This window comes from Rhodoferax mekongensis (genome assembly GCF_032191775.1).
GTDB classification, from domain to species: Bacteria; Pseudomonadota; Gammaproteobacteria; order Burkholderiales; family Burkholderiaceae_C; genus Allorhodoferax; species Allorhodoferax mekongensis.
The window spans coordinates 1886333-2115497 of the sequence record NZ_CP132507.1 but is presented as its reverse complement, the minus strand read 5'-3'; the positions used below and the strand labels follow the sequence as shown (position 1 = coordinate 2115497).

General features: G+C 59.3%; 202 protein-coding genes, 2 tRNA genes, 2 other RNA genes, 3 pseudogenes and 5 riboswitches (2 of these 214 cut by a window edge). Of the genes and pseudogenes, 90 read left to right on the top strand and 119 right to left on the bottom strand.

Annotation, left to right across the window (positions count from 1 at the left end; translation table 11 throughout):
- The 3 genes from RAN89_RS10225 to RAN89_RS10215 all read right to left on the bottom strand — a co-directional run.
- Positions 1–1936, bottom strand: partial view of a methyl-accepting chemotaxis protein gene (locus tag RAN89_RS10225; RefSeq protein ID WP_313866223.1) — the 5' portion only. 176 nt of this gene lie to the left of the window's left edge; the window shows 1936 of its 2112 coding nt (coding positions 1–1936); it begins with the start codon at positions 1934–1936; its stop codon lies off the left edge, out of view.
- 73 nt (positions 1937–2009) lie between these two features.
- Positions 2010–2531: a chemotaxis protein CheW gene (locus tag RAN89_RS10220; protein ID WP_313866222.1), complete on the bottom strand. Its 522-nt coding sequence runs from the start codon at positions 2529–2531 to the stop codon at positions 2010–2012.
- A 21-nt stretch (positions 2532–2552) separates the two neighbouring features.
- A complete protein-coding gene (locus tag RAN89_RS10215) occupies positions 2553–2771 on the bottom strand; it encodes a hypothetical protein (RefSeq protein WP_313866221.1) in 219 nt (72 codons plus the stop codon).
- Here RAN89_RS10215 and RAN89_RS10210 point away from each other — a divergent pair.
- Positions 2765–3559 (top strand): esterase/lipase family protein, encoded by a 795-nt coding sequence (locus RAN89_RS10210; RefSeq protein ID WP_313866220.1) that lies wholly within the window; start codon positions 2765–2767, stop codon positions 3557–3559. The genes RAN89_RS10215 and RAN89_RS10210 overlap by 7 nt on opposite strands.
- Positions 3560–3697: 138 nt before the next feature.
- Here the strand turns inward: RAN89_RS10210 and ppa are convergent, their stop codons facing one another.
- Complete coding sequence (gene ppa, locus RAN89_RS10205) at positions 3698–4228, bottom strand: inorganic diphosphatase (RefSeq protein ID WP_313866219.1); 531 nt, start codon at positions 4226–4228, stop codon at positions 3698–3700.
- A 228-nt stretch (positions 4229–4456) separates the two neighbouring features.
- On the opposite strand from ppa, the gene RAN89_RS10200 reads away from it, so the two are divergent.
- Both RAN89_RS10200 and RAN89_RS10195 read left to right on the top strand, forming a co-directional pair.
- Positions 4457–6511, top strand: coding sequence for a sodium-translocating pyrophosphatase (locus tag RAN89_RS10200; RefSeq protein WP_313866218.1), 2055 nt, complete (start codon positions 4457–4459; stop codon positions 6509–6511).
- A 131-nt stretch (positions 6512–6642) separates the two neighbouring features.
- Positions 6643–7281 carry a response regulator transcription factor gene (locus RAN89_RS10195; protein ID WP_313866217.1) on the top strand — a complete coding sequence of 213 codons (639 nt, stop codon included), beginning with the start codon at positions 6643–6645 and terminating at the stop codon, positions 7279–7281.
- Here RAN89_RS10195 and RAN89_RS10190 read toward each other — a convergent pair.
- Genes RAN89_RS10190 through RAN89_RS10180 form a run of 3 tightly spaced genes read right to left on the bottom strand, consistent with a single transcriptional unit; the run spans position 7278 to position 12105 of the window.
- A complete protein-coding gene (locus RAN89_RS10190; protein ID WP_313866216.1) occupies positions 7278–9218 on the bottom strand; it encodes an ATP-binding protein in 1941 nt (646 codons plus the stop codon). The genes RAN89_RS10195 and RAN89_RS10190 overlap by 4 nt on opposite strands.
- The gene (locus tag RAN89_RS10185) at positions 9215–10153 is read right to left on the bottom strand and encodes an ABC transporter substrate-binding protein (RefSeq protein WP_313866215.1); all 939 of its coding nucleotides are present in this window, start codon (positions 10151–10153) and stop codon (positions 9215–9217) included. The genes RAN89_RS10190 and RAN89_RS10185 overlap by 4 nt, the downstream gene beginning before the upstream one ends.
- Before the next feature lie 5 nt (positions 10154–10158).
- Positions 10159–12105 carry a TonB-dependent receptor plug domain-containing protein gene (locus tag RAN89_RS10180; RefSeq protein ID WP_313866214.1) on the bottom strand — a complete coding sequence of 649 codons (1947 nt, stop codon included), beginning with the start codon at positions 12103–12105 and terminating at the stop codon, positions 10159–10161.
- Between the two features lie 91 nt (positions 12106–12196).
- On the opposite strand from RAN89_RS10180, the gene moaA reads away from it, so the two are divergent.
- Positions 12197–13354 (top strand): GTP 3',8-cyclase MoaA, encoded by a 1158-nt coding sequence (gene moaA, locus RAN89_RS10175; RefSeq protein WP_428984439.1) that lies wholly within the window; start codon positions 12197–12199, stop codon positions 13352–13354.
- 18 nt (positions 13355–13372) lie between these two features.
- Here the strand turns inward: moaA and rnhA are convergent, their stop codons facing one another.
- Both rnhA and RAN89_RS10165 read right to left on the bottom strand, forming a co-directional pair.
- On the bottom strand, positions 13373–13828 hold the full coding sequence (rnhA, locus tag RAN89_RS10170; RefSeq protein WP_087497459.1) for a ribonuclease HI: 456 nt from the start codon (positions 13826–13828) through the stop codon (positions 13373–13375).
- Between the two features lie 25 nt (positions 13829–13853).
- Positions 13854–14636 carry a class I SAM-dependent methyltransferase gene (locus RAN89_RS10165; protein ID WP_313866213.1) on the bottom strand — a complete coding sequence of 261 codons (783 nt, stop codon included), beginning with the start codon at positions 14634–14636 and terminating at the stop codon, positions 13854–13856.
- On the opposite strand from RAN89_RS10165, the gene gloB reads away from it, so the two are divergent.
- A complete protein-coding gene (gloB, locus tag RAN89_RS10160) occupies positions 14635–15405 on the top strand; it encodes a hydroxyacylglutathione hydrolase (RefSeq protein ID WP_313866212.1) in 771 nt (256 codons plus the stop codon). The genes RAN89_RS10165 and gloB overlap by 2 nt on opposite strands.
- Positions 15402–17102, top strand: coding sequence for a transglycosylase SLT domain-containing protein (locus tag RAN89_RS10155; protein WP_313866211.1), 1701 nt, complete (start codon positions 15402–15404; stop codon positions 17100–17102). The genes gloB and RAN89_RS10155 overlap by 4 nt, the downstream gene beginning before the upstream one ends.
- A gap of 45 nt (positions 17103–17147) precedes the next feature.
- Here RAN89_RS10155 and RAN89_RS10150 read toward each other — a convergent pair whose 3' ends face one another.
- Genes RAN89_RS10150 through dnaX form a run of 4 tightly spaced genes read right to left on the bottom strand, consistent with a single transcriptional unit; the run spans position 17148 to position 20653 of the window.
- Positions 17148–17561 carry an MAPEG family protein gene (locus RAN89_RS10150; RefSeq protein ID WP_087497457.1) on the bottom strand — a complete coding sequence of 138 codons (414 nt, stop codon included), beginning with the start codon at positions 17559–17561 and terminating at the stop codon, positions 17148–17150.
- Between the two features lie 39 nt (positions 17562–17600).
- Positions 17601–18191 (bottom strand): recombination mediator RecR, encoded by a 591-nt coding sequence (recR, locus tag RAN89_RS10145; RefSeq protein ID WP_313866210.1) that lies wholly within the window; start codon positions 18189–18191, stop codon positions 17601–17603.
- A 22-nt stretch (positions 18192–18213) separates the two neighbouring features.
- A complete protein-coding gene (locus RAN89_RS10140; protein ID WP_087497087.1) occupies positions 18214–18546 on the bottom strand; it encodes a YbaB/EbfC family nucleoid-associated protein in 333 nt (110 codons plus the stop codon).
- Between the two features lie 46 nt (positions 18547–18592).
- Complete coding sequence (gene dnaX / locus RAN89_RS10135) at positions 18593–20653, bottom strand: DNA polymerase III subunit gamma/tau (protein ID WP_313866209.1); 2061 nt, start codon at positions 20651–20653, stop codon at positions 18593–18595.
- A 40-nt stretch (positions 20654–20693) separates the two neighbouring features.
- Between dnaX and ffs the strand changes: the two genes are divergently transcribed.
- Positions 20694–20789, top strand: an RNA gene (gene ffs / locus RAN89_RS10130) — signal recognition particle sRNA small type.
- A 19-nt stretch (positions 20790–20808) separates the two neighbouring features.
- Positions 20809–22749 carry a sensor domain-containing diguanylate cyclase gene (locus RAN89_RS10125; protein WP_313866208.1) on the top strand — a complete coding sequence of 647 codons (1941 nt, stop codon included), beginning with the start codon at positions 20809–20811 and terminating at the stop codon, positions 22747–22749.
- Positions 22750–22816: 67 nt separating this feature from the next.
- On the opposite strand, the gene RAN89_RS10120 is transcribed toward RAN89_RS10125, so the two are convergent.
- From RAN89_RS10120 to RAN89_RS10110, 3 genes are read right to left on the bottom strand one after another with little or no spacing between them, the layout of a single operon-like run.
- A complete protein-coding gene (locus RAN89_RS10120; RefSeq protein ID WP_428984505.1) occupies positions 22817–24127 on the bottom strand; it encodes a TIGR03862 family flavoprotein in 1311 nt (436 codons plus the stop codon).
- 3 nt (positions 24128–24130) lie between these two features.
- The gene (locus tag RAN89_RS10115; RefSeq protein WP_313866206.1) at positions 24131–27499 is read right to left on the bottom strand and encodes a UvrD-helicase domain-containing protein; all 3369 of its coding nucleotides are present in this window, start codon (positions 27497–27499) and stop codon (positions 24131–24133) included.
- The gene (locus RAN89_RS10110; RefSeq protein ID WP_313866205.1) at positions 27496–30051 is read right to left on the bottom strand and encodes a PD-(D/E)XK nuclease family protein; all 2556 of its coding nucleotides are present in this window, start codon (positions 30049–30051) and stop codon (positions 27496–27498) included. Before RAN89_RS10110 ends, RAN89_RS10115 begins: the two co-directional genes overlap by 4 nt.
- Before the next feature lie 157 nt (positions 30052–30208).
- On the opposite strand from RAN89_RS10110, the gene trxA reads away from it, so the two are divergent.
- The 4 genes from trxA to RAN89_RS10090 all read left to right on the top strand — a co-directional run bounded on the left by trxA (position 30209) and on the right by RAN89_RS10090 (position 34193).
- Positions 30209–30541, top strand: a complete 333-nt coding sequence (gene trxA / locus RAN89_RS10105; protein ID WP_087497083.1) for a thioredoxin TrxA — start codon at positions 30209–30211, stop codon at positions 30539–30541.
- Between the two features lie 220 nt (positions 30542–30761).
- Positions 30762–32027, top strand: a complete 1266-nt coding sequence (rho, locus tag RAN89_RS10100; protein WP_087497082.1) for a transcription termination factor Rho — start codon at positions 30762–30764, stop codon at positions 32025–32027.
- Between the two features lie 109 nt (positions 32028–32136).
- Positions 32137–32394, top strand: coding sequence for a type B 50S ribosomal protein L31 (locus tag RAN89_RS10095; protein WP_066705893.1), 258 nt, complete (start codon positions 32137–32139; stop codon positions 32392–32394).
- Positions 32395–32489: 95 nt separating this feature from the next.
- A complete protein-coding gene (locus tag RAN89_RS10090; protein ID WP_313866204.1) occupies positions 32490–34193 on the top strand; it encodes a hypothetical protein in 1704 nt (567 codons plus the stop codon).
- A 28-nt stretch (positions 34194–34221) separates the two neighbouring features.
- Here the strand turns inward: RAN89_RS10090 and phoR are convergent, their stop codons facing one another.
- The 7 genes from phoR to pstS all read right to left on the bottom strand — a co-directional run bounded on the left by phoR (position 34222) and on the right by pstS (position 40798).
- Positions 34222–35544, bottom strand: coding sequence for a phosphate regulon sensor histidine kinase PhoR (phoR, locus tag RAN89_RS10085; RefSeq protein WP_313866203.1), 1323 nt, complete (start codon positions 35542–35544; stop codon positions 34222–34224).
- A 17-nt stretch (positions 35545–35561) separates the two neighbouring features.
- A complete protein-coding gene (phoB, locus tag RAN89_RS10080; protein WP_313866202.1) occupies positions 35562–36299 on the bottom strand; it encodes a phosphate regulon transcriptional regulator PhoB in 738 nt (245 codons plus the stop codon).
- Positions 36296–36997, bottom strand: coding sequence for a phosphate signaling complex protein PhoU (gene phoU, locus RAN89_RS10075; protein ID WP_087497078.1), 702 nt, complete (start codon positions 36995–36997; stop codon positions 36296–36298). Before phoU ends, phoB begins: the two co-directional genes overlap by 4 nt.
- A 16-nt stretch (positions 36998–37013) precedes the next feature.
- Positions 37014–37793 carry a phosphate ABC transporter ATP-binding protein PstB gene (gene pstB / locus RAN89_RS10070; RefSeq protein WP_087497077.1) on the bottom strand — a complete coding sequence of 260 codons (780 nt, stop codon included), beginning with the start codon at positions 37791–37793 and terminating at the stop codon, positions 37014–37016.
- A gap of 36 nt (positions 37794–37829) precedes the next feature.
- Entirely contained in the window at positions 37830–38690 is an 861-nt protein-coding gene (gene pstA / locus RAN89_RS10065) for a phosphate ABC transporter permease PstA (RefSeq protein ID WP_313866201.1), read from the bottom strand.
- A complete protein-coding gene (pstC, locus tag RAN89_RS10060) occupies positions 38687–39652 on the bottom strand; it encodes a phosphate ABC transporter permease subunit PstC (protein ID WP_313869373.1) in 966 nt (321 codons plus the stop codon). The genes pstA and pstC overlap by 4 nt, the downstream gene beginning before the upstream one ends.
- Before the next feature lie 102 nt (positions 39653–39754).
- A complete protein-coding gene (pstS, locus tag RAN89_RS10055; protein ID WP_313866200.1) occupies positions 39755–40798 on the bottom strand; it encodes a phosphate ABC transporter substrate-binding protein PstS in 1044 nt (347 codons plus the stop codon).
- A 197-nt stretch (positions 40799–40995) separates the two neighbouring features.
- Here pstS and RAN89_RS10050 point away from each other — a divergent pair, with 197 nt between their 5' ends.
- The 3 genes from RAN89_RS10050 (at position 40996) to RAN89_RS10040 (ending at position 44294) form a co-directional block, all read left to right on the top strand.
- A complete protein-coding gene (locus RAN89_RS10050; protein WP_313866199.1) occupies positions 40996–41490 on the top strand; it encodes a fasciclin domain-containing protein in 495 nt (164 codons plus the stop codon).
- A gap of 85 nt (positions 41491–41575) precedes the next feature.
- A complete protein-coding gene (locus RAN89_RS10045; protein ID WP_313866198.1) occupies positions 41576–42724 on the top strand; it encodes an ABC transporter substrate-binding protein in 1149 nt (382 codons plus the stop codon).
- Between the two features lie 70 nt (positions 42725–42794).
- Positions 42795–44294 carry a Ppx/GppA phosphatase family protein gene (locus tag RAN89_RS10040; protein ID WP_313866197.1) on the top strand — a complete coding sequence of 500 codons (1500 nt, stop codon included), beginning with the start codon at positions 42795–42797 and terminating at the stop codon, positions 44292–44294.
- Here the strand turns inward: RAN89_RS10040 and RAN89_RS10035 are convergent.
- Together RAN89_RS10035 and RAN89_RS10030 are read right to left on the bottom strand one after the other, a co-directional pair.
- The gene (locus RAN89_RS10035; RefSeq protein ID WP_087497070.1) at positions 44291–46093 is read right to left on the bottom strand and encodes a GGDEF domain-containing protein; all 1803 of its coding nucleotides are present in this window, start codon (positions 46091–46093) and stop codon (positions 44291–44293) included. The genes RAN89_RS10040 and RAN89_RS10035 overlap by 4 nt on opposite strands.
- 86 nt (positions 46094–46179) lie before the next feature.
- The gene (locus RAN89_RS10030) at positions 46180–46614 is read right to left on the bottom strand and encodes a hypothetical protein (protein WP_313866196.1); all 435 of its coding nucleotides are present in this window, start codon (positions 46612–46614) and stop codon (positions 46180–46182) included.
- A gap of 1 nt (position 46615) precedes the next feature.
- On the opposite strand from RAN89_RS10030, the gene RAN89_RS10025 reads away from it, so the two are divergent.
- On the top strand, positions 46616–46873 hold the full coding sequence (locus RAN89_RS10025; protein ID WP_313866195.1) for a hypothetical protein: 258 nt from the start codon (positions 46616–46618) through the stop codon (positions 46871–46873).
- Between the two features lie 30 nt (positions 46874–46903).
- On the opposite strand, the gene RAN89_RS10020 is transcribed toward RAN89_RS10025, so the two are convergent.
- From RAN89_RS10020 to RAN89_RS10000, 5 genes are read right to left on the bottom strand one after another with little or no spacing between them, the layout of a single operon-like run.
- On the bottom strand, positions 46904–47365 hold the full coding sequence (locus RAN89_RS10020; RefSeq protein WP_313866194.1) for a SixA phosphatase family protein: 462 nt from the start codon (positions 47363–47365) through the stop codon (positions 46904–46906).
- Between the two features lie 14 nt (positions 47366–47379).
- Positions 47380–49464, bottom strand: a complete 2085-nt coding sequence (ppk1, locus tag RAN89_RS10015; protein WP_313866193.1) for a polyphosphate kinase 1 — start codon at positions 49462–49464, stop codon at positions 47380–47382.
- A 41-nt stretch (positions 49465–49505) separates the two neighbouring features.
- The gene (locus RAN89_RS10010) at positions 49506–50582 is read right to left on the bottom strand and encodes a glycosyltransferase family 4 protein (protein ID WP_313866192.1); all 1077 of its coding nucleotides are present in this window, start codon (positions 50580–50582) and stop codon (positions 49506–49508) included.
- On the bottom strand, positions 50579–51454 hold the full coding sequence (locus RAN89_RS10005; protein ID WP_313866191.1) for a UDP-2,3-diacylglucosamine diphosphatase: 876 nt from the start codon (positions 51452–51454) through the stop codon (positions 50579–50581). Before RAN89_RS10005 ends, RAN89_RS10010 begins: the two co-directional genes overlap by 4 nt.
- A complete protein-coding gene (locus RAN89_RS10000) occupies positions 51454–52227 on the bottom strand; it encodes a GNAT family N-acetyltransferase (RefSeq protein WP_313869372.1) in 774 nt (257 codons plus the stop codon). The genes RAN89_RS10005 and RAN89_RS10000 overlap by 1 nt, the downstream gene beginning before the upstream one ends.
- Before the next feature lie 205 nt (positions 52228–52432).
- Between RAN89_RS10000 and RAN89_RS09995 the strand changes: the two genes are divergently transcribed.
- The 6 genes from RAN89_RS09995 to arsA all read left to right on the top strand — a co-directional run bounded on the left by RAN89_RS09995 (position 52433) and on the right by arsA (position 57026).
- On the top strand, positions 52433–52786 hold the full coding sequence (locus tag RAN89_RS09995) for an ArsR/SmtB family transcription factor (RefSeq protein ID WP_313866190.1): 354 nt from the start codon (positions 52433–52435) through the stop codon (positions 52784–52786).
- A gap of 107 nt (positions 52787–52893) precedes the next feature.
- Positions 52894–53394, top strand: a complete 501-nt coding sequence (locus RAN89_RS09990) for an arsenate reductase ArsC (RefSeq protein WP_313866189.1) — start codon at positions 52894–52896, stop codon at positions 53392–53394.
- Positions 53391–54098 (top strand): MIP/aquaporin family protein, encoded by a 708-nt coding sequence (locus RAN89_RS09985; protein WP_313866188.1) that lies wholly within the window; start codon positions 53391–53393, stop codon positions 54096–54098. Before RAN89_RS09990 ends, RAN89_RS09985 begins: the two co-directional genes overlap by 4 nt.
- Positions 54095–54514, top strand: coding sequence for an arsenate reductase (glutaredoxin) (gene arsC / locus RAN89_RS09980; RefSeq protein WP_313866187.1), 420 nt, complete (start codon positions 54095–54097; stop codon positions 54512–54514). The genes RAN89_RS09985 and arsC overlap by 4 nt, the downstream gene beginning before the upstream one ends.
- Positions 54492–55226, top strand: coding sequence for an arsenical resistance protein ArsH (gene arsH, locus RAN89_RS09975; RefSeq protein ID WP_313866186.1), 735 nt, complete (start codon positions 54492–54494; stop codon positions 55224–55226). The genes arsC and arsH overlap by 23 nt, the downstream gene beginning before the upstream one ends.
- 3 nt (positions 55227–55229) lie before the next feature.
- Entirely contained in the window at positions 55230–57026 is a 1797-nt protein-coding gene (gene arsA, locus RAN89_RS09970) for an arsenical pump-driving ATPase (RefSeq protein WP_313866185.1), read from the top strand.
- A 41-nt stretch (positions 57027–57067) separates the two neighbouring features.
- Here the strand turns inward: arsA and RAN89_RS09965 are convergent, their stop codons facing one another.
- The 7 genes from RAN89_RS09965 to RAN89_RS09935 all read right to left on the bottom strand — a co-directional run bounded on the left by RAN89_RS09965 (position 57068) and on the right by RAN89_RS09935 (position 63351).
- Positions 57068–57454 (bottom strand): hypothetical protein, encoded by a 387-nt coding sequence (locus RAN89_RS09965; RefSeq protein WP_313866184.1) that lies wholly within the window; start codon positions 57452–57454, stop codon positions 57068–57070.
- Between the two features lie 28 nt (positions 57455–57482).
- Complete coding sequence (locus tag RAN89_RS09960) at positions 57483–57758, bottom strand: hypothetical protein (protein WP_313866183.1); 276 nt, start codon at positions 57756–57758, stop codon at positions 57483–57485.
- A gap of 32 nt (positions 57759–57790) precedes the next feature.
- Entirely contained in the window at positions 57791–58291 is a 501-nt protein-coding gene (locus RAN89_RS09955) for a GNAT family N-acetyltransferase (protein WP_313866182.1), read from the bottom strand.
- Positions 58292–58294: 3 nt separating this feature from the next.
- Complete coding sequence (gene glmM, locus RAN89_RS09950; RefSeq protein WP_313866181.1) at positions 58295–59626, bottom strand: phosphoglucosamine mutase; 1332 nt, start codon at positions 59624–59626, stop codon at positions 58295–58297.
- Positions 59627–59644: 18 nt separating this feature from the next.
- The gene (folP, locus tag RAN89_RS09945; RefSeq protein WP_313866180.1) at positions 59645–60553 is read right to left on the bottom strand and encodes a dihydropteroate synthase; all 909 of its coding nucleotides are present in this window, start codon (positions 60551–60553) and stop codon (positions 59645–59647) included.
- A 65-nt stretch (positions 60554–60618) separates the two neighbouring features.
- Complete coding sequence (gene ftsH, locus RAN89_RS09940) at positions 60619–62532, bottom strand: ATP-dependent zinc metalloprotease FtsH (RefSeq protein WP_313866179.1); 1914 nt, start codon at positions 62530–62532, stop codon at positions 60619–60621.
- A gap of 132 nt (positions 62533–62664) precedes the next feature.
- Positions 62665–63351 (bottom strand): RlmE family RNA methyltransferase, encoded by a 687-nt coding sequence (locus RAN89_RS09935; RefSeq protein ID WP_313866178.1) that lies wholly within the window; start codon positions 63349–63351, stop codon positions 62665–62667.
- A gap of 18 nt (positions 63352–63369) precedes the next feature.
- Here RAN89_RS09935 and RAN89_RS09930 point away from each other — a divergent pair, with 18 nt between their 5' ends.
- Positions 63370–63843, top strand: a complete 474-nt coding sequence (locus RAN89_RS09930; protein WP_087497050.1) for a YhbY family RNA-binding protein — start codon at positions 63370–63372, stop codon at positions 63841–63843.
- Positions 63844–63888: 45 nt separating this feature from the next.
- Here RAN89_RS09930 and RAN89_RS09925 read toward each other — a convergent pair whose 3' ends face one another.
- The 21 genes and pseudogenes from RAN89_RS09925 to rpsB form a co-directional block, all read right to left on the bottom strand.
- Positions 63889–64329, bottom strand: coding sequence for a DUF4149 domain-containing protein (locus tag RAN89_RS09925; RefSeq protein WP_313866177.1), 441 nt, complete (start codon positions 64327–64329; stop codon positions 63889–63891).
- Positions 64329–64805, bottom strand: coding sequence for a transcription elongation factor GreA (gene greA / locus RAN89_RS09920; RefSeq protein WP_313866176.1), 477 nt, complete (start codon positions 64803–64805; stop codon positions 64329–64331). The genes RAN89_RS09925 and greA overlap by 1 nt, the downstream gene beginning before the upstream one ends.
- Positions 64806–65004: 199 nt before the next feature.
- Positions 65005–68259 (bottom strand): carbamoyl-phosphate synthase large subunit, encoded by a 3255-nt coding sequence (gene carB, locus RAN89_RS09915; protein ID WP_313866175.1) that lies wholly within the window; start codon positions 68257–68259, stop codon positions 65005–65007.
- Positions 68260–68310: 51 nt separating this feature from the next.
- A complete protein-coding gene (leuE, locus tag RAN89_RS09910) occupies positions 68311–68973 on the bottom strand; it encodes a leucine efflux protein LeuE (RefSeq protein WP_313866174.1) in 663 nt (220 codons plus the stop codon).
- Between the two features lie 5 nt (positions 68974–68978).
- Positions 68979–70148 carry a glutamine-hydrolyzing carbamoyl-phosphate synthase small subunit gene (carA, locus tag RAN89_RS09905; RefSeq protein ID WP_313866173.1) on the bottom strand — a complete coding sequence of 390 codons (1170 nt, stop codon included), beginning with the start codon at positions 70146–70148 and terminating at the stop codon, positions 68979–68981.
- A 181-nt stretch (positions 70149–70329) separates the two neighbouring features.
- Entirely contained in the window at positions 70330–71100 is a 771-nt protein-coding gene (locus tag RAN89_RS09900) for a TrmH family RNA methyltransferase (protein ID WP_313866172.1), read from the bottom strand.
- A 7-nt stretch (positions 71101–71107) separates the two neighbouring features.
- On the bottom strand, positions 71108–71746 hold the full coding sequence (rnhB, locus tag RAN89_RS09895; RefSeq protein WP_087497453.1) for a ribonuclease HII: 639 nt from the start codon (positions 71744–71746) through the stop codon (positions 71108–71110).
- Complete coding sequence (gene lpxB / locus RAN89_RS09890; protein ID WP_428984438.1) at positions 71718–72893, bottom strand: lipid-A-disaccharide synthase; 1176 nt, start codon at positions 72891–72893, stop codon at positions 71718–71720. Before lpxB ends, rnhB begins: the two co-directional genes overlap by 29 nt.
- Before the next feature lie 22 nt (positions 72894–72915).
- Positions 72916–73710 (bottom strand): acyl-ACP--UDP-N-acetylglucosamine O-acyltransferase, encoded by a 795-nt coding sequence (gene lpxA, locus RAN89_RS09885; RefSeq protein WP_313866171.1) that lies wholly within the window; start codon positions 73708–73710, stop codon positions 72916–72918.
- A 10-nt stretch (positions 73711–73720) separates the two neighbouring features.
- Entirely contained in the window at positions 73721–74161 is a 441-nt protein-coding gene (gene fabZ / locus RAN89_RS09880) for a 3-hydroxyacyl-ACP dehydratase FabZ (RefSeq protein ID WP_313866170.1), read from the bottom strand.
- Positions 74158–75111, bottom strand: coding sequence for a UDP-3-O-(3-hydroxymyristoyl)glucosamine N-acyltransferase (gene lpxD / locus RAN89_RS09875; protein WP_428984437.1), 954 nt, complete (start codon positions 75109–75111; stop codon positions 74158–74160). The genes fabZ and lpxD overlap by 4 nt, the downstream gene beginning before the upstream one ends.
- Positions 75112–75163: 52 nt before the next feature.
- Positions 75164–75673, bottom strand: coding sequence for an OmpH/Skp family outer membrane protein (locus RAN89_RS09870; protein ID WP_313866169.1), 510 nt, complete (start codon positions 75671–75673; stop codon positions 75164–75166).
- Positions 75673–77915: pseudogene (gene bamA, locus RAN89_RS09865) on the bottom strand (outer membrane protein assembly factor BamA). The gene RAN89_RS09870 and the pseudogene bamA overlap by 1 nt, the downstream one beginning before the upstream one ends.
- Positions 77916–78018: 103 nt before the next feature.
- Positions 78019–79377: an RIP metalloprotease RseP gene (rseP, locus tag RAN89_RS09860; RefSeq protein WP_313866168.1), complete on the bottom strand. Its 1359-nt coding sequence runs from the start codon at positions 79375–79377 to the stop codon at positions 78019–78021.
- 18 nt (positions 79378–79395) lie between these two features.
- Positions 79396–80582 (bottom strand): annotated as a pseudogene (gene ispC / locus RAN89_RS09855) (1-deoxy-D-xylulose-5-phosphate reductoisomerase).
- Positions 80579–81439, bottom strand: coding sequence for a phosphatidate cytidylyltransferase (locus tag RAN89_RS09850; RefSeq protein WP_313866167.1), 861 nt, complete (start codon positions 81437–81439; stop codon positions 80579–80581). The pseudogene ispC and the gene RAN89_RS09850 overlap by 4 nt, the downstream one beginning before the upstream one ends.
- A gap of 30 nt (positions 81440–81469) precedes the next feature.
- Positions 81470–82177 carry a polyprenyl diphosphate synthase gene (gene uppS, locus RAN89_RS09845; protein ID WP_313866166.1) on the bottom strand — a complete coding sequence of 236 codons (708 nt, stop codon included), beginning with the start codon at positions 82175–82177 and terminating at the stop codon, positions 81470–81472.
- Positions 82178–82188: 11 nt separating this feature from the next.
- On the bottom strand, positions 82189–82749 hold the full coding sequence (gene frr / locus RAN89_RS09840; protein ID WP_313866165.1) for a ribosome recycling factor: 561 nt from the start codon (positions 82747–82749) through the stop codon (positions 82189–82191).
- Between the two features lie 41 nt (positions 82750–82790).
- On the bottom strand, positions 82791–83513 hold the full coding sequence (gene pyrH / locus RAN89_RS09835) for a UMP kinase (RefSeq protein ID WP_313866164.1): 723 nt from the start codon (positions 83511–83513) through the stop codon (positions 82791–82793).
- Positions 83514–83553: 40 nt separating this feature from the next.
- Positions 83554–84477 (bottom strand): translation elongation factor Ts, encoded by a 924-nt coding sequence (tsf, locus tag RAN89_RS09830; protein ID WP_313866163.1) that lies wholly within the window; start codon positions 84475–84477, stop codon positions 83554–83556.
- Positions 84478–84559: 82 nt separating this feature from the next.
- On the bottom strand, positions 84560–85312 hold the full coding sequence (rpsB, locus tag RAN89_RS09825; RefSeq protein WP_313866162.1) for a 30S ribosomal protein S2: 753 nt from the start codon (positions 85310–85312) through the stop codon (positions 84560–84562).
- 250 nt (positions 85313–85562) lie between these two features.
- Here rpsB and RAN89_RS09820 point away from each other — a divergent pair, with 250 nt between their 5' ends.
- From RAN89_RS09820 to RAN89_RS09805, 4 genes are read left to right on the top strand one after another with little or no spacing between them, the layout of a single operon-like run.
- Positions 85563–86828: an NAD(P)/FAD-dependent oxidoreductase gene (locus tag RAN89_RS09820; RefSeq protein WP_313866161.1), complete on the top strand. Its 1266-nt coding sequence runs from the start codon at positions 85563–85565 to the stop codon at positions 86826–86828.
- A gap of 53 nt (positions 86829–86881) precedes the next feature.
- Positions 86882–87724, top strand: a complete 843-nt coding sequence (locus tag RAN89_RS09815) for an HDOD domain-containing protein (RefSeq protein WP_313866160.1) — start codon at positions 86882–86884, stop codon at positions 87722–87724.
- An 11-nt stretch (positions 87725–87735) separates the two neighbouring features.
- Positions 87736–88623: an MBL fold metallo-hydrolase gene (locus RAN89_RS09810; protein ID WP_313866159.1), complete on the top strand. Its 888-nt coding sequence runs from the start codon at positions 87736–87738 to the stop codon at positions 88621–88623.
- Complete coding sequence (locus RAN89_RS09805; protein ID WP_313866158.1) at positions 88613–90067, top strand: NAD(P)H-hydrate dehydratase; 1455 nt, start codon at positions 88613–88615, stop codon at positions 90065–90067. Before RAN89_RS09810 ends, RAN89_RS09805 begins: the two co-directional genes overlap by 11 nt.
- 67 nt (positions 90068–90134) lie before the next feature.
- On the opposite strand, the gene rnr is transcribed toward RAN89_RS09805, so the two are convergent.
- A complete protein-coding gene (rnr, locus tag RAN89_RS09800; protein ID WP_313866157.1) occupies positions 90135–92402 on the bottom strand; it encodes a ribonuclease R in 2268 nt (755 codons plus the stop codon).
- Positions 92403–92451: 49 nt separating this feature from the next.
- Between rnr and RAN89_RS09795 the strand changes: the two genes are divergently transcribed.
- Positions 92452–92536 (top strand) — tRNA-Leu (locus RAN89_RS09795).
- A gap of 106 nt (positions 92537–92642) precedes the next feature.
- On the opposite strand, the gene rimO is transcribed toward RAN89_RS09795, so the two are convergent.
- The 3 genes from rimO to RAN89_RS09780 all read right to left on the bottom strand — a co-directional run bounded on the left by rimO (position 92643) and on the right by RAN89_RS09780 (position 94739).
- Complete coding sequence (gene rimO / locus RAN89_RS09790) at positions 92643–94046, bottom strand: 30S ribosomal protein S12 methylthiotransferase RimO (protein WP_313866156.1); 1404 nt, start codon at positions 94044–94046, stop codon at positions 92643–92645.
- Positions 94047–94091: 45 nt separating this feature from the next.
- Positions 94092–94541, bottom strand: coding sequence for a polyhydroxyalkanoate synthesis repressor PhaR (gene phaR, locus RAN89_RS09785; RefSeq protein WP_313866155.1), 450 nt, complete (start codon positions 94539–94541; stop codon positions 94092–94094).
- Positions 94542–94662: 121 nt separating this feature from the next.
- Positions 94663–94739: transfer RNA gene (locus RAN89_RS09780), tRNA-Val, on the bottom strand.
- Positions 94740–94889: 150 nt separating this feature from the next.
- On the opposite strand from RAN89_RS09780, the gene RAN89_RS09775 reads away from it, so the two are divergent.
- The gene (locus tag RAN89_RS09775; protein WP_313866154.1) at positions 94890–95648 is read left to right on the top strand and encodes a 3-hydroxyacyl-CoA dehydrogenase; all 759 of its coding nucleotides are present in this window, start codon (positions 94890–94892) and stop codon (positions 95646–95648) included.
- 48 nt (positions 95649–95696) lie between these two features.
- Here the strand turns inward: RAN89_RS09775 and RAN89_RS09770 are convergent, their stop codons facing one another.
- Complete coding sequence (locus RAN89_RS09770) at positions 95697–96587, bottom strand: DMT family transporter (protein WP_313866153.1); 891 nt, start codon at positions 96585–96587, stop codon at positions 95697–95699.
- Between the two features lie 57 nt (positions 96588–96644).
- The gene (locus RAN89_RS09765) at positions 96645–97427 is read right to left on the bottom strand and encodes an SDR family oxidoreductase (protein ID WP_313866152.1); all 783 of its coding nucleotides are present in this window, start codon (positions 97425–97427) and stop codon (positions 96645–96647) included.
- Positions 97428–97564: 137 nt separating this feature from the next.
- Here RAN89_RS09765 and RAN89_RS09760 point away from each other — a divergent pair, with 137 nt between their 5' ends.
- Together RAN89_RS09760 and RAN89_RS09755 are read left to right on the top strand one after the other, a co-directional pair.
- Positions 97565–99256 carry an electron transfer flavoprotein-ubiquinone oxidoreductase gene (locus RAN89_RS09760; RefSeq protein ID WP_313866151.1) on the top strand — a complete coding sequence of 564 codons (1692 nt, stop codon included), beginning with the start codon at positions 97565–97567 and terminating at the stop codon, positions 99254–99256.
- Positions 99257–99318: 62 nt separating this feature from the next.
- A complete protein-coding gene (locus RAN89_RS09755; RefSeq protein ID WP_313866150.1) occupies positions 99319–100182 on the top strand; it encodes an alpha/beta hydrolase family protein in 864 nt (287 codons plus the stop codon).
- A 2-nt stretch (positions 100183–100184) separates the two neighbouring features.
- On the opposite strand, the gene RAN89_RS09750 is transcribed toward RAN89_RS09755, so the two are convergent.
- Entirely contained in the window at positions 100185–100904 is a 720-nt protein-coding gene (locus RAN89_RS09750; RefSeq protein ID WP_313866149.1) for a 1-acylglycerol-3-phosphate O-acyltransferase, read from the bottom strand.
- A gap of 78 nt (positions 100905–100982) precedes the next feature.
- Positions 100983–101079, top strand: a riboswitch (glycine riboswitch).
- Between the two features lie 20 nt (positions 101080–101099).
- A riboswitch (glycine riboswitch) is annotated at positions 101100–101234 on the top strand.
- Positions 101235–101316: 82 nt separating this feature from the next.
- Here RAN89_RS09750 and gcvT point away from each other — a divergent pair.
- From gcvT to RAN89_RS09720, 6 genes are all read left to right on the top strand, one after another.
- Positions 101317–102477: a glycine cleavage system aminomethyltransferase GcvT gene (gene gcvT, locus RAN89_RS09745; RefSeq protein ID WP_313866148.1), complete on the top strand. Its 1161-nt coding sequence runs from the start codon at positions 101317–101319 to the stop codon at positions 102475–102477.
- Positions 102478–102598: 121 nt separating this feature from the next.
- Positions 102599–102970 (top strand): glycine cleavage system protein GcvH, encoded by a 372-nt coding sequence (gcvH, locus tag RAN89_RS09740; RefSeq protein WP_313866147.1) that lies wholly within the window; start codon positions 102599–102601, stop codon positions 102968–102970.
- A 100-nt stretch (positions 102971–103070) separates the two neighbouring features.
- Positions 103071–105962 carry an aminomethyl-transferring glycine dehydrogenase gene (gene gcvP / locus RAN89_RS09735; protein ID WP_313866146.1) on the top strand — a complete coding sequence of 964 codons (2892 nt, stop codon included), beginning with the start codon at positions 103071–103073 and terminating at the stop codon, positions 105960–105962.
- Positions 105963–106040: 78 nt separating this feature from the next.
- A riboswitch (glycine riboswitch) is annotated at positions 106041–106137 on the top strand.
- Between the two features lie 11 nt (positions 106138–106148).
- A riboswitch (glycine riboswitch) is annotated at positions 106149–106261 on the top strand.
- Positions 106262–106326: 65 nt separating this feature from the next.
- Positions 106327–107550, top strand: coding sequence for a D-amino acid dehydrogenase (locus RAN89_RS09730; protein WP_313866145.1), 1224 nt, complete (start codon positions 106327–106329; stop codon positions 107548–107550).
- 33 nt (positions 107551–107583) lie between these two features.
- Positions 107584–108972: an L-serine ammonia-lyase gene (locus tag RAN89_RS09725; RefSeq protein WP_313866144.1), complete on the top strand. Its 1389-nt coding sequence runs from the start codon at positions 107584–107586 to the stop codon at positions 108970–108972.
- Between the two features lie 114 nt (positions 108973–109086).
- Positions 109087–109587, top strand: coding sequence for a hypothetical protein (locus tag RAN89_RS09720; RefSeq protein WP_313866143.1), 501 nt, complete (start codon positions 109087–109089; stop codon positions 109585–109587).
- Between the two features lie 685 nt (positions 109588–110272).
- On the opposite strand, the gene RAN89_RS09715 is transcribed toward RAN89_RS09720, so the two are convergent.
- Complete coding sequence (locus RAN89_RS09715) at positions 110273–110956, bottom strand: hypothetical protein (protein ID WP_313866142.1); 684 nt, start codon at positions 110954–110956, stop codon at positions 110273–110275.
- A gap of 157 nt (positions 110957–111113) precedes the next feature.
- Here RAN89_RS09715 and RAN89_RS09710 point away from each other — a divergent pair, with 157 nt between their 5' ends.
- Positions 111114–111707: an outer membrane beta-barrel protein gene (locus tag RAN89_RS09710; protein ID WP_157673238.1), complete on the top strand. Its 594-nt coding sequence runs from the start codon at positions 111114–111116 to the stop codon at positions 111705–111707.
- A 6-nt stretch (positions 111708–111713) separates the two neighbouring features.
- Here RAN89_RS09710 and RAN89_RS09705 read toward each other — a convergent pair whose 3' ends face one another.
- Positions 111714–112847, bottom strand: a complete 1134-nt coding sequence (locus RAN89_RS09705) for a methyl-accepting chemotaxis protein (RefSeq protein ID WP_313866141.1) — start codon at positions 112845–112847, stop codon at positions 111714–111716.
- 193 nt (positions 112848–113040) lie between these two features.
- On the opposite strand from RAN89_RS09705, the gene RAN89_RS09700 reads away from it, so the two are divergent.
- From RAN89_RS09700 to RAN89_RS09690, 3 genes are all read left to right on the top strand, one after another.
- Positions 113041–114120: a calcium:cation antiporter gene (locus tag RAN89_RS09700; protein WP_313866140.1), complete on the top strand. Its 1080-nt coding sequence runs from the start codon at positions 113041–113043 to the stop codon at positions 114118–114120.
- Between the two features lie 73 nt (positions 114121–114193).
- On the top strand, positions 114194–115114 hold the full coding sequence (locus RAN89_RS09695) for a PhnD/SsuA/transferrin family substrate-binding protein (protein WP_313866139.1): 921 nt from the start codon (positions 114194–114196) through the stop codon (positions 115112–115114).
- A complete protein-coding gene (locus RAN89_RS09690; RefSeq protein WP_313866138.1) occupies positions 115114–117570 on the top strand; it encodes an EAL domain-containing protein in 2457 nt (818 codons plus the stop codon). The genes RAN89_RS09695 and RAN89_RS09690 overlap by 1 nt, the downstream gene beginning before the upstream one ends.
- Here the strand turns inward: RAN89_RS09690 and RAN89_RS09685 are convergent.
- Positions 117542–118750 carry an MFS transporter gene (locus tag RAN89_RS09685; RefSeq protein ID WP_313866137.1) on the bottom strand — a complete coding sequence of 403 codons (1209 nt, stop codon included), beginning with the start codon at positions 118748–118750 and terminating at the stop codon, positions 117542–117544. The two genes, RAN89_RS09690 and RAN89_RS09685, sit on opposite strands and share 29 nt — an antisense overlap.
- Positions 118747–119841: a chorismate synthase gene (aroC, locus tag RAN89_RS09680; RefSeq protein ID WP_313866136.1), complete on the bottom strand. Its 1095-nt coding sequence runs from the start codon at positions 119839–119841 to the stop codon at positions 118747–118749. The genes RAN89_RS09685 and aroC overlap by 4 nt, the downstream gene beginning before the upstream one ends.
- A 120-nt stretch (positions 119842–119961) precedes the next feature.
- Here aroC and RAN89_RS09675 point away from each other — a divergent pair, with 120 nt between their 5' ends.
- Complete coding sequence (locus RAN89_RS09675) at positions 119962–120384, top strand: cupin domain-containing protein (protein ID WP_313866135.1); 423 nt, start codon at positions 119962–119964, stop codon at positions 120382–120384.
- A gap of 21 nt (positions 120385–120405) precedes the next feature.
- Here the strand turns inward: RAN89_RS09675 and RAN89_RS09670 are convergent, their stop codons facing one another.
- Positions 120406–121062 carry a glutathione S-transferase gene (locus RAN89_RS09670; protein WP_313869370.1) on the bottom strand — a complete coding sequence of 219 codons (657 nt, stop codon included), beginning with the start codon at positions 121060–121062 and terminating at the stop codon, positions 120406–120408.
- A 144-nt stretch (positions 121063–121206) separates the two neighbouring features.
- Between RAN89_RS09670 and RAN89_RS09665 the strand changes: the two genes are divergently transcribed.
- On the top strand, positions 121207–122424 hold the full coding sequence (locus RAN89_RS09665; RefSeq protein WP_313866134.1) for a polyhydroxyalkanoate depolymerase: 1218 nt from the start codon (positions 121207–121209) through the stop codon (positions 122422–122424).
- Between the two features lie 45 nt (positions 122425–122469).
- Here RAN89_RS09665 and RAN89_RS09660 read toward each other — a convergent pair whose 3' ends face one another.
- Positions 122470–122937 (bottom strand): CBS domain-containing protein, encoded by a 468-nt coding sequence (locus RAN89_RS09660; protein WP_313866133.1) that lies wholly within the window; start codon positions 122935–122937, stop codon positions 122470–122472.
- A 115-nt stretch (positions 122938–123052) separates the two neighbouring features.
- On the opposite strand from RAN89_RS09660, the gene RAN89_RS09655 reads away from it, so the two are divergent.
- From RAN89_RS09655 to RAN89_RS09640, 4 genes are all read left to right on the top strand, one after another.
- Positions 123053–124366 (top strand): O-acetylhomoserine aminocarboxypropyltransferase, encoded by a 1314-nt coding sequence (locus RAN89_RS09655; RefSeq protein WP_313866132.1) that lies wholly within the window; start codon positions 123053–123055, stop codon positions 124364–124366.
- Positions 124367–124453: 87 nt separating this feature from the next.
- Positions 124454–125275 (top strand): alpha/beta fold hydrolase, encoded by an 822-nt coding sequence (locus RAN89_RS09650; RefSeq protein ID WP_313866131.1) that lies wholly within the window; start codon positions 124454–124456, stop codon positions 125273–125275.
- A gap of 67 nt (positions 125276–125342) precedes the next feature.
- Positions 125343–125669: an Mpo1-like protein gene (locus RAN89_RS09645; protein WP_313866130.1), complete on the top strand. Its 327-nt coding sequence runs from the start codon at positions 125343–125345 to the stop codon at positions 125667–125669.
- A 127-nt stretch (positions 125670–125796) separates the two neighbouring features.
- Positions 125797–126012, top strand: coding sequence for a YMGG-like glycine zipper-containing protein (locus tag RAN89_RS09640; protein WP_487391168.1), 216 nt, complete (start codon positions 125797–125799; stop codon positions 126010–126012).
- Between the two features lie 43 nt (positions 126013–126055).
- Here RAN89_RS09640 and RAN89_RS09635 read toward each other — a convergent pair whose 3' ends face one another.
- Positions 126056–127282: a YihY family inner membrane protein gene (locus tag RAN89_RS09635; RefSeq protein WP_313866129.1), complete on the bottom strand. Its 1227-nt coding sequence runs from the start codon at positions 127280–127282 to the stop codon at positions 126056–126058.
- A gap of 52 nt (positions 127283–127334) precedes the next feature.
- Complete coding sequence (locus tag RAN89_RS09630) at positions 127335–128126, bottom strand: substrate-binding periplasmic protein (RefSeq protein WP_313866128.1); 792 nt, start codon at positions 128124–128126, stop codon at positions 127335–127337.
- 161 nt (positions 128127–128287) lie between these two features.
- Here RAN89_RS09630 and RAN89_RS09625 point away from each other — a divergent pair, with 161 nt between their 5' ends.
- The 3 genes from RAN89_RS09625 to RAN89_RS09615 all read left to right on the top strand — a co-directional run bounded on the left by RAN89_RS09625 (position 128288) and on the right by RAN89_RS09615 (position 131357).
- Positions 128288–128695 (top strand): DUF2069 domain-containing protein, encoded by a 408-nt coding sequence (locus RAN89_RS09625; RefSeq protein WP_313866127.1) that lies wholly within the window; start codon positions 128288–128290, stop codon positions 128693–128695.
- Positions 128692–130116: an FAD-binding oxidoreductase gene (locus RAN89_RS09620; protein WP_313866126.1), complete on the top strand. Its 1425-nt coding sequence runs from the start codon at positions 128692–128694 to the stop codon at positions 130114–130116. Before RAN89_RS09625 ends, RAN89_RS09620 begins: the two co-directional genes overlap by 4 nt.
- 83 nt (positions 130117–130199) lie before the next feature.
- Positions 130200–131357 carry an MFS transporter gene (locus tag RAN89_RS09615; protein WP_313866125.1) on the top strand — a complete coding sequence of 386 codons (1158 nt, stop codon included), beginning with the start codon at positions 130200–130202 and terminating at the stop codon, positions 131355–131357.
- Positions 131358–131372: 15 nt separating this feature from the next.
- Here RAN89_RS09615 and RAN89_RS09610 read toward each other — a convergent pair whose 3' ends face one another.
- Complete coding sequence (locus RAN89_RS09610; RefSeq protein ID WP_313866124.1) at positions 131373–132713, bottom strand: malic enzyme-like NAD(P)-binding protein; 1341 nt, start codon at positions 132711–132713, stop codon at positions 131373–131375.
- 167 nt (positions 132714–132880) lie between these two features.
- Here RAN89_RS09610 and RAN89_RS09605 point away from each other — a divergent pair, with 167 nt between their 5' ends.
- The 4 genes from RAN89_RS09605 to RAN89_RS09590 are packed head-to-tail and all read left to right on the top strand — an operon-like array spanning position 132881 to position 135731.
- Positions 132881–133729 (top strand): thymidylate synthase, encoded by an 849-nt coding sequence (locus RAN89_RS09605; RefSeq protein ID WP_313866123.1) that lies wholly within the window; start codon positions 132881–132883, stop codon positions 133727–133729.
- Between the two features lie 11 nt (positions 133730–133740).
- Complete coding sequence (locus tag RAN89_RS09600) at positions 133741–134247, top strand: dihydrofolate reductase (RefSeq protein ID WP_313866122.1); 507 nt, start codon at positions 133741–133743, stop codon at positions 134245–134247.
- Positions 134248–134259: 12 nt separating this feature from the next.
- On the top strand, positions 134260–134874 hold the full coding sequence (locus tag RAN89_RS09595; RefSeq protein ID WP_313866121.1) for a DUF4337 domain-containing protein: 615 nt from the start codon (positions 134260–134262) through the stop codon (positions 134872–134874).
- 56 nt (positions 134875–134930) lie between these two features.
- Positions 134931–135731 (top strand): exodeoxyribonuclease III, encoded by an 801-nt coding sequence (locus RAN89_RS09590; RefSeq protein WP_313866120.1) that lies wholly within the window; start codon positions 134931–134933, stop codon positions 135729–135731.
- 108 nt (positions 135732–135839) lie between these two features.
- Here RAN89_RS09590 and ntrC read toward each other — a convergent pair whose 3' ends face one another.
- The 7 genes from ntrC to RAN89_RS09555 all read right to left on the bottom strand — a co-directional run bounded on the left by ntrC (position 135840) and on the right by RAN89_RS09555 (position 143293).
- Complete coding sequence (ntrC, locus tag RAN89_RS09585) at positions 135840–137384, bottom strand: nitrogen regulation protein NR(I) (protein ID WP_313866119.1); 1545 nt, start codon at positions 137382–137384, stop codon at positions 135840–135842.
- Positions 137385–137416: 32 nt separating this feature from the next.
- The gene (gene glnL, locus RAN89_RS09580) at positions 137417–138466 is read right to left on the bottom strand and encodes a nitrogen regulation protein NR(II) (protein WP_087496988.1); all 1050 of its coding nucleotides are present in this window, start codon (positions 138464–138466) and stop codon (positions 137417–137419) included.
- Positions 138467–138537: 71 nt separating this feature from the next.
- Positions 138538–139047: a hypothetical protein gene (locus RAN89_RS09575; protein ID WP_313866118.1), complete on the bottom strand. Its 510-nt coding sequence runs from the start codon at positions 139045–139047 to the stop codon at positions 138538–138540.
- A gap of 186 nt (positions 139048–139233) precedes the next feature.
- Complete coding sequence (gene glnA / locus RAN89_RS09570; RefSeq protein ID WP_313866117.1) at positions 139234–140649, bottom strand: type I glutamate--ammonia ligase; 1416 nt, start codon at positions 140647–140649, stop codon at positions 139234–139236.
- A gap of 226 nt (positions 140650–140875) precedes the next feature.
- Positions 140876–141682 (bottom strand): competence/damage-inducible protein A, encoded by an 807-nt coding sequence (locus RAN89_RS09565; RefSeq protein WP_313866116.1) that lies wholly within the window; start codon positions 141680–141682, stop codon positions 140876–140878.
- Positions 141679–142539 (bottom strand): EI24 domain-containing protein, encoded by an 861-nt coding sequence (locus RAN89_RS09560; RefSeq protein WP_313866115.1) that lies wholly within the window; start codon positions 142537–142539, stop codon positions 141679–141681. Before RAN89_RS09560 ends, RAN89_RS09565 begins: the two co-directional genes overlap by 4 nt.
- A gap of 4 nt (positions 142540–142543) precedes the next feature.
- Positions 142544–143293: a 16S rRNA pseudouridine(516) synthase gene (locus RAN89_RS09555; RefSeq protein ID WP_313866114.1), complete on the bottom strand. Its 750-nt coding sequence runs from the start codon at positions 143291–143293 to the stop codon at positions 142544–142546.
- Between the two features lie 64 nt (positions 143294–143357).
- Here RAN89_RS09555 and RAN89_RS09550 point away from each other — a divergent pair, with 64 nt between their 5' ends.
- Positions 143358–144887 (top strand): HD domain-containing phosphohydrolase, encoded by a 1530-nt coding sequence (locus RAN89_RS09550; protein ID WP_313866113.1) that lies wholly within the window; start codon positions 143358–143360, stop codon positions 144885–144887.
- Positions 144888–145020: 133 nt separating this feature from the next.
- Positions 145021–145716 (top strand): hypothetical protein, encoded by a 696-nt coding sequence (locus tag RAN89_RS09545; protein WP_313866112.1) that lies wholly within the window; start codon positions 145021–145023, stop codon positions 145714–145716.
- A gap of 10 nt (positions 145717–145726) precedes the next feature.
- Here the strand turns inward: RAN89_RS09545 and RAN89_RS09540 are convergent, their stop codons facing one another.
- From RAN89_RS09540 to RAN89_RS09520, 5 genes are all read right to left on the bottom strand, one after another.
- Complete coding sequence (locus RAN89_RS09540; protein WP_313866111.1) at positions 145727–147289, bottom strand: cryptochrome/photolyase family protein; 1563 nt, start codon at positions 147287–147289, stop codon at positions 145727–145729.
- Entirely contained in the window at positions 147286–148653 is a 1368-nt protein-coding gene (locus tag RAN89_RS09535; RefSeq protein ID WP_313866110.1) for a DASH family cryptochrome, read from the bottom strand. The genes RAN89_RS09540 and RAN89_RS09535 overlap by 4 nt, the downstream gene beginning before the upstream one ends.
- Positions 148650–148793, bottom strand: coding sequence for a DUF2256 domain-containing protein (locus RAN89_RS09530; RefSeq protein WP_428984504.1), 144 nt, complete (start codon positions 148791–148793; stop codon positions 148650–148652). Before RAN89_RS09530 ends, RAN89_RS09535 begins: the two co-directional genes overlap by 4 nt.
- 2 nt (positions 148794–148795) lie before the next feature.
- Entirely contained in the window at positions 148796–150340 is a 1545-nt protein-coding gene (locus RAN89_RS09525) for an FAD-binding domain-containing protein (RefSeq protein WP_313866108.1), read from the bottom strand.
- Positions 150341–150437: 97 nt separating this feature from the next.
- Positions 150438–151115 (bottom strand): transaldolase family protein, encoded by a 678-nt coding sequence (locus tag RAN89_RS09520; RefSeq protein WP_346432725.1) that lies wholly within the window; start codon positions 151113–151115, stop codon positions 150438–150440.
- A gap of 486 nt (positions 151116–151601) precedes the next feature.
- Between RAN89_RS09520 and RAN89_RS09515 the strand changes: the two genes are divergently transcribed.
- Positions 151602–152519 (top strand): PfkB family carbohydrate kinase, encoded by a 918-nt coding sequence (locus RAN89_RS09515; RefSeq protein WP_313866106.1) that lies wholly within the window; start codon positions 151602–151604, stop codon positions 152517–152519.
- Between the two features lie 19 nt (positions 152520–152538).
- Here the strand turns inward: RAN89_RS09515 and RAN89_RS09510 are convergent, their stop codons facing one another.
- Complete coding sequence (locus RAN89_RS09510) at positions 152539–152688, bottom strand: hypothetical protein (RefSeq protein ID WP_198301866.1); 150 nt, start codon at positions 152686–152688, stop codon at positions 152539–152541.
- 62 nt (positions 152689–152750) lie between these two features.
- On the opposite strand from RAN89_RS09510, the gene arfB reads away from it, so the two are divergent.
- Positions 152751–153158 (top strand): alternative ribosome rescue aminoacyl-tRNA hydrolase ArfB, encoded by a 408-nt coding sequence (arfB, locus tag RAN89_RS09505; protein ID WP_313866105.1) that lies wholly within the window; start codon positions 152751–152753, stop codon positions 153156–153158.
- A gap of 259 nt (positions 153159–153417) precedes the next feature.
- Here the strand turns inward: arfB and RAN89_RS09500 are convergent, their stop codons facing one another.
- The 9 genes from RAN89_RS09500 to RAN89_RS09460 form a co-directional block, all read right to left on the bottom strand.
- Complete coding sequence (locus RAN89_RS09500; RefSeq protein ID WP_313866104.1) at positions 153418–153858, bottom strand: hypothetical protein; 441 nt, start codon at positions 153856–153858, stop codon at positions 153418–153420.
- A gap of 109 nt (positions 153859–153967) precedes the next feature.
- Positions 153968–154558, bottom strand: coding sequence for a hypothetical protein (locus tag RAN89_RS09495; protein ID WP_313866103.1), 591 nt, complete (start codon positions 154556–154558; stop codon positions 153968–153970).
- A gap of 301 nt (positions 154559–154859) precedes the next feature.
- Entirely contained in the window at positions 154860–155324 is a 465-nt protein-coding gene (locus RAN89_RS09490) for a hypothetical protein (protein WP_313866102.1), read from the bottom strand.
- A 20-nt stretch (positions 155325–155344) separates the two neighbouring features.
- Positions 155345–155497, bottom strand: a complete 153-nt coding sequence (locus RAN89_RS09485) for a hypothetical protein (protein WP_313866101.1) — start codon at positions 155495–155497, stop codon at positions 155345–155347.
- On the bottom strand, positions 155484–155795 hold the full coding sequence (locus tag RAN89_RS09480; protein ID WP_313866100.1) for a helix-turn-helix domain-containing protein: 312 nt from the start codon (positions 155793–155795) through the stop codon (positions 155484–155486). The genes RAN89_RS09485 and RAN89_RS09480 overlap by 14 nt, the downstream gene beginning before the upstream one ends.
- Before the next feature lie 12 nt (positions 155796–155807).
- The gene (locus RAN89_RS09475; RefSeq protein WP_313866099.1) at positions 155808–156095 is read right to left on the bottom strand and encodes a helix-turn-helix transcriptional regulator; all 288 of its coding nucleotides are present in this window, start codon (positions 156093–156095) and stop codon (positions 155808–155810) included.
- Positions 156096–156269: 174 nt separating this feature from the next.
- Positions 156270–156944 carry a hypothetical protein gene (locus tag RAN89_RS09470; RefSeq protein WP_313866098.1) on the bottom strand — a complete coding sequence of 225 codons (675 nt, stop codon included), beginning with the start codon at positions 156942–156944 and terminating at the stop codon, positions 156270–156272.
- A gap of 91 nt (positions 156945–157035) precedes the next feature.
- Positions 157036–157344 (bottom strand): hypothetical protein, encoded by a 309-nt coding sequence (locus RAN89_RS09465; protein WP_313866097.1) that lies wholly within the window; start codon positions 157342–157344, stop codon positions 157036–157038.
- A gap of 104 nt (positions 157345–157448) precedes the next feature.
- Entirely contained in the window at positions 157449–158690 is a 1242-nt protein-coding gene (locus RAN89_RS09460; protein ID WP_313866096.1) for a tyrosine-type recombinase/integrase, read from the bottom strand.
- Between the two features lie 654 nt (positions 158691–159344).
- Here RAN89_RS09460 and RAN89_RS09450 point away from each other — a divergent pair.
- The 5 genes from RAN89_RS09450 (at position 159345) to gmtX (ending at position 167060) form a co-directional block, all read left to right on the top strand.
- Complete coding sequence (locus tag RAN89_RS09450) at positions 159345–159842, top strand: hypothetical protein (protein ID WP_313866095.1); 498 nt, start codon at positions 159345–159347, stop codon at positions 159840–159842.
- A gap of 284 nt (positions 159843–160126) precedes the next feature.
- Positions 160127–162055, top strand: coding sequence for an ATP-dependent DNA helicase (locus RAN89_RS09445; protein WP_313866094.1), 1929 nt, complete (start codon positions 160127–160129; stop codon positions 162053–162055).
- Positions 162048–163523 carry a gamma-mobile-trio recombinase GmtY gene (gene gmtY / locus RAN89_RS09440; RefSeq protein WP_313866093.1) on the top strand — a complete coding sequence of 492 codons (1476 nt, stop codon included), beginning with the start codon at positions 162048–162050 and terminating at the stop codon, positions 163521–163523. Before RAN89_RS09445 ends, gmtY begins: the two co-directional genes overlap by 8 nt.
- Before the next feature lie 18 nt (positions 163524–163541).
- Positions 163542–166364: a gamma-mobile-trio integrase GmtZ gene (gmtZ, locus tag RAN89_RS09435; protein WP_313866092.1), complete on the top strand. Its 2823-nt coding sequence runs from the start codon at positions 163542–163544 to the stop codon at positions 166362–166364.
- Positions 166365–166373: 9 nt separating this feature from the next.
- A complete protein-coding gene (gene gmtX, locus RAN89_RS09430) occupies positions 166374–167060 on the top strand; it encodes a gamma-mobile-trio protein GmtX (RefSeq protein WP_313866091.1) in 687 nt (228 codons plus the stop codon).
- Positions 167061–168245: 1185 nt separating this feature from the next.
- Here the strand turns inward: gmtX and ssrA are convergent.
- From ssrA to ompA, 4 genes are all read right to left on the bottom strand, one after another.
- Positions 168246–168627, bottom strand: a transfer-messenger RNA (tmRNA) gene (ssrA, locus tag RAN89_RS09425).
- A gap of 240 nt (positions 168628–168867) precedes the next feature.
- The gene (gene gph, locus RAN89_RS09420) at positions 168868–169548 is read right to left on the bottom strand and encodes a phosphoglycolate phosphatase (protein ID WP_313866090.1); all 681 of its coding nucleotides are present in this window, start codon (positions 169546–169548) and stop codon (positions 168868–168870) included.
- Positions 169545–170258: a bifunctional 2-polyprenyl-6-hydroxyphenol methylase/3-demethylubiquinol 3-O-methyltransferase UbiG gene (ubiG, locus tag RAN89_RS09415; protein ID WP_313866089.1), complete on the bottom strand. Its 714-nt coding sequence runs from the start codon at positions 170256–170258 to the stop codon at positions 169545–169547. The genes gph and ubiG overlap by 4 nt, the downstream gene beginning before the upstream one ends.
- A gap of 69 nt (positions 170259–170327) precedes the next feature.
- A complete protein-coding gene (gene ompA, locus RAN89_RS09410) occupies positions 170328–170981 on the bottom strand; it encodes an outer membrane protein OmpA (protein ID WP_313869311.1) in 654 nt (217 codons plus the stop codon).
- A gap of 237 nt (positions 170982–171218) precedes the next feature.
- Here ompA and gyrA point away from each other — a divergent pair.
- From gyrA to RAN89_RS09325, 17 genes and pseudogenes are all read left to right on the top strand, one after another.
- Positions 171219–173872 (top strand): annotated as a pseudogene (gene gyrA, locus RAN89_RS09405) (DNA gyrase subunit A).
- A gap of 70 nt (positions 173873–173942) precedes the next feature.
- Positions 173943–175082 carry a 3-phosphoserine/phosphohydroxythreonine transaminase gene (serC, locus tag RAN89_RS09400; protein ID WP_313869310.1) on the top strand — a complete coding sequence of 380 codons (1140 nt, stop codon included), beginning with the start codon at positions 173943–173945 and terminating at the stop codon, positions 175080–175082.
- Positions 175083–175090: 8 nt separating this feature from the next.
- Complete coding sequence (gene pheA / locus RAN89_RS09395) at positions 175091–176173, top strand: prephenate dehydratase (protein ID WP_313869309.1); 1083 nt, start codon at positions 175091–175093, stop codon at positions 176171–176173.
- 21 nt (positions 176174–176194) lie between these two features.
- Positions 176195–177070 carry a prephenate dehydrogenase gene (locus RAN89_RS09390; RefSeq protein ID WP_313869308.1) on the top strand — a complete coding sequence of 292 codons (876 nt, stop codon included), beginning with the start codon at positions 176195–176197 and terminating at the stop codon, positions 177068–177070.
- The gene (locus RAN89_RS09385) at positions 177070–179067 is read left to right on the top strand and encodes a bifunctional 3-phosphoshikimate 1-carboxyvinyltransferase/cytidylate kinase (protein WP_313869307.1); all 1998 of its coding nucleotides are present in this window, start codon (positions 177070–177072) and stop codon (positions 179065–179067) included. Before RAN89_RS09390 ends, RAN89_RS09385 begins: the two co-directional genes overlap by 1 nt.
- Before the next feature lie 116 nt (positions 179068–179183).
- A complete protein-coding gene (gene rpsA / locus RAN89_RS09380) occupies positions 179184–180860 on the top strand; it encodes a 30S ribosomal protein S1 (RefSeq protein WP_087496962.1) in 1677 nt (558 codons plus the stop codon).
- A gap of 82 nt (positions 180861–180942) precedes the next feature.
- Positions 180943–181254 (top strand): integration host factor subunit beta, encoded by a 312-nt coding sequence (locus tag RAN89_RS09375; protein WP_087497444.1) that lies wholly within the window; start codon positions 180943–180945, stop codon positions 181252–181254.
- Between the two features lie 28 nt (positions 181255–181282).
- On the top strand, positions 181283–181597 hold the full coding sequence (locus RAN89_RS09370) for a LapA family protein (protein ID WP_087496961.1): 315 nt from the start codon (positions 181283–181285) through the stop codon (positions 181595–181597).
- A complete protein-coding gene (gene lapB, locus RAN89_RS09365) occupies positions 181587–182744 on the top strand; it encodes a lipopolysaccharide assembly protein LapB (RefSeq protein WP_313869306.1) in 1158 nt (385 codons plus the stop codon). Before RAN89_RS09370 ends, lapB begins: the two co-directional genes overlap by 11 nt.
- A gap of 7 nt (positions 182745–182751) precedes the next feature.
- A complete protein-coding gene (rfaE1, locus tag RAN89_RS09360; RefSeq protein ID WP_313869305.1) occupies positions 182752–183681 on the top strand; it encodes a D-glycero-beta-D-manno-heptose-7-phosphate kinase in 930 nt (309 codons plus the stop codon).
- A complete protein-coding gene (rfaD, locus tag RAN89_RS09355; protein ID WP_313869304.1) occupies positions 183678–184700 on the top strand; it encodes an ADP-glyceromanno-heptose 6-epimerase in 1023 nt (340 codons plus the stop codon). Before rfaE1 ends, rfaD begins: the two co-directional genes overlap by 4 nt.
- Before the next feature lie 52 nt (positions 184701–184752).
- A complete protein-coding gene (locus RAN89_RS09350) occupies positions 184753–185028 on the top strand; it encodes a ComEA family DNA-binding protein (RefSeq protein ID WP_313869303.1) in 276 nt (91 codons plus the stop codon).
- The gene (crcB, locus tag RAN89_RS09345; RefSeq protein ID WP_087496956.1) at positions 185028–185423 is read left to right on the top strand and encodes a fluoride efflux transporter CrcB; all 396 of its coding nucleotides are present in this window, start codon (positions 185028–185030) and stop codon (positions 185421–185423) included. Before RAN89_RS09350 ends, crcB begins: the two co-directional genes overlap by 1 nt.
- 61 nt (positions 185424–185484) lie before the next feature.
- Entirely contained in the window at positions 185485–186768 is a 1284-nt protein-coding gene (nhaD, locus tag RAN89_RS09340) for a sodium:proton antiporter NhaD (protein ID WP_313869302.1), read from the top strand.
- A 151-nt stretch (positions 186769–186919) separates the two neighbouring features.
- The gene (locus tag RAN89_RS09335) at positions 186920–187459 is read left to right on the top strand and encodes a TRAP transporter small permease subunit (protein ID WP_313869301.1); all 540 of its coding nucleotides are present in this window, start codon (positions 186920–186922) and stop codon (positions 187457–187459) included.
- Positions 187460–187515: 56 nt separating this feature from the next.
- Positions 187516–189063, top strand: a complete 1548-nt coding sequence (locus tag RAN89_RS09330) for a TRAP transporter large permease (RefSeq protein ID WP_087496953.1) — start codon at positions 187516–187518, stop codon at positions 189061–189063.
- Between the two features lie 83 nt (positions 189064–189146).
- Complete coding sequence (locus RAN89_RS09325) at positions 189147–189644, top strand: hypothetical protein (protein ID WP_313869300.1); 498 nt, start codon at positions 189147–189149, stop codon at positions 189642–189644.
- Between the two features lie 69 nt (positions 189645–189713).
- On the opposite strand, the gene RAN89_RS09320 is transcribed toward RAN89_RS09325, so the two are convergent.
- The 4 genes from RAN89_RS09320 to RAN89_RS09305 all read right to left on the bottom strand — a co-directional run bounded on the left by RAN89_RS09320 (position 189714) and on the right by RAN89_RS09305 (position 194164).
- Entirely contained in the window at positions 189714–190793 is a 1080-nt protein-coding gene (locus RAN89_RS09320) for a TRAP transporter substrate-binding protein (protein ID WP_313869299.1), read from the bottom strand.
- A 203-nt stretch (positions 190794–190996) separates the two neighbouring features.
- Positions 190997–192892 carry a 1-deoxy-D-xylulose-5-phosphate synthase gene (gene dxs, locus RAN89_RS09315; protein ID WP_313869298.1) on the bottom strand — a complete coding sequence of 632 codons (1896 nt, stop codon included), beginning with the start codon at positions 192890–192892 and terminating at the stop codon, positions 190997–190999.
- Positions 192893–192974: 82 nt separating this feature from the next.
- Entirely contained in the window at positions 192975–193904 is a 930-nt protein-coding gene (locus tag RAN89_RS09310; protein WP_313869297.1) for a polyprenyl synthetase family protein, read from the bottom strand.
- Positions 193905–193918: 14 nt separating this feature from the next.
- A complete protein-coding gene (locus RAN89_RS09305) occupies positions 193919–194164 on the bottom strand; it encodes an exodeoxyribonuclease VII small subunit (protein ID WP_313869296.1) in 246 nt (81 codons plus the stop codon).
- A 198-nt stretch (positions 194165–194362) separates the two neighbouring features.
- Here RAN89_RS09305 and RAN89_RS09300 point away from each other — a divergent pair, with 198 nt between their 5' ends.
- The 4 genes from RAN89_RS09300 (at position 194363) to RAN89_RS09285 (ending at position 200378) form a co-directional block, all read left to right on the top strand.
- Positions 194363–195535, top strand: a complete 1173-nt coding sequence (locus RAN89_RS09300) for an aromatic ring-hydroxylating oxygenase subunit alpha (RefSeq protein WP_313869295.1) — start codon at positions 194363–194365, stop codon at positions 195533–195535.
- Positions 195536–195610: 75 nt separating this feature from the next.
- Complete coding sequence (locus RAN89_RS09295) at positions 195611–196498, top strand: DMT family transporter (RefSeq protein ID WP_313869294.1); 888 nt, start codon at positions 195611–195613, stop codon at positions 196496–196498.
- Positions 196499–197301: 803 nt separating this feature from the next.
- Entirely contained in the window at positions 197302–198171 is an 870-nt protein-coding gene (locus RAN89_RS09290; protein WP_313869293.1) for a sulfurtransferase, read from the top strand.
- A 23-nt stretch (positions 198172–198194) separates the two neighbouring features.
- Complete coding sequence (locus RAN89_RS09285; protein ID WP_313869292.1) at positions 198195–200378, top strand: ATP-binding protein; 2184 nt, start codon at positions 198195–198197, stop codon at positions 200376–200378.
- A 22-nt stretch (positions 200379–200400) separates the two neighbouring features.
- Here the strand turns inward: RAN89_RS09285 and RAN89_RS09280 are convergent, their stop codons facing one another.
- From RAN89_RS09280 to polA, 10 genes are all read right to left on the bottom strand, one after another.
- Positions 200401–200979 (bottom strand): TMEM165/GDT1 family protein, encoded by a 579-nt coding sequence (locus RAN89_RS09280; RefSeq protein ID WP_313869291.1) that lies wholly within the window; start codon positions 200977–200979, stop codon positions 200401–200403.
- A 6-nt stretch (positions 200980–200985) separates the two neighbouring features.
- Positions 200986–201166: riboswitch (yybP-ykoY riboswitch) on the bottom strand.
- Positions 201160–204282 carry an efflux RND transporter permease subunit gene (locus RAN89_RS09275; protein ID WP_313869290.1) on the bottom strand — a complete coding sequence of 1041 codons (3123 nt, stop codon included), beginning with the start codon at positions 204280–204282 and terminating at the stop codon, positions 201160–201162. (Overlaps the previous riboswitch by 7 nt.)
- A gap of 92 nt (positions 204283–204374) precedes the next feature.
- Positions 204375–205568 carry an efflux RND transporter periplasmic adaptor subunit gene (locus RAN89_RS09270; RefSeq protein WP_313869289.1) on the bottom strand — a complete coding sequence of 398 codons (1194 nt, stop codon included), beginning with the start codon at positions 205566–205568 and terminating at the stop codon, positions 204375–204377.
- Between the two features lie 73 nt (positions 205569–205641).
- The gene (locus RAN89_RS09265; RefSeq protein ID WP_313869288.1) at positions 205642–207072 is read right to left on the bottom strand and encodes an efflux transporter outer membrane subunit; all 1431 of its coding nucleotides are present in this window, start codon (positions 207070–207072) and stop codon (positions 205642–205644) included.
- Positions 207073–207077: 5 nt separating this feature from the next.
- Positions 207078–207806, bottom strand: coding sequence for a CerR family C-terminal domain-containing protein (locus RAN89_RS09260; RefSeq protein WP_313869287.1), 729 nt, complete (start codon positions 207804–207806; stop codon positions 207078–207080).
- 67 nt (positions 207807–207873) lie between these two features.
- Positions 207874–208272 (bottom strand): hypothetical protein, encoded by a 399-nt coding sequence (locus RAN89_RS09255; protein ID WP_313869286.1) that lies wholly within the window; start codon positions 208270–208272, stop codon positions 207874–207876.
- Between the two features lie 14 nt (positions 208273–208286).
- A complete protein-coding gene (locus tag RAN89_RS09250; protein WP_313869285.1) occupies positions 208287–209111 on the bottom strand; it encodes a ZIP family metal transporter in 825 nt (274 codons plus the stop codon).
- Complete coding sequence (locus RAN89_RS09245; protein WP_313869284.1) at positions 209108–210016, bottom strand: dienelactone hydrolase family protein; 909 nt, start codon at positions 210014–210016, stop codon at positions 209108–209110. Before RAN89_RS09245 ends, RAN89_RS09250 begins: the two co-directional genes overlap by 4 nt.
- 89 nt (positions 210017–210105) lie before the next feature.
- Positions 210106–211908, bottom strand: coding sequence for a methyl-accepting chemotaxis protein (locus RAN89_RS09240; protein ID WP_313869283.1), 1803 nt, complete (start codon positions 211906–211908; stop codon positions 210106–210108).
- A 98-nt stretch (positions 211909–212006) separates the two neighbouring features.
- Entirely contained in the window at positions 212007–214802 is a 2796-nt protein-coding gene (gene polA, locus RAN89_RS09235; protein WP_313869282.1) for a DNA polymerase I, read from the bottom strand.
- Between the two features lie 143 nt (positions 214803–214945).
- On the opposite strand from polA, the gene RAN89_RS09230 reads away from it, so the two are divergent.
- Genes RAN89_RS09230 through RAN89_RS09220 form a run of 3 tightly spaced genes read left to right on the top strand, consistent with a single transcriptional unit; the run spans position 214946 to position 217475 of the window.
- Positions 214946–215941, top strand: coding sequence for a homoserine kinase (locus RAN89_RS09230; RefSeq protein WP_313869281.1), 996 nt, complete (start codon positions 214946–214948; stop codon positions 215939–215941).
- Positions 215938–216717, top strand: coding sequence for a BPSS1780 family membrane protein (locus tag RAN89_RS09225; RefSeq protein ID WP_313869280.1), 780 nt, complete (start codon positions 215938–215940; stop codon positions 216715–216717). The genes RAN89_RS09230 and RAN89_RS09225 overlap by 4 nt, the downstream gene beginning before the upstream one ends.
- Positions 216714–217475, top strand: coding sequence for a FecR family protein (locus tag RAN89_RS09220; RefSeq protein ID WP_313869279.1), 762 nt, complete (start codon positions 216714–216716; stop codon positions 217473–217475). Before RAN89_RS09225 ends, RAN89_RS09220 begins: the two co-directional genes overlap by 4 nt.
- Positions 217476–217497: 22 nt before the next feature.
- Here the strand turns inward: RAN89_RS09220 and RAN89_RS09215 are convergent, their stop codons facing one another.
- Positions 217498–217956, bottom strand: coding sequence for a tetratricopeptide repeat protein (locus tag RAN89_RS09215; RefSeq protein WP_313869278.1), 459 nt, complete (start codon positions 217954–217956; stop codon positions 217498–217500).
- Between the two features lie 154 nt (positions 217957–218110).
- Here RAN89_RS09215 and RAN89_RS09210 point away from each other — a divergent pair, with 154 nt between their 5' ends.
- Positions 218111–220039: a PhoX family protein gene (locus RAN89_RS09210; RefSeq protein ID WP_313869277.1), complete on the top strand. Its 1929-nt coding sequence runs from the start codon at positions 218111–218113 to the stop codon at positions 220037–220039.
- A 125-nt stretch (positions 220040–220164) separates the two neighbouring features.
- Here RAN89_RS09210 and RAN89_RS09205 read toward each other — a convergent pair whose 3' ends face one another.
- From RAN89_RS09205 to RAN89_RS09195, 3 genes are read right to left on the bottom strand one after another with little or no spacing between them, the layout of a single operon-like run.
- Positions 220165–222141 (bottom strand): serine/threonine protein kinase, encoded by a 1977-nt coding sequence (locus tag RAN89_RS09205; protein WP_313869276.1) that lies wholly within the window; start codon positions 222139–222141, stop codon positions 220165–220167.
- Positions 222142–222169: 28 nt separating this feature from the next.
- The gene (locus RAN89_RS09200; protein ID WP_313869275.1) at positions 222170–222490 is read right to left on the bottom strand and encodes an antibiotic biosynthesis monooxygenase family protein; all 321 of its coding nucleotides are present in this window, start codon (positions 222488–222490) and stop codon (positions 222170–222172) included.
- A 27-nt stretch (positions 222491–222517) separates the two neighbouring features.
- Positions 222518–224977 carry a UvrD-helicase domain-containing protein gene (locus RAN89_RS09195; RefSeq protein WP_313869274.1) on the bottom strand — a complete coding sequence of 820 codons (2460 nt, stop codon included), beginning with the start codon at positions 224975–224977 and terminating at the stop codon, positions 222518–222520.
- A gap of 326 nt (positions 224978–225303) precedes the next feature.
- Here RAN89_RS09195 and RAN89_RS09190 point away from each other — a divergent pair, with 326 nt between their 5' ends.
- Entirely contained in the window at positions 225304–226281 is a 978-nt protein-coding gene (locus RAN89_RS09190) for a GMP reductase (protein ID WP_087496927.1), read from the top strand.
- Positions 226282–226386: 105 nt separating this feature from the next.
- Positions 226387–227256: an NAD(P)-dependent oxidoreductase gene (locus tag RAN89_RS09185; protein WP_313869273.1), complete on the top strand. Its 870-nt coding sequence runs from the start codon at positions 226387–226389 to the stop codon at positions 227254–227256.
- A 98-nt stretch (positions 227257–227354) separates the two neighbouring features.
- Here the strand turns inward: RAN89_RS09185 and RAN89_RS09180 are convergent, their stop codons facing one another.
- A protein-coding gene (locus RAN89_RS09180) for a DEAD/DEAH box helicase (protein ID WP_313869272.1) crosses the window boundary here: on the bottom strand, positions 227355–229165 show its 3' portion. Its footprint extends 100 nt past the window's final position; only the last 1811 of its 1911 coding nucleotides appear in the window; its start codon lies off the right edge, out of view; the stop codon is at positions 227355–227357.

Here is a 229165-nt window from a genome sequence, read left to right as displayed (position 1 = left end):
CGGGCCCTGCAAAGTTCAACTTCTGGGGTGGGTTGGAGCGCACGGCTGCTTTGGGCAAGGGGCTTGCCAACGCGTGACTACCACCGCTGGACGGGCTGCTGCTGGAATAAGCGCCGTGGCTTTCGTTGCCCAGTTTGAATACCGCCACCACCTGCACCAGATCATTGGCCTGACTCTTCAGGCTGCTGGCAGCCGCTGCCATCTCTTCCACCAAGGCAGCATTCTGTTGCGTGGCCTGGTCCATCTGGGTGACTGCTTCTCCAACCTGTGAGACACCGGCACTCTGTTCGGAGCTGGCTGCGCTGATTTCTCCCATGATGTCGGTCACCCGCCGGATGCTGCTGACCACTTCGGTCATGGTTTCACCGGCTTTGTCTACCAGACTACTGCCTTGCTCTACCCGCTCTACGCTGGCGTTGATCAGGGTCTTGATTTCTTTGGCAGCTTCGGCAGACCGTCCTGCGAGGGACCGGACTTCAGAAGCTACGACGGCAAAGCCCCGGCCTTGTTCTCCTGCTCTAGCGGCTTCTACGGCTGCATTCAGGGCCAGGATGTTGGTCTGGAAGGCAATGCCGTCAATGACGCTGATGATGTCTGCAATTCTGCGGCTGGACTCATTGATGCCTTTCATGGTCTCCACGACCTGGCCGACGACTTCTCCACCTTGAATAGCCACGGTAGAGGCATTCATGGCCAGTTGATTGGCCTGACGGGCGGAGTCGGCGTTTTGTTTGACGGTGGAGCCGAGTTCTTCCATGGACGCTGCGGTTTCTTCCAGGGCGCTGGCTTGTTGTTCGGTGCGGGCGGAGAGGTCGTTGTTGCCTTGGGCGATTTCAGCGCTGGCGGTGGCGACTGCGTCGGCGCTGGAGCGCACTTGCTTGAGCACACCCTGTGTCTTCTCTACAAACTGGTTGAAACCGGTAGCGATTGCAGCCAACTCGTCATTGCCTGAAGTTTCAATACGGCGGGTCAAATCACCCTGGCCGGAACCTATGTCCTGCATGGCATCTTTGAGCACCACCAGGCGCGCCAGCACCTTGGTCAGGACGGCACCGATCAGCAAGACCGCGACCACGGCAATCGCCAGACTACCCACCGCCGAGGACCACACCATGGCGGTAATGCCGCCCATGGCTTCCTGGCGCTTGAGCGCGATCACCAGAAACCAGTCGGTTCCGGCAATGGGCGTGGCGTAGGCCAAACGGCTTTCACCGGAGATTTGGATGTCCCGAACTGCCTCTGCCTTGCTCAAGGCCTCCAGTCCGCTGCCTCCAAGATCAGGCGCAATATCGGTGACGGGCTTGAGCACCAGGGCTGTGTCCTCGTGCACCATGATCTTGCCGGCTTTATCGACGATGAAACCGTAGGTGCCCGGCGTCGGCCGGATGGAGGCCACATTGCGCACCACACCGTCCATAAACACATCAACCGCTGTCACCGCCTTGACCGCCCCACCCTCACGGATGGCAGCAGAGAAGGTGATTACCAATTTTTTGGAACCCGCATCTACATAAGGAGGCGTCAGCGCCGGGCCTTGCGATGCAGCGGCCAACTGGTACCAAGGGCGTGCCGTCGGGTCGTAATCCGGTGGCAGATTTTGCTTTTCGGAGAAGGCCGTGCGCTTGTCGGCATAACCGATGTAGGCCGAGTCGACATCGCCCGCCACTTTGGCTGCCTCTAGAAACTTCAGTGGATCTGCTTCATTGACAGCAAAACCGAAGGACTTGACCACCTGATGCCGGCTGGCAATCCACTCCGCCACACCGGTGGCATGCGAATGGGCCAGGGCGCGGGTCTGGTTGTCGAGCGACTCCAATGCATGCGAGCGGGCCGTGTAAACATTGGTCGCAGACAAGCCTGCGAGCCCCAGCAGCACCAGCAGGCCGACCAAGCCCACAATCTTGCCGCGCAAGGAACTCAAAAAAGAGAATGGCATCGACTACTCCAATAAAGGTTAACTAAAGTTTTGACCTGCGCAGCTACACGCAAGAAGCGTGCGTTGCCCGACCTCACAGGGCCTCGGTCATCATGCCCATCTCGGAATTGCTCATCAGGGCGTCCATGTTCATCACGATCAGCATGCGCTCGCCCAAGGTCGCCAGCCCCACGATAAACCGGGACTCCAATGCGGATTCAAATTGCGGTGCAGGTTTGATGGCTTGGGCATTCAGCGTGACCACGTCCGACACGCCGTCCACCACTGCGCCCACCACCATGCCACGGATGTTCAGAATGATGACCACGGTGAAGTCGTTGTACTCCACCTTGGCCAGATTGAGCTTGAGTCGCAAATCCACAATCGGCACGATGACGCCGCGTAGGTTGATAACACCCTTCACAAAACTCGGCGAGTTCACCATCTTGGTGGGCACCTCGTAAGACCGGATTTCCTGCACGCGAAGGATATCGATCGCATATTCCTCACTGCCGAGCCGCAAGCTCAAATACTGGCCGGAATCGGCGCCGGACGACAAAGCGGATGATGACTCGTGCGATTTGTCGAACAACGAAGAAGTGTGGGCGGTTTCCATCGGCGTACCTCAAAAATCAATTTAAATGTTTTTTAACATTTTTATCGATTCATCATACACCGGCTCCTGAATAATGCAAAGGCGGAAATACACCTTGAATCCGCCCTCGCGACGCGCCTGAGGAGCCACACCTAAAGCGCGCGGGTATCCGTGCCCATGGCCCGGAATGCTGCTAACTTCTTGGAAAGCAAAAGCCCCCTGAATCATCAGGGCTGCAGGAGACACAACAAGCCATGGCAAGCAAAGCCCCTTCGTCAGAACCCACACCCCACCCTGCTGCACCCGGCTGGCACTTGATTGCGCTCGAGTTGCGCGCGCCGTGGGAGCTATGGTCGGTGCTGCCCAGCTGGCCGGTGTTGTCCAAGGCCCCCGCCGGCGACGGCCACCCCGTGCTGGTTTTCCCCGGACTGACGGCCAGTGATGGATCCACTTTGCCCCTGCGGGCCTACCTGAAGAACCTGGGCTATGACGTGTCCGGCTGGAACCAGGGCTACAACTTCGGCCCGCGCGCGGGCGTTTTGGAGACTGCGCGCCAGCAAATCCTGGAGCTCGCGCAAAGTACCGGCCGAAAAGTCAGCCTGGTAGGTTGGAGCCTGGGCGGAATCTACGCCCGCGAATTGGCCAAAGAGTTGCCCGATCAGGTGCGCGCGGTGATTACGTTGGGAACGCCCTTTGGCGGCTCCCACACCAGCACCAATGCCTGGAAGCTCTATGAACTGACTGCAGGACACAAGATCACAGACGCGATCGAGCAGTTTGACTTGGCTGGCGCGCCCCCTGTGCCGACCACCTCCGTCTATTCCCGCAGCGACGGTGTCGTGGCTTGGCAAGCGAGCCTGCAGGCCAAAAGCCGCAAGCAGCCGCATACCGAAAACGTGGAAGTGTTTGCCAGCCATATCGGCCTGGGGCTGAACCCCAGCGCATGGTGGGTGGTGGCAGACCGGCTTGCGCAGGCGGAGGGTCAATGGCAAGCATTTCAGCCCGGTAGCTCTCTGGCGCGCCTGCTGTTTCCTGACCCGCAACGCTAAACGCACGGAGTTCAGGCGAAAAAATAGCGTCCCGGGGATTTCCCTCGGGACGCTATTTTTTTGATAGCTGCTCGCGCACGCCGGACGGGCGCCAGGGGCCTGAAACACGCTGAGCGCAGTGTTTCAGGTCCATACCGCTTACTGCTGGTTGTAGGCGGCGATGCCGTCCAGAATTTCCTTGTGGGCTTCGTCCACACCGCCCCAACCTTGGACCTTGACCCATTTGCCGGTGTCCAGATCTTTGTAGTGCTCAAAGAAGTGCTCGATGGCCTTCAGACGCACGGGGTTCAGGTCATCCAGCGTCTTCCAACGGGAATACAGGGGCAGGATCTTGTCAGTAGGCACCGCCAGCACTTTGCCGTCCAGGCCGCCTTCGTCTTCCATCTTCAAGATACCGATGGCACGGCAAGGAACCACCACACCGGGTGGCAGGGGCACGGGGGTGATCACCAACACGTCCACCGGGTCGCCGTCACCCGCGATGGTCTTGGGCACGTAACCGTAGTTGGTGGGGTAGTGCATGGCCGTGTTCATGAAACGGTCCACAAAGATGCAGCCGGAGGCCTTGTCCACTTCGTACTTGATGGGGTCGCCGTTCATCGAGATCTCGATGATGACGTTGAACGATTCAGGCACTTTGCTGCCGGGGGTGACATTGTCTAGGGACATGCAATCTCTCTTTGTTTGAGTTGAAACAGGAAACGTACGGATTAACCCTGATTTTACTGACTTGGCACTTTCGAATTCACCGCTTGGCCGACAAAGCAGGCTACATTGATTGTGTTGGCCAATCACCTCCCTCTGCCAAGCAGGGTTGGAGCACTGAGGAAGCAACGCAGCGGGGACAACGCTGGCGTTGCTCCCATCTTTGCGAAACAACCATAGAGGAGAATTTCTATGACGGGCAACACAGCGCTATTTCTGGCGCTTGGCTGTGGATTGATTGCCGTGGCTTACGGCTTTTGGGCACGCAGCTGGATTCTTTCCCAGGACGCAGGCAACGCACGCATGCAGGAAATTGCGGCCGCCATTCAAACCGGCGCCGCAGCCTACTTGGCCAGGCAATACAAAACCATTGCCATCGTCGGCGTGGTGCTCACCATCCTGATCGGTATCTTTTTGGACAGTCTCTCTGCGGTGGGCTTTGTGCTGGGCGCGGTGCTCTCCGGCGCCTGCGGCTTCATCGGCATGAATGTATCGGTGCGCGCCAATGTGCGCACGGCGCAGGCTGCCACCTTGGGCATTGGCCCCGCCTTGGACGTCGCATTCCGCGGCGGCGCCATCACCGGCATGCTGGTGGTGGGTTTGGGCCTGCTGGGTGTGACCGGTTTTTACTGGTTTCTGGTGCCGGACGGCGCCGTTACATCGGCCAAACTCAACCCGCTGATCGGGTTTGCCTTCGGCTCGTCCCTCATTTCCATCTTCGCGCGCTTGGGTGGTGGCATTTTCACCAAGGGAGCGGATGTGGGCGCTGACCTGGTCGGCAAAGTGGAAGCCGGAATTCCGGAAGACGATCCGCGCAACCCGGCCGTGATTGCCGACAACGTGGGGGACAACGTGGGTGACTGCGCCGGCATGGCGGCGGATCTGTTCGAGACCTATGCCGTCACGCTGATTGCTACTATGGTTTTAGGAGCACTCCTCGCAAGTGGGGCGGTTGCCAACGCCGTTTTATATCCCTTGGCTTTGGGGGCTGTTTCTATCGTGGCGTCCATCATCGGCTGCTTTTTCGTGAAGGCATCGCCCGGCATGAAGAACGTGATGCCTGCCTTGTACAAGGGCTTGGCGGTGGCCGGTGTACTGTCGCTGATTGCGTTCTATTTTGTGACGCAATCGATGATCGCCGACAACGCCTTGGGCGGCACCGGAGCGGCCGGCAAGCTCTTCGGCGCCTGCGCCGTGGGCCTGGTGCTCACCGCAGCACTGGTCTGGATCACCGAGTACTACACCGGCACGCAGTACTCGCCCGTGCAGCACATCGCCCAGGCATCGACCACGGGGCACGGCACCAACATCATTGCGGGTTTAGGTGTTTCCATGCGGTCTACCGCCTGGCCGGTGATCTTTGTGTGCGTGGCTATTTACACCGCCTATGCACTGGCCGGTTTGTATGGCATTGCGATTGCCGCCACGTCCATGCTCAGCATGGCCGGCATCGTGGTGGCACTGGACGCCTACGGCCCCATCACCGACAACGCGGGCGGTATTGCCGAGATGAGTGAATTGCCTGCCAGCGTGCGGGACATCACCGACCCCCTGGACGCCGTGGGCAACACCACCAAAGCGGTCACCAAAGGCTATGCCATCGGCTCCGCCGGCCTGGCCGCGCTGGTGCTGTTTGCGGACTACACCCACAAGCTTGATGCTTACGGCAAGCACATCAGTTTCGACCTGAGCGATCCGATGGTCATCATCGGCCTGTTCATCGGCGGGCTGATCCCCTACCTCTTCGGCGCCATGGCCATGGAGGCCGTGGGTCGTGCCGCAGGTTCTGTGGTGGTGGAAGTGCGCCGCCAATTCAAGGAAATCAAGGGCATCATGGACGGCAGCGGCAAGCCGGAGTACGACACCGCAGTCGACATGCTGACCACCGCCGCAATCAAGGAAATGATGATCCCCAGCCTGCTGCCCGTAGTGGTGCCTATCGTGGTCGGGTTGGCGCTCGGCCCGGCTGCGTTGGGTGGCTTGCTCATGGGTACCATCGTGACCGGCTTGTTTGTGGCCATCTCCATGTGCACCGGCGGTGGCGCTTGGGACAACGCCAAGAAATACATCGAAGACGGGCACCACGGCGGCAAGGGTTCCGAGACGCACAAGGCCGCCGTAACCGGTGACACAGTGGGCGACCCCTACAAGGACACCGCGGGTCCGGCCGTCAACCCGCTGATCAAGATCATCAACATCGTGGCCTTGCTGATCGTGCCGCTCATGATGAAAATCCACGGCGGCTGATCCGCGCTGCCACCAGCCTGACAAGGCCCGCAAGCCCAGCGCTGCGGGCCTTTTTGTTGGACGTGTAAAGACACCTGCCTTGCGATAACATGCAAGGCGTTCGCTAACTCGGCGTCTACAAAGAGACTGACGTGAAAATTCTTGTGATTGACGACCACGCCTTGGTGCGTGAAGGTTTGCATCAAGTCCTGAAGGGACTGGATGAAGATGTGACGGTGTTGCAGGCAGGGACCTGCGCGCAGGCGTTCGACCAAGCGGCAGACCATCCCGATCTGGATCTGGTGTTGCTGGACTATCACCTGCCGGACATGACCGGCTTGGCTGCGCTAGACATCTTCGGCCAGCGCCATCCCGAGCTGCCCATCGTCATGTTGTCCGGGTCTGCCAACACGCAGATCATGCGTCAGGTGTTACAGAACGGCGCTTCCGGCTTTGTCACGAAATCCACCCTGAGTGATGAGCTCTTGCATGCAGTGCGGCTGGTGCTCAACGGTGATGTGTACTCACCCCGTGAGCTGGAAGGACGCTCCGATTTCGGAGCCCTGGAACCCGCCAACGAAAAGCCCCCATTGACCCAGCGGCAGGAACTGGTGCTTCGCGAATTGCTGGACGGACGCTCGAACAAGGAAATCGGCACCACGCTCAATGTATCGGAAGAAACCGTGAAGACCCACGTAGCGGCCATCTTGCGCCACTTTGACGTACAAAACCGTACACAGGCTGTCGTGGCCGCCGCCCGCAGCGGCTACCGCCCCGCTACCGCCGCCTAGGATTTTTCCTGAGCTTCCGGGGCACTGTTAATCGCCAGACGCCGCAAGAGGCTACGTAATTTTGCCGGCCTCACAGGCTTGTGCAAAAGCGTCAAGCCGGCGGCTTTGGCAGACTGGATCAGTTCCGCATCGGTATCGCCACTCATAAGGCAGGCTGGTATATCCCGCCGGGCATGAGACCGGACCATATCGATGACATCCATGCCATTGCGGTCTTCACCCAGCCGAAAGTCTGTGAGAACCAGATCGGGCGCAGGGTAAGCGTTCACAAAATCCAAGGCCTGCTGTACACCGGCCGCCGCATTCACCACACACCCCCAAGAGCGCAGCAGGCCCTGCAAAGCCTCCAGAGCAAACCCGTCGTCCTCCACAATCAGGATACGCATCCCTTCGAGTTCGCCCAGCCCGGCAGGCTCCTGCAGAGGCACAGTGGTTACCGGAATTTCACGTGGCAACGCGCGCGGAACCCGGATGGAAAACCGGGTACCGCATCCGAGATTGGAACGCAATGACACGGAGTGGCCCAACAGCTTGGCTGTCCGCTCCACGATGTTCAGCCCCAATCCAAGCCCTTGCGTGCGGTCCCGCCCGGAGTTCCCCACCTGATAAAACTCGCGGAAGATTTCACGCTGATGCTCGGGCGAAATGCCAATGCCACTGTCTGACACGTCGAAACGCAGTTGGGCTCCGCCCTCGATCACACGACAGGTAATCAAAACGGTACCCTGCTCTGTGTAGCGGATGGCATTGTTGGCCAGATTCATGAGCATGCGCTGCAAGAGCACCGGGTCACTCAAAAACCACTCGCCGGAGGCCCGAACCCTCAGGCGCAAACCCTTGCCTTCGGCCAAAGGTAGCAAAGCTTTGCGAAGCCCTTGAAGGATGTCCTCGACGGGTGCGGCGACCCGCTGCACCTGCACCGCGCCAGCGTCCAGACGGGAGACATCCAGCAGCCCGTCCAACAAGTCCTGCATGGATTGAACAGAGGCCTCCAGGCTACCCACCACCTGGCGGGTTTCCGCATCCAGACGCAACTGGCCCAAGCGCGCCACAAACATGCCCAATGCGTGCGTAGGTTGCCGCAAATCGTGGCTGGCAGCGGCAAGAAAACGGGACTTGGCTAAAGTGGCAGTCTCCGCCTCTTCTTTCTTCAGGCGCAGTTCCCGGGTTGCCGCTTCCACGCGGTACTCCAACTCCTCACGCCCCCACGCCAAGCGCTGCGCCATCTGGTTCAGCCGGGTCTGCAGATCAAACAATGGGTCTGATGGCAAGGCTTCTGAACTAGGCGACAAGTCGCCCTCGCCAATACGTTCGATCGTGCGGGATACCCGCATCACCGGCCCGATCACCCCTTCGCCGAGTCGCAAGGCCAACAAACCGCCCAGAAGCAGACCCGCCATCCCGATAACCACTGCTACGAGCAACGTTTCCCGACCGCGGGTATCCAGACGCTCGCGCGACACTTCAAGAACCACGTACCCGAGAACGGAGCTCCCACGGGCTGCCGTTCTGGGGCTGAAAAAGTCGTCCAGTGAGACATTGCTGCTGGAGACACTCTCCCAAATCACGTCTACACCCAAGGTCTTTTGCAAGGCGATGTAGTTGGCGCCCACGGCCTCTGACAACTCTGTGTACCGGCTCTTCCCGGTCTTGGCGAGCAACTGCCCGTTAGCGTCGAAAATGGCGATGGACCGCACATCCGATTCATTCTGTAGGCCTGCTGAAATAGCCTGAAGGCTTGCGACGTTGCCGGAAAAAAGTCCGTACTCGCTGGACATGGCAATCTGGTGAGCAATCAATTTGGCACGCATGATATGGGCTTCATCCAGATCGGAGACCCGCGTCGACCAGAACACCGCCATCAAGGACACCACGACCAGAAACACCGGCGCGAGTGCGGCCAGAAGCATGCGGAACCGGATACCTCGGAAGGTCATGGTCGCTTCTCCCACCGACGCAGACGCTCGGTGAGCGATTGCTCATCCAGATTCAAACCCAGTGAGCGCGCCACATGGTCATTGAGCACAATGGTGTAGTCCGAGGGGTATTGAGAACTGACAACACTACTACCCTGCTGAAGCGCCCGGGCCATCTGTGCAGCTTGCTGACCGATCTGCTTGGGCGTGCTGTGCAAAGAGAGCAGAGCCCCCGCCCTCACGTAAGCGGGTGAGAATGCGACCACGGGAACCCGGGCACGGTAGGTGGCCAGCAACACATTCGAAATGCTTGAACCGTTATAGACCTGCGGATCCGGGACGGCCAACAACACATCCGTTCCATCGAGCACTGCTTTCAGACCCGAAAAAAGATTGTTGGTACCGCCCACGTAGCCGCTCACCAGTTCCATTCCACGCGCTTGAAGCCCAGCGAGCAAACTGCCCGCTTGCATGCCGGACTCCGCACCCCACAACACACCTACCTTTTTAGCATCCGGCAGTGCCAGTTTCAGCAACTCGACCTGGCGCGGGAACGGTTGTTCCAGATACAACGCAACCAGGGGCGTGGATGGCCTTTTGGCTTGTTCCCTGACAATGCGCTCAAACCCCGCCTTTGGGATCAAGGCGGCAATGACTGGAACACGAAGATCTTTGGCGAGCACCTTCTGGAGGGACTCGCTGCCCAAGGTGACAATGATTTTGGCGGCGGACAGCGAAGGTGCATCAAGAGCTGACGCATCTGTCAGAAACAAAATCTGAGCTTCCGATTTGTCAACGCCCGGTCGCAACCAGTCTGCGGCAATGGACTGCGCTGCCTCCGAGTAGCCCGGACTTCTGTCACCGCTCACCACCAACAACTCAGCGGCGCCTGCAATACCCATGCCCACACAGCATGCGAAGAGCATGCACATGACTTGCAGAAGTATGCGGCGCATGGACACTATTGCTCCACCTGCAAAGTGACAAACGCGCGGCGGTCGAACAGAAATTTCTTGTCACCGTCGCGCGATGGCTGATCCAAGTTCTGCAAGGTCAATGATATTTCCGCCCTATTTCGGCCCAACTTAAAGCTCTTGGATAGGCGTGCATCAGTACGAGATATCTTGTATAGCCTCCTATCACCACTATCAGACATCAACGCTATATCTTCGGACTGCGCGTGCATCGCCGACCAGACATACCCGCCCGAAGTGGTGAATTGCCCGCTGAGCGACATGGCATAGCGGGCTGCGCTGTGTGTCACGCGGAAGCGCTCTGCCCCCTCTACGTTGGTCCACGTCTGGGTAAAGAACACCAGTGCAGAGGAGGAAGGCCGCCATTGGAGCTGGTGTTCCGCGCCCGAAATGCCGTAGTTATCAATATTGAGGTAGTCGTCCGGATCAGAGTCATTGGCTTTGGCGGGACGTTCAATGCCATCGGATATCCGCTCGTCAAACAACCTAACATCACCTGCTAAGCCGTAAGCAGGCGAGCTCAAGTTATAGCCAAGCTCGCGAGTAAATATGCGTTCTGGCACTAGATTGCCATTACTAAACACTGTTGTTTTGACTTGACCATCAGTTAAGTGGTAGCGCACCGCCGCATACTTCTCATAGGCGCTTGGGGGACGAAAGGCTGTCGAGACCCCCGCGCGCAAGGTGTGACCCGGGGTCACATGCCAATTCAACATGACCCTTGGCGATGCAGAGCCCCCGCCCAACTCACTTTGCTCCAGCATGACACCACTGTTGAGCAACAAGGTAGGCTGGATACGCCACTCTGCATTTCCAAACAGTCGCTGGAAATTGCTGGTCACGGATCCCCGCGTATCGAAGCTGGATGGCGAATCAATCACCTCCTTGCGCAACTCCAAGCCCCACACCGTACGCAAAGACGGACCCCATCGGGCGGTGTGTTGCAGCGTCATCGCCTGGTTAACTTCAAAAGCACTGAAGTCCACAGGCACCCCCTGGTAATTGGCGGGTGCATTGTTGTCATAGTAGGGAAAACGGTCTCTATGGGTGTTTTCCGTTTGCGAAAAACTAACTTGCAGGTCCTGGTCCGCAGCCAACGGAAGTTGCAGGTCTGCTTGAACGAACTGCGAGCCCAGGAATCGGCTCCGTGACACATTTCCGGGAGACGTTGCCTCACCCCGTCCAGCATCAATCCCCAAACTGCCTGCCCGTATTTCCAGGGACGACGCTGGTGCCAGGCTAATGGCGCCCGAGAAGTTCAATCGCGAGACCCGATTCACCCCGTAGGCCCCGCGCAAGCCCATATCGCCGCGGCTGTCCATACTCAGGCGATAGGCGTTGTCCTGATCTCCCCAGCCCAACCCAGCATAGGCGTCGGCGACGCCGCTATCCCCCCCGCTGAGCCTGGCCCGGCCACCTGCCGTTTCACGCACATCTCTGGACACGATGTTGATCACACCGAGGAACGCCCGCGCTCCGTAAGAAGCCGAATTGGAACCCCGCAGCACTTCAATGCGCTCGATATCGTCAATGGCAAGCGTTTGCAGTCCCAGTCCTGCCGACCCTTGAAGGTGGCCGGAATACACCGAACGCCCGTCTACCAGCACTTGAATGCGGTTGGCCCAATCATCATTGCGGCCGTGGTAGCTTGCCATGGGTGCATCCGTCTCGAAGGATGTGGTGGTCTGAAAGCCCGGCACCAATCGGAGCAAGTCCGCGACATCGCGTGCCCCGGTCATCCGGATGAACGCACGGTCCAGCACCGTAACAGCACCGGGAGCCTCATCGACAGGCTGCGCAAGCCGGGACACCGACAGAACAACCGGCATTTCGTCCAGAAAGTCTTTCTCTGAGACCGAAGCAGGCTCCATCTGCTGGGCCACAACCCAGGGAGATAGCAATGTCAGTAATATGGCGAACGGTAATGGTTTCATGGGAGTTCAACCCAAAGACGATTGCTATTATTTTGCAAGCTGATTTTGCCCTGTCTGCGGGCCTCACAGCACACAACATTGATAAATCTGCATGGCCAGCCGCAATCCACGTGTTTTTCCTTTGATCGATGAACGCTCATCAGGCATTCCTGTACACGCCTCAGCGGCCACCGGCATGCCCCACCCCGGAATGCTCGGTTCCATCCGTGACACATTGGGGCGCCCCCTGCGCGATTTGCGTATCAGCGTCACGGACCGCTGCAACTTCCGCTGCAGCTACTGCATGCCCAAAGAGGTGTTCCATAAGGACTACCCCTATCTTCCGCACAGCGCCCTGCTGAGCTTTGAGGAAATCACGACCTTGGCAAAGCAGTTTGTCGCGCTGGGCGTACAAAAAATCCGTCTGACCGGTGGTGAGCCACTGCTACGCAAGAACATCGAGACCTTGATCGAGCAGCTCGCGGCCATCACAACGCCTGAGGGCCATGCCCTGGACCTGACCCTTACGACCAACGGATCCCTTTTGGCAAAGAAAGCCCGCCCCCTCAAAGATGCGGGTTTACAACGGGTCACCGTCAGTCTTGATGGACTGGATGACCGCATTTTCAAAGCCATGAATGATGTGGACTTCCCGGTCGCCGATGTGTTGAACGGCATTGAGGCTGCCCACTCCGCAGGGCTGGGGCCCATCAAAGTCAACATGGTGGTCAAACGCGGAACCAATGAGCAGGAAATCTTGCCCATGGCACGCCATTTCCGTGGCAGTGGTGTGGCCTTGCGCTACATCGAATACATGGATGTTGGGGCGACCAACGGCTGGCGTATGGATGAAGTGCTGCCGTCCCACGACGTGCTTCAACGGCTGCGCGAACACCTGCCGCTGATACCTCTGCCAAGCTCCCAGCCCGGAGAAACCGCCCAACGTTGGGGCTATGCAGATGCCAACGGAATGCATGACCGTTCGGCGGGTGAAATCGGACTGATCAGCAGTGTGACGCAGGCATTTTGTGGCGACTGCAATCGGGCGCGGCTTTCCACAGAGGGGCAGCTTTATTTGTGCCTGTTTGCAGGCCGGGGACACGACCTCCGGTCTTTGGTACGCAGCGGTGCGTCACCCGAACAACTCCAAGAGGCCATCGCCAGCATCTGGGGGGGCCGCTCGGACCGTTATTCCGCTTTGCGGGGATCCGACTCAATCGACAACATCGCCGGCCCGAAGCGGGTGGAAATGAGCTACATCGGCGGGTGATAAGCCGCTGGTCTGCACTCAAGCGCGTTGACGCAATGCCAACTCCACACCGCGATTAGCCAACCCGTCGGCCCGTTCATTGCCGGGGTCACCCGCATGACCTTTCACCCAGCGCCAATCGATGGTGTGGCCGGCACCGCTGACCAAGGCGTCGAGACGCTGCCACAAGTCCACATTTTTGACAGGCTGCTTGGAGGCCGTCTTCCAGCCCTTGGCCTTCCATCCTTGCAGCCACTCGGTGATGCCTTTTAGCACGTACTGACTGTCTATGTGCAAGGTGATCTGGCACGGCCGTTTCAATGCAGACAAGGCCTCTATCACCGCCATCATTTCCATCCGGTTGTTGGTGGTCCCCAGTTCGCCTCCGAATAGCTCTTTTTCTGTGCCATCGGCAGAGCGCAACAACACGCCCCATCCACCAGGTCCGGGGTTACCTTTGCAAGCACCGTCGGTGTACACCACCACTTTTGTCAACACTTCTGTCACACACTGTCCTTATTTAGTTTTCGTTCCGGGTCTTGTGGGTCTGTTGAGTCACAGGGACTGCGGCTGCGCTGCGTTTGGCTGCTGCTTTCCAGGCACCGCCCAGCAATCGCATGCCTCGGACCCGCTTGGTGGCAACCACAAAATAGGCCGCGCCAAAAATGGGCCACCACCGCCCCCCTATCCGGTCCAGCCACGCAAAGCGGTGCAACCATTCCGGGGAGTCAACGGCAGGCCGGTAGCAACCGAAGCGCCCGGCTTCCACCTCAAAGCTCAGTAATCGCAGCCAATCCCTCAACCGCCAATAGCCAATCAGGTCGCCCCAGCCCGGCAAGAACACCCGCCCCCACCCCAAGCGCTGGTACCAGCGGCTGCGCCGTTGTCGCCAACCCCATAAACTGGCGGGATTCAATCCGCAGATCACTGCCTTGCCCTCGGGTACCAACACCCGCTCAACCTCGCGCAGCGCCGCATGCGGATCGGGGCTGAATTCCAACGCATGGGGCAGCACCAGCAAGTCCATGCTGTTCGCGGGGAAAGGCAAGGCGGTAAAGTCCGTGTAGAAATCCACGACAGCACATTGCTTGCCGGCCTGCTCTGCGGACTCCTGAATGGTGAACCACCGGTGCGGCATGCGGTTGGTGCGCAGGGCCTGCAGTTCAGGCACTCCCAACTGAAGCGCGTGGTAACCGAACAGGTCGGCTACCGCTTCATCCAGCTGGGCCTGCTCCCATTCCAGCAGGTAAGCACCTGCGGGGGATTGGAACCATTCCTGCAAACCTATAATTTGGTCGCTCATGACGTTACTACCACTGCCCGCATTGACTGACAACTACATATGGATGTTGCACAACGGGCAAGAAGCTCTGGTGGTCGATCCCGGGGAGGCGCGACCGGTGCTTGAAGCCCTGGAACGCGAGTCCCTGACACTGCACACCATTTTAGTCACGCACCACCATGGCGATCACACAGGGGGTGTGCCCATTTTGCGCGAAGCCACTGGAGCGTCGGTGTATGGTCCGGCTCATGAAAATATGCCAGAGCCGATCACTCGCTTGATGGAGGGCGATCGGGTACATGCCTTGGGCTGGGATTTCACTGTGATCGATGTGCCCGGACACACTGCAGGACATATCGCTTTTTATGCAGCGCCAGCAGCCGCCAAACCCCTGCTGTTTTGTGGAGATACCCTTTTCAGTGCGGGGTGCGGACGGCTTTTTGAGGGAACACCTGCCCAGATGTTGGACTCTCTCCACAAATTGTCGAGCCTTCCGGACGACACCCGCGTGTGCTGCACCCACGAATACACCCTGAGCAATTTGAAATTCGCACTCGCCGTGGAACCCAGCAATCAAGCGCTGGCGGATTACGACATGCATTGCCGCTCCCTGCGCGCCAACAGCACACCAACCCTTCCCTCCAACATGTTGTTGGAGCGCAATATCAATCCTTTTTTACGCACTCACCTGAGCAGTGTGGCTGACGCAGTTCAGTCGCACGATGCGGCAGGTGTTGCAGCCGCAGGCGTGTTTGCCACCCTGCGCCAATGGAAAAACAACTTTCAATGAATCTATTTCACATTGCCACCGCAGGTCTGCTGGTGCTGTTGACCGGCTGTGCGGGGACCATGAATTCCCCGATGCCGGCAGAGAACACACCGCCCGGAGTCGCCACCACCAGCCCCAACGCTACGGCTGCCAAGCCTGCGGTCACCGACGCCGACAGTTTGAACCTGCGCCCCAGCCGTGAAATAGCGCGGCCCAAACCTGTGCCACCGTCAGCCACCACAGCGCGCGGGGAATCCGTGCCACTGACCGCCATTGAAATGGCCCAGGGCTCCCGCAATGTGGCGGCCATTGCGCCACCTGCTGATTTGTGGGAGCGCATACGGCGTGGTTACGCCATGAATGATTTGGAAAACGACCTGGTGCGGGACCGCGAACAGTGGTATTCCTCACGCCCGGACTACATTTTCCGGATGACCGAGCGGTCCAAAAAGTACCTATTCCACATTGTTGAGGAGCTGGAGGTACGCAACATGCCCACCGAACTGGCCCTGCTGCCCTTCATTGAAAGTGCGTTCAACCCGCAGGCAGTTTCCAGTGCCAAAGCAGCGGGCATGTGGCAGTTCATGCCTGCTACCGGCAAGTATTTCGAACTCAAACAAAACACATTCAGGGACGATCGACGCGATGTGCTGGCCTCCACGCGCGCGGCCCTCGACTACCTGCAAAAGCTTTACAGAATGTTCGGAGACTGGCATCTCGCACTCGCGGCTTACAACTGGGGCGAGGGAAGTGTGTCTCGCGCAATTGCCAAGAACTCCAAGGCGGGACTCCCCACCAGCTACAACGACTTGAACATGCCGATGGAGACGCGTTTTTACGTGCCCAAGCTGCAAGCCGTGAAAAACATCGTGTCCAACCCGGGCAAGTACAGCTCGAAGCTGCCGCTGATTGAAAACCACCCTTACTTCCAAAGCGTCACGATCCGGCGCGATATAGACGTGGCTCTGGCCGCCAAACTGGCCGAAGTGGGCTTGGACGATTTCAAGGCGCTGAATCCGTCCCTCAACCGGCCCGTGATCCTGGCCGCCGGGACACCTCAAATTTTGTTGCCATGGGACAACGCAGAGGTATTCCAGTCCAACCTCGAGAGCTATAGCGGTCGTTTGGCCAGCTGGACGGCATGGGTGGTGCCCACCACCATGCGACCGGCAGAGGTCGCCAAAAAGGTAGGGATGAGTGAAGCGGACTTGCGCAGCATGAACAACATCCCTCCCCGCGTGGTAGTGCGCGCTGGTTCGACATTGTTGGTTCCCCGCAGTAACCACATGCCGGACGTTACCGAGAAAGTGGCAGACAACAGCCAGCTCTCCTTGGCGCCTGAAGTGGTGCTCAAGCGCAGCACGGTGAAAGCTGGACGTGGCGAGACGGTCGCCAGCATCGCCCGCAAATACAAGACTACGGCCGCCAACGTGGCGGAGTGGAACAAAGTCAGCACCTCTGCCGGATTCAAGCCCGGGCAGACCGTGGTGCTTTTTCTCCCGGCCCACGCCAAAGTCGCAGCATCGTCAAGCCCGAAGACTGGCGGGACAGCCAAGTCTGCCAGCACGGCCAAAGGCAAAGCTGCAAAGGACAGTCAGGCCAAAAGCAAATCCGGCGGCACCAAAGCCGAAGGCAAAACGAGCAAATCCGGCAGTAAATCCGCAGCCTCCGGAAAAACCGAGAAGCACGCCAAAGAGAGCAAAAAGAAAGAGAAATAAAAAAGGGCGCACAGCGCCCTTTTTTGCTTTTGCCATCAATGTCGGTTAACGGTAGCCCACCAACAAAATGGCGACGTTTGCCAGAAAGCCTGCAAACCAAACCGCTGAGCGGACGTTGGCCATGCCCGAGACGTACATCATGATGTACAGCAGGCGCAGGACGATGAACAGGAAAGCCAACACATCCAGACGCGCTTGCGGGGCGCCCAGCTGATGCGCAATGATCACCGCCCCGATGAAGAACGGCAACGCTTCGAAGCTGTTGGCCTGTGCACCATTGGCGCGGGCACGCCAGTCCGTTTGACGGGCCAGCCATTCGCGGGGATTCACGTTGTCGTAACCCCCTTGCTTGCGCGGCACGCCAATACGGCCGGACTTGGCGATACCGGCACACACGATCGGCAATATCGCCGCAATCAGGACACACCAATAAGCGACGGTGAAGTGGGCGTATTGCATGAACAAACTGTCTTTCAATAAAAAGTAATCAGAAAACACCTAACGGCGATCGACCAAGGCATGGGCGATGGTGCCCAGGTCCACATACTCCAGCTCACTGCCCACCGGCACGCCACGCGCCAGCCGGGTCGGACGCAAGCCCCGTGCCTTGAGTCCCTCGGCAATGACATACGCCGTGGCCTCACCTTCGGCCGTGAAATTGGTCGCCAGAATGACTTCTTGGACCACACCATCACATGCACGGTCAAACAGCTTCTTGAAGCCCAAGTCGTTCGGTCCCACCCCGTCCAAGGGGCTGAGCTTGCCCATCAGCACAAAGTACAAACCCTTGTAAGCTCCGGTGCGCTCCATGGCACTCTGGTCGGCCGGTGTTTCCACCACGCAGAGCTGGCTGCGATCACGCCGCTCATCCAGGCAGGTGGAGCACACCGCATCCTGCGTAAAAGTGTGGCAACGCTCACAGTGGTGCACCGTGTCTGCCGCCTGCTGGAGCGCGCGGGACAGAAACTGCGCCGCAGGCCGGTCGTGCTGCAGCAAATGAAATGCCATGCGCTGTGCCGACTTGACACCCACGCCCGGCAGGCCCCGCAGGGCCTGGATCAGCGTGTCGAGCGCGTTGGTGTCAGACATGGCAAATGGCTATGGGCCGTGTTCAGAACGGGAACTTCATGCCACCGGGCAAGCCTGGCATGCCAGCGGTGATCTTGCCCATTTTTTCAGCCGAAGTTTCTTCCGCTTTGCGTACTGCGGCGTTGAAGGCAGCAGCCACCAGGTCTTCGAGCATGTCTTTGTCATCGGCCAGCAGGCTGGGGTCGATGGCTACGCGCTTGACGTCGTGTTTGCAGGTCATGGTGACCTTGACCAGGCCGGCACCGGACTCACCGGTGACTTCGATGTTGCCCAACTCGTCCTGGGCTTTCTTCATGTTGTCCTGCATGGCCTGGGCTTGCTTCATGAGGCCCGCGAGTTGTCCTTTGTTGAACATGGTCTTCCTTAAGAGAGGTGAGAGAAAAGAAAAAGGTGATCGCCCGTCACAGGGGCTTGATGGATCCGGGCACGATTTTCGCGCCGAAGTCCCGCATCATGGCTTGAACAAAAGGGGCTTCCAGAATTATCCGCTCCGCAGCCTGCTGTTTTTCGGCCGAAGCCGCGGCATTGCGGCGGGCTGGGCTGTCCACCACCCGCCCCACTTCAATGGCAAGCTGCACCGGATACCCTGCAGCATGCAAGGCATTGGTCAAGCGTTCGCGGGTGCTGGGTTGGTTCAAGGATTCGCGCTCCAGACGCAACAGCCATTGGTCGGTATCCCGCGCGATCAGTTGAGACTGCAGGGCCAGCACGCGCACCATAGCGGTAATGGCTTCCGTCTCAATCAGCTGCGTGACCGTCTGGTGCCAGAAGTCGCCCTCTTCGGTGGGCTCAAAGCCGGTAGCCGACAAGGGTTCATCGATGGCACTTTCCTGCAACTCCTGCACCGGAATTGCTACGATTTTGGTAGCTGTCGGCGCAGACACGATGGGCGCTAGCGGCACATTGGATTCGTAATCTTCGTCGATGTCGTCGACCCAGGGCGCCTCAAACGCATCGTCTACAGGGTCATCCGCCACCATGACGTCATCCTCTTCCGCTCTTTCAGGCACATGCACCGGACCGCTTTCGCGCACCGCCAAGACCTGGCCCGGTGGCACCACGGGCGGGAAGTTTTGCGGTGCGGCAGCTGCAGGAGCGGGAGACGCGGCCACGGGCGAGGCTGCCGGGGCGTCTTCCCAGGGTTGGACCGCTTTGGGCGCGACAGATCCAACAGCCCCATGGACTGTCCCAGCAGCCACGGAGGGCGCAGGTGCAGGTGCAGGCTGAGGCGCAGAAAGAGGGCTGGATGCCACAGAACCCTGCGCAACTGCGCTCGCGGGAGCGACGGAAACCGCAACAGGATCCGCGACATGATCCGCGACTTGCTGTCGCTCAGGAATCGCTAGAGTTTTTTTTTCAGCCGCGGGCTTGAACGCCAACAAGCGAAGCAACACCATGGTGAGTGCCGCGTATTCATCCGGCGCCAGCCCCAAGTCTGCGCGGCCATGCAGGCAGATGCTGTACAGCAACTGGGTTTCATCCGCAGGCATGGCGGCAGCCAGGCGGGCTGTATCCACCGCTTCGGGGTCACCCTCATCCAATGCGCCCTGCCCTACTGCTTGCGCCACAGCCATGCGCTGCAGCACGGTGGACATTTCTTCCAGCGTGGAGGCAGCGCTCAAGCCATTGAGGCGCAAGGCCTCAGCGGTATCGACCACCGTTTTGCCATCGCCTGCGGCGAGCGCCTCAATCAGCCGGAATACATACGAGCGATCCACACTGCCCAACATTTGACGCACGGTGGCCTCTTGCAACTGGCCGGAACCGAAAGCAATCGCCTGGTCGGTCAGGCTCAGGGCGTCGCGCATGGAGCCGCGTGCGGCACGTGCCAACAAACGCAGGGCTTGGGCTTCGGCGCTTACCTGCTCCACGTCCAGCACTTTGGTCAGGTGCTCGCGGATGGTTTCCGGCGCCATGGGTCGTAGGTTGAACTGAAGACAGCGCGAAAGCACGGTAACCGGCACCTTCTGCGGGTCGGTGGTGGCGAGCACAAATTTCAGGTACTCGGGTGGCTCTTCCAGCGTCTTCAACATGGCGTTGAAGGCGGTGTTGGTGAGCATGTGCACCTCGTCGATCATGAAGACCTTGAAGCGTCCCTGCACCGGCTTGTAAACGGCCTGCTCGAGCAAGGCCTGCACTTCATCCACGCCCCGGTTGGAGGCGGCATCGAGCTCGGTGTAGTCCACAAAGCGGCCACTATCAATATCGGTGCAGGCCTGGCACACGCCACAGGGCGTCGCCGTAATGCCACCTTGCCCGTCCACGCCCTGGCAGTTCAGCGACTTGGCCAGAATGCGCGAGACGGTGGTCTTGCCTACGCCGCGCGTACCAGTGAACAAATAAGCATGGTGCAGGCGCTGGGTCGTCAGTGCGTTGGTCAGGGCTTGCACCACGTGGTCCTGCCCCACCATTTCTTGAAAAAAGCGGGGGCGGTACTTGCGGGCGAGCACGAGATAGGACATGCGGGGATTCTACGGGCTAGTCAGGGGTACAATAGATGCTGACGGGCCTTCCCGCATGGTGAAGCGGCCAACCGGGTCAGGTGGGGAACCAAGCAGCCCTAACTGTGGAGCCAGTGCCGGGGTCAGGCTCGTCAACTAACAACTTCCCCCTCTCAGTGCGCCACTTCGTTATGGTTCTGGGTTTCATGCGTTGGGCGCTGGCCCTGTGTCTGGTACTGAGTGGGTCTGCAGGCGCCCAAGGCAGTAGCGCGTCTGCCACTTTTCCCGTTATCGCCATCCATGCCGAGAATGTCGCGCACACCGACATTGGAGCCCGCATCGCTTACCTGCAGGACGACACCCGTCAACTGCAAGTCAACCAGGTCATGGCCGATGGCCAGCCCTGGATGCCGGTAGCCCGCACCAGCCCCAACTTCGGCTTTACCAACAACGCTTACTGGTTCCGCTTCGCGCTCGACAACCAGACCGGCAAGCCGGTGACGCGTTTCATCGAACTCCCCCGCCCTTTTCTGGACGACGTGCGCTTGTTCCACTTCGTGGATGGCCGCATCATCACCCGCTATTCGCTGGGCGACGAGCAGCCCTTTGTCCAAAGGGTGATGCAGCACCAGAACTTTGTCATGCCCCTGAATCTGGAACCCGGGCGCAATCAAGTCGTACTGCGGATCGCCTCCACCGGCACCGTGGAAGCTCCTTTGCGACTCTGGCAGCCTGCTGCCTTTTATGAGGCTGCCTCCAAAGAAAACCTGCTGGCTGGTGCCGTGTTCGGGATGCTGCTGGTGATGATTGTTTACAACCTGTTTGTGTACCTCTCCACCCGGGACGCGAACTACATCTACTACATCAGCTTCGTCGCAAGTTACCTGATGTTCTGGGCCACCTTGAATGGCTATGCCTTCGCGCTCGCCTGGCCGGAGGCCATCCGATGGAACAGCGTGGCAGTGCCCTTCTCCATCGCATGGGCCTGCCTGTCTGCCAGCCTGTTTGCTGACAACTTCCTCAAGTTGTACCGGTTTTCGCCGCCTGCCCATCGGCTCATGCAGGGCATGGCGCTGGTCAGTGCCGGGCTGATGCTCGGCTCGTTTGTGCTGCCTTATGTGTGGATCATCCGGGCCACCTCGGCCTTCATTCTGGTGGTGTCGTGCGCTGCCTTGTCGATAGGGTACTGGCGCTGGTGGTTGGGTGCACGCTTTGCGCGGTTCTATTGCCTCTCCTGGACTGCGGTATTCGTCGGAGTCAGCGTTTTGACCGCGAGCAAGTTCGGCTGGTTGCCTGCGAACTTTTGGGTGGACAACGCATCGCAAATCGGCATTTTGTCCCTGGTCGTGCTTCTGTCTTTCACGCTCGCGGACCGGATCAACACCGACCGGAGCTTGCGCATCAACGCCCAGGCCGTGGCGCTGGCCCACGCCAAAAAAGCGCGGGCCTCGCAACAGGCCATGCTGCAGGCGACCGCAGATGCCAACCGCGAGCTGGAAAACCGCGTCCAAGCCCGCACCAACGAACTCCATGCCGCCATGGATCAACTCCGGCTGGCCAATGATCAGTTACAGCGTTTGTCCATGACCGACAGTTTGACCCAGGTCGGCAACCGCGCTTTCTTCGACCAGTCCCTGGTCACCGAGCACAAGCGCGCGAGCCGGCTCAAGCAACCTCTGGCCTTGTTGCTGCTGGACATTGACCATTTCAAGGCCATCAACGACACCTATGGCCACCCCGCAGGGGACGCCTGCCTGAGGACCTTGGCAGACTACATGCGGCAAAAAGTGCAGCGCGCCGGTGATCTGCTGGCCCGCTACGGTGGCGAGGAATTTGCCGTGCTATTGATCAACAGCACGCTGGGCGACGCCCTGGATTTGGCGGACGAATTCCGGGCAGATATTGCCGGCTTGGAAGTGGTGTTTGAAGGTCGCACCTTGCGATTCACCGCCAGCATCGGTGTGGCCAGCGCCATACCGGACATGCAGTTCACACCGTCCCAGTTTGTAGGCGATGCGGACAAGGCCCTCTATGAAGCCAAGCATGGTGGACGCAACTGCGTGCGTGCCGCAGCGCCGCGACTCGCCGGTGTGACCAGCAATGCGCTGCCGGCCTGAAAGGCCGTAGTGCTATCGATTCAGGAGCATCCTGCGCATATTCGACGAGCGCCGCAAGGCGATTTAATCAAGAACGCAGATAATCGAGCGCACCCCGTCCAGCCTGCTTGCCACTGGCAAAACAGGCCTGCAACAGGTAGCCGCCGGTAGGGGCTTCCCAGTCCAGCATTTCGCCGGCGCAGAACACACCGGGCACCTGCTCCAGCATGAGCTGAGGCGTCAGCACCTCAAACAACACCCCCCCCGCACTGCTGATGGCCTCGTCAATCGGGCGTGCCGCTTGCAGCGTGACGGGTAGTGCCTTGATGGCTGCGGCCAGTTTCTCGGGATCGTTCACTGCCTCTTTGCCCAGGCACTCGTAAAGAATGGCACTTTTGATGCCGTCCAGATGCAAGCGGCTCTTGAGGTGGCTGGACAGGCTGCGGCTGCCACGCGGGTGGCGCACTTCGGCCAGTACCTTCTCAGTGGGCATGTCGGGCAACAAATCCAAATGGAAAGTAGCGCTGCCATGGCGCACGATGTCGTCGCGCAGCAAGGCCGATGCCGCGTATATCAAGCTGCCTTCCACACCGCCCTGCGTGGCCACAAACTCGCCCTTGCGCGAGAACACCACGCCCTGCGAATTGGTAAAGCTGAGTGCCACCGACTTGAAAGGCTGGCCGGCAAACTTTGCGTTGAAAAACGGCGACCACCCGCCCTGCACATCGAAACCGCAATTGGCCGGCACCAAAGGTGCCACGGCTACGCCACGGGCTGCCAGCAAAGGCACCCAGGCGCCGTTCGACCCCAGGCGCGCCCAACTGCCGCCACCCAGCGCCAGCACCACAGCGCGGGCTTGCACCACGACCGGACCGGTAGGCGTGTCGAACACCAGCGCTTGTTGGCCCGGCTCGGCGGATGTGCCCTGCGCCCAACCTGTCCAGCGATGGCGCATGTGGAACTGCACCCCGCCGCCTGCTGCAGGGTGGCGCAAGCGGTGCAACCAGGCGCGCAACAAAGGCGCCGCTTTCATGTCTTTGGGAAACACCCGGCCCGAACTGCCCACAAAGGTTTCCACTCCCAGGCCGTGGGCCCATTCACGCAGCGCGGTGGAATCCAGCCCGGTTAGCAAGGTCTCGATGGCGCTGCGCCGTTCGCCATAGCGGCCGGCGAACGTGTCGGCGCCTTCGGAGTGGGTGAGGTTCAGGCCACCCTTGCCGGCCAGCAAAAACTTGCGGCCCACCGAGGGCATGGCGTCGAACAGGTGCACGGTCAAACCGGCATCGCACAGCACTTGGGCAGCCATGAGTCCGGCAGGGCCGCCGCCCACAATGGCAACGTCCACCTGCAAGGCTTGGGATTCAGAACGGGGAGAGGTAGGCAGATCAGTCAAAGGAATCCATCACAAAATTTCAATCAAACGGCCTTGCGGCGTCAGGAAAGCGGTGTGCACAGCCTCCCCCGGATAAATCAGGGTCAGCGCGGCGCGGTATTCACGGAGTTGGGCGCACAGTTCGGGCTGGTCTTGCGGGCTGGCCGAGGACTTGAAGTCCAGCACCCACCACGCTGCAGTGTCGCGGCGCTGCACCAAGCGATCCAGGCGCAGCGTTCTGCCACCGTGGGTCAATGCGACTTCGTTGGCATGCCACGCCAATGCGCTGCGCCGCCACGCCCACGCGCCGTCCCCACCGAGTATGCCTTGCGCCATGCGCTGGGCTTGCTGCATCTGCGCTTCGGTGAGCGAAAAAGTGCGTGCAGCCCGCGCACACTGCTCAGGCGTCCATGCATCTGCGTCTGGTACCTGGCCCTCGCGCAGCGGCAGCCATTCCAGCAAGCGGTGCATGGCTTGGCCGATACGGGACTCCAAACTTTCCCGCTCAGCAACCGCTATTAATTCAGAAGCTGCTCGCGCATATTCCATGGGCGCTAGAGGCACTTTTCTCTTCAAACCTTCAGTGGGGAGCACCCACAAAGCGAAGGGCTCAGCAGTGTCCGATTCGGTCGACTCCGCACTGTCTACCCCCTCGAGAGCCGTGGAAGGCGCAATGTCTGCCGCAAGCTCCTGCAAGCGCTTCCACCAGCTGCCCTCGCGCTCGCGGTGGGGCGCGGTGCTGGAGAGCACCAGGGTGGACTGGGTACGGGTGAGCGCTACATACAAAGCATTGAGTTCCTCCCGCGCGCGGGCGGTTTGCTCCAAAGCAAGGGTATCCACCACACAGGCAGGTGGGCGGGACTCGCTGGCCAGAAACACAAACTTGCGGGGGTAAGCAGCCTCGCCCGGCCAATCCACGAGCACGCCCATGGATTCGGGCCGGGTACCTTCGGCATCAGTGTCCAGCAATATCACCAGCGGCGCCTCCAGCCCCTTGGCGCCGTGGATGGTGAGCAGGCGCACCGCGCCTGCGTCGGCCCGCACCGGCGCGGGAATGCCGCCGGCACGCAGCGCGCGTACCAGGGTGTAGGCGGTGCTGTAACGCCCGCCGTCCACCTGCAAGGCGGCATTGAGCAACGCGCGCACATTGGCCAAGACACTCTCCCGCAGCACCGCCGGGCTGGCGGCGGCGAAGCGGGCCAACACGTCACCGTCGTCATAGATGGCGCTCAGTGCATCGTGCACAGGCAAGCTCTGTACCCAGCCCTGCCAGCGTGTGAGGGACCGGGCTGCCGACAGCATGCGCGGGTTCAGGGGCAAGCCGCCCTCCACGTCCGGGTCGGCGGCGGCGAACTCACACAACACCGCCAACCAGCCGGGTACGAGCGCTTCGGGGTCTGCCGCGCGTGCCTGGCGGCGGGCTGTCTGGTGCAAGAGGCTCAAGTCCACCAGATCTTCATCGCTCGCACCAAACAAAGGCGACTTGAGCGCACGCGCCAGTGACAGGTCGTGCGCGGGCGACACCAGCACATCGAGCAAGGCCACGAGGTCTTGCACTTCGGGCATCTCGCCCAACTCGTTTTTCTCAGGCTGCTGGGCCGGAATGCGCAGTGCCGCCAGCTCTTGCTGCATCAGCGTCAAGCGTTCGCGCTTGCGGGCCAGCACCATGATGTCTTGCGGCCGCAAGTGCCCGCCGCGCCCGCTGAGCTGCCCGGCCAACCACAGGGCGGCCTGCCGGCACTCCAGGGTTTTGAGGGTGTCTTCGGACTCGTGGCGAGGCGTGGTCAGGCTGTCGCGCCAGCCCATTTCCTCAGACCCATCTTCTTCGGGTTTGGCGGTGCGCTCGATGCGTGGCAGCTTCCACACCGAGCCGGCGTCCACCGACTCGGAGGTGTGCTGCCGGAAGTCTTCAAACTCACCGGCATCCTGCGCGGCCTGCATGGCCGTGTTCACCACGCTGATGATGGCCTGCGCATTGCGCCGCGTGTGGTCGCAGCTCAGCACATCGCCTTGCAAGCCCTCCACCACAAACGCTTTGGCTGCGCGGAAGACCTGCGGTTCAGCGCGGCGGAAGCGGTAAATGCTCTGCTTGGGGTCGCCCACAATGAACACCCCGGGGCGGTTGCCCGCGCCGCCGTAGCCCTGCAACCAGGTGCTCAGGGCCTGCCATTGCAAGGGGTTGGTGTCCTGAAACTCGTCGATCAGCAAGTGCTTGACGCGTGCATCCAGGCGCTCCTGCAGCCAGCCGGAAATCTCTTCCTCCGAGAGCAGGCGCAATGCGGCCTGCTCCAGATCGCCCATGTCAATCCAGCCCCGCTCGCGCTTGAGGGCGGCGTAGTCTTGGAGCAAGCCCCGGCTCAGGCGGGCCATGCGTTGCTGGTGCAGCCAGGCCTGGTGCTGGTCCATGGCGGCTTTGGTCTCGGCCAGCAAGGCCTGGGCTTCGCGCACGGTCTCAATGCCGACCACCTTTTCGCTCAGTTTGCGAGGGGTGCCTTTGTCGGTGAAAAGGGCTTTGAAAATCGCGGTGGCATCGCGTGAGGTCAGCGCTTTCTCCAGTTCCGAGCCTGCTTCTGTGCAGGTCTTCAGGCTGCTGGCGCCCAGCGCTTTGGCACTGGCCCAGAGCAGCTGTTGCGCCACGTCGCTGAACATACGCTCCTGGGGCTGCGACCACGCCGACATGGCCGGGAACTGCTGCGTGAAATGCAACACCGACGCGTCGACCACGCCCTGTTCGTCAGCCAGGGCAAACTCGGTGCGCTTGTAGATAGCGGCTTCCAGCGCCTTGAGCGTGCCGTGGCGCCCGTAGACGCCTACCGCCTCCAGATAGTCAGCGCGGGCCGCCGCATCCTGGGCAATGCGGGTGTGAAAGCGGCGCCACACCTGGGCGATGGCCTTGGCATCGTTCTCCAGCAGCTCGTACTGCGTGGGCAAGCCCAGCTGGTGCAACATGCCCAGCGGCGCGCTACGCAACAGCGCCGCAAACCAGCTGTGGAAGGTGCGCACCTGCACCGGCCGGCCAGCAAGCAGCAAAGCCTCATGCAAGCCGCGCAGCTTGGCCAGCTGCTCTGTGCCGGGCTCGCCCTGCACACCGCGCAGCTGCAGCTCGCGGCGCAAGCTGGCGTCATCTGCGTGGGCATAGCTTCGCAGCCAGTCATAGAGGCGCTCGCGCATTTCACCGGCCGCTTTTTTGGTGAAGGTGATGGCCAGAATCTCATGCGGCGCTGCGCCATCAAGCAAGGCGCGCACCATGCGAGACACCAGCATCCAGGTCTTGCCGGCACCGGCACAGGCCTCCACCGCCACGCTGCGGCGGGGGTCGCAGGCGATGGCATAAAACTCGGCCCTTGCTACGTGGCGGCCGTTTACCTCGTAGGCGGCGGTGTCGTGCACGGCACTCATGGCGCGCTCCAGAAATCTTTGCGGCACAAGCCACGCGCCTGGCAGTAGTCACATGCCACGCCATCCCCCAGCGCAGGCAAGGGCTCTCCGGCCGCGAGTCGGGCCATGTCAGAGATGATGCCTTCCACCAAGGCGTCACGGGCCAGCACAATGTCTTTTTGCTCTACGGGCACAGTCCCGTCCCGCTCGCCCACATTGATGTAGGCGGCCTGCAAGGTGTCGTGGGGCAACAGCGCAGCGTAAAAGGCAATCTGGGTGTCTTCCAGCGGGTTTTTGACCCGCTCTTTGGTTTTGGCGGCAGGCTCGGTTTTGTAGTCCAGCACCATGACAGCTCCGCCGGTGCCGGTGTCCGTGCGGTCTATGCGACCCATCAGCATGACGCTGCCCACAGTCTGGGTGTGCGCGGTTTCGCCACTGGCATAGGTCCAGCCCTGGGCCTCGTGCTTTTCCAGCCACTGCAAGTAGCCGTCGCGCACATGAGGCCAAGCTGCGGCGAAGGGCAAAAACTCTCCATCGGGCAAACCCATGGAGGCGGTCACCGAGTTTGCGCAAGCCTCCAACAAGGTGCTGCGCGGCTCAAGGCCGCTCAAAGACTCTGTCTGCAAAGCGGTGTGAAATTCCTGCAGCACCGCATGCAGCCAGAGCCCGAAGTCCCGCTTGTCCACATCGGACTCCAACTCGTCCACCGTCTTGAGACCGAGTTGCCGAAGCGCAAAAAAGCGGTAGGGGCAAGTGCGCAAATCTTCGTAAGCACTGGCCGACAACTGGCGCACCGACAATCGGTCACCATGCGGCGTAGGCGGGAGCACAGGCGCGGGCATGACCTGCCTGGATGTGCGTGGATCACTCGCCAGCGCCTCTTGCGCGCCCGGCTGCAGGCGCAACCACTGCACCAGCGGGCTGGCCGCGATGTGTTCACCGGTGTCGTCACTGCTGCGCCACAGTACCTCGACCGCTGGCGCCTGCAAGGCCTGGCGCCAGGATGCGCGCAAGCGCGCCTCCAACTCTTTGCGTGAGGGCATGCCCAATGCCGCACGCTGCGCGGGAGTCCAAATGCCTGATGGCTCGGGGGACGGATTCAAACGCACCTCGTCGCAGCCGGCCAGCACCACGGCCGCAAAAGGCCGGGCCAGCATCTGGCTCATGGGCAGAATGACGACTTGTTCCTCATCCGGATAGGCGGGTTGGAAGCTGTGGGCTTCGAGCACCTGATTCACCCAGGACGAAAAGGCGCTCAAGTCCATACGGGTGCCGGCCCACAAGGCTGCGTCCACATAGTCTGCCCAGACTTGTGGCTCCGGCTGGGTCAGCTGCAGTGCACCCAGCGCCATGGCTCCAGCCTCATCCGCCTGTAAAGGCTCCCACCAACCGCAAGTCTGCAACACCGCTTGCATGCGCGCCAGCCATACGGGCAAGGGGCGGCTGCCACTCAACTCAGTGCGCACCTGATCGATACGGACACACATGGCGCGCAAAGCCTCTGAGTCCTTGACGGGTTTGCAGCCGGATACATGGCGCCAATCGCGTACCTGCTCTTTGCGCAAAGCTTGTTCCAAAGCCTGAAGGTCCGCAGCAAAGGCTGGAGCCTGCTTGAACGCATTTAACACGGCATCCGTGCTGGCGTTCCAGACGGCAGCCCGCAGCAAGGCCATCAGCGCCGCTCCGGCCCGGCTGGTGGAGAGCTTCCAGCCGTTCTCATCCCGCATGGCAATACCTGCAGACTCCAGCATGGCCCGCACCCGCCGCGTCAGTGCGCGGTCCGAAGACACCAGCGCCAAGGGATAGCGATCAGCCGCCACATGGGCGATGGCACAGGCAGCCGCCCGCTGGGCTTCGTCTTCGGCATCGGCACAGGCATGAAAATGCAGGTGGTCCAACTCCAGTTTCAAAGCGGCGCCTACCTCAGGCTCTTGGCTGTCCAACCGGAATAGCTCTGCCTTGCTGCCCCAATGCGCCTTCAGGGCGGTGGATACCGGGTCGGACACCAAGCCTTGCACCAAAGCCACGGCATCCCATGGTTCCAATGCATCACTGTCAAACAACACATCGGTGGAATAGGAAGACACCGCCGCCCACTCCACAGCGATCCGGGCGACCCGGGCCTCCCAAGCAAGCGCTTGGCTTTCCATGCCCGCCGACACGCCAGCGCGCGCCTGCGAGGCCCATTCCCCGCGCCCCTGGGGACCTGCAGCCGCTGCCCAAGGTGCGAGTTGCTGAGCAGCTTCTGCCAGCAGGCCCGCGAGTGAAGATTCAGCTCCCATGCCTGCCTGGGCCAGCAGTTGTTGGGCTGTCAGCGTGTCCAGAGCCATGTCCTGGCTGATGTCGGTAGCCTGGAGCCTCCGCGCGGACATGGATGCCAGCCAATTCGAGGTGGTTTCAAACCTGGGAGAAAAACCCTGCGGATGCAGATCCGACCACACCCTGCGTGCCAAGGGCAGTAGTTGGGCATAGGGCAGCAACACCAGGGTGCGGCCGGGGTGGGCTCCAGACTGCGTCATCCACGCCTGCAGTCGGTGAACGAGCCCGATACCGGGTGCGGACCATAAGGCCATGGCGGGATGACTTGCCGCATACGAGAAGGCCCGCAGCCCCCGGGCTGCATCGCTTTTGGCTATGCCGGTGATAGTTTGCGGGGCGTCGTGGGGGGACTTGGTTTCTGTCACAATGCCGCAACTTTAGCTGCATTAGCACTCTTCCAAAGGAAACTCCATGGCCAGCGAACTCATCAAACACGTCACCGACGCCACATTTGAAGCCGATGTATTGCAGTCTGCGCAACCCATCCTGGTGGACTACTGGGCTGAGTGGTGCGGCCCCTGCAAAATGATCGCGCCCATTCTGGACGAGGTGTCTGCTACCTACGAGGGCAAGTTGCAGATCGCCAAGATGAACGTGGACGAAAACCGCGACATTCCAGCCAAGTTCGGTATCCGCGGTATCCCCACATTGATGTTGTTCAAGGACGGTCAATTGGCTGCTACCAAGGTAGGCGCACTGAGCAAAGCGCAACTGACGGCCTTCATCGACCAGCAACTGGCCTGATCCGCCTTTCACTCCTGCGACCGTGACACTGCAGCACGGTCGCAATTTCCTGTCATAATATTTGTGTTCACCCGCCGGATTGAAGGCGGTCAGCCAGATCAGGCTCAGGACACCGAGGCCAAGCACACGGTCTTGCCTCAACCCCCACTCCCCTGAATTTTTCGAACCAACCCTGGTTTCCTTGCCGATTTCCGGTTAACGCCCTGACGGGACCCACTCCATGCATTTAAACGAACTCAAAGCACTGCACGTGTCCGAAGTGCTCAAGCAAGCAGAAGAACTTGAGATTGAAAACACCGGCCGCATGCGCAAGCAGGAGCTGATGTTCGCCATCATCAAGAAACGGGCCCGTGCCGGCGAGCAGATCATTGCTGACGGCGTGCTGGAAATCCTGCCGGACGGTTTCGGCTTCCTGCGTAGCCCCGACACCAGCTACACCGCCAGCACGGACGACATCTATATCAGCCCCAGCCAGGTGCGCCGCTTCAACCTGCACACCGGGGACATGATTGAAGGTGAAGTCCGCACACCGAAAGACGGCGAACGTTACTTTGCGCTGAACAAGTTGGACAAGGTGAACGGCGGTCCGCCCGAAGGCAACAAGCACAAGGTCATGTTTGAAAACTTGACCCCCTTGTTCCCCAAGGTGCAAATGCGCTTGGAGCAAGATGGCCTCAAGACCGACGAAAACATCACCGGCCGCGTGATTGACATCATTGCGCCCATCGGTAAGGGCCAACGTGCTTTGTTGGTTGCACCACCCAAGAGTGGCAAGACCGTGATGATGCAGCACATCGCTCACGCCATTTCCGCCAACTACCCCGACAGCCACATGATGGTGCTGCTGGTTGATGAGCGCCCCGAAGAAGTGACCGAAATGCAGCGCACCGTCAAAGGTGAGGTGATTGCCTCCACCTTCGACGAACCCGCAGCGCGTCACGTGCACGTTGCCGAAATGGTGATCGAGCGAGCGAAGCGCCTGGTAGAGCTCAAAAAAGACGTGGTGATCCTGCTGGACTCCATCACCCGTCTGGCCCGGGCTTACAACAACGTGGTTCCATCTTCCGGAAAAGTGTTGACCGGTGGTGTGGATGCGAATGCGTTGCAGCGCCCCAAACGCTTCCTGGGTGCGGCCCGTAACGTCGAAGAAGGCGGCTCACTGACCATCATTGCAACCGCACTGGTGGATACCGGCAGCCGTATGGACGAAGTGATTTTTGAAGAGTTCAAGGGCACCGGCAACAGCGAAGTGCATCTGGACCGTCGCCTGTACGAAAAGCGGATATTCCCGTCTATCCAGCTGAACCGCAGTGGCACCCGCCGCGAAGAATTGCTGCTTCAGCCGGAAATTCTGCAAAAGACCCGCATCCTGCGCCAGTTCCTCTACAACATGGACGAGATCGAATCCATGGAAATGGTGCTCAAGCAAATGCGTGCCACCAAGAACAACAGCGAGTTCTTCGACATGATGCGTCGGGGCGGCTGATACGGACTAAGCTATAATTTAGGGTTTTCGCGACAAGTACGCCGAGTTTTTATATTGCGCAGGGTTTGCGCAAGGACCGGCGCGGCTAGCGCAACTGATGGAGAAGAGTATGAAAGAAGGCATTCACCCCAACTACCGCGAAGTTTGCTTCCAGGACATGTCCAACGGCTTCAAGTTCGTGACACGTTCTTGCGCCAACACCAAGGAAATGATCAAGATGGAAGACGGCCGCGAGCTGCCACTCTTCAAGTTGGATACCACCAGCGAATCCCACCCCTTCTACACCGGCACCCAAAAGTCGGTGGACAACATGGGCGGACGCGTGGAAAAATTCCGCAACCGTTTCGGCAAGACCGCAGCGAAGTAAGCTCAGTTCAGGCTCCGGCCTGGGTTGGTATAAAAGCAGCACGGAATCCCGGGCTGCTTTTTTTTTGATTTAAACCTGTTTCCCGACTGATCCGCGTGAACCTACCGAACCCCGCCATCGTTGCGCAAGCCTCTGTCAGGCGACTCCCGCGTCCCGCACTGATTCTGTTGTGTCTGGCCTTTATCGGTGCAGGCTTTATCGGTCGTGATGCATGGCGGACAGCCGACTTGAGCGCTCTGGGATTCATGGCAGCGCTCGCACGCGGGGACGCATCCTGGATCCATCCGACGCTACTCGGCATCAAGCCGGAATTCCCTGCACTCCTCCCTTATTGGATTGGAGCCTTGGTCTTGAATTGGACACCAGCAGGATGGCCGGCAGACTTCTGGGTTCGGGTTCCCTTTGCGCTCTTGTTGACATTGGCTTTTGTCGGAACTTGGTACGGCAGCTACTACCTCGCGCGCACTCCTGCAGCCCAGCCAGTCGCTTTCGCGTTCGGCGGAGAAGCCAAACCTACCGACTATGCGCGTGCCATGGCAGATGGAGGCCTATTGGCATTTTTGGCATCCCTGGGTCTGGCGCAACTCGGACACGAAACCACACCTGCACTCGCGCAACTGGGATTCAGCGCGCTCCTGTTTTATGCGCTCAGCGCACTTCCCTACCACCGCACCGCACCCTGCGTCAGTGCAGTCTTGGGACTAGCCGGATTGGCTTTGAGCGGGGCACCTGCCCTGTCACTAATGTTCGGGCTGGGCGGCGCTTGCATTCACGCCATGGACAAACGCACGGGTGCAGGAAATGACGCAGTCAAAAGCTACATCACCCTCGAAGCCATAGGCCTCGCGACGGTCTCCGTCATCACTGCCGTCTTTGCTTGGAAGCTGGGACTTTGGAGTTGGAAGGTGGAGTGGCCCGCCCTGACTTGGGCCTATTGGAATGGACACATCCAATTGCTGCTCTGGTTCACATGGCCTGCCTGGCCCTTGGCGCTTTACAGTGTCTGGCGTTGGCGCAAGCAACTGTTCAATCTGAACATCAGCCGGCACCTCTCGTTGCCATCCTGGTTTATCGTGACCAGCGTAGGCACCATGCTGCTCTCAGGAGCTCCGGATCGGACTTTGCTATTGGCACTCCCCGCTTTCTCAGCCATGGCTGCCTTTGCATTGCCTACCCTACGCAGACAAGTTGCGGCATTGATCGACTGGTTCACCTTGCTGTTCTTTACAGGGTGTGGAGTGATCATCTGGGTCGTTTGGATTGCGATGCAAACTGGTACCCCGCCCCAGCCGGCAGCGAACGTGACCCGTTTGGCGCCGGGCTATGAGGCGAGCTTCCAGATACTGCCCTTCTTGTTTGCATTGGGTGCCACTTTGGCCTGGGGATGGTTGGTTCGGTGGCGGGCGGGACGTCATCGCGCAGCGATCTGGAAAAGCCTGGTGCTTCCCGCTAGCGGAGCGTCGCTGTGCTGGCTATTGTTGATGACCTTGTGGATGCCCTTGCTGGACTATGCGCAAAGCGCGCGCACTATGGTGCGGCAAGCGACACAAATTGTTGCCCGTGACCAATGTGCCCAAGTGCTGAACCTCGATACCGCGCAAATTGCGGCGCTCCAGTGGTATGGTCAGCTCAACCTGCGCCCTGCCAGTGAAGCCGCAGCATGCGAATGGCTGCTGACCGAACCGGGAGCCAACTCCGAAATTTCATCCATCGTCGACCGATCGGTATGGGCACCGCACACTTTGGTGCAGCACCCTGTGGCCAACTCGGAAATGTTCTGGATCATGAAGCGCCGCTAAACGCCCGGAACCTTGGCGAACCTCGGACCTATTGAGGACGGACGCGTGCCGCCCTGAACCGCAGCGTGAAGGTAGAACCCCGTCCGGGAATGCTTTCAATCAGCAATTCAGCACCATGGCGCTGTGCCACGTGTTTGACGATAGCAAGACCCAGGCCTGTCCCCCCCGTATCCCTCGAACGGCTTCTGTCGACCCGGTAAAACCGCTCGGTCAAGCGAGGTATATGTTCAGGCGCGATTCCCGGCCCCGTATCTTGGACCGAAAGTTCGCCTTCGCCTTCAGCCGTTTTATGCCAATGGACCCGGATACTCTTATCTGCCGGTGTGTAACGGATGGCATTGCCGATCAAATTGAAAACCGCACTGTGCAACTCAGACGGTGAACCGGTAACTGCCACGGCATCCGACACCAGAAACTGAATGTCCTGCGGCTTGCCCCAGACCAACGACGACAGGTTGTGGGCTTCCTGTTTGCACTGCTGCAACAGCTGCACCATGTCCACGAGATCTGAGCCTGAAGGCGCAGGGCTCCCCTCCAAGCGGGAAAGCGTCAACAAGTCGTTGACCAGACTCTGCATGCGCGACGCTTGCTGGGACATCAAGTTCAAGTAGCTCTGCCGCTCCGACTCATCCAGGGGAAGCGTCTGCAGGGTTTCAACAAAACCAGCGAGCACCGTCAAGGGCGTACGGATTTCGTGAGACACATTGGCCACGAAATCCCTGCGCATGGCCTCCGCCTGCTCCAAGGCCGTAATGTCACGGGACAGCAAGAGGTTGCGCCCCTCCCCGTAGGGATGCAGGTGCACGGACAAGCGCACAGGCTTCGAACCTGTGCTTTCGCGACCCGGCATCACCAGGCCTTGTGAGAAATCCTGACCGGAGTAATAGGTGGCGAAACCAGGATCACGAACCAGATTCCCGAAGTGCTGAAGCATGTCACGACGTGCATCAAAGCCGAAATGCTGCCCAGCCATCTGGTTAAACCATTCGATGCGACCGTTTGCATCCAGCAGAACAACACCGTTCGGAGAGGCTTGCAGCGCAGCCAAAAAATCCTGGAGCTTGGTTTCTCCTTCGGCCACGCGACGCTCACGGGAACGCATCTGACGGCGCGTGCGGTCTGCCACCTCATTCCAAAAACCATACCCGAGGGTCAACTCCGTGGACTCGCCCGACTGCAGCCAGCGCATGAGCTTCGCACCACGCACCGCATCGATCAACAACCAGAAATAACTGCCCACAAGAATGCCGACCACAGCACCCCAGACGGGAGAATACTTACCGGCAAGCAGATAGCCGAGGACAGCCCCCAGCGCCTGCAAAAGCAGGAACGACAGAACTCGAAAAAACATTCGTGAACTGTAATCGCTCAGGCGCTCGCCCGGGCAGCAGTCTGCACAACAGTTTGAACCGGAATGGCGGGCTTTGCCGTCAAGCGATAGCCTGCACCGCGCACCGTCTCCACCATGGGACCGGCGTGCGCCAAAGCTTCACGTAAACGTTTGACGTGCACATCCACAGTACGCTCTTCGATGTAGACGTGATCACCCCAGACGTTGTCCAGCAGTTGCGCCCGGCTATGCACCCGCTCAGCATGTCCCATAAGGTAATGCAACAGCTTGAACTCTGTAGGGCCCAGCTTCAGAGGAGTGTCTTCAAATGAAACCCGGTGTGTCGAAGGATCCAGCGTAAGGCCCGCAATCGTGAGCGCCTCACCGGCGCTCTCTGGCGTACGGCGGCGCAAGACTGCGCGTACACGGGCCAGCAACTCCTTCGTGGAAAAGGGTTTCGCAATGTAATCATCCGCCCCTGCGTCCAAGCCGGCAACCCGATCCGCCTCATCACCACGGGCTGTGAGCATGATGATGGGGACCTCTTTGGTTCGAGCGTCAGCACGCCAGCGCTTGGCCAAGGTCAAGCCGCTTTCGCCGGGCAACATCCAGTCCAGAAGAATCAAATCCGGCACGCCCGCATCGATCTCGCGCTGCGCAGAGTCACTGTCCATAGCCCAACGAGGCCGGAACCCGTTATGCCTAAGATTCACTGCAATCAACTCAGCAATGGCCGATTCATCTTCGACCACCAGAACGGCGGGCATGGTTTTCATTTGACGACAGACTCGATTTTTTCCATGGTCGAGTGACGCACATCTTCACCCTTGACCACGTAGATGATGAACTCGGCGATGTTCTTGGAGTGATCGCCGATACGCTCGATCGCCTTCGCCAGGAACAACAAGTCCAAGCTGGGGGAAATCATGCGCGGGTCTTCCATCATGTAGGTCACCAGCTTGCGCACGAAGCCATCGAACTCGGCATCGATCAGGTCGTCTTCTTTAAGAATAGACACTGCAGCGTTCACATCCAAGCGGGCAAATGCATCCAGCGCCTTGTTCAACAAACCGGAAGCCAGGTCGGCGGCGACGCGCAGCTCCAAGGAAGGCAAAGAACGGGGTGCGCCACTGTGAATGATGGAACGCACCATACGAGCGATCTTCTCCGCTTCATCCCCCACACGCTCAAGGTTGGCAGTGGTCTTGGAGATGGCAATCAATAAACGCAGATCGCGGGCAGTCGGTTGGCGACGGGCGATGATGCTGGAGAGATCACGATCGATTTCCAGTTCCATGGCGTTCACGCGAGCTTCGCGGGCTGTGACTTCGTCAGCCACTTCCACGCTGAATTGCGACAGTGCGTAGATTGCCTGGCGGATCTGGGATTCAACTAACCCACCCAGCTCCATCACTTGCGACGAAACCGAGGTCAGTTCGCTGTCGAACTGCGTTGATAGGTGTTTATCTGGCATGGGGTCCTCTCCTTGCTTAGCCGAAGCGGCCTGTAATGTAGTCTTCTGTTTCTTTGCGGGTCGGCTTGAAGAACATTTGTTCTGTAGGACCGAACTCGACCAGATCGCCCAAGTACATGTAAGCGGTGTAGTCGCTGCAACGGGCCGCTTGCTGCATGTTGTGGGTCACGATCACCACGGTGTAATCGTTCTTCAATTCCACAATCAGCTCTTCCACCTTGGCAGTAGAGATAGGATCCAACGCAGAGCAAGGTTCGTCGAGCAACAAGACTTCTGGCTTGATCGCGATGCCGCGGGCAATGCACAAACGTTGCTGCTGACCGCCCGAGAGGCTGGAGCCGCTTTGGTGCAACTTGTCTTTCACTTCAGTCCACAGCGCGGACTTGCGCAAGGCCCATTCCACGCGCTCTTCCATGTCGGTGGAGCTGAGGTTTTCGAACAACTTCACACCGAAGGCGATGTTGTCGTAAATGGACATCGGGAACGGTGTGGGCTTCTGGAACACCATACCCACCTTGGCACGCAGCAAGGCCACGTCTTCCTTGCTGGTCAGCAGGTTCTGGCCGTCCAACAGGATCTGGCCTTCCGCGCGCTGCTCGGGGTAGAGCTCAAACATGCGGTTGAAAATGCGCAACAAAGTGGACTTGCCGCAACCGGAGGGGCCGATGAAGGCGGTCACGCGCTTCTCCGGGATCTCCATGTTGATGCCCTTGAGGGCGTGAAACTTGCCGTAGTAGAAGTTCAGGTCCTTGACAGAAATCTTGGACTTGGTGGGGGCGCTAGGTGTGTTCAACATACAGGTAATCCTTTCAACGTCAGTGCGCGGTGCGCATCAGGCTTTGGAGCGGGTCAGTACCCGCGCCAGAATGTTCAGTCCCAAAACAGCCAGGGTGATCAGGAACACGCCTGCCCAAGCCAGCTGTTGCCAGTTTTGATAGGGGCTCATGGCGAACTTGAAGATAGTCACCGGGAGGCTGGCCATGGGCTCGCTCAGGGAAGACGTCCAGAACTGGTTGCTCAGCGCCGTGAACAACAAGGGCGCTGTTTCGCCGGCAATGCGGGCGACCGCCAACAACACACCGGTAATCACACCGGCACGGGCCGACTTCAGAGTGATGCTCAGAATCACTTTCCACTTGGGCGCGCCCAATGCATAGGCCGCTTCACGCAAACCTGCTGGAACCAACTGGAGCATGTTTTCCGTGGTGCGGATCACGACCGGGATCACGATCAGGGACAAGGCCAGAATGCCTGCGTAGCCGGAGAATGACTTGAACCGCGATACCACCACGGCATAGACAAACAAGCCGACCACTATAGAGGGCGCAGACAAGAGGATGTCGTTGACAAAACGCACGGTGGCTGCCAGCCAGCTCTTGCTGTCGAACTCGACCAGGTAAATACCGGCCATCACGCCGATGGGAGTGCCTACGCAAGTAGCCAGAACCACCATCAACAAAGAACCGTAGATGGCGTTGGCCAAACCACCGGCCTCATTGGGCGGCGGAGTCATTTGCGTCAGGGTCGCGATGGACAAGCCACCCAGCCCCAGGCGGACTGTTTCCCAGAGGATCCAGAACAGCCAGAACAAGCCGAACGCCATGGCGGCCAAGGCCAGCGCCGTTGCGACCACGTTGACGCGCTTGCGATACGCAAAGCGCGCGGTACGGATTTCAGACAAAGTTGCGCTCATGACTTGGCTCCTTCCGACTTGCGCAATTGCGCCAGCAGAAGCTTGGACAAAGAGAGGATCACAAAGGTGATAAAGAACAGCACCAGACCCAAGTACATCAGTGACGCTTGGTGCAAGCCTTCACCGGCTTCGGCGAATTCATTGGCCAGTGCAGAGGTAATGCTGTTCGCTGCCTGGAACAGGCTGAGCGAATCCAGTTGGTTGAAGTTACCGATCACAAAGGTTACTGCCATGGTCTCGCCAATGGCACGCCCCAAGCCCAACATGATGCCGCCAATGACACCGGTCTTGGTGTAAGGCAAAACCACCTTGGATACGACTTCCCAGGTTGTGGCCCCAAGACCGTAAGCGGACTCTTTGAGCATGGGTGGGGTCACTTCAAACACATCACGCATGACGGATGCAATGAAGGGAATGATCATGATGGCCAGAATAATGCCGGCCGACAAAATGCCGATACCCACGGGTGGACCGGAGAAAAATGCGCCGACGTATGGAACGCCAGCCGTCCAGGCTTGAATGGGTTGCTGCACATAGGTGGCCAACACCGGGCCGAACACCAAAAGCCCCCACATGCCGTACACAATGGACGGCACGGCAGCCAACAACTCAATGGCAGTGCCCAAGGGACGCTTGAGCCACGCGGGTGACAACTCTGTCAAAAACAAAGCAATACCGAAGCTGACGGGGACCGCAATCAAAAGTGCGATCAACGAAGTTGCCAAGGTGCCGTAGATCATGACCAAGCCACCGAAATCCTCTTGTACGGGGTCCCAAGTGGTGCTGGTCAAAAAGGAGAGTCCGTACTTGCTGATCGCCGGCCAGGCGCTCATGGTCAGAGTAACCAAAATGGACACCAGCAGGACCAGGGTGACTAGAGCGGAGGCTTTGGCCGCCCAACCGAACATGCGGTCAGCCAGAGGCCCTGAACGGGCACGTTTCATCGGGGGTGGTTTTATCATGACGCGGGAAGATTGTTGAACAGTGTTCTGACTCGGGGAATCCCCATGGACGAGTGTAGATGACATGGGGATTTCCTCCGTCAGTGTCAATTCAACAGCGGCTTACTTGAAAGCGATGGGCTTGCCAGCGCCATCCTTAATTTCGCCCCAGGATTTCTGGATGGCGGCAACCACAGCTGGAGGCATAGGCACGTAATCCAAATCTTCAGCAGCCTTGGCACCGTTGGTGTAAGCCCAGTTAAAGAACTTGAGGGTCTCAGAAGCGTTAGCTGGCTTGTCTTGTTTCAGGTGCATCAAAATGAAGGTAGCACCGCTGATAGGCCATGCATCCTTGCCGGGCTGGTTGGTCAAGATCTGATAGAAGGTCTTGTTCCAGTCAGCGCCTGCAGCCGCTGCCTTGAAAGTGTCGTCTTCAGGCTTCACAAAGTTGCCGGCAGCGTTTTGCATGATGGCGTAGTTCAGCTTGTTTTGCTTGACGTAGGAGTACTCCACGTAACCCATGGAATTGGGCAGGCGTGCCACGAATGCAGCCACACCTTCATTGCCCTTGCCACCTGCGCCTACAGGCCAGTTCACCGCTGTACCTTCACCCACTTTGGACTTCCACTCGGCGTTCACTTTGCTCAAGTAGTTGGTGAAGATGAAGGTGGTACCCGAACCGTCCGCACGGCGCACTTGGGCAATAGGAGCGTCTGGCAGATTCAAGCTGGGGTTCAAAGCCTTGATGGCAGGATCGTTCCACTTGGCCACTTTACCCAAGTAGATGTCGCCCAACACTTGGCCGTTGAGCTTCAGGGTGCCGGGTTCAATACCCTTCACGTTAATCACGGGAACCACACCGCCCAAAACGGTGGGGAACTGCATTTGACCTTTGGACTTCAAAACGTCGTCAGTCAGGGGAGCGTCAGAAGCGCCGAAATCCACGGTCTTGGAGTCGATTTGTTTGATACCACCACCGGAGCCGATGGACTGGTAGTTCACCTTCACGCCAGTGGCCTTGTTGTAGTCAGAAGCCCACTTGGAATAGATCGGTGCAGGGAAAGAAGCGCCCGCACCGGTGATTTCCTGAGCAGTGGCGAAACCGGAAGCAGCCAGAGCAGCACTTACTCCGGCAGCCAAGGCGATGCGTTGAAATGTCAATGTCATGGGAAGCCTTTAGACGTAGGGTTGGAAAATTCGAACAGGTTGAACTTTAAGAATCTTTTATGACAAGTATGTGACGAAGCGCATCCAATGCAAAGGGGCAAGCAAAGGAGCTTCGCCAAGCCCGATTTTCAAACTTTTGTCACAAAACTGACGCAAAAGATACTTACGCTCTGCGGTTTTCAACCTTGGAGCCCGCCATGTCCGTATTCGCCCTCTCCCGCCGCACACTCATCGTCGCAGCCACTGTCCTGGCCGGCTTGAGCGGTTGCGCCACCGTGTCCCAGCCCGTCAGCGTGGCTGACACCATCGCCCGCACCCCTTCTCTGAGCACCCTGAACTCCCTGGTGTCCAAAGCCGGACTTACAGAAGCGCTTAAAGGCGCGGGCCCATTCACCGTGTTTGCGCCCAGCAACGACGCATTCAAGGCTGTGCCAGCCAAAACCCTGGACGAACTGGCCGCCAACCCCGAAAAACTCAAGGCCGTACTGACATTCCACGTGGTGCCGGGCAAGCTGGCTGCTGCGGACATCAAAAACAGCAATGTGAAATCGCTGAATGGCGCAGTTCTCGCAGTTTCCAAGGCCGGAACTTTTGTCACCGTAGAGAACGCTGCCGTGACCGACGCTGACCTGCTTGCCACCAACGGTGTGGTGCACGTGGTCGACACCGTGTTGCTGCCGCCGGCGAAATAAGTCTCAAAGCAACAAGCAAATGAGCTGCTGGCGCACATAGAACGTGCGCCAGCAGCTATTCTTTTTATAGCAATCCAATTACTACATGTTCCAGACGTCGTACCGCCTGACCCGCCGCTCCCTGCTCGCCCAAATTACCCTGGGCAGTTCTGCCCTTGCAGCGCCTGCCGCTTTTGCCCAGGGCAACAAGGCAGCTTCCGCTTCCAATGGCCCCGTGGTTGTGCAAGTGGTGGACGTGTCAGCCTCACAAATCGACGTTTCCCGGGACTTTTTGGTCGGATCCCGCGCTGCCTGGCAGGACCTGAATGCGCGCGGGGGCCTCCGTAACAAGGCGGTACGTCACATGGTGCTGGAAGTGGATGGCAGCGCCAAGTCCTTGCGGGGCGTGGCGGACGCGCTCAAGGGCATGAACGAATGCGTCGCAGCCGTCGGCACTGTGGGCGACAAAGTGGCTGCCCAGTTGGCTGCTGTATTGCGACGCGAACTGCCCGATTTGCCCCACGTAGCGCCTTGGCTGCACAACCCCGGTGATGGCGCCGATAACACCTTCAGCATTTTTGCCACACGGCAGGAGCAGATTGCCTACGCCATCAAGTCGCTCTCTGTCATGGGCGTGCAGGAAGTTGGCGCCGTGTATGGCAGCACCTCGGAGTTGGCCACCTACCGCGAAGACGTGGAGCGTGCCGCCACCGAGCTCAAGCTCAAGGTCCGAACCTACGCGCCCACGACGACCCTGGACAGCTTGGCCACCACTCTCAATGCCCAAAGCCCGCGCATCCTGATTTTTCTGGGCGGCACGCCGGAACTGGCCCAATTCGCCCAAGGTATCGAAAAGCAAGCCGCTCAGCGCTACATCATCGCCATGTCGGATGTGAATGTGGTCGCTTTGCAGCAATTGGGCGTGTCACGCTTCACCCCCGTGATCGCCACCCAGAGTGTGCCGGCCGTGAACAGTAACCTGCCCATCGTGCGCAACTACCGCGAAGTGCTCGGCCGCCTGTATGACGAGCCGCCCACCGCCCAAAGCCTGGCCGGCTTTGTGTCGGCACGCTACTGTGCTGAGATGCTCCAGACGGTAGAAGGCAGCCTGAACCGCCCCAATGTGTTTCAGGCCTTTGCCAAACGCCAACCCTTGGAACTCGCGGGTTTGCGACTGAACCCGGACACCCGCAAACGCACCGGTGTCCTCGTCACCCAAAGCATGTTGGGCGCAGACGGCAAAATAGTGGGCTGAATCTCTACCCCTGCTTTGCGCAGGGGTACCATGCACACCACGCCGATTAATCTTTTCACCTGACTTATTCATGAACAACGGAAACCGCCTGGCTGCAGTGGACTTGGGCTCCAACAGCTTCAGGCTCGAAATCGGACGGGTGGACCACGGCGAATTCCAGCGCACCGAATACCTGAAAGAAACCGTGCGCCAAGGGGGCGGGCTCGACGAAGAGCGCAACCTCACCCCGGCCGCCATGCAGGCCGGATGGGAGTGTCTGGCTCGGTTCGGGGAGCGTTTGGCGGGCTTCAAGCCGCACGAAGTCAAAGCAGTTGCCACCCAAACCTTGCGTGAAGCCCGCAACCGCGACGTATTCCTGGAAAAAGCCAACGCCGTGCTGGGTTTTCCGATCGACGTGATTTCCGGCCGGGAAGAAGCCCGGCTGATTTACCAAGGCGTGGCACACATGCTGCCCGCCAGTGATGAACGCCGACTGGTCATTGATGTGGGGGGCCGCTCCACCGAACTCATTCTGGGGCAAGGCCTGGTGCCCGGCACCATGGAGTCCTACCGCGTGGGCAGCATTGCGTGGTCCAAACGCTACTTCCCGGACGGCACCTTCTCCCGCAAAGCATTTGAGATTGCCGAAGTCGCCGCCAAAGCAGTATTGGATGAAGCATTCGATGCCTACCACCCGGACCTGTGGGACACCGCATACGGTTCCGCAGGCACCGTGGGCGCCATTGGCGATGTGCTGGTGGCCGCCGGCTGGCCTGAAGGCGTACTAACCCAGGAGGGCTTGGACTGGCTGCTGGAGCGACTGGTAAGCGCGCAAAGTGCGGACCGCCTGCGTATTGCCGGCATGCGTGAAGACCGCCGCGCCATCATTGGCGGTGGCCTGAGCGTGATGCGGGCTATTTTCAGCCTGCTGGGAATTTCAGAAATGCAACAGGCCACCGGCGGTTTGCGCCACGGCCTGATCTGCGATCTGACCGGCGGTGCACGCGACTATGGCGACCTGCGTGCCAAAAGCGTGCAACGGTTAGCATCCAAATTCAATGTGGACACCACCCACAGCGCACGCGTGGCCAAGGTCGCGACGCAATTGCTCCAACAAATGCTGGGCACCTATGAAGCTCCTGAGCCGGAACGCCTGTTGCGCAAGTTGGCTTGGGCGGCGGAGTTGCACGAAATCGGCAGCCATATCTCGCACAGCGACTATCACAAGCATGGGGCCTACATTCTGGATAACGCAGATGCTGCCGGCTTCTCGCTGTCTGAGATGCACCGCCTGAGCCTGCTGGTGCTGGGGCACCGCGGCAAGCTGCGCAAACTGGAACCGGTGCTCACCCAGGATGATTTGGTGCTGCAACTGATTTGCCTGCGCTTGGCAGTGATTCTGTGCCACGCACGACGCGACCCGGACCTCAAGGGCATGACCCTGGCAGCCGGAGCTGCAGGCAGCCACGAGGTGCATTTGAATTGCCGTACGGCTTGGGCGACTGCCTACCCGCAAAGTGCCCACCTGTTGCGGGAAGAAGAGCTCGCATGGCAAAAAACGCCATGGACTCTGCACATCAGCGGAATCTAAGCCAGCACTGTTTCGTGTAAACCGGTAGTGGACAGTTTGGCCTCGTGCTTGGCCATGGCGGCCAGGTTGGCCACGTCCTCCGCACGGGTGAAGTGCTGACCGTCAACCACCACAGCCCCGATGGACAAAGTGGTACAGGGGAAAAACCGTCGTACCCCGTGCCTGTCCTCGGCTTCGATTCCCCCCGCCGCACGCGCGTTGTCGTCAAACAGGGCGCGGGCCCGCTCGGCAAACTCGGCCACCAGACGTTCGCAGCGTTCACGCCAATCGGTGCTCTGGAACAACAAAATAAAGTCATCGCCCCCCACGTGCCCCAGGAAATCCCGCTGGGAATCACATTGCTCCATCGCGATACGGGCAAGCAGACGAATCATCTCGTCGCCCCGCCAATAGCCGTAATAGTCGTTGTAAGGCTTGAAGTGATTCAAATCCGCGTAACAAGCCACAAAGCACGCCTGCTTCTTGAGAAGGCGTTCGATATGCTGGGTGATGGGAATATTTCCCGGCAGAAACGTGAGTGGATTGGCGTGCCGGGCGGCTTCAATGCGCGTCTCGGTCACCGAGCGCACCAGCTGGTCTCCGGTGCCCAAGCCCACATAGCGACCGTTCTCTGTAGCAATAAAACCATCACTCAGGTAGCGCTGATCCTGTGAGGTCAGAATGCCCACCAGCTCATCCACGCTGTGCTCCCGCTCAATCAGGCGGGGCTCAGGGTTGGCGTGCACCACACAGGGTTTGCGGCCCCACACCTCGCGGTAATACAGCTTGGTGTATTCGTTCATGAACTGTGCCCTGTTGATAATGCCCACAGGACGCTCGCCCTGCAGCACTGCCACCGCATGCAAAACCGGGTTTTCCAAAAATATCCGTGCCAGCGTGTCATTGTTGGTGTCGGGCGTCACGGTAGGCGCCTTCAGCAGCGACAGGCTGCGCAAATGCCCACCCTGCGAAATGCGGCCCAGCTCCGGCAGTACTACCACCTGACGCTCTGCCAATACACGCCGGGGCTCTTCCGGCAAAGTTTGTAGCGGACTCCCCTCAGGGCGCCCCAGAAAATAGCCTTGGCCGTACTCAATGCCCACGTCTCGCAGCACCCGCAAGTCTTCGGCGGTTTCAATGCCCTCCGCGACCAGGGCGGTACCAAAGATGTTGGCAATTTGCTGCAGCGCCTGGATGGTTTTGAGCTTGTCACCATGGGCGCTGATGTTGCGGGTGAAGTACTTGTCAATCTTCACTACCTCCGGCTTGATCTGGGACCAAAGACGCAAGCTGGAACGGCCATCACCGAAATCATCCAAGGCGAGAGACAAGCCCGCAGAACGGACCTCATTCACCACCTCGGCCAGACGATCCATGTTCTCCACACGCTCGTGCTCGGTAATCTCCAACACCAGCATGCGGGGGATCACATGGAAATCCTGAATCCAATGCAGCAAGCCTTCGCGCCCACGCGAATCAAAGGCCTTGATCAGCGCCTCGGCACTGATGTTCACAAACAAGCGTCCCGCGGTTTTGAGGCGCCCCCAACTGCTCAGGGTTGCAGCAACACAGGCGGTCTCCAGTTCATAGGAAAGACCTTCCTGGACCGCGGCAATCAACAACTTGTCCGGAGTGTGCAGAGCACTGCCCTGAGGCCCACGTATCAGAGCCTCATGCGCATAAACAGCCCCATCATCCAATTTAATGATGGGCTGAAAAACGGGGTACAACGCATTGCGTTGCAGTATTGCCTCCAGGGGTCTTGGCCCGCTGTTGGTAGGCATGTTGCCCTTGACCAAACGCAACTGGGTTGACTGCATGGCGAGCTTCCAAACGACGTAGGGGCTGCGATTTTCCCGCCGATGAATGACAGTGAAGTGACAAAACCTCTTCATCCCTGCCCGATTCATGTTGAATCCCGGGTGCTTTCATTCACACAAAACATGAAACGGTATAAACTGTATATACCGTTTAACAAAGGAGTGCCCTGCATGACAACTACCGAACAAAATCCAACCATCACCCCCACAGTTACTGCTGAGCAAAGTGCTGCACCTGCAAAAACTGCAGCAAAGCCGGTAGCCAAGGCAGTGCCAAGCAAGCCTGCTAAAAAAGACATCGCCAAACCTGCGACCAAGCCTGTCAAGAAAGTAGCTGCAAAGCCCGCTGCAAAAGCTCCCGCCAAAGCGGCCCCGCAGGCCGTTGCAAAGGCAGCACCCAAAGCTACCGCAAAGCCAGCTGCAAAACCAGTTGCGGCCAAAGTTGCTACCAAGCCGGTCGCTAAAGCCACCAAGCCTGTTGCAAAGCCAGTGACCAAACCTGTGGCAAAGCCAGCAGCCAAGGTGGCCACCCCCAAAGTGGAAAAAGCGAAGAAACCCAAGATGGTTCGTGACAGCTTCACCATCCCCAAGAATGAATATGACGTGCTGGATGTGTTGAAAATGCGTGCCGCCAAGCTGGGCAGCCCGGTCAAGAAAACCGAACTGATCCGCGCCGGCATGAAAGCCATCGCCGCCTTGAGTGACGCAGCTTTCAAGGCTGCCCTGTCCGCAGTGCCCAGCCTGAAAACCGGCCGCCCTGCAAAAGGCAAAAAGGTCTGATTCAGGCCTGTGCTGAGTGCGCTGACGAGGTCACAGCACCTCGGGTGACTGCACTGTCACCACCACCGTTTGCCCGACGCCGTCGCGCTCCCGGTGGCGCAGCCACCAGAGTGCGCCCTTCTTCACGGCGCACTCGCTCTCGTTCAAACCCAGCAGACGGGAAATCGTCTGCCCCAATGTCGGTTGGTGGCCGACCACCACCACACATCCTTTGGCGTTGGGCCACTGCACCAAGCGCAACAAATCATCCACATTGCTGAGCGGCGCCAAGGAAGAGTGGGTCTTGTACTTGCGCTGCAAGGCCATGGCCGTTTGCTCGGTGCGGGTTGCCGGGCTGGCCCAGATCCTCGCGCCATCCGGCAGTTGCCGGTCCAGCCATGCTGCCATGCGAGCAGCTTGCTTTTCGCCTTTGCTGGTCAGTGAGCGCAGCATGTCGTCACCGACCAGGTCAAGATCTATGGCCTCTGCGTGCCGCCACAAAATCAGGTCCATGCCTTGGTTCCCCCTCAGCGTTTCTCGAAGCGGCCGTAGCGGTCCATCAGCGCTTTTTGCGCGCTATGGGCGTTGCCCTGCTCCACCGAGCCATTGCGGTAGTACAACCCATCCGCGTGCATGTCCCAGGCGTCCACGCCGTCATGCAAATAGGCCACCAGGCATTCGTCTACCAGGCGTTGCCGCAAGCCTTCATCCGTGACCGGCCACGCCACTTCTACACGGCGCACCATATTGCGGTTCATCCAGTCTGCACTCGAGAGGTACAGCTCGTCTACTGCATCGATACGGAAGTAAAACACCCGCGAGTGCTCCAACAACCGGCCAATGACCGAGCGGACCCGGATGTTGTCGGTGTAGCCCGGAACCTGCGCCGGGAGAATGCAGGCACCCCGCACGATCACGTCAATCTTGACGCCCTGCTGACCGGCAGCGATCAGGCTTCGGACCAGTGCCTCGTCCGTCAGCGAGTTCATCTTCGCCACGATGCGAGCGTCTTTCCCGGCCGCTGCTGCACGGCCCAGCGCGTCGATCTTGGCAATCGTGTTGCGGTGCAAATGGAAAGGCGCCATCCACAGTCTGGACAAACGCGGCAGCTTGCTCTGACTGGCCATGTGCACGAACACATGCTCCATATCGGTGGTGATGGATGCATCGGCAGTCAGGTGGCTGATGTCGGTGTACAAACGCGCCGTGCGCGGGTTGTAGTTACCGGTGGACAGGTGCCCATAGCGCTTGAGGTTTTTGCCCTCACGGCGGGTGATCAGCATCATCTTGGCGTGGGTTTTGAGGCCCACCACCCCGTACACCACTTGGGCTCCAATGGATTCGAGCATCTCCGCCCAGTTGATGTTGGCTTCTTCGTCAAAGCGGGCTTTGAGCTCCACCACCACTGTCACTTCTTTCCCGCGGCGCACGGCCTCCCGCAGCAACTCCATCAGCTCGGAATCTGAGCCCGTGCGGTAAATAGTTTGCTTGATGGCGAGCACCTTGGGGTCGTTCACCGCTTCGCGCAGGAAAGACAGCACACCATCGAAGCTTTCATAAGGCTGGTGAATCAGGATGTCACGCTCTTTGAGCTGCTCAAAGATGGAGCGCCCCGGATGCATCAGAACCGGAAAGTTAGGCTTGTACGGTGAGAAGCACAAATCGGGACGTTCGGCCAAGTCGATCAACTGGGTCAGGCGCACCAGGTTCACCGGGCCATGTACCCGGTACAGCGCTTTCGCTGGCAACTCAAACTGCTTCAGCAAAAAGTCCGCGAGGTGCTCGGAACAACCTGCAGACACCTCCAGGCGGACGGCCTGCCCGTAGTGCCGGTGCTCCAGGCCTTGGCGCAGCGCCATGCGCAAGTTCTGTACATCGTCCTCGTCCACCGCCAGATCAGAATGCCGCGTCACGCGGAATTGCGAAAACTGCCAGACCTCCCGTCCGGTAAAGAGCTCGGCCAAGTGCGCACGAATGACGCTGGAAAGTGACACAAACGAGGCCTTGGCCCCAGCCACCTTGTCAGGCATGCGGATAAGGCGCGGCAATACCCGCGGTACTTTCACAATCGCGATTTCGTTTTCGCGACCGAAGGCGTCTTTGCCGGTCAAACGCACAATGAAGTTGAGCGATTTGTTGGCTACCTGCGGAAAGGGGTGCGAAGGGTCCAGCCCCACCGGGATCAGCAAGGGGCGCACTTCTTTTTCAAAGTACTGCTTCACCCATGCACGCTGCGCCGCATTGCGCTCGCCGTGCGACATGATGCGGATGCCTTGTGCCTCGAAGGCCGGCATCAGTTGTTCGTTGTACAGCGTGTACTGGCGGCTCACCAGCTTGTGCAGCGAGTCAGCCAAACGGTCAAAGCTGGCGACCGAGTACTGGCCTTTTTCGTCCCGGGCACGTGCGGCACTCAAATGCGGTTCTGCGCGGACTTCAAAGAACTCGTCGAGGTTGCTGGAGACAATGCACAGGAAACGCAGGCGCTCCATCAACGGCACGTCTTCACGCACCGCCCAGTCCAGCACACGCTCGTTGAAAGCTAAAAGACTAAGGTCGCGGTCCAACAGACGAGGGTCTGCAATGGAGGAGCGATCCTGAAAAGAGGTCCACATAGCGTTTTACAAATGACTGATAAATGTCAGATTTTTGACGCTTAAGATGACATATTTATGACGTCTACCGCACCAACCGCTGCGCGCTGAAGACGTGTGCCGGCGCGGGCAGGAACCAGATGGCCCGCAAACATGAGCGAAGCATACGCCCAACTGAACTGCAGGGCCTGGCTGCGCGCTTCATGGCGTGGGACGCTGAGCGCACCATACCAGGCTTGCTGCAAATCACTGTGCGTTACGCCACCCTGTGGTGGCACACCCACCACTTCGGTCGGACCCTCCACCGGGTAGGCGGCCACCGGTGTGCCGCAGGCCATAGCCTCCAACATCACCAGCCCGAAGGTTTCGTGCTGGCTGGGCATGACAAACACATCGGCCGCGGCGTAGACCTGCGCCAACTCGGCACGTGGCAACACCCCCAACCAACGCACCATGGGATAGCGCTCGCGCAGATCTTTTTCCAACGGCCCGACGCCGCATACGACCTTGGTGCCCGGCACATCGAGCTTCAAAAAAGCTTCGATGTTCTTTTCATACGAAGCCCGGCCTACAAACAAGGACACGGGTCGTGCCATCGCCCCCAGAGGCGCGTACACCTGCGGAGCATCCTGGTAGCTGAAGAGGCGGGTATCCACCCCATGTGTCCAGCTCCGCAAATTGCGAAAGCCTTTGTCGTGCAGCAGGCGCAGCATGGCAGAGGTAGGCACCAGCACACCGGATGAAGGTTTGTGGAAATGCCGGAACAGCGCATAGCCGATCCACAAAGGCACTTTGAGTGCGGCCTTCAGAATCTCGGGAAACCGGGTGTGATACGCCGTGGTGAACGCCAAGCCCCGCTTGCGGCAGTAACTCCGTGCAGCCCAACCCAGCGGGCCTTCGGTGGCCAGGTGGATGGCATCGGCATTGGCGGCGTCCAGCATCTCAGCCAGGGGCTTGGCCGGGCGCACTGCGATGTCGATGCCATCGTAGCCGGGGCAAGGCCGGGTGCGGAACAAACCGGGGTGGATGACATGTACCGCATGCCCCAAGGACTCCAGCTCGCGCACCAGCTCAACCAGCGTGGTTACCACGCCGTTCACCTGCGGAAGCCAGGCGTCTGTGACCAATACCAATTTCATGCCACGGTTCCCTGCAAGGGTGCAGGCAACAAAGCCGCCGCCGGTTTGGCGGGTGTGTCGCCCCATTGGACCAATTCCAATTGACCGTCCATATGCTCTACCAGCGCGGTGCGGCTCTCCACCCAGTCACCATCGTTGCAATACAAGGTGCCGTCAATCGTGCGCATTTCAGCGCGGTGGATATGGCCGCACACCACACCGTCGTGCCCCCGGTTGCGGGCCTCCTGGGCCACTGCCTTTTCAAAGTCCGTCACGTAGTTGAGGGCCATCTTCACTTTGTGTTTCAAGTAGGCCGAGAGTGACCAATAGGGCAGCCCCAAGCGGGCACGCCAATGGTTCAAATGGCGGTTCATCCGCAGGGTGAATTCGTAGGCATAGTCACCGGTGTAGGCCAGCCACTTGGCGCGCTGAATCACCGCGTCGAAATAGTCGCCATGGGTGACCCAGAGCTTGCGCCCGTCGGCGGTGGTGTGCACCGTGTCATCGTGCACTTCGATGCCGCCGAACTGGTGACCCACAAACGCGCGTGCAAACTCGTCGTGGTTACCGGGAATGAACACCACACGGCAACCCTTGCGGGCGCGGCGCAAGAGCTTTTGCACCACATCATTGTGGGCCTGGGGCCAGAACCAGCGGCGGCGCAGTTGCCAGCCGTCAATGATGTCGCCCACCAGATACAGGTTATCGCTGGGGTGGTGCTTCAGGAAGTCCAGCAGCGGCTTGGCTTGGCAACCCGCCGTGCCCAAATGGATGTCTGACACAAACACCGCGCGGTAGCGGCGGTGGCCCACATCATCGTCGGTATCGGGGCCTTCGGCGCCCGTCACCAATCCATGCAAGTTGGCTCCCAGGGCGTCGAATGTGCTGCGCATTACGCCCCCAGGAAGTGCTTGCGGTAACGGGCCGGCAGGTCCGCGATGCGCATGAGCATCGGCAGGTCTGCGGTGTTGAAATCCGGGTCCCAGGCCGGCGCGCCCAGCACTTTGGCACCCAAGCGCAAGTAGCCTTTGATCAATGCAGGCGGCTCCACGTCCAGTGTGCTGTCCAGCTGTTCAATCGGCAATGGCAAGCGGGGACGCACGTGGTAGTCAATCGGTGCCAGGTGGGTGGCTTGCACCTGACGCCAGATGCTGGCTGCAACATCGCCGCTCACCACACCGTTGTGCAGCATGGGGATGCTGGCGCAGCCGATCATGGAGTCCAACTGGTTGCGCACCATGAACTCCGCCAACGCGCCCCACAGCGCCATGATGACGCCGCCGTGGCGGTGATCCGGGTGCACGCAGCTGCGGCCCAGTTCCACCATGCGCTCACGCAAGGAACGCAGGCGGGTCAGGTCGAATTCGGTGTCGCTGTAGAAGCTGCCCACGCGCTTGGCCTGGGCAGGGGTCAGCACGCGGTAGGTGCCTATCACTTGACCGGTGGCCTGGTCGCGCACCAGCAGGTGCTCGCAGAAGTTGTCAAACAAATCGACATCGTGTCCGGCCAAGGGAGTGTTCAGTCGGGCACCCATCTCGCCGGCAAACACATCAAAACGCAGGCGCTGGGCGGCACGCACATCGTCCTGATGGCGGGCCCACTGCACTTCAATGCCGGTGGCGCGCTCGGCCAGTTTCAGGGCAATGGGTACCGCTGCTGCCGGCATGGCGGGTGCCTGGATGGTGGGCGAAGCCAGCGTGGGCGTGGTGTGGATGGCGGTACTTGTCATTGTTATCCCCTTCTGTGAGTGCGGTTTCAATGAACATGAAGTGTGGTCAGACGCCATGACCCGGACGTGGCAGTAGCGTGAAGTTTTCGTGACATGCCATTCGTCAGGTCGATCAATTCAATATTTCAAGTATTATTGAAACATGAACACTGACATCGATGCCGCTTCGAACGAAGCCCGGACCCTCAAAGCCCTGACCGCCCTGGCGCAGGCCCAGCGCCTGCGCATCTTCAAGGCACTGGTGGTGGCCGGGCAGGACGGTTTAACCCCCGGCGTACTGGCGGAGCAACTGGGCTCCACGCCCAGTGGCCTGTCGTTTCACCTGAAGGAACTGGCCCACTCTGGCCTGATTGACAGCGAACAGCGCGGACGCAACCTGATTTACCGCGCCAACTTCGCCCGCATGAACGGCGTGCTGGCCTACCTGACCGAGCACTGCTGCCAGGGCGCTGCCTGCGAGGTGAGCATCACGGCCAATGCTTGCACCACCTGCTAGAGATAGCAAATATCAAATCTGCTTCCAGCGCACATAAAACATGCGCAAGCAGCTCCTGAATTCATAGCAAAACTTTCATTTACGTTCCACTCGCAAAGGAAGCCACCATGTCTGCCAAACCCCTCAACGTACTCTTTTTGTGCACCCACAACTCGGCTCGCAGCATCCTGGCTGAGGCCACGCTCAACCACATCGGCGGCGGCCGCTTTCAAGGCTTCTCGGCCGGCAGCAGCCCGCGCGAGAACCAGCAGCCCAACCCCATCGGCCTGCGAACCCTGCGCAACGCCGGCATCAGTGTGGACGGCCTGCGCAGCAAAAGCTGGGACGAGTTCGCCCTGCCCGATGCACCCCACATGGACCTGATCATTACCGTGTGCGACAACGCCGCAGGCGAAGTCTGTCCCTTCTGGCCCGGCAAGCCCGCCACCGCCCACTGGGGCTACGCCGACCCGTCTGCGGGTGATGGCAGCGACGAACAGAAGGCTGATGCCTTCAAAAACACCCTGCACGCCATCCATCGCCGATTGGAGTTGTTGGTTAACCTGCCGGAAGAGAAGCTGGACGCCATGGTGCTCCAGCGCACGGCCAAGGAGTTGGCAGCAGCATGAGCGAACCGACTCCACTGCCCAAGCAACTGCTTGCAGAGTTCACAGGCACCGCCGCCCTGCTCTGCGCCGTCATAGGCTCCGGCATCATGGCCCAACGCATCAGCGCTGGTAACGACGGCGTGGCGCTCTTGGCCAACACCCTGGCCACCGTGTTCGCGCTCTACGTGCTGATCGAAAGCCTGGGGCCCGTGTGCGGCGCCCACTTCAACCCGCTGGTCACCCTGGTGATGTGGTCAAAAGGGCAAATGACGCACGCCAATAGTGCGCGAGCAGCTACTCTTTTTATAGCATCCCAACTCTCGGGAGCCGTGGCGGGTGCGGCGCTTGCCAACGCCATGTTCGAGCTGCCCCTGCTGCACTTCAGCCACCACCTGCGCGGCGGCTGGGACGCTGTCGGCCAATTCACCGGCTGGGGCCAATGGGTCGCCGAGGTGGTCGCCACCGGCGGGCTGCTGTTCACCATCCTGCGCGCGCCCGAGGGCAAAGCGCCCGCGCTGGTGGCCTGCTACATCGGCGCGGCCTATTGGTTCACCGCCAGCACCTCGTTTGCCAACCCCGCCGCCGTCATGGGCCGCATGTTCAGCGACACCTTTGCCGGTATTGCACCGGCAAGCGCCATCGGCTTTGTGCTGGCGCAAACCGTGGGTGCTGCGCTGGGGGTAGCCTTGGCCCAAGCACTTTCTTCCAAAAAGACTTCTGTATGACCATCACCATTTTTCACAACCCCGCCTGCGGCACCTCGCGCAACACATTGGCCATGATCCGCAACAGCGGCGTGGAACCCACTGTCGTTGAGTACCTGAAAACCCCGCCCACCAAAGCCCGCCTGCAAGAGCTGCTGGCCGCTATGGGCACCGGCCCCCGTGAGCTGCTGCGCGAAAAAGGCACGCCCTATGCCGAGCTGGATTTGGCGAACGAGAAGTGGACCGACGACGAGTTGCTGGACTTCATGCTGGCCCACCCCATCCTCATCAACCGCCCCGTGGTGGAAACGCCCCTGGGCACCCGCCTCTGCCGCCCGTCGGAGCTGGTGCTGGACATCCTGCCCCAGGCCCAGCAAGCTGCCTTCACCAAGGAAGACGGCGAAGCAGTGGTGGATGACAAGGGCCAACGTGTCTGATTTGCTGAGCACCCTGCCCCAGTTGGAGGCTGCGCACTTTCGCCTGCCGGATGCCGCCGCGCTGCGCCCCGCGCCCTCCAACCACGCACCGCGCATTGCTCTGCTGTATGGCTCGTTGCGGCCCCGGTCCTTCAGCCGGCTGCTGACCGAAGAAGCCGCCCGCCTGCTGCAAGCCATGGGCGCTGAGACCCGCATCTTCAACCCCAGCGGCCTGCCCCTGCCCGATGACGCGCCGGACACCCACCCCAAGGTGCAAGAGCTGCGCGAGCTGACACAGTGGAGTGAAGGCATGGTCTGGACCTCGCCCGAGCGGCATGGCGCCATGACCGGCATCATGAAAGCGCAGATCGACTGGATCCCACTCAACAGCGGCGCCGTGCGCCCCACCCAGGGCAAAACGCTGGCAGTCATGCAGGTAAGCGGCGGCTCGCAAAGCTTCAACGCCGTCAACCAGATGCGCGTGCTGGGCCGCTGGATGCGCATGGTCACCATCCCCAACCAAAGCTCCGTGGCCAAGGCCTTTATGGAGTTTGGTGACGACGACCGCATGAAGCCCTCGGCCTACTTTGACCGCGTGGTCGATTTAATGGAAGAGCTGATGAAGTTCACACTGCTTACCCGTGACGCATCGGACTATCTGGTGGACCGCTACAGCGAACGCAAAGAGAGCGCTGAGCAACTGATGAAGCGGGTGAATCAGCGTAGCCTGTAAACCATGAACGCACTTCAGCTCCTGCAGCACCCCACCCGTCACCTGTTCTTCACCGGCAAGGGCGGCGTGGGCAAAACCTCGCTGTCCACCGCCAGCGCGATTGCGCTGGCCGACAGGCGCAGAAAAGTGCTGCTGGTCAGCACCGATGCAGCGAGCAACCTGGACGAAATGCTGGGGATCACACTGGCCAACACGCCGGTGCCGGTACCCGGAGTGCCCGGCTTGTCGGTGCTCAACATCGACCCCGACAACGCGGCCCAAAGCTACCGCGCGCGGGTGCTGGCGCAGATGGACCCGGCCAGTACCGAGGCCGAGCGCAGCCAGGTGCAAGAGCAGTTGTCAGGCGCCTGCACTACTGAGATTGCCGCGTTTGATGAATTTGCCAACCTGCTCAGCGGGGATGCGGCGGGCTATGACCATCTGGTATTTGACACCGCGCCCACCGGCCACACCCTGCGGCTCTTGAGCCTGCCCAAAGCCTGGACCGGTTTTCTGGCAGACAACGACCGCGGCGCCTCCTGCCTCGGGCCGCACTCGGGCCTGAAGATGCAAGAGGCTCGCTTTGCCCAAGCGCTGCAGACCTTGAGTGACCCGGCGCAAACCACCGTGGTGCTGGTCACCCGGCCGGATGTGGGTGCGATTGCCGAGGCCGCGCGCACCTCGCTGGAACTCAATGAACTGGGCCTTCACAACCAGCGCCTGGCCATCAACGGGGTGTTCCATGCCAGTGCCCCGGGTGATGAGGTGGCGACTGCCTTTGAAGCACTGGGTGCCCAAGCCTTGGCCGCCATGCCAGCACACTTGCAGGCCTTGCCGCAAGACCACATTGCGCTGCGGGCGTTTGACACGGTGGGTTTGCCCGCCCTGCGTGCGCTGCTGTCAAACGACGAAACGGCGCCAAGCGCACCAGCATCGCCTCCTGCCAGTTCGGCCAGCCACGCGGCGCCCCAAGCCGCCCACTCGGAGCACACGCTTGCTGCGCTCACAGACGCGCTCGCCGCCTCCGGCCGTGGGCTCATCATGGTCATGGGCAAAGGCGGCGTGGGCAAAACCACCATCGCGGCTGCCATCGCTGCGGGCTTGGTACAGCGCGGTCACTCGGTACACCTGAGCACTACCGACCCCGCCGACCACCTGCAAGTGACCGTGGACGGCAACCTGCCTGGCCTCAAGGTGGACCGCATAGACCCCAAGGCCGAGACTGAAAAGTACATCACCAAAGTGATGGCTGCCAAGTCACCCGGCTTGGATGCTGAGGGCATTGCGTTGTTGCGCGAAGACCTGCAGTCGCCCTGCACTGAAGAGGTGGCCGTGTTCCACGCGTTCTCGCGTATCGTGAGTGAGGCGCGCAGTGCCTTTGTGGTGCTGGACACTGCGCCCACCGGCCACAGCCTGCTGCTGATGGACGCCACCGGCGCCTACCACCGCCAGATGCTGCGTGAGTACGGCGATGCCAACCCTGGCCGCTTGGTTACTCCGCTGATGCGCCTGCAAGACCCGCAACACACGAAGATCGTGCTGGTCACGCTGCCCGAAGTCACGCCCGTGTCGCAAGCGGCCGCGCTGCAGGACGACCTGCGCCGCGCCAAGATGGAGCCCTATGCGTGGGTCATCAACAAAAGCATGTCCGCGGCCGGCACGCAGGACCCGCTGTTGGCAGCACGACTGGCCGGGGAAGTAAAACAGATGGACCGGATTGCCCACGGTTTGTCACAGCACAGCTATGTCGTACCCTGGATGGCCGATCGGCCGGTGGGCCTTGCAGCGCTGGGGGCCTTGACTACGCTATCAAAAGAGTAGCTGCTCGCGCATATTCCACCAGCGCTAGAGGCATTTTTTATTTAAAACTCGGCAGCTGCCTTGCGAAACCCCAGCCGCTTTAAACGCAGCGCCGCCGCACATGCCAGCGTCACGCCGAGCAGCACTTCCGCCCAGATGGTGAGGTTGGTTGCCAGCGTGTGCTCCGAGCACAGGCCCAGGGTGTAGTGCAGCAGGCCGTCTACGCCAAGCAAGCCATAAGCCACCAACAAAACACCCGCCAACCGCGACCATCCCAGCCGGCTAGCCATCAAGGACAGGCCACCCACCGCGGCCACTGCCAACCAGGCCAGGTACACCGACTCCCACGTCATCCACACCGGCAAACCGGGATAGAACGCGATGTATTCGGCGTTGTGCGCAAAGTGCGTGAGGCTGGCGAGGGTGTAAAGGGCGAAGAGGAGGTTCATGGTTCAGCGAAAAATGGGGCCCAAGTTTTCAATGGTCTTTGTTTGTGATGACCTTGTCGCCCCTGCGGGGTTTGCCCGCGCGCCCGGCTTTGGACCAGTCGTAGTCCTGGCCGTCCGGGGTTTTGCCGTCCACCACGGCGTCCACGCCCTGCTTGCCCACGTTGTGTGGGTTCTCGCTGGCCATGGTCACAAAGGTGTAGCCGGCATCGCGCTTTTCCTTGGTGATCTGCAAGGCCTGCACCAGGTCAGCGGTCTCAGCGCCGTGGGATTGGCCCTCGGTGTCGGTCCAGTAGATTTTGAACATGGGGAGCCCTCTTCCATTCAGCGCTTGGCTGCTCAGTCCAGCCACTTTTGCATGAAGCCGGCCTGCCCCATGGCGGGATCCAGCTCGTAGTAGGCAAAGCCCACGCGGCGATACAACTTTTCGGCGACCGTGTTGCCCGACAGCACTTCAAGCGTGAGCTTGCAGGCGCCGCGCTCGCGTGCGATGTCTTCCACCAAGGCCAGCATCTGTTCCCCGATGCGTTGGCCGCGGTAGCCCGCCAACACGGCCACATCGTGCACGTTGACCAGTGGCAGGCATTTGAACGTCGAAAAACCTTCGATGCAATTCACCAAACCAACGGGCACCGAGTCGTCTGCCGATGCAAAGGCCAGCACGCTGTAGGCTTGCGGACGCGCCGCCAATGCCGGCACCAACTGCGCCTTTGCAAAGTCGCTCAGGGGCTCACCGCCACCCATGGGGTCGCTGGCGTAGGCGTCCAGCAGCATGACCAGCGCCGCTGCATGTACGGGGTTAGCGTAATCCGCACGCACGACGCGAATAGAGTGGCTCATGGCTCAGGCCTTCAAGGTGTCTGCAATGCGCTGGGCGCAGCTTTGGGCCAGTGCCGCATCGCGAGCTTCGACCATCACGCGCACCAGAGGCTCGGTACCACTGGCGCGGATGAGCACGCGGCCACTGTCGCCCAGCGCCGCTTCGGCGGCCTTGGTTTCTTCGGCCATGCGGGTGTTGCTCTTCCAGTCCTGACCGGGGGTCAGACGCACATTGATCAGGGTCTGAGGGAACAGGGTCACGCCGGCCAGCAACTCGGCCATGGTCTTGCCGCTGCGCGCGCAAGCTTGCAGCACCTGCAAGGCGGATACCAGCCCGTCGCCGGTAGTGTGTTTGTCCAGCGCGAGCAAGTGACCAGAGCCCTCGCCACCCAAGATCCATTGGTGCTTTTCCAGCTCTTCGAGCACATAACGGTCACCCACCTTGGCCCGCACGAACTGCACACCTCGCTTCTTGAGCGCCACTTCCACCGCCATGTTGGTCATGAGCGTGCCCACCACGCCAGGCACATGTTCGTCGCGGCCCAAGCGGTCATCTGCCATCAAATACAACAGCTCATCGCCATTGAACAACCGGCCGCTGGCGTCTACCAGTTGCAAGCGATCGGCATCACCATCAAGCGCCACGCCGAAATCGGCGCGATGATCTTTCACGGCCTGCACCAGCGCTTCGGGGTGGGTGGCGCCCACGCCTTTGTTGATGTTGAGCCCATCCGGCGAGCAGCCGATGGCAATCACTTCGGCACCCAGCTCGTGAAAGACTTTGGGCGCAATGTGATATGCCGCGCCATGGGCCGCGTCCACCACGATCTTCATGCCCTTCAAGGTCAGGTCATTGGCGAACGTGCTCTTGCAGAATTCGATATAGCGGCCGGCCGCATCGTCCAGCCGGCGGCTCTTGCCCAGGTGGGCGGATTCCACCCACACGGGTGGTTTCTCAAGGGCTGCCTCCACCGCCAGCTCCCAGGCGTCAGGCAGCTTGCTACCCTTGGCGCTGAAAAACTTGATGCCGTTATCAGCGAACGGGTTGTGGCTGGCACTGATCACCACGCCCAGCGAGGCGCGCTGCGCGCGAGTCAAATAAGCAACGCCCGGCGTGGGCAAGGGGCCCAACAGCACCACATCCACACCTGCAGAGTTGAAGCCGCTTTCCAGCGCGCTCTCCAGCATGTAGCCGGAAATGCGCGTGTCTTTGCCGATCAGCACCGTGGGGCGCGCCTCGGTTTCCTTGAGTACATGGCCTACGGCATGCGCAAGGCGCAGCACAAAGTCGGGGGTGATGGGGGCTTGGCCCACGGTGCCGCGTATGCCGTCGGTGCCGAAATATTGTCGTCCCATGATGAAATTCCTGTTCTTTTATGTATTTGCGAGAGCTGCTTTGGAGAGTGGGGGCATTTTTTCAGCCTGCATGGCAGCCAGCACCCGCAGGGCACTGACCGTATCACGCACATCATGCACGCGCACCACATGCGCGCCGTTCTGCACAGCCAACACCGCTGCAGTGACGCTGGGCGCACGGCGCAGTTCGATGTTCATGCCGGCGGCTTGCGCCAGCGAGGTGTGAGCAATGGCCGCCAGTGATGATTTGCGCGACCAACCAGCCAACACGGCATAACCCTGAGGAATAGCTTGTTCCTGGCGGGCCAGCAGTGAAAAATTCTGCTTGACGGTTTTTCCGAATCCTATGCCAGGATCCAGGCAAATCCGAGACTTATCGACCCCCAGCGCCCGCAAATCCTTCGCCGAACGCTCCAAAAACGATAGCACCTGTGGGACCACATCGCCTTCCATGGGTGCTGCCTGCATGGTCTGCGGGTCGCGGTGCATATGCATCAGGCACACGCCGCAGTGGGGGTGCGCTGCAATGACGTCTTGGCCGGTTTTGCCCTGTGCATCGCCCGCCCAGCGCAAGGCCCATACGTCATTGATGATGTCTGCCCCCAAATCCAGCGCCGCCTGCATGACGGCCGGCTTATAGGTATCCACAGAAATCGGCACGCCCAAGGTCACCGCATGGCGAATCACCGGCAACACACGGGCGAGCTCTTCCTCTTGCGATACCGGAGGCGCTCCGGGGCGGGTGGATTCGCCACCAATGTCAAGAATATCGGCTCCGTCTTTCAGCAATTCCTCGCAATGGGCGATCGCTGTATGGCTGGTGGCGTGCAGACCGCCGTCAGAAAATGAATCCGGGGTGACGTTGACGATCCCCATGACGTGGGGACGACTGAGGTCCAGGGAGTAACGGGTGGTTTGCCAATGCATAGCGTTTGATTATCCCCAATGACAACAGGGCCCGAAGGCCCTGCTGTTTTGTGAATAGCAGCGAATCAAGCCGCGTTCGGCGCGGGGTCCGCAGTCACCGGGGTGGCACCGCCACTGCCGCCACCATTGTTGGGGGGCGTACGCGGCGTCCAGTCCTTGGGAGGACGGGGTTCACGGCCGGCCATGATGTCGTCGAGCTGGTCGCTGTCGATGGTTTCCCATTCCAGCAAGGCCTTGGCCATGGCATGCATTTTGTCCTGGTTGTCCTCTATCAGCTTGCGGGCCAGAGAGTATTGCTGGTCGATGATGCGGCGCACTTCTGAATCGACCTTTTGCATGGTCTGCTCGCTCATGCTGGTGGTCTTGGTCACGCTGCGGCCCAGGAACACTTCGCCTTCGTTCTCGGCGTAGACCATGGGGCCCAAGGCATCGGTCATGCCGTAGCGGGTCACCATGTCACGGGCGATGGAGGTAGCACGCTCGAAGTCGTTGGATGCGCCGGTGGTCATCTGCTTCATGAACACTTCTTCGGCAATACGGCCGCCAAACAACATGCTGATCTGATTCAGCATGTATTCGCTGTCGTAGGAGTAACGGTCTTGCGCAGGAAGGCTCATGGTCACACCCAGGGCGCGACCGCGGGGAATGATGGTGACCTTGTGCACCGGGTCACATTTCGGCAAGAGCTTGCCGATCAGCGCGTGGCCGGCTTCATGGTACGCCGTGTTCTTGCGCTCTTCCTCGGGCATGACCATGGTCTTGCGCTCGGGGCCCATGATGATTTTGTCTTTGGCCTTCTCGAAATCCTGCATTTCGACCAGTCGCGCATTGCGGCGCGCGGCCATCAGGGCGGCTTCATTGCAAAGGTTGGCCAGATCAGCACCACTCATGCCGGGGGTGCCGCGGGCAATCACGCTGGCGCTCACGTCCTGGCCCAAGGGCACTTTGCGCATATGCACATTCAGGATCTGCTCGCGGCCGCGGATATCGGGCAGGGTCACATACACTTGGCGGTCGAATCGGCCGGGGCGCAGCAAAGCGGCATCCAGAATGTCAGGGCGGTTGGTAGCAGCCACCACGATCACGCCGACGTTGGTCTCAAAGCCGTCCATCTCCACCAGCATCTGGTTAAGGGTCTGTTCGCGCTCATCGTTGCCGCCGCCCAAGCCAGCGCCGCGTTGACGGCCTACGGCGTCGATTTCATCGATAAAGATGATGCAAGGTGCGTTCTTCTTGGCGTTTTCGAACATGTCGCGCACACGGGATGCACCCACGCCCACGAACATTTCCACAAAATCGGAGCCGGAAATGCTGAAGAAGGGCACCTTGGCTTCACCGGCAATCGACTTGGCAAGCAGCGTTTTACCGGTACCGGGAGGGCCGACCAGCAACAAACCACGGGGAATACGGCCACCCAGCTTTTGGAACTTGCTGGGGTCCTTCAGGAAGTCGACGACTTCCTTCACTTCCTCTTTGGCTTCGTCGCAACCTGCCACATCGGCAAAGGTCACGGTATTGGTGTTTTCGTCCAACAAGCGGGCCTTGCTCTTGCCGAAGCTGAAGGCTCCGCCTTTGCCGCCACCTTGCATCTGGCGCATGAAGTACACCCACACGCCGATCAACAGCAACATGGGGCCCCAGCTGACCAGCAATGTCATGAGCAAAGAGCCTTCTTCGCGGGGCTTGACGTCAAATTTCACGCCGTTATTAATGAGGTCACCCACCAGACCGCGGTCCAGATAGGTGGCCGTGGTGCGTACCTTGCGGTCATCAGCCGTGACGGCCAGGATCTCGGTGCCGCCCTGCCCTTCCTGGATGATGGCGCTTTTGATCTGCTTGTTCCGCACCTGCTCCAGGAAATCGGAATAACCGACCGTGCCCGACGCTGCCGTGCGTGAGTCAAATTGCTTGAACACGGTGAACAGCACCAAGGCGATCACCAACCACACTGCAACTTTAGAAAACCACTGATTATTCAAGCGAAGCTCCAATAAGGACGCGAAGGCCCGTGCTCCGCGTACATGGGACCCATTTTAGGCCTTTCAAGCATGGACCGTCGTTTTTTAAACTATTGCGGCCATAGAAAAGGCATGGGTTTTGTCAAGAAGGGCCTAAAAACCCTTGAGCCCCAGACCTATGAGGAAAGTTTCTGACGAACGGTCGCGCGAGGCTTTGGGCTTGAGCGGCTTGACCGTGACAAACGCCTGCTTGAAGCGCTGCACCACTTCGTTGTAACTGCCGCCATGGAACACTTTGGCCACCAGTGCACCTTGCGGCTTCATGTGGTTCTGGGCAAATTCAATGGCCAACTCGATCAAGTACTCCACCCGTGCTGCATCGGCCGACGAGATGCCCGAGAGGTTGGGCGCCATGTCAGAGACCACTAGATCGGCCTTCTGCCCCGCCAATGCCGCTTCGAGTTGCGCCAAGGTTTCGGCTTCCCGGAAATCCCCTTGGATAAAGGTCACCCCCTCAATGGGTTCCATCGGGAGCAAATCCAGGCCGATGATGGTGCCATTCATTGCACCGACCGCCGCGCCCTGGGGCGACATGCGGCGCCGCAAATACTGGCTCCAGGCCCCCGGAGTGCACCCCAGGTCCACCACCAACTGCCCCGGCTTGACCAGGTGCAGGGTTTCGTCAATCTCTTTGAGTTTGTAGGCGGCCCGGGCGCGGTAGCCCTCTTTGTTCGCGAGCTTGACCCAGGGGTCATTGATATGGTCGTACAACCATGCCTTGTTGACCTTTTTGTTGCCTGCCTTGTTGTCGGGCTTGTTACTTTTGCTCTGCGTTTTCATTGCGTTGATAATACCCACATGCCTCAAATCCAATTGACACCCGCTCAGCGCAAAGAACACCGCGCTGAAGCCCACCACCTGGACCCCGTGGTTCTGGTCGGTGGCGATGGCCTGACTGCCAACGTAAAAAAAGAAATCGACGCTGCCCTGAACGCTCACGGACTGATCAAAGTCCGCGTGTTTTCAGATGACCGCACCGCCCGCGACGAGATGTTCAAAACCCTGGCGGAAGAACTCAATGCTGCGCCCATCCAGCACATCGGCAAACTGCTGGTGCTCTGGCGCCCCAAGCCGGCCAAGGAAAAAGCGGTTGACGAAGACCGCATGCCCGGCCCTCGTGACTTCAAGGTCTTGAAGTTCGGCCGCCCCGGCACCCGCCCCGAAGTCAAGACACTGCGCGTATTGGGTAACCAGCGCCTCACACCCGGCGGCAATATCAAGCGCGCCAAGCCGAAGCCAAAGACCAGCGTCAAGAAACGCAGCCAGACCTGATACGGATTCTTCTACTGACAACCGGAGCCGAAAGCTCCGGTTTTTTTATGCCTGAACGTCGCTTCCGGCATTCGCTGGCAAGAGTGCACTGATCATTTTCTTGAACACCACCAGAGCGCACACCCACTGCGCGAAGTACATCGCGCTACCCCAGCGGTGCCACAAGGCCAAGTTTTCTCGGGCAACGATGCGGGGTGCCACTGCCAGCTCCACCAACAAGGCCAGCAACACTCCACCCACTATAAAAAGTGTAGCTGCCCGCGCAGATTCTACGGGCACCAACAGGCGATTTGACCTGAAAGTCATTAGGAGCATGGCACCGCAAGCCACCGAAATCCAAGTCTGGGCACTGAAGAGTTTGGCCGCCATCTGGCCGGCCATGGCCGGGGTAGGCAGGTGCACAAACAACATGGGCACCACCATAAAGCCTAGCATCGTCAGGCTCATGGCCCACGCTGCCGCCAACCAGATCGGGAGTTGCCGCATCAGACGTAGTGAACCGCAACGACCTCGTAGGCGCGCTCGCCTCCGGGGGCTTGCACGACGGCTGTATCGCCAACTTCTTTGCCGATGAGGGCACGGGCAATCGGGCTGCTGATGTTGATCAGGCCTTGCTTCAGATCCGCCTCGTCTTCCCCGACGATCTGGTACTTGACCTGCTGGCCACTGTCCTCATCCTCTAACTCTACGGTGGATCCAAACACCACGCGGCCATCGGCCTGGATGGAAGCCGGGTCTATCACTTGGGCCGCAGAAAGTTTGCCTTCGATTTCCTGAATCCGGCCTTCAATAAAGCCTTGGCGCTCTTTGGCGGCGTCGTAGTCGGCGTTTTCGCTCAGGTCGCCTTGGGCGCGGGCTTCAGCGATCGCCTGAATCACCGAGGGACGCTCCACGGTCTTGAGTTTGTGCAGCTCGGCCTTGAGCATTTCAGCGCCGCGCTTGGTAATGGGATAAGTTGCCATGGTGTCTCTAGCCAGGTTTTATGGGGCCTCAAAGTACAAGGACAGTGCGGCGCTTGCGCGCGGCACTGTCCTATGCGGTTGGCCTCGATTATGCCAAGTTATTGACCCCCAACGCTCCGCCGCTGTGCGGTTCGCTGCCCCCCCCAAAAAAAGGGGGCCGCGTTTCAGCTTGCGGCGGCCCGGCACTAAAACAGCCCCTTCAAGCCTGAAGTTCTGCGTGCATGTCCTGCAAAGAGATCACGCCCAAGCTGTCCAGATATTTCATGCCCTCTACGGCAGCTTCAGCACCCGCAATGGTGGTGTAGGTGGTCACGCGGGCCAGCAAGGCGGAAGTACGGATCAAACGCGAGTCCGCAATCGCATTGCGGCGCTCTTCCACGGTGTTCACCACCATGGAAATTTCTTCGTTCTTGATCATGTCTACGATGTGCGGGCGACCCTCGGTCACCTTGTTGACCACACCGCAGGTCACACCAGCAGCGTTGATGGCCGCTGCGGTGCCCTTGGTCGCCACCACTTCAAAGCCCAGGGACACCAGTTTTCGCGCCACTTCCACAGCGCGGGGCTTGTCGGTCTGCTTGACCGAGATAAACGCCTTGCCACCTCGGGGCAGCTTGGCGCCTGCGCCCAACTGGCTCTTCACGAAAGCTTCCCCGAAGGTCTTGCCCACGCCCATCACCTCACCGGTGGACTTCATCTCAGGTCCGAGGATGGTGTCCACACCGGGGAACTTGACGAAGGGGAACACGGCCTCTTTCACACTGAAGTAAGGGGGAGTCACTTCTTTGCTGATGCCCTGGCTCGCCAAGGATTGGCCAGCCATGCAGCGTGCGGCCACCTTGGCCAACTGAATACCAGTCGCCTTGGAGACGAAAGGCACGGTACGGCTGGCGCGTGGGTTCACTTCCAGCACGTAGATCACGTCCTTGCCGTCCACGTTCTGGATGGCGAACTGCACGTTCATCAAACCGACCACATTCAGGGCACCGGCCATGGCTTTGGTTTGGCGCTTGATCTCGCTCACGGTGTCTGCATGCAGGCTGTAGGGCGGCAAGGAGCACGCCGAGTCGCCGCTGTGCACGCCGGCTTGTTCGATGTGTTCCATTACGCCACCGATGAATGTCTCTCCGGTCGCATCGCGGATGCAATCCACATCGCACTCAATAGCGTCGTTCAGGAAGCGGTCCAGCAGCACGGGGCTGTCATTACTCACCTTCACGGCTTCGCGCATGTAGCGCTCCAGGTCGCGCTGCTCGTGCACGATTTCCATTGCGCGGCCACCCAGCACATAGCTGGGGCGAACCACCAAGGGGTAACCTAGGGCAGCTGCCTTTTCCAGGGCCTCAGCTTCGGTACGGGCCGTGGCATTGGGTGGCTGACGCAGGTTCAGGGCATGCAGCAGCTTCTGGAAGCGCTCGCGGTCTTCGGCCGCGTCGATCATGTCGGGTGTGGTGCCGATGATGGGCACTCCGTTGGCTTCGAGGTCCAGCGCCAACTTCAAAGGCGTCTGACCACCGTACTGCACGATCACGCCGACCGGCTTTTCCTTGTCTACGATTTCCAGCACGTCTTCGAGCGTCAAGGGTTCAAAGTACAGACGGTCAGAGGTGTCGTAGTCGGTGGACACGGTTTCAGGGTTGCAGTTGACCATGATGGTCTCGTAACCGTCCTCGCGCATGGCCAATGCCGCGTGCACGCAGCAGTAGTCAAACTCGATACCCTGGCCGATGCGGTTGGGGCCACCGCCCAGCACCATGATCTTCTTCTTGTCGGTGGGCGCAGCTTCGCACTCGGAGCCATCTGCCTCGTAAGTGGAGTACATGTATGCCGTGTTGGTCGCGAACTCGGCGGCACAGGTATCCACACGCTTGTAGACGGGGCGCACACCCAAGGCACGGCGCTTTTCGCGCACGGCCTTGTCGGTGGTCTTGAACTGGCGCGCCAAGCGGCGGTCCGAGAAGCCTTTTTGCTTCAAAGCACGCAGTGTGGGCGCATCAATCTTGTCCAACGCAGATCCGCTGGCGGGCCGGGGAAGACGTTCGATTTCGAGTTCCAGCTTCACGATCTGCTCGATCTGCACCAAGAACCAGGGGTCGATTTTGGTCAACGCAAACACTTCGTCCACGCTCATGCCTTGGGCGAATGCGTCACCCACGTACCAGATACGCTCGGGGCCGGGCTCGCCCAGCTCTTTTTCCAGCACTTCACGGTCCTGGGTCTTCTCGTTCATGCCGTCGACGCCCACTTCCAGACCACGCAGGGCTTTTTGGAAGGATTCCTGGAAGGTGCGACCCATGGCCATCACCTCACCCACGCTCTTCATCTGCGTGGTCAGGCGACTGTCGGCAGCGGGGAATTTTTCGAACGCGAAACGCGGAATCTTGGTAACCACGTAATCGATGGAAGGCTCGAACGATGCGGGGGTGGCACCGCCGGTGATGTCGTTGCGCAGCTCGTCCAGCGTGAAGCCCACCGCCAGCTTGGCCGCCACTTTGGCAATCGGGAAACCCGTCGCCTTGGAGGCCAATGCGGAGGAACGCGACACGCGGGGGTTCATCTCGATGACAACCATGCGGCCGTCCTTGGGGTTGATAGAGAACTGCACGTTAGAGCCACCGGTGTCCACGCCGATTTCACGCAGCACAGCCAACGAGGCGTTACGCAGGATCTGATATTCCTTGTCGGTCAGGGTCTGTGCGGGGGCCACAGTGATGGAGTCACCGGTGTGCACGCCCATGGGGTCCAGGTTCTCGATGGAGCAGACGATGATGCAGTTGTCCGCCTTGTCGCGAACCACTTCCATCTCGTACTCTTTCCAACCGAGCAGAGACTCTTCAATCAGCAGCTCGTTGGTAGGCGAAGCCTCCAAGCCACGCTTGCAGATGGTCTCGAACTCTTCGGAGTTGTAGGCGATACCGCCACCGGTGCCGCCCAAGGTGAAGCTGGGGCGGATGACGGTGGGAAAGCCCACCGTCTTTTGCACCGCCCAGGCTTCGTCCATGCTGTGGGCAATACCGGAGCGCGCAGAACCCAGACCGATCTTGGTCATGGCGTCCTTGAACTTGAGGCGGTCTTCCGCCTTGTCGATGGCTTCAGGCGTGGCGCCGATCAGTTCGACCTTGTACTTGTCCAGCACGCCGTGGTGCCACAGGTCCAGCGCGCAGTTCAGCGCGGTCTGGCCACCCATGGTGGGCAGGATTGCGTCAGGCGTTTCCTTGGCGATGATCTTTTCCACCGTCTGCCAAGTGATGGGCTCGATGTAAGTCACATCGGCGGTGGCCGGGTCGGTCATGATCGTGGCAGGGTTGCTGTTGATCAGGATGACCTTGTAGCCCTCTTCACGCAAAGCCTTGCATGCTTGCACGCCGGAGTAGTCGAACTCACAGGCCTGCCCGATGATGATGGGGCCGGCGCCGATGATGAGAATGCTTTTGATGTCGGTACGTTTTGGCATGGTGGACTCTTAGCTTTAGGGCTTTTTACTTTTTAATCAAATCAATCGGGGTCAGTTCAAGCTGGCGGTTGCCAACTTGGCGCCGAACCAGACAAACAGGCCACCCACAGCACTGGACAAGGTGGCGCTCAGCCGCTTCCGACGGCTGAAACCTTGAGCCAGGCGGGCGCCTGCAAAAATCAGGGCAGACAGATACATAGAACTGAACACCATGATGATGGCGCTCAGAATCAGGAATGGCACAGCCGGGGTGTCGTAACCGGGATCGATGAACTGCACGAAGAAGGAAAGCAGGAACAGAATCGCCTTGGGGTTCAGCAAGCTGATCACCAGCGCCCGCTTGAAAGGCTGTTGCAAGTTGCTTGCGGCTTCTGCCACGGCAGCTTCGGCCGCAACCGGAGCCTCGCTGCGCCATTTGCGAATGGCAGAGATCACGAGGTTGACACCTACCCAAGTCAGGTAGGCAGCACCCGCGTACTTCACTACCATGAACAAGGCAGGGTAAGTACGCAACAAACCTGCTGCCCCCAGCGCAGTGAGTAGCAGCAAGATGGTGTCACCTACAAACACGCCCATGGCGCCCTGGTAGCCGGCCTTGACTCCGCGCACGGTAGCCACTGACAGCACGAACAGTGAATTCGGCCCGGGCAACAAAATGATGCCCAAAGCGCCTATCACGTAGGTCCAGAGATCAGTGACGCCGTAGAAGCTCATGCTGCTCAGCCTGCCTTCTTTTCCATCTCTGTGATGAAGCGGTCAAACAGGTAGCCGATGTCGTGCGGACCCGGCGATGCTTCAGGGTGCCCCTGGAAGCAGAAAGCCGGCTTGTCAGTGCGCTCCAGACCCTGCAAGGTGCCGTCAAACAAGCTGACGTGCGTGGGGCGCAGGTTGGCAGGCAAGGACTTCTCATCCACCGCAAAGCCATGGTTCTGACTGGTTATGGACACGCGGCCGCTGTCCAAGTCTTTGACCGGATGGTTGGCACCGTGATGGCCGAATTTCATCTTGAAGGTCTTGGCACCGCTCGCCAGCGCCATGATCTGGTGACCCAGGCAAATGCCAAACGTGGGGGTGCCGGTCTCGATCAGTTCTTTGGCCGCAGCAATCGCGTAATCGCAAGGCTCCGGGTCACCGGGGCCGTTGGACAGGAAGATGCCGTTCGGGTTGAGCTTGAGCACCTCGGCAGCGGAGGTTTGCGCAGGTACCACCGTCACCTTGCAGCCGCGCTCGGCCAACATGCGTAGAATGTTTTTCTTTACACCGAAGTCATAGGCTACGACATGGAATTTGGGGGCGGTTTGCTGGCCGTAGCCTTGGCCCAGGGTCCATTCAGCCTCCGTCCACGCATAGCTGCTGGCGCTGGAAACCACCTTGGCCAAATCCAAGCCCGCCATGCTGGGCGCGCCTTTGGCGGCAGCCACGGCTTTTTCAATGGCTTCCTTGGTCACCGTTTCGCCGGCAGCCAAGGCCATGATGCAGCCGTTTTGCGCGCCTTGCGTGCGCAGCTGGCGGGTCAGCTGGCGGGTGTCGATGTTGGCAATCGCCACGGTGCCTTCAGCGACCAGGTACTCGGTCAGCGTCTGGGTCTTGCGGAAGTTGCTGGCCACCAATGGCAGGTCCTTGATGATCAAGCCGGCGGCGTGGACCTTGTTGGACTCCACGTCTTCGGGGTTGACACCGTAGTTGCCGATATGGGGGTAGGTCAGGGTGACGATCTGCTGGCAATAGCTGGGATCGGTGAGGATCTCCTGGTAGCCGGTCATGGAGGTGTTGAACACGACTTCACCGACGGTAGAGCCTGCGGCTCCAATGGAATTGCCAATGTAGACCGTGCCGTCTGCGAGCGCCAGGATGGCGGGTGGGGTGGTTCCCTTGAGAGACAAAAGCACTGGTTTCTCCGAATGTTTTACGGGTACGCCCAAACGCGCTCAAGACAGGCTCTTGGCGGGTACCGCGCGGGAGGTGACTCCTAGCGGTTGCTTTTTACGAGGGAATGTGCAGAGGTGCGCTTGGGACGGCTGTTTTCTGGAAAGCCTCTGATTATAGCCGAGGGCAAACCCGAATTCAGTTTCAGGCAAGCTTCAAGCTGCTTGCATGCAAGCAAATGGCCGCTGCCGCTGCCACATTGAGGGACTCTTCCCCGCCCGGCTGACCTATGCGCGCGAAGACCGAAGCTTTGGCCATGAGCGCCTCGGAGACGCCCTGCCCTTCGTGCCCCATGGCCCATGCACAGGGATGAGGCAAGTCCAGCTTTTGCACCAGAGCGCCTTGGTGTGAACTTGTCACGACCAAGGGCACTTTCAACGCATCCAAGTCTTGCAGTTCCAGCCCCTCGATCAATCGAAGGCCAAAGTGCGAGCCCATCCCTGCCCGCAATACTTTGGGGCTCCAGAGCGCGGCCGATCCTTTGAGCGCGAGCACCTGACGAAAACCGAAGGCCCCTGCACTGCGCAGGATGGAACCCACGTTCCCGGCATCCTGCACCCGGTCGAGAATGACGGTGGCGGCCATAGGTTCGATGCCTACCACCTCCGGCAAATCCACCAAAAAACCAATCTTGGCAGGCGACTCCAACCCACTGATTTCGCGAAACAAGGCATCCGGAATCACTACTGTTTTGATAGCTGCTCGCGCATACTCCACGAGCGCTGCAGGCCAGAAAGACTCAGAAACCACCAGCACTGATGGGACCACGCCCCGCGCCAGTGCGGCACTGCACAAGTGGTCACCCTCAATCCAGAAGCGCCCCGCCTTGCGGTACGCAGTGTTGTCGGTACTGAGCTTGCGCAGCTCCTTGAGGAGCGCGTTCTCGCGGGAGCTGATGAGGATGGGTTCGGTCATAAAAGCTTCAGAGCACGCGGGTCACCGGCGCAAAAGTTTTGCGATGCTCCGGGCAGGCACCGTGGGTCTGCAAGGCGGCCAGGTGCTCGGCAGTGCCATAGCCCTTGTGGGTGGCAAAGCCGTATTGGGGGTATCGAGCGTCCAACTCGGCGCACCAACGGTCGCGGGTGACCTTGGCGAGGATGGAGGCAGCAGAAATGGCGGGCACCGTGGCATCGCCCTTGACGATGGCTTCAGCCAACACATCCAGTACCGGCAGGCGGTTGCCATCGACCAGCACCTTGGCCGGCTTAAGGCGCAGACCTTCTACCGCGCGACGCATGGCGAGCAGCGTAGCTTGCAGGATGTTGATCTCGTCGATCTCTTCCACACTGGCCTGTGCGATGGAGCAGCACAGGGCTTTGGCGCGAATTTCGTCAAAGAGCTTTTCTCGGCGCGCAGCGCTGAGCTTCTTGGAGTCGTTCAATCCCGCAATCGGGCGCAGGTCATCCAGAATGACCGCAGCAGCCACTACCGGCCCGGCCAAGGGGCCGCGACCGGCCTCATCCACTCCGGCTACCAGTCCCGGAATGTCCCAGCTGAAGGCCACTTGCTGCACCTTGGCAGCGACGGTGCTTTTAGCTTTGGAGGACTTTTTCAATGGCATCGGTGGCAAGAGAAGCGGTGTCGCGCAGCAACTCGGTGTGCAACGCGCGGAAGGTGGATTCGAGAACGGCTATTTTCGCAGGCTCCTGACGCGCCGCATCCAACCATTGCAACACGCTAGCCGCGAGTGCTTCCGGAGTAGCAGCATCCTGCAGCAGCTCAGGCACCACAAAGTCGCGACACAAGATATTGGGCAATCCTACCCAGGGCTGCAGCCGCTTGCGGCACATGATCTGCCACGACAACCAGGACATGTGGTACCCGATCACCATGGGGCGCTTGAACAAGGCGGCCTCCAAGGTGGCGGTGCCGCTGGCAATCAGGGTGACATCACAGGCGGCCAAAGCCGTGTGGGACTGGCCTGTCAGTAGCTGCAAGCGCCCGGCCATGCCACTGCGCAGCGCAATCGCTTCTATTTCAGGCAACAAACCGGGAACTGCTGGCACTATGAATTTGATAGCTGGTCGCGCAGATTGGATAAGCGCTGCAGCCCTAAAGAACCTGAAAGCCAAGTGACGGATTTCCGACTGGCGGCTGCCCGGCAGAATGGCCACCACCTCGTCAGTGTCGGATAGGCCCAGCCCGCGGCGCGCGGCTGCCCTGTCCGGCTCCATGGGAATGACGTTAGCCAAAGGATGACCGACATAGGTCGCGGCAATCCCATGAGAAGCCAGTAATTCCGGCTCAAAGGGAAAAATGCACAGCACATGGTCGGTGCTGCGGCGTAGTTTCTCTACCCGCTCCGGACGCCAAGCCCAGATGGAGGGGCAGACGAAATGCACCGTCTTGACTCCCTGAGCCTTGAGGCGGGCTTCCAAATCGAGATTGAAATCCGGCGCATCGACACCAATGAAGACATCGGGTTTCGCCGCCAAAAGCCGGTCCCCCAATGCAGCGCGGATGCCCACGATTTCACGGTAACGTCGCAACAGCTCCCAGCTGAAGCCATGCACGGCCAACTTGTGGTGTGGCCACCAGGCTCGGAAGCCCTGCTTAGCCATCTGCGGGCCGCCTATGCCGTGAGCGATCGCTCCCTGCCAGCGTTGACGCACGCCTGCCAGTAGCAACCCCGCCAGCAAGTCGCCCGATGCCTCGCCCGCCACCATCGCGATGACAGGCGCATCCTTCGCACGGGGGCTGCTGTCCATCACAAGCAGTGAACGCTAACGCTCAGCGCACGATGCCGCGGTTCGCGGATACGCCAGCCAGGAAGTCGTTCATCATCGCCACGTCAGGCGCAGTTTCAGGGCGCTCCAAGGCCATGGTGGCAATGCGCTCTTTGGCCTGCTCCAGCGTGAGGTCGTCCCGGTACAAGGCCTTGTGAATGGCCTTCACACCGGAAATGCGCTCGGGAGTCCAGCCTCGGCGACGCAGGCCTTCAAAATTCATGGACCTGGCGTTGGCCGGCTGTCCCTGGCACATCACAAAGGGCGGGAGATCCGCAAACAACAATGAGCACATGGCGCTCATGCTGTGCGCGCCCAAACGGACAAACTGATGCACCACGGTGAAGCCCCCCAGAATCACCCAGTCACCCACATGCACGTGGCCGGCAAGCTGGGAGTTATTGGCAAAAATCACGTTATTGCCCACCATGCAGTCGTGTGCAAGATGAACGTAGGCCATGATCCAGTTGTCGTTTCCCACTTTGGTAACGCCGGCATCCCCGGGGGAGCCGATGTTGAAGGTGCAAAACTCACGAATGGTGTTGCGGTCGCCGATGATCAGCTCGCAGGGCTCACCAGCATATTTTTTGTCCTGCGGAATCGCCCCCAAGGAGTTGAACTGGAAAATCCGGTTGTTCTCACCAATGGTGGTGTGCCCCTCGATCACGCAGTGCGGTCCCACCGTGGTGCCGGCACCGATTCGCACATGAGGCCCGATGACCGTATACGGGCCCACCGTGACCGAGCTGTCGAGCTCGGCGCCGGGCGCAATGATCGCAGTGGGGTGAACGTTAGACACGTCCCGCCCCTTAGCTGATGGCGCGCATCGCGCAGGTCAATTCGGCCTCGCAGGCCAGTTCATCGCCTACAGTGGCACTCGCCTTGAACTTGAAAATGCCCGCCTTCATGCGCAGCATTTCCACATTCAGGTGGAGCTGGTCGCCCGGCTCCACAGGTCGCTTGAAGCGGGCGCCGTCGATGCCAGCAAAGTAATAGACCATCTGGTCATTGGGTGCTGTGTCCAAGGCATCAAATGCCAATAGCGCTGCTGCCTGAGCCAATGCTTCGAGCATCAACACACCCGGCATCACCGGCCGATGGGGGAAGTGGCCTTCAAAAAAGGGTTCGTTGATGGTGACGTTCTTCAGCGCCTTGATGGTCTTGCCTTTGTCCAACTCCAGCACACGATCCACCAACAAGAAGGGGTAACGATGCGGCAGTTGCTTCAGAATTTTGTGGATATCCATCATGGCTTGTTCTCTTTTTCTAAGGTTTTGATTCGGTCGCGCAAACTATGGAGCTGCTTCAATGATGCAGCGTTGCGCTCCCAGTTTGCATTTTCATCGAGTGGGAAGATACCGGTGTAGTTGCCCGGCTTGTGAATCGACTTGCTGACCACCGTCGCTGCTGAGATGTGCACGCCGGAAGCCAGGGTGAGGTGCCCCAGAATGATTGCACCACCACCTACAGTGCAGTGTGACCCGATGTTCGCGGAACCTGCGACACCGACACAACCTGCCATGGCGGTATGCGCCCCGATGCGCACGTTGTGACCGATCTGGATCAGGTTGTCCAGCTTCACACCATCTTCGATGATGGTGTCACTCAACGCACCTCGGTCGATGCAGGTGTTGGCACCAATTTCCACGTCGTTTCCGATGCGGACAGCCCCCAATTGCTCAATCTTTTCCCAACGCCCGTCATCCGGTGCGAACCCAAAACCATCGGCACCAATCACCACTCCTGAGTGCACGATGCAGCGTTCGCCAATATGGCAGTCTTCGCCTAAGGTTACGCGGGCCTTTAGCACTGTGCCTTCGCCGACCGTTGCGCCGGCCTCGATGACGCACAGAGGCCCAATACGGGCCGTTCCTGCAATTCGGGCCTCGGGGTCGACCACGGCACTGGGATGGATGGCCGGCAATCCGGAAACATCACGCGCGATCTGCCGCCGCCAAAGTTGTGTCAGGCGGGCGAAATAGTGGTAAGGATTGGGCGTAACGATGCACGGGCCGCGCGTCGATGCCAAAGCCGCCATGGCAGGCCCCACAATCACACACCCGGCCAGTGTCTGGGTGAGTTGCTGCTGGTACTTGGGATTGCTGAGGAAACTGATATCCGTACCGGTGGCCGTTTCCAATGGAGCCAGGCCCGTAATCATCACATCTGACGATCCTACAAGCTCCCCCCAGCTGTTCAACCAGTGCCGCGAGCGTCAAGGACTTCACATGAACAGCCTGTGTCGTCAAAGCTTACTTGGCACCGGCGTTGAGAATCTTCAAAACCTTTTCGGTAATGTCATGGCGCGCACTGCTGTAGACAACTTCTTGCAGCACCAAGTCGTATTTCTCACCTTCTGCGACCTGCTTGACGGCCCGGTTAGCCGCATCCAGTACTTTCTGGAGCTCTTCGTTGCGACGGCCGTTCAAGTCTTCTTGGAACTCGCGCTGTTTGCGTTGAAAGTCGCGGTTTTGCTCGGCAAATTCCTTCTGGCGTGCCGCGCGCTGTGCTTCCGACATGGCGGGTGCATCACGTTCAAACTTTTCGCTCATGGACTTGAGCGACTGCTGCAAGTCAGCCAAATCTTTCTGTCGCTTGGAGAATTCTTGCTCCAGCTTGGCTTGTGCTGCCTTTGCGGGTGCCGACTCTGTGGTGATTCGTTGCGTGTTGATGTAGCCCACCTTGGACTCTTGGGCGAAACTGCTGCCCAATGCCACTACCAACGCAGCCGCCAACGCCCATTTCACTTGTACTGTTTTCATTAAAAGGTTGTTCCGATTTGAAATTGAACGTTTTGCATTTTATCCGCGTCAAACTTGGACAAAGGCCGAGCGAGGGCCAGACGCAGTGGGCCTACCGGAGATATCCAACTGATGCCCACACCGAAAGATGCCCGCATGTCCGATAGCTGAATCGCCTCATCAACGCCATAGATACCCCCAGCGTCTACAAACGCAAAGCCCCGCAATGTGCGGTCGTTGCCGCCGCCCGGAAGCGGCGAAAGCAACTCGGCGTTGAACACCACTTTTTTGGCTCCGCCCGTAGCCGCCAGTGACGCGGCGCGCTGTGCAGCAGTGGTCAAACTGCCCTGCTCGAATCCGCGTACCGAACCCAATCCACCCAAATAGTAATTCTTGAAAATCGGATAGGAACCAGAACCGGTAGCTGCCCCCATCGACAACTCCGTGTTGAATGCTGCCGTCACTGTTCGGGTAACGGGAACAAATTGCTGATATTGCGCCGTGCCACGTACGTATCGCATGTCCCCCCCACGCTCCATTCGGCATTCGTGCGGATGACCCGACCGGTGCTAGGCACCAGCGCACTGTCACGCGTATCTCTGGACCAGCCTACGGTCAGCGGGATTGCCGTTGCGCTGTAACCGAACTCGTTGGCGTAATCCTGGTACACCGTAGGTAAATAGGTGCCCGGAATAATACGGGTCTTGTCCGCCCCCAGGCCAAAATACACGGTATCCGAATCCGAGAAGGGCACCCCAAAACGTATTCCAACGCCCGTCGTTTCAATCGCGTAAGTGTCCACGTCATCGTAGGGCCGGGACGTACGCTGGTACAGATCGAAGGTGCGCGAAACCCCATCGTCGGTGAAGTAGGGATTGGTGGTGCTGAGTACCAAGGTACGGTTGGCCCTGCTGGTATTGACTTCGATTCCCAAAGAGTTTCCGGAACCGAATGCGTTTTCCTGCTTGAAGCCGAATGAAAGCCCCAGTCCATCTGCGCTGGAGATGCCTGCACCCAAGCTGATACTGCCCGTAGGTTTTTCCGCAACTGTGATCGTCAGATCCACCTGATCAGGGGATCCTGCTACCTCTTGGGTATCAATGCCCACATTGGTGAAATAACCCAGCCTGTCCACGCGGTTGCGCGACTGACGGATTTTCTCTCCGTCATACCAAGCTGCCTCCAGTTGTCGAAATTCGCGGCGAATCACTTCATCACGAGTTCGGTCATTGCCAGCGACGTTAATCCGTCGGACATAGACCCGACGAGACGGTTCACCGACCAAGGTAATTTCCACACGGTTCGTGGCACGGTCAATGTCGGTACGCGCTTCGGCCCGCGCAAACGCATACCCGAAATTGGCGAAGTAATCGGTAAATGCCTTGGTGGTCTGAGCCACATCCGTGGCGTTATAAGGCTCACCTGCCTTGATGGTCACCAATGACTGGAACTCTTGCTCTTTCCCCAGAAAGTTGCCAGCCAGCTTGATCTTCGAAACAGCGAATTGATCCCCTTCGGTAATGTTGATCGTGATGGCAATATCCTTCTTGTCCGGAGAAATTGCAACCTGGGTGGAGTCGACCTTGAATTCGAGAAAGCCGCGCGCGAGGTAATAAGACCGCAAGGTTTCTATATCTGCATTCAGCTTGGTGCGGGCATAGCGGTTGGACTTCGTGTACCAGCTCAGCCAGTTTCCGGTATCGGAATCGAATAGGCCACGAAGTGTGCTTGCGGGGAAGCTCTTGTTCCCGACAATATTGATTTCACTGATTTTTGCAGTTTCACCTTCGGAGACCGCAAAACTGACGTTCACACGGTTCCGCTCAATCGGTGTCACTGTGGTCACAATGTCCACAGCGTACATGCTTTTGCTGATGTATTGCTTTTTGAGTTCTTGCTCTGCCCTGTCAACCAGCGCCTTGTCGAACGGACGCCCTTCTGACAGACCGATATCCCGCAAGGCACGCTTGAGCAATTCTTTGTCAAACTCCCGATTCCCGGAGAAATCAACATCCGCGACATTGGGGCGCTCCTCCACGATAACGATGACAACGCCATCCTTGCTCTCGATTCGCACATCCTTGAAAAGTCCGAGGGCGAACAACGAGCGAATAGAGGCTGCCGCTTTCTCATCGGTATAGGTATCACCCACACGAACGGGCATGGAGGCAAACACCGTACCGGCTTCCACACGCTGAAGACCCTCTACCCGGATATCACGAACCGCGAATGGTTCCAGCGCCCAAGCAGATTGCAACAGCATGGCAAGCAAGCCGCTGCAAGCAGCATACCGAACGCTGCGACGAGAATTTTTCAAAGTACTCAAGTTGAATCTCCGGGGGTCGGGTCAAGAGCGGCAAGGCGTCTTAACCCAAGATATGCAAAACATCGTTATAGAAGGCGATAGACATCATCACCAGCAACAACGCAACACCAGCGCGTTGAAGCACTTCCCACCATTTCTCGGGCACCGGTATACCGGTCAGCCCCTCCCAAAGATAATACATCAGGTGCCCACCATCCAAGACCGGCAAGGGGAGCAGGTTCAACACCCCGAGACTGATGCTGATAAGCGCCAAAAAGCTCAAAAACTGCACAAAACCCAGGGCAGCAGATTTGCCGGCATAGTCTGCGATTGCCAATGGTCCATTCAAATTACGAAGCGACACCTGACCTGTGATCATTTGCCCCATCGCAACCAAAGACATGCGGGCAATGTCCCAAGTCTTCCCGACAGCCCGCGTAATTCCCTCCGCGAACCCATATTGAACCGACACCGTATCCGGAGTGCCACCAATGAACGCGCCCACACGACCGACCACTTCCACACCCTCTTTTTCGGCTTTTGGAGTTACAGCGAAGCTTAGTACCTGGCCTGAGCGCTTCACTTGCCATGCCATCATTACTTCAGGAGAACTGCGTATCAATGCCCTGAGCTGGTGTGCATCGCGCATGGATTTTCCATCTACCGCCAACACCACATCACCGGACATCAGCCCCGCTGCAGCAGCACGCCCCTCAGCGCTGAGGTCACCCATGACCGGTTTGGAAAAAGGAGAGGGCCAGCCGATCTTCTTAAAAAGCGAGGCATCTGTAGCGCCGCCGCCCAGAGATCTGAGATCCAGCGAACGCAACTGACTGCTTATGGATCCGTCGTGACCTGACTCACTAAACCTTACGTACAGAACCTCGCGATCCAAGCTGGCCGTGGTAAGCCACCATCGGAATTCGTCGAAAGTGCTTATGGGGGTCAGCGCGTCTTGCGACACACCCACCTCCAGGATGCGCTCCCCACCTACCCAACCTTCCTTATCGGCCAAAGAGGAGGCAACAGGCGTCGGGAGAACAGGTGCGGCCGCATCAACTGGCTGCCAATTAACGAGGGAGTAAAGACCAATCGCCAACACCAAATTGGCTAGCGGCCCGGCTGCAACGATGAACGATCGACGGCGCAAGGACTGCTTGTCAAAAGCCCGCGATGCTTCGTACGCTGCAACTGGTCCCTCGCGACCATCGAGCATCTTGACGTAGCCACCCAGGGGAATAGCACTCAGGACGAACTCAGTACCCGTCCGACGGGATGACCACCCCCACAATTTAGGCCCAAATCCGATGGAAAATCGGAGAACCTTGACCCCGCAAAGACGGGCTGCACAAAAATGCCCCCACTCATGCACGGCAACTAGCAAACCAATGGCAACGAGGAAAGCCAAAATTGTTTGCATACGGTACCTGATATCTATTTACTGCCGCAGTGATGTGCAAATGTGCTCAGCCAACCTTCGAGCATCTGCATCCAAAGTCATCAAAGAGGACAAATCATCCGGGGAAACGAAGCTCATCTGGTTCAAGGTGCGTGTGTTCACAATATGGATTTGATCGAAACGAATGCGACGATCCAAAAATGCTGCCACCGCAACTTCATTAGCGGCATTCAATAGAACAGTTGATCCCGCTTGGCCCGTTAAAGTTTCCCAAGCCAGCTTCAAACCGGGGAATCGTGCTTGATGATCCTGTGAGTGAATGGATTCAAAGGTCAGCGACGCCATCGTGGAAAAATCCAAGGCGGCTGACCCCGATGCAACTCGCTGCGGCCAAGCCAAGCCATAAGCAATGGGACCACGCATGTCGGGGGTACCCAACTGGGCCACGACTGAATGGTCCACGTACTGCACCATGGAGTGCACCACACTTTGGGGATGAATAATGACGTCCACTTGCTGGGGAAGCACATCGAATAAAAACTTGGCCTCAATGACCTCGAGCGCCTTGTTCATCATGGTCGCGGAGTCCACCGATATCTTGCGCCCCATGACCCAATTGGGATGAGCGCAAGCTTGCTCAGGTGTCGCCTCCCGAATTTGAGTTGGGCTCCAAGTACGGAAAGGGCCACCCGATGCCGTCAAGATCAGTTTGTCTATCACGGATGGCCAGTGCTCCCGACTATCCGGGAGCGACTGAAAAATGGCGGAGTGTTCGCTATCGATGGGCAACAAAACAGCCCTACCTTGCTTCACCGCCGACATGAACACTTCCCCCCCACCACGAGTGCCTCTTTGTTGGCCAAAAGCAAGCGCTTTCCTGCAGATGCGGCAGCGATGCAAGACGATAACCCTGCCGCCCCAACAATGGCGGCCATAACCATATCAACATCGGCATGCGCGGCGACCTCATCAAGTGCGGCAGGCCCCGATAGCACTTCGGTGCTGGCTCCGGACTTCTTGAGCCGTTCCTGAAGCGCCATCGCATGCTTGGGGCTCACCATCACCGCAAATCGCGGACGAAACTCCAAGCATTGCGCGTGAATCACCTCCACATTGGTCGAAGCAGTGAGCGCGAAAACAGAAAAGTTCTCAGGATGCCGCCTCAACACATCAAGGGTATTGACACCGATGGAGCCGGTTGATCCCAGCACAGCGATTTGCTTCATAGAGGTAGCGATGAAAAAGACTGCAAAAACATGGCCAGTGGCACTACTGGCAGCAACGCATCCACCCTGTCCAATACTCCGCCATGACCCGGCAAGAGTTGGCTGCTGTCTTTAGCGCCCGCAGCCCGCTTCACCAAAGACTCCAGAAGATCTCCAGAGATGCTCATTACGCCCAGGAAAAGAGCAGCGAGAACCAGGAATACCCAGTGTTTGGCGGCGAGAATGGTGTAAATGCTGGGTGAATCCAACACCCAGCTCCGGTCAACATGAATCCAAAGAACCGCCAACAACAGCACCCCGACGATTCCACCCACAGCTCCCTCTCGGGTTTTTCCTGGGCTGATATCTGGTGCCAATTTCTGTTTGAAAAAGCGCCCTCCCAGCGAGCGCCCTACGAAGTAAGCACCTATATCAGCGACCCAGACCAAGGCCAAAACTGAGAAAAGAAAATTCACGCCCTGGATGCGCGCAGACACCACTGCCAGCCACGCCGCGCACAAAACGGCGAAACCAGTCAACTGCCGGAAATTTTGATCGAGCGCCGTCCAAGCCGGCACACCGGCACGGATCAAAGCGACTCCACCGGCGACCCAGATCACCGCGCTTGCAGACCAGACCCACTGCAAGACAAAAGCAGGTGGGTGTAAACCCCATAAAACGCCACAAGTCACTGCACATCCAGCACCAGCAATCACAGATTGGAATCGACCTGCTCCATTCAGCCGAAACCACTCCCAGGCTCCACAGGCCATCAATAGACCCGCAACACTGGCGAAAGCGACGACGGCCGGATAAAAGACAGCAGGAACCAAGACAGCCAGTAAGGCGATCGCAGTAAGGACGCGCAAGCGCAGCATAGAAAACCCTTCAGAAAGAGCAACGCACGCCTAGCGAAGCTGCTCAGAAGTCTTACCAAATCGCCTTTCACGGCTTCGATACTCAGTCAGTGCCGTATCGAGGTCATCTTCACTGAAATCGGGCCACAAAACGGGGCTAAAAACAAACTCTGCATAGGCCGATTGCCACAGCAAGAAATTGCTGATTCGGTATTCACCCCCCGTACGGATAAAAAGATCGGGGTCTGCACATGGAGCGAGCGCCATCATCTTGTCAAGGCTATCCTCAGTGATAGCCTCCCCGCGTTTCGCGAGGGCGCTGGCTGCCTGGACAATATCCCATCGTCCGCCGTAGTTAAAGCAAACGTTGAGCGTCAACCCGGTGTTGATCGCTGTTTCTGATTCCGCTTGTTGTAGGCCTTGCTGTACCTTCTCGGAAAGCGCTGTCCTACTGCCGACAAACCTGAGGCGAACACCCTCCTGCTTGAGCTGCGACACTTCACGAGCCAAGGCGCCTGCCAGCAAATCCATCAGCCCCGATACCTCGTCTGTAGGACGATTCCAGTTCTCGGAAGAGAACGCAAACACCGTCAGCGTTGATATTCCCCTAGTGGAACAGGCCCTGACAACTCGCTTCAGTGTGTCAACGCCCTGTTTGTGTCCCGCCAACCGAGGAAGAAAGCGCTTGGATGCCCATCGCCCGTTCCCATCCATCACGATGGCCACATGCAATGGTCCGGGTGCAACTGATGCCGACATGCAATACCGCGTTACACGGCCATGATGTCTTGTTCTTTGGAAGCCACCAAACGATCAATCTCTGCTATGTGCTTGTCCGTCGTTTTCTGCACATCGGCCTCACAACGCTTTTGATCATCCTCAGACGCCAGCTTTTCCTTGACCAGCTTTTTGACAGCCTCGTTGGCGTCACGACGCAAATTGCGAACCGCTACTTTGGCACCCTCTCCTTCACCACGGACCACTTTCGTCAATTCTCTTCGACGCTCTTCAGTCATCGCAGGCATGGGGACCCGAATCAGTTCACCCATGCTGGAGGGGTTCAAACCCAAATCTGAGTCGCGAATGGCCTTTTCAATCTTGGGAGCCATATTCTTTTCCCAAGGTTGGACACTAATCGTTCGAGCGTCAATGAGCGAAAGGTTCGCTACTTGACTCAAGGGGACCATGGAACCGTAGTAATCCACGTGCACTGTATCCAACAATGCGGGATTCGCACGACCTGTGCGGATCTTCGTCAAGTTATTCTTGAGGGATGCAATGGACTGATCCATCTTGGCATCCAATGTTTTCTTGATTTCTTCAATGGACATGGTTTATTAGCTCCTAAGCGATCACTATGCCTTTACTCTGCTTACACGTGCACCAGGGTTCCTTCGTCTTCACCCATCACCACACGTTTCAGTGCTCCGTGCTTGAAGATGGAAAAAACCTTGATCGGCAGCTTTTGGTCACGGCAGAGGGCGAATGCAGCAGCATCCATGATGCCCAAGTTTTGGGTCATCGCGTCATTGAACGTAATCTTCGAGTAGCGGGTTGCCGAGGGATCCTTTTTGGGGTCCGCTGTGTAAACACCATCGACTTTCGTCGCCTTCAACACCATCTCGGCACCAATCTCTGCTCCGCGCAACGCTGCGGCAGTATCCGTTGTAAAAAATGGATTCCCTGTACCCGCAGCGAAAATCACTACCTTGCCTTCTTCGAGGTATTGCAAGGCCTTGGGACGGACATAGGGCTCCACCACTTGCTCGATGCCGATAGCGGACATCACACGTGCTGTTAGACCGGCCTTGTTCATGGTGTCACCCAAAGCAAGTGCATTCATCACCGTCGCCAACATGCCCATGTAATCAGCAGTTGCACGATCCATCCCCACAGAACCACCTGCAACACCTCGGAAGATGTTGCCGCCACCAATCACAACGGCAACTTCCACACCTAAACGGGTAACTTCCGCAATTTCATCAACCATGCGGACGATAGTGTCCCGGTTGATACCGAACTGATCGTCGCCCATCAATGCCTCGCCGGACAACTTGAGCAAGATTCTCTTGTAAGCAGGTTTGGTTTGACTCATGGACGACTCCCGTTCGGTGACTAACAACTTTCTTTGCAGATCAAGCAGACTGCTTGGCCGCTGCCACTTGTGCAGCAACTTCTGCAGCGAAATCGTCTACTTTCTTCTCTATACCTTCCCCTACCACGTACAGTGTGAAACCCTTCACGGTGGTAGACGCCGCCTTGAGCATTTGCTCAACAGTCTGCTTGTCGTTCTTGACGAAAGGCTGGTTGAACAAAGAAACTTCCTTCAGGAATTTCTGAACACCACCCTCAATGCGCTTGGCAACAATCTCTGCAGATTGCACAGGCTTGCCGGCAGCGGTAGCGATAGCTGCGTCTTCCGCGGCCTTTGCTGCAGCTACCGAACGCTCACGCTCAACCAACTCTGCAGGAACCTGGTCCGCAGACAAAGACACAGGTTTCATCGCCGCTACGTGCATGGCGACGTCCTTCGCAGCAGCCTCATCACCGTCGAACTCAACCACCACACCGATGCGTGTACCGTGCAGATAAGAGGCCAGCTTGCTGGAACCATCAAAACGTTGGAAACGGCGGAAGGTCATGTTCTCGCCAATCTTGCCAATGAGGCCCTTGCGAACATCTTCCAAGGTAGGTCCGAAGCCGTCTTGCTCGTAGGCCAGTGCGCCTAACGCAGCAACGTCGGCAGGATTGTTCACGGCTACCAGATTGGCTGCAGCATTTGCCAGTGCGAGAAAGCTGTCATTCTTGGTGACGAAGTCCGTTTCACAATTCACTTCGATCAACGCGCCGACGCCATTGGCGATGCTCGTAGCAACAACGCCTTCAGCCGTCACGCGCGCGGCGGCTTTGCCAGCTTTGCTACCCAACTTGACACGCAGAATCTCTTCCGCCTTTGCCATATCGCCATCAGCTTCCGTCAAAGCTTTCTTGCATTCCATCATAGGCGCATCTGTCTTGCCACGCAGTTCTGCCACCATGCTCGCTGTAATTGCTGCCATTTGTATTCTCCGAATTTCAACAGTTTTAATAAGGGCTAAAAAAAAGGGGCAACGAAGCCCCCTTTTTCGGGTGCAAAAGTGCTTAAGCGGAAGCTTCGCTCACTTCAACGAATTCGTCATCACCTTCGGCGGCAACCGCCTTGACAACATCATCCACAGCGTTAGCACGGCCTTCGAGGATCGCGTCAGCAATTCCACGAGCGTACAAAGTCACTGCCTTGGAAGAGTCGTCGTTACCAGGAATCACATAGTCAATCCCTTCGGGAGAGTGGTTAGAGTCCACCACGCCGATCAAAGGAATGCCAAGCTTGCGTGCTTCCGCAATGGCAATCTTGTGGTAACCCACGTCGATCACAAAAATAGCATCAGGCAGCGTGTTCATGTCTTGAATACCGCCAATGTCTTTTTCCAGCTTTTCGAGCTCGCGAGCGAACATCAGTTGCTCTTTCTTGCTCATGCTGTCCAAACCAGCTTCCTGCTGAACTTTCATGTCTTTCAGACGCTTGATGGAAGTCTTGACGGTCTTGAAGTTCGTCAACATACCGCCCAACCAACGCTGATCGACAAAAGGAACACCGGCGCGCTGGGCTTCTGCCGCCACGATTTCGCGTGCTTGGCGCTTGGTACCCACCATCAAAATGGTGCCGCGCTTTGCAGACAGTTGGCGCACAAACTTGGCCGCCTCCTGGAACATCGGAAGCGATTTTTCCAGGTTGATGATGTGGATTTTGTTACGGTGACCGAAGATGAACGGGGCCATCTTGGGGTTCCAGAAGCGGGTTTGGTGACCAAAGTGGACACCGGCTTCCAGCATTTCGCGCATTGTTACTGCCATATTTAACTCCGAAGGTTGGGTCTGAAATCCACCCCGCTGATTACCCTCAGAACGCACCTTGGGCAACACCTTGTGGGGGTGGTTTGTGATTTGCTCCGCGGGCGCACCCACCAAAGCCCATCGAGTATAGCACGCGCGGACTTCAAACGCCCCGCCCTTCCGCGCCCCATTTATCCAATGGTTGGAGTATTTCCGTCAGGCAGCCCGAAACCTATGAAAAAATAAGGACTAGCGAGAGACGCATCCAAAATTGAAAGTTGAAATGAAAATAGCCATTGTGGGCGCGGGAGTCGTCGGAATAACGACTGCCCATGAATTGGCCGAAGCCGGCCATGCTGTCACCGTATTTGAGAAAAACGGTGCAGCCAGTGAATCCTCGAGTTTTGCAAATGGCGGCATGCACTGCAACAGCTTTACCTTGCCTTTATCGACTTCCATGTTTTCAGGGCACAGGTTACGCCGCTTTTGGCAGAGCAGCCGACAAATGTCGTATTCGCGCTGGGCCAGGCCGGTCAACTTTCGCTGGCTGTGGTCACAGTGTTCAGAAGCAGAAATCGATAAGGTGAGCGCCATTCAGTCGTTCGGGCAAAAAATGGCTTTTTGGGGGATGGAGATTACAGATGCACTGATCTCGCATCACCAATGGGAAGTTGAACAGAGTCAAGGGCAGCTCATATTGCTAAGCAATGAATCAGAACTGAACAGGCATGTTGCAAGACTCCAGTCACTGAAGGACGCGGGACAAAGTTATCGATTATTGGAACGGGAGGAGTTAGAAGCCCATGAACCGGCCCTGCATGGGGCGGATAGTGTGTTCAAGGCGATCTACTTGCCGGGCGACCGCGTCATGAACTGCCGCCAATTCTCGCTGCTGGTCAAACATGCAGCACAACGCAACGGAGTGGATTTTCAATTTGACACTGAAGTCGCAGCGCTGGTATCTCAGGGCAAGCCGCAAGTTCGACTCAAGAACGGTGACATCCAGTCTTTTGATCATGTTGTGCTCTGTACAGAATCCCTTCCACCGGAAGAGATTTTGAAAACCAACTTCCACGCCTCTACCGCACGGATCGACAGCTATGCACTCAGTGCTGCCATCCGCGAGCCGCTAAATGCCCCGCGAAGTGCCCTGCAGGATTGCAAGTCCGGTATCACTATCGCCCGCATTGGCAAGAGATTGCGGGTTTGCGGCGGGGCCGAACTAAACAAAACGGCGACGAAGGAGCACGACAAGCGCCTTGTCAACAAGCTATTCCGCACACTGGATCAATACTTTCCCGGCGCCGCCAATTACCCGGCTGGAACACAAATATGGCGAGGCAGTCGCACTTTTACCCATGACGGCCTTCCGTTGATCGGAAATGCCGGACTTCCAGGTGTTTGGCTCAACTTGGCCCATGGAGCCAATGGCTGGACACTGGCGACCGCCAGCGCGCGGTTACTATCCGAACAAATCTCAGGCCAATCCACCAGTTTGCCAAGCGAACTTCTGAGTCCGCATCGCTTCAACCGATAGGCTTTGCGAGCCTTGTTCTCCGGCAGGCAAAGCAGCACAGGGAAAGAGACATCATGAGCCCAGAACTGTCACAACGACTTGCCGCCGCGGTAGACGGAATGCCCGCTTTTCCGAAAAGCGTCCAACGTATTTTGGAACTGACCCGGGATGTCAACAGCACGCCCAAGGATCTGGTTGACGTCATTGACAAAGATCCGGTGGTCACGGTCAAAATTCTGAAGGTAGTCAATTCGGCGTACTACAGCCTTCCGCGGCAAGTAACGTCCATCGGCCATGCCGTGGTGTACCTAGGCTTTAACACCATCAAGAATCTGGCACTGAGTATTGCGGCCATTGGCATGCTTCCCAAAGATAACCACGCTGGGTTTGACGTCCAGCAGTATCTTTTGCATTCATTGGCCACCGCCAATATTGCCAAGCAACTTGCGTTGAAGCTGGACGACGCAGATCCGATGGATTGCTTCATTGCAGGTCTCCTTCATGATTTTGGCAAGATGGTTTTCGCCCAATTCATGCCACAGGAATTCAAAGCGGCTCTAGCCATAAGTGCCGCAGACAACAGTTCTTTGCATAACGCCTTGCAAATCACCATCGGCGCAGACCATGCGGTGGTAGGCGCCATGCTTGTGGAGAAATGGCGTTTTGCCCCTGCACTGGTAGACACCATCCGACATCAAAAAGCAGACAACCTGAAAGATACCGACATGATCGCTTGCGTTTTTGCTGCAAATCAAATCAGCAAGCGTTTGGCTTTTGGCTTTGCCGGCAACCACTGCATTGACGAACTTCCAGCACCATTACAGAAGCGCTTGGGCGGCGATTTGGAGCAGGTCATTGCCTCTTTGGGTGATCTGACAGGCTTGTTTGAAGAAGCACAAGTATTCGCGAAGTTATAAAGGACAGACTTATGAAGGTCAGGTTTTGGGGAGTACGCGGTTCCATAGCTTCGCCCGGTCCCAAAACCGTGCGGTACGGCGGCAATACGACCTGCATTGAAATCCGTACAGACAACAACGAATTGATCATTCTGGACGCAGGCACCGGCATCTTCCCACTCTCCCAGACCTTGCTGGCAGAAATGCCGGTAACCGCCAATGTACTGATCACCCACTCTCATTGGGATCACATTCAGGGGCTTCCATTTTTTATCCCGAATTTCATCCCCGGAAACACCCTGCGATTGCATGGTGGCTTCGACCCGGTCTCTGGCAAGGGCATCGAGCAGGTGATGGCGGTGCAACTGCAGTACAGCTACTTTCCGGTGCGTGAGGAAGAGATGAAAGCCCGCATCGAGTACGTCACTCTCATGCCTGACCAGCCGATCCAGATTGGAAGTGCCACTGTGACACCGTGCCTCCTGAATCATCCGGTAGTGGATTTCGGCTACCGCATCGAATGCAACGGAAAGTCTGTGTTCTTCACCGGCGACCATGAGCCCCCTTACAACATCTACGAACCCGGCGACGAAGGCTTCGAGGACTATCAGGCATTCGTCGATGAAAAGAACAATGCCATCCTGGAGGCTATCAAGGGAGTGGAAGTGTACATCGCTGACACCTCCTACACCGATGCCGAGTACCCTGCCAAAAAAGGTTGGGGGCATGGCACCTTCAGCACCAGCATTGCGTCTGCTCATGCTGCGGGGGCCAAAGTGCTCTTTTGCACACATCACGAGCCGACCCGGAGTGACGACGCCCTGGAATTGGCTTTTGCCGACGCATTGGAACAAAACGCCCACTTGAGCACAGGCATGGATATACGGCTTGCGCGAGAGGGCGACACCTATGAATTCTGAGTGGATTCTTTCCACCCAAGGCCCCAAGACTTTTGCGCGCCTGCCCATACTCGGCACAACCGCCTCAAGAACTCTTGAGGAAAACGCGATACAGAACCACCCGCCGGGCTACCTTATGCAACGGGCCGGCTTGGCTTTGGCAAAGCTTTCGCTAGCAGTAGCGCCACATGCACACGTTTTTTGGATCGCCTGCGGGCGCGGTAATAACGGCGGCGATGGATTAGAGGCTGCCATCCATCTACATCAGTGGGGCAAGGAAATCCATGTCAGCATGCCAGCCGCAGACAAGCCCTTGCCCACTGACGCTGGACTGGCCTTCGCAAGGGCACGACAAGCAGGGGTGGCCATACATGACCACGCTCCAGATCACTGGGATATATGCATTGATGCGTTGCTGGGTATCGGACTGACTCATGCGCCAACCGGGACATACGCTGATTGGATAGGTCTCATCAATTCACGATCATGCGACGTGATATCCGCCGACATTCCCAGCGGACTGATGGCTGACACCGGTGATGCGCCTGGCGCCTGCGTGAATGCCACACACACCTTGTCAATGTTGCGTTTGAAGCCTGGATTGCTGACCCTTCACGGACGGGATGTCTGCGGTAACCTGTGGCTGAACACTTTGGGATTGGAATCAACTGCTGAACCAACAGCGTGGCTCAACCCCATGCCTGCGGCGTACCACCGCCCCCATCTCTCCCACAAAGGCAGTTTTGGGGATGTTGCCGTCGCGGGTGGCACGCGAGGCATGCAAGGCGCCGCTGTCTTGGCGGCCAGGGCCGCGCTGCAGTCTGGTGCTGGCAGGGTGTATCTGGCTTTGCTGCCTTCGGCAAATGGAGAGGCTTCGGTCAAGGTGCCTGCAGACCTGATGCAACGCCATACAGACGCACTGCAGCCGCAACAGCTGACTCTGGTCGCCGGTTGTGGCGGTGGCGAGGAAATTGCACATCCCCTCCCACGTTGGCTCCTGGAATCAAAACACTTGGTTTTGGACGCCGACGCGCTCAACGCGATTGCGGCTTCCGCCGACCTCCAAACACTGCTTCAGGGTCGCGATGTGGACACAACAGTGATCACCCCTCACCCCTTGGAGGCAGCACGTTTGCTGGGCTGCAGCGTCGGCGAAGTGCAAGCAGACCGCTTACGTACCGCGCAACTTCTAGCGAAGCAGTTCAAGTGCACCGTGATTCTCAAAGGTTCGGGGAGCATCATCGCAGCGCCAGATCGCTTACCGCACATCAACCCCTCCGGAAACGGCAAACTGGCCATCGCCGGCACGGGTGACGTGCTTGCTGGCATGACAGGCGCCGCACTGGCGCGCCACGCAAGTGCGTGGAAAGCGGCATGCGCAGCCTGCTACCACCACGGTGCGCTAGCGGACCAGTGGGTAAAGCGCACATCGCTCACTGCCAGCGGACTGCTGGAATCCATATAAAAATAGCTGCTAGCGCTCATGCAATATGCGCTAGCAGCTACCATTTTAATAGCAAATAGTCATCAGGCTATCTGCGCTTCTTGGTAGTCTTCTTCGTTGATGGACTCACCTTTTCCACACCTCGACTGCTGCGCGAAGACTTCGCGGCACTTCGCTGTTGGCGAACCTTGCCTTTGAAGGCGACGCCCGCACCGGCGTCCGAATCTGAACGCCCCGCGAAGTCAGCGCGACCCGGCTTGATGTCGCGGCCGACGCCCTTTTCAGGAGGCAGTCTGGGAATGGATCCCGCCCCTTCTTGCACCAAACGGAAATCGATCTTCCGCCCATCGAGGTCCACTCGGCTCACTTGGATGCGGACCCGTGTACCGATCGCGTAGCGGATACCTGTGCGCTCACCTCTCAGCTCCTGGCGGGCTTCGTCGAACCGGAAGTACTCGCCTCCCAGCTCAGTGATATGAACAAGGCCCTCCACGTACATGGCGTCCAAGGTCACGAACAGTCCGAAGCTTGTCGCTGAGGACACGACACCCGAATACTCTTCGCCCAAGTGCTCGCGCATGTACTTGCATTTGAGCCATGCCTCCACATCGCGGCTGGCTTCGTCAGCGCGGCGCTCGTTCGCACTGCAGTGCAAACCGGCCGCCTGCCAGGCAGTGCCTTCCGCATTGAGTTTTTTGGGTTTGGTTTCCGGATTGGCCACCCGCGACGCCAGATTCTTCTCCAGGCGTCGGGCGAGCTTGGCGTGTGCCTCACCCGGCGTCGGCAACGTTGGCAACTGGTATTTGCTCTTGGCGAGGATCGCTTTGATCACACGGTGTACCAGCAAATCCGGATAGCGCCGGATCGGGCTGGTGAAGTGGGTGTAGGCATCAAACGCCAAACCAAAGTGGCCGCTGTTGATAGGCGTATAAATCGCCTGCGACATGGAGCGCAAGAGCATCGAGTGGATCTGCTGCGCATCCGGCCGGTCTTTGGTGGCTTCGGCGATCGCTTGAAACTCGCCAGGGGCAGGCTTATCGCTGATTGACATGCCGATGCCGCTCGCCTTCAGGTAATTGCGAAGCGTCTCCTGCTTTTCAGGCGTAGGACCTTCGTGCACGCGGAAGAGGCCTTGGTGTTTGTTCTGGGCAATGAAGTCTGCACTGCAGACGTTCGCAGCCAACATGGCCTCTTCAATCAACCGGTGCGCCGTGTTGCGGGTACGGGGAACGATTTTCTCAATGCGCCCGTTTTCATCACAAACAATCTGCGTCTCGGTGGTCTCAAAATCCACAGCGCCCCGTTTGTGGCGGGACTTGAGCAATGCCTGGTAGACACCATGCAAGTTCAACAGATCTTGCACTCGCTCCTTGCGTTTGCTTGCTTCAGGACCACGCGTGTTGCCGAGAATGGCGGCCACCTCTGTGTAGGTGAACCTTGCGTGGCTCCACATCACGGCGGGATAGAACTGGTAAGCATCCACCTCGCCGTCTTCGGTGACAAACATATCGCACACCATGCAAAGTCGCTCGACTTCAGGGTTCAGCGAGCACAAGCCATTGGACAATTTCTCCGGCAGCATCGGAATGACGCGGCGTGGAAAGTACACGCTGGTCGCGCGGTCATAGGCATCCACATCAATGGCATTACCTGTCTCCACATAGTGACTGACGTCCGCAATTGCCACCAACAAACGCCAACCTTTGAGAGCCGTCTTGCCACGCCCTTTGCTGGCGGGCTCGCAATACACCGCATCATCAAAGTCGCGGGCATCTTCACCGTCGATGGTGACCAAAGGAATATCAGTCAGGTCAATCCTGTGCAACTTGTCTTGGGGTCGGACCTTGTCCGGCAGAGTCCGCGCGAGCGCTACGCATGCATCAGAAAATTCATGCGGTACGCTGTACTTGCGCACCGCGATTTCAATTTCCATGCCGGGGTCGTCCACCTCGCCAAGCACTTCCTTGATGCGCCCCACCGGCTGACCAAACAGGGCGGGAGGTTCGATAAGTTCCACCACCACCACTTGCCCCGGCTTGGCCACGCTGGTGGCGCCTTTCGGGATCAATACGTCTTGCCCATAACGCTTGTCTTCAGGCGCTACCAGCCAGACACCGCTTTCCTGCAACAGCCTGCCGATGATGGGTTGTTTGGAACGCTCTGTGATTTCCACCACCCGTCCTTCGGGGCGACCTTTGCGGTCACTTCGCACGATGCGGACCTTGACGCGGTCTTTGTGCAGCACCGCCCGCATTTCATTGGGGGGAAGGTAAATGTCGGGAGCACCGTCATCGCGGGACACGAAGCCGTGTCCATCACGATGCCCCTGAACAATTCCTTCAACTTCTTCCAGCAAACTGCTGTTTTGGCCTAAATGTTTGATATACTTCTCTCTTTCCTGAGATGCCCAGATGGCGGAATTGGTAGACGCACTAGTTTCAGGTACTAGCGAGTAACATCGTGGAGGTTCGAGTCCTCTTCTGGGCACCAACAATGGTAATGTAGTTAATGAAAAGCCGCTGTGAAAACAGCGGCTTTTTTTTGCTTGTGTGATTCGTGCCACTGACCATTTGATGCATGTGTCAGTGGCAAAAAATCAGATGGGAAGTGCGACCAGATCGTGACCTTGCGCGCTCACGATGCGGGCCCTGGTGAATTCGCCCACCTTGAGTGTCTTGCTGATTTTTTCGGGTGGCAACAGACGCACCACGCCATCAATTTCAGGGGCATCCGCATAGCTGCGACCGACACCGCCCTTGCGACCCAAAGCCGGCGCGGAATCCACCAGAACTTGCATCACAGAGCCGACACGGCGCTGTAACCGGGCCGCAGATACTTCTTCTGCAACCTGCATGAATCTGGCGCGGCGCTCCTCCCGTACTTCCACGGGCAACATGCCCGGCAAATCGTTGGCAGTTGCACCATTCACTGCGCTGTAGGCAAAGCAGCCCGCGCGGTCAATCTGGGCTTCACGCACAAAGTCGAGCAAGTGCTCAAATTCTTCTTCTGTCTCGCCGGGAAAGCCCGCAATGAACGTGCTGCGCACCACCAACTCCGGGCACGCTTCACGCCACTGCTGCAAACGCTCGAGGTTCTTTTCACCGCTGGCCGGCCGCTTCATGCGACGCAACACATCAGGGTGACTGTGTTGCAAGGGAACGTCCAAGTAAGGCAATACACGGCCTGTTGCCATCAAGGGGACAATCTCATCCACGCTGGGATAGGGGTATACATAGTGCAAACGAACCCAAGCACCATAAGGCTCGGCAATATCACCCAAGGCTTGGACCAGCTCAAGCATGCGGGTCTTGACAGGCTTTCCGTCCCAGAAACCCGTGCGGTACTTCACATCCACACCGTAAGCCGATGTGTCTTGACTGATGACTAACAGCTCTTTCACACCGCCTTCAAACAATGCCCGAGCTTCGCTCAGTACATCTCCAATGGGACGGGACACCAAGTCGCCGCGCATGCTGGGGATGATGCAGAAGGTGCAGCGATGATTGCACCCTTCGCTGATCTTCAAATATGCGTAGTGCCGTGGCGTGAGCTTGACACCTGCCACACCAAAAGACTGCGGCACCAAATCCAGAAATGGGTCGTGCGGCTTGGGCAGATTCAAGTGCACCGCATCCATCACCTCTTGGGTTGCATGCGGGCCGGTGACGGCAAGCACTTTGGGGTGCATCTGGCGAACCATGTTTTCCCCGCCATCGGTGGTCTTTGCACCCAGGCAACCCGTCACGATCACGCGCCCGTTTTCGGCCAACGCCTCACCGATGGTGTCCAGGCTTTCTTTGACCGCATCGTCAATAAATCCGCAGGTGTTGACGATGACCAAATCCGCGCCCTGGAAGGTTTTGGATGTTTGGTAGCCCTCGGCGCTCAGCTGGGTCAGGATGAGTTCGGAGTCGGTCAAAGCCTTGGGGCAACCCAGGCTCACAAAACCGACTTTGGGGGCAGCTTGCGCTGTCTGGGTGGGGGTCAAAATATCAGTCATATAGCGAAGTTCCGGAGCCCGCCTGCCAGACACCGGCCCTAGCGTTTAGCGCTTGAGGCCGAATGTGCCGAGGAATTGCTCGGTTTGTTTTTGCATTTGTTCCTGCATCTGCTGGAACATATTGTTGCCCATGACGCCCTGCACCATGGGGGCTTGCATCTCCATGAGCGCCTGCATGTTCTTTTCCAAATACCCACCCATAAAACCTTGCATGGCATGCCCATAGAAACGAATGATGCTGGATAGCACTGGGGTCGTGAACATGGGCGAACCATTGGCCTCTTCCTCCAGGATGATTTGCAGCAGAATACTTCGCGTCAGATCATCACCTGTCTTGGCATCCACGACCATGAAAGCCTCGCTATCCATGACCAACTGCTTGATCTCAGCCAGTGTGATGTACGTGGAGGTATCAGTGTCGTAAAGACGACGATTCGGGTACTTTTTGATTACCCGTTGGGATGATTTGGGATCTTTGGTGGAGTTTTTTTGCATTGCGATCACTCAGCACGTAATGTGAGAGCCAAGTTAGTGTTGCACTGCAGCACATTCTAGAGAGGGACCGGCTGATGCTGACCTAGGATTACCCTAGTGAAAAGAAGCATTCGGAAAAATTTGGTAGGCGCAATTGGACTCGAACCAACGACCCCCACCATGTCAAGGTGGTGCTCTAACCAGCTGAGCTATGCGCCTACATTTATCCGAGAGGCCGAAGTATAGCAGCATAAAAATCGCCTTCCAGACAAACCACTTCAGAAAGTTCCAAAAAACCAGCAATCCCGCTAGGCCATAATTGACGTTTACGTAAACGTCAAACACTTTCAGTTCTACAAGGAGTACCTCATGGATATCGCAGGAAAAGTCTTCATCGTGACCGGTGGCGCGTCCGGCTTGGGCGAAGGCACCGCACGCATGCTCACCTCCAAAGGTGGCAAGGTTGTCATCGCGGACATGCAAGTCGAGAAAGGTGAGGCGATCGCCAACGAATTGGGCGGCGCCTTCGTGAAGTGCGATGTCAGCAATGAAGCCGATGGTCAGGCCGTGGTTGCCAAGGCCCTGTCACTGGGCAAGCTCATGGGCTTGGTGAATTGCGCCGGCATTGCACCGGCCGAAAAGACGGTGGGGAAAAACGGCGCACATGCCCTCGCCTCATTCAGCAAAACCATCACCGTGAACCTGATCGGCAGCTTCAACATGATCCGCCTGGCTGCAGACGCCATGAGCAAAAACGACCCCGAATCCACAGGTGAGCGCGGCGTCATGATCTCCACAGCATCAGTTGCAGCCTACGATGGGCAAATCGGCCAAGCCGCCTACAGTGCGTCCAAAGGTGGTGTGGTGGGCATGACCCTTCCCATTGCACGCGACCTGGCACGTAACGGCATCCGCAACATGACCATCGCCCCCGGCATCTTTGGTACTCCCATGCTGTTCAGCATGCCTCAGGAAGTGCAGGATTCATTGGCTGCTGGCGTTCCATTCCCTTCACGCCTGGGCACTCCGCAGGACTACGCCAAACTTGCGATCCACATTTTTGAGAACGATATGCTCAATGGCGAAGTGATTCGATTGGACGGAGCCATTCGCCTGGCACCGAAGTAAGTCGGGTTCCTGTGTAGAAGAAGACTTCTCGCTCCGGGCGTGCAACCCTTATCGGTGCGCCCGGATCGAAGACACCATCCCCAAGATGAAAATCGCACTGGCCAGCCATTGCAAGGCGGAGGGCCAGTCTCCGTGCACCAGAAACGCATAGACGAGTGCGAACAAAGTTTCAGAGACGATAAGTTGCCCGCACAAACTGGCACTCAATCGCCGGCTGGCAAAATTCCACAGCACGGCCGCGATCCATGCTGAACCGATGCCCGTTGCTATACAAACCATAGCTGCCCGCGCAACATCTGCGTGCGCCAGCAGGTCTTCAGCAGGTGTTCCCAAGGCCACCCACAGCAACCACGCCGCCAAGCCAGCGTTGATGCCCATCCAACTTGTCCAGTCCCTCAAGTTCACATTGGTGTGCTGTTTGAGCCAAGCCGAATTGATGATCGCGAAGGCCACCCACAAGACCATGGCCGACAAGCCATAAAGCACCCCGCGCCAGAATATCCAACCGTGCATTTGAATGTCGCTGCCACTGCTTTCAGCCGCCATCATTGTGGTGACACCTGCCAGTGTGAGTAGCAAGCCCGGAATCAGGCTGCGCCAGCGCAACCCCACAGGCTTACCGAGCAACATCACCCACACGGGAATGGTCCCGATGATCATGGTGGGCACTTCCACACCAGCATCCCGGATGGCGTAGACCAGCAGCAGGTAATAACCGGAGAAGCCCAATACGCTCAGTAGCAGTGCAGTCCCCGCTTGCTTCAGGCTAGGCAGACGTGAACTTCCATTCAACCGGCCAAAGCCGATCATGCACAGCGATGTGAGACCGAAAACTACAAAGCGTCCGGCTGTGAGATCTACCGGTGACAAACCCGGTGCCATCGCAGGCGCCACAAACACCAAGCCCCACAGGGCACCGGCCGCCAGACCGGCAATCACCCCGGCTAGCAAACAGCCACCATGACTGGCAAACGACTCTTTATCCTCCGGCGGAACTCAAATTCCAAATCCATCATCCGCCGCAATCACCGCTCCATTGATAAAGTGGCTCTGGTCAGAGCACAGAGTCACCAACATGGCGTCCAAGTCGGTCGGGTGGCCGATGCGCTTGCGCGGCAGCATTTGCACCAGTTTCTGACCGCCCTCAGTCTGCCAATGGTGGTGGTTGATCTCGGTGTCGATGTAGCCCGGGCACAGCGCGTTGACGTTGATCCCGAACTTGCCCCACTCCAACGCCTGGGCCTTGGTCATCTGGATCACCGCCGCTTTGCTCATGCAATACACCCCTATCTGGGGCAACACCCGCAGTCCCGCCATGGACGCGATATTGATGATGCGTCCGCCGGTGTAGCTGCCGGGTGCAGCACCTTTTGCGCGGGCCAGCATCCGCTTGCCGACTTCCTGGGCCACAAAAAAGGCACCTTTCACATTGGTGTCAAACATGAAGTCGTAGTCTTCCGGACTCACGTCCTGGAGGCGCTGCGTAGTGCTTACCCCGGAGTTGTTGATAAGGATGTCAATCGAGCCCACCTCCGTCTCGGCATGGGCTACCGCCGACTTGATCGAATCGTGGTCGGTCACATCCAATTCGATGACATGGGCATCACCGCCCTGCCCTTCAATTTCGGCGCGCAAGTCCTTGAGCTTGTCGATGCGGCGGCTGGCCAACACGACGGCGGCGCCAGCTGCCGACAAGGTGCGGGCAAACTGCGCCCCCAGCCCGCCGGAAGCACCTGTGATGAAAGCAATGCGCCCGGAAAGATCGATGCTGTATGCCATTTAGAGTGCCTCCACAAATTAAAAAAGAACGGTCGTTCTTTTTTTGAAAATCAGCGAATAAAATCTGCTGCCGGTCGCGTGCGCTCCAGCGCGCGAACGCTGACAAGAAGACCACCCATTATTAAGCGAGACTCCCCATGACAAACCAGGAAATACTGGCTCAATTCGGCCCCCGTGAATCCATGGAATACGACGTGGTCGTCGTTGGTGGAGGCCCCGGCGGTCTGGCAACAGCGATACGCCTCAAACAGCTGGCGGCCGAGAAAGGCACCGATGTTTCGGTGGTCGTACTCGAAAAAGGCTCTGAGCCCGGCGCACACATTTTGTCCGGCGCGATCATGGACCCCAAAGCGCTGACCGAACTGATTCCCGACTGGAAGGCCTTGGGCGCCCCCCTGAACCAACCGGTGACTGACGACGCCTATATTTTCCTGAGCGAAAAGTCCGGCTTTCGCGTGCCCAACATGGTGTTGCCGCCCTTCGCGCACAACGATGGCAACTACATCATCAGCCTGGGCGCTGTCACCAAATGGCTCGCAGAGCAAGCGGAGAGTCTTGGCGTGGAAATTTTCCCCGGCTTCACTGCGGCTGAAGTGCTTTACAACGACGATGGCTCCGTCAAGGGTGTGGCCACCGGCAACATGGGGGTGGGCAAAGACGGCGAGCCGATGGAAAGCTTCCAGCTTGGTATGGAGCTGCTGGGCAAATACACCGTGTTTGCTGAAGGCGCCCGCGGCCACTTGGGCAAACAGCTCATCGCCAAATACAAGCTTGACGAGGGTCGCGACCCGCAAAGCTTCGGCATCGGCATCAAGGAGTTGTGGGAAATCGACCCCAGCCGCCACAAGCCCGGCTTTGTGATGCACACCGCCGGCTGGCCCATGGAGTCCGACACCTACGGTGGCGCTTTCCTGTACCACCTCGAGGGCAACAAGGTCGCTCTGGGCTTTGTCACAGGCTTGGGCTACAGCAACCCCTATCTCAGCCCGTTTGAAGAGTTCCAGCGCTGGAAGACCCACCCGAATGTGCGTTACTACTTCGAGAACGACAAAGGTGAGATCACCGGCAAGCGCCTGTCGTACGGCGCTCGCGCCATCAACGCCAGCGGCATCAATGCCCTGCCCAAAACGGTATTCCCCGGTGGCTGCCTGGTCGGCTGCAATGCAGGCTATCTGAACGTTGGTCGTATCAAGGGCAGCCACGCCGCCATCAAGACCGGCATGCTGGCCGCAGAAGCGGCTTATGACGCCGTGGTGGGCGGACGCCAGCACGACGAGCTGATCGCTTACCCCGAAGCGTTTGATAAGAGCTGGCTGCACACCGAACTGAACAAAGACCGCAACTTTAAAAACTGGTTCAAGTACGGCCTGACCACCGCGACGCTAATGAACGGTTTTGAACAATTCGTGCTGCGCGGACACATCCCCTGGACCCTGCGCCGCGACAAGCCCGACCACGCTTACCTCAAGCCTGCGGCCGAGTGCAAGCCCATCGTCTACCCCAAACCGGACGGCAAGCTCACCTTCGACCGCTTGAGCAGCGTGTTCATCAGCAACACCAACCACGAGGAGCAGCAACCCGCGCACTTGACGCTCAAGGACGCCTCGGTGCCTGTGAACATCAACTTGGCCAAGTACGCGGGCCCCGAAGCCCGCTACTGCCCGGCCGGTGTGTATGAGTTCGTCAAGAACGAAGACAACACCGACCGCTTGCAGATCAACGCCCAGAACTGTGTGCACTGCAAGACCTGCGACATCAAGGACCCGACCCAGAACATCGTCTGGGTTACGCCTGAAGGCGGTGGCGGCCCTAACTACGCGGGCATGTAAAACACGCTTGAAAGCACGAACGGGACCTCAGGGTCCCGTTTTTTTGGACATCGAGGCAGCCCATGAACACACCAGAAGCCCTGACCCTCACGACCCGCGACAGCTACACCCTGCAGGCCTTGCGTTACCCAGCAACAGGCCCTCTGCGCGGGCATCTGGTGGTCGCAGGTGCCACTGGCGTTCCGCAGCTGTTTTACAAGAACTTCGCACTTTTCGCCGCACAGCAGGGCTACACCACCCTGACGGTGGATTACCGCGGCATTGGCCTCTCCAAACCCGCCGAACTGCGCGGCTTTCAGATGGACTATCTGGATTGGGCCTTCCACGATGTTGCGGCTGCGGTAGACGCCATGGCGGATGACACCGTTCCTCTGTTCATGGTGGGGCACTCGTTCGGTGGCCATGCATTCGGCCTGCTCCCCAACCACGACAAGGTCGCGCGGTTTTATACCTTTGCCACCGGGGCGGGCTGGCACGGCTGGATGCCACGTACCGAGCAATTCAAGGTGCTGCTGATGTGGCACGTCATCGGCCCGCTGCTCACCCGCTGGAAGGGCTATCTGGCCTGGAGCAAGCTCCAGATGGGCGAGGACTTGCCACTAGGCGTTTACCGGGACTGGAAGCGTTGGTGCAAGTTTCCGCGCTACTTCTTTGATGACCCCGGCATGCAGCATGTGGCCGGTTTGTTCGGGCGGGTGCGCACCCCCATCATCGCCGCCAATGCGACCGATGACCTTTGGGCGCCACCCGCGTCACGCGATGCCTTTATGGCCGCCTACAGCAACACTACCGTGAGCAAGGTAGACATCCACCCCGGTCAACAGGGCATAGGGCCCATCGGCCACATGGGCTACTTCCGCAGACAGGCACAGCCTTTGTGGAACGACGTGCTCCGCTGGTTCGGCGAGCATCAGACTGCCCGCTGAATTCAGAGGGCGGCGCGGGCGTCCAGCTCGGCGATGCACGCCTCCATTTGCGCCCTGCATTTCTCCATCAAGGCAGGCATGTCGTCTAGCGTCACGCCCGTGGTGGGAATGGGTGCCAGTGTCTTGACGATGATGTTGCCGCTGTTCCAGCGGTTCAGGCGCATGGTCTTTTTGTAGTTGCTGCAGCACAGGGGCACGATGGGCACGCCCGCGTTAATGGCCATCTGGAAGGCGCCCTTTTTGAACGGCAGCATGCCCCGGCCGAGGTTGCGGGTGCCTTCGGCAAACACCCAGATCGACGTGTCGTGCTCCTGCATCACCACCGTAGTGTGCAACATGGCCGCCTTGGCTTTGACTGCGTTATCCCGGTCGATCAGGATGTTGCCGGCCAGCCAGTAAATCTGGCCGAAAAAGGGAATCCACTTCAGGCTCTTTTTGCCCAGCGATACCGTGCGCCGTGGCACCGCGCAACCCAGCACAAACAAGTCCCAGTTGGACTGGTGGTTGGCCACGATCACAAAGGGGTTGGGCTGGGTTTTCAAGCCCTCCGTCTCCAGGCACATCTTCAGACCCAGAATCTTCAGCGCGGGGACTGAAAACATCCACCCCGAGAGCCGGGAATTGTCGGGATTGAAGGGCCTAGCAAAACAAATCAGGAGGTTGACCACAGAGGCCAGCAGGAACTGGATGCTGATCAGCACCAGCCTTAAAAGGTAAAGCATGCAAAGAAGGTAAAAATGGGCAAATGTCCGCCGAATGGTAACAAGTGGCCCGCCAGCGCTTTGGCTGGTTTAGAATCCATCCCGTTCAGGAGAGAGCCCATTACGGGCCGCCGAAGGCGCAGGACGGCTGATTGCAGCGGTCTGAACGCTCAGGCAAAAGGACTGACAACTGCCACCCGGCCATTGCGCCGGCGGCAACACCCCACTGGAGAGAGTTTGCACCGCACAGCGGCCTGCAAACCACCGAAGGAGCAACCCGCAGTCTGCGCACGCCACACCGTGCACGCAGGCCCGGCGAATCTCTCAGGTAAAGCGGACAGCGGGGGCAGCACCGGATGGGCGCGAGTCAGCGTGCATCCGGGTTTGATTTGCCCCTCCGGTGCATTGCGCCGGGACTAATTGGATCGCCGCCATGTCCGCTAATGACACCACCTTGTTGACCACACCGCTCAACGCCCTGCACATCGAGCTGGGCGCGCGCATGGTGCCGTTCGCCGGCTATTCCATGCCGGTTCAGTACCCCACCGGCCTGATGGCCGAACACCACCACACGCGCAAAGCGGCCGGCCTGTTTGATGTGTCCCACATGGGTCAGTTGCGCCTGAGGGGCCCGGACGCCTGCGCGGCGTTTGAGAGCCTGATGCCGGTAGACGTGATCGATCTGCCCGTGGGCAAGCAGCGTTACGGCCTGCTGCTCACCGAAGAGGGCACCATCATTGATGACCTGATGTTCTTCAAAAAGGCGCAAGACGAACTCTTCGTCATCGTGAACGGTGCCTGCAAGGCGGGGGATATAGCCCACATTCAAGCCCAGATCGGCAAGCGCTGCCAGGTCAACCCCCTGCCCGACTACGCGCTGCTGGCCCTCCAAGGTCCCCAGGCGGTGACGGCGCTGGCCCGCTTGGCCCCCGGCGTGGAAAAGCTGGTGTTCATGACGGGCGGAGACTTCACGGTCGATACCGGCACCCAAAAGATCAACGTGTTCCTCACCCGCAGCGGCTACACCGGGGAAGACGGTTTTGAGATCTCGGTCCACAACGACCATGCTGAGGCCCTGGCCCGCGCCCTGCTGGCGCAACCCGAAGTGCAACCTATCGGCTTGGGCGCCCGCAACTCCCTGCGCCTGGAAGCCGGCTTGTGCCTGTACGGCAACGACATTGACACCCGCACCACACCGGTCGAAGCCAGCCTGAACTGGGCCATCCAGAAGGTGCGCCGCACCGGTGGCGCACGCGAAGGCGGATTCCCATGCGCTACAAAAATCCTAGCTGCTCTCGCAGATTCCACGGGCGCCAGCGGCACAAAAGGCACTAAAAAGCGGGTCGGCCTGATTGCGCAGGAGCGCATTCCGGTGCGCGAGCACACCGAGCTGCAAGACGGCGCGGGCAACCGTATCGGCGAAGTCACCAGCGGTCTGCTCGGCCCCACCGTTAACCAGTGCGTGGCCATGGGCTATATCGACGCTTCGCTGGCGGCTTTGGGCACCCCGGTGGTGGCCATAGTCCGCGGCAAGCCGGTGCCCATGGTGGTCAGCGCCATGCCCTTTGTGCCCACCAACTACTACCGCGGCTGATCCAAGGCTGCTAGAGACTGAAAACTGCACATTCAGCCGCTACAGTGGCGTCTGGCAGGTTCCAGTTCCGGTGGTTCAACCCTTTACCGCAAACCCTTTTTTCAAGTTTCAGGAGAACGTTATGTCTATCAAGTACACAGCCGATCACGAATGGCTCCAGGTCGAAGGCGATATCGCCACCGTCGGTATCACCCACCACGCGCAGGACGCGCTGGGCGACGTGGTGTTTGTGGATCTGCCCGCCGTGGGCGCCAGCATTGACGCCAAGGCCGTGGCCGGCGTGGTCGAGTCCGTGAAGGCGGCTGCCGACGTCTACATGCCCGTCACCGGCGAGATCCTTGAGGTCAACGAAACCCTGCGCGATGACCCTTCGCTGGCCAACACCGACCCGCTGGGTGCCGGCTGGTTCTTCAAGGTCAAGCTGTCCAACCCGGCCGAACTCGACGGCCTGATGGACGAAACCAGCTACACCGCGTTTTCCGCCAACGCTTAAACGCCGCATCGCAGGCCCCGCCTGCGAAGTCTCCGGGAGCCGGCCCTGAACCAGCAGGCTACCCGTTTGTGTGAACCGACCACCACCGAACGCCACCGCCATGTCCACTTCTGCCACCACATCCACGCCCACCTTGGCCCAGCTGGAAAACGCCAGCGAATTCCAGGCCCGCCACATTGGCATCTTTGCGGATGACGAAGCCGTCATGCTGCAAGCCATCGGCGAAAAGTCGCGCAGCGACCTGATTGCCAGCATCGTGCCTGCCAGCATTGCGCGCAAGAGCGCCATGGCGATTCCGGCGGCCATCACCGAGGCAGCTGCGCTTGCAGAACTCAAGGCGGTTGCAGGCAAAAACAAGGTACTCAAGAGCTTCATTGGCCAGGGCTACTACGGCACCCACACCCCCGGCGTGATCCTGCGCAACATCCTGGAGAACCCCGCCTGGTACACCGCTTACACGCCCTACCAGGCCGAGATCAGCCAGGGCCGCATGGAAGCGCTGGTCAACTTCCAGACCATGGTGTGCGACCTGACCGGCATGCCCATTGCCAATGCGTCGATGCTGGACGAGGCCACAGCCGCTGCCGAAGCCATGACGCTGGCCAAACGCTCGGTCAAGAGCAAGAGCAATGTGTTTTACGTGGACGACCAGGTGCTGCCGCAGACACTCGAAGTCATCCAGACACGGGCAATGCCCTTGGGCATTGAAGTGCGCACCTGCTCAGGACCAGAAGCGCTGGAAAACGAGAGCTTTGCGGTCCTGCTGCAGTACCCCGGCGTGGATGGCGTGATCCGCGACGACCGCGCCTGGATTGAAAAGTACAAGAGCAAAGGTGGCGTGGTCATCATGGCTGCGGACCTTCTCGCCCTGACACTCTTGGTATCCCCAGGCGAAATGGGCGCCGACATCGTGGTCGGTACCACCCAGCGCTTCGGCATGCCCCTGTGCAATGGTGGCCCGCATGCCGCTTACATGGCCTGCCGCGATGAGTACAAGCGCTCCTTGCCCGGCCGTTTGGTGGGTGTGAGTGTGGATGTGCATGGCAACCCGGCCTACCGCCTGGCCTTGCAAACCCGCGAGCAGCACATCCGCCGCGAAAAAGCCACCTCCAACATCTGCACTGCGCAGGTGCTGCCCGCCGTCGTGGCCAGCATGTACGCGGTCTACCATGGCCCCGAAGGCCTGATCCGCATTGCCACCCGCGTTGCCACCTTGACCAGCATCCTGGCACAGGGCCTGGCCAAGCTGGGCTTTACCGCCATGCACCACGAAACGGCGTTCGACACCTTGTGCATGAAGACCGATGGCGCTACCGATTCGATAGCTGCCCGCGCACTATCCATGGGCGCCAACGTGCGAAAAGCCTGGAAAGACTACATCTGCGTGTCGCTGGACGAAACCAGCACACGCGAGGATGTGGCGCTGATCTGGTCTTTCTTTGCAGAGCCCGGACAGGCGACGCCGAAGGTCGAGGACTTTGAAGCCACTGCAGCGCCGCGCATTCCCGCGGAACTGCGTCGCACCAGCAAGTTTTTGACCCACCCGGTGTTCAACACCCACCACTCCGAGACCGGCATGCTGCGCTACATCCGCATGCTGAGTGACAAAGATTTGGCGCTGGACCGCAGCATGATCCCGCTGGGCTCCTGCACCATGAAGCTCAACGCCACCAGCGAGATGATCCCCATCACCTGGCCCGAGTTCGCCAACATCCACCCCTTCGCACCCGCTGACCAGCGCGAAGGCTATGCCGAGCTGGACGCGCAGTTGCGCGCCTGGCTGTGCGCCGCCACCGGCTACGCAGGCATCAGCCTGCAGCCCAACGCGGGCAGCCAGGGCGAATACGCTGGCTTGTTGGTCATCAAGGCCTACCACGAGGCCCGTGGCCAGGGCCACCGCAACATCTGCCTGATCCCCAGCAGCGCACACGGCACCAACCCTGCCAGCGCCATGATGGTCGGCATGACGGTGGTGGTCACCAAGTGCGACGACAACGGCAACGTGGACATGGCCGACCTGCAGGCCAAGTGCGAGCAGCACAGCGCCAACCTGGCGGCGGTGATGATCACCTACCCCAGCACCCACGGTGTGTTTGAAACTTCGGTCAAAGAGCTGTGCGCCCTGGTGCACCAGCACGGCGGCCGCGTGTATGTGGACGGCGCCAACATGAACGCATTGGTGGGCACTGCGGCTCCCGGCGAGTTCGGCGGCGATGTGAGCCACCTGAACCTGCACAAGACCTTCTGCATCCCCCACGGCGGTGGCGGCCCCGGCGTGGGCCCTGTGTGCGTGGTGGAAGACCTGGTGCCGTACCTGCCCGGCCACGCTACCGGCGGTGTGCCCGGCACAGGCGCGGTGAGCGCCGCACCTTTGGGCAACGCAGCCGTGCTGCCCATCAGCTGGATGTACTGCCGCATGATGGGCCCGGACGGCCTGCAGCAAGCGACCGAAGTGGCCATCCTGAGCGCCAACTACATCAGCGCCCGCCTGGCCGACCACTACCCCACGCTTTACGCATCGGCCAATGGGCACGTGGCGCACGAGTGCATCCTGGATTTGCGCCACTTCAAGGAAACCTGCGGCGTGATGGCCGAGGACGTGGCCAAGCGCCTGATGGACTATGGCTTCCACGCGCCCACGCTGTCCTTCCCCGTGCCCAACACCTTGATGGTGGAACCCACCGAGAGCGAGACACTGGCCGAGCTGGACCGCTTCATCGACGCCATGATCGCCATCCGTGGCGAAATTGCGCAAGTCGAGGCCGGCGTCTGGCCCCAGGACAACAACCCTTTGAAGCATGCTCCCCACACCGCTGCCAGTGTGATCGGCGCCGCGTGGGACCGCCCCTACAGCCGTGAGGTCGGCGCCTTCCCGGTAGCGACCCTGAAGGCGGCCAAATACTGGCCTACCGTAGGTCGGGTGGACAACGTGTATGGCGATCGCAATCTGTTCTGCAGTTGCGTTCCGGTGGGTGAATACGCCGCGTCCTAAGGGAGCTGCATCGACCATTCACCATGGTTTTCAGGGCGGCTGTGCATTGCATGCCGCCGCCCTTGCCGGGCTGGCCCCGGCATCGCAGCGGGAGAGCCTGCCGCCCACCCGGGCAGCAGCGCCGAAGGAGCAACCACCCCGGAAACTCTCAGGCACCCAGGACCGCTGCGATCTGGGACGAAAGTCCCTTTGCACTCTGAAGAGCTGCCGCGCACTTGTCCGCCGGCACACCGCAGGAGCAAGCCCGCCGTCCACAAGACAGCGGGTGAATCTCTCAGGTCTCAAACAGAGGGGGTCGTCACCTGCACATGGTGTGCGGGTGGGCGACTTCAATGTTTGCGACTGATTTGCGAGAGAGCTCTTTATGAAACACATTGCCATCATCGGCGGCGGCATCACCGGCGTTACCAGCGCCTACACCTTGGCCAAGGCCGGCTACAAGGTCACCCTGATCGAGAAGAACCGCTACGCGGGCATGGAAACGTCCTATGCCAACGGCGGCCAACTTTCGGCCTCCAACGCCGAGGTCTGGACCCACCCCAGCACCCTCGTGAAGGGGCTGAAATGGATGTTCACCAAAGACGCCCCCTTGCTCATGAACCCCGCGCCCACCTGGCACAAGCTGAGCTGGATGACCGAGTTTGTGGCCTCCATCCCAAAATACCGCGAGAACACCGAAGCCACCACCCGCCTGGCCATTGCAGCACGCGAACACCTGTTTGCCTGGGCGCAGGCGGAGGGCATTGACTTCGACCACCAGCGCAAAGGCATCCTGCACATCTACCGCAACAAGGCAGGTTTTGAGCACGCGGGCAAGGTCTCCACCATGCTGGCCGCGGGCGGCCTCTCGCGCCGCACCGTCACACCGGAAGAAATGCGCTATATCGAGCCCACCCTGCAAGGCACTTACTACGGCGGTTACTACACCGAGAGCGACTCCACCGGCGACATCCACAAGTTCACCCACGGCCTGTCGCAAGCCTGTGCACGCCTGGGCGTGACCACGCTCTACGGCCACCAGGTCGCCAGCGCTAGCACCGACGGCACGGTGGCCACCTTGGAGCTGCAACACGAGGGCGGCACCGAGACCCATCGGTTTGACGGCGTGGTGGTGTGCGCCGGTGTGCATGGCCGCGGCATTGCGGCGCAGCTGGGCGACCGGCTGAACATCTACCCGGTCAAGGGCTATTCCATCACTGTGCAACTGAACGACGAAGCCAGCCAACAAGCCGCGCCCTGGGTCAGCCTTCTGGACGACGAGACCAAGCTCGTCACCAGCCGTCTCGGGGCAGACCGCTTCCGCGTGGCAGGCACCGCCGAGTACAACGGCATTGACTACGACATCCGCGCTGACCGCATCCGCCCGCTGATTGCCTGGGTGAACCAGCTCTTCCCCGGTGTGAACACCCGCCGCTGCGAACCCTGGGCCGGTCTGCGCCCCATGATGCCCAACATGATGCCCCGCGTGGGCCGCGGCAAGCGCAACAACGTGTTCTACAACACCGGCCACGGCCACTTGGGCTGGACGCTCTCGGCCATCACCGCCCACCAGTTGGCCGGGCATGTGCACCAGCAGCTGCCGGCCTGATCTACCATTTCTCATCGCCCTTAGGACATCACCATGGCAGTCTCCGTATTCGACCTGTTCAAAATCGGCATCGGTCCCAGCAGCTCGCACACGGTGGGGCCCATGCGGGCGGCCCGCCTGTTTGTAGGCCGCTTGCAGCACGAGGGGCTGCTGGCGCGCACCACCACCGTGCGCTGCTGGCTGCATGGCTCACTAGGCGCCACCGGCAAGGGCCACGCCAGCGATGTAGCGGTGCTGCTGGGCCTCTCCGGCCTGGAGCCGGACACGGTGGAGGTAGAGCAGATTGCCCCCACGCTGGCCGACATACGCGGCAACAAAAGCATCCAGCTGGCGGGGCAGCACGCGATTGCCTTCAACGAAAAAGACGACCTGCTCTTCATGCGCGCGCCCCTGCCCTTCCATGCCAACGGCATGCGTTTGGTGGCGCTGGATGCGGCTGGCGAAGAGCTGGCCAACCGGGTGTACTACTCGGTCGGCGGCGGCTTTATCGTGAGCGACGAAGTGGCCGCCGACGGCAGCCGCCAAAAGGTGATCGCTCCGGACGCCACCGTGCTGCCCCTGCCCTTCACCAGCGGCGAAATGCTGCTGGAGGTTGCGCGCCGCGAAGACTTAAGCATTGCCCAGGTGATGCGCCGCAACGAGCAGCACTGGCGCAGCGATGCCGACATCGACACCGGCCTTCTGCGCATCTGGAATGTGATGCAAGACTGCGTGAAGCGCGGCTGTGCGACCGAGGGCGTGCTGCCGGGCGGCTTCAAGGTCAAGCGCCGTGCCAAGGCCCTGCGTGATGCGCTGGTGTCCAAACCTGAGGAGGCCTTGCGTGATCCGCTGCAGGTGCTGGACTGGGTCAACCTCTATGCCCTGGCCGTGAACGAGGAAAACGCCGCAGGCAGCCGCGTCGTCACCGCACCCACCAACGGGGCAGCAGGCATCATCCCCGCCGTGCTGCACTACTACAGCCGTTTTGTGCCGGGCGCGAGTGATGCCGGTGTGATCGACTTTTTGCTGACCGCTGCGGCCATCGGCATCCTGTACAAAGAGAACGCCTCCATCAGCGGCGCTGAGGTGGGCTGCCAAGGCGAAGTGGGCGTGGCCTGCAGCATGGCCGCCGCCGCCCTTTGTGCGGTGATGGGCGGCACACCCGAGCAGGTGGAGAACGCCGCCGAAATCGGCATGGAACACCACCTGGGCCTGACCTGCGACCCGGTGGGAGGGCTGGTGCAGATTCCGTGCATCGAGCGTAACGCGATTGCTTCGGTCAAAGCCATCAACGCCGCCCGCATGGCGCTGCGAGGCGACGGCAGCCACTTCGTGAGCCTGGACAAGGTCATCAAGACCATGCGCGAAACCGGCGCGGACATGAAGACCAAATACAAAGAGACAGCCCGCGGCGGGCTGGCGGTAAACATCGTGGAGTGCTGATCGGCATGGCCTGAGCGCCCTCGCGAAGGCACAATTCCTGTTTACTTCAAGGGAGTCGGGTCATGCTCAAAAGTGCGTTGTTTGCGTTAACGACAGCCGTTGTTTTGACGGGCTGTGCGAGCCTGCCAACGAGCGCACCCGGTGGGGGTGGACGGCGTGGCGTGCGTCGGCACCCCGCAGGCTCCTGAACAAGGCGTGCAAGCCTCCGACAACCCGGCCTTGATGGCCATGGTCCGACTGCCCAGCGACAAAGGAGGCGTGTGCGAAGCCAAGGTGCTCGCGGTCACCGCACCGGTGGTGCTGTACCGGGTGTTTGATGCCGACAAGCCCTACACCCAATGGGGCGGCTGGTGGTCCCTTCAGCCACCTTCGGGCACCAAAGAGCAGTACCGTGCGGACAATGCCATCTGCCCCGAGTGGAGCCCTTTGAACAAAGTGGTGTCCTGCCAGGTGCGGCCCGGCAGCCAGCTGGTGATTGGCACTACCCAAAGTGCGCAGTGTGCCGATGGCAGCATCTACCCCAAGACAGCCCAGACCCAAGTGTTTGTGCCCAACGACAGCCGCGCCGGCATCGTGCATGTGGGCGCGTGCAGCGCAGTCAGCGACTGGCCTTGAAGCCAGCGCGTTTCGAGTTTTTTTGCTAAAGACCAGTTTGGTATCCAAAGCCCGTTAGGACCAAAGTGAAACGTTTATCGATCTCGCTTATCTCTCTGCCCTTAATGGCGATGTTTGCGTTTTCGCTCGTTGCGTGTATTGGCCCTGCAGGATGCACCGCTAGCGAATGGATTGCCGCCGGCATGGTGATGCCCGGCTTTGTGATTGTTCTTTTCATGCCCATGCCTCTGCTACTTGCCGGGGCCCTATGGCTTCTTTTACGCTTACGCCTTACAGCGGCATGGCACTTTCTGCTTTCAGGTGCAATCGTCGGCTCGGTTTCTGTGTTGCCGTACGTCTGGCGGACTCTATGGGGGTCTCGATTGGACTGGAGTTATCGGCTTGCGCAATTGAACGGGGTTTGGGGACCGGCAGCAACAACAACGGCAGTAATGGGGGTAATCTGGTTAGCAGCAATCTGGCGCAATCAAGAATTTGCACGGAGAGATTGACCGCGAATTTTCGACATCTATCACTTGCTTAAACAGTATCCAGTTTAAGTACTTTCTCAGCACTAACAAGGATACATAGCTCCTAAATCAATAGCTGCCCGCGCATATTCCATGAGCGCCAGAGGCCGAAATCATTTAAAACTTCGCCTCGATAATCCCTTGGCATGATCAATCGCACCAGGCACTTTCACACGCTAAGCCAGCGCGTTGCGCACGATGGCCGCGCGCAGGCGGGTCAGCTCTTCTACACCCAATATGTCGCGCAGCTGCGCCACGACGCGGCTGACGGCGGCTACATCGGTGATGGGTTCGCCTTCCCACTCGGTGCCCATGTGCTCGGTGCCCAGCACTTCGGCGAACTGGCGGTAGGTTTCTTTCATTCGCGCCATGTGACCTTCGCCACCTGGAAACAAACGCTCGGCGCGGTCGTTGGCGCCTATGCGGCGCAGGGCCCGCTCAAAGGGTTCCAGCCGGGCCTCTACATCGCGGGTGATCCAGAGCACGTATTTCTGTTTGATTTGCAGCAGGCGGTCGGAGTGGTCCAGGGCTTCCTGTGTGGGCCCTTCGCGGAACAGGGTCCGCAATGCGGACAAGACTTCAGCCACATATTCCTCGCAAAAGGCCACGTGCTTGTCAAAGGCGGTAGACGCCATGTGCGAGCCTGCCGCGAGTGAAAACCGCTGCTGGGATTCGGAGAGCTGGTTATCCTGCTGGCGCTTGGCCTGCTCACGCAGGATGTCCACCACCACCGCAGACAGCGCGCCGAAGATGGGCACAGCCGCCAGCGTTTGCACCAGCTCACCATGCGGCAGCAATAGCACTATGACGAGCGCGACGAGGATGACGGCCAAGAGAGCCAGAATGTGTTTGCGTTGCATACGTGCGGGTACAAGCTTTACCAAAGTACGACTGTAGCGCGACAGCCAACATCTGCTTGCAAGCGCATTACACAGCTTTACCCACGTTTGCCGGAGCTGCAAACCTGCTTCACAGCTGGCGCGCACCATGAAGGTCCCTTCACTTAGGAACCTCTCCATGAAAAAACTGTTGATCACGTCTTTTGTTCTTGGCTCTTTGGCTGCAGGCTCAGCGTTTGCAGCTGGCCCTGCCGGCGGCACGGATCTGTCCGGCTTCAGCATCGGCACCAATGCCGAATTCTCCCGCGGCACGGTGAGCGCCAACGACGGCAGCTCAGACGGAGGCGCCACCACCAGCGCCGGCATTAATGCCCGCTACGACTGGTCGCTGACCCCTACTTTCGCAGTGGGCTTGGGCGCAAGCTACAGCACCGGTAACCATGCGTTCGGCAGCTACGCCAACGGTACCGCCGCCACGGTGAACAACCGCTACTCGCTGGACATCGTGCCCACGGTGGCCCTGTCCAACAACTACCAGCTCTACGGCAAGTTGTCATCCATCTACGGCACGGCCGCCAGCACCGATGGCGTGGCCACCAGCAATGTGCAGGGCGTGGGCTACGGCATCGGTGTGCGCAAGATGCTGGATAAAAACCTCTATGTGCAAGCCGGCTACGACCTGAACAAATTCAACGACATCACCTACAGCAACGGCACTACGGCTGCGCTGCAAGAGAACGTTTACAGCATCGGTATCGGCTACAAGTTCTAAGGTCCGTCAGACCTTGAACTGGTCCACGGCGCGCTGAAGGTCCTGCACCCGCTGGCGCATGGCCTCAGCCGCCCCAGCAGTGTGGTTGACCTGCTGGTGGTTGCTGCGTGTGTCTGCACGCATCTGAACCACCGCGCTGCTGACCTCTTGCACGCTGTGACTTTGCTGCTGACTGGCCGCCGAAATTTCGCCCAGGATTTCGGTGACCTGGCGCACAGCGTTCACAATGTCTTGCATGGTGTTGCCGGCGCGGCCCACCAGCTGGGAGCCGCTTTCCACCTGCTCTGCCGAATGGCTGATCAGTTGGCGGATTTCTTTGGCAGCCTCTGAGCTGCGCCCGGCCAAGGAGCGCACCTCGCTGGCCACCACGGCAAAGCCACGGCCTTGCTCTCCGGCCCGGGCCGCCTCTACGGCTGCATTGAGCGCGAGGATGTTGGTCTGGAAAGAGATGCCCTCAATCACCGCAATGATGTCGACCACCTTGCGCGAACTGTCGGTAATGGCCTGCATAGTGCTTACCACTTCCCCCACTACCTCACCGCCACGCTGGGCAATGCCGGATGCGCTCACCGCGAGAGTGCTTGCGCTTTGGGCGCGCTGTGCGTTTTCGCGGACGGTCGAGGTCAGCTCTTCCATGCTGGCTGCCGTTGAGTCCAGCGCGTGGGTTTGCATCTCAGTGTGTTGCAAAAGCTGGGCGCTGGCGTGCGCAATGTCACCGCTCGATGCCGTCAGGGGTTGCGTGCTGTCCTTGATGCGGGTTACCAGGTCGGTGAGCGTGTCTTCCATGGTGCCCATGGCGTCCAGCAGGCGGCCGAACTCGCCGCCGCGGGTGTTCTCAAAGTCGTGGCTCAAATCACCGGCAGCCACCGTCTCGGCAATGTGAATGGCATCGGCCAAGGGGCTGGAAATACTTTGCACCTGCCGGAACGCGGAGAACACGCCTAACAACACCGCCAGCACCGCAAACAGCACCATGCTGCTTTGCGCTTCGCCCGCCAGTGTTTTAAATTGCGGGGCTTGCGCCACAACGGCATTGAGGGCGGAGTAACCGCTGTACAGAACCGCCAGTGTAAGCGCGAGCACCAGCGCATAAGTCAGCGCCATGCGCCGGCTCAAGGTCATGGAATCAAAAACGGGCATAGGCGTTCGGAGGGTGAATATGGATTGCAGGAATGCGATCACTCCAGTGTAGGCACATGCCTGCAAGCCTTAACCCCGAAAAAAGCGGGGTTTACCCGCAGCACGGCCCTAACCTAAAAAACAGGTCATGTTGATCCAAGACCCTTCTCTTTGCCGACAATGGTGTTTTTTTAGTCGCACGAGAAAACTCCCTATGCAAGCGCCCCATGCCCCCCTGCCCCAATGGTCCGTTGCCTGGCCTGTGATTGCCTGGTGCCTGCTGGCTGGCAATATGGCCGGGCTGGCGGGCGGCTGGTGGGTCGCACTGCTCGCTGCCGGGTTGATCGGCGCCGTGCTATCCGCAGTGCACCATGCCGAAGTAGTGGCCCATCAAGTGGGTGAACCGTATGGCACCCTGGTGCTGGCGCTGGCCATCACGGTCATTGAGGTGGCCCTGATCGTCTCCATGATGCTGGCCGGCGGTCCGCAAACGACAGCGCTGGCGCGCGACACCGTGTTCGCCGCCGTGATGCTGATCCTGAACGGTATTGTGGGCCTGTGCCTGCTGGCGGGTGGCAGCAAGCACCGGGAGCAGACCTTCGGCCAACTGGGCGTAAGTGCGTCGCTCACCACGCTGGCCGCCATTGCCGTATTGACGCTGGTTCTGCCCAACTACACCACCAGCATTCCAGGCCCCATGTACAGCCCCAGCCAGCTGGCGTTTGTGGCCGTGGTGTCTCTGGTGCTGTATGGCACTTTTGTGCTGGTGCAAACCGTACGACACCGCGACTACTTTTTGCCTCAGGATGCTGAAGATGCCCACGCGGAGCCCCCGGGCGTCAAAGTGGCCATGGCAAGCGGAGGCCTGCTGCTCATGGGCCTGGTTGCCGTGGTTCTGCTGGCCAAGGCCTTGGCACCCACCATTGAATTGGCGGTAGAACAGGCAGGAGCACCCAAGGCAGTGGTGGGCATCATCATAGCCATGGTGGTGCTGTTGCCCGAAGGGCTTGCCGCTTTCCGGGCAGCCCAAGCCAACCGCCTGCAAACCAGCCTGAACCTGGCATTGGGTTCAGCATTGGCCAGTATCGGTCTGACTATTCCGGCAGTCGCTATCGTGTCATTGGCCACCGGCTGGACACTCACTTTGGGACTGGACGTGAAGTCGGTGGTGCTCCTGCTCCTGTCTTTGTTTGTGACCAGCTTGTCATTGAGCACGGGGCGCACCACGGTGTTGCAAGGCACGGTACATCTGGTGCTGTTAGCCACCTACCTGTTTACCACCATCGTGCCATGAATCTGCCCAAGGCTTGACCGATATCAATTCGACCCGCCCGCAGCCGGCTACATTGCCCCCCAGAGGACGCAACATGCCAAACTTTTTCAGGGCCTTGACCATTGCCGCTGCGGTGTTGACGCTGCTGCCTGGCTGCTCGCCTGGTGAGCCAGAGCGTGCCCTGACTTACAGCCAACAGGCACGCGAGGGCACGGTGCCTGTGTACCGGTTTGCCGTCCATCCCCTGCATAGCCCGCACAAGCTGCTGCAAACCTACCAGCCCTTGATCGACTACCTCAACGCCCATCTCATCAACGCCCATCTGGAGGTGGAAGCCTCCAAAGACTACGGAGCCTTTGAGGCCAAGGTCAGCGCATCCGAGCCAGCTTTTTTGTTGCCCAACCCGGTGCAGACCCTGCTGGCGCGACAAAAAGGCTACGAGGTCATGGCCATGGCCGGCGATGCCAGCGATTTCAAGGGCATTTTCATCGTACGCAAAGACAGCGGCATTCGCCAGCCGCAAGACCTCAAGGGCAAGACGGTCAGCTACCCTTCCCCCACTGCGCTGGCAGCAGCCATCATGCCGCAGTACTACTTGCATCAGCAGGGGATAGATGTACAACGCGATGTTAAGAATGCCTATGTGGGTTCACAAGAATCCTCTATCCTGAATGCTTACCTGGGGACTTCTGCCGCCGCGGCGACGTGGCCTCCACCCTGGCGCATGTTCCAGAAAGACAACCCCGCCGAGGCCGCCCAGATGATGCAGATTTGGGAAACGCCCCCGCTGATCAACAACTCGGTGATGGCCCATGCATCGGTGCCGCTGCCTGTACGCCAGCAAGTCAAGGCGCTCCTGCTCGGGTTGAAAAAGGTGCCCGAAGGCGTTGCCATACTTGAGCACTTGGAGACCGCTGCTTTCTACCCTGCAGACAATCAAAGCTACGATGTGGTGCAACAGTATCTGCAAACTTTTGAGCAGACCGTACGGCCGGTACAACTCCAACTCAACTGATGCGACTCGCTCTACGCCAACTGCTCCTGGGAAGCCTGCGTCGCCAGCTCATGCTGGGCATGGCGCTGGTGGTCTTGTTGACGATGCTCTTGCTGATGTGGGACTTGGCCCTGCGCCAGCACAGTGAAGTCAAAATCCGGCAAACCGAGCAGGCCATCACCCTGGCTGAGAGCATTGCCTTGTCATCCAGCGTGTGGGTGGCGTCCCGCGATCTGTCCGGCTTGCAAGAGATTGTGGGCAGCGCAGCCGCCTTTCCGGATATCCGCTATGTCATCGTTCTGGACAGGCGTGGGCAAATTCTGGCCCCATTCGGATTCCGCTTGAATGATCTGCCGGAAGACCCCAAGACCCTCACTCTGCAAGACACCAATTCTTTGCTGGACTTGGCCAGCCCGGTCATGTTGGACGCCAGACACCTGGGTTGGGTGCGCATCGGCATAGGACGTACCCAGTTCAACACGCAGGTTGAGCGCATGCTCCAAAGCGGACTTTGGTATCTCGCCAGCAGTATTGTGCTGATCGGGCTTTTCGCATCGGTCACGGGGCTGTATTTCACCCGCCGCCTGAATGCCATCAGCAAGGTAGCAGATGCGGTGCAAGCCGGCGATACCAGGCAGCGTGTCGACATCAAGGGCAGCGACGAGGCGGCCCGGCTCGCGCAAGAATTCAACGCCATGCTGGACACCTTGCAGCAACGCGAGCAGGAACTGGTGCAATCACGAGACGCCCTCCGGATCGCCGCTACTGCTTTTGAATCCAACGATGTCATGTTTGTCTGCGACGCCGATTGGCGGATTCTGCAGGTGAACTCGGCGTTCCATCGGGTAACCGGTTACCTCCCGGAAGAAGCCATCGGCAAAGCACCAAGAGACCTCATGGGCTCCGGGATCCAGACCCAGGAGTTCTACGAGCTCATGAACGAAAGCATCCATACCCATGGAAGCTGGCAAGGTGAGGTCTGGGACCGGCGCAAGAACGGAGAAACCTACCCTGCATGGACCACCATCACGGCAGTGCGCTCCGAAAGCGGAGAGGTCACCCACTATGTGGCCAATCTGTCCGACTTCAGTGCGCGCAAAGCCGCTGAGAACGAAATCAAAACCCTGGTGTACTTTGACTCGCTGACCATGCTGCCCAACCGTCGCATGTTGATGGGACGTCTGGAAACCGCTATGCAGGTTGCCTTGAGCACTGGCCACTTGGGCGCACTGCTGTTTGTGGACCTGGACGACTTCAAGACGCTTAACGACACGCTGGGGCACCACCAGGGCGACATCCTGCTCCAGCAAGTGGCCAACCGCCTGCAGTCCTGTGTACGGGAGGCTGACACTGTAGCCCGCTTGGGAGGCGATGAATTTGTGGTGATGCTTGAGGGCTTGAGCAAAGACGTGGCTGAGGCTTCGACCCAAGCGGAGGCTGTGGCGGGCAAGGTTATGCAGGCGTTGAATCAGCCTTATGACCTGGGCATGTTGACCCGCAGCAGCACACCCAGCATAGGCATCACGGTGTTCGGCAACCAGCAGGAATCGCTGGATGAGCCCCTCAAGCGGGCGGATCTCGCTATGTACCAGGCCAAGGCGGCAGGACGCAACACCTCGCGTTTGTTTGACCCCAAAACACAAGCCGCCGTGACCCTGCGTGCGGACCTGGAAGCTGCTCTGCGCACTGCCCTGGAAGAAGAACAGTTTGTGCTCTACCTGCAGCCCCAAATCTCCGAAGACGTGCGCGTGACCGGTGCCGAAGCCTTGATCCGCTGGCAGCACCCCACACGGGGTCTCGTGATGCCAGGCGAGTTCATCGCAGTGGCTGAAGACTGCGGAATGATTGTTCCAATCGGTAACTGGGTGCTGAACACGGCTTGCAAGCAATTGGCTTTGTGGGCCTCCCAACCGGCCTTTGCCCACATGACAATCGCAGTGAATGTGAGTGCCAAGCAGTTCCACCAGCATGACTTTGTGGAGCAGGTACTGGATGCTCTCTCCCGGCATGGCGCACATGCCAGCGGTCTGAAAATCGAGATTACCGAAAGCATGTTGATTGCAAACGTGGATGATGTGATCGTCCGCATGGAGGAGCTCCAGCACCACGGCGTGGGCTTTGCCATGGATGACTTCGGTACCGGATATTCATCCCTCACTTACCTCAAACGCCTGCCTTTGGATGTGCTCAAAATCGACCAGAGTTTCGTGCGGGATGTGCTGGTCGACAGCAATGACGCGGCGATTGCCAACATGATCGTGGCCCTGGCAAATAGCATGGGCCTGAGCGTGATTGCCGAAGGCGTAGAGACCGTGGAGCAAATGCAGCATCTGGCTCGGCACGGGTGCCATGCCTACCAAGGGTATCTGTTCAGCAAGCCGGTACCCGTGGAGCGATTTGAAGCCTCCTTGGCAGACTTTCTGAAACCGCTACAACAGGCCGCCACCCTCACGCATTTGAAGCAGTTGGGTGATTGAGGCGCCATACGCGCAGGGCGCAAAGCATGGCACATACGGCCATCATTGCAGTGGCCCAGAACACACTTTGCAGCCCCCAGCGGGCACTGAGCTGTCCACCCGCCAGCCCACCGATGACGCCGGGCACGCCATAGCCAATCACGGTATAGAGGGCCTGTCCACGCCCGCGCAAGCTGCCAGGAAAATGATGTGACACCATCGCAATGCACGCGCTGTGGTGCGCCGCAAATGTGAGTGCGTGCAGGGCTTGCATGACTGCCAGCAGCCAGAGTACCGAGGCCATGGACGCCGTCACTCCCATGCGCAGGGCCATGACTGCAGCACATAAAATCAGCCATCCACTCAGGCTCAGGCGCGGTATCCAACGGCTCTGGGTGAAAAACCAGCCGATTTCGACCGTCACCGACACCGCCCACAGCACCCCGATCATGGTCTTGGAATAGCCCAGCGAATCCAGGTACAGCGAGAAGAAGCTGTAAATCCCCATGTGCGAAAGAATGTGGAAAAACGCAGAGGCAAAGAACCAGCGCACTGCTGGCTGAAGCAGCACCGGGAGGATGGGGGATGCCGTCAAGGAAGACGCAGCGTGCTGCTCCTTAACGTCCGGCATGCGGAATGCAAACACCAACAAGGCGGCCAGGCTCAACGACACAACCAAGGGAAAGCTGGCCATGCCCACATGCTCATACCAGGCACCGGCAGCCATCACAGCCAACATGAAGCCCAGCGAACCCCACAAGCGCACCCGGCCGTAAAGCTTGGTGTCAAACACCCCACCCCGGCTCACCACATGGGCCACTGCCGCCTCCGTCATGGGCATCATGCCGCTGGTTTGCAGATAGACCACCAGCAACACCAGCCCCAACCACCAGAAGCCGCCATTCCACCAGAGCCCGGCAGACGCCAACAAAGCCAAACCTGCGCCCCAACGCATCAAGCGGGCGCGCTCGCCAGTGCGGTCACTCAGCGCACCCCAGGCATAAGGGGCAAACATGCGGGTCGCGGCTTGGATGGAAGTGAGCACACTGATGCTCACCAGACTCAGGCCCAAGCTCTTGAGCCACAGCGGCAAAAACGGGTTCATCAGCGCGCCGTGCGCACAGTACACAGCGGAGAGCGCGGCAAAAGGCAAGACCTGCCGCATGCCCGGTGCGGCGGCCTGCTGAGGCGTGTCGCTCAAATGCTGCCCGGAATAGGCGTCAGCGTAGGCACCACGTCGCCGCATTGGGCGCGGTGGCGCAGGGCGTGGTCCATCACCACCAAAGCCAACATGGCCTCGGCAATCGGCGTAGCGCGAATGCCGACGCAAGGGTCGTGGCGGCCTTTGGTCACCACCTCAGTGGGGTTGCCTTGAGAGTCAATCGAGGCGCGGGGCGTGATGATGGAGCTGGTGGGCTTGATGGCAATGCTCACCTCCAGGTCCTGCCCGGTGGTAATGCCGCCCAACACGCCACCAGCGTTGTTGGTCGCAAAGCCTTCAGGCGTCAATGAATCGCCGTGGGTCGTGCCGCGCTGGGCCACACTGGCAAAGCCGGCGCCAATTTCCACGCCCTTGACCGCATTGATGCCCATCATGGCGTAGCCGATGTCGGCATCCATCTTGTCGAACAAAGGCTCACCCAAACCCACCGGCACATTGCTCGCGGTCACGCGGATACGGGCGCCGCAGGAGTCGCCGGCTTTCCGCAAGGCATCCATGTAGTCCTCCAGGGCCTGCACATCAGCTACTGGCGCGAAGAAAGGGTTGTTGGGCACGTAGTCCCAGGACTCGAACGCGATAGGCAACTCCCCCACTTGGGTCATGCAGCCGCGGAACTCGGTGCCATATTTTTCTTTGAGCCATTTCTTGGCCACCGCACCTGCCGCCACCATGGGCGCGGTCAGGCGGGCGCTGGAGCGGCCACCGCCACGCGGGTCTCGGATGCCGTATTTCTGGAAGTAAGCGTAGTCCGCATGACCGGGGCGGAAGGTGTCGAGGATGTTGCCGTAGTCCTTGCTGCGCTGGTCGGTGTTCTGAATGAGCAGCGCAATCGGGGTGCCCGTGGTTTTGCCCTGGTACACACCGCTGAGGATTTGCACCGCATCCGGCTCATTGCGCTGGGTGACGTGGCGGCTGGTGCCTGGGCGGCGGCGGTCCAGGTCGATCTGGATGTCAGCTTCTGAGAGCTCCATGCCGGGGGGGCAGCCGTCAATGATGCAGCCGATGGCCGGGCCGTGGGATTCACCAAAGTTGGTGACCGTGAATGTGTGTCCGAAGGTATTGCCGCTCATAGTTCCCCGATTATCCCTGACGCGACTGTATGAGCCGCTAACCGGGTTGGAACAGTTTATGCATCGTGCTGCAGCGCACCATTTCAGTGTTTCACCGCTTTTTTGAACCAGGAGTGAGCCATGCTAGACCGCACTGCAACCAAGTTCTCCCATGTCAAACCTGAGGACACGCAATTTGTTTCCGGGGGGCTGCGTGATTTTTTCCTGTACCGGGATCTGGGCATCGCCGAAGCCACGCACGGAAAGGTGATAGCGCATTTGGTCAAAGCCAATATGGCACCAGAAACAGGCACCGGCTGGCACCGGCATGAGGCGGACTTTCAAATCGTCATCATGACCAAAGGCTGGGCGCGCTTCATGTACGAGGACAAGGAAACTCTGGTACAGGCAGGCGACGTGATTCACCAGCGCCCTGGCATACGCCACTACCTGTTCGACTACTCCCCCGACATGGAATACCTGGAAATCGTCTCACCGGCGGACTTCAAGTCGATTGATGTCGAGCCGGTCTGCGAGGTACCTGCGCCCACCCCGTGGAAGTAAGCGGCAGTGGAGCGTGGGGGTTTAGAACTCGGCGTCCAACTCGTCAATCTCGTCCGGCTCTGACCGGGCGGCTTCCACCCACTCTTGCATGGCCGGCAAGGCCATCATGAGCTTGCAGTACGCGGCGGCCTGTTTGTCCAGTTTGACGTCATAGGTCATGAAGCGGGTAACCACCGGCGCATACATGGCGTCTGCAATGCAGGGTTGTTTGCCGAAAAGGTAGGGCCCACCGTAGTTTTCCAGGCATTCTTTCCAGATAGCCAGAACCCGGTCAATATCGGCCTGCGCGCGGGACCAGACCTTGAAGTCAGGGAAATGCGCTTTGATGTTCATGGGCAATGCACCACGCATGGACGCGAAGCCGGAATGCATTTCACCACTGACCGCGCGGCAATGGGCACGCGCTTTGATGTCGGCCGGCAACAGGCCGGCTTTGGGCTTGATTTCGTTCAGGTATTCGCCGATGGCCAGGGTGTCCCACACGGTCACGCCGTTGTGCTGCAAGGTGGGCACCAGCATGCTGCTGGAGAGCAGAAGCATTTCGGCGCGCATGGCCGGATCGTCGGGGGAAATCACTTTTTCCGAAAAGTCCAACCCCGCCAGCTTGGCCATCAGCCACCCGCGCAGGGCCCATGCACCGTAGTTTTTGCTGCTGATGGTAAGAATCGCTTTGGCCATGATGCTGCTTTCGGGGTTGTCGGTGTGCCCCAAGCCGTGCAAGGGTTGTGCCAAGCACAGCAGCCATAGTCTGACCCGCAGTCTTGGCGCGCAAATTGCCTAGGGAAGAACACAAGGCTTTTGCCGCACCAAGACAGGACTCCCATGCTGTACCAGGCCTACCAGAACCAAGCTGATTTGAGCTCGCCCCTGCGCCTCATGGCCCAGAGCATGAGTGCCATGCTGTGGATGAACAACACCGAAGGCAGCTGGATGCGCAAGGTGTCCGCCGGCATGGAGGTGTTCTCGCGCATGCGGCTGACCCATTCGCGGCCCGACTACGGCATTGACTCTGTGACGGTGGACGATGAGGTCTACCCGATTGAAGAAGAAACGGTGTTGAGTCTGCCTTTCGGCAGCCTGCTGCACTTCCGCAAAACCACGGCTCTGGCGGAACCCCAGCCCAAGGTGCTGTTGGTAGCCCCCCTGTCGGGCCACTTTGCCACCCTGCTGCGCGAAACCGCCCGCACGCTGCTGCAGCATCACGACGTCTACATTACCGACTGGCACAACGCCCGGGATGTAGCTTTGCGCCACGGCCCTTTCGGGCTGGACGATTACATCGACCACATGATCCGTTTCACCCAGACGATTGGCCCTGGCGCGCATCTTGTGGCCGTATGCCAGCCTTGTGTGGCTGCGCTGGCTGCCACCGCCCTGATGGCCGAGGACGACGACCCGGCCCAGCCCCGCAGCCTCACGCTGATGGCAGGCCCGGTGGATTGCCGGGTGAACCCCACCGAAGTCAACAAGCTGGCGGTGAGCAAGCCGATTGACTGGTTTGAGAAGAACCTCATCAGCCACGTGCCCCTGCCCCACAAGGGCTATATGCGCCGCGTGTACCCGGGCTTTGTGCAGCTCAGCGCCTTCATGAGCATGAACCCGGAGCGGCACAAACAGTCGTTCAAAGACCTGTACCAGCACCTGGTGAACGGCGATGTGGAAAAAGCCAATGTGATCCGCGTGTTTTACGACGAATACCTGGCCGTGAATGACTTGCCCGCAGAGTTCTATCTGGAGACCGTGGAAAAAGTCTTCCAGACCTACGACTTGCCACGGGGCAAGCTCACCTACCGCGGCAGGCTGGTCAACCCGGCTGCCATTCGCCGCACCGCCTTGATGACGGTAGAAGGCGAACGGGACGACATCTGCTCAGTAGGGCAAACCGTGGCGGCACAAGACCTGTGCAGCAACATCCGCCCCTATAAAAAAACACACCATGTGCAGACTGGTGTGGGGCACTATGGAGTATTCAGTGGTCGCAAGTGGAACCAGCAAATCTACCCGCGGGTGCGGGAGATGATTCACGCGAGCGAAGGCTAAATCTCTATCCCCAGGCTCGCCTTGCGGCGGCCCGGTGGCGAGCTCTTACGTGTTCTCAGCTTCCGGCTTTTCCGACTCGCCCTCAGGCCAGTCGCGGATGTAGGCCTTGAGCATTTTGTTCTCGAAGTTCTGGCTGTCCACCACGGCGCGGGCCACGTCGTAGAAACTGATAACGCCTTGCAACATGCGGTTGTCGATCACCGGCATGTAGCGGGCGTGGCGCTCCAGCATCATGCGGCGCACTTCATCCATCTCGGTTTCCAAGGTGCAGGTCAGCGGGCCGGGGTCCATGGCGCGGTACACGCTGGTGGTGCCGAAAGTGCCACCATTTTTGACAGCGGCTTGGATCACTTCGCGAAAAGTCAACATGCCCACTACCAGGCCATGTGACATCACGACCAACGAACCGATGTCTTTCTCCGCCATCAGCTGGGCCGCATCGGACAGAGAGTCCTCCGGCGTGGTCGTGTAAAGCGTTCCGCCTTTTACGCGCAGGATATCGCTGACTTTCATGGGGACTTCCTCGTGACACTGGGGTTGAATTCGAGTAGCAAATATAGCCCACAATGCGCGGGTTTCATCGCGGTTTCATCGCGGTTTCATCAAGGTTTCATCACTGGAGACACCAATGGCTGGTTACGCTGACCCCGGCTTCGACACTCTCGCGCTTCACGCTGGTGCCGCACCGGACCCCACCACAGGCGCACGCGCCGTGCCCATCCACCTGAGCACCTCGTTTGTGTTCGAGTCCAGCGAGCATGCGCAGTCCCTCTTCAACCTGGAGCGCGCAGGCCATGTGTACAGCCGCATCAGCAACCCCACCAACGCGGTGCTGGAACAGCGGGTCGCCGCGCTGGAGGGCGGTATAGGTGCCATCACCACCGCCAGCGGCCAAGCCGCGCTGCATCTGGCTATCGCCACCCTGATGGGCGCGGGCGGGCACATTGTGTCGTCCAGCGCCCTGTATGGTGGCTCGCACAACCTGCTGCACTACACCTTGTCCCGCTTCGGCATTGAAACCACCTTTGTGAAGCCCGGCGATGTGGATGCCTGGCGCGCTGCGGTGCGGCCCAACACCCGCCTGTTTTTCGGGGAAACCGTGGGCAACCCCGGCCTGGATGTGCTGGACACGCCCACTATTTCGCAAATTGCCCACGAGGCAGGTGTTCCGCTGCTGGTGGACTCCACCCTCACCTCACCCTGGCTGGTGCAGCCCTTTACCCAGGGGGCCGATCTGGTCTACCACTCGGCCACCAAATTCTTGAGCGGGCATGGCACCGTGATTGGCGGCGTGGTGGTGGACGGTGGCAGCTTTGACTGGGCCCGCGCGTTTGAAGCGAGCGGCAAATTCGCAGAGCTGGCCGCGCCCTACGAGGGCTTTCACCACATGAATTTCAGCGAGGAAAGTACCGTGGGTGCCTTCTTGCTGCGCGCGCGGCGCGAAGGCCTGCGCGACTTCGGCGCTTGCATGAGCCCGCACAGCGCCTGGCTCGTTCTGCAAGGGATTGAGACCCTGAGCCTGCGCATGGCCCGCCACATCAGCAACACCGAAAAGGTGGTGCAGTTCCTGGCCAGCCAACCCTTTGTGAGCCGCGTGGGCCACCCTCTGCTGGAAAGCCACCCCAGCCACCAACTGGCGCAAAAGCTGCTGCCCAAAGGCGCGGGTTCGGTGTTCAGCTTCGACCTCAAGGGCAACCGCGAGCAGGGCAAAAAGTTCATTGAAACCCTCAAGGTCTTCAGCCACCTCGCCAATGTGGGCGACTGCCGCAGCCTGGTCATCCACCCGGCCAGCACCACCCACTTCCGCATGGGCGATGAGGCGCTGGCTGCGGGCGGCATCACGCAGGGCACCATCCGCCTGTCCATCGGGCTGGAAGACGCGGACGACTTGATTGACGACCTCAAACGCGCGCTCAAAGCCGCAGAAAAGGCAGGTGCTTGATATGTGCCCCCACGCTCATCACTTCGTGTGTTCGCTGCCCCCCATGGGGGCGCTGGCCTCCTTGGGGGCGGCCCGGCAGGAGGCCACATGCAACTAGTCGTCAACGGAGCCAATGTCTACTGCTACACCGGCGGCAAAACCTTCGATGCGGCCAAGCCCACGGTAGTCTTTATCCACGGTGTGCTCAATGACCACAGCGTCTGGATTTTGCAAAGCCGCTACCTCGCCCATCACGGCTACAACGTGCTGGCCGTGGACCTGCCCGGCCACTGCCGCAGTGGCGGCGAGGCACCGGAAACTGTGGAGCAAGCCGCCACTTTCATCTTGGCCCTGCTGGATGCAGCAGGTATCGAGAATGCCGCTTTGGTAGGCCACAGCTGGGGCTCGTTGATTGCGCTGGAGGCCGCCAGCCGACTGGGCACCCGCGCCACCCACCTGGTGCTGGTGGGCACTGCCTACCCGATGAAGGTATCCCCTGCCCTGCTGGCAACTTCGCTCCAAGAGCCCATGAAGGCGCTCACCATGATCAACGTGTTTTCGCGCAGCACACTGGCGCCGCCGCCCTCAGCGCTGGGCCCGGGCACCTGGGTCTATGGCGCCAGCATGGCACTGGGCCGGCGGGTGCTGGCCAGTAACACGGCAGTGAACGTGTTCCACCGCGGCTTCAAGGCGTGCGACAGCTATGCGGGTGGCGAAGGGGCCATGGCACAGGTGCAATGCCCCGTGCTGTTTGTACTGGGCGATCAAGACCAGATGACATCGCCCAAAGCCGCGCAAACGCTGGTGCAGGCAGCCAGGACCGCAGGCGTGCGCACAGAGACCGTGCGGATCGCGGTAGGCCACCACCAGATGACCGAGGCGCCAGAGGAAACCCTGTCGGCCTTGCGACAGTTTTTGGGCAAACCCTAGGGCGCGCCCTCTTGCCGGTCCGGCCGGCGCGATAGAGCATGGGGGCTGCATTGACAACGGAGCCCCCATGCCTACCGACACATCCGTGGACCCTCGCAGTTTCCAGAGCTTTGCCGAGTTCTATCCTTTTTACCTGGGCGAGCACAGCAACACCACTTGCCGCCGCCTGCACTTTGTGGGCTCCACCCTCAGCCTGGTGTGCTTGGGCATGTTGATTGCCACGGGCAAGCCTCAGTACTTTGCATATGCGCTGCTGTGCGGCTACGGGTTTGCGTGGCTGGGCCACTTCGGATTTGAGAAAAACAAACCCGCCAGCTTCAAGCGCCCGCTCTACAGCCTGATGGGAGATTGGCGCATGTACGCAGATATCTGGACGGGGAAGATCAAGTTCTGACCTGGCTCTGAACATACGACTTTTGCGCCAACAATAGTTGTATCCAAGGTTTTCACAGCGCCTTGACAGAAACTTGCCGATACAAATTCAAGTTCCGACGAAAGAGCCATGGGGCGATGATGACGCCATGACTTTATTGCCCAAAACTCTCATCACCGTTGCCACTATGGTGACCATCCTATTCACCAGCGGCTGCGCCAGTTTGTCTGCGCGCGACCGCAACACCATCACGGGTGCCGGAGTGGGTGCAGTCGCGGGGGCAATCCTCACGGGAGGCAGCAGCGTAGGAACCGTTGGTGGAGCAGCTGTGGGGGGCTATATCGGTCACCAGGTCCGCAAATAAGGACTTGACGCGACCTCACTTCGAGGTCACAGCACCACAATTGCTACTCTTTCTGTAGCGCCTCGCGCACAGTAGTCGTGCGCCAGCGGCCTAATTTCCATAAATTAGCAGTGAAGGGCTCGGGTGTCAGCAACAGGCGCTGCATCAAGGGCTCTAGCACCGTTTGGCCCAGATCGGCCAGCAGCACGTAGCGGGCCTGTCCATCGCGGCCATTGCTCTCTTGCAGCTGGCCGACCCAATCCAGCTCCTGCAGAGTTTGCAACACTGGCTCCAGGCGTTGCGAATCCACTTGCAAGGCCAGTCGCAGGGTCGACAAGGTTTGTCCTCGGTCATCCGTAGTCTTGGCAAGGTCCAGCATATGCAGCACTTCCAACGCCAGTTGGAACTGCCAGCCATGGCCCAGTTTACGGCGCGGCACACCGGCAATCAGGCTCGGCAGGTAGGCCGTAAGTGCTGCGCCCAACAGCACGATGACCCAAGCGATGTAAATCCAGATCAGCAAAATCGGCACCGTGGCGAATGCGCCATACACCACTGAATAAGTGGGTACTTTGCTCAGGTAAATGGCCAGCCCCTTGCGCGCCAGCTCCATCCCGGTGGAGACAAACAAGCCGCCCATCCACGCATGGCCCCAACGCACATGCGTGTTGGGCACGTAGTGAAAAGTGGCCGCTGTACCTGCAGCTACCAAGACAAACTGCACACTGTCCAGCAACACCGCCAGCCCCCCGGGCAAGCCGCCCACCACGCCTTTGGAGGCGGTAATGGCATACGAGGTAATCGACAAGCTGGCTCCCAGCAACAAGGGCCCCAGGGTCACTGCGGCCCAATAGATGAGCACCCGCTGCCCGAAGGGCCTGCGCTTCTTGACACGCCAGATGCTGTTGAGCGTGCGGTCTATGGTGAAGACCAGCGCCAACGCAGTGCCCAGCAAAATAGTGAGGCCCGCTACGCCCAAACGGCTGGCTTTGCCGGCGAACTGGTTCAGATAGCCCAGCACTTGGCGGGCGATGTTGTCGGGCACCAGGCTCTCAATGAGCCACTTCTGCAGCACATCCTGAAACTTGGCAAACATCGGGAAGGCGGTAAACACCGCCAGCGCCACGGTAATCAGGGGCACCAGTGCAATCGTGGTGGTAAAGGTCAGGCTGCTGGCAGTCAGGCCCAGGCGGTCTTCGCGAAAGCGCTCGCGCAGGGTGATCGCAGCGTCGCGCCAGGGAATGCTGGCAATGTCCCGCAACCAGGAAGTCAAAAGGGGTTTGGCTTGCATGGCCCGCATCATGCCACCGCTGCCATGCAGCCGGTGTGACGGGCTGTAAGCCTCAGCGCTCCACCATCACCGGATGGTTTTTCCAACGCTGGAAGCTGGCCCGAATAATCTCGTCGAGTACACCCGTTTTCTTGAGAATGGCCAAGCGCGCGTCGATCTGCTCCAGCTTGTCGGCGCATTTGCCGTTACGGGTCAGGGCGAGGTAATTGGGGGTGTCCACCAGGAACGGCTCCTTGGCCACGAAGCTGGCCTCATCCCCGCGCTTGAGGATCAGGGCCATGCCGGTGTAATACCCGGTAATGAAATAGTCCGTCCGCCCCATGAGCATGAGGCTGAAGCTCGCATCGGGCCGGTTCACCTCTTGCACGTTGAGCTTCTCTTTGATGTATTCATCCAGACCATTGCCGAATACATTGCCACGCGCTATCGAACCCCGCAGGCCGATCAGGTCGGACTTGTCGCGGTACAACAGGGGCAGATCGCGCACCGTAAAGGCGGCGACTGGATTCTGGAGCGCGACGGTTTTGGGGTAGAGCAAAAAGGCTTCGCGCTCAGGCGTTTTTTTCAAGGTGACCACCATGTCCACCTCGCCCCGCTCGGCTAGCGCCATTACCCTCGGGAAGGGACCTACGTTACGGATTTCAAAGTCGATCTTCAGATCGCCAAGCACGCGCTTGGCGATCTCGATGCTGGCGCCTTGCAGCGTTTCGCCGTCATACCAATGCAGAGGCGGATAAGCGGGGTCTGAGGTCACCACCATGCGGGTGCACTGGGACTGTGCCAAGAAACTGCACGTCACCAACCAGACCGCCAGCAAGCCTTGTGCGACTTTTCGCCAGATCATGTAATCCTTTTGTCCCACTGGGGACAGATCGCACAGTAATCGCGCAGGACGGCCTTGGCAAGAGGGCAATCCGCGGGAAAGCTTAGATCAAGCCCCCTATTCAGATCCATTGAGCCGTTTGGCTTAAGCTACGCGGCTGTCCATCAACCGGCGCCCACCCCGTGCAAGCTGCTACCCCCGCCTCTTCTGTTGTCATCGCCCGCTGGGCAGCCGTCATCAGCCTGATTGCGCTGATTCTTCTGGGCCTGGTGTGGGAGCTGTGGTTGGCCCCCACCGGTCGCGGGACGCTGGCCCTGAAGGTATTGCCCCTGTGCATACCGCTGGCCGGCCTGCTCAAGAGCCGCATGTACACCTACCGCTGGCTCAGCCTGATGGTGTGGCTGTACTTCACCGAAGGCGTGGTCCGCGCCTGGAGTGACAAGCCGCCAGGCAACTGGCTGGCGCTGCTGGAAGTGCTGCTGTGTATCGTGCTGTTTGTGGCTTGCACCTTCCATATCCGCCTGCGCCTGAAGCACGCCAAGGCGCTCCCTGCCAATCCCGAAGAACCCACCACCCGCCCTGCCCCATGATGGACATCGAAGCCCTGCGCGCCACGCTGCGCACCCTTGTCGGTGAAGCCCATGTACTCACCGACGGCGACCTCACTGCTTACGAACAAGATTGGCGCAAACGCGAGCGCGGCCGCGCCCTGGCCGTGGTGCGCCCCGGCACGACCGAAGAAGTAGCCGCAGTGGTCAAAGCCTGTGGGGCGGCCGGCGTGAGCCTGGTGCCTCAGGGTGGCAACACCGGCATGGTGGTGGGCTCCATCCCCGATGCGTCGGGCACCCAGGTACTGCTGAGCCTGCAGCGCCTGAACCGTATCCGCGCCATCGATGCTGCCAACCTGACCGTAACGGTAGAGGCCGGCTGTGTGCTGCAGACGCTGCAAGAGGCCTGCGAAAAAGATGGCTTCTTGTTCCCCCTGAGCCTGGCCGCTGAAGGCAGTTGCACCATTGGAGGCAACCTGGCCACCAACGCGGGCGGCACGCAGGTCGTGCGCTATGGCAACACGCGCGAGCTGTGCCTGGGCCTGGAGGTAGTGACGGCGCAGGGTGAGGTCTGGAGCGGCCTGACAGGCCTGCGCAAAGACAACACCGGCTACGACCTGCGCCACCTGTTCATCGGCTCCGAGGGCACGCTGGGCGTGATCACCGCAGCCACCTTGCGCATGTACCCTCTGCCCGCGGCCCAACTCACTGCCTTTGCCGCTGTACCGTCACTGGACGCGGCCGTGCAACTGCTGGGGCTGGCGCACCAGCACCTGAACGCCGGCCTGACCGGCTTTGAGGTGATGGGCGATTTTGCGCTCGGCCTGGTGCGCAAACACTTTCCGCAGCAGAACGTGCCGTTCGGCGGCATGTCACCGTACTGCGTTGTTTTGGAAAATTCCGACCACGAGTCCGAGAGCCATGCCCGCGAACAATTTGAGCGCCTGCTGGAAGCTGCCCTGGAGCAAGGCTGCGTGCTCGACGCGGTGGTGGCAGAAAACATTGCCCAGGCCCGCGCGCTGTGGCACATCCGCGAGAGCATTCCGCTGGCGCAAGCCCAGGAAGGACTCAACATCAAGCACGACATATCGATTGCCGTGTCGCGCATTCCGGCCTTTGTGACCGAAGTGGATGCGTTGCTGGAGCAGCACTTCCCCGGCGTGCGCCTGGTGAACTACGGCCACTTGGGCGACGGCAACTTGCACTACAACGTGCAAGCCCCGGACGGCGCAGATGCAGAAGCCTTCTTGCGCGACCAGGAAGGCCCCATCAACACACTCGTGTACGAGGTGGTGGACCGTTTCAATGGCTCCATATCCGCCGAGCACGGTATCGGCAGCCTGAAGCGCGAGAAGCTGGCGCACCACAAATCACCCGTGGCTTTGAACGCCATGCGGGCTATCAAGGGCGCGCTGGATCCGAAAAATCTCATGAATCCAGGCAGAGTGCTATCAATTGAGTAGCTGCTTGCGCATATTCCACAGGCGATAGGGGCCTGTTTTATATAGACTCCGGCCGACTCCCCTTCATTTTTCAGGATCCCGTCGTGGCACACCTCATTCTTCTGGCCATCGTCTATCTGTCCTTCATCAGCCTGGGTCTGCCGGATGGCATTCTGGGCGTGGCCTGGCCGGCCATCCGTGCGGACATGGGCCAGCCGTTGGCAGCAGTGGGCGCCATCACCATCACCATGACGATTTGCTCGGCCACGGCAAGCTTCTTTGCGGGGCCGATTGCCAAACGCATGGGCACCGGTGCCGTGGTGGCCACCAGCTGCCTGATGACAGCGCTGGCGCTGCTGGGCTTCTCGGTGGCCCCTTCTTTCGGTTGGCTAATTTCACTGGCGGTGCCACTGGGCCTGGGTGCGGGCGCTGTGGACGCCAGCTTGAACCACTTTGTGGCGGCGCACTACTCCTCCCGCCACATGAACTGGCTGCACGGTTTCTGGGGCGTGGGCGCCACCACCGGTCCACTGATCATGGGCCTGGCACTGGCCAGCACCGGAGGCTGGGCGTTGGGTGTACGCAGCATCGGCCTGATGCAACTGACTCTGGCTGTCGTGCTCTGGGCGACCTTGTCACTCTGGGCCAAAGAGCACTCCAAACCACCCACCGGTGAGGACGCCCATGGCGAGGTGGTCTTCCAACCCGTGCGCCCGCTGGCCACCTGGTTGGCCCCAACCTTGTTCCTGTTTTACGTGGCGGCCGAGATGGGCACCGGCCTATGGGCGGCCAGTATTCTGGTGACTGACCGGGGCCTCACGCAGGCGCAAGCGGGCATCTGGGTGTCGGTGTATTTCGGCTCCATCACCGCAGGGCGCTTTGCGGTGGGTCTGATCGCCAACCGCTTGGGTAACCGCACATTGGTGCGGCTGGGCATTGCAGTGGCTGCGCTGGGCGCTCTAGTGTTTGCCCTGCCCGGTGTATTCGGCAGCGCCGCCAGCTTCGGGCTGGTGCTTATGGGCTTGGGCTGTGCGCCGGTGTTTCCGTCGCTGATGCACGAAACCGCGCGCCGCTTTCCGGAAGACGTGGCCCGCACCGTCATTGGCCGGCAAATGACCTTTGCCTATGCCGGTGGCTCGGTCATTCCCGCAGGCTTCGGGCTACTGGCGACCTGGGCCGGGCTGGGCGCGGTGATGCCGGTGGTGGTGGTCATCCTGCTGGCGCTGCTGGCACTGGCCGTCGCGCTGGACCGGATGACCTGACCCGATCAGCGTCGATCAGGTCCGCGCCAGTTTGCGGGCCAGCTGTTCGAGCCGGCCTTTGTAGCCCTCGGCATCAAACGGACGACGGGCACTGCCGCTGTCCACCGCGGCTTGCGCCACGCGCAAGGACACGGTTTGCAGCAGGCGTTTGTCCAGCAAGGTGGGCAGCAGCTTGTCTTTGCTGAAGGCCGCGTCTTCACGCGCCAAATCCGCCAGCGCCAGCACGGCGGCTTTCTTCATGTCTTCGTTGATCTGCGGGGCACCCACGTCCAGCGCGGCGCGGAACAGGTAGGGGAAGCACAGCGCGTTGTTCACCTGGTTGGGGTAGTCCGAGCGGCCGGTGGCGGTGATGGCGTCGCGCGAGGCGGCAATTACCAGCTCGGGGCGGATTTCGGGCTCGGGGTTGGCCAGCGCAAACACCACCGGCTTGGCGGCCATGCTGCGCACCATGTCCTGGCTCACCACGCCGGGGCCCGAGAGGCCCAGGAACACGTCGGCACCCGCCAGCGCATCAGCCAGTGTGCGGGCGGCGGTGTCACGGGCCCAGGCGGCTTTCTCGCTGTCGTCGCCCTTGGCACCACGGCCGGTGTAGATCACGCCCTTGGAGTCGCACACGGTGATGTGTGACTTTTTGGCGCCCAGGCTCACCAGCAGCTCCAGACAGGCGTTGGCCGCCGCGCCCGCACCGTTGCACACCAGCGTGACCGCATCCAGCGACTTGCCTTGCAAGTGCAGCGCGTTGATCAGGCCGGCGGCCACCACGATGGCGGTGCCGTGCTGGTCGTCATGGAACACGGGGATGGACAAACGGGCCCGCAGAGCGCGCTCTATCTCAAAGCACTCGGGTGCCTTGATGTCTTCCAGGTTGATGCCGCCAAACGTGGGGTGCAGGCTGGCAATGGTGTTGATGAGTTTTTGCGGGTCGGTCTCGTCAATCTCGATGTCAAACGCGTCGATGCCGGCAAAGCGTTTGAACAGCACGGCCTTGCCTTCCATCACCGGCTTGCCCGCCAGCGCGCCGATGTTGCCCAGACCCAGCACCGCGGTGCCGTTGGTGATGACGGCCACCAGGTTGCCCTTGGCGGTGTACTCGTAGGCCAGTGCCGGGTCGCGCTCAATCTCCAGGCATGGTACAGCCACGCCTGGCGAGTAAGCCAGCGACAGGTCGTCCTGGCTGCCCACGGGCTTGGTGACATGGATTTCAATCTTGCCGCCGATATCATCCGAGTGCCGTGCGCGGTGGTAGGCCAGCGCGGCTTCATGCAGGCTGACGCTGCCGTCGGCGCCCACGAATTGCTGTTGTTGTTCGGAACCTGTGGCCTGGGCGGCCGCCATCTGGGGTGCGGAGGTAGACATGCGTGGAATGCGTTTCTGCAGGGATTGCGATAGGCCGGGTCCGGCGGAGCGCCAGATTCTGCGCGCGTTGCAGCCGCACAGCCAGCGAAAATTGCCCGAATTCCATGCGGAAATGTGTTCACCACATGCGCGCACGACATACCCCTGACGGACCTACAATTTCAGCCATGACCAGCCCCACCACCCCCCGCCCTGTGCGCAGCCAGTACGAAGACTTCATGCGCCACGTGCACACCACAGGCGTTTTCAAATCCGACCGCACCGGCACCGGCACGAAAAGCGTGTTCGGCTACCAGATGCGCTTCGACCTGAATGAGGGCTTCCCGCTGGTCACGACCAAGAAAGTGCACCTGCGCTCCATCATTCAGGAGCTGCTGTGGTTCCTGACCGGGTCGAGCAACAACAACTGGCTCAAAGAGCGCGGCGTCACCATCTGGGACGAATGGGCGAATCCTGAGACCGGTGACCTGGGCCCTGTCTATGGCGTGCAGTGGCGCAGCTGGCCCACGCCGGACGGCGGCCATATCGACCAGATTGCGGATGTCATCAAAACCCTCAAAAGCAACCCCGACAGCCGCCGCATCATTGTGAGCGCCTGGAACGTGGCTGAGCTGAGCAAGATGGCCCTGATGCCCTGCCACGCGTTCTTCCAGTTCTATGTGGCGCCGGCCACCGTGCCGGGCGGCAAGGGCCGCTTGAGCTGCCAGCTTTACCAGCGCAGTGCAGACATCTTTCTGGGCGTGCCCTTCAACATTGCCAGCTACGCCCTGCTTACCCACATGGTGGCCCAGCAGTGCGACCTGGATGTGGGCGACTTCATCTGGACGGGTGGCGACTGCCACATCTACAGCAACCACACCGAGCAGGTGGAGCTGCAGCTGAGCCGCGCGCCCATGTCCTACCCCACGCTCCACATCAAACGCAAGCCGGAGAGCATCTTCGACTATGAGTTTGAAGACTTTGAAGTGGTGGGCTACGAGTGCCATCCCGCCATCAAGGCACCGGTCGCGGTGTGATGGCAGGCACGATGCACACATCCGCCCCCCTGCCCCGTCTTCACCTTATTTACGCCCGCGCCGCCAACGGCGTGATCGGCATCAACGGCACCCTGCCCTGGCATTTGCCCGAAGACCTGGCCCACTTCAAGCGGACTACGCTGGGCTGCCCGGTCATCATGGGCCGCAAGACCTGGGACTCGCTACCGCCAAAGTTCCGCCCTTTGCCAGGCCGCGCCAACATCGTGGTGACACGGCAAGCGGATTGGAGTGAAACCGGTGCCCAGCGCGCATCCGAACTTCGCGAGGCGCTACAACTTTGTGAGCAGGCAACCGATGTCTGGGTTATTGGTGGTGCGCAGCTCTACGCCCTGGCGGAGCCTGTGGCGCACACGGCGGTGGTTACCGAGATAGAGAAAGACTTTGAAGGTGACGCCTTCGCCCCCACCTTGGGCGAAGCGTGGCAGGAGACTGCCCGCGAGCGCCATGTGGCAGCCAGCGGGCTGCCTTTCAGTTTTGTAACTTACACACGCAGTTAAGGAGATACGCACATGTCAGGCGGAGGCTTTCACGTCCACGGACCCCACGACCACGAGCTGGAGCACGCCACCCAAGGAGGACATGGGGGCGGCCACGGCGGTGAGCACGGAGGCCACAGCGGCGGCATGATCAACCAGATCGCCATGTTCACGGCCATCATCGCCACCGTGGGCGCCATCTTTGCCTACATGGGCGGCGCCACCCAGGCCAATGCCGGCCTCTACAAAAACAACGCGGCCTTGAAAAAGACCGAAGCCTCCAACCAGTGGAATTTTTTTCAGGCCAAGAGCACCAAACAGTCCCTGGCCGAACTGGCCCGCGACCTGACCGCCAAGCCGGAAGACAAAACCAAGTACCAGGCCAAGATTGACCGCTACGAAAGCGAAAAGGCCGAGATCAAAACCAAAGCCGAAGCACTGGAAGCCGAGGCCACCGAGTGGGACCACCGGAGCGACGAGCAAATGCACCAGCACCACCGCTGGGCGCAAGCCACCACCGTGCTGCAGGTCGCCATTGCACTGGCCGCCATTGCGCTGCTGACCAAGAAGAAGTGGCTGGAGTGGGCCATGTTCGGGGTGGGCGCCGTGGGTGTTGCCGTGGGCGCACTGGCTGCGCTACATATTTAGGAGCTGCTCGCGCAGATCGGACGGGCGCTAGCGCCCGTTTTTATTTGGAAACAAGCATGAAACTCGCTACCTGGAACGTCAACTCTTTAGGCGTACGCCTACCCCAAGTGCTGGACTGGCTGGCCGCTAATCCTGTAGATGTGCTGGCCCTGCAAGAGCTCAAGCTCACGGACGACAAATTTCCCGCCGACGCGTTTGAGGCCATTGGCTACCACGCGCAGTGGTTCGGCCAGAAGACCTACAACGGCGTAGCCCTGCTCTCCCGTACACCCGCCCGCGACGTCATCAAGAACATCCCCGGCTTTGACGACGACATGTCCCGCGTGATTACCGGCACCGTGGCCTTGGAAGGCGCCCCTGCCGGTACGCCAGGTGTTCGCGTGATTGGTGCCTACTTCCCCAACGGGCAGGAGCCCGGCAGCGACAAGTTCGAATACAAGATGGAATGGCTCACCGCCCTGCGCCGCTGGGTGAAGGACGAGCTCGCCGCGCACCCGAACCTGGTGCTGATGGGCGACTACAACATCACCTTTGACGAGGACGATGTGTGGGACCCGGTGAACCTGGAAGGCACCATCCACTGCACCGAGGAAGAGCGCTACCACCTGCGTTCCCTGATTGCGCTGGGCCTGACCGACAGCCATCGCCTGTTCCCGCAGCCGCCCAAGTCCTACAGCTGGTGGGACTACCGCGATGCGGGCTTCCGCCGCAACCGCGGGCTGCGCATTGACCACATTCTGGTGAGCAACGCGCTCAAGCCACGAGTGACTGCCTGCACCATCGACAAGACCCCGCGCAAGAACGAGCGCCCCAGCGACCACGCCCCGGTGGTGGTGGACATCAACCTGGCAAGCTGAGCAAGCTCCGCCCACAAAAAAGCCGGCGCATGCGCCGGCTTTTTGCTATCAAATCAGGAGCTACTCGCGCTTATCCATTGGGCGCTAGCGGCTCTTTTTGCTTCAAACTCACTCCAAGCCCAGCTCCTGGATCTTGCGGGTGATGGTGTTGCGGCCGATACCCAGCTTTTGCGCGGCTTCAATGCGGCGGCCCTTGGTATTGGCCAAGGCCGCCAGAATCAGGCGCGACTCAAAGCGGCGGGTCAAGGTGTCCCACACCTCGGGCTGACCGGAGCCGAGCAAGGCCACCGCTTCGGTCTCCAACTCGGCCTCCCAGCCTTCCAGCGGTCCATGGGCCGCTGCCGCGCGTGCCAACACATGCGACAGGTCTTCCGACTCATGGCTCACGGGTGCATGGGCATGCGCATCCAGCGGCACATCTTTGAGCTGCGCTTCCGGGGCTGCGGTGAGCACGGGCTTGGCCACCAAAGGCTCGCCGGTTTCCGCACGGCCCAGGCTCACCTCAGGCGGCAGGTCCTTGCGCTCAATCACCTGCGCTGGCGCCATCACGGTCAGCCAGTGGCAGATGTTTTCCAGCTGGCGCACGTTGCCGGGGAAGCTGAAGCCCTCCAGCCAGGTCAGTGCCGAATCCGAAATGCGCTTGGGCTCCACACCCAGTTGCTTGGCGCTTTGCTGCAAGAAGTGGCGGGTCAACATGGCCACGTCTTCCTTGCGCTCGCGCAGGGCCGGCAGGCGCAGGCGGATCACATTCAGGCGGTGGAACAAGTCTTCCCGGAACACGCCGTCCTTGACGCGCTGCTCCAGGTTCTGGTGTGTGGCAGCGATGACACGCACGTTCGATTTGACGGCACTGTGCCCGCCCACGCGGTAGAAGTGACCGTCGCTCAAGACGCGCAGCAAACGGGTCTGCAGCTCGAACGGCATGTCGCCGATCTCGTCCAGAAACAGCGTACCGCCATCGGCCTGCTCAAAGCGGCCACGGCGCATGGTTTGCGCGCCGGTGAAGGCACCGCGTTCATGGCCGAAGAGTTCGCTCTCCAACAGGTCTTTGGGAATGGCTGCAGTGTTGATAGCCACAAACGGGCCATCGGCGCGCGGGGAATGCTTGTGCAGCGCACGGGCCACCAGCTCCTTGCCGGAGCCGGATTCACCGGTGATCATCACCGTGACGTTGCTCTGGCTCAAGCGGCCGATGGCACGGAACACGTCCTGCATGGCGGGCGCCTGACCCAGCATTTCAGGGGACTCGGCCATGCGCTCTTCAGCTACTTCCTCGCGCTGGCTCTCTTCCACCGCACGGCGGATGAGCTCCACTGCTTTGGGCAGGTCGAAGGGCTTGGGCAGGTATTCAAAAGCGCCGCCCTGGAAGGCGCTGACCGCGCTGTCGAGGTCCGAGAAGGCCGTCATGATGATGACGGGCAGGCCGGGGTGTTTGGCCTTGACTTTTTCGAGCAAGTCCAGACCGGAGCCCCCGGGCATGCGGATGTCGCTCACCAGGATTTGCGGGCCCTCATCGTCTGCTGCGGTGCTCAGCGCAGTCAGTACATCGCGTGGATTGGAAAAACTGCGTGTGGGCAGGTGCTCACGCAGCAGTGCCTTCTCCAGCACGAAGCGGATGGACTGGTCATCATCTACGATCCAAATCGGCTTCATGTTGTCGGCACCCTAGTTTCTTTGTCTGTCTGTTACGGTAACGGAATCAAGATCTTGAAGTCCGTACGGCCTGGCACGCTGTCCACCTCGATCAGCCCGTGGTGTTGCTGAACAAAGGTTTGCGCCAGTGTGAGCCCCAGTCCGGATCCGCCATCCCTGCCCGACACCAGCGGGTAAAAAATGCGGTCTCTGATCGAATCTGGCACGCCAGGTCCGTTGTCGATGACATGCAATTCCAATGCCAACCGGTAACGCTGTTTGCCGAAGGTAATCTGGCGCGTCACGCGGGTCTTGAATGTCACACAACCGTCACCCGCAGCAATGCGCTCGGCCAGGGCCTGGCAGGCGTTGTGGGCAATGTTCAGCACGGTTTGAATGAGCTGCTCGCGGTCACCCCGGAACTCGGGGATGGAGGTGTCGTAGTCCCGCACCACGCGCAAGCCTTTGGGGAACTCGGCAAGGATCAGGGAGCGCACGCGCTCACACACCTCGTGGATATTCACATCGCCTACCAAGTGAGGCCGGCGGTGCGGCGCCAGCAGGCGGTCTACCAGGCTCTGCAGGCGATCCGCCTCATGGATGATGACCTGCGTGTACTCGGTGAGCTCAGGAGACTCCATCTCCATCTCGAGCAGTTGCGCCGCGCCACGAATGCCACCCAAAGGGTTTTTGATTTCATGGGCGAGGTTGCGGATCAGCTCTTTGTTGGTCTGGGCCTGTTCCGCGAGGCGCTCCTCGCGGTCCTGGCGGGTCTGCTGCTCCTGGGGCACCATTTCCACAATGATGTCATTGGAGAGTTCCGTACGCGTCACGATCACGTGCACGGGCATGGCATCGAGCCCGTTGCGCTTGAGCAAAGCGTCGTAACGCAAAGCCGCGAACGCGTTGTCGAGCGCGCCCTCCAGGGCACTGTGCAACTGCGCCGGTTCAGTAAACACCTCGGCAAAGTTTGAGCCGATGATGGTCCGGCGTGAGATGCCCAAGGCATCCTCCAGGGCTGCGTTCGAGAACTGCACCGAAGCATCGGCCGTGACTACTGCCACCAGCGTGGCCAGCAGGTCAAAAGAATGGAAGCGCTCCATGGGGCTTGTCCGGTGGATGAAATGAATGATTTGCCGTCAGCATAACGGCCCGGAGTCTCGCGCAGACGGACTTACTGCTTGGCAGTCGCCGCCGGCAAGCGGCCGAGTTCACGACGGATACCGGCGATGTCACTCTCATTGCGCGCGATGGCAGCTTTGAGTTCTGCCACACGATCCAGATATTTCTGGTGGTTGCGTGCCTCGGGGCCGAGCTTTTCGGGCTCACCGTTGTTGTATTCCTTTTGCAGCTCGATCTGGCGGGCCTCGGATTTCTTGAGCTCAGCCTCGAGGATCAAGCGTGCATCCGAGTCTTTGGCCCGCTGATCGGCACTGTCAATCCGCGGCGCAGAGCTCGGGGCAGACGCCACTTTCACTCCCCCGGAACCGCCGCTGGCGCCACCCGCAGGCCTTTGACCCTGGACGACTGTCACATTGCCACCGGAGATGAGCTTGCAGGTCTTGGCCTGGGCTTCGGTGACGGTGTTGGTGTATTCGTTGCCGCAGCGGTAGATGCGCTCCTGCGCTGCTACGCCCGAGATGGCGCCTGCAGTGAGCAAAAGAATCAGGAGTGTGGGTTTCATGCTGTGTCGGTGTGCGCGCTATTTTTTCATGAGCGCTGGGATTCAGTATGCGCCAAAAAGTGCCCAAGAACAAAACGCCCAAGTATCCCCGACTTGAGGGAGGCCATCTGTGAGCAAGTGTTCCATGAAAAAAGGACGGCTCGCGCCGTCCTTTTTTGCTTGTCTCAGTGCTTTGCAGCGCCGGGATTACAGGCTGAAGTACATGTCGTATTCGACAGGGTGCACAGACATGCGGTAGCGGGTCACTTCTTGCATCTTCAGGTCGATGTAGGCATCGATCATGGAGTCGGTGAACACGCCACCCTTGGTCAGGAACGCGCGGTCCTTGTCCAGAGCTTCCAAGGCCTGATCCAGGCTGTGGCACACGGTAGGCACCTTTGCATCTTCCTCGGGAGGCAGATGGTAGAGGTCCTTGGTGGCTGCTTCGCCGGGATGGATCTTGTTTTCCACGCCGTCCAGACCCGCCATCAACAAGGCTGCGAAGCCGAGGTAAGGGTTCATCAATGGATCGGGGAAACGTGCTTCCACACGACGGCCCTTGGGGTTCGCCACGAAAGGAATACGGATGGAAGCAGAACGGTTCTTGGCAGAGTAAGCCAGCTTGACCGGAGCTTCGAAGTGAGGAACCAGGCGCTTGTAGCTGTTGGTACCGGGGTTGGTGATGGCGTTCAGGGCACGTGCGTGCTTGATGATGCCGCCGATGTAGTACAGCGCGAAGTCAGACAGACCGGCATAGCCGTCGCCGGCGAACAGGTTCTTGCCGTCTTTCCACACGGACTGGTGCACGTGCATGCCGGAACCGTTGTCACCGTGGTAAGGCTTGGGCATGAAAGTAGCTGTCTTGCCGTAAGCATTGGCCACGTTGTGCACCACGTACTTTTGCAACATGGTCCAGTCAGCGCGCTCAACCAGAGTGGAGAACTTGGTGCCGATTTCGTTCTGGCCAGCGCCCGCCACTTCGTGGTGGAACACTTCAACCGGGATGCCCAGGGATTCGAGGATCAGGGACATCTCAGCGCGCATGTCTTGCGTGCTGTCAACGGGAGGAACGGGGAAGTAGCCACCCTTGACGGTGGGACGGTGACCGCGGTTGCCGCCTTCGAGCTTGGAACCGGTGTTCCAGGGAGCTTCGTACTCTTCGATTTCGTAGAAGGTGTTGTTGGCATCGGTAGACCAACGCACGCCGTCGAACAAGAAGAATTCTGGCTCGGGACCGAAGTAAGCGGTGTCACCCATGCCGGAAGCCTTCAAGTAGGCTTCTGCGCGCTTGGCGATGGAACGTGGATCGCGGTCGTAGGACTTGCCGTCGGCAGGTTCCACCACGTCGCAGTTCATGATCAGGGTAGTTTCTTCAAAGAAAGGATCGATGTTGGCTGTGCCTGGATCGGGCATCAACAACATGTCGGAAGCTTCGATACCCTTCCAGCCGGCGATGGAGGAGCCGTCGAATGCGTGGCCGGAGGTGAACTTGTCTTCGTCAAAATGCGAAACAGGCACAGTGGTGTGCTGCTGCTTACCACGGGTATCGGTGAAACGGAAGTCAACAAATTTGACTTCGTTCTCTTTCACCATCTTCATCACATCTGCGACGGTCTTGGCCATCAAATACTCCTGTTGCACGGTTGTAAAAAGATTTGCCCTGCTGTTAATGCAGCTTTTGTGCCAAAGCACGCACCAAAGCAAATTCGACAAACCGCTCTATTTTGCATCCTTAAAACCTGCTTTTGCACCCCTGCCAGAACAAAGAAACTGCCTGCAGCCCATATTGGCAACTTTCACGCACCAAAAACGTGCACCTCAAAATACGCACCAAAATAATGCATATTGATTAGCGCACCAATTCGGGGCCCAATGGCATTTCCAGTTTTCGCAGGCCCTCCAGCATCTGCGCATAGGCGGCGGGCAGATCCTGCGGGCGACCTTTCACTCCCAGCTCAATATGCTTGCCGTATTGGGGATGGTCCACGCTGGGCAGGCTGAACACCTTCACCGGGTGCTGCTGCTCCAACTGCTCCATGAGCGGGGTCAGCAAAGACTCCATGGCGCCGAACACGATGACCGACTGCTCGCGCCAGGCATCGGTTTGAAACCATGCACTGCAATGGGTATCGAGCACCCACTCGACCATGGGCCAAGCCATGACCGGAAAGCCCGGCACAAAGTGGACAGCCCCCTGCCCCGTGCCCGGATGGCTGAATCCGGGAATTTTGTTGTACGGGTTGGGAATGATGGCTGACCCGGCAGGAAACATGCCCATCTGCAAGCGGTGCACATTGTCCGGCTGGTCAGGTTCGAAAGCCGCGCCTTGCTCACGGGCCACGTCCTGCATGCGTTCCACGATGAGTGCTCGTGCTGTTTCGCTGAGCGCCAGACTTTTGCCGAGTGCCTTGGCTGCACATTGGCGGGTGTGGTCATCCGGCGTCGCGCCGATTCCACCAAAAGAGAACACGGTGTCGCCGGAGGCGAATGCCGCGGCCAATGTCGCTGTGATGCGCTCGGGGTCATCCCCCACGTAGTGCGCATAGGCCAGAGGCAAGCCACGCGCGCCCAGCAGTTCAATGGCTTTGGACAAATGCTTGTCGGCCCGCTTGCCGGAGAGGATCTCGTCCCCGATGATGATGACGCCGAATTTCATAAAAGCTCCATATCCACGGTGTCCACCACCAAGGGCATTTGGGTCGTGGCGGTGTCAGGCGAGCGCTGGGCCCGCAGGTTCTGCAACGCACTCAGTCCATAGTGGGAGAACCAGAGTGACGAGAAAGCAAAAATGAGGGTGTACAACCAGATGGACAGAGGGACCAGAAACGGCGCCAGCGCCACTGCCATGAAGCCCAGAGACCACACCAGACTGGGCGCAGCCCCCATATACCCGGTGACCACGCCCATACCTAATAGCCACCAGCGGTGGCGCTTGAAAATCTCACGGCGCTCCTCAGCGCTGGCATGGTCTGCCAAGGCGTCAAACGCCATCACGCGGTAGGTCAACCAGCCCCAGATCAGCGGCGGCAAAATCAGCACCAGGGGTGGGACAAGCCAGAGCGGCATGGACAGCACCAGCGCAAGCAAGGCAGCGATGGTAGACATGGCAGCCCAACCCACACTGGCGAAATAGGAGGCCCCGGCCGCCTTTTCCAAGGTGGGAAAGCGGCGCTTTGCGACCAATTGCACGATCATGGGTGCCATCAGCGTGGCCACCACGAACAGACAGCCCACCAGCACGAGCGGGGTGAGCATAAGGATCACGATCAGGGGAACCAGTACGGTTTTGAGTTTTCCGGCCCCCACCGACTCCAGCCAGCTCCACATCATTTGCAGCCAGTCCATGGATTCGAGCAACTGGGTCACCCAAGCGAGCAGTCCGTCCAGGTAAAAATAGCCCAAGCCTGCAGTCACGCCCACCATCAGCACCAGGGGCAACAGCGACCACAGCATGACCTTGGGGTGCAGGCAGTACACCAGCGATCGCCAGAAGGCATCCAGAACGGCATTCATGGGTTCACTCCTTGGATTGCACGGCGGCAATTTCCTCTGCACTCAGCCAGCGCCATTGGCCTGGAGCCAGGTCGGCAGGCAGCGACACGCCGCCAATGCGGGAGCGGTGCAAGCCCTCTACCCGGTTGCTGACGGCTGCCAGCATGCGCTTGACCTGGTGGTATTTGCCCTCGGTCAGGGTCAGGCGCAGATGGAATTCGCTCACCGCTTCGCAAGCTGCTGCACGGACCGGTTTGGGGTCATCGTCCAGCACCACGCCGCTCAGAAGTTTATTGACCTGCTTGTCATCCAGAGGGTGCTTCACCGTCACCTCGTACACCTTGGGCACATGGTGCTTGGGTGAGCTCATGCGGTGGATAAATTTGCCGTCATCGGTGAGCAACAGCATGCCAGTGGTGTCCTGGTCCAGCCGCCCCACGGCTTGCACGCCCTGCACCGCCGCTTTCTGGGGCCGCAGGCGCAAAGGGCTGGGCAAAAGAGTGTAGATGCTGGGGTAAGTGGAAGGCTTTTGCGAACACTCAGTGCCAGCAGGCTTATGGAGCATCAAGTAGGCCCGCTCAGCGTAGGGCCAGTCCACACCCTGCACCCTGAAACGCAAGCCTTCCGCTACAAATTCAGTAGCTGCTTGCGCAATGGTGACGGGCGCTGGACCCTCATTGGGCATATAAACCTGAACCAGGCCCTGCTGGATCAATCCGGCACACACACGGCGCGTGCCGAAACCTTGGGTATAGAGTATTTCCTGAAGCTGCATGACCGTAGTATCGCAGTGACTTCCGCTAGACTTGAAGCCTACCCTTCCAACCGGAATCTGTGCCATGACCGACGATTTGGTGTTCAGTGACGAGCTAGAGGCAGACGTTCAAACCAAGGCAGCCGCTCCATGGCAGGTTTTGGTGGTGGACGATGAGCCGGCCGTTCATGAAGTCACCAAGCTGGTGATGTCGGACTTTGAGATGGACGGCCGCGGTTTGCAATTCACCCACTGCTACAGCGCTGCCGAAGCTCGGGCTTTGCTGGCCCAACGCAACGACATCGCACTCATCCTGTTGGATGTGGTCATGGAGTCTGAACATGCCGGGCTGGAGCTGGCCAAGTACATCCGGGAAGACTTGGGCAACCTGAATGTGCGCATCGTGCTTCGCACCGGTCAACCCGGGCAGGCCCCCGAAGAGCAAGTCATCCGTGATTACGACATCAACGATTACAAGGAAAAAACTGATCTTACTCGCCGCAAACTGATCACCGTCTTTTATGCCGGCCTGCGGGCCTACCGGGATCTGATGCGGATTGAAAATGCGCGCCAGGGCCTGATCCGCTCGATCGAAGCCATTTGCGAGGTATGTGACTCCAACAACCTGCGCAGCTTTGCCTCTGCAGTGCTGGCCCAAGTGAATTCCCTCTTGGGGCTCAACGGTGAGGGCCTGTGTGCCAGCAGAGTTTCGGCATACACCGCCAATGCGGCACATGGACAGCTCAAGGTACTGGCCGTCACCGACGCCTACTCCCGTTTGATGGTGGATGACCAGGTCGCCAACCTGCCCGAAGCGGTGCAAACCGCCATCCTGGACTCCCTCTCTGCCAAAGCCAGCCGCCACGGCGAGCGTTTTTACGCTGGTTACTTCTGCACCAAAGCCGGCAGCGAGAGTCTGATTTACATGGAGTTTCCAGAGCCCATCAACGCGCAGGCCCGCGAGTTGCTGGAACTGTTCTCCCGCAATGTCGCCATCACCTATGACAGCCTGCTCCTGCGGGACGAAACAGAAAACACCCAGCGGGACACCATTACGGTGCTGGGCAATGCGATCGAGCGCCGCGACAGCGCATCCTCCCGGCACCTGGAAAGGGTCGGAGCCATTGCTGCAATGCTTGCAAAGCTCACGGGCAGCAATGAAGCAGAGGCCGAATTGATCCGCACAGCAGCCACCTTGCACGACGTGGGCAAAGCCTGTATCCCCGACCAGATACTGACCAAACCCGGACCGCTGACGGCGGAAGAATGGGATGTCATGCGCACCCATTCCAGCCAAGGGCACTTGCTGCTCTCGCGATCAGCCTCCCGGGTGCATGCCCTTGGCGCCCTCATTGCCAGTGAACACCACGAGCGCTGGGACGGCAGCGGCTACCCCGCGGGGCTCAAAGGAGAAGCCATCAGCCTGGTGGGGCGGATATCCGCGATCGCAGACGTACTTGATTCCCTTGTCAGCCCCAGCAGCTACAAACCCGCCTGGAAGCTCAGTGCTGCCCTGGACTACTTGCGACAGGGAGCCGGCAGCCATTTTGATCCCATGCTGGTCAGCGTGCTGCTGTCGCACCGGGCCGATGTTGAGCGAATTTACGAAAACTAATCAAACCAGCTCGTCAATAGTCTGGCCCACCCACTCATCCCCCTCTTGGATCCATAGCGGGGATTGCAAAAGACGGATAAACTTTTGCGGATATCAAAGGCTTCACAGAAAGCCTCACATTCAGGGTGAACTCATGTTCTTTTATTTTTTGGGCGGGTTGATAGCCGGCATTGCGGCCGCCTATTGGCGCAACCGTTACCTGCAAAGGCAACGGCGCCGCATCCCGTCTGTCTGGCCACTGAAAGTGCGCCCCATGGTCAACAGCCGGGAGCGAAAGGTGTGGTTATGGCTGACCAAGGTCATGTTTGACCAGCAGGTTCTGGTCAAGTTACCTGTAACGCGGTTCACCATTCCCTCTGAACAAACGGAGGCTACCCATTGGTACAAGCTGCTCAACGGGGTGTATTGCACATTTACCGTGTGCGGGCTGGACGGAAAAGTCATCGGATGCGTCGATGTGCCGGGACCGGGCGGCCTGTCGCTAGGGAACCAGACGCTGAAACACACCCTGCTGGAACAATGTAATGTGCGGTACTGGGTGGTAGACCCGGACAACCTCCCCCATCTGACACAAATCCGCACGGCGTTTCTCGGTGAACATGCAGCGATGGTGGCCAACGACAAGCAACTGGATACCCGTTTTCAGAACGTTCGTGAACACTTGCAGGCCGCAGTGACCCGCAGGCGCCAGAGCAAATCCGCCGAGGGCGCTGGCTCCGGATTTACTCCCCTCTCCAGCGGAGAATTTCAGGAAAGCCGGCTCGCTTCCGGCTGGGAGCTGAACTCGTTTGTGAGCCCCCTGGACAGCCGGATGGACAAGCTCCAATAGCGCTGACTGGCTAGAGGCGGTTCAGGTCTGCCCGGAGTTCGCGGGCCTTTTCCATCAGGCCTTCTTTAGTCACCGGGTCCATTTTCTTCAACTGTTGGTAGGCCATCCCGATACGGGCGTTGTGCCCGAGCTTGGGCGTGTGTCTCTCGTAAAACTCCCAGTAAAGCGAATTGAACGGGCAAGCATCCGCTCCCGTCTTGAGTTTCTTGTTGTACCGGCACCCGGAGCAATAGTCCCCCATGCGGTCGATATAGGCGGCGCTGGACACGTAAGGCTTGGTGGCAAGTCCACCGGCATCAGCGAACTGGCTCATGCCCACGGTGTTGGGCAACTCTACCCACTCAAAGGCATCGATATAAATGCCCAAATACCATGCGTGCAAGGCCGTCGGATTCAAGCCGGCCAGCAAAGCAAAGTTGCCGATGACCATGAGCCGCTGTATGTGGTGTGCATGGGCCATTTCCAAGGACTGGGTGATGGCGGCTGACATGCACGCCATGTGCGTCTTGCCCGTCCAGAACCACTCGGGCAAATCGGCAGTGTGTTCCAGAAAATTGTTGGATTCGTACCCCGGCATCTGCGCCCAGTACACGCCGCGTACGTACTCGCGCCAACCGAGTATCTGCCTGATAAACCCCTCGGCCGCAGGGAGAGGCACCCCACCGGATCGCCAGGCTGACTCCACACGCGCTACCACTTCACGCGGAGACAGCATTTTGATGTTCAGCGCAAAAGACAGCATCGAGTGAAACAGCCTCTTGGCTTCCCGGCTCATGGCATCCTGGTAGTCACCGAAATGCGGCAGCGCATGGGCGATGAACCCATCCAGTTGCTGCAGTGCCTCAACCCGGTCCACGGGCCAGCGGATAGCGTTCGCCGCCGGAAGACCAAAGGTCTTCACCCCCGCCGCCTGAATCTCTTTCCAAAGTACCCCGTGGTCATGGCTAGGCCTGAAATCGATCGGCTCAACGGGATCGCCTTTCCAAGCTTTTCGATTTTCCGCATCGAAGTTCCACTGGCCGCCCTCAGGCTCGCCATCAGAATCCAGCAACACCCGGTGGCGTACACGCATCTGGCGGTACATGGTTTCCATGAGCCAGCGTTTACCGTGTTTGAACATCTGCCTCGTCTCCAGCCGTCCGGTAAAGAAATGCTCGCTCGATACCATGCGGCTGGCATGGGTGCCGGAGGCTTCGGCCATGGCGGCGTATTCACGTAGCAATGCGTCCAAACGCCACTCGTCTGGCTCCTGGTATTCGAAATGCGTTGCTGCCAATGAATGGACTATCTTCGCGATGTTTTCCACCATCGCGTTTTCACTTTCCGGCTGGCCTATAGAGATGTAGTGCACGCGATGGCCATCGGCCCTGAGCTCGGTGGCCATGGCCCGCATGGCAGCAAAAATGGAGATGACTTTTTGGGCGTGGTGAAGCACATAGTTCGTCTCCTGGCGGACTTCCATCATCAAGTACACCACCTGGGGATCAACCGTTGCAAACCAGCTGTGTTGCGGATTGAGCTGATCCCCCAGAATCAGGCGAACGGTACGGGCAGAAGTCTGTGCTGCATTCATGACCCGGTGCTCCACAAAGCGCGGTAGGCGCCATCGGGGTCATGGTCAGCCGTTTGCTTGGCTATGTTGAAGCGACGCCCCCCACGCGGGTCAGTGCCCAAACCGGCGATGTACAGCCAGTTCCCCTGGTTGGAATACACATCAAAATCCAGCAACTGCGACTCGAACCACGCCGCGCCAGCGCGCCAATCGCAACCCAGTTCATAAATCAGGAAGCTGGCTACCACCTGCCGCATCCGGTTTGATAAGTACCCGCTGCAAGCTAATTCACGCATGCCCGCATCCACCAAGTCGCAACCAGTGCGCCCTTCTGTCCACAAGGTGAATGAGCGCCGGTGGTGAGGCACCCGCTCAGACATGGGAGCCTCCAGCAAGCCCTTTGGGCGATAGAGGCCTACACCATATTGCAGATGCAACCACCGGAAATAGTCCCGCCACAGCAGTTCAAACCATAACCAATAGCTGCCGTCCGTAGCGCCATGATTTCTCTCGTGCGCTTTGAGGGCAGCCATCATTTCCGGGGCTGACACTGCCCCCAGTGCCAACCACGGCGACCATTTGCTGGAGTAGGCCATGCCCGTCAAACCATTGCGTGTGGCCTTGTACTGCGCCACCCGGCTGGACTCCAGGTAACTTCGCAGATACGCATGGCCACCGGCACTGCCCGCGCGCACCTCATCAAGATGCAAAACTTCGTCGTTGGCATCAAAAGAGCCAGAACGCCACTGAAATGCACTGCGGGAATCAGCCACAAATTTACTGGCATCTTCCCCATCCGCAAAGTCTTCAACGAATGTCACCGTATCCGAGGTGAGGTCATAGCCCGACACATTCACGGGAGCCGGCAACGGGGTGCGGAATGGAACCTTGGCCCGCTCGACTTCGTTGCGAAAACGGGTGAATACGCCCGGCAGATTGGTCACGGAAAAAGGAAGATCTTCCGCCTTAAACAAAGTGCTTTGCCAGACGCTGTGGACCACCATGCCGGACGCCCGCAATGAGGACAATTGAGCTTCCTCATAGGGAGCCGCAATCTCTTCGCACACCAACGCGACGGCGCCACTGGTTTCACACAAACGCACCAAATCCTCCATGGCCCCACCCCGGAGAACGAGCAGCGAGACGCCCAGCGCATCCAACTCCCTCCGCAGCTCCTGCACCGTCGCAGCCCACCATGCTTTGCGGGAAGGGCTGAGGCCCGGAATGCCCCAAGCAACCTCCCGGGCAGACAAGACCGGAGCAAAAGTAACCGCTATTACCGGACGCCCCATGGCACATGCACGCGTCCAGGCAGGGTTGTCTTGCAAGCGCATGTCAGACCGGAACCAGTAAATCACCGGTGCGCCAACGTTAACAAGACTCATGATTTTTTGGTTCCTTGTTGCCGGCAACGGTCTGAGCAGTATTTGACCTCGTCCCAGACTTTTTCCCACTTCTTGCGCCATTGAAAGGGCAAGCCACACGCCACGCATGTCTTGCGGGGCAAGTCAGATTTCTTCCGCATTTTCATAACAGTTCCAATTGGGAGTGATCCGACGGAGACCTCTTGTCAGCACCGCGCGAGGATCGGAATGTTCGCGATCCGTGCTTGTGCACGATGCCCGCCTTTGCCGCCCTCACACTGGGCTGCGCACGCAGTTCAAACAGGCGCTTTTTGGCCTCACGGGTCGCCGCCTCCAAATCCACCAAAGGCTGCGGAATGTCAGGCTCCGGACCATCCACTGTCAGCCCTAGGCGGCTTTGCATGTCCAAGGGCATGCGCCAGGGCTCGAACAACCAGGCGTCCGGCACTTTGCGCATGGCAGGCAACCATCGCCTGACGAATTGGCCCTCGGGGTCCTGGTCACGTGCTTGCTTGATGGGGTTGTAAATACGCGGAATATTGATGCCCGTCGTGCCCGACTGCATCTGCAACTGGCTCCAGTGGATGCCGGGCTCATAGTCCAAAAACTCTCTGGCGAGCCATTCACCAACAGGTCGCCAGTGCAGCCACAAAGGATAGGCGGCAATGGACACAATCATGGCCCGCATGCGGAAGTTGACCCAGCCGGTTTCACGCAGCATGGCAATGCACGCATCTACCAAAGGCCAACCTGTACGGCCTGCCATCAGCACCTCGAGGCGCTCAGGGTCGTGCTCGGACTCCCGAAGGCCGTCATAACCCCGGTGCATGTTCCGGAATTCGATATCAGGCTCGGATTCCAGCTTTTGGATGAAGTGGCAATGCCAGTGCAAGCGGCTGGTGAAGGATCGCAAACCCGCCTGATGGCGCTTAAGCCCTTCTCCCGAGGCCTTTTGCGCTTGTTGCACGGCTTGCACCACCTCACGGACACTCAGGCAACCCAAGGCCAGGTAGGGCGACAGGCGTGAGCAGGCCTCGCTGGCAGAAAGGGGCGACGAAATACCCCCCCGATAGCGCGCGCTGCGATCCGTCAAGAAACTCTGCAAAACCTGCTCTGCACGCGCCCTGCCACCGGCTTGACGGTAAGGCTTGTCAGGTTCTTCCAAGCCGAGACTGGCTGCCACCGGGGGCGTGGACGCGTCCCAGGGCAACGCAATGCTGACCGCATGCAAAGAATCATCTATGCCGATCTGCGCCCCGGACATGTGCTCGGTCCATTGCAGGTGCCACACATCGCGGTTGACGACTCCACGCACCACGCCAAATTGTTTGTATTGATGCCAGACCACTCCCAGCGCTTTGCACCAACGGGAGACCGCCCGATCCCGGGCATAGCTGGCCTCATTGCCGGTTTCCTCATGGGAGTAAATGGCCATAAAAGGCGCCTCTGCGTGCAGTCGTGCCAAGACCTCCGGTGCGTCACCCACGACCAGATGCAGGCGCAGCCCTTTGTGTTTGAGCTGCACCCACAAATCCCGCAAACACTCCAGCGTGAAGTGGTAGTGCTGCGTAGACGCGTCAGCTTGGGCCCACAGCGTGGGTTCTACGCAATAGAGGCACAGCACGGGCCCCGACCGGAGGGCATGGTGCAATGCCGCGTGATCGTGTGTTCGGAGGTCGCGTTTGAACCAGACAACGCTGTAAGACATCAATGCGCTACCGGCATCCCAGCAAGATGGCTGGGTGGCGAGTATCGCGAAACTGCGTTAACCCTGCACGCGATGCGCACAAGTCCGACTGCCGCGTTTAGCGTTGGGGAATCTTCAAGCTCGCCTGGATATCGTGATCAAACTGCTGCACTGCAGTCTGGGTCAGTGCATCGGTACACCACGCTGCAAGACTGGCGGGCGGCAAGGTCACAGCAGCGGCGCCCACCGCCACCAGTTGTGCCAGGACTTCGGGCGTCTTGATGCTGGCCGCCAGCAATGCGGGCCCGTGGGCCTGCACGCGAACGCATGCCTCCATCAGTGCCCAGACGTTACGTCCGTCATTGGCCAGGCGGCCTACGTAGGGCGCTACATATTGAACGCCCTTGCTCTGGGCCCAGAGCAATTGAACCGCGTTGGACAGGCCAGTCAGCAGGATGCCTTGCTCCTCTGCCCTCACCGCGTCAATACAGGCTTCCCAATCAGGCGCACAAGGCAGCTTGATCGTTAGCCCGACATTCCGGGCGTGGGCCGCAGGTTGAAGTGTCTTGAGCCATTCTCGGGCCTGCGCAGGATTACTCTGGGGCAACTGCAACATCAATTCGGCCATGCCGTGATCCGCTGCCGCGGAAATCAAGCCCAAATACGTGGACAGGTTGACAGGAAGACCCGCTTGAAAAACAAGCGTGGGATTGGTAGTGACACCACGCATCGGCGGACAGCCCGCAGGCAGCGACCAACTATCAACGCGCGCTGAATCCAGATAAATTTTGACCATGCAACTCTCTGATAAAGACCGGCATTGACCGGTGAAGGCCTTAGAGAATAACGCTTTTGCGATGTAGAGCGTTGCGAGCTTGGAACCATCGGGTTGCATTCAAATTGCATTGCACCATGTCTACGCCTACCGCTGAAACCTGCGCACTATGAAGGAAAGCATCTGCCAGGCAACTAAGTAAAACTACTAGATTTATTTAGTTCAAAATCTGTTGTAATCCCGCAAGGTTTGCCCTTCCGCGTCTTGGTGAAAAGGCCTGCAAGAAACTGGCGTTCAAGGGCGTCAAGCGGGTATCAACATTCGCAGAAACAAGCTAAGTACGCACCTGAAAGCCGGTTTAAGCTCTAGCCATGGCGCGTTCCGGCCAACCATCCTCCATGGAATGAAATAGACGGAGACTTAACATTCAAACGCTTCACTGCCATCGGTATGGTGGATAAGGCTGTTTGAACTGAGGTCATCCGTCGCCAACGATTCTTTAAAAAAATGACAGCATCTATCTGGGTACTCGGTGAAGCATTGATGGACTGCCTCTCGCAGCCTGACGGGACTCTGCGCCCATTTATGGGCGGCAGCCCCTACAACATGGCGCGTGCAGCGGCACTGCGCGGTGCTCCGGTGGGCTATGTGAACCCGCTGTCCACTGACCGCTTCGGGCAACAACTGGGCCAGCAACTGCAAAAGGATGGCGTCCAAGTGCTGGCCGGTGAGAGTCGTTTGCCGACCTCGCTCGCTGTGGTGCAGATTACAGACGGCCAGCCTAGTTATGGCTTCTATCGCGAAGGCATCGCCGACCGGGATTACACCGCCGCGGGTGTGCTAGCCATGCTCAAAGCCCACCCACCCGGCGTGCTGCACACCGGCTCCCTGCTGTTGGTGCCGCCCGAGCACACCAAGGTGCTTGCGATCCTCCAGGGCGCCAAGGACTTGGGTTGGACCATCAGTGTGGATGTGAACCTGCGCCCCAAGCTCGCAGCTGATCTGGCTGCTTACGTGGAAGCAGTGAAGCAAGTGGCCAAGCTGGCCGACTGGATCAAGGCCAGCGACGAAGACCTGGAGTTGCTCGGCGTGCATGCACCAAGCCGGGCACAAGGTGCCCAGATTGCAGCCCTGTTCCGCGACCAAGGCGCCAGCCGCATCGCCTTGACCTTTGGCGGTCAAGGCGCCTGGCTGGAAGTGGACGGCGCTTTTGCAGATGCAGACGTACCACGCACGACCGTGGTCGACACGGTCGGCGCAGGCGATACATTCTGGGGCAATTGCCTGGGCGACTGGGTCCTCAATGCCGATGGCAAAGGACGTGTGAAGCAAACCTTGGTGGAAGCCATGCAGGCTGCGGCCATCAACTGTTCCAGGGCGGGCTGCCAGCCCCCCACCTACTCAGAAACCCAAGCGCTTCTGTAACCCGACAAGGCCTGATTCGTCAGGCCTTGTTTTTGAGCTTGCCGCGTGGCATCACTGCTGTCGTCACCGTAGCGCGCACCGGCTCGCCGCTGGACAGGGGCTTGGGCGCAGTACTGTCCTTCTTGGGCTTCTTGGACTCTTTGTTGGATTTTTGCTGACCTTTGGCCATGGGAGAGTCCTTGTTCGGGAGTGGTATGGTGCGAGGCAGTCTAACCGCCTAAGCACCCCACTGTGGCTTTTCTTTTTGACCGCTTTGTCGCGGAAGCACAGCTGATCTCCATCCGCGCTCAAGGCGCCGGTGGCCAGAACGTCAACAAAGTTTCCAGTGCCATCCATTTGCGCTTTGATATTCCGGGCTCTTCACTGCCGGACGCGATGAAAGAGCGCTTGCTGCAAAGCGCTGACGGCCGCATCACACGGGAAGGGGTCCTGATTCTCAAAGCCCAACAGCACCGCACACGCGAACTGAACCGCCAGGATGCCTACGAACGCTTGCGCGCCATCCTGGAGGCCGCTGCCATTGAGCCTCCGCTGCGTAAGGCGACGCGACCCACCTACGCATCCCGCGTGCGCAGACGGGAAGACAAAGCCCAACGCAGTGGCATCAAGCGAGCCCGCGGCAATCGCGGAGAAGAGTAGCCATCATCAGAAGGGCCGTCGGGAACGCTATCAAAAAAGGAGCTGCTCGCGCATATTCCATGAGCGCCAGCAGCCCACTTGATACAAAAAAATCCACAAAAGAAAAAAGCCGCTTGCTGATTGCCAGCAAGCGGCTTTTTCATTGAGCTGGGGTCAATTGAAAGAACCTTGGAAACCCTCATGGATATTAGCTTTCCACACGTTGCAATCCTATCTGTACCCCCTTCTGTACCCCCGCTTTCTATTCCCTACCCCCTATTTATTGGGCCTTTTTCTCTTCAGGCTTTGCCGTGTCTGTCAGGCCAACAACTTCACCAAGTTTCTTCAGCATCACAGTGATTGTGTTCGGATAGTCAAATCCTGCTCCAGTGCTGCGATCGACAACATATCCGATACCACCACCAGCCAAAATGTTTCCCCATACAGAGCCGTTAGCTTTAGAGACGACAGTTTCCTGTCCGCTCAGAACGTTGTCCTTTTTGCAGTCAACGGCTAAGTCAGCCGTGCTCTTTTGAATGGTCACGCTGCCGGGTGTAGTGACAAACCACTTTCCAGCATCGTTAGTCAAAGTACAACCGACCCCAGAAACTTCTTTTCCGTCGTGAACGGTCTGGACAGATACCGGCTGAAGTTTGGAACCGGTGATTGAGGCGCAGCCAGTCATTGCAATAACAGAGGCCAACACGACAAGTTTCAACATTTTTTCTCCCTAGGATTTGCTTTAGCTTTATTGATCCAGAGCGATCAACAAATTGGATAAAGAGTGTCTCATAGCGCACAGACCAAAACCTCCCCCAATCGGGTGAATTTCATAACGAAAAGAAAAGGCGTTGAGCCGCCACACAGAACGCCTCCTCCCTCCTCTGCTCACAATCTGCCAGCCTTTCCATTAACCGCTCATAGGTGCGCTGCCTCATGCCTTTAGGCCGCTGCCAGTCCTCTCCAATCTTTTCCTCTATGCGCCGCTGCTCTCGCCACGTCCGGGCCATCACATCCTCAGACTGAGAGCTGTACGCCACCCGCTGGCAATGCCTACAACCAAAGCGCCCGGAACGCATGTAAAGCACTGCCACCTGCCGGGCACAGCGTGGGCACTGAAACCATGGCCGCGCGCCGCCAAAGTTGCACGGCTTGTAGATCAGCTCCACCCGCTCGCTAATGCTGCGCCGCTCCCCGTCATAGGTCAGGCTGTACTCCAGCGTTACCGCGCTTTGTGGCGTTACTTTCACCCCTATGCTGCCCGTAGGCTCGCCACCTCGATTCCAGCTCCAGCTAAAGAACCTGTTTCCAGTTAACAGGCCTTTGCGTGCCCACACTCGCACGTCAATCCGTTGCAGTTGCTCGCCCTTGACCTTGTAAGCCGGTCTGCCAGCCCCTAGCCGTGATCCACCTTTTGCCATGATTGTTTCTCCACAGAAAACGAAGCCTCTTGGCTAACTCGTTGATTCCCCGCGCGTGCGCGCGTGCTGTTCACAGGGGGTCGCTTTGCTTTTCAGAGGGGCCGCCGCAGTCTTTGCACTTGTTTTGCAGAGCTGGCAGACGTGAAAAGAAAGAACAGAGAATGGCTTCTCTATAAAGGTGTCCAGATTTGAAAACATCAAACCAGAACAAAACCGGCCTATAAGTCCACTTTTGAAAACATAGCCCTGCCTTTCAGCGTCGCATGGTTTCATATCTGGACTTATAGACCTGCCCATGATTTCAAATATGGACAAGCGGGCGCGTTTTTTCAGCGTCACCCCGTCCCCCGTTGGGCAATGTCCAATCTGTTTTTTGTTTGATGTTCGGCATGGGCAAAACAACTTTGGGCCGGTAGGCTTTGGGTTGAAACCCATGCAGCGCATCTGCATCAAACTTGGACGAAACATCCAACGGGAACCAAGTCAGGGCTAACAGTTCACAGGTGTTCGGTAAGCGCCCTATCCGGGTCACATACAAAAACCCTGCATCTATCAGCTCTGACTTGCAGCGCCAAAGCGTTGTCTTTGACCTCCAGCCCCGCTTACTCATGATCGACCATGCCGCCGTCAGGTTGCCGTTGTTGTCGCCCTTGTACTGTGAGGCAACGTCCATTAGCAACTTGTAGGCATAGCCGCTCAGTCTGGTGAAGACTGGAGCCTCAAAAACGCTCCTTGGAAAGGCCACAAAAGGCTCTGTGTGCTTCATGCCCTTGTGTGGCTTCCCGGTCATCTCGCAGCGTCTGCCAGCCGCGATAGATAGCTGTGAAGCCCTGCCAGCTCAATCATGTTCATGCCGCACAGATCAGGGCCAAAGCCCAAATGTGAAAAGCGCCATACCAATTGCTCCAGCTCTTTCAACCAGTCATCAGGCTTGTGCATGTGCGCCCCCTTGAATCAGAACGTAAACACCTACGGAGTGATCCACCCCTGCCTCAGTTGTCACTAGCTGCCGGTGCGTATCAATGCGGTAACCCTCATTGCGCAACTCTTTGATCCTGGCCGGTGGGTAGTAAATGTCCAGCTCTCTGCGTGCCTCGTAGGTTGACACCGCTGGGAGCGTCTGCAAAGCCTCTAGGAGCCGCGCGCGTTGCGTATCTCCATCTGTGCCTTTAAACTGCGCCCGGATCGCTTCTAGGGCTGCTTTCTTTTCGGGGGAAGTGGCCTTATTTTTTTGCATGGCGTGTCCCCCTTAGTTGGATTGAAAACCGACAGAGTGAGCCGTTGCTCTTTGCTGCAATTGCTCCTCAAAGAGGTTTGCCAGTTCGGTGCGCTTGACGTGCAAGCGTTGAACCAGCTCTCTGATTTCAGCCTCAGTCTTACCCGCAATCCGCGCGGCATTGATGGCTTGAACTTCATCAGAGGGCCAGCCTACAGATCGCTGTCCAATCGGCACGGGCTTGGTGAATAGCCCAGCGTGGATTGCGTTATAGATGCTGGCATGGCTGCGGTGCCCTGTTTCCGCTTTGACTGTGGGCATTCTCCAGATCGACATATCTGGCTCCTTTCATACGGCTTTAGAACCGTTGTTGCGATGGAGCGAATGTCGTGATTTCGATCAGGTTGAAATAGGTTTTTTAAACCGCCAAAGTACGGTGCGGAATAGGCCGACCATTCGGCAAACCCGCATGGATATTGGCTTTAAATACCCAGCCTAAAGTTTGTCTATTTTTTTGCGGCCAGTCGATTTATCTGGATTGGCAACGGTGGCAATTCGTTCAATTTGCTCAGTTTTGAAGTCTGGAAAGTTGGTTCTCAGAAACTGAATCAGTCGATTTCGTGGGGTCGCAGATTGATCGCCAAAACCATTCGCAATCGCTCGATAAGCTAAATTTGCTGCGTCAAGTTCAGGCGGCAGATCACTAGGGTCTATTTCTCTTTCATCGGATAAAGAGGACTTAAGATCATCTGAATCAGCTCGCTCAAACTGGTAAACCGATTTCATCCCGATTGCTGCAAGCCAGCTTGAAATCGACTTTCTCGAAAATTCTTGATTCTCAAACTTCGGCGCACGATTATCAGCAAACCAGTCGGCCAATGGAGTTTCCTCGTTAAAGCAATCGTTTCGATACCTCAATCTTTCGAGGGCAACACTGGGAAGTTCTGATAGGTCAGGTTCTGCCGAGTACAGCGTTTCAATCGGGTCTCCAAACACCTCGTGAAAATGCCGGTCTTTGGCTTTTTTATAGTGCAACTCCATTCGATCAGTTACGACATGGACACGCCATTGGTCTAGTTCCGATTCACGCGGCTCAAGTCCAAGTATCAGTGCGGCCGCGTCATAGCCAGAGAAATGTTCGGCAAAATCCCAATGAGATAAGTCTGTCATGCGCCCCCCAGCGCCCCTGCAAATAGTTGCCAGCCCAGCCCGTCAGGGAAAACGGGTTTTCGGGGATCAGCCTAGGGCTGGCGAAACAACGTCAATTAGCTCCTAGCAAGCATGTGCGCACAAATTTGCTGTGACTTGTACTTGACAGCATGTCGTCTAAAAGCTGCGCCAATCGCCAAGCAGTTGTCGGGTAGCCGTCAGGTATATTTGTCTCGTCTTGTGGAGATAGATGCATCAGTAAAGATGATGCCATTGCATAGAGCTGTTCATCACGCTCTACAACGGCACTCACTACGCTTTCAAGATGCGCAACATGCAAAAGTACTGTTTTGTTCGATTGCGCTACATTTTCACTAGCCATTTTCAAAGCTCCGTTTTGATAGTGGTCAGGGGCTGGCAAGTGGTCGCAACACTCACCAGCCCCGCCTATTTGCCCTGAATGAACTGCGTCAGGGCTTCGCAGAAACAATGCCTCAATAAATTGAACGCCGTTTAAATATTCACTCAGACTCCAGCGCGCAACTGGATCACATCAGCACCCCGCGCTAGCTTGTCCAAGTAATCAGCCCATTGCTGCACCAGTTCAAACCGCTGCTTTAGGTACTGCGTCCGGTTGTAGCTGCGCCCGTTAGCGTCTTTCACTGCATGGGCTAGGTTCGCCTCAATTGCCAAAGGGTCAAGATTCAATTCGTCCACCAGCATCGTGCGCGCGCTAGCTCTAAAGCCGTGCCATGTCTGCTCTTTCCCAAACCCCAATGCGTACAAGCCACTGCGCACGGAGTTGTCAGAGATTGGCCGGTCATGGCTGCGCTCACCGGGGAACACATAGCGCCCGTGCCCTGTCAGGGGCTGGATAGCCTTTAGGAGCGCCACAGCTTGCGTGGGCAATGGCACGACGTGCGCCTCTCCGTTTTCCTTCTCCAGCTTTGTGCGCTTCATCTTCATGCTGGGAATCGTCCACAGACCCGCCTCTAGGTCTAGCTCTGTCCATTCCATCTCTCGCAAGTTGCCGGGGCGTTGGTACAGCATGGGGGCCAATTGCAGCGCTGTGCGCACGATAGGGCCACCCTTGTAGCTCTTGATGGCACGCAGTAGCTCACCCATGCGCAAAGGCTCCACGATGGCCGCAAAGCTCTTGCCACGGTATGGGGTAAGCCGTGCCTTTAGTCCCTCGGTGATATTGCGTTGCTGCACGTCTGCGGTGGGTAGCCAATACTCCCAAACCTGCCGGGCAAGCATCAGGGCACGGTCTGCCGTCTCCAATGCGCCCCGCTCCTCCACCTTTTGCAGCGCTGCCAATAGCTCCATAGCGTGAATTTCAGCGATAGGCCGCTCACCTATCCACGGGAAAAGATCGCGCTCCAGCTGCCGCAACATGCGCCCGGCGTGACTTTCGCTCCATTGCGGTGCCTGCTTCGCGTACCACTCCAGCGCGATAGCTTTGAACGTGTCACCAGTGGAGCGGGTGTTTTTCAGCTTTTCCAGCTTGCGAGCCTGCACAGGATCGACGCCCTCAGACTTCTTAAGCTTTGCAGCGTCACGGGCTTTGCGAGCCTCAGAAAGACTTATCGCCGGGTAGCTGCCTAGTGCGAGCTGCTTTTCTTTGCCGTCAATCCGGTACTTCAAAAACCAGCGCTTTGAACCAGTGGGGCTTACCTGTAGGTACATGCCCCCAGAATCGGCAAACCTTGCTTGCTTTTTGTCTGCCGGGCACACGGCGTTTTTGCACTGAGCATCAGTCAGCATGGGGGTACGGCTCCTAATGGGGGTACAGATTTTGGGGGTACAGACTCAAAATCCCCCCGTTTTTCTGGAATCTCCCCCCGTTTGTACCCCCGCTTTGCGGTAGCAGTCAATAGAGCGCTTTGTACTATGCTGCACCGTAAGTACTTGATTTACCAAAGAAAAAGGCCACTAGGTGTATGTTCCTAGCGGCCTTTATCAGGGGGTATGGTGGAGCTGGGGGGATTTGAACCCCCGTCCGCAAAACTTCCTCGAGCAGATCTACATGTTTAGCGGTCTGATTTGAGTCTCGCCACCGGAATCGCGCAGTCGCACGCTATGCCGGACGCCAGTACCCTACTTTCTCGCCTCTCACCAAGGTACCCGGTAAAAAGCCAGCCGATGTAAATGACCTTACAGCCTGGACAGCTTGCGCCACCCTTGCCCGGCCCATCGGCCTGCCGTTGTAAGGCTCACTGGTTATTAAGCAGCGAGTGCGAAACGTTCGTCGTTTGTTCCTCACCCATAAAAAACTTCCATACTTTCAATATATAGCGGGCAGTTTTATCTGTTTTGAGCAGTAAGTTGAGGTTTTCAACAGTTTGCCATCACTGGCTGTTTACAATTTACCCCATCATACTCCATAATCAATAGACGTTCAACTGCAGAAAAACGTCAATGAGCAAGGTCAAGGGAGATGAAGCCGCCGACCGCTTCGATGCTTGGGCAAATAGCCAATCGCTAAGCTATTTCCGCGAAATCGCAAACAGCAACCGGACTCAGCTGGTTCGCGCAAGCGTCATGGAGGCGGTCAGAATTGACCGCCCTGCATTGCGGCAAAACGCTCGGATAAAACAAGCTCTATTGGACCTGGAGAACCGCCTGCGTGATGAGGGCGTATTGATAGGGCAACCAGTGATTGCAGAGGCCCTCCCGCCTGATGAGGGAATGCTGCCCCAGAGGCCCAGGTCAACCATTGCCAAGAACATTGATGCGGAGCGATTGAAGCGACTGGAAAAAGAGGTTGCAGCAAAAGATGCAGAACTAGTCGCACTAAGACCTCTACGCTATGAAGTTCAGGACCTTAAAGAGCAAATTAGAAATGCTCACGAAAAGCTCCAACGATTCAAAGCCATGGAGTCGGTTTTACGCGAGTCGGGACGGCTTCCACGATGAGCACCCCGACGCATAGTGGCAACCAATTTGAATTTCGTATTCGAATAACCAGAATTCGTACATCGACTCCGCGATTCACCTATCTCAGCGCAGTTGTTGTGGACATCGATGGGCGACCGATTCCCCGAGCGCCCAATTACGCTATCTCTATCCCCGCTAGATTGACCCCCGTACCACTATGCGCTGGTCAACGTTGGCTTGTAACAGGCACACCGGAGCCCATTGAATTCACGACATCTGAAGGATGGGTCGTAAGAGAGCTTCAATTAATTGCAACGACTGCTGTGCTTGAACGTACAAGCGGCTCTCACATCATTTCGCTTCTTAAGGGGGAGCAGTTTCCAGGTATTGGACCAGTAACTGCCCAGCGAGTCTGGGACACCCTGGGCGAGTCTCTCTACGACGCTCTAGATAAAGCAGATTACGCCTGCCTTGAGGCTGTAGTAGGAAGCAGCAATGCTCTAACCCTAATTTCAGGATGGAAGTATTACAGCTGTCCCGAACTTCTACGCTGGCTACAGGATGCCAATATTGATGTGCGTACCGGGAAAAAATTGTTGAGAGTGTATGGAGGCGACGCGCTCGAAAAATTGAGAGAGGACCCTTACCGATTGTTAGCGTTGGGGATGTCTTGGCAAGAAGCGGACAAGCTTGCAGATACGGAATTCAATGTATCCGCGGACGACCCGCGCAGACTAGCTGCAGCCATAGAGGCTGAGCTTTACCGTGCATTCGATGCCGGTCATACCTTTTTGGAAGCATCTGAACTTATTAAAGCTGTGCACCCGCGTATCTCTCCATTCGGCGGCGAAGCCGCCTTATTGATGGCGGAGCAAAACGGAGTAGTGCTGCGATACGGAAATCGAGTCTATGCCCCGGGCCCACTATTGATGGAGAAAGCCGTTTGTTCTGCCCTGGCGACGCGTATTAAGGCGTCTACACCGTTGTTTGCTGCTAGTGAGGTTGATACGCTCATCGACGCTTTCGAAGCGTCTCAGAACACAGGGGTAAGCACCACCCGGTTCGAACTCAATGCAGCCCAGAAGCAGGCCGTTCACACAGCGGCAAGCTGTAGTGCCTTTTGTCTCATTGGAGGTGCTGGGGTCGGTAAGACAACCACATTGAATGCAATCAACTTTCTGCTGGAAGAAAAAACCATTCCTGTCTACTTGCAAGCTCCAACTGGAAAAGCTGCGAAGCGAATGGCCCAAGCAACCCGCCGGCAGGCCATGACCATAGCGGGCTTTCTTCGAAACATTGCACCCAAAGGTATACCGGAGGAGGCCACCCTGGTTGTGGATGAGTGCAGCATGTTGGATATTCAACAAGCGTACCAACTGTTGTCCTCAGTTCCGAATTCTGTTCGACTCATTTTGATTGGCGACTCCGCGCAGCTTCCACCAGTGGGGCCCGGATTGACGCTTCATGAACTCGCTTGGGTAGACACAATGCCCCATGTCGAGTTGACGGAAACTCGGCGCTTTGCAGGTGCGATAGCTCAGGCTGCCGGTGAAATCAGGCGAGGTATTTGGCCAACACTTACTGAAGACCTCTCAGCAGATATTTGTTTCATTCAGTGTCCTAGCGAAGAGCTAGCTGAGCGTGTGGTGGAGCTTTTTCTGAAAGACCCACTCAATAGTCAAATCCTTTGTAGCACGAAGAATTCAGGGGCGGCACCTACCAACCTGGTCAACAAGCTGTGTCAAGCTGCGACCAACTCTGCGGCCCCTCAACTTCTCGTGTACAGCGATGAGCGAAGCAGGTGGGAAGCTACAGGATTCCGTTTAGGTGACCGAGTAATTTGTACTACGAATTTATGGGACCTCGACCTTCAGAACGGCAGTATCGGACACATCGTCGAGTTGTCGCCCCCTGAGGAAAGCGAGCAAGACACATATGGCTGGATTCGCTGGGACGACGGAGAACTTCGCCCGATAAGTGAAGCGGTACTGGATGCTCTCGAGCTTGCATCCGCGATAACCGTTCACAAAAGTCAGGGAAGTGAAGTCCCTATTGCAATAGTCCCGATATACCGGTCTCGCAACCTTGACCGAACGATTCTTTATACCGCGATAACTCGCGCACGAATGAAGGTTATTTTGGTAGGCGACCTTTCCGCAGCACGGAAGGCCGTTGAGGCAGAAGCTCACGCATCAAAACGGAACGTGACCCTTGGAGAACTTCTACAGAGAGAGCTTTCGCACCATGTTTGAATCAACCGTTGTTGTCGCTCGCGTTTATACCGATGAGACTGGAATTTCCTATGAGATGCCAGTACTGCTTACACCTCAAGGTCCCGTTCACGTTTTACTTGATTACCTCCTGGAACACTGGGACACCAGAAGTCCCTCATGGATGCTCAAAGTCACATCATCGGTACGACTATTTCTCGACTACCTTGATGCACACTCTTCGTATCCGAATGAACAAGCTATCTTTCAAACTTTCCGACAAAGGTTGATAACTGGAACTATCGCACCGGAATCGGGAGAGGACCCAAGCGGGCTTTGGTGGAGCGCCAAGGGCCCGCACAAAAGCACACGCGTCATCCGGCACCTCACAGATTTCTTTAACTGGTGGGCAGCAAGAAACCCCGGGAAGGGCAACCCGGCAAACACTTGGGCAGGCAGTCAGCACGACTTGAGACTAGCGGAGTCTGCTTACAAATACCGAAGGAATAAGGCCTTCCTAGGCCACACCTGGTCTGCGTTTGAAGAGTCGGCCCGGAGCCCTGGAAACAAAGGGGCATCAGGAAAGGTACACGCACCGCCGAGGGTCGAAAAAGAGACGGCGTTGGCGTTCCCCGAAGACCGAATACTGGACTTGATTCTCAAAGGATTCAAAGTCGGCAATCGTTATAACTACAGGGACATGCTCATCACGCTACTGCTTAACGGAGCAGGATTTAGAGAGTCCGAACCCTTTCACCTGTACCTCTGGGACGTGCAAGAAGACCCATTGCACAAAGGCCAAGCTCTAGTACTTATCCACCACCCAGCATGGGGGGACGCACCACCTGACCCTAGCTGGACGGACATAAATGGAAGACCGCGACAGGGACGTCGCGTTGAGTACCTCGCTGAGCGTTATGGCCTCGTTCCCAGATATTGGAAGCTATCGACTTCCGCCGCAGGATGGAAAGGTGGAATGCATGAGTCCAAGTACGGAGGCTATTACAAACAAGCGTATTGGTTCGTTCCGGAATTCGGCAAGTTGTTTTGGACAATCTGGAACCTATATGCGGAGCAAGTGCTTTCAGTTGATGCATCTCTGCGAGCGCATCCTTATGCCTTTATGAACTTGATGCGCGAACCCATTGGAGGGCTTCACAAAATGGGCAAGTATGAAGCCTCCCATGCCGCTGCCGTCCGACGTATCGGCCTAGAGCCCTCTAAAGGCTTAGGCACAACAATTCACGGGCATCGTCACGCATATGGACAGCGGCTACGCAAAGCCGGCGTACCAAAAGAGATGATTCGTCGGTTCCTGCATCACACTGATTTAGATAGTCAAAACGTCTACACAGAGGCGGATAGAAACGAGTGCGTGAAGCATCTCCGACTAGCGGTCGACCGCCTGTCTGAACTCAGCAGCGATATGCGCAGGGAGATTGTCCAAGTGACCGAGGCTAATGTTGAAGGCCTCAGTATGCAAACAGTCCCCAAACTCATAATCCCGTAAAAAGAGAAGTATTCATCCATGCAATCCAATCCGAGAACCACTGCAGTGGAGTTCGATAAGAATAGGAGAGCTCTCGCGGAGCGATGCCAGAGCTACGTGCAAGAGGGTCTTACGCTTAGGCAAATTGCGATAAAACTCAATGCTGAAGAAATTTCGACCAAGACCGGACGACAGTGGACCCCGGGAAATGTGGGGGCTCTTATGCGAGCCCCTACTCCTCCAATAGTTAAGGTCTCTCAGGCTGAGGTTAGGCGGAATGCGCGAAAGTCAAAGAAGAAGGGACACACGAAACGCACCGACATCAACCTCGAATGGGTTGCTACTCACCACCCAGAGCTTGAAAATTGGCGAGTACTGGCAGTGGAGTGGCTGAAAGGACGAGAGGCAGCACTCGGCCAGGCGATGCAGGGCATCAATGCGTTCTTTGACTTCATGGTTGAGACGCAATTGCCGACAAACCCTGCTGAGCTACTTCTCCACAAGACCCAAGTACCAGACTTTTACGAAACGACATGGGGTCCCGAAAGGACCAATGGAAAAATCTTCGTGAACAACAGTACTCATTCATTCATTGAATGGGTACTAACACGGCCTGAATTCTGCGAAGAGGACGACGACGAACGACTACAAACCTCTCCGGCATTTCGTAATCCCATCCCATACTTGAGTCGGAGTGGGCTGGCCAAACATATGGAAAGTGTTCGCTCCACACTGCCCTATGGATACATTGATGAACTACGCAAAATGATTGCGGAAGGTCCGAATTTCAAAGACTGGAAATTCGCCCAAGATGCCCTTGGCGTTGTAAAGACCGGTGATGAAGACGGTACCAAGCGAGGGCCTATCTGGTTTGAAGTCTCTGAACAACTCATCGACAAATCTGACCCGGATTGCGTCTGGCGCAAAAGAACCCGACTAGTACCTTCTGTTCCTGGCAATGTTGGACAGGGGCGGCTCAAAGAGACAATTTATGAAATGTGGAGCCCCGTTCGGTGGGTAGCATTGCTTGTAAAACTTCAGTTGCCACTTCGCACAATGCAAGTTCGTATGCTGGACTCGGGTGAAGCCGATACATGGAAGTGGCAAGACGGAGAATGGGTACTCAACGCCAACAAATTAGCCCTTGGAAATGAAAAACGTCCGTACTCTAACGGAGTGTTTCTTCGACCCAACCGATTGATTGATGGCGATGCGAAAGTTGTTCTTCATATAAACACCAATAAGACTGCAGACCGCGAGAAAGCCGGCCCTTCAAAGGGATACAACGTGCCGTGGATTACTGGAGGCCCGCTACATCAGGACCCGTTTTATTGGTTCGAAAAATTACGTCGTTGGCAAGAGAAGTACAACCCGTTAAAGCAACTTACCCGATGGTCAGATTTGGATGCACGGCATATTCCAATGAAGTCTGCGGCGCAACTTGCGACATATCCGGATACGGCGTTCCTATTCAGGACACCAGAAAACTCCGAGCGAACAGACCTTCCACCAGCTATTCAGTTGTTGGAGAGGCCCTGGTTCTCATGCCTTGAAGAGCTCCAAAAGCGGTTAGGCCCCCGCGGTGAGACGCTTCCGAATGGAGCACCGATTCGGTTAGTACCGGACAAGGAACATAGGGCAAAGAACTCACTTGCCACACTGTTCTCTCTGCATAGCTTACGCGTATCCTTGATTACAGCCCTTGCGTTAGATGGCCAAGTTCCATTGGCGATATTGCAAAAAATTGCAGGGCATAGTCGCTTGGTAATGACTTTGTATTACACGAAGCCAGGCGCCATGCAATCACGTGAAGCGATACAGGCGGGTGTCACACGACTTCAAGACTCCTCCGACAGCACAATCATTGATTGGCTCGCCAACGCAGAGTATGACCAGTTGGTTAGGGATGCAATTGCCAACAATGAGGCAAGCCTCCTTGCCGCGATACCTGAACAAAAGCACCTTCGTACTCCTGCAGGATGGATGGCCATGGTCGATGGCTTATGCCTGGTAGGTGGGAACAATTGCGAGACAGAAGCACCTGGGTGCCATAACGGTGGTCCAAATATCGGTAACGACACTGCACCGCGACACATACCTGTTCCGGGCGGCGCCCGAAATTGCCCTATGTGCCGTTGGTTTGTCACAAAGCCGTACTTTCTACCGCAGCTGGCTGCGCGATGGAATAACGTCAGCTATCACTGCTATGACGCTAAAGAGCAGGTGGTACTCGCTGAACAACGCTTTCGAGCTCTAGAGGACAGACGTGCTGAGGCACTCTCAACTGACCAGATTTTTCAAGAACATAAACAGTATCTTGAGGCTCAGCGAACGCTGGAATTTTCTATACGCAAGTTCGATGAACTCACACAAACCTTGGCAGCCATCACCCGCTTGATGGAGCGTTGCCGCAAAGTTCTTTCATCCGGTGAAGGTGTTTCGTTGATATCCGTCGGTGGTCAACAGGAGCTGAGTTATGCGATTGAAGAGGTGAGCTCAGAGTTACTCCAACTGTCCGGTGTTTGTGAAGGGTCTGTTCTCTACCAAGACCTCGACCCCGGTAAGGCAGTGCTACGCCAGGGACAGCTTCTGGACGCGGCGCTTATGCGAGACAGCCTTCCACCGGTATTTATGACACTCACCGAGGAGGAACAAAAGCTTGTGGGAAGTTCCCTGCTTAGACTCTTGGCAGCACAAATGAACCCCGAGAATCCTGCTCTTGGCCGGTACGAGGTCATTTCGCTAATTGATGCGCGCCAATCCCTCCGTAACCGCCTAGGAGCGTCCGTTGACGAAGCATTGAGGGTCGCCGTCACGAATAGCTCTGAAGCCCGTGCTATCCCCTTTAAACCTTTGAAGTAGTACTCCGTCATGCACGCTATCACTGAAATACACCCTGAGTCAGTTTTGAACGCAATTCGGAGCAGTTCTTCCCATCCAACCAAACTGAAAAATCTGGAACTGATACATACGATTTGTACTGAGTTCAAATCACAGGGAAGCAAAGATTTCTCGCTCAAAACTGTTGGCGAGACCGTAGAGTCCCGAGGGGGCCTCAAAGTTAAAGCTCTGTGGAATGTTCAGTCTGCTGACTATCGAAAGCTTATTGAGGCATGGCAGGCGTATGCAGGTGGGCCCAAGCTGCGTGAGACAGCCAAAGTCGGCGCCGCTGACAATCTGACGCGCTCCATTACAGACCCTGCCATGCGCATTGTGGTGGAAAAGCTTGTACGAGAGCGAAACGCTTTGCTGGCAGAGGTAAATATTCTCAAGTCGCAGTCACAGGTAGTTATCAATAAACGACCTCTTGCCGTTAGGAACAATACATCATCCACCTCCAATGACGGTATGACGCTTGAAGTGTCTACAGGGCCCAAGTTGTCTACGCTGGAGCGCGAGGCTTTGGAGCACTCCATCTCTTCTGAGCTTTGGAGCTCAGAGAGCTGGCAGGAAGAGAAAAATGGTCGCGTTGTTAAGTCACTGGGTGAAGGTCGAACTCGAACAATCTTCAAGCCCGGATTCGTCACTGCTGTGAAGACCATTCTCTCTCTGAAGTAGGCTTAGGCCGCCGACTTAAAGCTGGGGAAGAACGAATCAGCTGCTGACTATACGGAGGCAAAACCACCAGGATTTGCTATGCCTCACCACGTTCCGTACCGGCAACCTCACAAGATTCAAGTCGCTCGTATTCGAAGCTCCTCTTCTGACGTCCGCGGCGTCGATAACTTCGCTTTGTACCTCCAGTACTATGACGACACCTCTCCCCAGCGGTATGCGTCCGTGCATATTCCAAAGCCTTTACAAGATGCGTTTCTCAACGGTGAAGTGAAGGGCCTCCACTTGGAGCTTCTACCCTCTAAGAACGGCTTCAATACCGAGATATCACAGTCCATTTCCGGAGGGCCCGACTGGGTTGTGCTTGGTATTGAGCTCCCAAATGGTGAGCGAATTCAATGTATTCCTGAGGGGCTACGCAAGCTTTTCAAACGTTCCTTGTGCACTGCTGCCGTAGCCCTAATAGCGGGTGTAGCCCTCTGGTGGACGGCATACGCTTGGGTTGGTGGACTACTTTTCGGATACGGTGTATCCAGAGCAAAATTTGCCCGCACCGTCCCCCTAAAAGCTGTCTGGCCAACTAGCTGACTCAGCTGTTCATTAAATATGATGGGTAGCACATAGGAATCTCTTTTTCCGGTCTAGACTTCCGATGGGAGGAGACCAGATGGGGAAAGATATTAGATGCCGAATTGGGTTGCATCAGCCTCAAATAGAAGCTGTAGGGGACGACTACTGGGCACACTTAATGTATCGATACTTTTGCGCCAGATGTAACTGGAAAACCGATTATTGGGGGCAGTCGTCCGAGCCAAAGCCAGTAACCCTGACTATGCGTTTGCTTCGAGTTCAGCTCCCAAAACCTTGAATTTCTATTTTTAATTCTTGGCAAGCGAAGCGCGTCAGGCCGTAGGTATAACTCCTGTGGTCAAGCCAGCGCCGTTGGGTGTGCATGTGGGCAACTTGGAAAGTTGTCCATATGTGCACCGGAGGGCTGGTTTGTCCATCAGGCCGTGCGCTACAACATTTCGAACGAGACGCACGTTAGCTATTGAGCTGAGCGAGCCAAAATGCAGTCTACTGCATGGCAGTTTGCGTAGCAGGCTGCAACTATGAGATAGCCAGAGGAAGCAACTGGCACGTATTTGCAAAAAATGAAGCCCGCACAAGGCGGGCTTCAAAGGTATATGGTGGAGCTGGGGGGAGTCGAACCCCCGTCCGAAAGCCATCACCAAATAGTTCTACATGCGTAGCCGTCTGATTTAATTCTCGCTTCTAGTAACGCGCAGTGGCACGCTTTACAAGACGCCAGCAACCTATTTTCTCGACCCATCCTAAGTTACCCAAGACAGGCCCAGCCGAATTAAATTACCCCACAGCTAGGGTGGCTTACGCCACCTTTGCCCAGCCTATCGGCTTACTGTTGTGAGGCTCGCGTGCAATTAAGCAGCGAGTGCGTACGACGAGTCGTTTGCAGTTAGTTTGTTTCCAGATAGATTAACGAGCGTTCTGAAATTGCTCGGCATGCTCCACTTGACTCAGCACCCCCGTCGAAACCAAGGTCAGCCCCGTGTTGGGTTGCAAACATTTTGCTTACCCAAAGTATGGAGACTTATGGAAGTCTCCATACTTTGAATTTTACTCTTTTTCAGAGGAAGTCACTCACTCACCATCCAAACTATGGATATTTATGGGCGTTGACCGTTTGCAGTTAGTTTGTTTGAATCTGTTTTACGAGCACATTCAGCTCGACATGCACCACAGCGATTCCAATCCACGTCGAAACCAGTGCAGCCCCTCAATCCCTATTTTAGGCGCTCGTCAGACTTTGCAAGAGCAGGGTAGGAGATTTAATTTCCAGGTCAGCACCCCACTCCGCCGTGTCCGCCTTGGCACCCAGGTATCCGTAGCATGCGGCCACAGAATACATGCCGGCTGCACGCGCGGCCAAGATGTCACGTTCATCGTCGCCGACATAGACACATTGGGACGGATCAAGCTGCAGGCGGCGTGCGGCCTCCAATAGAGGCTCGGGATGCGGCTTCGCATGGGGCGTTGTATCTCCGCTGATGACAACCGAGGCATTCGTGAACAATGGCATTTGAGCGGCCAAGGGCTCGGTGAACCGCTTTGATTTGTTGGTGACTACACCCCACAATACTCCGCAGGTTTCCAACTGGCTCAACATGTCCTCAACACCCTCGAACACATAAGTGCGTTCGGTCATGCAGCGTTCATAGTTCACAAAAAACTCTTCACGCATCGCCTCGAACCCGGGGGAGTCAGGGGTCATTCCAAACGCTACGCTCAACATTCCTCGCGCACCCGCACCTGCCATGGGTCGGTAAGCAGCATCTGGCAAGGAGGGCAAACCGCGGTCAGTTCGCATTTTGTCGGCAGCCGCCCCCAAGTCCGGCGCACTGTCGATCAAGGTACCGTCCAAGTCGAAAAGTACCGCTTTTACTTCACCCACCGGTGTTTTCAAGCTCATGCCGCAGGTTTCCGGGTAGCAAACAAATAATTCACTTGCGTGTTGTTATTCATGGAATAACGACGGGTCAAGGGGTTGTAGCTGAGCCCCTTGGTCGCTTGAATCTCCAGGCCAGCCTCGCGGCAATAGTGCGCCAGCTCACTCGGGCGGATCATCTTTGCGTACTCGTGCGTGCCTTTGGGCAGCAAATTCAACACGTATTCAGCCCCGACGATGGCCTGAATGAACGACATGGGGTTGCGATTCAATGTCGAAAAGAACACCCACCCTCCCGGTTTGACCATGCGGGCGCAGGCTTCAACCACAGAAGCCGGGTTGGGCACATGCTCCAGCATTTCCATGCAAGTAACCACATCCATGCTTCCAGGCGCTTCAGCGGCCAGCGCTTCTGCGCTGACTTCACGGTAGGTGACATTAGGGGTTTCAGCTTCCAAAGCATGAAGCTGGGCGACCTTCAATGCCTTGGTGGACAGATCAATACCCAGCACTTTGGCACCTTGCCGGGCTGCTGAGTCGGCCAAAATCCCGCCACCGCACCCGACATCCACCATGGTCTTGCCTGCCAGGGGCACTAAAGTTTGAATCCACGCCAACCGCAGGGGGTTGATCTGATGCAAAGGCTTGAACTCACTTTCCGTGTCCCACCAACGATGGGCGAGCTCAGAAAATTTGGCAAGTTCAGCAGGATCGGCGTTGAGTGTGGTTTGCATGGCTTGATTATGTAGGGGCAAGAAAAAACCCGCCGGAGCGGGTTTTTTCGAATCGTTCAAGAGAACAGATTACTTGGAGCGTGTGCCAACCACTTCGATTTCCACGCGACGGTTCTTAGCGCGGCCTTCTTTGGTCTTGTTGTCAGCAACAGGTTGCTTCTCGCCCTTGCCTTCTGTGTAAACGCGGTTCTTTTCGATGCCCTTGGACACCAAGTAAGCCTTCACAGCTTCGGAACGTGCAACAGACAGCTTCTGGTTGTAGGAGTCGTCGCCAGTAGCGTCGGTGTGACCCACAGCAATGATGACTTCCAGATTGATGGCCTTGACCTTGGAAACCAGGTCGTCCAACTTGGCTTTGCCTTCAGCCTTCAACACAGATTTGTCAAAGTCAAAGAAAGCGTCAGCAGCGTAAGTTACCTTGCTTGCGGCGGCTGCGGCAGCAGGCGCTGCTGCGGGTGCAGGAGCGGCAGCAGGTGCAGGAGCTGCGGCAGGTGCGGGAGCTGCTGCGGGTGCAGGAGCGGCAGCCTTAGGAGCCACGATCGCGCCGTCGCAACCAGCAGCAGCAGTAGCTGGAGTCCAGCTGGCATCGCGCCAGCATTGGCCGTCAACGTTTTTCCACACGTCGCCGGAAGCGCTACGCCAGTTGTGGATTTCTTGAGCGCCAGCGGCAGATGCCAATACGGCGGTAGCGATCAAGGCTGCTACTTTGTTCAATTGTTTCATGAGACCTTCCTAGTTACGGCAAAGACTGCAGCAAGCTGCGATTAATTTTGTGACGCCCCAAGGCTGATGCACCAAAGACGTTCTCGCCATTGTGCCATAGCGTGCGCACCGATTTGAAGCTCGTTGGTAACCCCGGAGTAACGAGGGCCACACATGGCAAATTTGTTGCAATGAAGCGACATGCCTGCGGCCGTAGAATCCAAGGTTGTCCTCGACATTGATAGACAGATACCCAACATGACCCAGTTCGCCAAAGAAACACTGCCCATCAGTCTTGAAGAGGAAATGCGCCGCAGCTACCTCGACTACGCCATGAGCGTGATCGTAGGCCGGGCGCTGCCCGATGCACGGGACGGCTTAAAGCCCGTGCACCGACGTGTGCTCTATGCGATGCATGAGCTCAACAACGACTGGAACCGTGCTTACAAGAAGTCTGCACGTATCGTGGGCGATGTGATCGGTAAGTACCACCCGCACGGCGACCAGTCGGTGTACGACACCATCGTTCGTATGGCGCAGGACTTTTCTATGCGTCACATGCTGGTGGACGGTCAGGGCAATTTCGGATCTGTGGATGGCGACAGTGCCGCGGCTATGCGTTACACCGAGATTCGCTTGGCAAAAATTGCCCACGAATTGCTGGCCGATCTGGACAAGGAAACCGTGGATTTCGGCCCCAACTATGACGGTTCCGAATCAGAGCCCTTGGTCATGCCCACCCGCATTCCCAACCTGTTGGTCAACGGTTCGGGCGGCATTGCCGTGGGTATGGCCACCAACATCCCCCCCACAACCTCAATGAGGTCGTGGATGCATGCCTGCACTTGCTGAAGAACCCGGAAGCCTCTATCGACGAGCTGATGGACATCATTCCGGCTCCTGACTTCCCTACCGCCGGCATCATCTATGGCATTCAGGGTGTGAAGGACGGCTACCGCACGGGCCGCGGCCGGGTGGTCATGCGCGCACGTTGCCACTTTGAAGACATCGACAAAGGCCAGCGTCAGGCCATCATCGTGGACGAGCTGCCCTACCAGGTCAACAAAAAGACCTTGCAAGAGCGCATGGCAGAGCTGGTGCACGAAAAGAAGATCGAAGGCATCAGCCACATCCAGGATGAGTCCGACAAGTCCGGCATGCGCCTGGTCATCGAACTCAAGCGCGGTGAAGTGCCTGAAGTGGTGCTCAACAACCTGTACAAGCAAACCCAGCTGCAGGACACCTTCGGCATCAATATGGTGGCATTGGTGAACGGCCAGCCCAAGCTGTGCAACCTGAAGGACCTGATCGAGGTCTTCCTGAACCACCGCCGTGAGGTGGTGACACGCCGCACCGTGTTCAACCTGCGCAAAGCCCGCGAGCGTGGCCATGTACTGGAAGGCTTGGCGGTGGCGCTGGCCAACATCGACGACTTTATCCGCATCATCCGTGAATCGCCCACCCCGCCGGTAGCAAAAACCGAACTGATGAACCGCCCTTGGGACAGCAAGCTGGTACGCGAAATGTTGACCCGCACCCGTGCCGACGGTGGAGTAGTGAATGCGGATGACTACCGTCCCGAAGGCCTGGAAAAAGAATTCGGCATGGGCAACGACGGCCTGTACCGCCTGTCAGAAACGCAGGCGCAGGAGATTCTGCAAATGCGCCTGCAACGCCTTACCGGCCTGGAGCAAGACAAGATCGTCGCCGAGTACAAAGACGTGATGGCAGAGATCGAAGACCTGCTGGATATCCTGGCCAAGCCCGCACGCGTGGCGGTGATCATTGGCGAAGAACTGGGCCATGTGAAACAGGAATTCGGCCAGACCAAGATCGGCGCGCGCCGCAGCCTGGTCGAGCACTCCTCGTTCGACCTGTCTACCGAAGACCTGATCACTCCCACCGACATGGTGGTCACGATGAGCCACAGCGGTTACATCAAGAGCCAGCCCCTGCATGAGTACCGTGCCCAGAAGCGCGGCGGCCGGGGCAAGCAAGCCACTGCCACCAAAGAAGACGATTGGGTGGACCAGCTCTTTGTAGCCAATACCCACGACTACATCCTGTGCTTCTCTAACCGCGGCCGCTTGTACTGGCTCAAGGTCTGGGAGGTGCCGCAAGGTTCACGCGGTTCCCGCGGCCGCCCCATCGTGAACATGTTCCCCTTGCAAGAGGGCGAAAAAATCACGGTGGTGCTGGCGCTCACCGGCGAGAAGCGCAGCTTCCCTGCCGACCAGTATGTGTTCATGTCCACCAGCATGGGCACGGTCAAGAAGACGGCGCTCGACGAATTCAGTAACCCGCGCAAGGCCGGCATCATTGCCGTGGACCTTGACGAAGGCGACTTCCTGATCGGTGCGGCACTGACCGACGGCAAGCACGACGTGATGTTGTTCAGCGACGGCGGCAAGGCCGTGCGCTTTGACGAAAACGATGTGCGCCCCATGGGCCGCAATGCACGTGGCGTGCGCGGCATGATGCTCGATGAAGGCCAGAGCGTGATCGCCATGCTGGTCGCTGAAGACGAGCATCAAAGCGTGTTGACCGCCACCGAAAACGGCTACGGCAAGCGCACCAATATCACCGAATACACCCGCCATGGCCGCGGTACCAAGGGCATGATTGCCATCCAGCAATCCGAGCGCAACGGCAAGGTCGTGGCCGCAACCTTGGTGCACGCCGAAGACGAAATCATGCTGATCACCGACAAGGGCGTGTTGGTGCGCACCCGTGTGAGTGAGATCCGTGAAATGGGTCGTGCGACCCAGGGCGTGACGCTGATCGGCTTGGACGAAGGCTCCAAGCTGAGCGGTCTGCAGCGCATCGTGGAAAACGACGCCAATCCGACCGATGCAGGTGAAGGCGACGACACAGCCGCCGGTACCGAAGGAGATGCGCCTACCGCTGAATAACTATCATTTTGATAGCTACTCCCGCACATTCCATAGGCGCCAGAGCCCGATTTCATCCAAAAAACCACTGATGCAACGCCCCTACAACTTCTCGGCCGGACCGGCCGCCATGCCAGCCGAAGTGTTGGAACAAGCCGCTGCTGAAATGCTGAACTGGCCCGATGCCAACGGCCGTCTCAGCGGCATGGGCGTGATGGAAATGAGCCACCGTGGCAAAGAGTTCCTGAGCATCTATGAAGCTGCAGAGGCTGACTTGCGTGAGTTGCTGGCGGTGCCTGCGAACTTCAAGATCCTGTTCATGCAGGGCGGGGGGCTGGCTGAAAATGCCATTGTGCCCTTGAACCTGAGCCGCCTGCGTGCCACCAGTGGCAATGGTGCCGCGGACTTCGTGGTCACCGGAACCTGGAGTGAAAAGTCGCTCAAGGAAGCAGGCAAATACTGCAGCGCCCACTTGGCCGCTACGGGCAAAGCCGATGGCTTTACCGCTATTCCTCCTGCGGCCAGCTGGGAGCTGCGCGATGAGGCCAGCTATGTGCACATCTGCAGCAACGAAACCATCAACGGCATCGAGTTCCAGAGCCTGCCCGACCTGAAGGCGCTGGGGTCTAAAGCCGAGCTGGTGATTGACTTCTCCTCCCACGTCGCATCCCGTCCGGTGGACTGGAGTCGCGTGGGCTTGGCTTTTGGCGGCGCACAAAAGAACCTGGGTCCCGCGGGCCTGACCCTGGTGGTAGTGCGCGAAGACCTGCTGGGCCATGCCCAGAGCGTTTGCCCCAGCGCGTTTGACTACAAAACCGTGGCTGACAACGGCTCCATGTACAACACCCCACCCACGTACTCCATTTACATGGCAGGGCTGGTGTTCAAGTGGCTCAAGCGCCAGGGTGAGAATGGGCTGACAGGGATCGCGGCCATGGAGGCACGCAACATCGCCAAGGCCGAGTTGCTGTACGAGACCATTGACGCATCCGGCTTCTACATCAACGGCGTGGCACGCAATGCCCGCTCCCGCATGAATGTGCCCTTCTTCCTGCGCAATGAAAGCCTGAACGATGCGTTCCTGACCGGCGCCAAAGAAGCGGGTTTGCTGCAGCTCAAAGGTCACAAGTCGGTCGGCGGTATGCGCGCCAGCATTTACAACGCCATCCCGCTGGAAGGCGTGCAGGCGCTGGTGGCGTACATGCGCGAGTTCGAGCGAACCCACGGCTGAGGCACACCATGGCACGAACACTCCCCGAACTCCGCGTCCTGATTGACGCACTGGACATCGAGCTCCTCAACCTGCTGAACCGCCGTGCTGCCTTGGCGCACGAAGTGGGCGAAATCAAAAAAGTGGAAGGCTCGGCAGTCTTCCGCCCCGAGCGTGAAGCACAGGTCATCCAGACGCTGCAGTCTGCCAACGATGGCGCGCTCAAGAACAGCAGCGTCGCCGTGATCTGGCGCGAAATCATGTCTGCTTGCCGGGCGCTGGAAGCACCGCAACGCGTGGCCTATCTCGGCCCCAAAGGCACGTTCAGTGAAGAAGCTGCACTGCGCTTCTTCGGCTCCAGCATCACCCATGTGCCCTGCGCCAACTTTGACGAGGTGTTCCACGCCGCGACCGCAGGCTCTGCCGAGTTTGGCGTAGTTCCGGTAGAAAACAGCACCGAGGGCGTCGTCACGCGCTCGCTTGATCTGCTGCTGAACTCCCCGCTGCACATCGTGGGCGAAATCAGCCTGCTGGTGCGCCACCATTTGCTGCGCACTACCGCCTCGTTGGAAGGCATTGAAGTGGTGCTCGCGCACCCGCAAGCTTTGGCGCAATGCCAGCAATGGCTCAGCACCCACTTGCCCCATGCCGAGCGGCGCGCCGTCTCCAGCAACGCAGAGGGCGCACGCTTGGCGGCCTCCAACCCTGCTTGGGCGGGCATTGCGAGTGAACGTGCGGGGTCCGAGTTCGGCCTGCATACAGCGGCACATGCCATCCAAGACGAGGCCTTCAACCGCACCCGTTTTGTCGTGGTGTGCCTACCCAGCGTGCTGCCGGCGCCGCAAGCGTCAGGCAAGGACTGCACCAGCCTGGTGGTTTCGGTGCCCAACAAGCCGGGCGCGGTCCACGACATGCTGGTGCCCCTCAAACAACACGGCGTGTCCATGACACGCTTTGAATCCCGCCCGGCCCGCAGTGGCCAGTGGGAGTACTACTTCTACATCGATTTGCAGGGTCACCCTTCGCAGCCCCATGTGGCCGCTGCGCTGAAGGATCTTGCCGGTCTGTGTGCCTTCTACAAGGTGCTGGGCACCTACCCTTTGGCAGACTGAGCGGACTGCAGGACACCCACTATGTTTGAACAACTCGGTCTGATTGGTTGCGGCTTGATGGGCGGCTCCTTCGCCCTGGCGCTCAAGCGCGCAGGGCTGGTAAAGCGCGTCGTCGGCTACAGCAAATCGCCCTCCACCACCGAGCGTGCCCGGCAGATGGGCGTGATCGACATCGAAGCCCCCTCTGCGCTGTTGGCGGTGTCTGGCGCCGATATCGTGCTGATCGCGGTGCCCGTGTCTGCCACTGAAGCTACTTTCAAAGCCATCAAGCATTTGGTCACCCCCAGCATGCTGATCATGGATGTGGGCTCCACCAAGCGCGACGTGATCGACGCAGGCCGCCGCGGCCTGCGTGAGCATATTGGCTCCTTCGTGCCGGCACACCCTATTGCCGGCAAAGAACTCTCAGGTGTGGAACATGCCGACCCTGACCTGTACGCCGGCAAGCAGATCATCCTGACCCCGATTGAACGCACGTTTACCGTGCAGCTGCAAAAGGCCGTCGATGTCTGGACCGCACTCGGCTGCCGGGTGCTGAAAATGTCGCCCGAGCAGCACGATGCCGCTTTTGCGGCGGTAAGCCACTTGCCCCATTTGATTGCCTTTGCGCTCATGAACGGCATCACCAGCCAGCCGCAGGGCCAAGACTACCTGTCGCTGGCCGGACCGGGTTTCCGGGACTTCACACGCATCGCTGCAGGCGATCCCAAAATCTGGCGCGACATCATGATCTCCAACCGCGAAGAACTGTTGGCGCAAAGCAAAGTTTTCCAACGCACCCTGCAAGCCATGGAGCTGATGATTTCCAGTGGCAACGGCGACGCGCTGGAGGGCCTGATCGAACAGGCTAGCAACACACGCGCCAACTGGACCATGGCGACCAAGCTCAACAAATAATGTTTTCCACCGCATTCCTCGACCTGCCACCCTTGGCCCACGCTGCTGGCGCGGTCACGCTTCCCGGCTCCAAAAGCATTTCCAACCGCGTGCTGCTGCTCGCCGCCATGAGCGAGGGCACTACGACCATCCACGACCTGCTGGACTCCGACGACACCCGCGTGATGCTGATCGCACTGCGTACCTTGGGCTGTGCTGTGGAGCAGTCGGGCGCCATCGTCAAGATCACCGGTTTGGGCGGGAAGTTGCCCAACGACTCCGCCAAACTGTTTTTGGGCAATGCAGGTACTGCCATGCGCCCATTGACCGCCGCACTCGCGGTGGTCGGCGGCGACTTTGAACTCAGCGGCGTACCGCGTATGCACGAGCGGCCCATTGGCGACCTGGTGGACGCTTTGCGCCAGCTGGGGTGCGCCATTGACTATTTGGGCAACGAGGGTTACCCGCCATTGAAGCTGGGCGCGCCAGCCTTGCAGCTCGACGCACCCATCAAGGTCCGTGGCGATGTCTCCAGCCAATTCCTGACAGCCCTGCTGATGGCGCTGCCGCTGGTGGCCACCAAAGACATCGTGATTGAGGTGGTGGGCGAACTGATTTCCCGCCCCTATATTGAAATCACCCTGAATCTCTTGGCACGCTTTGGCGTGCAGGTCCGGCGTGATGACTGGGAGCGGTTCACCATTCCAGCGGGTGCCAAGTTGCGTTCACCAGGTGACATTCATGTGGAAGCCGATGCTTCCAGTGCTAGCTATTTCATAGCGCTTGGCGCACTATCTACGGGCGCCAATGGCCACAATGGCATCAAAATTCAAGGTGTAGGCGCCGACTCCATCCAGGGCGACATCCGCTTCATGGAAGCCGCACAGGCCATGGGTGCAAAGATCGAAAGCGGCCCGAACTGGCTGCACATTCAGCGGGGGGCGTGGCCACTCAAAGCGATCGACCTGGATTGCAACCACATCCCCGACGCAGCCATGACGTTGGCGGTCATGGCACTGTATGCCGATGGCACCACCAATCTGCGCAACATTGCCAGCTGGCGCGTGAAGGAAACTGACCGGATTGCCGCAATGGCCACCGAGCTGCGCAAGTTGGGCGCCACCGTCGTCGAAGGTCAGGACTACATCCAAGTCACGCCTCCGGCCGGTATGGCCGGCTGGAAAGCTGCGAGCATCCATACCTATGACGACCACCGCGTAGCCATGTGCTTCTCATTGGCTGCTTTCAACCCCGCCCAAGTGCCGGTGCGGATTGAAGACCCCAAGTGCGTAGCCAAAACATTCCCGGATTACTTTGAAGCTCTCTTTTCTGTGGCCACGGCAGATACACGGAACATTCCGGTGATCTGCGTCGATGGCCCCACGGCCTCCGGCAAAGGTACCTTGGCTGCGGTTCTGGCAGAAAAATTGGGTTACCACTTTCTGGACTCCGGCTCGCTCTACCGCATTACCGGCCTGGCGGCCAGCCGTGCGGACATAGCATTGGAAGCGGCCAATGAAGCGGCTATCGTGGCTCTGCTGCAAAGCCTGCCCATTCACTTTGAAGGCAGCCACATCTGGCTGGCCGACGAAGATGTGAGCGACGCGATTCGCACCGAAGAAGCGGGCATGAACGCCTCCAAAGTGTCTGCGTTCCCGGCCGTTCGTGCCGCTTTGATTGATTTGCAGCGCAATTTCCGCAAACTTCCGGGCCTGGTTGCCGATGGCCGCGACATGGGCACGGTCATCTTCCCGGAAGCCCCTTTGAAGGTCTATTTGACGGCCAGCGCGGCCTGCCGTGCGGAGCGTCGCCATAAGCAGTTGATTTCAAAGGGAATTCCCGCTACACTCGACGATCTTCGTGCCGACTTGGAGGCGCGCGACGCCCGGGACTCCTCCCGGACTGTTGCCCCCCTGAAGCCTGCGCAAGATGCCTTGTTGCTTGATAACTCGGATTTGACAGTCGAAGCGTCTGTTCAAACCGTGCTGGACTGGTGGCAGAGCAAACAGCCTTTCTAGCCCCGGCCTGAAAAGCAACCTGGCCCCCATTGCTTCCCTCGCGCGTCAGCGCACCGGTTCACACCAGAAGCTGTGGGGTTCAACAACTTAACCCCGCGGTACCAACCGCAAAACTCATGTCTGAATCTTTCGCAGCCCTATTTGAAGAATCGCTACAACGCTCGGAAATGCGCACCGGTGAAGTGATCACCGCTGAAGTCGTCCGCATCGAGCACAGCTTCGTCGTTGTCAACGCCGGCCTCAAGTCTGAAGCCTACGTGCCAATCGAAGAATTCAAGAGCGACAAGGGCGAAATCGAAGTCCAAGTAGGCGACTTCGTGTCTGTGGCTATCGACTCCGTCGAAAACGGCTACGGCGACACCATCCTGTCCCGTGACAAGGCCAAGCGTCTGGCTTCCTGGATGAGCCTGGAAAAGGCCCTGGAATCCGGCGAATTCGTGACCGGTACCACTTCCGGCAAGGTCAAGGGCGGTCTGACCGTTCTGGTCAACGGCATCCGCGCATTCCTGCCTGGTTCTTTGGTCGACACACGTCCTACCAAGGACCTGTCTCCGTACGAAAACAAGACCTTGGAATTCAAGGTTATCAAGTTGGACCGCAAGCGCAACAACGTGGTGCTGAGCCGCCGCGCTGTCGTGGAAGCTTCCATGGGCGAAGAGCGCGCCAAGCTGATGCATACCCTGAAAGAAGGTTCTGTGGTGCAAGGCGTGGTCAAGAACATCACCGAATACGGTGCGTTCGTGGACCTGGGCGGTATCGACGGCCTGTTGCACATCACTGACATGGCATGGCGCCGCGTCCGTCACCCCTCCGAAGTGGTGACAGCCGGTCAGGAAATCACAGCCAAGATCCTGAAGTTCGACACCGAAAAGAACCGCGTGTCTCTGGGTCTGAAGCAAATGGGCGACGACCCCTGGATGGGCGTGAACCGCCGCTACCCCCAAGGTACCCGCATGTTCGGCAAGATCACCAACATCGCCGACTACGGCGCGTTTGTGGAACTCGAACCCGGAATCGAAGGTTTGGTGCACGTGTCCGAAATGGACTGGACCAACAAGAACGTTGCTCCTTCGAAGATCGTTGCCCTGGGTGACGAAGTCGAAGTCATGGTTCTGGAAATCGACGAAGACAAGCGTCGCATCTCCTTGGGCATGAAGCAATGCAAAGCTAACCCATGGCAAGAGTTTGCACAAAACACCAAGCGCGGCGACCGCGTGAAGGGCCCGATCAAGTCGATCACCGACTTCGGCGTGTTCGTGGGTCTGGCTGCCGGTATCGACGGTCTGGTACACCTGTCTGACCTGTCTTGGAACGAATCCGGCGAAACCGCCGTGCGCGAATTCAAGAAGGGCCAGGAAGTTGAAGCCATCGTGTTGGCCGTGGACGTAGACCGCGAGCGCATCTCCTTGGGTATCAAGCAGTTGGATTCCGATCCTTTCACCACTTTCGTGTCCGTGAACGACAAGGGCCAGACCGTTACCGGTAAGGTCAAGACCGTGGACGCCAAGGGCGCTGAAATCGATCTGGGCGACGACATCCTGGGCTACCTGCGCGCTTCCGAAATCAGCCGCGACCGCGTTGAAGACGCTCGCAACGTGCTGAAAGAAGGCGACGAAGTGACTGCTGTGGTGGTGAACGTGGATCGCAAGACCCGCAACATCCAGTTGTCCATCAAGGCCAAGGACATGGCTGACCAAAACGAAGCCATGCAATCCCTGAACCAGAACACTGGCTCCGCCGGTACTACCAGCCTGGGCGCTTTGTTGCGTGCCAAGCTGGACAACAACAACTAATCTGTTGTTGCTGACCTGATTGAACGACCGGTTGCTTGACTGCACCGGTCGTTTTTTCTTACCCCAACCATTGCTCCTTGCCATGACCCGCTCCGACCTCGTTGAAGAACTGGCCAACCGTTTCAGCCAGCTGACCCACCGCGACGCCGAGTTCGCCGTGAAAGCCATTCTGGATGCCATGAATGACGCACTGGTCCGTGGCCACCGTATCGAAATCCGCGGTTTCGGCAGCTTCTCCATCAACCGTCGCCCTCCCCGCATGGGACGCAATCCCCGCAGCGGCGAAAGCGTGGCCATTCCCGAAAAGCGGGTGCCTCACTTCAAGCCCGGAAAAGCTTTACGTGAAGCGGTGGACACACGCACTGCGGAGCTGGAATCCAAGGCAAAACCCTGAGTAGAATCCCTCGACAACGAGGAGATGAATGAAACAGATCGCATGGCTCTTTAAGTGGCTACTTAAAGCGGCCATTTTTTTTACCCTGTTCGCCTTCGCCCTGAACAACCAGGGCGACGTCACGGTGCACTTTTTCTTCGGCACCCGATGGACGGCGCCCATGGTGCTGGTGGTCCTGAGCGCATTTGCTGCAGGCCTGCTGATTGGAGTGCTAGGCATGGTGCCCCGCTGGTGGCGACACCGCAAAGCCGCACGCCGCGCCCGATCTGATGCCGACTCCGCACGTGCCACGCTGGCCGCTGAAACCAACGCTTCCCCGATAGCGCCCCCGCATGGACTTTGATATTTCCCTTTTGCTGATCAGCCTGCTGCTGGCCTTTGTGCTGGGCTGGCTGGCGTCGCGTCTCGACTTGCGACAACTCCGCATCGAAAACCGCCAGGCACCTAAGGCCTATTTCAAGGGCTTGAATTTTCTGCTGAATGAACAGCAAGACCAGGCGATCGACGCTTTCATCGAAGCCGTACAAAGCGACCCCGACACCTCAGAGCTGCACTTTGCTCTGGGCAACCTCTTCCGTCGCCGTGGCGAATACGAGCGCGCTGTGCGCGTGCACCAGCACCTGCTGTCGCGCGGCGATCTCAGCCAGGACGACCAGCACCGGGCCCAACATGCGCTCGCCTTGGACTACCTCAAGGCAGGCCTGCTGGACCGAGCCGAAGAAGCACTGCTGAAGCTCGAAGGCACCCGATTTGAAGCGCAGGCCCGTTTGGCGCTCTTGGCCAACTATGAACGCTCACGCGATTGGGAGCATGCCGCAGGCATCGCACGCAAGCTCGAGGCCTCCGGTCAAGGCAGCTTCAAAGGCCGCCTTGCACACTATCTCTGCGAGCAAGCTGCCACACTGCTAGCCAAAGCAGACTCTGCAGGTGCCCAGTCCCTGCTGCAACAGGCCATAGACAGCGCACCTCAGGTTCCGCGCCCCCGCATGGACATGGCCGCACTCTTAACGAAGTCCGGGCAAGCCGCCCAGAGCTGCCGGGTCTTGACGGACGCACTGCATGCCTCGCCTGCCGCCATTCCGCTCATTGCCCCCTTGCTGGCCCAGAGCGCCATTGCATCCGGCCAAGTCGCTGAGACATTGGAACTGCTGAAGGCCACCTACCAGGAGGTGCCCTCGCTGGATGTGCTGGACGCCATCGTGAGCCTGGAGGCCAGTACAACGGCACTCACCCCTACTGCTCGCGACTGGTATGCCCGCCATCTCGAAAAAGAACCCTCCCTGGTCGCAGCCACCAAATGGATTGCCGGCGAGAAGCTGGAACGCGAAGCCTTTCATCCTCAGGTCCAGCGTGCGCTGGACCATGCCGTCAAACCCCTGACCCGCTACCGCTGCGCAGCCTGCGGCTTTGAAGCCAAAGTCCATTTCTGGCAGTGCCCCGGTTGCCAAGCCTGGGACAGCTACCCCGCGCGGCGGGTCGAGGAGCTTTGAACCCATTATGAGCATGACCAAAAACAAACTCTCGGCATCGCGCGTTCTCGTGGTCGGCGATGTCATGCTGGACCGCTACTGGTATGGCGCGGTGGACAGGATTTCTCCGGAAGCCCCCGTGCCGGTCGTACGCATCACCCACGAGGAAGAGCGCTGTGGCGGAGCGGCCAACGTAGCATTCAATGCTGCAACCCTGGGCGCACAAGCCTCGCTGCTGACCGTAGTGGGCGATGACGAAGCCAGCCATAAGCTGGAAGCCTTGGTCGCCAAGACCGGCATACGCACCCACTTCGGGCGTGATGCAGACCTCAAGACCACGGTGAAGTTGCGGGTGATCGGGCGGCAACAACAGCTGATCCGACTCGACTTTGAAAACACGCCCAAGAGCGAAGTGCTGGCGACCCAAACCGCCTCCTTCACCCGTCTGTTGGCCGAGCACGATGCGATCCTGTTTTCCGACTACGGCAAGGGTGGTCTGGCTCACGTGAGCGACATGATTGCCGGTGCCCGTGCGGCCGACAAGCCCATCTTCATTGACCCCAAGGGCAGCGACTATTCGCGCTACCAGCAAGCGACCGTTATCACCCCCAACCGCGCCGAACTGCAACAAGTCATTGGCGCATGGACCAGTGAAGACGATCTGCACGCCAAAGTTCACGCACTACGCAAACAACTCCAATTGGATGCAGTGCTGTTGACCCGCAGTGAAGAAGGCATGACCCTGTTTGATGCAGACGGACATTTGCACGTCAGCGCACAAGCGCGCGAGGTGTTTGACGTCACCGGCGCCGGCGACACGGTGATTGCCACCATGGCCAGCTTGGTAGGCGCAGGCATGACCCTGCGCGAAGCTGTGCCCCTGGCCAATCGCGCCGGCGGCATTGTGGTCGGAAAATTCGGCACCGCCACGGTGTCTTACGAGGAGCTTTTTGCATGACACGCATCGTGGTTACCGGCGCGGCCGGTTTCATTGGCAGCAACATCATTGCCGGGCTGAACGCCCGCGGCATGACCGACATCATTGCGGTGGACGACCTGAAGCAAGGTGACAAATTCCGCAACCTGGTGGACCTGAAGATTGCCGACTATGTCGACATGGATACCTTCTATGACGAGTTCGCCGGCGGCCACTACGGCCAGGTCGAAGCCGTGTTCCATGAAGGCGCCTGCAGCGACACGATGGAGCAGGACGGCAAGTACATGATGGCCAACAACTACACGCTCTCCTGGCACTTGTTCCAGGCTTGCCAGAAGCGTGGCGCACGGCTCTTGTACGCCTCCAGCGCAGCCACCTATGGCGGCTCTGACACCTTCCGTGAAGACCCTGCCTTTGAAGGTCCGCTCAATGTCTACGGCTACTCCAAGCTGCTGTTCGACCAGCGCATGCGCCGCGAGTGTGGTGTGAACTTTGAACGCACCAAGGCAGGCCGTACGCACCAGGTCGTGGGCTTTCGCTATTTCAACGTGTACGGCCCGCGTGAGCAACACAAAGGTCGCATGGCCAGCGTCGCTTTTCACCAGTTCAACCAGTTCAATGCCGAGGGCAAGGTGAAGCTCTTTGGTGAATACGGTGGCTACGCGCAAGGCGGCCAGATGCGCGACTTCGTGTTCATCGATGACGTCGTGGCGGTCAACCTCTGGTTCTTTGACAATCCCGCCCAAAGCGGCATCTTCAACCTGGGTTCCGGCCGCGCACAGCCGTTCAATGATGTGGCAAGCTCTGTGGTCAACGCCATGCGGCGCCTGCGCGGAGAATCCGCGTTGGCCTTGGATGACATCGCCCAGCAGGGGCTGGTGGAATACGTGCCTTTCCCCGATGCATTGCGCGGCAAATACCAGTGCTATACCCAGGCCGACCTGAGCGCCCTGCGCGCCACCGGCTGCGACCACCAGTTTGCGGATGTGCAAACCGGCGTCAGCCGCTATGTGGACTGGTTGGCCAGCCGTAAGGCCTGACAACCTAACGACCCGACCGATGTCGCAGGCCCACGCACCCACAATCCGCGCGTTGATCCGTCGCCTCCTCTGTGGTGCCGCGCTGCTGGCATGCGGGGCAAGCCAGGCACTCGAACTCAATGAGGCCACCGAGGCCCAACTCGACGGCTTGCGCGGCCTGGGCCCCAGCAGCACCGCACGGATACTGCAGGCCCGCGAGGCGGGTCCATTCAAAAGCTGGGCGGACTTCATGACACGCGTCAAAGGCATCAAGCCTGCTACGGCCACCAAGTTCTCTGCGCAAGGGCTGACGGTCCAGGGTGCGACCTACACACCGGAGTCCAAATGATGCATCCCGTGATTGCCATTTGTATGGGCGCTTGCGCCGGTGCCCTTGCGCGCTGGCAACTGGGCTTGTGGCTCAACCCGGTCGCCACCGCCGGTACTGTGCTGCCCTGGGGCACGCTGGCAGCCAACCTGATTGGTGGTTACCTGATCGGAGTGTGCGTAGCCGTGTTCCAGGCCATGCCGCAGCTGGACCCGGCCTGGCGCCTTGCGCTAGTCACTGGCTTTCTGGGCGCACTCACTACTTTCTCGAGCTTCTCGGCCGAAGTCGTCGCCATGCTGGGGCAGCAACGGTATGCGTTGGCACTGGGCACCGCCGGCGTGCACCTGCTGGGCTCTTTGGCGCTGACGATCGCCGGCATGCGCTCTGCTACATTTTTCATAGCTGCTCGCGCATAGTCTATAGGCGCCAACTGCCGATTTGGCTGACCAGCAGCCCTGCACACCATTGGATGCACCCATGTCTTTCCTGCTGATTGCCATCTTCATCGCGACCTATGCCGCCATCGCCCTCGAGCATCCGCTGAAGGTCAACAAATCAGCATCGGCCCTCTTGGGCGCGGGCCTGATGTGGACGGTGTACGCCATGTCGGGCGTGGCGGTACCGGCACTGGAGTCGCAGCTGGGCGAATCCTTGATGGGTACGGCCCAGATTGTGTTTTTTCTGTTGGGCGCGATGACCATCGTGGAAGTGGTGGATGCGCACAACGGCTTCGAAGTGCTGACGTCCCGCATCAAAACAACCCGGCTCTCATCCCTGATGTGGATGGTGGGCATAGTCACCTTTTTCCTGAGTGCGATTCTTGACAACCTGACGACCACGATCGTGATGGTGTCCTTCATGAAAAAGCTGCTGGGTCGGCGTGACGACCGCCTGTTCTTCGCCGGCATCATCGTGATCGCCGCAAATGCGGGCGGCGCCTGGACTCCCATAGGTGACGTCACCACCACCATGCTATGGATTGGCGGGCAAATCACTGCGCTGGAAATCATGAAGGGTGTGTTCATTCCTTCTGCGCTCAATTTGCTGGTGCCCCTGACCATCACCGCCCGCGTGCTGGGTCATCGGCCGGTGGTGGCTCCGGAGCGCAACCCCGATGAAGAAAGCTTCGAGACCAGCGCATTCGAGCGCAACCTGATGTTCTATCTGGGCCTGTCTACGCTGGTGTTGGTGCCTGTGTTCAAGGCCGTGACGCACTTGCCTCCGTTCATGGGCATTCTGTTCGGACTGGGAGTGGTCTGGCTGGTGGGTGACTTGGTGCACCGCCAGGAAGAAGACCTGCGCAAGCAGCGCCTGACACTGGCCCGCGCGCTGACGCGGATTGACATGGGTTCCATCGTCTTTTTTGTGGGCATTCTGCTCTCTGTCGCTGTGCTGGAGCACACCCATATTCTCGAGGCAGTGGCGCACTGGCTGGATGCCACCGTGGGTCGATTGGATGTGATCGTGGTGCTGATCGGACTGGTAAGCGCGGTCGTGGACAACGTGCCGTTGGTAGCAGCGTCCATGGGCATGTACGGGTTGGCGCAGTACCCCACCGACAGCTTTCTTTGGGAATTCATGGCCTATTGCGCGGGCACCGGGGGCTCCATCCTGATCATCGGCTCTGCGGCCGGCGTGGCAGCCATGGGGCTGGAGAAGATTGACTTTCTCTGGTACCTCAAACGCATCAGCGGGCTGGCCTTGTGCGGCTACCTGGCCGGTGCGGCGGCCTACATCGCCATGCACCATGCGGGCTTCTGACTGAGGGCACGCGCTCCACCCTTCAAAGCTTAAGGGTAAACACCAAGGAATTACGTCAGGCTTTTTACAGGGGTTTTCAGGCACTATGCCGGAGTTGAATGCGGATACCTGTCCGCATCTCCGCTCGAACAAGACCAACTGGAGACTGCTTGTGAATGCTCTATTGAAATTTGCCAAAGGCATGGATTGGATCAGCCAAAAGCTGGGCCTTTTTGCCTCTTGGACTGTACTGTTTGCTGCGCTGATCAGCGCGGGAAATGCCTTCATCCGATACGGCTTCGGCATTACCTCGAACGGATGGATTGAAATCCAGTGGTACCTGTTTGCCTACACCGTGATGGTGGGTGCACCGTTCGTGTTGAAGGTCAATGAGCACGTTCGCGTCGACCTGATTTACGGCAAGCTCAAGGGCAATCGTCCAGTCTATGTCGACATTTTCGGGCTGGTGTTCTTTCTGCTGCCCGTGATTGGCCTTTTGGCTTACCTGACCTCCCAGTACTTCTGGGGCATCTACGTGTCGGGCGAAATGTCGCAGAACGCAGGTGGTCTGATCCGTTGGCCTGCGGTACTCGCCATGCCTATCGGCTTTGCCATGGTGTGGCTGCAGGGCTTGTCTGAAATCATCAAACGTGTGGGCTACCTCCAGGGCAAATTTGCCATGGACACACATTACGAAAAACCTTTGCAATAAGCCGCATCCAAGCGCCTTAAGCACTTCGCACCCCACAAGACATACTGGATTCACTTATGCAAATGGAACACTTTCCCCCGCTGATGTTTGCGGGCCTTGTAGTGATTATGTTGATCGGCTTCCCGGTCGCCTTCTCGCTCGCCGCTTTGGGCTTGGCCAGCGGCTTTTACGCCATTGAAATGGGCTGGTTCCCGGCCGCCTTCATGGGAACCTTGCCGATCTCGCTGTTTTCTATTCTGAGCAACGAGCTTTTGCTGGCGATCCCGTTCTTCACCTTCATGGGCACTATCCTGGAGAAATGCGGTCTTGCTGAAGACATGCTCGACTCCATGGGCCAGCTCTTCGGCCCCGTGCGCGGCGGCGTGGGTTACTCGGTCATCATCGTGGGCTTCATCCTCGGTGCCATTACCGGCACCGTTGCAGGCCAGGTGATCGCCATGGCGCTGATCTCGTTGCCGGTGATGATGAAGTACAACTACAACATGCGCTATGCCACCGGCGTATTGGCTGCCTCCGGCACCATCACGCAGTTGGTGCCACCCTCTTTGGTATTGGTGGTGCTGGCCGACCAGTTGGGCAAGCCCGTAGGTGATATGTACAAGGGCGCTTGGGGCCCCTCCATCCTGCAAGTGCTGATGTTTGCAGCCTACACCTTTGCGCTGTCCCGTATCAAGCCTTCCTATCTGCCGGGCATCCCCCGCACTGAACGCACTCTCGATGGATGGGCACTCTGGTCCAAATGCTTGCGTGGCATCGTTCCGTCTGCTTTGCTGATTTTTGCTGTGTTGGGTTCCATGGGCGGCCTGCCCTTCCAGGACACCGCGATTGCAACTCCAACTGAAGCCGGCGCCATGGGCGTCGTGGGCGCCCTGATTCTGGCCGCCATGTCCAAGCGTCTGACACCTGCCCTGATCTGGGAAGCCATGGCCGGCACCATGCGCCTGACAGCCATGGTTGTGTTCATTCTGATCGGTTCCCGGGTATTCAGCCAGGTGTTCCAAGGTGTGGATGGCCACAAGTGGGTAGAGCATTTGTTGGCCGGTTTGCCAGGTGGCCAGGTTGGCTTCCTGATTGTGGTCAACGTCTTCGTGTTTTTCCTGGCGTTCTTCCTGGACTTCTTTGAAATCGCGTTCATCATCGTGCCCATGCTGGCCCCAGTGGCTGACAAGATGGGTATCGACCTGATCTGGTTCGGCGTGCTGCTGTGCGTGAACCTGCAGACCAGCTTTATGCATCCCCCCTTCGGATTTGCGCTCTTCTATTTACGAGGAATCGCAGACAGTTTGTTCAAAGACAAGCGGATCCCGAAACCGGTTCTTTCCAACGACATCTACTTGGGATCCATCCCCTGGGTGATCATGCAGATCATTCTGGTGGTGGTGGTGATTTTCGTGCCCCAGTCGGTCACGATGTTCCTGGACGAAAAAGTGGAAATCGATATCGATAAAGTCGTAATCGAAATGCCGGTGGAAGAGCCCATGCCGAATGCCGAATTGAAGGCTGGTGAAGCTGCACCGGCTCCGGGGTCTGAAGATGCAGCAAAAGCTGCTGCCAAGGCCGAAGAAGACGAGCAGAAAAAGCTCGACGAGCTGTTCAAGAAATAAGCGTTCATCAACGGCACCCGCCCCCTTTATCGGGGATCTGACCCCGACTCTCGAGTCGGGGTTTTTATTTGCAGGAAAACTCTATGAATGAAACAGATACTGCTCAACCCAGCGGCCCCACCAAGCTGGAGTTCAGCCCCCTCGGAGGACCTATGGAGGCAGCGGCCTACAGCATCGTCTTCAAGTGCATTGCCATTGCATTACTCAGTGTGGCCGGACTCTGGGCAATTCAAATGCACCAACTGGCCCAACAAGGGCTCGCCAGCGCCACGGTGGTGAGTTGGTTATGGCTGCCTTGGGGACTCATGGCCTACACCGCATGGTTTGTGGTGACCGGTACGACGCGCCTGACCGGCACATCGATAGAGCAATCCTGGATGTGGTCCAAACGCCTTGAGCTGGACAACCTCGCCTATGCCAAGGTGATCCGCATCCGCGGCTTCGAATGGCTGATTGCACCGCGCTTCTACACCAAGAACTTCGGTGGCAAACTTTTCATCTTCTATGCGGCTGACCCTGCCATGCTGGACGAATTCAAACGCCTGGAATTGGCTCTGGCTGCGGTGCGCGATCCACGCTGATACCCTGTAAAAATACTGACCAAAAAAAACCGCGCCGTGGCGCGGTTTTTTGCTTGCAGAAAAAGCTGTTTACAGCTTCTGAGCTTGCATGAAGGAGTCGAACTTGGCTTCGGTAAAGCGGAACCAGAGGTTGGATTCTGCGCGGAACTTGGAGTAGTCCGCGTAAATCTTCTTCCAGTCTTCGTTCTTCTCGTTCAATTCGGCATAAGTCTCTTCTGCAGCCTTGAACGCAGCAACCAGCACGTCGTTGGGGAACGGACGCAGCTTGGTACCACCGCCCACCAATTGCTTCAGAGCGCCGGGGTTGCGTGCGTCGTACTTGGCTTGCATGTCCACGTGCGCGTAAGCAGCGGCGTTGTTGACGATAGCTTTGTTCTCTGGAGACAACGCTTCGTATGCCTTCTGGTTGATGAACAGATCCAATTGGGGACCGCCTTCCCACCAGCCGGGGTAGTAGTAGAAGGGGGCAACCTTGTTGAAGCCCAGCTTCTGGTCATCGTAAGGTCCAATCCACTCTGCCGCGTCAATCGTGCCTTTTTCCAGAGCGGTGTAGATTTCACCGCCAGGAATGTTTTGCGGCACCACGCCCATTTTCTCCATCACGCGTCCGGGGAAACCACCGGTACGGAACTTCAAGCCCTTCAGATCAGCCACGGACTTGATTTCCTTGCGGTACCAACCACCCATCTGGGCACCGGTGTTACCCATGGGGAAGTTGATCATGTTGTACTTGGCGTAGAACTCGCGCATCAACTTCAAACCGTTACCTTGGTACATCCAGGCAGTCATCTGGCGGGAGTTCAGGCCGAAAGGAATAGCGCAACCCAAAGCAAATGCTTCGTTCTTGCCGAAGAAGTAGTAAGGCGCTGTGTGCGCGCACTCCAGGGAGCCTTGCTGCACAGCATCCACCACGCCGAATGCAGGCGCGATCTCGCCGGCTGCGTGGACGGAAATTTCGAACTTGCCGCCGGACATTTCCTTCACGTGTTTCGCAAAGATTTCAGCAGCACCAAAAATCGTATCCAGCGCCTTGGGGAAGCTGGACGCCAGACGCCAGCGCACTGCGGCCTGAGCATGAACTGCGGGAGCTGCACCGGCAGCCAATACGCCGGCAATACCTGCGTTTTTGATAATTGAACGACGATCCATTCGCTTTTCTCCGGTAATTGTGTTGTAACCAGCTTGATGCGCAGATCTTCCGCGCATCAAGGACTGTGTAAGTCAAGCGCGATTGTAGGAATGCGAATAACCCTACTCGTGGGGGTTTTCCCTCGGCAACAGGCTCTTTTCAACAGGCATTCAGCTTCCTGCAAGCCAAGCCTCGCAAGCTGCGGGCTTGACTGACATCAGTCTTACACAACGCGCACGAGGTGCGTCAGCAAATTGCCGAATCGTTGGCGCACAGACGCTTGGATGCCGGCGGCATCCAGCCCCTGCATTTGCAGCAGATATGCAGGGTCACCATGCTCAATAAACTCATCCGCCAGGCCCAGCTGAAGGACTGGGATGGACAGCTTGGCTGCCTGCAGAGCTTCAAGAACTGCGCTGCCTGCGCCTCCCATGGTGGCGCCCTCTTCCACCGTCACCAATGCACTGTGCGTGGCCGCCACTTGCAGCAGCAACTCGGTGTCCAAAGGCTTGGCCCAGCGCATATTCACCACCGTGGCGCCCAATGCTTCGGCAGCCACAAGCGCCGGATACAGCAAAGTACCGAACGCCAGAATGGCGATGTTGCCACCCTGCTTGCGGATCTCACCTTTAGCAAAAGGCAAACCTTCCAAAGAACTGCTGACTGCCACACCGGCGCCACTGCCACGCGGATAACGCACGGCCACCGGATGGTTTTGCGCATATGCAGTACTGAGCAACTGACGGCATTCGTTTTCATCCGCGGGGCAGGCAACGCTCATGTTGGGAATGCAGCGCAGGAAAGGAATGTCATAGGCACCGGCGTGGGTGGCTCCGTCAGCACCTACCAAGCCTGCACGGTCCAGCGCAAACACGACTGGCAGGTTTTGCAGCGCCACGTCATGAATCAACTGGTCGTAGGCACGCTGAAGGAAGGTGGAATAAATCGCCACCACCGGCTTGAGACCCTCGGTGGCCAGTCCACCTGCAAAGGTCACAGCGTGCTGCTCAGCAATGCCCACATCAAAGTAACGCTGGGGGAAACGCTTTTCAAACTCCACCATGCCTGAGCCCTCGCGCATGGCGGGAGTAATGCCTACCAAGCGCTCGTCAGCGGCCGCCATGTCGCACAACCACTGGCCGAATACCTGGGTAAACGTAGTTTTGGCAGGCGTGGCGGATTTCACCAGCCCCACGGCGGGGTCAAACTTGCCCGGGCCGTGGTAGGCCACCGGGTCCGCCTCAGCCAGCTTGTAGCCCTGGCCTTTTTTGGTCACCACGTGCAGGAACTGCGGGCCTTTGAGCTGCTTGATGTTCTCCAGCGTCGGGATGAGCGAGTCGAGGTCATGCCCGTCGATGGGGCCTATGTAGTTAAAGCCGAATTTTTCAAACAGCGTGGCCGGCACCACCATGCCCTTGGCCTGTTCTTCGAGGCGCTTGGCCAGCTCAAACAAGGGCGGCGCGCCCTTGAGCACGCTCTTGCCCACGCTTTTGGCAGCCGCATAAAACTGACCACTCATCAACTGGGCCAGGTAGCGGTTCAGCGCGCCTACGGGCGGGCTGATGCTCATGTCGTTGTCATTCAGGATCACCAGCAAGCGGCAGTCCTCGACACCTGCGTTGTTCAGGGCCTCAAAAGCCATGCCGGCAGTCATGGCGCCGTCGCCGATCACTGCGACCGAATAGCGGTCTTCGCCCTTGATGCGGGAGGCCAGCGCCATACCCAGTGCGGCAGAAATCGAGGTGCTGGAGTGGGCAGTGCCAAAGGTGTCGTACTCGCTCTCATCACGGCGGGGAAAGCCGGACAAGCCGCCGAACTGGCGCAGGCTGTCCATGCGGTCGCGACGGCCGGTCAGAATTTTGTGCGGGTAGGTCTGGTGACCCACGTCCCAAACGATGCGGTCATCCGGCGTATTGAACACGTAATGCAATGCCACCGTCAGCTCCACAGTGCCGAGGTTGGAGCTCAGGTGCCCACCCGTGCGGGCCACGCTGTGCAACAGGTAGTTGCGCAACTCGTCCGCAAGCGTCCGCAATTGCGGACGCTGCAACTGCCGCAAGGCGGCCGGATCGTCGATGGTGGCCAACAAGGGCGTTGCGGAGGGATTGCTGGATGACATTTGCTATTCTTTTAGTAGCTACTCGCGCACATTCCATGAGCGCCAGAGACCGATTTCATATAAATAATTGCTCGCCTGTCTTTCAATGGGCGCGGTGCACCACCATGCCGGCCAGCGCCCGCAGGGCAGCGGTATCGGGCAGACCGCTGGCATCGAGCGCGTCCAGCGCTTGGGTGTACAGGCTGAGCGCGTAGTCGCGGCTGGCTTGCAGGCCCATCAGGGACACATAGGTGGGTTTGTCGTTGTCGGCATCCTTGCCGGCGGTCTTGCCCAGCGTCGCAGAATCTGCTGTCACGTCCAGAATGTCGTCCACCACCTGGAACGCCAGACCAATCGCGGCGCCATAAGCCTCCAGCGCAGACAGCACTTTGGCGGTGGGTTGGGCACATTCGGCCCCCATCACCACACTGCCTTGCAGCAAGGCACCGGTTTTGAGCTGGTGCATTTCGCGCAACTGATTTTCCGTGAGTGGCAGGCCCACGCTGGCCAGGTCGATCGCTTGGCCACCGGCCATGCCGGAACTGCCGGCCGCACGGGCCAACAAACCACACAAACGAGCCTGCACCTCACAAGATACGGAGCCATCCAAGGGCGTCAAAAATTCAAAGGCCAGCGCCTGCAAAGCGTCACCGGCCAGCAAGGCACTGGCTTCGCCGAACTGCACATGCACGGTGGGTTTGCCACGGCGCAACACATCGTTGTCCATACAGGGCATGTCGTCATGCACCAGCGAGTAGGCGTGAATCAGTTCAACCGCGCAGGCAGCCCGCAAAGCCGCGGCATCACAGCCATGGCCCAATTCAGCGACCGCTTCGTGGGCGGCCAGCACCAGCAAGGGCCGCAAGCGCTTACCACCGTCGAGCACGGCGTAGCGCATGGCTTCTACCAAAGCGGCAGGCGCTCCATGGTCCACACCCTGCGGCGCATCGGCGGTGATCCAGGCTTCCAAGGCGCGCTCCACGCGGTCCAGGCGCACGCGCATCCAGCTATCCAGATCAAAATCAACTGTCATGTCTGCAGCCTGGCTCATTGGGCTTTCCAAGGTTTCAACACACCGTCGTCCAGCACCTTGATCTGTTCTTCCACCGCCTGCAGCTTGTCGCGGCAGTGCTGCAACAGCGCGGCACCGCGCTGGTAGTTGGTGAGCAGCTGGTCCAAGGGCAGGTCGCCGGACTCCAGGCGCGCAACCAGCCCTTCCAGTTCGGCCATGGCCGCTTCATAGGTGGCGGGGAGCGCGGTGGCGTCGGGGTGAGAGGGGCTGGCCTTGGGCATGGGTGGAGCGGAGTGAAGCAAACCGCGATTTTAGGCGCATAGCGCATGGGTCACTGTCTCTAAAGACGACCGGCCTTCACGGGGTGCGGGTACAATCGCCCGTCCCGCTTCCGGCCACCCGCCTCTGGGCTGGCCGGCTCCCATTCACCGCGCACTTTGGTGCATCCCCCTGTGGGGAGTCTTTAGGTCAGGTCACCCATGTCTGATTTAAGTCTTCAACTGCAGCAGGCGAACAGCCAACTACCAGTTTCGAGCTACTTTGACCCGGCGCTCTACGCGCTTGAAATGCAAAGTATCTTTCAGCAAGGGCCCCGCTATGTGGGGCACTCTTTGAGCGTCCCCCACGTCGGGGATTACTACGCCTTGCCCCAGGAAAACGGGGGCCGCGCGCTGGTGCGCAATGCCGGTGGCATTGAACTCATCTCCAACGTCTGCCGCCACCGCCAGGCCATCATGCTCAAAGGGCGTGGCTCGCTCACGCACAGCGGCAGCCAGGTGCAAAGCGGCAACATCGTCTGCCCGCTACACCGCTGGACCTACAGCGGCGCCCACGCCGGGCAGAACGGCAGCCAGAGCGGAACGCTGATCGGCGCGCCCCACTTCGCCCACGACCCCTGCCTGAACCTCAACAACTACAAGCTGCAGGAATGGAACGGCCTGCTGTTTGAAGACGCACGTGCCCAAGGTGGTGTGGACGTGGCAGCCCAACTGGCGAACATGGGCCCGCGTGCCGACTTGAGCTTTGAGGGCTATGTGCTCGACAAGGTAGAGATGCACGAGTGCAACTACAACTGGAAGACCTTTATTGAGGTATATCTGGAGGACTACCACGTAGGCCCCTTCCACCCAGGGCTAGGCCAGTTTGTGACCTGTGACGACCTGCGCTGGGAGTTCAAGGACAACTACTCGGTGCAAACCGTGGGCGTGGCCAACCGTCTGGGCAAGGCCGGCAGCCCCACCTACGAGCGCTGGCACAAGGCCCTGCTGGGCTACCGCAACAACGTTCCCCCGCAGTACGGCGCCATCTGGCTGACCTACTACCCCCACATCATGGTGGAGTGGTACCCGCATGTGCTGACCGTGTCCACCCTGTTCCCCATGGGCGTGAACAAAACCATGAATATGGTGGAGTTCTATTACCCCGAAGAAATTGCCGCCTTCGAGCGCGAGTTTGTGGAGGCCCAGCAGGCCGCCTACATGGAAACCTGTATCGAAGACGACGAAATCGGCGAGCGCATGGACGCCGGCCGCCGCGCCCTGTTTGACCGCGGCGACAACGAAGTCGGCCCCTACCAAAGCCCCATGGAAGACGGCATGCAGCACTTCCACGAGTGGTACCGGCGCAAGCTGGGCAGCGCCGTCGGCGGCTGAACACTTACTATCAAAAACATAGCTGCTCGCGCACACTCCATGGGCGCCAGCAGCTCTTTTTATTACTAAACACCTATGCAAGCTCTGTGGATGGTCCTGGCCTCGTTCTGGTTCGCGCTGATGGCGGTGGGCATCAAGTACGCGTCCAACAGCTTCGGCACTTTTGAGCTGGTGTTCTACCGGGGCCTGGTGAGCATTGTGTTCATGGGCATCGTGGTGCGGGCGAGTGGCTCCACCCTGCGCACCCCGGTGCCGCTGATGCACGTGTGGCGCAGCACCATCGGTGTGGTGTCTCTGGGCAGCTGGTTTTACGCCATTGCCCACCTGCCACTGGCCACAGCCATGACACTGAACTACATGAGCGGCGTGTGGGTGGCTGCCTTTGTGGTGGGCGGTGCCCTGCTCTACGGCAAAGAGCAACCACAGGGCGCGCTCCTGGGCACGGTGCTGATGGGCTTTGTGGGCGTGGTCATGACCCTGCGCCCCACCATCGACCAGAACCAGCTGTTTGCCGGCTTGATCGGCCTACTCTCCGGCTTGGGTGCGGCCTTGGCCTACATGCAGGTAACGGCGCTCGGCAAGGCCGGCGAGCCTGAAGAGCGCACCGTGTTTTACTTCTCGGTAGGCAGCGCGGTGGTCGGCGCTGTGGGCATTGCCTTCACGGGCTTCACCCCATGGAGCGAGGTGGATTGGCGGGATGCCGTCTGGGTCATTCCCATCGGCGTGCTGGCGTCCTTGGGTCAATGGTGCATGACCCGCGCCTACCGCAAAGGCGCCACGCTAGTGGTGGCCAGCATGCAGTATTCGGGCATTGTGTTCGGCGCCGTGTTCAGCCTAGCCTTGTTCGGCGACCAGATCCCCATGATCGGCTGGATCGGCATTGCGGTCATCGTGGCCAGCGGTGTGCTGGCGACCGTGCTGCGCACACGATTGCTGCCGCATACGCCGGCTGAGGAGCACTGAGAGGTGAGATTGACGCGGACTGAGCTGATTTAACGTCGAAGCTCAGGGACGCACCGCTTGCGGCGCGTCCCCTGGAGCGGTGGGTTGGGCATCCGAACCGTCTGACCACCATTTGAAACCCACGGATATTGAGCACTTGCTGCCGATAGCCGTTACCTCAGCATTGCCGCTCCGTGTGCCTTTAACGTGTGGCATTACGAGTGCCTGTGCGTTGCCTAGCGCATCAACCTGCAGGTTTCCTGCGCCCCTTTCATTTTCAGAGACTGAATGAAAACGAACGGTCTCGTTGGGCTGAAATCCAGAGTAGGAGAACACAACGGTTGAACGATTAGCGAATACCGAAGTCATTGAGACCGTGCAACTGCCATCGCCCCTAAACCGTATTGTGTCATCTCGAAGGGGTGACGCAACGCATGTTGCTGCCCCAAGTATCAGAGCCGAGGTCATCGCACCAAGGAGGTAATGAGGGTTCACATGTATGCCCAACGTGTTATGGACGTCAAACAGGTCTTATGAACAACGTTGCGACTGATCATGACCGCCTCCCAGCGTTTTGTTTAAGTGCTTGATTTATAACTGACTTTGGGAGGTTGGCAGCGAATGCCCACCAACGAAAAACCCGCCAAACCCTGCCAACCTGCTTATGAACAAAGCCGCTGACTGATGAACAAGTTCGCGGACGCGGACTTAAAGCGTTGATTCCACTTGGTCTTTTGAAAGCAGCCCTGTTATCGCTAGATATAAAAATCCCGCAAACCCTGCAAGCAATCTTCAGGGTGACGCAAATAGATAATCGCAACACCATGCCCTATACCACCCTGATCTCCGTCGCCCAGCTGCAATCCCTGCAGGCCAGCGCTACGCCTGCCGTCGTTTTCGACTGCAGCTGCGACCTGATGCAGCCCGAAAAGGGCCCTGCCCAATATGCCGAGAGCCATATTGCCGGCGCCCTCTACGCCCACTTGGACAACAACCTGAGCGCCAAGGGCGACCCAGCTATCACGGGCGCACAGTCGGGCGGGCGTCACCCCCTCCCATCCCGCGAAACGTTCGCCCAATGGCTGGGCAGCGTGGGCCTCAAGAACACTGACCAGGTGGTGGTGTATGACCGCCAAGGCGCCAACTACTGCGGCCGTCTGTGGTGGATGCTCAAGTGGTTGGGCCACGCGAATGTGGCCGTGCTGGACGGCGGCTTTCAGGCCTGGCAGGCCGCAGGTGGTGCGGTGGCCAGCGGCGAGGAGCCAGCGCGCGCACCAAGCACCTTTGCGGTCTCCGACGCGCTGGTCGTATTGCGCAGCAGCGACCATGTGCTGGCCCATCTGGGCAAGCCCACCCAGCATGTATTGGACGCCCGTGGAGCGCCCCGCTTCCGCGGTGAAGTGGAGCCGATTGACCCGGTCGCCGGCCACATCCCTGGCGCCTTGAACCGGGTGTTCAGCAACAACTTGGGCGCCGATGGCTTCTTCAAGCCGGCGGCTGTGCTGCGTGCTGAATTTGAAGCCTTGCTGGGCCAGCGCCAGCCTGAGGACGTGGTGCACCACTGCGGCAGTGGCGTGAGTGCGGTGCCCAACATCCTCGCCATGGAGATTGCCGGCTTGCAAGGCAGCGCCTTGTTTGCCGGCAGCTGGAGCGAGTGGTGCAACCGGCCGGGCTTCCCGGTAGCGCAAGGCTGAGCGCCCGCTTACACTGCGGCCTCATGATCCTGCCGAGCCTCAGCCTTCCCGCCAAGCGCCTGGCCGCCGACCTGATGGTGGTGCTGGGCGTGGTGGCAGCAGGGCTGTTGAGTACGGCTGCGGTCTACAGCAACTTGCGGGAAGCAGAGGCCCTGCGGATTTACGAGCAGCGCAGCGCACTGGCCGAAACTGTACTCGGCGCCTTGGACCACGATTCGACCAGCACCATCGAAGCCGTGCGCGGTGCCGCCCTCATGGCCGAAATGCAGCCTGCCATGACCCGGGCCCAGTTCGACCTGTACGCCAACCGCCTCAAAGTGGCGCATCCCACCGTAGCAGCCCTTGAGTGGCAAAAAATGGAAGCTTTGGAGGGCTTTGTTTTCCCGACGAACCTGAAAGAGTGGACGCACCAGGCCCGCCCCCTGTTGGATGAGGCCCAGAAAGACGCGCGGGTCGTAGGCACACCCATTGCCACCGGTGCATTTGCTGCCGTCACACCTTTGGCAGAAGGCGCCAAGCCTGCCGTGATCATCACCGTCCCGGTGTACCAGCGCAATGCGGATACGGACAGCATCAGCCGCCATATCGGCTTCATCAATGCGCTGGTGGATGTCGGTACGCTGGCCCGGAACGCGGCCTATCAGGCAGAGGCCGCAGGCAATGAGTTGATCGTCCGCGACAGAGAGACTGAGGGTGATGCCCCCTTGTTCACCTCGATGGGAGCCGCGGCACATACGCCGGGGCATGACAAAGACGGCGCCCACCGGGAAAGCGCCGATTACGCCCTGGAGTTGAACTTCGGTTCCCGCAATTGGGAACTGATGCTGCACCCCAAACCCGAATTGCTGAGTTCAGGCTGGGTACATCAGGCCACCTTCGCAATGGTGCTGGGCTTGCTGGTCACCGCCCTGCTCACCATTTTGTTGACACGAAGCCAAATCAACCGCAGACGATCTGAAACCGCCATCGCGCACGAACAGGCCTTGCGGGATGAATTGCTGGCAGAGCAATACCGCCTGAAAGAGGTGGTGGAAAGCACCGGCGTTGCCATCTGGGAATACGACCTGGTCCATCGCTTCCTCAGCGTCAGTGAGCGCTGGCACGTAGTCAGCGGCTACAGCCGCGAGGAACTGGGTGACAACGTGCTTGCGAGCTGGTTGTCCATGGTTCACCCCGAGGATCAACCCCGCATCAGTGCAACTTTCGCGAACCTCGCGAACCACCAGGGCGACCGCTTTGAATACGAATACCGTATGCGCCAGAAAGACGGCCAATGGATGTGGGTCCAATCCCTGGCCCACATCGTGGCGCGGGATGGGAATGGCCAACCGATCAAAGTTGCCGGCATCAACCTGGAGGTTACCCAGCAAAAAGAAGCAGAGATCCGCATCCACGCCCTCAACGCCAGCCTCGAGGCCCAGATGCAGGAAGCCATGGCGCGCAGTGAAGCACGCGCCACGCTGGGCACCCTGATTGCCAGTGTGTCGCACGAAATGGCGACACCCATGGGCAACAGCATGATGACGGCCAGCACCCTGGTGGCCCAGGCCAACCAGTTTGAGCAGCAAATGGTGGCGGGCACCTTGAAGCGCTCGGAATTGGCGCAGTTTGTCGGCCAAGTGCAAAGCGGTAATGAACTGCTGCTGCGCAACCTCGAGCGCGCAGTGGAACTACTCAAGAATTTCCGCCAGGTAGCAGCCGACCAGGCCAGCGAGCAACGCCGCACCTTCGACCTGCAACAGGGCTTGCGCGAGATTTTGGACACGCTGGCGCCCAGCCTCAAACGCCAAAGCCACCGTGTCATGCTGGACGCGCCCGAGGGTATCCGCATGGACAGCTACCCCGGTCCGCTGGGCCAGGTCCTCATCAACCTCATCAACAACGCTTACCTGCATGCCTTCGAAGGCATGGAGCACGGCGAAGTCCGCATCAGTGCCACTGCCGATGAAACCCAAGTCACCCTCGTTTGCACCGATAACGGCCGCGGCATTGCCCCGGACACCTTGGAAAAAATGTTCCAGCCCTTCTTCAGTACCCGCATCGGCCGCGGCGGCACTGGGCTGGGTATGTCCATCGTCGAAAACCTGGTGAAAGCAACCCTGGGCGGCACCCTGGAAGTGCTGTCCACGTTGGGCCACGGCACCACCGTCACCATCACGCTGCCGCGCAGCGCACCCGAACCCCGGCAGGAAGAGGAAGGCGCCTGAGGCGCCCCACTCCGCTCTTTCCTTAAAAGCCGAAACCTGAGCCGGCCCCCAGCAAGGTGGCGATACCCAAGACGGCAAAAATGGCTGCCGCAATCGAGTGCACCAGCTTCATCGGGATCTTGTTGGCGAGCTTGTCTCCGGCAAACACTGCTGGCACGTCGGCAATCAACATACCCAGGGTGGTGCCGATGACCACCATCACCGGTGTCGCGTAGTGGGCGGCCATGGCCACGGTAGCGATCTGTGTCTTGTCACCCATCTCGGCCAGGAAGAACGTAATCAGCGTGGCACCGAACACTCCGAAGCGTCCGGCAATCCGGGTTTCTTCGTCTTCAATCTTGTCGGGGATCAGCGTCCAGATGGCCATGCCCAGAAAGGACGCACCAAGCACCCAGCGCAGCACGCCGGGGCTGATGGCGGAGGTGATCCAGGCCCCCAAAGCTCCGGCCAACCCATGGTTCACGATGGTGGCTGCCAGAATGCCCAGCACGATAGGCAATGGCTTTTTGAAACGGGCCGCGAGGATGAAAGCAAGGAGTTGGGTTTTGTCACCGATTTCGGCCAGAGCGACCACACCGGTAGAGACGAGAAGGGATTCCATGAGCGCGAGTTCCAAGGCCGGTAGAAGACAAATGACCACGGCACATCACCGGCCAAGGCGGATGTGCGGTGGTCAAAGGTCTTGCCAAGACTGAACTGCTGGCGCCAGGGTCTGCGGACCCAGTGTGTTGACGCAAGCCTCTTGCAACGCAAGAGAGGCTACTCCCCAATGACAGAACCCCTATTGTACCGGCTTCGTCTCCGCGGCGGGTTTCTCGCGCAACACCCAGCGCTTCAAGCGGCCCAACAGATGCTCCAGATCGTCCACTACCGTGAACACCGATGGGATCACCAAGAGGCTGAGCACGGTGGACGTGATCAGCCCGCCGATGACCGCGACCGCCATCGGACTGCGGAAGCTGCTGTCTGCAGCACCCCAGCCCACGGCCAGCGGCACCATGCCCGCTCCCATGGCGATAGTGGTCATCACAATCGGCCGCGCACGCTTGTGGCAGGCGTCAATGAGCGCGTCAAACCGGCTCATGGGCGCCGCAACGGGGTGACCATCACTGCCATCGCTACCCCGGCGCGCCAGGATCGCGTACTCCACCAACAAGATGGAATTCTTGGTCGCAATGCCCATGAGCATGATGAGCCCGATAAGGGACGGCATGGAGAAGCTCTGGTTCACCACCAGCAAGCCCACAAACGCGCCACCCAAGGACAGTGGCAGCGCCGCCAGAATAGTGAAGGGCTGCAAGAAGTCCTTGAACAACAGCACCAGCACGATGTAGATGCACAGCACCCCGGTCAGCATGGCCAGGCCGAAGCTGGCAAACAGCTCGCCCATGACTTCAGCGTCACCCAACGCCAACTGCTTCACGCCGGGCGGCAGGTTGGTGATCGAGGGCAGCTTTTGCACGGCCTCTGTCACATCGCCCAGCGGCGCGCCGGAGAGCTCGACTTCAAAGGTGATGTTGCGTGAGCGGTTCAGGCGGTCGATCACCGCCGGGCCACCGGCCACTTCGAGCGTCGCCACCTGACTCAGCATGACAGGGCCTTTGACGCCGGGCACCGCGAGTCGGCCCAGCAAGTCCAGGTCCTGTCGCGCGGAGTCATCCAGCTTCACCACAATCGGTACTTGCCGCTGGCTGAGGTTGAGCTTGGCCAGTGATGTGTCGTAGTCACCCACCGTCGCAATGCGTAAGGTCTCGCCAATAGAGGCACTGGTGACACCCAAGTCAGCCGCCTTCGCGAAGTCGGGGCGCACTGCAATTTCAGAGCGGATCAAACTCGCGCTGGAGGTGATGCTGCCCAAGCCGGGAATGGTGCGCAAATCGCGCTCCACCGCAGCGGCAGCACTGGCCAAGGCCAAGGGGTCTTCGCCGGTCAGCACCAGTTGGTACTTCTCGCCACTGCCGCCCAAGCCCACCTTGCTGCGGATGCCGGGCACTTCGGCCATGGCCGCGCGGATGGCGTTTTCAATGCCTTGCTTGCGGGGGCGCTTGCCACGCTCTGTCAGCAACACCGTGAGCGTGGCCTTGCGGACCTCGGTGGTTCCCGGAGGCGCGAACGGGTCGGAGCCTGCTGCACCACCACCGATGGTGGTGTAAATGCTCTGGATGTGATCGACCTTGCCCAGCAACTGACGGGCATGCTCCGCCGCATCGCGCGTTTGCTTCAAGGTGGAGCCCGGTGGCAACTCGATATAGACCTGCGTCTGCGAGTTGTCATCCGGCGGGATGAAGCCGGTGGGCAACAGGGGAATCAGCATGATGGAGCCCACAAAGAAAGCCGCTGCGGCACCCATGGTGATCCAGCGGTGGCTCAGTGCCCATTTGCTGGCGCGCATGTAGGCGCCCATCCAGAACGGGTCTTTGTGTTCGCGCGGGCTGCGCTTCATGATGTAGGCGGCCATCATGGGCGTCAGCACCCGGGCAACTACCAACGATGCAAACACCGCCAGTGCCGCCGTCCAACCGAATTGCTTGAAGAACTTCCCGGGAATGCCGCTCATGAACGCGGTGGGTAGAAACACCGCAATCAGGGTGAAGGTCGTCGCCACCACGGCAAGGCCGATCTCGTCAGCCGCTTCCATGGCCGCCTGGTAAGGCGTCTTGCCCATGTTCAGGTGGCGTTCGATGTTCTCGACCTCCACAATCGCATCGTCGACCAGCACGCCGATCACCAATGAGAGCGCGAGCAGCGTCACGGTATTGATGGTGAAGCCCAGATACGCCATGCCGATAAAGGCAGGAATCGCGGACAAGGGCAAAGCCACCGCAGACACAAAAGTCGCACGCCAGTTGCGCAGGAACAACCACACCACAATCACCGCCAGCAAGGCGCCTTCGTAGAGCATGGTCATGGAGGCGTCAAACTCTTCGGCCACGGGCTTCACAAAGTCAAAGGCCTGGGTCAGCTCGATGTCGGGGTGCTGGGCCTTGAGTTCGTCCAAAGCTGCATTCACTGCGGCTCCGACTTCCACCTCGCTGGCACCTTTGCTGCGGGTGATCTCAAATCCCACCACCGGCACGCCGTTAAGCAGCGCGGCTGCGCGGGGCTCGGCAATCGTGTCTTTGACGGTGGCTACTTGGTCGAGGCGCACGCGCTGTCCGTTGGACAGGGTGAGCTCCAGATTGGCCAGCTCTTCGGCGGTTTTGACAGTGGCCAAGGTACGCATGGGCTGCTCGCTACCACCCAGGTCGGCGCGGCCACCTGCGCTCTCGGTTTGCACCTGTTTGAGCTGGCGAGAAATGTCCGCAGCGGTAGCGCCCAGGCCTTGCAGCTTCATGGGGTCGAGGGCGACCTCCACCTCGCGGGTCACCCCGCCCACGCGCACCACTGAGCCCACGCCCTTCACGCCCAACAGGCGGCGTGAAACGGTGTTGTCCACAAACCAGCTCAGCGCTTCGTCATCCATCTTGGACGAGCGGATGGTGAGCGCCAAAATGGGCGCGCCCGACAGGTTCACCTTGTTGATCACCGGATCGCGCACATCGCTCGGGAGCTCACTGCGCACGCCCTGCACGGCGCTACGCACTTCGTCCAGCGCTTCTTGGGTGGGCTTCTCCAAGCGGAATTCGGCGGTGATGGAAACACCACCGTCTTGCACCTTGGTGTAGATATTTTTCAGGCCCTGGATGGACGCAATCGCGTTTTCCAGCTTGCGGGCCACTTCGGTTTCCAGCTGGGCCGGCGCCGCACCGGGCAGGCTGGCCGAGATGGTGATGTTGGGCAGCTCCAGGTCAGGGAACTGCTGCACCTTCATGCTGTTGAAAGCCAGCATGCCTGCGAAGGTCAGCATCACAAAGAGCATGACCGCCGGTATGGGGTTTTTGATCGACCACGAGGAGACGTTCATACCGCCTCCTGCCGAGCCGCCTCAAAGGAGGCGGGCGCCCCCTCGGGGGGCAATGAACGCATGTGAATGTGGGGGCTCATATGTTTTGCTCCTTATTTCGTAGCTGCTTGCGCAGGTGCTACGGGCGCTACAGCCGCTTTTGGCTTGGAATCTGTAGCGTCCACCACCTTCACGGTGTCGCCTTCACTCAGGAAACTGCCGCCGCTGGCCACCAGCTTGTCTTCGGGCTTCACGCCGCTTTGGATTTCGATCTGATCACCCACCACGCGGCCGGTCTGCACCTTGAGTTGGCTCACCCGGTTGTCGCTGCCCACGCGGTACACGTAACTGAAACCGTCGCGAACGACGACTGCGGTTTGCGGCACCGTCAATGCGCCGGTGCTGCCCAGCTCAAACTCACCACGGGCATACATGCCGGGCTTGAATGCGCCACCCAGCGACTGGCCGGCCGTCGATGCAGCCAACAAGTCCACATAGACCAAGCCATTGCGGGTGGCAGCATCCACGGTAGGCGCCAGCATGCGCACCTTGCCTTTGGCCTGCACGCCACCGGGAGAGGTGACCAGCACCGTCATGCCGGGCTTGATGCGGGCAAACTCTGCCGAGGTCACTTCACCCCGCCACTCCAGCCGCCCTTGGCGGATGAGCTTGAACATCTCGGTGCCAGCCCCCACCACCGCACCCACACTGGCGCTGCGGGCCGAGATGATGCCGCTGTCGGGCGCGAGCAATTGGGTTTGCTTCAGGCGCAGCAGCTGGGCGTCCAGCTGAGCCTGGGCAGACGCCACACGCGCCTTGGCGGTGGCCTCTTGCGTGAGGTACTGGTTGATCTGCTGGGCGCTGATGGCGCCGGTGCCCTGCACGGCGCGCGCGCGGTCGCCGTTGGCCAACGCTTCGGCTGCATTGGCCTGCGCTTCGTTGAGGCTGGCGCGTGCCAGTGCTACATCGGCTTGCACGCTTTCAGAGGCAAAGGTCGCCAGCACTTGGCCGCGCTTCACGCTGTCGCCCACACCCGCATGCAGCTCGGCCACACGCAGGCCGCTGGCCTCTGAGCCCACACTGGCTTCTTGCCAAGCGGCGACACCGCCGTTGGCAGAAAGCTTGACGGGCAGCTGGCTGCTCTTGGCCTGCACGGTGGATACGGTCAGCGCGGCTTTGGGCGCCGCAGCGGCCTTGGGGGCATCAGCCGCCTGCGTGCGGGTGGCAAAGAGGCCAAGGCCGGCAAGGGTCAGCACACTGGCGGTCAGGAGACCCAGGGTCAGGGGTTTGAATGGAAGTTGGTTCATGGCTTTGCTCTCAAAGAGGTGACAACAAAAAATCGGGGAGTTGTGCGCGAGTTATGCGGGAGTTGTGCGCGACTTAAGGGCGTGACTGATCGGCGGCGCTTGAGGTGGCGTCCGCGTTGAGGCGGTCCGGCTCGAAGCCGCCACCCAGCGCGCGGTAGAGCGACACCCAGGCGCGGTTGCGCTCAAGCCCTAGCGAGAGCTGGGCCGATTCCGCTGCCAGCGCATTGCGGCGTGCGTCTTCCAGCTCCACCAAGCTGGCCAAGCCCTGGCCGTAGCGGGCCTGGGTGGCTGCGAGTGACTCAGCGTAGCCGGCTGTCGCCACAGCGGCATCCTGCTTGCGGGCATCGGTGCTTTGCAGGTTGACCAGTGCCTCTTCCACTTCGCGCACGGCCTGGCGCACCTTGCCGCGGTAGACCGAGACGCTTTGCGCATAGGCCGCTTCGGCAGACACCACATTGGCTTTGCGCTGACCACCGTCAAACAAGGGCAGCGTGACCGCCAAGGGGCCAAAGGACCAGGTATCCAGATTCGTCTCGCGCCCCATGCTGCTGTAGCGCAGGGCACCCACCGAACCGCTCAGGGTCAGGCGCGGGTATCGCTGGGCTTTGGCACTGCCCACTTGGGCGCTGGCGACGATCACGTCGCGCTCAGCTGCAAACACATCGGGACGTTGGGTCAGGGTTTGTGCGGGCACGCTTGCTATGGAAACAGGAGCTGCTTGCGCACGCTCCATGGGCGCTGCAGCCAGTTTTTGTCGGAGATCCTGTTCAGGCAAGCCCGTCAGGGCCACCAGGGCTTTCACATCCAAGTCGCAGGCAGCCTGTTGTTGGGTCACGCGGCTGCTGCCATCGGCAGCGCTGGCACGGGCCAAGGCGGCTACCGAAGGTGCCGCAAAGCCGGCTTTGGCATTGAGCTCGGTCAGGCGTGCGGTTTCCTGGCGGGAGGCTGCGTCTTTGCGCGCTACACCAAGCAACTGGATGCAGGTGGCGTAGCTGTAGTAGGTGGTGGCTACTTCGGCCGCTACTGACACACGCGCGTCGTGCCACTGGGCCTGGGTGCCCTGAAACTGCGCGTCTGCCGCTTTGCTGACGGCGCGGTTGGCACCCACCAGGTCGAGCTCCCAGCTGGCTTGCAGACCTACCGATTGGGTGGTGGCCACCGGGACATCGGGCTGGCTCACGCCACGGCTGGCGCTGACGCTCGCATCCAGCTTGGGCAGCAAAGCGGCGTTGGCAGTGGTGCGCTGCGCGCGGGCGGACTCCACCCTCGCCAGTGCCTGGGCCACATTGGGGCTGACGGCTTGTGCGGCATCAATCAGTTCCACCAACAGCGCATCGCCCTGCTTCTGCCACCACTGGGCCAGCGAGCCTACCGCCCCTTGGTGGGGCAAAGGCGCCTGCCATTGCAAGGCAGGAGCAGCATCGACTTTGGCGGGCGGCATGACGATGGCACATCCGCTGAGTGCCAGTGCCACTGATACGGCAGTGAAGGTTCGTAAATGCATGGGGTTCATGGGGCTTGAAGTGAGATGAATTCAGGGGAATGGGCGGGAGCCGGAGCTTGGGCGCGGCGTCGCAGCGCTTCGGCGTCCACCAGCACCAGGGCATAGGACACCAGACGGTCCAAATAGGCATCCAGCGCCTGCGGGGTATTGACCAGGCCGGGGCGGATCTGGGTGTACAGGTCATTGCCCACATGGAGCATGACGCCCAAGCCACTGATGGTGAAGGCGAGCCTATGGATATCGTCATCCGCTTCAGCGAGCCCGACATGGCGGCAGAGCCCGCGGGTCAGGGCCATGTGGGCGGGGGCAATATTGGTGTCAATCTCGTGCTGCCAGGCGCCGGTAGGCTCCAGCATTTCGCGGAAGCAGAGCTTCATGTACTGCTGCTGGGTGACATGGCCATTCTTGAGCGGCTCCAAAAAGCTGGACAGCAAGCCGCGGATCGCCTGCTCCAGCGTGACGTCGGTGCCCTCCAGTGCCTCGGGGGGCAAGGGCGGGTTGGTGCGCGGGTCAGAAAATACGGCGCGGTACAGACCGGCCTTGTCACCGAAGTAGTAGCTGATGGACGCCACATTGGCCTGCGCAGCCAGGGCAATTTCGCGGATGGAGGTCTTGGCAAAACCCTGCTCCGCAAACAGCTGCAAGGCCGCATCCAGTAGGCGGTTGCGCGCCTCGACCCCATCGCTTCGCATGGGTTTGACGGCGGAAACTGTCTCAGGCAAAGGAATCGGCATGGGGGCCGATTCTACGCATATAAATCAAACGTTTGATTAAAGTACGATGACAAGCAGGGTTTTCAGCTCAACAAAACAAGGACTCGCGGAAAACGCCCCCTGTCTGCAAATGGCATTCGATCGCTTGCGCCTGCAACACCACCACACCGGATTGCGCGGGCTCAAGCTCCAGGGAAAGTGGCATCTCCCGCCGGGACGGCACAGACATTCGAAGTTGTGGCGATTGACCCTGCACGCGCAAACTGCCAGCCCGCACGCGCCCGAACAAGGTGCTGGTTGCGGCAGGCATGCAGCGCTGGAGCACCAGCTCCACGCCCTGCAAAAAACCGCGAACCGGCGCCTCACCGGGTGCGTGTCGGGCTGCAGCAACGGCTGAAAAGATCACATGAAGATCGTCACCGCGCCACAGGGTTTGGCGGATTTCGGAATCCGCAAACTCCATCTCCAACGCAGCCTGAACGTCCATGGGTCCGGACAAGCCTAGTGAGCGTGCCCGATGCTGCTGACGAGCGCGACCATTCCGATGCCCACACCCAACCAAGCAATTTGTGCCGCAGTTTCCCGTGCGGTGAGCCGTTTTTGGAGCTGGGGAATCAAGTCCGCCAGCGCGACATAAATGAAGCTGCTGGAGGCCACCGCCAGGAAATACGGAAGATAGTCTTGCAGCTGGTCGACCAGCCAGTATCCGGTGATACCGCCCAAAGCGGTCACTGCACCTGCCAGCGTGACCTTGACCAAGGCTGCCCGCTTGTTACTCGAGCCTGCACGCAGGACCATCAGGTCGCCCATGTGGTGCGGCACTTCGTGGGCCAGCACCGCCAATGCGGCAATAGCGCCCAAGCGCAAATCCGCCACAAAGGCCGAGGCAATCAACACACCGTCTCCGAAGCAATGCACGCTGTCGCCGGTAAGCACCGCCCAACTGCCCGCAGGCTTGTCCGCGCCATGGCTGTGCCCGTGATGGTGGCCATGGTGAGCGTGTCCGTGATCGTCATGCGCCTCGTGCCCGTGCGCCGCAGGGCCGTGGTGGTGCTCGTGGCCGTGGTGCCAGAGCTCAGCTTTGTCCAGCAGAAAGAAAAAAACCAGCCCGACCAGCAGCACCAGAAACAAATCATGGGCGCCAGCCTGGCTTTCAAACGCTTCGGGCAGCAAATGCATGAAGGCAGTGGCCAACAAGGCTCCCGCCGCCAGACTCAACATGTGCTGGGTGTAGCGGGCCAAAGCACCGAAACTCAGTGCCGCAGCCAGCCACACGCTCCCTATGCCGGCCACGAGTGTGCCGGCCACTATCGCCAGAAGAATCAAACAACTCCCTTTGCTTTGAACCAGGCCAATGCGCGCTTGAAGCCGTCAGCGGCCTCTTTTTCGCGATAGCTGGGGCGGTAGTCCGCATGGAAGGCGTGGCCTGCATCGGGGTACACCACGAACTGCGACGCCTTGGCAGCCTTGTTGCCTTTTTTGCCGGCTGCAGCCAAGGCCTTCTTCATTTCGTTCACGGTGTCCAAGGGAATGCCGTTGTCTTTGCCGCCATACAAACCCAACACTGGCGCGTTCAAAGAGCCGGCAATATCGACAGGGTTCTTGGGGGTGAGCTCGGAGGGGGTGCCCACCAAACGTCCGTACCATGCCACTCCGGCCTTCACGTCTTTATTGTGCGCAGCGTAGAGCCAGGTGATACGTCCCCCCCAGCAGAAGCCTGTGATCGCCAGCTTCTTGAGGTCGCCACCGTTGTCGGCGGCCCACACCAAGGCGCCATCCAGATCAGCCATGACCTGCTCATCCGGCACCTTGGAGACGACTTCTGCCAGCAACTTGCCGATGTCGGTGTACTTGGAGGCATCACCTTGGCGGGAATACAAGTCAGGAGCAATGGCCAGGTAACCGGCTTTTGCAAAACGGCGGCAAGTGTCAGCGATGTACTCGTGCACGCCGAAGATTTCCTGAACCACCAGGATCACGGGCAGATCAGTGCCGCCAGCGGGTGCTGCGTAGTAGAAAGGAACGGTGTAGCCGTCCACGTCATAAATCTGCTCGCCGGAGATGAGGCCATCGGCGGATGTCTTGATTGCGGTCTGCGCCATGATGGGCATCGCAGTGGCTGCGTAGCCCACGCCGAGTGCGGCCTTCAAGGCGGTGCGGCGTGTGGCACCCGCTTCCGTGCTGCGACCGGGGCGCAGGGAATCCAATTCATTCTTTAAATTTTCCAGCATGCGTGTCTCCATGTTTTAAGAAAACCAATCGCAAGTGTAGGCACTTGCGAGGCAACACGCAGACTACAGGAAATTACCGGCGCCCACTATTAGAACGTTTCCCAATCGTCGTCTCCACCGGCCGGAACTGGGCGGCTGGAGGCTGTGGCGACAGGTTTTTGCAAGCTTGGAGCGGGTGTCGGGGCTGGCTTGGGTGCCGATGGCTTGGGTGCTGCGGATGCTTTCGCAGTCGAGGCGCGTGCCTGCGGGCCGGCAGCCTGACCACTGCGGCGTTCCGGCCCCTTGAAGTTCGGGCTGGGCTTGCCGGAACGCACGGGCACGGATGCCAGAGGGGTGCCATCCTGGTTCGCGGAAACCTTGAAAACAGCCACGGCCTGCTTCATGCGGTCTGCTTGTTCGCGCAGGCTTTCCGCAGCCGCCGCACTTTCTTCCACCAGCGCAGCATTCTGCTGGGTCATTTGGTCAAGATTGCCAATGGCCTGGTTCACGCCGGCGATACCACTGCTCTGCTCGTTGGCGGCCGAGGTGATTTCACCGATCACATCCGCTACGCGGCGAACGGACTGCACGATCTCTTCCATGGTGGAGCCAGCGTCCGTCACGAGCTGGGTGCCGGACTCCACTTTTTCCACTGAGGTGTTAATCAAGGCCTTGATTTCTTTTGCAGCTTCAGCGCTGCGGCCTGCCAGGGAGCGCACTTCAGAGGCCACCACCGCGAAGCCGCGGCCTTGCTCACCCGCGCGGGCCGCTTCCACTGCGGCGTTCAGCGCCAGGATGTTGGTCTGGAAGGCAATGCCGTCAATCACGCTGATGATGTCGGAGATCTTCTTGCTGCTGGCATCAATCTCTTGCATGGTATGCACCACCTGGCTCACCACCTCGCCACCGCGCTGGGCCACGCTGGAGGCACTGGCCGCCAAGCCGCTGGCCTGACGGGCGCTGTCTGTGCTGTGCTGCACCATCTGGGTGATGCCGTCCATGCTGGAGGCCGTGGCCTGCAAGTTGCCGGAGGTTTGTTCGGTGCGCTGCGCCAGGTCGTTGTTGCCGGTGGCAATTTCAGCACTGGCAATCGCAATGCTGTCGGTACCACCACGGATCTCGGAAACCATGCGTCCGAGGGAAATGTTCATCGCTTCCAGCGAATGCAGCAGCTGACCGAATTCGTCAGTGCGGTCGGAATGCACCGAATGCGTCAGATCGCCCTCAGCGATGCGCGCAGCCAAGACATTGGCCATATTCAGTGGCTCGCGGATGGAACGCACCAGCCAGGTCGTGCCCGCGAAGATGGCTGCAACGATCACGGCAAGGCTCACCAGAATGCCGGTCGTATTGGTGGCTCGCTTGGCCTCCATCTCCGCCTGCAGCTTTGCGGTCTGCTCTTTCTGCAGCTCTACAAAACGCATCTGTTCGGCCAGATAGACCTTCAACGCAGGCTCATACTCGGAGGTAAAAACCTGCATGGCCTCAGCGTCCTGGCCCGCCTTTTTGAGATCACGGGCTTTGCCGCGTGAGGACAAGACCAGCTTGCGCGCGTCTGCGACCTTTTTGAGCTGGGCCTTGTCCTCTTCGGTCTGGGCCATGCCTTCAATCTTGCTCTGCAACTCCGTGATCTGGTTGGAGGTGGCCGTGACCACGTCCTTGAATGCGTCGTTCACCGCGTTCCCGGAGCTCAACAGGATGGCCGTGTTACGCGCGGAGTTGGTAGAGGTCAAACCATTCCACTGGGTGGCGATCTGCACCAGTTCCTGTGCAACGTCTTGTTTCTTGTTGCCTTCGTTCAATATCGCAGTGCTGCGCATAAGACCGATCACGGCGACCATGCAAATGGCCACAATGATCAGCATGATGAAGGACCACAACTTGGTCGCAATTTTCATTCCACGGAGTTCCATACGACGTCCTTCATTTAAACAATTAGCTCAATTATCCACAAAAATTTCACATATTCAACAAATATTTTGTAAATGTGTGAGCTTATTCATAGTCGGCTTTAATGAGCTTTATCCCAATTGGGACCTACCCCTACTTCGGCCAACAAAGGCACCTTGAGCTCTGCCACACCGGCCATCAAGCGGGGGATTTCCACCTTGAGCCAATCCACCTCGTTGTCGGGAACCTCAAACACCAATTCATCATGCACCTGCATGATCATCTTGGTGGACTTATTTTGCGCATCCAGCACCTGCTGCACTTTGACCATGCTCAACTTGATCAAATCTGCAGCGGTGCCCTGCATGGGTGCGTTGATAGCCGCACGCTCCAGCCCCGCCAATTGGGCGCCCTTGGCGTTCTTGATACCGGCCAATTGCAGCCGCCGGCCGAACACAGTTTCCACATAGCCTTGGCGCTTGGCCAGTTCCCGGGTGGACTCCATGTAGGCCTTTACACCGGGGTAGCGCTCAAAGTAGCGCTGGATGTAGTTCTTGGCGGCCGTGTTGTCGATACCCAAATTGCGCGCCAAGCCGAAGGCGCTCATGCCGTAGATCAGCCCGAAGTTGATGACTTTGGCATAGCGGCGTTGCTCGCTGCTCACCTGGTCCACCGGCACACCAAACACTTCTGCCGCCGTGGCGCGGTGCACGTCCAGCCCGTCGTGAAAAGCGCGCAAAAGCGCCGGGTCGTCGCTGATGTGCGCCATGATGCGCAGTTCAATCTGGCTGTAATCGGCACTGGCAATCACGCAGCCGGGAGCCGCCACAAAGGCTTCGCGCACGCGGCGGCCTTCAGCGGTACGGATCGGAATGTTTTGCAGGTTGGGGTCGTTGCTGCTCAAGCGCCCGGTCACTGCCACCGCTTGCGCGTAGTGCGTGTGCACACGGCCGGTGCGGGGCAAGGCCAGCTGCGCCAGCTTGTCGGTGTAGGTGCCCTTGAGCTTGGCAAGGCTGCGGTGCTCCAGCAGTTTGGCGGGTAGCGGATAGTCCTCCGCCAGTTTCTCCAGCACTTCTTCATCGGTACTGCGCGCACCGGTGGCGGTTTTCTTCACCACCGGCATGCCCAGCTTGTCGAAGAAGATTTCGCCCAGCTGCTTGGGGCTACTCAGGTTAAAGGGTTGGCCGGCAATTTCATAGGCCTCGGTTTCCAGTTGCAGGATGCGCTGGCCCAGCTCATGGCTTTGCGCTGCCAGCGTGGGCGCGTCGATCAGCACGCCGTTGCGCTCGATGCGGTACAGCGCTTCGCTGCTGGCGATCTCCAGCTCGTAAATGAACTTCAGCTTGTCGTTGGCCTCGATCTGCGGCCAGAGTGCCAGATGCACATCCAGCGTCTGGTCCGAGTCTTCGCAGGCGTATTCGGCGGCTTTGACAATGTCCACCTGGTCAAAGCTGATTTGGTTGGCACCCTTGCCGCACAGGTCTTCAAAGCTGATGCCGCTGCGCCCCAAGTGGCGCTCAGCCAGGCTGGCCAGCCCGTGCTGCTTGTCGGCTTCGAGCACATAGCTTTGCAGCATGGTGTCGTGGACGTAACCCTGCACTTCAATGCCATGGTTGGCAAACACATGGCGGTCGTACTTGATGTGCTGGCCCAGTTTCTTGGCGTCGGAACTCTCCAGCCACGGCTTGAGTTTGGCCAGCACCGCGTCGCGGTCCAACTGCTCGGGCGCGCCGGGATAGCGGTGCGCCACCGGGATGTAGGCGCCTTTGCCCGGCTCGGTGCTGAAGCTGATGCCCACAATCTCGGCACGCATTTCGTCCAGCGAAGTCGTCTCGGTATCCAAGGCCGTGAGAGGAGCCGCCTGGATGCGCGCCATCAGGGCGTCCAGTGCCTCGAAAGAAAAGATGGTTTCGTATTCCACCGTGCTCACGCGCGATGCCGGCGCAGCTGCATCACCGGCAGGCTCGTCAAACAAGCCCGGCTCGGATGTGCGGGCAGAGGGCGCCGCAGCAGTAGCCGCAGTTTCAGCGCCACCTACCGACTTCGCCAGTCCCTTGAAGCCGTATTTCTCATAAAAAGCACGCAGAGCGCCCGTATCCTGTGCGCCAGCAGCTATCGAATCCATAGCAGGCAAGCCATCAACCCAACCCGTGAGGTCGCAGTCGGTCTTGATGGTCAGCAGCGTGCGACCGGTGGGCAACCAGTCCAGCGCTTTGCGCAGGTTCTCGCCCACCACACCGCCGATGCTGGCGGCGTTGTCCACCACGCCTTGCAGCGAGCCGTACTGCTGCAGCCATTTCACCGCTGTTTTGGGGCCGACCTTGGCCACGCCGGGCACGTTGTCCACCGTGTCACCCACCAGGGTCTGGTAGTCCAGCATCAGGCGGGCGGGCACGCCGAACTCGGCCTCGACGCCGGCCAGATCACGGCGCTTGCCGTTCATGGTGTCAATGATGGTGATGTGCTCATTCACCAGCTGCGCCAAATCCTTGTTGCCGCTGCTCACAATCACCTCAATGCCTTGCGAGGCGGCGGTGGCCGCCAGCGTGCCAATCACGTCATCAGCTTCCACACCGGGCACGTCCAGCACCTTCCAGCCCAGCAGGCGCACGATTTCGTGGATGGGCGCGATCTGGCTGCGCAGATCGTCGGGCATCGGGTCGCGGTGGGCTTTGTACTCAGGGTAAATCTCGTCGCGGAAGGTCGGGCCTTTGGCATCAAACACGCAAGCCACATAGTCGGCCGGGTATTCCTTGCGCAGGCTGTTCATCATGTTGATCATGATCCGCACCGCACCGGTTTTCTGGACGGTGCCGTCCGGCAGCGTCACGCTCATGTTGTCCCCGCCGGCAAAAAAGGCGCGATACAAATAGCTGGAGCCATCTACCAGTAGCAGGGTTTTCTTAGATTCGGTCATATGGGATATTGTGCCCCCACGCTCTGCCGCTTCGCGGGTCGCTGCCCCCGAGGGGGCGCATCCGCCTTGGGGCGGCCCGGCGGCGGATGTTGTGCCCCCACGCTCCACCGCTTCGCGGGTCGCGGCCCACCTACAATTACTCCATGGCGGTTTACACAGAGGTCTCGCTCGACGAGGCCAGCACTTTTCTTTCCTCCCTGCAATTGGGCACTCTCCAAACCATGGAGGGCTGCTCCGGTGGCATTGAGAACACCAACTATTTCGTCACCACCGACCAGGCGCCCTATGTGCTGACCCTGTTCGAACGGCTGACAGCGCAGCAGTTGCCGTTTTACCTGCGGCTGATGAAGCACCTGGCGTTCCATGGCATCCCCGTGCCGGACCCGGCCGCCAACCGCGATGGCGATGTGTTGCACAGCCTGAACGGCAAGCCTGCCGCCGTGGTGAACCGACTGAAAGGCAAAAGCGAATTGAGCCCCGGCGTGGAGCACTGTCGCCAAGTCGGCGCCATGCTGGCGCGCATGCACCTGGCCGGCCGGGAATTCGGCATGCAACAGCCCAACCTGCGGGCGCTCCCCTGGTGGAACGAAACCGTGCCCGTCGTGCTCCCCCACCTGGAGGCCCCTCAGGCTGCACTCATCCAGAGCGAGCTGGCCTACCAGAACCATGTCGCCGCTCAAAGTGCATATGCCGCCCTGCCCCGCGGCGCCATCCACGCAGATTTGTTCCGCGACAACGTCATGTTTGAAACCCTGGACGGCGAACCCCGCCTCAGCGGCTTCTTTGACTTTTACTTTGCCGGCACCGACACGTGGTTGTTTGACTTGGCCGTCTGCCTCAACGACTGGTGCATAGACCTGCCCACCGGCCGCGCGGATCTGGAACGCAGCCGCGCCTTCGTGCAAGCGTATGAGAGTGTGCGCCCTTTGACGGCCCAAGAGCGGGAACTGTTGCCTGCCATGCTGCGGGCCGGAGCTTTGCGTTTCTGGCTCTCCCGCTTGTGGGACTGGTACCTGCCGCGGGAAGCCTCCATGCTCAAACCCCACGATCCCACGCACTTTGAACGGGTGCTCCAGCAGCGCATCGCGCATCCGCTCACACTGGACACCCTGATGAACCCGGAAACCCAGACCGCATGAAACTCCAGATCGTTCCCGCCCGCCAGGGTGTTGTGTGGTTTCAGCAAGGTGTGCGCACCTTCATGAAACAGCCACTGGCATTCACAGGCCTGTTTTTCATGTTCATGGCCGCCATTTCGCTGCTCAGCCTGCTGCCGGTGATCGGCACGCCGATTGCGCTGGCCCTGCTGCCGGCCGCCACTCTGGGCCTGATGGCCGCGACAGAGATTGCAGACAAGGGCCAGTTCCCCATGCCGCAAGTGCTCATTGCGGGTTTCCGCGCGGGCAAAGAACGGCTGCAGTCCATGGTGGTGCTCGGTGTGCTGTATGCGGTGGGCTTCATTTTGCTCATGGGCATCTCTGCCACGATTGATGGCGGCCAGTTTGCCCGCGTGTATTTGATGGGGGGCGAGCTGTCGCCCGAAGTGGTGCTGCAAGGTGACTTCCAGACCGCGGCACTGGTGGCCATGGTGCTCTACCTGCCGCTCTCACTGCTGTTCTGGCATGCCCCCGCACTCGTGCACTGGCATGGCATCAGCCCGGTCAAGAGCCTGTTCTTCAGCGCGGTGGCCTGCCTGCGCAACTTCTGGGCCTTCACCGTGTTTGGCATGGTGTGGATGGCCGCTTTCCTGGGCGTAGCCACCGGGGTTGCCATTGTGGTCAGTGTGCTGGGTAATGTGGAGTTGATCAACGCCATCCTTTTCCCGTTGGGTCTGGCCATGGCCGCCATGTTTTTCACGTCGTTCTATTTCACTTACCGGGACTGTTTTGACACGCCCACAGAGGAAACACCATGACACAGCACACCCTCCAAGGCCGCAGTGATGCGGAAGTCACCTGGTTCCAGCGCCGCAGCTTTTTGCAGGCCGCTGCCGCCTGGACTGCCATGGGGGGCGCTGCGGCAGCCCACGCGCAAAGCCGCAGCAACATCGTCCAACTGGTAGGCGACGCCTTGCTGAACGGCAGCCGTCTGCGGCCGGAGCAAGCGATCCAGAGTGGTGACCAGATCACCACCGGGCCCGCATCGAACCTGATTTTTGTTATCGGCAACTCCTCCTTCCATGTGCGCCAAAACAGCACACTCACCGTGGAACGCGGGGCCACTTTGAGTACGGTGGGCATGTTGCGCCTGCTCACGGGTGCTGTGATCAGCGTGTGGGGCAAAGGGAATGCGCGCAGCATCGTGACTCCTACTGTCACTGCGGGTATCCGTGGCACCGGCGTGTACACCGAAGTGTTTGCCGACCAGGACAACCGAAGCTATTTTTGCAATTGCTACGGCACCGTAGACATGGCTGCGGGCCGGGACCGGCTGGTCAGCCGCTCGGACTACCACCAGGCTTTCTGGGGCGAAGTGCAGCCCAAAGACGGACGTTTGCTCACACCCGCCAAAGCCATCAACCACACCGACGAAGAGCTGGAATACCTTGCCAAACTGGTGGACCAGCAAACCGCCTGGCAGCGCCTGGGCAAAAAAGGCGTGAAGGACGGCAAGGGCTATATGGACGACAAGTCCGGCCAGATGCATCCGGCCGCGGTCAACCCCGGGGTCTGAGCGCGCCCTTCAGCCTGCCCGATCAGGGGTTGGCTTTGCGGTAAGCGGCCAAGGCCTTGGCAAGGTCCTGGTATTCCTCGCACTGGCGGTTGCCGCAGATTTTTTCCAAACTCGCCAGATGCTGCTCCGCCAGCTCGGGCTGGCGGTCCATGAGATACGCCTCACCGATGTATTCGTGCGCCCCTTTGTGCTGGGGATTGAGCTTGAGTGCCGTCTTGTAGTGCTCAAACGCTTGCGCAAGGTCTGGCTTGTCTTGCTTGCGGAAAGTGTATGCCAGCAGATTGTGGGCATCGGCATTGCCAGGCTCATCGCGCAGCACCAGCTTCAGGTCATATTGAGCCCGGCTCCAGCCTTTGCGGGCAATGGCTTCCCGGGCCGTGGCCATGCGTTCGCTCACGGTGGGCGCCGTGATGGTCGGGGTATCGGCGGCATACAACGGGGCAGCAAGGCTCAGGGCCAGAACCAACAAGACTGTTTTCATCAAGGTCTCCTTCAAGAGTGAAGGCAGATTACCGGATTCCTGCCAACGTTGCCGGTCAAGGGATTGTCACCCTACTGTCACATCCAACAGATACAAACCTGCCTGCAACCTGCCGCCCGGCAGAGCCGTTTTCTCCATTTACTGAGCAAGCACCATGGCAAAAGATTTTTCCTTGATGGAAGACAGCAACCGCTCTTCCAACCCCAGCATTCACGACGTGTCTGACCCCGCACGCCGCACCATCTTGCGCGGTGGTTTGGGCGCTTTGGCAGGCAGCTTCTTCGCGCCCTTGAGCGCCATTGGCGGTGCTGCAGCATTGACCGGCTGCGCAACCACCGGCATGGCCGGCGGCGCATTGCTGGGCTTCAAAAGCGTGGCCGTGTCTACCGCCGACACCGTCTCCGTTCCTGAAGGCTACACCGTACAAGTGATTGCGCCTTGGGGTGACCCTGTGGGCCTGTCCGGCGAAAACACTGCGTTCAAGGACGACGCCAGCAACACTGCTGCCCAGCAGGAAACCCAGTTCGGCATGCACCACGACGGCATCCACTACTTCGCACAGGAAGGCTCCAAGAGCGGCCTGCTGGCCATGAACCACGAATATGTGGACAACGGCCTGCTGTTCACCGACGGCACCGACAACTGGAGCCTGGAGAAAGTGCGCAAGTCCCAAGCGGCCCATGGCGTGTCGATTTTTGAAGTGGAAGAAAAAGGCGGCAAGTGGGAAGTGGTCAAGCCCTCTCCCTGGGCACGCCGCATCACCGCCAACACCCGCATGGAACTCAGCGGCCCCGCGGCCGGTCACGCCATGCTCAAGACAGCGGCAGACCCCTCCGGCCGTGTGGTACTGGGTACCGTCAACAACTGCGCCAGCGGCATCACGCCCTGGGGCACCTACCTCACTTCTGAAGAAAACTTCATCAACTACTTCAGCGGCGGCGACACACCCAACGACCACGAAAAGCGCTGGGGTTTGAAGAAGGGCGGCGCGGGCTATCGCTGGCACGAACATGACGCCCGTTTCGATGCCACCAAGAACCCCAACGAACCCAACCGCTTCGGCTGGATCGTGGAAATCGACCCCTACAACCCCAGCTCCACCCCCATGAAGCGCACGGCCATGGGCCGCGCAGCCCACGAAGGCGCCACCGTGGCGGTCACCAAGGACAACCGAGCCGTCGTGTACATGGGTGAAGACTCCCGCTTTGAGTACATCTACAAGTTCGTCAGCCGCGACGCCATCAAGCCCGGCGGCGCTGCTGCCAACGCCACCCTGCTCGACCACGGCACCTTATACGTAGCCAAGTTCAATGCAGACGGACGGGGCCAGTGGATTGCTTTGACCCATGGCCAAGGCCCGCTGACAGCCGCCAACGGCTTTGCCGACCAGGGCGAAGTGCTGATCAAGGCACGCCAGGCCAGCGACCTGTTGGGCGCCACCAAGATGGATCGCCCCGAGTGGATCGCTGTGGACAAGCAGGGCTGGGTCTACACCACGCTGACCAACAACAGCAACCGCGGCGCTGACAAACAGCCCGGCGTGGACGCTGCCAACCCCCGCGTGAATAACACCCAGGGCAACATCATCCGCTGGAAGGAAGACGGCGACCACAGCGGCACCACCTTCGCCTGGAACCACTTCATCATGGCAGGCAACCCATCCTTGGAGCGCGCAGATGCCAAGGGCAACATCAAGGGCGACATGTTCTCCTGCCCGGATGGCTTGTGGGTCGATGGCCGCGGCGTGCTGTGGATCCAGTGCGATATGTCCACCTCCGCCATGGGCAAGGGTGACTTGAAGAACTTCGGCAACAACATGATGCTGGCCGCCGACGTGCGCACTGGCGAAGCCCGCCGCTTCCTGGTGGGACCTGCCGGTTGCGAAATCACCGGCGCGACCGGCACACCAGACGGCAAGACCATGTTCGTCAACATTCAGCACCCCGGTGAGCCAGCCAACGAAGTGAGCGACCCCAAGAACCCGCGCGCCGTGTCCAACTGGCCCGAGAAAAAGGCCAACGGACGCCCACGCTCTGCCACCGTAGTGATCCGCAAGGCGGACGGCGGCGTGATCGGTACCTGATCGTCAACGGTTCCAAGGGAGCCTGAGCTAGCGGACTGCGGCAACGCAGTCCGCTATATTTTTGATAGCTGCTCGCGCACATTCCACAGGCGCCAGAGGCATATTTCGCCTCATACCGGAAGAACTCAAGTCCCTGCAGGCTTGATCTTCAGGCAGCTGTTCTCGCCAATGCGTGGGGCGCCCACCTTGGCGCGTGCTTCGTCAGTCAGTTCGCAAGCGACCAACATGCCGTAATACATGCGGCGCCAGTACACATCGTCGCCCGGCGCATCTTTTTGCAGGTTGGAAATGAAGATGGTTTCCACCTGCCGCAGCACGTCTTTGCGCTGGGCGGAAGTCCAGTCATTGCGCAAAGGCTGCTCCAGAAACAGGCGCTCCAACTCGGGCACATCGCGGCTGTGGCCCCACAAGGTCGGGGTGGAGGCGAGCACGACTTTTTCGTTCAGCACCACACGGATCAGCATGGCGCGGTACAGGCACTCCCGCGAATTGCGATGGAAAGAATCAGCGCTGGCTTTGAGCGTGACGAGCTGATTCGCAATGGTCGAGGGTGACATGTACTTCACCGCGTGCACGCGTTGTTCCAACTGAGCCACCGTCATGCGGATCAGGGGGCTGTCGTCATACACGCTCAACTGCGTGCACTCGGGCATCTCGCCCTCTGCTGCGGGTGTTGTGGCGGATTTGACGGGCGGCACAGCGGCCCCTTTGTCGGGAGCAGGGGCCGCAGACTGCGCAGGAATTTGCAAGGTCACCGGCGGAGCCGTATTGGCCGCCGGTGCCGTGGCGCTGCCCTTGGGTGGCGAAACGGGCGCGGAGGCGGGGGCTGAACCGGCAGCCGATACCTGCACGGCGGGCCGGGTGGCCGCAGGCACTGCATCCGGCGGCTCTGGTACCGGTCGGGTCACGGTGGGCGTACTGGCAGCCAAACCGGGTGGCAGGGCCATGCCGCCATCCGGCAGGCGCTGCCCGTTGGCAGGCATCGCAGACTTGCGCTGATCCAAAGCCACCCACAAGGCAGCCCCTGCCAACGCAAGCGCCAGCCCTCCCACCGCCATGGCAACCCATGCGCTGGCACGGATTTGCAAAAAGGTTTTGCGGCCGGGCCGGGGCAGTTGCACCGGGTCGCGCTGCGAGGCACCTCCGGGGGGGCCGCCGTTCAGGCCGCCCGACAGCGAAGGGTTGGCGCGGGCGCGTCGCACCACCGGCACGGGCACACCCCACCACTGCGGCACTTGCAAGGCTTTGATCGCTTCCACCAAGGCTTGCGCGCTCGCAAAACGCTGTACAGGCTCCTTGGCACAGGCCTGCGCGATGACGGCGTCCAGCGCCGGGTAATCGCGCAGGGGCTGCACCTCCACCACGGCCGGCACCGGGTCGTTGAGTTGGGCCCACATGAGCTGCGAGGTGGTCTCGCGGGTAAAGGCTTCGCGGCCGGTGACAGCCTCAAACAGCACCAGCCCCAGTGCATAGATGTCGGTGCGCGCATCGATGGTGCCGGCAGCAATCTGCTCCGGCGCCATGTAGCGCGGCGTGCCGGCCACGCCACCGTCGATGGTGAGCTTGGTGCCCACCTCGTCCACCAACCGCGCGATGCCGAAGTCCAGTACCTTCACATGCAGGCCCGCCAGGTCGCGCCGCACCCGGATGTTCTCCGGCTTGATGTCGCGATGCACCACGCCCTTGGCATGGGCGAAGGCCAGCACTTCGGCCACCTTGCAGGTCAAGGCAGTAGCGTCTTCAAACGACAGCGCACCCTCGCGGTCCAGCAGGGCCGAGAGGTCTTCACCCTCCACATACTCAAAGGCCAGATACAGCTGCCCGTCGCTGTCCACACCCGAGTCCAGCAATTGGGCGGCACCGGGGTGGCGCACCTCCAGGCTAAGGGCCGCTTCGCGCTCAAAGCGGCGGCGCAATTGGGCATCGTCGGACAGATGGGCCGGCAAAAACTTGAGGGCGACCTGGTTGCCCACGCCGATCTGCTTGGCAAGGTACACCGCGCCCATGCCGCCGCTGCCGATTTTGCGCAGCACCTGGTAGCGGCCCGCCACCACCTGCAGAGAGGGGCGGGACGAAGCGGCAGCGCCTGCGGAGTCAGTCATGGGGTTCGGTCAGCGTGGGCAAGCGCTCTCAGAGCGCGTAGTCCCGCTCGACTTTAGCAATGCGGGTCTTGAAGGCCGCGTACCATTTTTCGTGGCCCAGCTGCTGGGCGACCTGGTGCTCGGCATTCGCCTTCCAGGCACGGATGGACTCCAGGTCTTTCCAGTACGACACGGTGATGCCCAGCCCGTCGCGCGCGGACTCTACGCCCAGAAAACCGGGCTGCTGCGCGGCGAGTGCCACCATCTTTTCGGCCATCTCGCCATAGCCCTCATCGACGGCGGTGCGCAGGCTGGTGAAGATGACGGCGTAGTACGGCGCCGGTGGGGTGTTCGCAATGTCCAGGCTCATAGCGGTCTCCAGAAAATCAACGCAGGTTCAGGGCACCGGCGTGAGTTTGGCCACGCTCAGGGCGAGCCACTTGGTGCCGTGGCGGGGGAAGTTGATCTGGGCACGCGCATCGTCGCCCGCGCCTTCCAGCGTGAGCACGGTGCCCTCGCCGAACTTGGCGTGGAACACCTTTTGCCCCTTGCGCAGGCCGGTGGGCTCCTCTTTGCGCACCACTTCCTTCTGCGGGGCGGAATACGCGCCAAATGTGCCTCCGGCGCCCGTGGAATATGCGCGAGCAGCTCCTGAATTCGTAGCATAGCCACTACCACCCCAGCTGTTGCCGGAGCCGCCATAGCCTCCGCCACCAAAACCGCCGCCCATGCCACCACCCATACCGGCACCTGAGGGCATGGCCTGCTGCTTGGGTGTGAGGTACTTCAGGCATTCCTCCGGCAGCTCGTCGAAGAAGCGGCTCTTGAGGTTGTAGCGCGTCTGCCCGTGCAGCATGCGCGTCTGCGAATGGCTCAGGTACAGGCGCTTGCGCGCGCGGGTGATGGCCACGTAGGCCAGGCGGCGCTCTTCCTCCAGACCGTCGTGGTCGCTCATGGAGTTCTCGTGGGGGAACAAGCCCTCTTCCATGCCGGTGATGAACACGCAGTCAAATTCCAGACCCTTGCTGGAGTGCACGGTCATGAGCTGGATGGCGTCCTGCCCGGCGGCGGCCATGTTGTCGCCCGCTTCGAGCGCGGCGTGGGTCAAGAAGGCTTGCAAGGGCGAGAGGGTTTCGCCGGTGTCGCCGAATTCATCCGGTGCAGTTTCCAGCGCATTGCCGCTCAAGCCTTGGCTGGCAGGGCTCTGGCTCAACAAAGCTTCGGGGCTGCTGACCAGCGGCGCCATGCCGGGGGCTTCGCGGCCGAAGCCTTCTTGCATCACAAAGCTCTCGGCGGCGTTGACCAGTTCGTCCAAGTTCTCAACGCGGTCTTCGCCCTCGCGCTCGTTGCGGTAGTGCTCCAGCAGGCCGCTGTGCTCCAGCATGAGCTTGATGATGTCTTTGAGGTTCAGGTCGGCGGTCTGCTCGCGCATGACGTCGAGCTTGGCCACAAAGCCGGCGATCACGGCGCCGGGGCGGCCAGTGAGTGTGCTCACGGCATCGTGCAGCGAGCAGCCGGTGGCCCGGGCCAGGTCTTGCAACTGCTCGATGCTGCGCGCACCGATGCCGCGCGCCGGGAAGTTCACGACCCGCAGAAAGCTGGTGTCGTCGTTGGGGTTCTCCAAGAGGCGCAGGTACGCCAGCGCGTGCTTAATTTCAGCGCGCTCAAAAAAGCGCAGGCCGCCATACACGCGGTAGGGAATGCCTGCATTGAACAGCCCGGTTTCAATCACGCGGCTTTGCGCGTTGCTGCGATAGAGCACGGCAATCTCCGAGCGCGGCACATCGTCGCGGATGAGCTGCTTCATCTCGTCCACCATCCATTGCGCTTCGGCAAAGTCGCTGGGCGCCTCATACACCCGCACCGGCTCGCCCGCGCCCTGGTCGGTGCGCAGGTTTTTGCCAAGGCGGCGGCTGTTGTGGCTGATGAGCGCGTTGGCGCTGTCCAGGATGTTGCTGTAGCTGCGGTAGTTCTGCTCCAGCTTGATCTGCTGGCGCACCGCGAACTCGCGCACAAAGTCGGTCATATTGCCGACGCGCGCGCCGCGGAAGGCGTAAATGCTCTGATCGTCATCGCCCACCGCCAGCACCGAGCCACCGCTCCCGTCACTGCCACCCTGCCCCACGCCAGCGATCATCTTGATCCAGGCGTATTGCAGCTTGTTGGTGTCTTGGAACTCATCAATCAGGATGTGGCGGAAGCGCCGCTGGTAGTGCTCGCGGATGGGCGCGTTGTCGCGCAGCAGCTCGTAAGAGCGCAGCATCAGCTCGCCAAAGTCCACCACGCCTTCGCGCTGGCACTGGTCTTCGTAGAGCTGGTAAATCTCAATCTTTTTGCGCGTGTCCGGGTCGCTGGCCACCACGTCCTTGGGTCGCAGACCTTCTTCCTTGCAGTTGCCGATGAACCAGGCCATCTGCTTGGGAGGAAAGCGCTCGTCGTCGATCTTGTACTGCTTGCACAAGCGCTTGATGGCGGAGAGCTGATCTTGCGTGTCCAGAATCTGAAAGGCCTGTGGCAATCCTGCGTTCTTGTAATGCGCGCGCAGGAAGCGGTTGCACAGGCCGTGGAAGGTGCCTATCCACATGCCGCGCACATTCACCGGCAACATGGCACTGAGCCGCGTCATCATTTCCTTGGCGGCCTTGTTGGTGAAGGTCACCGCCAAGATGCCGCCGGGTGACACGTAGCCGTTCTGCAATAGCCACGCGATGCGCGTGGTGAGCACCCTCGTTTTGCCGGAACCCGCCCCCGCCAGAATGAGCGCGTGCTCGGCGGGCAGCGTCACAGCGGCCAGCTGCTCGGGGTTCAGGTTGTGTAACAGGAGGGGAGTGGAGCCAGCGGCGGCAAAAGAATGCATGCGCCGATTGTAGAAAGGCTGGGAGGAGCAAAGTGCCTGTGTGTTTTGCGGAGGTCAAGGAGGAGCCTGCGCAGCGGGCGGGGGACACGCAGCAAAATACACAGGCACTTCGCTCCGGCGTCATCAAAACCTGCGCCCGAGGCGTACACGATTCCCGTGTGCGCCACGTTTTGGCAGCCATAAGCAAATTCATATACCGCATCGGCCGCGACCTTTCTACAATCAAGCACCGGGCCCAAGCAATTGGCACCCGGTTTTTTTATGGCCGGTGCCAGTCCAAGTGCTCAGTGTTTTGGTTTGAAACTTTGGATAGGAGCTTGGGAACCATGGAAATTTTTGACTACGACAACATCCTCTTGCTGCCCCGCAAATGCCGGGTGGAGAGCCGTTCTGAATGCGATGCCGGCGTGGAGCTGGGCAGCCGCAAATTCCGCCTTCCGGTCGTGCCTGCCAACATGAAAACCGTGGTGGACGAGTCCATCTGCGAATGGCTGGCGCGCAATGGCTACTTTTACGTGATGCACCGCTTTGATCTGGACAACGTGAAGTTCGTCCAGGAGATGCACGCCAAGGACCTGTTTGCCTCCATCTCGCTGGGCGTGAAGAAGCCGGACTACGCCACGGTGGACCAGCTGGTGGCGCTGGGCCTGACGCCCGAGTACATCACTATCGACATCGCCCACGGCCATGCCGACAGCGTGCGCGACATGATCATTTACCTCAAGAAACACCTGCCCGGCAGCTTTGTGATCGCCGGCAACGTGGCCACACCTGAGGCGGTGATCGACCTGGAAAACTGGGGCGCGGATGCCACCAAGGTCGGTGTGGGCCCCGGCAAAGTGTGTATCACCAAGCTCAAAACGGGCTTTGGCACCGGCGGCTGGCAGCTCAGCGCGCTCAAATGGTGTGCCCGTGTGGCCACCAAGCCCATCATTGCCGACGGCGGCATCCGCAGCCATGGTGACATTGCCAAGAGCATCCGCTTCGGCGCCAGCATGGTCATGATCGGTTCCCTGTTTGCGGGCCACGAAGAGTCCCCCGGCAAAACGGTGGAGGTCGATGGTGCCATGTTCAAGGAGTACTACGGCTCGGCCAGCGACTTCAACAAGGGCGAATACAAGCACGTCGAAGGCAAGCGCATCCTTGAGCCAATCAAAGGCAAGCTGGCCGACACGCTGATTGAAATGGAGCAGGACGTGCAAAGCTCCATCAGCTATGCCGGTGGCAAGAAACTCATGGACATCCGCAAGGTGAACTATGTGACCCTGGGCGGCGACAACGCGGGCGAACACCTGCTGATGTAAGCCCCTGCGGTGAAGGCTGTCAGCACCTCGACAGCCTTCACGGTACAAACCCTCTCCCCCCTCACGGGGCGGCGCTATTCTCAGGTGCAGGAGCACACTGACACCATGAAAATAGCACTTCTCGGCATCGGTCTCATGGGGTTCCCCATGGGACGCCGCCTTTGTGAAGCCGGCCATACCGTCCACGTCTGGAACCGCACCCCCGCCAAAGCGGAACGCCTCATCGCCTTCGGCGCCATCGTTCACCCCACAGCCGCCCATGCCGTCGCTGAGGCAGACATGGTCATCACCATGCTGGACCACGGCGGCATCGTCAGCCATGTGCTGTTTGAATTAGGCGCGGCAGACGCCATAAAACAGGGCACGCTGCTGGTGGACATGTCGTCCATCAAACCCGTAGAAGCCCGCGACCATGCCGCCCGCCTGAGCGAGCGCGGTGTGGACTATCTGGATGCACCTGTCTCCGGCGGCACGCTGGGGGCCGAGCAAGGTACGCTGGCCATCATGGCGGGTGGAAAGGCCGCCAACTTCGAGCGCGCCATGCCGGTGCTCAAAATCTTCGGCCGCCCCACCCATGTGGGGCCCATCGGCTCCGGCCAACTCACCAAGCTGGCCAACCAGATGATCGTGGGCGCCACCATCGGCATCGTGGCAGAAGCCCTGCTGCTCTGTGAACGCGGCGGCGCGAATATGGGCAAGGTGAAAGAAGCCATCACCGGCGGCTTTGCAGACAGTCGCATCCTGCAGGTCCACGGCCAGCGCATGGTAGATCGCGACTTTGCACCCCGCGCCCGCATGACGGTGCAAATCAAGGACTTGCGTAACGCCTTGGCCACGGCCTCTGAGGTGGGCTTTGATGCGCCGATTACTACGTTGTTTGAAAAACTGTATTCCGAAGGCATCGAGCACGGCCTGTCCGACCTGGACCACGCGGGGCTGTTTGTGGAACTGGCCAGCCGCAACGGTATGTCCTGACACAGCACCATCACCGGTCTGCACAACGCAAAGTGCCGACGTAAAAAAGCCCCGCCGGCTCGCGCCGCGGGGCTTTTTGTTATCTGCCGCTTGGCAGATTAGTCGAAGTTGCGTGCGGGACGCTTCTTGGCATCACGGGGGACAAAGACCTTGCCGCCGTTACCGGGCTTGGCAAAACCAGCGGGCTTGCCGAAGGCCGGCTTGCGCGCTGCGAAGTCACCACGCGGTGCACCGAAGTCTCCGCGAGGGGCGCCGAAATCGCCACGGGGTTGGAAGTCACCACGGGGAGGACGTGCATCACCGCGGGGCGCATCGCCACGGGGAGCGCCTTGGCCGGCAAAGCGGTCGTTGAAGCCGCCCTTGCGCTCGTAGCTGAAGCCTTCGCGGGAAGCGCCACCGAAGTCACGGGAGCTTTCACCGAAACCACGACCGCCGCCTTCAGGGCGTCCGCCGAAACCGCGCACTGCGCCATAACCTTCACGGGGAGCGCCATCGCGCTGTCCACCACCGAAGCCGCCTTCACGCGGGCCGCCGAACTTGCGTTCGCGGGGCTGGAAGTCACCACCACGGCCACGGCCACCGAAGCTGGGGCGGGACTCGGGAGCGCGCTGCTGGGGTTCCAGGCCGGGGATAGTTTCTGGCTTGATGGGCTGGCGGCTGTAAGCCTCGATGTCAAAAATCTTGCGACGGTCGCGGAACTCGGCGAATGTCACAGCCAGACCATCACGACCTGCACGACCGGTGCGGCCGATACGGTGGGTGTAGTCCTCCGCCTTCATGGGCAAACCGAAGTTGAACACGTGGGTGATGGTGGGCACGTCGATACCACGAGCAGCCACATCGGTAGCCACCAGAATCTGCACCTGACCTTGGCGCAATGCCATCAGGCGGCGGTTACGCAGGCCTTGGCTCAAGGCACCGTGCAGGGCCACCGCGGAGAAGCCGTCTTGCTGCAAGTCGTTGGCCAAACCATCGCACTCGATCTGGGTGCTGGCAAACACCACCGCTTGGTTGATGGTGGTGTCACGCAGCCAGTGGTCCAGCAGCTTGCGCTTGTGCTGTGCGTTATCAGCCCAGAACAGCACTTGCTTGATGTTGGCGTGCTTTTCCTGGGGGCTATCGATCGTCACGCGCTGGGGTTCGCGCATCACACGGGCAGCCAATTGCTGGATGCGGGGTGCGAAGGTGGCGCTGAACATCATGGTCTGCTTGCGATCGATGGTGAGCTGGTTGATTTCAGCCAGGTCATCGGCAAAGCCCAGGTCCAACATGCGGTCGGCTTCGTCCACCACCAGGAACTGAACTTGGTCCAGCTTGATTTGCATGGAACGTTGCAGATCCAGCAAACGGCCGGGAGTGGCCACCACGAGATTGGCGTTTTGCAGCTTGGCGATTTGCAACTGATAAGGCATGCCGCCCACGATGTTGGCGACGCGCAGGCCACGGCAGTGCTGCACCAGGTCAATCGCGTCGTGCGCCACTTGCTGGGCCAGTTCGCGTGTGGGGCACACAATCAGGGCGCCAGGAGTAGGCGCCTTGAAGTTGCGGGGATTGGTGGGGTCCTTGCGCTTCGCACGCTTGGGAGCGGGCTCGCCCTTGGCGGCTGCATCAGCGCAGGCTTGTTCGTACTCAGCGCGCTCAGCGGCTTCCGCTTCGGCTTGCTGGGTCAACAAGGTGTGCAACACAGGCAACAAGAATGCGGCAGTCTTGCCGGAACCTGTCTGGCTGGACACCATCAGGTCGACAAACTTGCCGGCCTTCTCGGAGCCTACACCAGCCATGGCCAAAGGAATGGCCTTTTGCTGCACGGTGGTGGGTTGGGTGTAGCCCAGGTCTTTACAGGCTTGCACCAAAGCAGGTGCCAGGCCCAGTTCCACGAAACCGTTGGGGGCTTCGGGAGCGGCAGCTT

What these genes read in the sequence shown, in the direction of transcription:
- RAN89_RS09225 (WP_313869280.1), top strand. Translation starts at nt 215,938, where the DNA reads ATGAAACTCCAGATCGTTCCCGCCCGCCAGGGTGTTGTGTGGTTTCAG.
- RAN89_RS09520 (WP_346432725.1), bottom strand. Translation starts at nt 151,115, where the DNA reads ATGGTCAAAATTTATCTGGATTCAGCGCGCGTTGATAGTTGGTCGCTG.
- phoU (WP_087497078.1), bottom strand. Translation starts at nt 36,997, where the DNA reads ATGCCAGATAAACACCTATCAACGCAGTTCGACAGCGAACTGACCTCG.
- rpsA (WP_087496962.1), top strand. Translation starts at nt 179,184, where the DNA reads ATGTCTGAATCTTTCGCAGCCCTATTTGAAGAATCGCTACAACGCTCG.
- RAN89_RS09545 (WP_313866112.1), top strand. Translation starts at nt 145,021, where the DNA reads ATGTTCTTTTATTTTTTGGGCGGGTTGATAGCCGGCATTGCGGCCGCC.
- RAN89_RS09390 (WP_313869308.1), top strand. Translation starts at nt 176,195, where the DNA reads ATGTTTGAACAACTCGGTCTGATTGGTTGCGGCTTGATGGGCGGCTCC.
- pyrH (WP_313866164.1), bottom strand. Translation starts at nt 83,513, where the DNA reads ATGAGTCAAACCAAACCTGCTTACAAGAGAATCTTGCTCAAGTTGTCC.
- RAN89_RS09775 (WP_313866154.1), top strand. Translation starts at nt 94,890, where the DNA reads ATGGATATCGCAGGAAAAGTCTTCATCGTGACCGGTGGCGCGTCCGGC.
- phoB (WP_313866202.1), bottom strand. Translation starts at nt 36,299, where the DNA reads ATGAAAACCATGCCCGCCGTTCTGGTGGTCGAAGATGAATCGGCCATT.
- RAN89_RS09850 (WP_313866167.1), bottom strand. Translation starts at nt 81,439, where the DNA reads ATGCTGCGCTTGCGCGTCCTTACTGCGATCGCCTTACTGGCTGTCTTG.
- RAN89_RS10165 (WP_313866213.1), bottom strand. Translation starts at nt 14,636, where the DNA reads ATGAGCGACCAAATTATAGGTTTGCAGGAATGGTTCCAATCCCCCGCA.
- RAN89_RS09245 (WP_313869284.1), bottom strand. Translation starts at nt 210,016, where the DNA reads ATGCTGGAAAATTTAAAGAATGAATTGGATTCCCTGCGCCCCGGTCGC.
- RAN89_RS09195 (WP_313869274.1), bottom strand. Translation starts at nt 224,977, where the DNA reads ATGCATTCTTTTGCCGCCGCTGGCTCCACTCCCCTCCTGTTACACAAC.
- RAN89_RS09640 (WP_487391168.1), top strand. Translation starts at nt 125,797, where the DNA reads ATGACTTTATTGCCCAAAACTCTCATCACCGTTGCCACTATGGTGACC.
- RAN89_RS09190 (WP_087496927.1), top strand. Translation starts at nt 225,304, where the DNA reads ATGGAAATTTTTGACTACGACAACATCCTCTTGCTGCCCCGCAAATGC.
- RAN89_RS09550 (WP_313866113.1), top strand. Translation starts at nt 143,358, where the DNA reads ATGACCGACGATTTGGTGTTCAGTGACGAGCTAGAGGCAGACGTTCAA.
- RAN89_RS09370 (WP_087496961.1), top strand. Translation starts at nt 181,283, where the DNA reads ATGAAACAGATCGCATGGCTCTTTAAGTGGCTACTTAAAGCGGCCATT.
- RAN89_RS09660 (WP_313866133.1), bottom strand. Translation starts at nt 122,937, where the DNA reads ATGAAAGTCAGCGATATCCTGCGCGTAAAAGGCGGAACGCTTTACACG.
- RAN89_RS09605 (WP_313866123.1), top strand. Translation starts at nt 132,881, where the DNA reads ATGACCAGCCCCACCACCCCCCGCCCTGTGCGCAGCCAGTACGAAGAC.
- polA (WP_313869282.1), bottom strand. Translation starts at nt 214,802, where the DNA reads ATGACCGAATCTAAGAAAACCCTGCTACTGGTAGATGGCTCCAGCTAT.
- RAN89_RS09210 (WP_313869277.1), top strand. Translation starts at nt 218,111, where the DNA reads ATGGCAAAAGATTTTTCCTTGATGGAAGACAGCAACCGCTCTTCCAAC.
- ppa (WP_313866219.1), bottom strand. Translation starts at nt 4,228, where the DNA reads ATGTCCCTAGACAATGTCACCCCCGGCAGCAAAGTGCCTGAATCGTTC.
- aroC (WP_313866136.1), bottom strand. Translation starts at nt 119,841, where the DNA reads ATGAGCGGCAATACCTTCGGACACACATTCACGGTCACCAACTTTGGT.
- RAN89_RS09240 (WP_313869283.1), bottom strand. Translation starts at nt 211,908, where the DNA reads ATGGAACTCCGTGGAATGAAAATTGCGACCAAGTTGTGGTCCTTCATC.
- rfaD (WP_313869304.1), top strand. Translation starts at nt 183,678, where the DNA reads ATGACACGCATCGTGGTTACCGGCGCGGCCGGTTTCATTGGCAGCAAC.
- RAN89_RS09805 (WP_313866158.1), top strand. Translation starts at nt 88,613, where the DNA reads ATGAATTCTGAGTGGATTCTTTCCACCCAAGGCCCCAAGACTTTTGCG.
- rnhB (WP_087497453.1), bottom strand. Translation starts at nt 71,746, where the DNA reads ATGCCATTGAAAAAGTCCTCCAAAGCTAAAAGCACCGTCGCTGCCAAG.
- arsA (WP_313866185.1), top strand. Translation starts at nt 55,230, where the DNA reads ATGAACGCACTTCAGCTCCTGCAGCACCCCACCCGTCACCTGTTCTTC.
- RAN89_RS09600 (WP_313866122.1), top strand. Translation starts at nt 133,741, where the DNA reads ATGCACACATCCGCCCCCCTGCCCCGTCTTCACCTTATTTACGCCCGC.
- ntrC (WP_313866119.1), bottom strand. Translation starts at nt 137,384, where the DNA reads ATGAAGCCGATTTGGATCGTAGATGATGACCAGTCCATCCGCTTCGTG.
- RAN89_RS10220 (WP_313866222.1), bottom strand. Translation starts at nt 2,531, where the DNA reads ATGGAAACCGCCCACACTTCTTCGTTGTTCGACAAATCGCACGAGTCA.
- RAN89_RS10200 (WP_313866218.1), top strand. Translation starts at nt 4,457, where the DNA reads ATGACGGGCAACACAGCGCTATTTCTGGCGCTTGGCTGTGGATTGATT.
- arsH (WP_313866186.1), top strand. Translation starts at nt 54,492, where the DNA reads ATGACAAGGGCCAACGTGTCTGATTTGCTGAGCACCCTGCCCCAGTTG.
- RAN89_RS09620 (WP_313866126.1), top strand. Translation starts at nt 128,692, where the DNA reads ATGATGGACATCGAAGCCCTGCGCGCCACGCTGCGCACCCTTGTCGGT.
- RAN89_RS09320 (WP_313869299.1), bottom strand. Translation starts at nt 190,793, where the DNA reads ATGGATCGTCGTTCAATTATCAAAAACGCAGGTATTGCCGGCGTATTG.
- RAN89_RS09450 (WP_313866095.1), top strand. Translation starts at nt 159,345, where the DNA reads ATGAGCAAGGTCAAGGGAGATGAAGCCGCCGACCGCTTCGATGCTTGG.
- ubiG (WP_313866089.1), bottom strand. Translation starts at nt 170,258, where the DNA reads ATGCAAACCACACTCAACGCCGATCCTGCTGAACTTGCCAAATTTTCT.
- RAN89_RS09300 (WP_313869295.1), top strand. Translation starts at nt 194,363, where the DNA reads ATGTCTGATTTAAGTCTTCAACTGCAGCAGGCGAACAGCCAACTACCA.
- RAN89_RS09815 (WP_313866160.1), top strand. Translation starts at nt 86,882, where the DNA reads ATGAGCCCAGAACTGTCACAACGACTTGCCGCCGCGGTAGACGGAATG.
- moaA (WP_428984439.1), top strand. Translation starts at nt 12,197, where the DNA reads ATGGCCAGCCGCAATCCACGTGTTTTTCCTTTGATCGATGAACGCTCA.
- RAN89_RS09215 (WP_313869278.1), bottom strand. Translation starts at nt 217,956, where the DNA reads ATGAAAACAGTCTTGTTGGTTCTGGCCCTGAGCCTTGCTGCCCCGTTG.
- rimO (WP_313866156.1), bottom strand. Translation starts at nt 94,046, where the DNA reads ATGACTGATATTTTGACCCCCACCCAGACAGCGCAAGCTGCCCCCAAA.
- RAN89_RS09280 (WP_313869291.1), bottom strand. Translation starts at nt 200,979, where the DNA reads ATGGAATCCCTTCTCGTCTCTACCGGTGTGGTCGCTCTGGCCGAAATC.
- phaR (WP_313866155.1), bottom strand. Translation starts at nt 94,541, where the DNA reads ATGCAAAAAAACTCCACCAAAGATCCCAAATCATCCCAACGGGTAATC.
- RAN89_RS10115 (WP_313866206.1), bottom strand. Translation starts at nt 27,499, where the DNA reads ATGAGTGCCGTGCACGACACCGCCGCCTACGAGGTAAACGGCCGCCAC.
- glmM (WP_313866181.1), bottom strand. Translation starts at nt 59,626, where the DNA reads ATGGGACGACAATATTTCGGCACCGACGGCATACGCGGCACCGTGGGC.
- rho (WP_087497082.1), top strand. Translation starts at nt 30,762, where the DNA reads ATGCATTTAAACGAACTCAAAGCACTGCACGTGTCCGAAGTGCTCAAG.
- carB (WP_313866175.1), bottom strand. Translation starts at nt 68,259, where the DNA reads ATGCCAAAACGTACCGACATCAAAAGCATTCTCATCATCGGCGCCGGC.
- RAN89_RS10180 (WP_313866214.1), bottom strand. Translation starts at nt 12,105, where the DNA reads ATGAAACCATTACCGTTCGCCATATTACTGACATTGCTATCTCCCTGG.
- RAN89_RS09200 (WP_313869275.1), bottom strand. Translation starts at nt 222,490, where the DNA reads ATGAGCCTGGACATTGCGAACACCCCACCGGCGCCGTACTACGCCGTC.
- RAN89_RS09675 (WP_313866135.1), top strand. Translation starts at nt 119,962, where the DNA reads ATGCTAGACCGCACTGCAACCAAGTTCTCCCATGTCAAACCTGAGGAC.
- RAN89_RS09595 (WP_313866121.1), top strand. Translation starts at nt 134,260, where the DNA reads ATGTCAGGCGGAGGCTTTCACGTCCACGGACCCCACGACCACGAGCTG.
- RAN89_RS10095 (WP_066705893.1), top strand. Translation starts at nt 32,137, where the DNA reads ATGAAAGAAGGCATTCACCCCAACTACCGCGAAGTTTGCTTCCAGGAC.
- RAN89_RS10040 (WP_313866197.1), top strand. Translation starts at nt 42,795, where the DNA reads ATGAACAACGGAAACCGCCTGGCTGCAGTGGACTTGGGCTCCAACAGC.
- RAN89_RS09305 (WP_313869296.1), bottom strand. Translation starts at nt 194,164, where the DNA reads ATGCCCAAGGCCAGCCCCTCTCACCCCGACGCCACCGCGCTCCCCGCC.
- RAN89_RS09285 (WP_313869292.1), top strand. Translation starts at nt 198,195, where the DNA reads ATGATCCTGCCGAGCCTCAGCCTTCCCGCCAAGCGCCTGGCCGCCGAC.
- RAN89_RS10035 (WP_087497070.1), bottom strand. Translation starts at nt 46,093, where the DNA reads ATGCAGTCAACCCAGTTGCGTTTGGTCAAGGGCAACATGCCTACCAAC.
- RAN89_RS09375 (WP_087497444.1), top strand. Translation starts at nt 180,943, where the DNA reads ATGACCCGCTCCGACCTCGTTGAAGAACTGGCCAACCGTTTCAGCCAG.
- RAN89_RS09460 (WP_313866096.1), bottom strand. Translation starts at nt 158,690, where the DNA reads ATGCTGACTGATGCTCAGTGCAAAAACGCCGTGTGCCCGGCAGACAAA.
- RAN89_RS09765 (WP_313866152.1), bottom strand. Translation starts at nt 97,427, where the DNA reads ATGGCATACAGCATCGATCTTTCCGGGCGCATTGCTTTCATCACAGGT.
- RAN89_RS09295 (WP_313869294.1), top strand. Translation starts at nt 195,611, where the DNA reads ATGCAAGCTCTGTGGATGGTCCTGGCCTCGTTCTGGTTCGCGCTGATG.
- glnL (WP_087496988.1), bottom strand. Translation starts at nt 138,466, where the DNA reads ATGGAGCGCTTCCATTCTTTTGACCTGCTGGCCACGCTGGTGGCAGTA.
- RAN89_RS10190 (WP_313866216.1), bottom strand. Translation starts at nt 9,218, where the DNA reads ATGACCTTCCGAGGTATCCGGTTCCGCATGCTTCTGGCCGCACTCGCG.
- uppS (WP_313866166.1), bottom strand. Translation starts at nt 82,177, where the DNA reads ATGTCGGCATCAGTTGCACCCGGACCATTGCATGTGGCCATCGTGATG.
- RAN89_RS09555 (WP_313866114.1), bottom strand. Translation starts at nt 143,293, where the DNA reads ATGCAGCTTCAGGAAATACTCTATACCCAAGGTTTCGGCACGCGCCGT.
- RAN89_RS10185 (WP_313866215.1), bottom strand. Translation starts at nt 10,153, where the DNA reads ATGCGCCGCATACTTCTGCAAGTCATGTGCATGCTCTTCGCATGCTGT.
- RAN89_RS10020 (WP_313866194.1), bottom strand. Translation starts at nt 47,365, where the DNA reads ATGGACCTGATTTTGTGGCGGCACGCAGAGGCCATAGATCTTGACCTG.
- RAN89_RS09650 (WP_313866131.1), top strand. Translation starts at nt 124,454, where the DNA reads ATGCAACTAGTCGTCAACGGAGCCAATGTCTACTGCTACACCGGCGGC.
- RAN89_RS09540 (WP_313866111.1), bottom strand. Translation starts at nt 147,289, where the DNA reads ATGAATGCAGCACAGACTTCTGCCCGTACCGTTCGCCTGATTCTGGGG.
- RAN89_RS09995 (WP_313866190.1), top strand. Translation starts at nt 52,433, where the DNA reads ATGAACACTGACATCGATGCCGCTTCGAACGAAGCCCGGACCCTCAAA.
- RAN89_RS10155 (WP_313866211.1), top strand. Translation starts at nt 15,402, where the DNA reads ATGAATCTATTTCACATTGCCACCGCAGGTCTGCTGGTGCTGTTGACC.
- dnaX (WP_313866209.1), bottom strand. Translation starts at nt 20,653, where the DNA reads ATGTCCTATCTCGTGCTCGCCCGCAAGTACCGCCCCCGCTTTTTTCAA.
- pstC (WP_313869373.1), bottom strand. Translation starts at nt 39,652, where the DNA reads ATGATAAAACCACCCCCGATGAAACGTGCCCGTTCAGGGCCTCTGGCT.
- serC (WP_313869310.1), top strand. Translation starts at nt 173,943, where the DNA reads ATGCAACGCCCCTACAACTTCTCGGCCGGACCGGCCGCCATGCCAGCC.
- RAN89_RS09325 (WP_313869300.1), top strand. Translation starts at nt 189,147, where the DNA reads ATGAATGAAACAGATACTGCTCAACCCAGCGGCCCCACCAAGCTGGAG.
- RAN89_RS09810 (WP_313866159.1), top strand. Translation starts at nt 87,736, where the DNA reads ATGAAGGTCAGGTTTTGGGGAGTACGCGGTTCCATAGCTTCGCCCGGT.
- RAN89_RS09290 (WP_313869293.1), top strand. Translation starts at nt 197,302, where the DNA reads ATGCCCTATACCACCCTGATCTCCGTCGCCCAGCTGCAATCCCTGCAG.
- leuE (WP_313866174.1), bottom strand. Translation starts at nt 68,973, where the DNA reads ATGAGCTTCTACGGCGTCACTGATCTCTGGACCTACGTGATAGGCGCT.
- gcvP (WP_313866146.1), top strand. Translation starts at nt 103,071, where the DNA reads ATGTCCACTTCTGCCACCACATCCACGCCCACCTTGGCCCAGCTGGAA.
- trxA (WP_087497083.1), top strand. Translation starts at nt 30,209, where the DNA reads ATGGCCAGCGAACTCATCAAACACGTCACCGACGCCACATTTGAAGCC.
- RAN89_RS09645 (WP_313866130.1), top strand. Translation starts at nt 125,343, where the DNA reads ATGCCTACCGACACATCCGTGGACCCTCGCAGTTTCCAGAGCTTTGCC.
- pstB (WP_087497077.1), bottom strand. Translation starts at nt 37,793, where the DNA reads ATGTTGAACACACCTAGCGCCCCCACCAAGTCCAAGATTTCTGTCAAG.
- rpsB (WP_313866162.1), bottom strand. Translation starts at nt 85,312, where the DNA reads ATGGCAGTAACAATGCGCGAAATGCTGGAAGCCGGTGTCCACTTTGGT.
- RAN89_RS09755 (WP_313866150.1), top strand. Translation starts at nt 99,319, where the DNA reads ATGAACACACCAGAAGCCCTGACCCTCACGACCCGCGACAGCTACACC.
- RAN89_RS09330 (WP_087496953.1), top strand. Translation starts at nt 187,516, where the DNA reads ATGCAAATGGAACACTTTCCCCCGCTGATGTTTGCGGGCCTTGTAGTG.
- RAN89_RS09230 (WP_313869281.1), top strand. Translation starts at nt 214,946, where the DNA reads ATGGCGGTTTACACAGAGGTCTCGCTCGACGAGGCCAGCACTTTTCTT.
- RAN89_RS09275 (WP_313869290.1), bottom strand. Translation starts at nt 204,282, where the DNA reads ATGAACGTCTCCTCGTGGTCGATCAAAAACCCCATACCGGCGGTCATG.
- crcB (WP_087496956.1), top strand. Translation starts at nt 185,028, where the DNA reads ATGCATCCCGTGATTGCCATTTGTATGGGCGCTTGCGCCGGTGCCCTT.
- RAN89_RS09475 (WP_313866099.1), bottom strand. Translation starts at nt 156,095, where the DNA reads ATGCCCACAGTCAAAGCGGAAACAGGGCACCGCAGCCATGCCAGCATC.
- RAN89_RS09310 (WP_313869297.1), bottom strand. Translation starts at nt 193,904, where the DNA reads ATGACAGTTGATTTTGATCTGGATAGCTGGATGCGCGTGCGCCTGGAC.
- RAN89_RS09715 (WP_313866142.1), bottom strand. Translation starts at nt 110,956, where the DNA reads ATGCAACGCAAACACATTCTGGCTCTCTTGGCCGTCATCCTCGTCGCG.
- gcvT (WP_313866148.1), top strand. Translation starts at nt 101,317, where the DNA reads ATGTCCGCTAATGACACCACCTTGTTGACCACACCGCTCAACGCCCTG.
- RAN89_RS10050 (WP_313866199.1), top strand. Translation starts at nt 40,996, where the DNA reads ATGTCCGTATTCGCCCTCTCCCGCCGCACACTCATCGTCGCAGCCACT.
- RAN89_RS10140 (WP_087497087.1), bottom strand. Translation starts at nt 18,546, where the DNA reads ATGTTCAACAAAGGACAACTCGCGGGCCTCATGAAGCAAGCCCAGGCC.
- nhaD (WP_313869302.1), top strand. Translation starts at nt 185,485, where the DNA reads ATGTCTTTCCTGCTGATTGCCATCTTCATCGCGACCTATGCCGCCATC.
- RAN89_RS09610 (WP_313866124.1), bottom strand. Translation starts at nt 132,713, where the DNA reads ATGTCTACCTCCGCACCCCAGATGGCGGCCGCCCAGGCCACAGGTTCC.
- tsf (WP_313866163.1), bottom strand. Translation starts at nt 84,477, where the DNA reads ATGGCAGCAATTACAGCGAGCATGGTGGCAGAACTGCGTGGCAAGACA.
- RAN89_RS09385 (WP_313869307.1), top strand. Translation starts at nt 177,070, where the DNA reads ATGTTTTCCACCGCATTCCTCGACCTGCCACCCTTGGCCCACGCTGCT.
- fabZ (WP_313866170.1), bottom strand. Translation starts at nt 74,161, where the DNA reads ATGATGGATATCCACAAAATTCTGAAGCAACTGCCGCATCGTTACCCC.
- gloB (WP_313866212.1), top strand. Translation starts at nt 14,635, where the DNA reads ATGACGTTACTACCACTGCCCGCATTGACTGACAACTACATATGGATG.
- RAN89_RS09185 (WP_313869273.1), top strand. Translation starts at nt 226,387, where the DNA reads ATGAAAATAGCACTTCTCGGCATCGGTCTCATGGGGTTCCCCATGGGA.
- RAN89_RS09705 (WP_313866141.1), bottom strand. Translation starts at nt 112,847, where the DNA reads ATGCCCGTTTTTGATTCCATGACCTTGAGCCGGCGCATGGCGCTGACT.
- RAN89_RS09990 (WP_313866189.1), top strand. Translation starts at nt 52,894, where the DNA reads ATGTCTGCCAAACCCCTCAACGTACTCTTTTTGTGCACCCACAACTCG.
- RAN89_RS09730 (WP_313866145.1), top strand. Translation starts at nt 106,327, where the DNA reads ATGAAACACATTGCCATCATCGGCGGCGGCATCACCGGCGTTACCAGC.
- pstS (WP_313866200.1), bottom strand. Translation starts at nt 40,798, where the DNA reads ATGACATTGACATTTCAACGCATCGCCTTGGCTGCCGGAGTAAGTGCT.
- RAN89_RS09930 (WP_087497050.1), top strand. Translation starts at nt 63,370, where the DNA reads ATGCCTCAAATCCAATTGACACCCGCTCAGCGCAAAGAACACCGCGCT.
- gmtX (WP_313866091.1), top strand. Translation starts at nt 166,374, where the DNA reads ATGCACGCTATCACTGAAATACACCCTGAGTCAGTTTTGAACGCAATT.
- rfaE1 (WP_313869305.1), top strand. Translation starts at nt 182,752, where the DNA reads ATGAGCATGACCAAAAACAAACTCTCGGCATCGCGCGTTCTCGTGGTC.
- RAN89_RS10210 (WP_313866220.1), top strand. Translation starts at nt 2,765, where the DNA reads ATGGCAAGCAAAGCCCCTTCGTCAGAACCCACACCCCACCCTGCTGCA.
- RAN89_RS09665 (WP_313866134.1), top strand. Translation starts at nt 121,207, where the DNA reads ATGCTGTACCAGGCCTACCAGAACCAAGCTGATTTGAGCTCGCCCCTG.
- RAN89_RS09495 (WP_313866103.1), bottom strand. Translation starts at nt 154,558, where the DNA reads ATGGCAAAAGGTGGATCACGGCTAGGGGCTGGCAGACCGGCTTACAAG.
- RAN89_RS09960 (WP_313866183.1), bottom strand. Translation starts at nt 57,758, where the DNA reads ATGTTCAAAATCTACTGGACCGACACCGAGGGCCAATCCCACGGCGCT.
- pstA (WP_313866201.1), bottom strand. Translation starts at nt 38,690, where the DNA reads ATGAGCGCAACTTTGTCTGAAATCCGTACCGCGCGCTTTGCGTATCGC.
- pheA (WP_313869309.1), top strand. Translation starts at nt 175,091, where the DNA reads ATGGCACGAACACTCCCCGAACTCCGCGTCCTGATTGACGCACTGGAC.
- gph (WP_313866090.1), bottom strand. Translation starts at nt 169,548, where the DNA reads ATGAGCTTGAAAACACCGGTGGGTGAAGTAAAAGCGGTACTTTTCGAC.
- RAN89_RS09750 (WP_313866149.1), bottom strand. Translation starts at nt 100,904, where the DNA reads ATGCTTTACCTTTTAAGGCTGGTGCTGATCAGCATCCAGTTCCTGCTG.
- rseP (WP_313866168.1), bottom strand. Translation starts at nt 79,377, where the DNA reads ATGCAAACAATTTTGGCTTTCCTCGTTGCCATTGGTTTGCTAGTTGCC.
- RAN89_RS09590 (WP_313866120.1), top strand. Translation starts at nt 134,931, where the DNA reads ATGAAACTCGCTACCTGGAACGTCAACTCTTTAGGCGTACGCCTACCC.
- folP (WP_313866180.1), bottom strand. Translation starts at nt 60,553, where the DNA reads ATGCATTGGCAAACCACCCGTTACTCCCTGGACCTCAGTCGTCCCCAC.
- RAN89_RS09510 (WP_198301866.1), bottom strand. Translation starts at nt 152,688, where the DNA reads ATGGCCAAAGGTCAGCAAAAATCCAACAAAGAGTCCAAGAAGCCCAAG.
- frr (WP_313866165.1), bottom strand. Translation starts at nt 82,749, where the DNA reads ATGTCCATTGAAGAAATCAAGAAAACATTGGATGCCAAGATGGATCAG.
- RAN89_RS09630 (WP_313866128.1), bottom strand. Translation starts at nt 128,126, where the DNA reads ATGATCTGGCGAAAAGTCGCACAAGGCTTGCTGGCGGTCTGGTTGGTG.
- gmtZ (WP_313866092.1), top strand. Translation starts at nt 163,542, where the DNA reads ATGCAATCCAATCCGAGAACCACTGCAGTGGAGTTCGATAAGAATAGG.
- RAN89_RS09870 (WP_313866169.1), bottom strand. Translation starts at nt 75,673, where the DNA reads ATGAAAACAGTACAAGTGAAATGGGCGTTGGCGGCTGCGTTGGTAGTG.
- glnA (WP_313866117.1), bottom strand. Translation starts at nt 140,649, where the DNA reads ATGGCCAAGACCGTCGCAGATGTGATGAAGATGGTGAAAGAGAACGAA.
- RAN89_RS09515 (WP_313866106.1), top strand. Translation starts at nt 151,602, where the DNA reads ATGACAGCATCTATCTGGGTACTCGGTGAAGCATTGATGGACTGCCTC.
- RAN89_RS09965 (WP_313866184.1), bottom strand. Translation starts at nt 57,454, where the DNA reads ATGAACCTCCTCTTCGCCCTTTACACCCTCGCCAGCCTCACGCACTTT.
- RAN89_RS09480 (WP_313866100.1), bottom strand. Translation starts at nt 155,795, where the DNA reads ATGCAAAAAAATAAGGCCACTTCCCCCGAAAAGAAAGCAGCCCTAGAA.
- RAN89_RS09935 (WP_313866178.1), bottom strand. Translation starts at nt 63,351, where the DNA reads ATGAAAACGCAGAGCAAAAGTAACAAGCCCGACAACAAGGCAGGCAAC.
- RAN89_RS10010 (WP_313866192.1), bottom strand. Translation starts at nt 50,582, where the DNA reads ATGAAATTGGTATTGGTCACAGACGCCTGGCTTCCGCAGGTGAACGGC.
- RAN89_RS09700 (WP_313866140.1), top strand. Translation starts at nt 113,041, where the DNA reads ATGCAAGCGCCCCATGCCCCCCTGCCCCAATGGTCCGTTGCCTGGCCT.
- RAN89_RS09485 (WP_313866101.1), bottom strand. Translation starts at nt 155,497, where the DNA reads ATGCACAAGCCTGATGACTGGTTGAAAGAGCTGGAGCAATTGGTATGG.
- gmtY (WP_313866093.1), top strand. Translation starts at nt 162,048, where the DNA reads ATGTTTGAATCAACCGTTGTTGTCGCTCGCGTTTATACCGATGAGACT.
- RAN89_RS09500 (WP_313866104.1), bottom strand. Translation starts at nt 153,858, where the DNA reads ATGTTGAAACTTGTCGTGTTGGCCTCTGTTATTGCAATGACTGGCTGC.
- recR (WP_313866210.1), bottom strand. Translation starts at nt 18,191, where the DNA reads ATGTCTGACACCAACGCGCTCGACACGCTGATCCAGGCCCTGCGGGGC.
- lpxB (WP_428984438.1), bottom strand. Translation starts at nt 72,893, where the DNA reads ATGGACAGCAGCCCCCGTGCGAAGGATGCGCCTGTCATCGCGATGGTG.
- ppk1 (WP_313866193.1), bottom strand. Translation starts at nt 49,464, where the DNA reads ATGTGGACCTCTTTTCAGGATCGCTCCTCCATTGCAGACCCTCGTCTG.
- RAN89_RS09670 (WP_313869370.1), bottom strand. Translation starts at nt 121,062, where the DNA reads ATGGCCAAAGCGATTCTTACCATCAGCAGCAAAAACTACGGTGCATGG.
- RAN89_RS09655 (WP_313866132.1), top strand. Translation starts at nt 123,053, where the DNA reads ATGGCTGGTTACGCTGACCCCGGCTTCGACACTCTCGCGCTTCACGCT.
- RAN89_RS09695 (WP_313866139.1), top strand. Translation starts at nt 114,194, where the DNA reads ATGCCAAACTTTTTCAGGGCCTTGACCATTGCCGCTGCGGTGTTGACG.
- RAN89_RS09205 (WP_313869276.1), bottom strand. Translation starts at nt 222,141, where the DNA reads ATGACTGACTCCGCAGGCGCTGCCGCTTCGTCCCGCCCCTCTCTGCAG.
- ompA (WP_313869311.1), bottom strand. Translation starts at nt 170,981, where the DNA reads ATGAAACAATTGAACAAAGTAGCAGCCTTGATCGCTACCGCCGTATTG.
- RAN89_RS09925 (WP_313866177.1), bottom strand. Translation starts at nt 64,329, where the DNA reads ATGCGGCAACTCCCGATCTGGTTGGCGGCAGCGTGGGCCATGAGCCTG.
- RAN89_RS09255 (WP_313869286.1), bottom strand. Translation starts at nt 208,272, where the DNA reads ATGGACGTTCAGGCTGCGTTGGAGATGGAGTTTGCGGATTCCGAAATC.
- RAN89_RS09635 (WP_313866129.1), bottom strand. Translation starts at nt 127,282, where the DNA reads ATGCAAGCCAAACCCCTTTTGACTTCCTGGTTGCGGGACATTGCCAGC.
- arsC (WP_313866187.1), top strand. Translation starts at nt 54,095, where the DNA reads ATGACCATCACCATTTTTCACAACCCCGCCTGCGGCACCTCGCGCAAC.
- RAN89_RS09525 (WP_313866108.1), bottom strand. Translation starts at nt 150,340, where the DNA reads ATGTCTTACAGCGTTGTCTGGTTCAAACGCGACCTCCGAACACACGAT.
- RAN89_RS09535 (WP_313866110.1), bottom strand. Translation starts at nt 148,653, where the DNA reads ATGAGTCTTGTTAACGTTGGCGCACCGGTGATTTACTGGTTCCGGTCT.
- RAN89_RS09710 (WP_157673238.1), top strand. Translation starts at nt 111,114, where the DNA reads ATGAAAAAACTGTTGATCACGTCTTTTGTTCTTGGCTCTTTGGCTGCA.
- RAN89_RS09575 (WP_313866118.1), bottom strand. Translation starts at nt 139,047, where the DNA reads ATGAAACCCACACTCCTGATTCTTTTGCTCACTGCAGGCGCCATCTCG.
- RAN89_RS10150 (WP_087497457.1), bottom strand. Translation starts at nt 17,561, where the DNA reads ATGCAATACGCCCACTTCACCGTCGCTTATTGGTGTGTCCTGATTGCG.
- RAN89_RS09490 (WP_313866102.1), bottom strand. Translation starts at nt 155,324, where the DNA reads ATGAAGCACACAGAGCCTTTTGTGGCCTTTCCAAGGAGCGTTTTTGAG.
- RAN89_RS09955 (WP_313866182.1), bottom strand. Translation starts at nt 58,291, where the DNA reads ATGAGCCACTCTATTCGCGTCGTGCGTGCGGATTACGCTAACCCCGTA.
- dxs (WP_313869298.1), bottom strand. Translation starts at nt 192,892, where the DNA reads ATGTCATCCAGCAATCCCTCCGCAACGCCCTTGTTGGCCACCATCGAC.
- RAN89_RS09900 (WP_313866172.1), bottom strand. Translation starts at nt 71,100, where the DNA reads ATGACCGAACCCATCCTCATCAGCTCCCGCGAGAACGCGCTCCTCAAG.
- RAN89_RS09265 (WP_313869288.1), bottom strand. Translation starts at nt 207,072, where the DNA reads ATGCATTTACGAACCTTCACTGCCGTATCAGTGGCACTGGCACTCAGC.
- RAN89_RS10045 (WP_313866198.1), top strand. Translation starts at nt 41,576, where the DNA reads ATGTTCCAGACGTCGTACCGCCTGACCCGCCGCTCCCTGCTCGCCCAA.
- greA (WP_313866176.1), bottom strand. Translation starts at nt 64,805, where the DNA reads ATGGCAACTTATCCCATTACCAAGCGCGGCGCTGAAATGCTCAAGGCC.
- phoR (WP_313866203.1), bottom strand. Translation starts at nt 35,544, where the DNA reads ATGTTTTTTCGAGTTCTGTCGTTCCTGCTTTTGCAGGCGCTGGGGGCT.
- RAN89_RS09565 (WP_313866116.1), bottom strand. Translation starts at nt 141,682, where the DNA reads ATGAAATTCGGCGTCATCATCATCGGGGACGAGATCCTCTCCGGCAAG.
- RAN89_RS09760 (WP_313866151.1), top strand. Translation starts at nt 97,565, where the DNA reads ATGACAAACCAGGAAATACTGGCTCAATTCGGCCCCCGTGAATCCATG.
- RAN89_RS09725 (WP_313866144.1), top strand. Translation starts at nt 107,584, where the DNA reads ATGGCAGTCTCCGTATTCGACCTGTTCAAAATCGGCATCGGTCCCAGC.
- lapB (WP_313869306.1), top strand. Translation starts at nt 181,587, where the DNA reads ATGGACTTTGATATTTCCCTTTTGCTGATCAGCCTGCTGCTGGCCTTT.
- RAN89_RS09260 (WP_313869287.1), bottom strand. Translation starts at nt 207,806, where the DNA reads ATGCCGATTCCTTTGCCTGAGACAGTTTCCGCCGTCAAACCCATGCGA.
- RAN89_RS09560 (WP_313866115.1), bottom strand. Translation starts at nt 142,539, where the DNA reads ATGAATGCCGTTCTGGATGCCTTCTGGCGATCGCTGGTGTACTGCCTG.
- RAN89_RS09220 (WP_313869279.1), top strand. Translation starts at nt 216,714, where the DNA reads ATGACACAGCACACCCTCCAAGGCCGCAGTGATGCGGAAGTCACCTGG.
- RAN89_RS09470 (WP_313866098.1), bottom strand. Translation starts at nt 156,944, where the DNA reads ATGACAGACTTATCTCATTGGGATTTTGCCGAACATTTCTCTGGCTAT.
- RAN89_RS10110 (WP_313866205.1), bottom strand. Translation starts at nt 30,051, where the DNA reads ATGGCCTTATGGTCCGCACCCGGTATCGGGCTCGTTCACCGACTGCAG.
- RAN89_RS10005 (WP_313866191.1), bottom strand. Translation starts at nt 51,454, where the DNA reads ATGCGCAGCACATTCGACGCCCTGGGAGCCAACTTGCATGGATTGGTG.
- RAN89_RS10000 (WP_313869372.1), bottom strand. Translation starts at nt 52,227, where the DNA reads ATGCCGGCAGCAGCGGTACCCATTGCCCTGAAACTGGCCGAGCGCGCC.
- gcvH (WP_313866147.1), top strand. Translation starts at nt 102,599, where the DNA reads ATGTCTATCAAGTACACAGCCGATCACGAATGGCTCCAGGTCGAAGGC.
- RAN89_RS09270 (WP_313869289.1), bottom strand. Translation starts at nt 205,568, where the DNA reads ATGAACCAACTTCCATTCAAACCCCTGACCCTGGGTCTCCTGACCGCC.
- RAN89_RS09985 (WP_313866188.1), top strand. Translation starts at nt 53,391, where the DNA reads ATGAGCGAACCGACTCCACTGCCCAAGCAACTGCTTGCAGAGTTCACA.
- RAN89_RS09690 (WP_313866138.1), top strand. Translation starts at nt 115,114, where the DNA reads ATGCGACTCGCTCTACGCCAACTGCTCCTGGGAAGCCTGCGTCGCCAG.
- RAN89_RS09530 (WP_428984504.1), bottom strand. Translation starts at nt 148,793, where the DNA reads ATGCGGAAGAAATCTGACTTGCCCCGCAAGACATGCGTGGCGTGTGGC.